This window comes from Bradyrhizobium sp. SOJA106, assembly GCF_059448745.1.
Map to the genome: position 1 here is coordinate 3,588,349 of NZ_CM182549.1, position 225,398 is coordinate 3,813,746.

213 protein-coding genes and 25 pseudogenes (2 of these 238 only partly in view) are annotated in these 225,398 nt (G+C 62.0%); 121 read left to right on the forward strand and 117 right to left on the reverse strand.

Annotation, left to right across the window (positions count from 1 at the left end):
- The 5 genes from AC5V87_RS16105 to AC5V87_RS16125 form a co-directional block, all read right to left on the reverse strand.
- On the reverse strand, positions 1-295 hold the 5' end (the start) of the coding sequence (locus AC5V87_RS16105; RefSeq protein ID WP_495371579.1) for an FAD-dependent oxidoreductase. Its footprint begins 1,082 nt before the window's first position; only the first 295 of its 1,377 coding nucleotides appear in the window; its start codon is at positions 293-295; the stop codon falls past the left edge of the window.
- 494 nt (positions 296-789) lie between these two features.
- The gene (locus AC5V87_RS16110) at positions 790-1,014 is read right to left on the reverse strand and encodes a hypothetical protein (protein ID WP_456839234.1); all 225 of its coding nucleotides are present in this window, start codon (positions 1,012-1,014) and stop codon (positions 790-792) included.
- Positions 1,015-1,239: 225 nt separating this feature from the next.
- The gene (locus tag AC5V87_RS16115) at positions 1,240-1,437 is read right to left on the reverse strand and encodes a hypothetical protein (RefSeq protein ID WP_456839233.1); all 198 of its coding nucleotides are present in this window, start codon (positions 1,435-1,437) and stop codon (positions 1,240-1,242) included.
- A 1,563-nt stretch (positions 1,438-3,000) separates the two neighbouring features.
- Positions 3,001-4,308: a caspase family protein gene (locus AC5V87_RS16120; protein ID WP_495371580.1), complete on the reverse strand. Its 1,308-nt coding sequence runs from the start codon at positions 4,306-4,308 to the stop codon at positions 3,001-3,003.
- A gap of 7 nt (positions 4,309-4,315) precedes the next feature.
- Positions 4,316-5,224: a DUF4399 domain-containing protein gene (locus AC5V87_RS16125; RefSeq protein WP_495371581.1), complete on the reverse strand. Its 909-nt coding sequence runs from the start codon at positions 5,222-5,224 to the stop codon at positions 4,316-4,318.
- Positions 5,225-5,485: 261 nt separating this feature from the next.
- Between AC5V87_RS16125 and AC5V87_RS16130 the strand changes: the two genes are divergently transcribed.
- Positions 5,486-6,358, forward strand: a complete 873-nt coding sequence (locus tag AC5V87_RS16130) for a formylglycine-generating enzyme family protein (protein ID WP_456839230.1) — start codon at positions 5,486-5,488, stop codon at positions 6,356-6,358.
- Positions 6,359-6,378: 20 nt separating this feature from the next.
- On the forward strand, positions 6,379-6,792 hold the full coding sequence (locus AC5V87_RS16135) for a hypothetical protein (RefSeq protein WP_495371582.1): 414 nt from the start codon (positions 6,379-6,381) through the stop codon (positions 6,790-6,792).
- A 356-nt stretch (positions 6,793-7,148) separates the two neighbouring features.
- Here AC5V87_RS16135 and AC5V87_RS16140 read toward each other — a convergent pair whose 3' ends face one another.
- Positions 7,149-7,382 carry a DUF6894 family protein gene (locus AC5V87_RS16140; protein WP_495371583.1) on the reverse strand — a complete coding sequence of 78 codons (234 nt, stop codon included), beginning with the start codon at positions 7,380-7,382 and terminating at the stop codon, positions 7,149-7,151.
- An 870-nt stretch (positions 7,383-8,252) separates the two neighbouring features.
- Here AC5V87_RS16140 and AC5V87_RS16145 point away from each other — a divergent pair.
- Entirely contained in the window at positions 8,253-8,486 is a 234-nt protein-coding gene (locus AC5V87_RS16145; protein ID WP_456839226.1) for a hypothetical protein, read from the forward strand.
- Between the two features lie 343 nt (positions 8,487-8,829).
- On the opposite strand, the gene tnpC is transcribed toward AC5V87_RS16145, so the two are convergent.
- The 3 genes from tnpC to tnpA all read right to left on the reverse strand — a co-directional run bounded on the left by tnpC (position 8,830) and on the right by tnpA (position 11,266).
- Positions 8,830-10,419, reverse strand: coding sequence for an IS66 family transposase (gene tnpC, locus AC5V87_RS16150; protein ID WP_495371902.1), 1,590 nt, complete (start codon positions 10,417-10,419; stop codon positions 8,830-8,832).
- 68 nt (positions 10,420-10,487) lie between these two features.
- The gene (gene tnpB, locus AC5V87_RS16155; protein WP_495371584.1) at positions 10,488-10,841 is read right to left on the reverse strand and encodes an IS66 family insertion sequence element accessory protein TnpB; all 354 of its coding nucleotides are present in this window, start codon (positions 10,839-10,841) and stop codon (positions 10,488-10,490) included.
- Positions 10,838-11,266 carry an IS66-like element accessory protein TnpA gene (gene tnpA / locus AC5V87_RS16160; protein WP_495371585.1) on the reverse strand — a complete coding sequence of 143 codons (429 nt, stop codon included), beginning with the start codon at positions 11,264-11,266 and terminating at the stop codon, positions 10,838-10,840. The genes tnpB and tnpA overlap by 4 nt, the downstream gene beginning before the upstream one ends.
- A gap of 723 nt (positions 11,267-11,989) precedes the next feature.
- Here tnpA and AC5V87_RS16165 point away from each other — a divergent pair.
- The gene (locus tag AC5V87_RS16165) at positions 11,990-12,205 is read left to right on the forward strand and encodes a hypothetical protein (protein WP_456839223.1); all 216 of its coding nucleotides are present in this window, start codon (positions 11,990-11,992) and stop codon (positions 12,203-12,205) included.
- Between the two features lie 62 nt (positions 12,206-12,267).
- Here AC5V87_RS16165 and AC5V87_RS16170 read toward each other — a convergent pair.
- The 3 genes and pseudogenes from AC5V87_RS16170 to istA all read right to left on the reverse strand — a co-directional run.
- A pseudogene (locus AC5V87_RS16170) lies at positions 12,268-12,463 on the reverse strand (IS701 family transposase); the annotation flags it as partial.
- 488 nt (positions 12,464-12,951) lie between these two features.
- Positions 12,952-13,725, reverse strand: a complete 774-nt coding sequence (gene istB / locus AC5V87_RS16175) for an IS21-like element helper ATPase IstB (RefSeq protein WP_495371903.1) — start codon at positions 13,723-13,725, stop codon at positions 12,952-12,954.
- 17 nt (positions 13,726-13,742) lie between these two features.
- Positions 13,743-15,292: pseudogene (gene istA / locus AC5V87_RS16180) on the reverse strand (IS21 family transposase).
- 897 nt (positions 15,293-16,189) lie between these two features.
- On the opposite strand from istA, the gene AC5V87_RS16185 reads away from it, so the two are divergent.
- The 3 genes from AC5V87_RS16185 (at position 16,190) to AC5V87_RS16195 (ending at position 18,534) form a co-directional block, all read left to right on the forward strand.
- On the forward strand, positions 16,190-16,402 hold the full coding sequence (locus AC5V87_RS16185; protein WP_028146191.1) for a hypothetical protein: 213 nt from the start codon (positions 16,190-16,192) through the stop codon (positions 16,400-16,402).
- A 26-nt stretch (positions 16,403-16,428) separates the two neighbouring features.
- On the forward strand, positions 16,429-16,641 hold the full coding sequence (locus AC5V87_RS16190; RefSeq protein WP_456839222.1) for a hypothetical protein: 213 nt from the start codon (positions 16,429-16,431) through the stop codon (positions 16,639-16,641).
- A gap of 1,680 nt (positions 16,642-18,321) precedes the next feature.
- Positions 18,322-18,534 carry a hypothetical protein gene (locus AC5V87_RS16195; protein WP_456839222.1) on the forward strand — a complete coding sequence of 71 codons (213 nt, stop codon included), beginning with the start codon at positions 18,322-18,324 and terminating at the stop codon, positions 18,532-18,534.
- Between the two features lie 246 nt (positions 18,535-18,780).
- On the opposite strand, the gene AC5V87_RS16200 is transcribed toward AC5V87_RS16195, so the two are convergent.
- The 3 genes from AC5V87_RS16200 to AC5V87_RS16210 are packed head-to-tail and all read right to left on the reverse strand — an operon-like array spanning position 18,781 to position 25,206.
- A complete protein-coding gene (locus AC5V87_RS16200; RefSeq protein ID WP_495371586.1) occupies positions 18,781-21,684 on the reverse strand; it encodes an NHLP bacteriocin export ABC transporter permease/ATPase subunit in 2,904 nt (967 codons plus the stop codon).
- Complete coding sequence (locus tag AC5V87_RS16205) at positions 21,681-23,837, reverse strand: NHLP family bacteriocin export ABC transporter peptidase/permease/ATPase subunit (RefSeq protein ID WP_495371587.1); 2,157 nt, start codon at positions 23,835-23,837, stop codon at positions 21,681-21,683. The genes AC5V87_RS16200 and AC5V87_RS16205 overlap by 4 nt, the downstream gene beginning before the upstream one ends.
- A 58-nt stretch (positions 23,838-23,895) precedes the next feature.
- Positions 23,896-25,206 (reverse strand): NHLP bacteriocin system secretion protein, encoded by a 1,311-nt coding sequence (locus AC5V87_RS16210; protein WP_456839218.1) that lies wholly within the window; start codon positions 25,204-25,206, stop codon positions 23,896-23,898.
- A 153-nt stretch (positions 25,207-25,359) separates the two neighbouring features.
- Here AC5V87_RS16210 and AC5V87_RS16215 point away from each other — a divergent pair, with 153 nt between their 5' ends.
- The 3 genes and pseudogenes from AC5V87_RS16215 to AC5V87_RS16225 all read left to right on the forward strand — a co-directional run.
- Positions 25,360-25,830, forward strand: coding sequence for a hypothetical protein (locus tag AC5V87_RS16215; RefSeq protein ID WP_456839217.1), 471 nt, complete (start codon positions 25,360-25,362; stop codon positions 25,828-25,830).
- A 499-nt stretch (positions 25,831-26,329) separates the two neighbouring features.
- On the forward strand, positions 26,330-26,809 hold the full coding sequence (locus AC5V87_RS16220; RefSeq protein ID WP_456839216.1) for a Crp/Fnr family transcriptional regulator: 480 nt from the start codon (positions 26,330-26,332) through the stop codon (positions 26,807-26,809).
- 1,272 nt (positions 26,810-28,081) lie between these two features.
- A pseudogene (locus AC5V87_RS16225) lies at positions 28,082-28,261 on the forward strand (helix-turn-helix domain-containing protein); the annotation flags it as partial.
- A 478-nt stretch (positions 28,262-28,739) separates the two neighbouring features.
- Here AC5V87_RS16225 and AC5V87_RS16230 read toward each other — a convergent pair.
- The 4 genes from AC5V87_RS16230 to AC5V87_RS16245 all read right to left on the reverse strand — a co-directional run bounded on the left by AC5V87_RS16230 (position 28,740) and on the right by AC5V87_RS16245 (position 32,388).
- On the reverse strand, positions 28,740-29,540 hold the full coding sequence (locus AC5V87_RS16230) for an ABC transporter permease (RefSeq protein ID WP_495371588.1): 801 nt from the start codon (positions 29,538-29,540) through the stop codon (positions 28,740-28,742).
- On the reverse strand, positions 29,537-30,133 hold the full coding sequence (locus AC5V87_RS16235; protein WP_495371589.1) for an ABC transporter ATP-binding protein: 597 nt from the start codon (positions 30,131-30,133) through the stop codon (positions 29,537-29,539). Before AC5V87_RS16235 ends, AC5V87_RS16230 begins: the two co-directional genes overlap by 4 nt.
- Positions 30,134-30,136: 3 nt before the next feature.
- Positions 30,137-31,171 carry a Cj0069 family protein gene (locus tag AC5V87_RS16240; RefSeq protein ID WP_495371590.1) on the reverse strand — a complete coding sequence of 345 codons (1,035 nt, stop codon included), beginning with the start codon at positions 31,169-31,171 and terminating at the stop codon, positions 30,137-30,139.
- A gap of 317 nt (positions 31,172-31,488) precedes the next feature.
- Entirely contained in the window at positions 31,489-32,388 is a 900-nt protein-coding gene (locus AC5V87_RS16245) for a sulfite exporter TauE/SafE family protein (RefSeq protein ID WP_456839212.1), read from the reverse strand.
- A gap of 272 nt (positions 32,389-32,660) precedes the next feature.
- Here AC5V87_RS16245 and AC5V87_RS16250 point away from each other — a divergent pair.
- The 7 genes and pseudogenes from AC5V87_RS16250 to AC5V87_RS16280 all read left to right on the forward strand — a co-directional run.
- A pseudogene (locus AC5V87_RS16250) lies at positions 32,661-33,399 on the forward strand (chromate resistance protein ChrB domain-containing protein); the annotation flags it as partial.
- 49 nt (positions 33,400-33,448) lie between these two features.
- On the forward strand, positions 33,449-33,682 hold the full coding sequence (locus AC5V87_RS16255; RefSeq protein WP_456843379.1) for a hypothetical protein: 234 nt from the start codon (positions 33,449-33,451) through the stop codon (positions 33,680-33,682).
- A gap of 17 nt (positions 33,683-33,699) precedes the next feature.
- Entirely contained in the window at positions 33,700-34,608 is a 909-nt protein-coding gene (locus AC5V87_RS16260) for a DUF1259 domain-containing protein (RefSeq protein WP_456843378.1), read from the forward strand.
- A 28-nt stretch (positions 34,609-34,636) separates the two neighbouring features.
- Positions 34,637-35,234, forward strand: a pseudogene (locus AC5V87_RS16265) (superoxide dismutase).
- Between the two features lie 183 nt (positions 35,235-35,417).
- Positions 35,418-35,714, forward strand: coding sequence for a hypothetical protein (locus AC5V87_RS16270; protein ID WP_456839211.1), 297 nt, complete (start codon positions 35,418-35,420; stop codon positions 35,712-35,714).
- Positions 35,715-35,822: 108 nt separating this feature from the next.
- On the forward strand, positions 35,823-36,287 hold the full coding sequence (locus tag AC5V87_RS16275; RefSeq protein ID WP_456839210.1) for a chromate transporter: 465 nt from the start codon (positions 35,823-35,825) through the stop codon (positions 36,285-36,287).
- Positions 36,288-36,511: 224 nt separating this feature from the next.
- Positions 36,512-36,918, forward strand: a pseudogene (locus AC5V87_RS16280) (chromate transporter).
- A gap of 186 nt (positions 36,919-37,104) precedes the next feature.
- On the opposite strand, the gene AC5V87_RS16285 reads toward AC5V87_RS16280, so the two are convergent.
- Entirely contained in the window at positions 37,105-37,275 is a 171-nt protein-coding gene (locus AC5V87_RS16285; RefSeq protein ID WP_495371591.1) for a hypothetical protein, read from the reverse strand.
- A gap of 125 nt (positions 37,276-37,400) precedes the next feature.
- Here AC5V87_RS16285 and AC5V87_RS16290 point away from each other — a divergent pair, with 125 nt between their 5' ends.
- Both AC5V87_RS16290 and AC5V87_RS16295 read left to right on the forward strand, forming a co-directional pair.
- Positions 37,401-37,838 (forward strand): hypothetical protein, encoded by a 438-nt coding sequence (locus AC5V87_RS16290; protein WP_495371592.1) that lies wholly within the window; start codon positions 37,401-37,403, stop codon positions 37,836-37,838.
- Between the two features lie 269 nt (positions 37,839-38,107).
- On the forward strand, positions 38,108-40,516 hold the full coding sequence (locus tag AC5V87_RS16295; RefSeq protein ID WP_495371593.1) for a 3-keto-alpha-glucoside-1,2-lyase-like domain-containing protein: 2,409 nt from the start codon (positions 38,108-38,110) through the stop codon (positions 40,514-40,516).
- A gap of 681 nt (positions 40,517-41,197) precedes the next feature.
- Here AC5V87_RS16295 and AC5V87_RS16300 read toward each other — a convergent pair.
- The 3 genes and pseudogenes from AC5V87_RS16300 to AC5V87_RS16310 form a co-directional block, all read right to left on the reverse strand.
- Positions 41,198-42,401: pseudogene (locus tag AC5V87_RS16300) on the reverse strand (integrase core domain-containing protein).
- 57 nt (positions 42,402-42,458) lie between these two features.
- Positions 42,459-42,929: a glutathione S-transferase family protein gene (locus tag AC5V87_RS16305; protein ID WP_456839204.1), complete on the reverse strand. Its 471-nt coding sequence runs from the start codon at positions 42,927-42,929 to the stop codon at positions 42,459-42,461.
- A gap of 25 nt (positions 42,930-42,954) precedes the next feature.
- The gene (locus AC5V87_RS16310) at positions 42,955-43,215 is read right to left on the reverse strand and encodes a DUF1127 domain-containing protein (RefSeq protein WP_495371594.1); all 261 of its coding nucleotides are present in this window, start codon (positions 43,213-43,215) and stop codon (positions 42,955-42,957) included.
- A 118-nt stretch (positions 43,216-43,333) separates the two neighbouring features.
- On the opposite strand from AC5V87_RS16310, the pseudogene gcvA reads away from it, so the two are divergent.
- The 5 genes and pseudogenes from gcvA (at position 43,334) to AC5V87_RS16335 (ending at position 48,024) form a co-directional block, all read left to right on the forward strand.
- Positions 43,334-44,131: pseudogene (gcvA, locus tag AC5V87_RS16315) on the forward strand (transcriptional regulator GcvA).
- Between the two features lie 296 nt (positions 44,132-44,427).
- Entirely contained in the window at positions 44,428-44,847 is a 420-nt protein-coding gene (locus tag AC5V87_RS16320; RefSeq protein ID WP_456839202.1) for a hypothetical protein, read from the forward strand.
- A 354-nt stretch (positions 44,848-45,201) separates the two neighbouring features.
- Positions 45,202-45,948 (forward strand): ABC transporter ATP-binding protein, encoded by a 747-nt coding sequence (locus AC5V87_RS16325; RefSeq protein WP_495371595.1) that lies wholly within the window; start codon positions 45,202-45,204, stop codon positions 45,946-45,948.
- 85 nt (positions 45,949-46,033) lie between these two features.
- Positions 46,034-47,308, forward strand: coding sequence for an ABC transporter permease subunit (locus AC5V87_RS16330; RefSeq protein ID WP_495371596.1), 1,275 nt, complete (start codon positions 46,034-46,036; stop codon positions 47,306-47,308).
- Positions 47,305-48,024 carry a LamG domain-containing protein gene (locus AC5V87_RS16335; protein ID WP_456839199.1) on the forward strand — a complete coding sequence of 240 codons (720 nt, stop codon included), beginning with the start codon at positions 47,305-47,307 and terminating at the stop codon, positions 48,022-48,024. The genes AC5V87_RS16330 and AC5V87_RS16335 overlap by 4 nt, the downstream gene beginning before the upstream one ends.
- Before the next feature lie 210 nt (positions 48,025-48,234).
- Here the strand turns inward: AC5V87_RS16335 and AC5V87_RS16340 are convergent, their stop codons facing one another.
- The 5 genes and pseudogenes from AC5V87_RS16340 to AC5V87_RS16360 all read right to left on the reverse strand — a co-directional run bounded on the left by AC5V87_RS16340 (position 48,235) and on the right by AC5V87_RS16360 (position 53,330).
- Positions 48,235-48,711 (reverse strand): Y-family DNA polymerase, encoded by a 477-nt coding sequence (locus AC5V87_RS16340; protein ID WP_456839198.1) that lies wholly within the window; start codon positions 48,709-48,711, stop codon positions 48,235-48,237.
- Positions 48,712-49,140: 429 nt separating this feature from the next.
- Positions 49,141-49,359 (reverse strand): annotated as a pseudogene (locus AC5V87_RS16345) (Lrp/AsnC ligand binding domain-containing protein); the annotation flags it as partial.
- A 146-nt stretch (positions 49,360-49,505) separates the two neighbouring features.
- Positions 49,506-50,366, reverse strand: a complete 861-nt coding sequence (locus tag AC5V87_RS16350; RefSeq protein ID WP_456843377.1) for a carbohydrate ABC transporter permease — start codon at positions 50,364-50,366, stop codon at positions 49,506-49,508.
- 88 nt (positions 50,367-50,454) lie between these two features.
- Positions 50,455-51,552, reverse strand: a complete 1,098-nt coding sequence (locus AC5V87_RS16355; RefSeq protein ID WP_456839197.1) for a carbohydrate ABC transporter permease — start codon at positions 51,550-51,552, stop codon at positions 50,455-50,457.
- Between the two features lie 119 nt (positions 51,553-51,671).
- Positions 51,672-53,330: an ABC transporter substrate-binding protein gene (locus AC5V87_RS16360; protein ID WP_456839196.1), complete on the reverse strand. Its 1,659-nt coding sequence runs from the start codon at positions 53,328-53,330 to the stop codon at positions 51,672-51,674.
- Here AC5V87_RS16360 and AC5V87_RS16365 point away from each other — a divergent pair.
- The gene (locus AC5V87_RS16365; protein WP_456839195.1) at positions 53,319-53,492 is read left to right on the forward strand and encodes a hypothetical protein; all 174 of its coding nucleotides are present in this window, start codon (positions 53,319-53,321) and stop codon (positions 53,490-53,492) included. The genes AC5V87_RS16360 and AC5V87_RS16365 overlap by 12 nt on opposite strands.
- A 190-nt stretch (positions 53,493-53,682) precedes the next feature.
- Here AC5V87_RS16365 and AC5V87_RS16370 read toward each other — a convergent pair whose 3' ends face one another.
- The 5 genes and pseudogenes from AC5V87_RS16370 to AC5V87_RS16390 form a co-directional block, all read right to left on the reverse strand.
- Positions 53,683-54,135 carry an RbsD/FucU family protein gene (locus tag AC5V87_RS16370; protein WP_456839194.1) on the reverse strand — a complete coding sequence of 151 codons (453 nt, stop codon included), beginning with the start codon at positions 54,133-54,135 and terminating at the stop codon, positions 53,683-53,685.
- Between the two features lie 102 nt (positions 54,136-54,237).
- Positions 54,238-55,224, reverse strand: coding sequence for a class II aldolase/adducin family protein (locus AC5V87_RS16375; protein ID WP_495371597.1), 987 nt, complete (start codon positions 55,222-55,224; stop codon positions 54,238-54,240).
- Positions 55,225-55,270: 46 nt separating this feature from the next.
- Entirely contained in the window at positions 55,271-55,933 is a 663-nt protein-coding gene (locus AC5V87_RS16380; protein ID WP_495371904.1) for a TIGR01459 family HAD-type hydrolase, read from the reverse strand.
- On the reverse strand, positions 55,888-56,139 hold the full coding sequence (locus AC5V87_RS16385) for a hypothetical protein (protein WP_495371598.1): 252 nt from the start codon (positions 56,137-56,139) through the stop codon (positions 55,888-55,890). Before AC5V87_RS16385 ends, AC5V87_RS16380 begins: the two co-directional genes overlap by 46 nt.
- Positions 56,136-57,187: pseudogene (locus AC5V87_RS16390) on the reverse strand (FGGY-family carbohydrate kinase); the annotation flags it as partial. The gene AC5V87_RS16385 and the pseudogene AC5V87_RS16390, both read right to left, overlap by 4 nt.
- 215 nt (positions 57,188-57,402) lie before the next feature.
- Between AC5V87_RS16390 and AC5V87_RS16395 the strand changes: the two are divergent.
- Positions 57,403-57,630: a hypothetical protein gene (locus tag AC5V87_RS16395; protein ID WP_283085695.1), complete on the forward strand. Its 228-nt coding sequence runs from the start codon at positions 57,403-57,405 to the stop codon at positions 57,628-57,630.
- 217 nt (positions 57,631-57,847) lie between these two features.
- Here AC5V87_RS16395 and AC5V87_RS16400 read toward each other — a convergent pair whose 3' ends face one another.
- Together AC5V87_RS16400 and AC5V87_RS16405 are read right to left on the reverse strand one after the other, a co-directional pair.
- A complete protein-coding gene (locus AC5V87_RS16400; protein ID WP_456839191.1) occupies positions 57,848-58,018 on the reverse strand; it encodes a hypothetical protein in 171 nt (56 codons plus the stop codon).
- 244 nt (positions 58,019-58,262) lie between these two features.
- Positions 58,263-58,454 (reverse strand): hypothetical protein, encoded by a 192-nt coding sequence (locus tag AC5V87_RS16405; protein ID WP_456839190.1) that lies wholly within the window; start codon positions 58,452-58,454, stop codon positions 58,263-58,265.
- A 102-nt stretch (positions 58,455-58,556) separates the two neighbouring features.
- Between AC5V87_RS16405 and AC5V87_RS16410 the strand changes: the two genes are divergently transcribed.
- From AC5V87_RS16410 to AC5V87_RS16425, 4 genes and pseudogenes are all read left to right on the forward strand, one after another.
- Positions 58,557-58,919, forward strand: a complete 363-nt coding sequence (locus AC5V87_RS16410; protein WP_495371599.1) for a PRC-barrel domain-containing protein — start codon at positions 58,557-58,559, stop codon at positions 58,917-58,919.
- Positions 58,920-59,290: 371 nt separating this feature from the next.
- Positions 59,291-59,535, forward strand: a pseudogene (locus AC5V87_RS16415) (hypothetical protein).
- A 12-nt stretch (positions 59,536-59,547) separates the two neighbouring features.
- Positions 59,548-59,793, forward strand: a complete 246-nt coding sequence (locus AC5V87_RS16420; RefSeq protein WP_456839188.1) for a hypothetical protein — start codon at positions 59,548-59,550, stop codon at positions 59,791-59,793.
- Between the two features lie 3 nt (positions 59,794-59,796).
- The gene (locus tag AC5V87_RS16425) at positions 59,797-60,000 is read left to right on the forward strand and encodes a hypothetical protein (RefSeq protein ID WP_456839187.1); all 204 of its coding nucleotides are present in this window, start codon (positions 59,797-59,799) and stop codon (positions 59,998-60,000) included.
- A gap of 1 nt (position 60,001) precedes the next feature.
- On the opposite strand, the gene AC5V87_RS16430 is transcribed toward AC5V87_RS16425, so the two are convergent.
- Both AC5V87_RS16430 and AC5V87_RS16435 read right to left on the reverse strand, forming a co-directional pair.
- Positions 60,002-60,196, reverse strand: a complete 195-nt coding sequence (locus AC5V87_RS16430; protein WP_456839186.1) for a hypothetical protein — start codon at positions 60,194-60,196, stop codon at positions 60,002-60,004.
- A 285-nt stretch (positions 60,197-60,481) separates the two neighbouring features.
- On the reverse strand, positions 60,482-60,646 hold the full coding sequence (locus AC5V87_RS16435; protein ID WP_456839185.1) for a hypothetical protein: 165 nt from the start codon (positions 60,644-60,646) through the stop codon (positions 60,482-60,484).
- Here AC5V87_RS16435 and AC5V87_RS16440 point away from each other — a divergent pair.
- The 4 genes and pseudogenes from AC5V87_RS16440 (at position 60,645) to AC5V87_RS16455 (ending at position 65,186) form a co-directional block, all read left to right on the forward strand.
- Positions 60,645-60,812: a hypothetical protein gene (locus AC5V87_RS16440; RefSeq protein WP_456839184.1), complete on the forward strand. Its 168-nt coding sequence runs from the start codon at positions 60,645-60,647 to the stop codon at positions 60,810-60,812. The two genes, AC5V87_RS16435 and AC5V87_RS16440, sit on opposite strands and share 2 nt — an antisense overlap.
- A gap of 36 nt (positions 60,813-60,848) precedes the next feature.
- Positions 60,849-61,460: pseudogene (locus tag AC5V87_RS16445) on the forward strand (Ku protein); the annotation flags it as partial.
- 357 nt (positions 61,461-61,817) lie between these two features.
- Positions 61,818-61,895: pseudogene (locus tag AC5V87_RS16450) on the forward strand (zinc-ribbon domain-containing protein); the annotation flags it as partial.
- Positions 61,896-62,045: 150 nt separating this feature from the next.
- Entirely contained in the window at positions 62,046-65,186 is a 3,141-nt protein-coding gene (locus tag AC5V87_RS16455; protein ID WP_495371905.1) for an ATP-binding protein, read from the forward strand.
- 528 nt (positions 65,187-65,714) lie between these two features.
- Here AC5V87_RS16455 and AC5V87_RS16460 read toward each other — a convergent pair.
- Entirely contained in the window at positions 65,715-65,876 is a 162-nt protein-coding gene (locus tag AC5V87_RS16460; RefSeq protein ID WP_456839183.1) for a hypothetical protein, read from the reverse strand.
- A gap of 675 nt (positions 65,877-66,551) precedes the next feature.
- Here AC5V87_RS16460 and AC5V87_RS16465 point away from each other — a divergent pair.
- On the forward strand, positions 66,552-66,770 hold the full coding sequence (locus AC5V87_RS16465; protein WP_495371600.1) for a hypothetical protein: 219 nt from the start codon (positions 66,552-66,554) through the stop codon (positions 66,768-66,770).
- Positions 66,771-67,006: 236 nt separating this feature from the next.
- Here AC5V87_RS16465 and AC5V87_RS16470 read toward each other — a convergent pair.
- Positions 67,007-67,216, reverse strand: a pseudogene (locus tag AC5V87_RS16470) (hypothetical protein); the annotation flags it as partial.
- 102 nt (positions 67,217-67,318) lie between these two features.
- On the opposite strand from AC5V87_RS16470, the pseudogene AC5V87_RS16475 reads away from it, so the two are divergent.
- A pseudogene (locus tag AC5V87_RS16475) lies at positions 67,319-67,476 on the forward strand (LabA-like NYN domain-containing protein); the annotation flags it as partial.
- 210 nt (positions 67,477-67,686) lie between these two features.
- Here the strand turns inward: AC5V87_RS16475 and lpdA are convergent.
- Genes lpdA through AC5V87_RS16495 form a run of 4 tightly spaced genes read right to left on the reverse strand, consistent with a single transcriptional unit; the run spans position 67,687 to position 72,671 of the window.
- Positions 67,687-69,084 carry a dihydrolipoyl dehydrogenase gene (gene lpdA, locus AC5V87_RS16480; protein ID WP_495371601.1) on the reverse strand — a complete coding sequence of 466 codons (1,398 nt, stop codon included), beginning with the start codon at positions 69,082-69,084 and terminating at the stop codon, positions 67,687-67,689.
- A gap of 4 nt (positions 69,085-69,088) precedes the next feature.
- On the reverse strand, positions 69,089-70,363 hold the full coding sequence (locus AC5V87_RS16485; protein WP_495371602.1) for a dihydrolipoamide acetyltransferase family protein: 1,275 nt from the start codon (positions 70,361-70,363) through the stop codon (positions 69,089-69,091).
- A gap of 1 nt (position 70,364) precedes the next feature.
- Positions 70,365-71,378 carry an alpha-ketoacid dehydrogenase subunit beta gene (locus tag AC5V87_RS16490; protein WP_456839180.1) on the reverse strand — a complete coding sequence of 338 codons (1,014 nt, stop codon included), beginning with the start codon at positions 71,376-71,378 and terminating at the stop codon, positions 70,365-70,367.
- 3 nt (positions 71,379-71,381) lie between these two features.
- Entirely contained in the window at positions 71,382-72,671 is a 1,290-nt protein-coding gene (locus AC5V87_RS16495) for a 3-methyl-2-oxobutanoate dehydrogenase (2-methylpropanoyl-transferring) subunit alpha (RefSeq protein WP_456839179.1), read from the reverse strand.
- Here AC5V87_RS16495 and AC5V87_RS16500 point away from each other — a divergent pair.
- Both AC5V87_RS16500 and AC5V87_RS16505 read left to right on the forward strand, forming a co-directional pair.
- Complete coding sequence (locus AC5V87_RS16500) at positions 72,671-72,943, forward strand: hypothetical protein (RefSeq protein WP_456839178.1); 273 nt, start codon at positions 72,671-72,673, stop codon at positions 72,941-72,943. The genes AC5V87_RS16495 and AC5V87_RS16500 overlap by 1 nt on opposite strands.
- Positions 72,944-73,039: 96 nt before the next feature.
- Positions 73,040-73,552 (forward strand): Lrp/AsnC family transcriptional regulator, encoded by a 513-nt coding sequence (locus AC5V87_RS16505; RefSeq protein WP_194469722.1) that lies wholly within the window; start codon positions 73,040-73,042, stop codon positions 73,550-73,552.
- Positions 73,553-73,627: 75 nt separating this feature from the next.
- On the opposite strand, the gene AC5V87_RS16510 is transcribed toward AC5V87_RS16505, so the two are convergent.
- Positions 73,628-74,959 (reverse strand): MFS transporter, encoded by a 1,332-nt coding sequence (locus AC5V87_RS16510; RefSeq protein ID WP_495371603.1) that lies wholly within the window; start codon positions 74,957-74,959, stop codon positions 73,628-73,630.
- Positions 74,960-75,592: 633 nt separating this feature from the next.
- On the opposite strand from AC5V87_RS16510, the gene AC5V87_RS16515 reads away from it, so the two are divergent.
- The 3 genes from AC5V87_RS16515 to AC5V87_RS16525 all read left to right on the forward strand — a co-directional run bounded on the left by AC5V87_RS16515 (position 75,593) and on the right by AC5V87_RS16525 (position 79,232).
- On the forward strand, positions 75,593-76,495 hold the full coding sequence (locus AC5V87_RS16515; protein WP_495371604.1) for an NAD(P)-dependent oxidoreductase: 903 nt from the start codon (positions 75,593-75,595) through the stop codon (positions 76,493-76,495).
- Between the two features lie 35 nt (positions 76,496-76,530).
- Entirely contained in the window at positions 76,531-78,012 is a 1,482-nt protein-coding gene (locus AC5V87_RS16520) for an aldehyde dehydrogenase family protein (protein ID WP_495371605.1), read from the forward strand.
- A 140-nt stretch (positions 78,013-78,152) separates the two neighbouring features.
- A complete protein-coding gene (locus tag AC5V87_RS16525; protein WP_495371606.1) occupies positions 78,153-79,232 on the forward strand; it encodes an isocitrate/isopropylmalate dehydrogenase family protein in 1,080 nt (359 codons plus the stop codon).
- 12 nt (positions 79,233-79,244) lie between these two features.
- On the opposite strand, the gene AC5V87_RS16530 is transcribed toward AC5V87_RS16525, so the two are convergent.
- The 4 genes from AC5V87_RS16530 to AC5V87_RS16545 all read right to left on the reverse strand — a co-directional run bounded on the left by AC5V87_RS16530 (position 79,245) and on the right by AC5V87_RS16545 (position 83,206).
- Positions 79,245-80,141 carry a LysR family transcriptional regulator gene (locus AC5V87_RS16530; protein WP_456839174.1) on the reverse strand — a complete coding sequence of 299 codons (897 nt, stop codon included), beginning with the start codon at positions 80,139-80,141 and terminating at the stop codon, positions 79,245-79,247.
- A 167-nt stretch (positions 80,142-80,308) separates the two neighbouring features.
- Positions 80,309-81,307: an SIS domain-containing protein gene (locus tag AC5V87_RS16535; protein WP_456839173.1), complete on the reverse strand. Its 999-nt coding sequence runs from the start codon at positions 81,305-81,307 to the stop codon at positions 80,309-80,311.
- 11 nt (positions 81,308-81,318) lie between these two features.
- Complete coding sequence (locus AC5V87_RS16540; protein WP_456839172.1) at positions 81,319-82,263, reverse strand: N-acetylmuramic acid 6-phosphate etherase; 945 nt, start codon at positions 82,261-82,263, stop codon at positions 81,319-81,321.
- A 19-nt stretch (positions 82,264-82,282) separates the two neighbouring features.
- Positions 82,283-83,206 carry a glucosamine kinase nucleotide-binding domain-containing protein gene (locus tag AC5V87_RS16545; RefSeq protein WP_456839171.1) on the reverse strand — a complete coding sequence of 308 codons (924 nt, stop codon included), beginning with the start codon at positions 83,204-83,206 and terminating at the stop codon, positions 82,283-82,285.
- Positions 83,207-83,289: 83 nt separating this feature from the next.
- Here AC5V87_RS16545 and nagA point away from each other — a divergent pair, with 83 nt between their 5' ends.
- Complete coding sequence (gene nagA / locus AC5V87_RS16550; protein WP_495371607.1) at positions 83,290-84,501, forward strand: N-acetylglucosamine-6-phosphate deacetylase; 1,212 nt, start codon at positions 83,290-83,292, stop codon at positions 84,499-84,501.
- Complete coding sequence (locus AC5V87_RS16555; RefSeq protein WP_456839170.1) at positions 84,502-85,704, forward strand: aspartate kinase; 1,203 nt, start codon at positions 84,502-84,504, stop codon at positions 85,702-85,704.
- 174 nt (positions 85,705-85,878) lie between these two features.
- Here AC5V87_RS16555 and AC5V87_RS16560 read toward each other — a convergent pair whose 3' ends face one another.
- From AC5V87_RS16560 to AC5V87_RS16580, 5 genes are all read right to left on the reverse strand, one after another.
- Positions 85,879-86,250 (reverse strand): thiolase C-terminal domain-containing protein, encoded by a 372-nt coding sequence (locus AC5V87_RS16560; protein WP_456839169.1) that lies wholly within the window; start codon positions 86,248-86,250, stop codon positions 85,879-85,881.
- Positions 86,251-86,295: 45 nt separating this feature from the next.
- Positions 86,296-86,712 carry a DUF3363 domain-containing protein gene (locus AC5V87_RS16565; RefSeq protein WP_495371608.1) on the reverse strand — a complete coding sequence of 139 codons (417 nt, stop codon included), beginning with the start codon at positions 86,710-86,712 and terminating at the stop codon, positions 86,296-86,298.
- 396 nt (positions 86,713-87,108) lie between these two features.
- Entirely contained in the window at positions 87,109-87,414 is a 306-nt protein-coding gene (locus AC5V87_RS16570; protein WP_456839167.1) for a MarR family winged helix-turn-helix transcriptional regulator, read from the reverse strand.
- 55 nt (positions 87,415-87,469) lie between these two features.
- Positions 87,470-88,435: a DMT family transporter gene (locus AC5V87_RS16575; RefSeq protein WP_495371609.1), complete on the reverse strand. Its 966-nt coding sequence runs from the start codon at positions 88,433-88,435 to the stop codon at positions 87,470-87,472.
- Positions 88,436-88,522: 87 nt separating this feature from the next.
- Positions 88,523-89,374, reverse strand: a complete 852-nt coding sequence (locus tag AC5V87_RS16580; RefSeq protein WP_456839165.1) for a helix-turn-helix domain-containing protein — start codon at positions 89,372-89,374, stop codon at positions 88,523-88,525.
- A gap of 186 nt (positions 89,375-89,560) precedes the next feature.
- On the opposite strand from AC5V87_RS16580, the gene AC5V87_RS16585 reads away from it, so the two are divergent.
- From AC5V87_RS16585 to AC5V87_RS16600, 4 genes are all read left to right on the forward strand, one after another.
- Complete coding sequence (locus AC5V87_RS16585; RefSeq protein WP_495371610.1) at positions 89,561-90,325, forward strand: DUF6875 domain-containing protein; 765 nt, start codon at positions 89,561-89,563, stop codon at positions 90,323-90,325.
- Between the two features lie 62 nt (positions 90,326-90,387).
- The gene (locus AC5V87_RS16590; RefSeq protein ID WP_456839163.1) at positions 90,388-90,864 is read left to right on the forward strand and encodes a DUF6130 family protein; all 477 of its coding nucleotides are present in this window, start codon (positions 90,388-90,390) and stop codon (positions 90,862-90,864) included.
- A gap of 66 nt (positions 90,865-90,930) precedes the next feature.
- On the forward strand, positions 90,931-91,692 hold the full coding sequence (locus tag AC5V87_RS16595) for an SDR family oxidoreductase (RefSeq protein ID WP_456839162.1): 762 nt from the start codon (positions 90,931-90,933) through the stop codon (positions 91,690-91,692).
- Positions 91,693-91,733: 41 nt separating this feature from the next.
- Positions 91,734-92,336 (forward strand): VOC family protein, encoded by a 603-nt coding sequence (locus AC5V87_RS16600; protein WP_456839161.1) that lies wholly within the window; start codon positions 91,734-91,736, stop codon positions 92,334-92,336.
- A 101-nt stretch (positions 92,337-92,437) separates the two neighbouring features.
- Here the strand turns inward: AC5V87_RS16600 and AC5V87_RS16605 are convergent, their stop codons facing one another.
- The gene (locus tag AC5V87_RS16605) at positions 92,438-93,325 is read right to left on the reverse strand and encodes a LysR family transcriptional regulator (protein WP_495371611.1); all 888 of its coding nucleotides are present in this window, start codon (positions 93,323-93,325) and stop codon (positions 92,438-92,440) included.
- A 137-nt stretch (positions 93,326-93,462) separates the two neighbouring features.
- Here AC5V87_RS16605 and AC5V87_RS16610 point away from each other — a divergent pair, with 137 nt between their 5' ends.
- The 3 genes from AC5V87_RS16610 to AC5V87_RS16620 are packed head-to-tail and all read left to right on the forward strand — an operon-like array spanning position 93,463 to position 96,345.
- Positions 93,463-94,794 carry an epoxide hydrolase family protein gene (locus AC5V87_RS16610; RefSeq protein ID WP_456839159.1) on the forward strand — a complete coding sequence of 444 codons (1,332 nt, stop codon included), beginning with the start codon at positions 93,463-93,465 and terminating at the stop codon, positions 94,792-94,794.
- Positions 94,795-94,830: 36 nt separating this feature from the next.
- Positions 94,831-95,556 carry a DUF6875 domain-containing protein gene (locus AC5V87_RS16615; protein ID WP_456839158.1) on the forward strand — a complete coding sequence of 242 codons (726 nt, stop codon included), beginning with the start codon at positions 94,831-94,833 and terminating at the stop codon, positions 95,554-95,556.
- 27 nt (positions 95,557-95,583) lie between these two features.
- Entirely contained in the window at positions 95,584-96,345 is a 762-nt protein-coding gene (locus tag AC5V87_RS16620) for an SDR family oxidoreductase (RefSeq protein WP_456839157.1), read from the forward strand.
- A 371-nt stretch (positions 96,346-96,716) separates the two neighbouring features.
- On the opposite strand, the gene AC5V87_RS16625 is transcribed toward AC5V87_RS16620, so the two are convergent.
- Positions 96,717-97,667, reverse strand: coding sequence for a helix-turn-helix transcriptional regulator (locus tag AC5V87_RS16625; RefSeq protein WP_495371612.1), 951 nt, complete (start codon positions 97,665-97,667; stop codon positions 96,717-96,719).
- A gap of 220 nt (positions 97,668-97,887) precedes the next feature.
- Here AC5V87_RS16625 and AC5V87_RS16630 point away from each other — a divergent pair, with 220 nt between their 5' ends.
- Positions 97,888-99,564, forward strand: a complete 1,677-nt coding sequence (locus AC5V87_RS16630) for a winged helix-turn-helix domain-containing protein (RefSeq protein WP_495371613.1) — start codon at positions 97,888-97,890, stop codon at positions 99,562-99,564.
- A 393-nt stretch (positions 99,565-99,957) separates the two neighbouring features.
- On the opposite strand, the gene AC5V87_RS16635 is transcribed toward AC5V87_RS16630, so the two are convergent.
- The 10 genes and pseudogenes from AC5V87_RS16635 to AC5V87_RS16680 form a co-directional block, all read right to left on the reverse strand.
- A complete protein-coding gene (locus tag AC5V87_RS16635; RefSeq protein ID WP_456839154.1) occupies positions 99,958-100,740 on the reverse strand; it encodes a 3-hydroxybutyrate dehydrogenase in 783 nt (260 codons plus the stop codon).
- Between the two features lie 12 nt (positions 100,741-100,752).
- On the reverse strand, positions 100,753-101,157 hold the full coding sequence (locus AC5V87_RS16640) for a hypothetical protein (RefSeq protein ID WP_456839153.1): 405 nt from the start codon (positions 101,155-101,157) through the stop codon (positions 100,753-100,755).
- Positions 101,158-101,190: 33 nt separating this feature from the next.
- Positions 101,191-102,366 (reverse strand): DUF3734 domain-containing protein, encoded by a 1,176-nt coding sequence (locus AC5V87_RS16645; RefSeq protein WP_495371614.1) that lies wholly within the window; start codon positions 102,364-102,366, stop codon positions 101,191-101,193.
- A 29-nt stretch (positions 102,367-102,395) separates the two neighbouring features.
- The gene (locus AC5V87_RS16650) at positions 102,396-103,196 is read right to left on the reverse strand and encodes an acetoacetate decarboxylase (RefSeq protein WP_456839151.1); all 801 of its coding nucleotides are present in this window, start codon (positions 103,194-103,196) and stop codon (positions 102,396-102,398) included.
- A gap of 71 nt (positions 103,197-103,267) precedes the next feature.
- Positions 103,268-104,187: pseudogene (locus AC5V87_RS16655) on the reverse strand (MBL fold metallo-hydrolase).
- Between the two features lie 96 nt (positions 104,188-104,283).
- Positions 104,284-105,501: an NAD(P)/FAD-dependent oxidoreductase gene (locus AC5V87_RS16660; protein ID WP_495371615.1), complete on the reverse strand. Its 1,218-nt coding sequence runs from the start codon at positions 105,499-105,501 to the stop codon at positions 104,284-104,286.
- Positions 105,502-105,613: 112 nt separating this feature from the next.
- Positions 105,614-105,916 (reverse strand): hypothetical protein, encoded by a 303-nt coding sequence (locus AC5V87_RS16665; RefSeq protein ID WP_456839148.1) that lies wholly within the window; start codon positions 105,914-105,916, stop codon positions 105,614-105,616.
- 97 nt (positions 105,917-106,013) lie between these two features.
- Positions 106,014-106,277, reverse strand: coding sequence for a hypothetical protein (locus tag AC5V87_RS16670; protein ID WP_456839147.1), 264 nt, complete (start codon positions 106,275-106,277; stop codon positions 106,014-106,016).
- Between the two features lie 219 nt (positions 106,278-106,496).
- Positions 106,497-107,171 carry an SDR family NAD(P)-dependent oxidoreductase gene (locus tag AC5V87_RS16675; protein WP_456839146.1) on the reverse strand — a complete coding sequence of 225 codons (675 nt, stop codon included), beginning with the start codon at positions 107,169-107,171 and terminating at the stop codon, positions 106,497-106,499.
- 58 nt (positions 107,172-107,229) lie between these two features.
- Positions 107,230-108,180, reverse strand: a complete 951-nt coding sequence (locus AC5V87_RS16680) for a helix-turn-helix transcriptional regulator (RefSeq protein WP_456839145.1) — start codon at positions 108,178-108,180, stop codon at positions 107,230-107,232.
- Between the two features lie 451 nt (positions 108,181-108,631).
- Here AC5V87_RS16680 and AC5V87_RS16685 point away from each other — a divergent pair, with 451 nt between their 5' ends.
- The 3 genes from AC5V87_RS16685 to AC5V87_RS16695 all read left to right on the forward strand — a co-directional run bounded on the left by AC5V87_RS16685 (position 108,632) and on the right by AC5V87_RS16695 (position 110,622).
- Positions 108,632-109,210, forward strand: a complete 579-nt coding sequence (locus tag AC5V87_RS16685; protein ID WP_456839144.1) for a hypothetical protein — start codon at positions 108,632-108,634, stop codon at positions 109,208-109,210.
- Between the two features lie 203 nt (positions 109,211-109,413).
- Entirely contained in the window at positions 109,414-110,166 is a 753-nt protein-coding gene (locus AC5V87_RS16690) for an SDR family oxidoreductase (RefSeq protein ID WP_456839143.1), read from the forward strand.
- Positions 110,167-110,316: 150 nt separating this feature from the next.
- A complete protein-coding gene (locus tag AC5V87_RS16695) occupies positions 110,317-110,622 on the forward strand; it encodes a cupin domain-containing protein (RefSeq protein ID WP_456839142.1) in 306 nt (101 codons plus the stop codon).
- A gap of 246 nt (positions 110,623-110,868) precedes the next feature.
- Here the strand turns inward: AC5V87_RS16695 and AC5V87_RS16700 are convergent, their stop codons facing one another.
- Genes AC5V87_RS16700 through AC5V87_RS16715 form a run of 4 tightly spaced genes read right to left on the reverse strand, consistent with a single transcriptional unit; the run spans position 110,869 to position 114,540 of the window.
- On the reverse strand, positions 110,869-111,843 hold the full coding sequence (locus tag AC5V87_RS16700; protein ID WP_456839141.1) for an efflux RND transporter periplasmic adaptor subunit: 975 nt from the start codon (positions 111,841-111,843) through the stop codon (positions 110,869-110,871).
- Positions 111,840-112,283: a DUF983 domain-containing protein gene (locus AC5V87_RS16705; protein ID WP_456839140.1), complete on the reverse strand. Its 444-nt coding sequence runs from the start codon at positions 112,281-112,283 to the stop codon at positions 111,840-111,842. Before AC5V87_RS16705 ends, AC5V87_RS16700 begins: the two co-directional genes overlap by 4 nt.
- Positions 112,280-112,489, reverse strand: a complete 210-nt coding sequence (locus AC5V87_RS16710) for a DUF1656 domain-containing protein (RefSeq protein WP_456839139.1) — start codon at positions 112,487-112,489, stop codon at positions 112,280-112,282. Before AC5V87_RS16710 ends, AC5V87_RS16705 begins: the two co-directional genes overlap by 4 nt.
- The gene (locus AC5V87_RS16715; protein WP_456839138.1) at positions 112,486-114,540 is read right to left on the reverse strand and encodes an FUSC family protein; all 2,055 of its coding nucleotides are present in this window, start codon (positions 114,538-114,540) and stop codon (positions 112,486-112,488) included. Before AC5V87_RS16715 ends, AC5V87_RS16710 begins: the two co-directional genes overlap by 4 nt.
- On the opposite strand from AC5V87_RS16715, the gene AC5V87_RS16720 reads away from it, so the two are divergent.
- The gene (locus AC5V87_RS16720; protein WP_456843579.1) at positions 114,434-114,700 is read left to right on the forward strand and encodes a hypothetical protein; all 267 of its coding nucleotides are present in this window, start codon (positions 114,434-114,436) and stop codon (positions 114,698-114,700) included. The genes AC5V87_RS16715 and AC5V87_RS16720 overlap by 107 nt on opposite strands.
- Before the next feature lie 106 nt (positions 114,701-114,806).
- Here AC5V87_RS16720 and AC5V87_RS16725 read toward each other — a convergent pair whose 3' ends face one another.
- The 4 genes from AC5V87_RS16725 to AC5V87_RS16740 form a co-directional block, all read right to left on the reverse strand.
- Positions 114,807-115,205, reverse strand: coding sequence for a hypothetical protein (locus tag AC5V87_RS16725; RefSeq protein ID WP_495371616.1), 399 nt, complete (start codon positions 115,203-115,205; stop codon positions 114,807-114,809).
- A gap of 124 nt (positions 115,206-115,329) precedes the next feature.
- The gene (locus tag AC5V87_RS16730) at positions 115,330-116,331 is read right to left on the reverse strand and encodes a helix-turn-helix domain-containing protein (RefSeq protein ID WP_456839137.1); all 1,002 of its coding nucleotides are present in this window, start codon (positions 116,329-116,331) and stop codon (positions 115,330-115,332) included.
- A 131-nt stretch (positions 116,332-116,462) separates the two neighbouring features.
- The gene (locus tag AC5V87_RS16735) at positions 116,463-117,221 is read right to left on the reverse strand and encodes a sulfite exporter TauE/SafE family protein (protein WP_456839136.1); all 759 of its coding nucleotides are present in this window, start codon (positions 117,219-117,221) and stop codon (positions 116,463-116,465) included.
- A gap of 381 nt (positions 117,222-117,602) precedes the next feature.
- A complete protein-coding gene (locus AC5V87_RS16740; RefSeq protein WP_456839135.1) occupies positions 117,603-117,743 on the reverse strand; it encodes a hypothetical protein in 141 nt (46 codons plus the stop codon).
- Between the two features lie 222 nt (positions 117,744-117,965).
- Between AC5V87_RS16740 and AC5V87_RS16745 the strand changes: the two genes are divergently transcribed.
- The 6 genes from AC5V87_RS16745 to AC5V87_RS16770 all read left to right on the forward strand — a co-directional run bounded on the left by AC5V87_RS16745 (position 117,966) and on the right by AC5V87_RS16770 (position 121,722).
- Positions 117,966-118,862: a LysR family transcriptional regulator gene (locus AC5V87_RS16745; protein ID WP_456839134.1), complete on the forward strand. Its 897-nt coding sequence runs from the start codon at positions 117,966-117,968 to the stop codon at positions 118,860-118,862.
- Between the two features lie 141 nt (positions 118,863-119,003).
- Positions 119,004-119,186 carry a hypothetical protein gene (locus AC5V87_RS16750; protein ID WP_456839133.1) on the forward strand — a complete coding sequence of 61 codons (183 nt, stop codon included), beginning with the start codon at positions 119,004-119,006 and terminating at the stop codon, positions 119,184-119,186.
- A gap of 46 nt (positions 119,187-119,232) precedes the next feature.
- Positions 119,233-119,559 (forward strand): hypothetical protein, encoded by a 327-nt coding sequence (locus tag AC5V87_RS16755; protein WP_456839132.1) that lies wholly within the window; start codon positions 119,233-119,235, stop codon positions 119,557-119,559.
- A gap of 66 nt (positions 119,560-119,625) precedes the next feature.
- Entirely contained in the window at positions 119,626-120,819 is a 1,194-nt protein-coding gene (locus tag AC5V87_RS16760; RefSeq protein WP_456839131.1) for a cupin domain-containing protein, read from the forward strand.
- 83 nt (positions 120,820-120,902) lie between these two features.
- Complete coding sequence (locus AC5V87_RS16765) at positions 120,903-121,388, forward strand: hypothetical protein (RefSeq protein ID WP_456839130.1); 486 nt, start codon at positions 120,903-120,905, stop codon at positions 121,386-121,388.
- A 244-nt stretch (positions 121,389-121,632) separates the two neighbouring features.
- Complete coding sequence (locus AC5V87_RS16770) at positions 121,633-121,722, forward strand: hypothetical protein (RefSeq protein WP_495371906.1); 90 nt, start codon at positions 121,633-121,635, stop codon at positions 121,720-121,722.
- Between the two features lie 562 nt (positions 121,723-122,284).
- On the opposite strand, the gene AC5V87_RS16775 is transcribed toward AC5V87_RS16770, so the two are convergent.
- Positions 122,285-122,767 (reverse strand): winged helix-turn-helix transcriptional regulator, encoded by a 483-nt coding sequence (locus tag AC5V87_RS16775; protein WP_456839129.1) that lies wholly within the window; start codon positions 122,765-122,767, stop codon positions 122,285-122,287.
- A gap of 207 nt (positions 122,768-122,974) precedes the next feature.
- Here AC5V87_RS16775 and AC5V87_RS16780 point away from each other — a divergent pair, with 207 nt between their 5' ends.
- From AC5V87_RS16780 to AC5V87_RS16830, 11 genes are all read left to right on the forward strand, one after another.
- The gene (locus AC5V87_RS16780; RefSeq protein WP_456839128.1) at positions 122,975-123,610 is read left to right on the forward strand and encodes a 2-hydroxychromene-2-carboxylate isomerase; all 636 of its coding nucleotides are present in this window, start codon (positions 122,975-122,977) and stop codon (positions 123,608-123,610) included.
- A 59-nt stretch (positions 123,611-123,669) separates the two neighbouring features.
- Complete coding sequence (locus AC5V87_RS16785; RefSeq protein ID WP_495371617.1) at positions 123,670-125,217, forward strand: class I adenylate-forming enzyme family protein; 1,548 nt, start codon at positions 123,670-123,672, stop codon at positions 125,215-125,217.
- A 45-nt stretch (positions 125,218-125,262) separates the two neighbouring features.
- Positions 125,263-126,000, forward strand: a complete 738-nt coding sequence (locus AC5V87_RS16790; RefSeq protein ID WP_456839126.1) for an SDR family oxidoreductase — start codon at positions 125,263-125,265, stop codon at positions 125,998-126,000.
- A 12-nt stretch (positions 126,001-126,012) separates the two neighbouring features.
- The gene (locus AC5V87_RS16795) at positions 126,013-127,194 is read left to right on the forward strand and encodes an acyl-CoA dehydrogenase family protein (protein WP_456839125.1); all 1,182 of its coding nucleotides are present in this window, start codon (positions 126,013-126,015) and stop codon (positions 127,192-127,194) included.
- Between the two features lie 25 nt (positions 127,195-127,219).
- Positions 127,220-128,350, forward strand: a complete 1,131-nt coding sequence (locus tag AC5V87_RS16800) for an acyl-CoA dehydrogenase family protein (protein ID WP_456839124.1) — start codon at positions 127,220-127,222, stop codon at positions 128,348-128,350.
- Positions 128,351-128,365: 15 nt separating this feature from the next.
- A complete protein-coding gene (locus tag AC5V87_RS16805; RefSeq protein ID WP_456839123.1) occupies positions 128,366-129,556 on the forward strand; it encodes an acetyl-CoA C-acyltransferase in 1,191 nt (396 codons plus the stop codon).
- Positions 129,557-129,575: 19 nt separating this feature from the next.
- Complete coding sequence (locus AC5V87_RS16810) at positions 129,576-130,586, forward strand: NAD(P)H-dependent flavin oxidoreductase (RefSeq protein WP_456839122.1); 1,011 nt, start codon at positions 129,576-129,578, stop codon at positions 130,584-130,586.
- Positions 130,587-130,688: 102 nt separating this feature from the next.
- Positions 130,689-131,849 carry an iron-containing alcohol dehydrogenase gene (locus tag AC5V87_RS16815; protein ID WP_456839121.1) on the forward strand — a complete coding sequence of 387 codons (1,161 nt, stop codon included), beginning with the start codon at positions 130,689-130,691 and terminating at the stop codon, positions 131,847-131,849.
- A gap of 71 nt (positions 131,850-131,920) precedes the next feature.
- Positions 131,921-133,120, forward strand: a complete 1,200-nt coding sequence (locus tag AC5V87_RS16820) for an ABC transporter substrate-binding protein (RefSeq protein WP_495371618.1) — start codon at positions 131,921-131,923, stop codon at positions 133,118-133,120.
- Between the two features lie 56 nt (positions 133,121-133,176).
- On the forward strand, positions 133,177-133,983 hold the full coding sequence (locus tag AC5V87_RS16825) for a glutathione S-transferase family protein (protein WP_456839119.1): 807 nt from the start codon (positions 133,177-133,179) through the stop codon (positions 133,981-133,983).
- Positions 133,892-134,716: an SDR family NAD(P)-dependent oxidoreductase gene (locus tag AC5V87_RS16830; protein WP_495371619.1), complete on the forward strand. Its 825-nt coding sequence runs from the start codon at positions 133,892-133,894 to the stop codon at positions 134,714-134,716. Before AC5V87_RS16825 ends, AC5V87_RS16830 begins: the two co-directional genes overlap by 92 nt.
- Before the next feature lie 184 nt (positions 134,717-134,900).
- Here the strand turns inward: AC5V87_RS16830 and AC5V87_RS16835 are convergent, their stop codons facing one another.
- Both AC5V87_RS16835 and AC5V87_RS16840 read right to left on the reverse strand, forming a co-directional pair.
- A complete protein-coding gene (locus AC5V87_RS16835) occupies positions 134,901-135,713 on the reverse strand; it encodes an SDR family NAD(P)-dependent oxidoreductase (protein ID WP_495371620.1) in 813 nt (270 codons plus the stop codon).
- Positions 135,714-136,044: 331 nt separating this feature from the next.
- Entirely contained in the window at positions 136,045-136,617 is a 573-nt protein-coding gene (locus AC5V87_RS16840; protein ID WP_456839116.1) for a LysR family transcriptional regulator, read from the reverse strand.
- A gap of 35 nt (positions 136,618-136,652) precedes the next feature.
- Here AC5V87_RS16840 and AC5V87_RS16845 point away from each other — a divergent pair.
- The 8 genes and pseudogenes from AC5V87_RS16845 to AC5V87_RS16880 form a co-directional block, all read left to right on the forward strand.
- A pseudogene (locus AC5V87_RS16845) lies at positions 136,653-137,072 on the forward strand (transposase); the annotation flags it as partial.
- A 505-nt stretch (positions 137,073-137,577) separates the two neighbouring features.
- A pseudogene (locus AC5V87_RS16850) lies at positions 137,578-138,644 on the forward strand (IS110 family RNA-guided transposase).
- Positions 138,645-140,071: 1,427 nt separating this feature from the next.
- Positions 140,072-141,290 (forward strand): annotated as a pseudogene (locus tag AC5V87_RS16855) (DUF3363 domain-containing protein).
- Between the two features lie 78 nt (positions 141,291-141,368).
- Positions 141,369-142,511, forward strand: a complete 1,143-nt coding sequence (locus tag AC5V87_RS16860) for a nucleotidyltransferase family protein (RefSeq protein ID WP_456839115.1) — start codon at positions 141,369-141,371, stop codon at positions 142,509-142,511.
- 628 nt (positions 142,512-143,139) lie between these two features.
- A pseudogene (locus AC5V87_RS16865) lies at positions 143,140-143,904 on the forward strand (type IV secretory system conjugative DNA transfer family protein); the annotation flags it as partial.
- 303 nt (positions 143,905-144,207) lie between these two features.
- Complete coding sequence (locus AC5V87_RS16870) at positions 144,208-144,960, forward strand: nSTAND3 domain-containing NTPase (RefSeq protein ID WP_495371621.1); 753 nt, start codon at positions 144,208-144,210, stop codon at positions 144,958-144,960.
- Positions 144,954-145,181: a hypothetical protein gene (locus AC5V87_RS16875; protein WP_456839114.1), complete on the forward strand. Its 228-nt coding sequence runs from the start codon at positions 144,954-144,956 to the stop codon at positions 145,179-145,181. The genes AC5V87_RS16870 and AC5V87_RS16875 overlap by 7 nt, the downstream gene beginning before the upstream one ends.
- Before the next feature lie 190 nt (positions 145,182-145,371).
- Positions 145,372-145,539 (forward strand): annotated as a pseudogene (locus AC5V87_RS16880) (non-homologous end joining protein Ku); the annotation flags it as partial.
- Between the two features lie 4 nt (positions 145,540-145,543).
- Here the strand turns inward: AC5V87_RS16880 and AC5V87_RS16885 are convergent.
- A complete protein-coding gene (locus tag AC5V87_RS16885) occupies positions 145,544-145,774 on the reverse strand; it encodes a hypothetical protein (RefSeq protein ID WP_456839113.1) in 231 nt (76 codons plus the stop codon).
- A gap of 202 nt (positions 145,775-145,976) precedes the next feature.
- Between AC5V87_RS16885 and AC5V87_RS16890 the strand changes: the two genes are divergently transcribed.
- A complete protein-coding gene (locus tag AC5V87_RS16890; RefSeq protein WP_456843371.1) occupies positions 145,977-146,165 on the forward strand; it encodes a DUF3606 domain-containing protein in 189 nt (62 codons plus the stop codon).
- Between the two features lie 209 nt (positions 146,166-146,374).
- On the opposite strand, the gene AC5V87_RS16895 is transcribed toward AC5V87_RS16890, so the two are convergent.
- Positions 146,375-146,860, reverse strand: a complete 486-nt coding sequence (locus AC5V87_RS16895; RefSeq protein ID WP_495371622.1) for a DUF4142 domain-containing protein — start codon at positions 146,858-146,860, stop codon at positions 146,375-146,377.
- Positions 146,861-147,170: 310 nt separating this feature from the next.
- On the opposite strand from AC5V87_RS16895, the gene AC5V87_RS16900 reads away from it, so the two are divergent.
- From AC5V87_RS16900 to AC5V87_RS16915, 4 genes and pseudogenes are all read left to right on the forward strand, one after another.
- Positions 147,171-147,737 carry a DUF2243 domain-containing protein gene (locus AC5V87_RS16900; RefSeq protein ID WP_495371623.1) on the forward strand — a complete coding sequence of 189 codons (567 nt, stop codon included), beginning with the start codon at positions 147,171-147,173 and terminating at the stop codon, positions 147,735-147,737.
- 189 nt (positions 147,738-147,926) lie between these two features.
- Entirely contained in the window at positions 147,927-148,220 is a 294-nt protein-coding gene (locus tag AC5V87_RS16905) for an NUDIX hydrolase (protein ID WP_456839110.1), read from the forward strand.
- 61 nt (positions 148,221-148,281) lie between these two features.
- A pseudogene (locus AC5V87_RS16910) lies at positions 148,282-149,141 on the forward strand (SIR2 family protein).
- Entirely contained in the window at positions 149,138-149,629 is a 492-nt protein-coding gene (locus tag AC5V87_RS16915; protein WP_495371624.1) for a hypothetical protein, read from the forward strand. Before AC5V87_RS16910 ends, AC5V87_RS16915 begins: the two are co-directional and overlap by 4 nt.
- 350 nt (positions 149,630-149,979) lie before the next feature.
- Here the strand turns inward: AC5V87_RS16915 and AC5V87_RS16920 are convergent, their stop codons facing one another.
- From AC5V87_RS16920 to AC5V87_RS16930, 3 genes and pseudogenes are all read right to left on the reverse strand, one after another.
- A complete protein-coding gene (locus tag AC5V87_RS16920) occupies positions 149,980-151,146 on the reverse strand; it encodes an extracellular catalytic domain type 1 short-chain-length polyhydroxyalkanoate depolymerase (RefSeq protein WP_456839108.1) in 1,167 nt (388 codons plus the stop codon).
- Positions 151,147-151,150: 4 nt separating this feature from the next.
- Complete coding sequence (locus tag AC5V87_RS16925; protein WP_456843370.1) at positions 151,151-151,570, reverse strand: CopG family transcriptional regulator; 420 nt, start codon at positions 151,568-151,570, stop codon at positions 151,151-151,153.
- Positions 151,571-152,378: 808 nt separating this feature from the next.
- Positions 152,379-152,663 (reverse strand): annotated as a pseudogene (locus AC5V87_RS16930) (septal ring lytic transglycosylase RlpA family protein); the annotation flags it as partial.
- A 593-nt stretch (positions 152,664-153,256) separates the two neighbouring features.
- Here AC5V87_RS16930 and AC5V87_RS16935 point away from each other — a divergent pair.
- Positions 153,257-153,520: a P27 family phage terminase small subunit gene (locus AC5V87_RS16935; protein WP_456839107.1), complete on the forward strand. Its 264-nt coding sequence runs from the start codon at positions 153,257-153,259 to the stop codon at positions 153,518-153,520.
- A gap of 210 nt (positions 153,521-153,730) precedes the next feature.
- On the opposite strand, the gene AC5V87_RS16940 is transcribed toward AC5V87_RS16935, so the two are convergent.
- Both AC5V87_RS16940 and AC5V87_RS16945 read right to left on the reverse strand, forming a co-directional pair.
- Positions 153,731-153,916, reverse strand: coding sequence for a cupin domain-containing protein (locus tag AC5V87_RS16940; protein WP_456839106.1), 186 nt, complete (start codon positions 153,914-153,916; stop codon positions 153,731-153,733).
- Positions 153,917-154,847: 931 nt separating this feature from the next.
- The gene (locus tag AC5V87_RS16945; RefSeq protein WP_456839105.1) at positions 154,848-155,030 is read right to left on the reverse strand and encodes a hypothetical protein; all 183 of its coding nucleotides are present in this window, start codon (positions 155,028-155,030) and stop codon (positions 154,848-154,850) included.
- A gap of 829 nt (positions 155,031-155,859) precedes the next feature.
- Between AC5V87_RS16945 and AC5V87_RS16950 the strand changes: the two are divergent.
- A pseudogene (locus tag AC5V87_RS16950) lies at positions 155,860-155,970 on the forward strand (transposase domain-containing protein); the annotation flags it as partial.
- Between the two features lie 156 nt (positions 155,971-156,126).
- Here AC5V87_RS16950 and AC5V87_RS16955 read toward each other — a convergent pair.
- Positions 156,127-157,224, reverse strand: a complete 1,098-nt coding sequence (locus AC5V87_RS16955; protein ID WP_495371625.1) for an integrase — start codon at positions 157,222-157,224, stop codon at positions 156,127-156,129.
- A 184-nt stretch (positions 157,225-157,408) separates the two neighbouring features.
- Between AC5V87_RS16955 and dusA the strand changes: the two genes are divergently transcribed.
- The gene (gene dusA, locus AC5V87_RS16960) at positions 157,409-158,368 is read left to right on the forward strand and encodes a tRNA dihydrouridine(20/20a) synthase DusA (RefSeq protein ID WP_495371626.1); all 960 of its coding nucleotides are present in this window, start codon (positions 157,409-157,411) and stop codon (positions 158,366-158,368) included.
- A 6-nt stretch (positions 158,369-158,374) separates the two neighbouring features.
- On the opposite strand, the gene AC5V87_RS16965 is transcribed toward dusA, so the two are convergent.
- The 5 genes from AC5V87_RS16965 to AC5V87_RS16985 all read right to left on the reverse strand — a co-directional run bounded on the left by AC5V87_RS16965 (position 158,375) and on the right by AC5V87_RS16985 (position 163,113).
- Positions 158,375-158,929, reverse strand: a complete 555-nt coding sequence (locus AC5V87_RS16965; RefSeq protein ID WP_456839102.1) for a TIGR02281 family clan AA aspartic protease — start codon at positions 158,927-158,929, stop codon at positions 158,375-158,377.
- A gap of 28 nt (positions 158,930-158,957) precedes the next feature.
- On the reverse strand, positions 158,958-159,161 hold the full coding sequence (locus AC5V87_RS16970) for a DUF1289 domain-containing protein (protein ID WP_456839101.1): 204 nt from the start codon (positions 159,159-159,161) through the stop codon (positions 158,958-158,960).
- A gap of 44 nt (positions 159,162-159,205) precedes the next feature.
- Entirely contained in the window at positions 159,206-160,801 is a 1,596-nt protein-coding gene (locus tag AC5V87_RS16975; RefSeq protein WP_456839100.1) for a sensor histidine kinase, read from the reverse strand.
- Between the two features lie 139 nt (positions 160,802-160,940).
- Positions 160,941-162,218 carry a sodium:proton antiporter NhaD gene (gene nhaD, locus AC5V87_RS16980; protein ID WP_456839099.1) on the reverse strand — a complete coding sequence of 426 codons (1,278 nt, stop codon included), beginning with the start codon at positions 162,216-162,218 and terminating at the stop codon, positions 160,941-160,943.
- A gap of 22 nt (positions 162,219-162,240) precedes the next feature.
- A complete protein-coding gene (locus AC5V87_RS16985) occupies positions 162,241-163,113 on the reverse strand; it encodes an NAD(P)-dependent oxidoreductase (RefSeq protein WP_495371627.1) in 873 nt (290 codons plus the stop codon).
- A 200-nt stretch (positions 163,114-163,313) separates the two neighbouring features.
- Here AC5V87_RS16985 and AC5V87_RS16990 point away from each other — a divergent pair, with 200 nt between their 5' ends.
- From AC5V87_RS16990 to AC5V87_RS17010, 5 genes are all read left to right on the forward strand, one after another.
- Positions 163,314-163,751 (forward strand): VOC family protein, encoded by a 438-nt coding sequence (locus AC5V87_RS16990; protein ID WP_456839098.1) that lies wholly within the window; start codon positions 163,314-163,316, stop codon positions 163,749-163,751.
- A 53-nt stretch (positions 163,752-163,804) separates the two neighbouring features.
- Complete coding sequence (locus AC5V87_RS16995) at positions 163,805-164,944, forward strand: Mrp/NBP35 family ATP-binding protein (RefSeq protein ID WP_456839097.1); 1,140 nt, start codon at positions 163,805-163,807, stop codon at positions 164,942-164,944.
- Positions 164,945-165,148: 204 nt separating this feature from the next.
- Positions 165,149-166,240 carry a TRAP transporter substrate-binding protein gene (locus AC5V87_RS17000; protein WP_456839096.1) on the forward strand — a complete coding sequence of 364 codons (1,092 nt, stop codon included), beginning with the start codon at positions 165,149-165,151 and terminating at the stop codon, positions 166,238-166,240.
- A gap of 359 nt (positions 166,241-166,599) precedes the next feature.
- The gene (locus tag AC5V87_RS17005) at positions 166,600-166,959 is read left to right on the forward strand and encodes a YunG family protein (protein ID WP_456839095.1); all 360 of its coding nucleotides are present in this window, start codon (positions 166,600-166,602) and stop codon (positions 166,957-166,959) included.
- Positions 166,960-167,076: 117 nt separating this feature from the next.
- Complete coding sequence (locus AC5V87_RS17010; RefSeq protein WP_456839094.1) at positions 167,077-168,165, forward strand: TRAP transporter substrate-binding protein; 1,089 nt, start codon at positions 167,077-167,079, stop codon at positions 168,163-168,165.
- Positions 168,166-168,546: 381 nt separating this feature from the next.
- Here the strand turns inward: AC5V87_RS17010 and AC5V87_RS17015 are convergent, their stop codons facing one another.
- The 4 genes from AC5V87_RS17015 to AC5V87_RS17030 form a co-directional block, all read right to left on the reverse strand.
- Positions 168,547-171,939, reverse strand: coding sequence for an adenylate/guanylate cyclase domain-containing protein (locus tag AC5V87_RS17015; RefSeq protein WP_495371628.1), 3,393 nt, complete (start codon positions 171,937-171,939; stop codon positions 168,547-168,549).
- A 342-nt stretch (positions 171,940-172,281) separates the two neighbouring features.
- Positions 172,282-173,187: a hypothetical protein gene (locus tag AC5V87_RS17020; protein ID WP_456839092.1), complete on the reverse strand. Its 906-nt coding sequence runs from the start codon at positions 173,185-173,187 to the stop codon at positions 172,282-172,284.
- A gap of 105 nt (positions 173,188-173,292) precedes the next feature.
- A complete protein-coding gene (locus AC5V87_RS17025; RefSeq protein WP_495371629.1) occupies positions 173,293-173,820 on the reverse strand; it encodes a hypothetical protein in 528 nt (175 codons plus the stop codon).
- A 530-nt stretch (positions 173,821-174,350) separates the two neighbouring features.
- Entirely contained in the window at positions 174,351-175,208 is an 858-nt protein-coding gene (locus tag AC5V87_RS17030) for a metal-dependent phosphohydrolase (protein ID WP_495371630.1), read from the reverse strand.
- A 297-nt stretch (positions 175,209-175,505) separates the two neighbouring features.
- Here AC5V87_RS17030 and AC5V87_RS17035 point away from each other — a divergent pair, with 297 nt between their 5' ends.
- The 4 genes from AC5V87_RS17035 to AC5V87_RS17050 all read left to right on the forward strand — a co-directional run bounded on the left by AC5V87_RS17035 (position 175,506) and on the right by AC5V87_RS17050 (position 180,613).
- Positions 175,506-177,233 (forward strand): cache domain-containing protein, encoded by a 1,728-nt coding sequence (locus AC5V87_RS17035; protein WP_495371631.1) that lies wholly within the window; start codon positions 175,506-175,508, stop codon positions 177,231-177,233.
- Between the two features lie 170 nt (positions 177,234-177,403).
- Positions 177,404-178,357, forward strand: a complete 954-nt coding sequence (locus tag AC5V87_RS17040) for an ABC transporter substrate-binding protein (protein WP_456839088.1) — start codon at positions 177,404-177,406, stop codon at positions 178,355-178,357.
- 206 nt (positions 178,358-178,563) lie between these two features.
- The gene (locus tag AC5V87_RS17045) at positions 178,564-179,238 is read left to right on the forward strand and encodes a response regulator (protein ID WP_456839087.1); all 675 of its coding nucleotides are present in this window, start codon (positions 178,564-178,566) and stop codon (positions 179,236-179,238) included.
- Between the two features lie 67 nt (positions 179,239-179,305).
- Positions 179,306-180,613 carry a sensor histidine kinase gene (locus AC5V87_RS17050; protein ID WP_495371907.1) on the forward strand — a complete coding sequence of 436 codons (1,308 nt, stop codon included), beginning with the start codon at positions 179,306-179,308 and terminating at the stop codon, positions 180,611-180,613.
- A gap of 3 nt (positions 180,614-180,616) precedes the next feature.
- Here AC5V87_RS17050 and AC5V87_RS17055 read toward each other — a convergent pair whose 3' ends face one another.
- The 6 genes from AC5V87_RS17055 to AC5V87_RS17080 form a co-directional block, all read right to left on the reverse strand.
- The gene (locus AC5V87_RS17055; protein WP_495371632.1) at positions 180,617-181,906 is read right to left on the reverse strand and encodes a M20/M25/M40 family metallo-hydrolase; all 1,290 of its coding nucleotides are present in this window, start codon (positions 181,904-181,906) and stop codon (positions 180,617-180,619) included.
- A gap of 106 nt (positions 181,907-182,012) precedes the next feature.
- A complete protein-coding gene (locus AC5V87_RS17060; RefSeq protein ID WP_456839085.1) occupies positions 182,013-183,614 on the reverse strand; it encodes a TRAP transporter large permease in 1,602 nt (533 codons plus the stop codon).
- The gene (locus AC5V87_RS17065; RefSeq protein WP_456839084.1) at positions 183,611-184,150 is read right to left on the reverse strand and encodes a TRAP transporter small permease subunit; all 540 of its coding nucleotides are present in this window, start codon (positions 184,148-184,150) and stop codon (positions 183,611-183,613) included. Before AC5V87_RS17065 ends, AC5V87_RS17060 begins: the two co-directional genes overlap by 4 nt.
- A 286-nt stretch (positions 184,151-184,436) precedes the next feature.
- Positions 184,437-185,471, reverse strand: coding sequence for a GTP 3',8-cyclase MoaA (moaA, locus tag AC5V87_RS17070; protein ID WP_456839083.1), 1,035 nt, complete (start codon positions 185,469-185,471; stop codon positions 184,437-184,439).
- A gap of 120 nt (positions 185,472-185,591) precedes the next feature.
- Entirely contained in the window at positions 185,592-186,068 is a 477-nt protein-coding gene (locus AC5V87_RS17075) for a hypothetical protein (RefSeq protein ID WP_456839082.1), read from the reverse strand.
- A gap of 122 nt (positions 186,069-186,190) precedes the next feature.
- On the reverse strand, positions 186,191-186,883 hold the full coding sequence (locus AC5V87_RS17080) for an HAD-IA family hydrolase (RefSeq protein ID WP_456843367.1): 693 nt from the start codon (positions 186,881-186,883) through the stop codon (positions 186,191-186,193).
- 147 nt (positions 186,884-187,030) lie between these two features.
- On the opposite strand from AC5V87_RS17080, the gene rpiA reads away from it, so the two are divergent.
- From rpiA to gor, 3 genes are read left to right on the forward strand one after another with little or no spacing between them, the layout of a single operon-like run.
- Positions 187,031-187,744, forward strand: coding sequence for a ribose-5-phosphate isomerase RpiA (gene rpiA / locus AC5V87_RS17085; protein ID WP_456839081.1), 714 nt, complete (start codon positions 187,031-187,033; stop codon positions 187,742-187,744).
- Positions 187,745-187,746: 2 nt separating this feature from the next.
- The gene (locus tag AC5V87_RS17090; RefSeq protein WP_456839080.1) at positions 187,747-188,268 is read left to right on the forward strand and encodes a DUF2059 domain-containing protein; all 522 of its coding nucleotides are present in this window, start codon (positions 187,747-187,749) and stop codon (positions 188,266-188,268) included.
- A 48-nt stretch (positions 188,269-188,316) separates the two neighbouring features.
- A complete protein-coding gene (gene gor, locus AC5V87_RS17095; RefSeq protein WP_495371633.1) occupies positions 188,317-189,705 on the forward strand; it encodes a glutathione-disulfide reductase in 1,389 nt (462 codons plus the stop codon).
- 7 nt (positions 189,706-189,712) lie between these two features.
- On the opposite strand, the gene AC5V87_RS17100 is transcribed toward gor, so the two are convergent.
- From AC5V87_RS17100 to AC5V87_RS17125, 6 genes are all read right to left on the reverse strand, one after another.
- The gene (locus tag AC5V87_RS17100; protein ID WP_456839078.1) at positions 189,713-189,949 is read right to left on the reverse strand and encodes a DUF6894 family protein; all 237 of its coding nucleotides are present in this window, start codon (positions 189,947-189,949) and stop codon (positions 189,713-189,715) included.
- Positions 189,950-190,202: 253 nt separating this feature from the next.
- Positions 190,203-191,342: a hypothetical protein gene (locus AC5V87_RS17105; RefSeq protein ID WP_495371634.1), complete on the reverse strand. Its 1,140-nt coding sequence runs from the start codon at positions 191,340-191,342 to the stop codon at positions 190,203-190,205.
- A 324-nt stretch (positions 191,343-191,666) separates the two neighbouring features.
- Positions 191,667-191,849: a hypothetical protein gene (locus AC5V87_RS17110; protein ID WP_456839076.1), complete on the reverse strand. Its 183-nt coding sequence runs from the start codon at positions 191,847-191,849 to the stop codon at positions 191,667-191,669.
- A gap of 62 nt (positions 191,850-191,911) precedes the next feature.
- The gene (locus AC5V87_RS17115; RefSeq protein WP_456839075.1) at positions 191,912-193,138 is read right to left on the reverse strand and encodes a carboxylate-amine ligase; all 1,227 of its coding nucleotides are present in this window, start codon (positions 193,136-193,138) and stop codon (positions 191,912-191,914) included.
- 19 nt (positions 193,139-193,157) lie between these two features.
- Positions 193,158-193,982: a class II glutamine amidotransferase gene (locus tag AC5V87_RS17120; protein WP_495371635.1), complete on the reverse strand. Its 825-nt coding sequence runs from the start codon at positions 193,980-193,982 to the stop codon at positions 193,158-193,160.
- Positions 193,983-194,046: 64 nt separating this feature from the next.
- A complete protein-coding gene (locus AC5V87_RS17125; RefSeq protein WP_495371636.1) occupies positions 194,047-194,493 on the reverse strand; it encodes a DMT family transporter in 447 nt (148 codons plus the stop codon).
- 531 nt (positions 194,494-195,024) lie between these two features.
- Here AC5V87_RS17125 and AC5V87_RS17130 point away from each other — a divergent pair.
- Genes AC5V87_RS17130 through AC5V87_RS17145 form a run of 4 tightly spaced genes read left to right on the forward strand, consistent with a single transcriptional unit; the run spans position 195,025 to position 197,094 of the window.
- Positions 195,025-195,483 (forward strand): TerB family tellurite resistance protein, encoded by a 459-nt coding sequence (locus tag AC5V87_RS17130; RefSeq protein ID WP_495371637.1) that lies wholly within the window; start codon positions 195,025-195,027, stop codon positions 195,481-195,483.
- A 2-nt stretch (positions 195,484-195,485) separates the two neighbouring features.
- Positions 195,486-195,845 (forward strand): hypothetical protein, encoded by a 360-nt coding sequence (locus tag AC5V87_RS17135; RefSeq protein ID WP_495371638.1) that lies wholly within the window; start codon positions 195,486-195,488, stop codon positions 195,843-195,845.
- Positions 195,842-196,480, forward strand: coding sequence for a TerC family protein (locus AC5V87_RS17140; protein WP_495371639.1), 639 nt, complete (start codon positions 195,842-195,844; stop codon positions 196,478-196,480). The genes AC5V87_RS17135 and AC5V87_RS17140 overlap by 4 nt, the downstream gene beginning before the upstream one ends.
- A 35-nt stretch (positions 196,481-196,515) precedes the next feature.
- Complete coding sequence (locus AC5V87_RS17145) at positions 196,516-197,094, forward strand: TIGR00645 family protein (protein ID WP_495371640.1); 579 nt, start codon at positions 196,516-196,518, stop codon at positions 197,092-197,094.
- 11 nt (positions 197,095-197,105) lie between these two features.
- On the opposite strand, the gene AC5V87_RS17150 is transcribed toward AC5V87_RS17145, so the two are convergent.
- Positions 197,106-198,044: a LysR family transcriptional regulator gene (locus AC5V87_RS17150; RefSeq protein ID WP_456839068.1), complete on the reverse strand. Its 939-nt coding sequence runs from the start codon at positions 198,042-198,044 to the stop codon at positions 197,106-197,108.
- 162 nt (positions 198,045-198,206) lie between these two features.
- On the opposite strand from AC5V87_RS17150, the gene AC5V87_RS17155 reads away from it, so the two are divergent.
- On the forward strand, positions 198,207-198,785 hold the full coding sequence (locus AC5V87_RS17155; RefSeq protein ID WP_495371641.1) for a hypothetical protein: 579 nt from the start codon (positions 198,207-198,209) through the stop codon (positions 198,783-198,785).
- A gap of 55 nt (positions 198,786-198,840) precedes the next feature.
- Here the strand turns inward: AC5V87_RS17155 and AC5V87_RS17160 are convergent.
- A pseudogene (locus tag AC5V87_RS17160) lies at positions 198,841-198,948 on the reverse strand (LysR family transcriptional regulator); the annotation flags it as partial.
- Positions 198,949-199,118: 170 nt separating this feature from the next.
- Here AC5V87_RS17160 and AC5V87_RS17165 point away from each other — a divergent pair.
- Positions 199,119-199,382, forward strand: coding sequence for a hypothetical protein (locus AC5V87_RS17165; protein WP_495371642.1), 264 nt, complete (start codon positions 199,119-199,121; stop codon positions 199,380-199,382).
- Positions 199,383-199,386: 4 nt separating this feature from the next.
- Here the strand turns inward: AC5V87_RS17165 and AC5V87_RS17170 are convergent, their stop codons facing one another.
- On the reverse strand, positions 199,387-199,578 hold the full coding sequence (locus tag AC5V87_RS17170; RefSeq protein WP_495371643.1) for a hypothetical protein: 192 nt from the start codon (positions 199,576-199,578) through the stop codon (positions 199,387-199,389).
- Between the two features lie 204 nt (positions 199,579-199,782).
- Here AC5V87_RS17170 and AC5V87_RS17175 point away from each other — a divergent pair, with 204 nt between their 5' ends.
- The 3 genes from AC5V87_RS17175 (at position 199,783) to AC5V87_RS17185 (ending at position 203,384) form a co-directional block, all read left to right on the forward strand.
- Positions 199,783-201,171, forward strand: a complete 1,389-nt coding sequence (locus tag AC5V87_RS17175) for a class II 3-deoxy-7-phosphoheptulonate synthase (protein ID WP_495371644.1) — start codon at positions 199,783-199,785, stop codon at positions 201,169-201,171.
- Between the two features lie 4 nt (positions 201,172-201,175).
- Positions 201,176-201,529, forward strand: coding sequence for a diacylglycerol kinase (locus AC5V87_RS17180; protein WP_456839063.1), 354 nt, complete (start codon positions 201,176-201,178; stop codon positions 201,527-201,529).
- Between the two features lie 97 nt (positions 201,530-201,626).
- Positions 201,627-203,384 carry an NAD+ synthase gene (locus AC5V87_RS17185; RefSeq protein ID WP_495371645.1) on the forward strand — a complete coding sequence of 586 codons (1,758 nt, stop codon included), beginning with the start codon at positions 201,627-201,629 and terminating at the stop codon, positions 203,382-203,384.
- Positions 203,385-203,561: 177 nt separating this feature from the next.
- Here the strand turns inward: AC5V87_RS17185 and AC5V87_RS17190 are convergent, their stop codons facing one another.
- The 5 genes from AC5V87_RS17190 to AC5V87_RS17210 all read right to left on the reverse strand — a co-directional run bounded on the left by AC5V87_RS17190 (position 203,562) and on the right by AC5V87_RS17210 (position 208,092).
- Entirely contained in the window at positions 203,562-203,954 is a 393-nt protein-coding gene (locus tag AC5V87_RS17190; protein ID WP_456839062.1) for a cytochrome C oxidase subunit IV family protein, read from the reverse strand.
- A 9-nt stretch (positions 203,955-203,963) separates the two neighbouring features.
- Positions 203,964-204,686: a heme-copper oxidase subunit III family protein gene (locus AC5V87_RS17195; protein ID WP_456839061.1), complete on the reverse strand. Its 723-nt coding sequence runs from the start codon at positions 204,684-204,686 to the stop codon at positions 203,964-203,966.
- Between the two features lie 14 nt (positions 204,687-204,700).
- Positions 204,701-205,405, reverse strand: a complete 705-nt coding sequence (locus tag AC5V87_RS17200) for a cytochrome c oxidase subunit 3 (protein ID WP_456839060.1) — start codon at positions 205,403-205,405, stop codon at positions 204,701-204,703.
- Positions 205,402-207,180, reverse strand: a complete 1,779-nt coding sequence (locus tag AC5V87_RS17205) for a cbb3-type cytochrome c oxidase subunit I (protein WP_456839059.1) — start codon at positions 207,178-207,180, stop codon at positions 205,402-205,404. The genes AC5V87_RS17200 and AC5V87_RS17205 overlap by 4 nt, the downstream gene beginning before the upstream one ends.
- Positions 207,181-207,258: 78 nt before the next feature.
- A complete protein-coding gene (locus AC5V87_RS17210) occupies positions 207,259-208,092 on the reverse strand; it encodes a cytochrome c oxidase subunit II (protein WP_495371646.1) in 834 nt (277 codons plus the stop codon).
- Between the two features lie 503 nt (positions 208,093-208,595).
- Between AC5V87_RS17210 and AC5V87_RS17215 the strand changes: the two genes are divergently transcribed.
- Positions 208,596-209,498, forward strand: a complete 903-nt coding sequence (locus tag AC5V87_RS17215; RefSeq protein ID WP_495371647.1) for a DUF2189 domain-containing protein — start codon at positions 208,596-208,598, stop codon at positions 209,496-209,498.
- Positions 209,499-209,543: 45 nt separating this feature from the next.
- Here the strand turns inward: AC5V87_RS17215 and AC5V87_RS17220 are convergent, their stop codons facing one another.
- Positions 209,544-210,740, reverse strand: coding sequence for a DUF2865 domain-containing protein (locus tag AC5V87_RS17220; protein ID WP_495371648.1), 1,197 nt, complete (start codon positions 210,738-210,740; stop codon positions 209,544-209,546).
- Between the two features lie 143 nt (positions 210,741-210,883).
- Positions 210,884-211,189 carry a hypothetical protein gene (locus AC5V87_RS17225; protein WP_456839055.1) on the reverse strand — a complete coding sequence of 102 codons (306 nt, stop codon included), beginning with the start codon at positions 211,187-211,189 and terminating at the stop codon, positions 210,884-210,886.
- A 450-nt stretch (positions 211,190-211,639) separates the two neighbouring features.
- On the opposite strand from AC5V87_RS17225, the gene cysS reads away from it, so the two are divergent.
- The 4 genes from cysS to AC5V87_RS17245 all read left to right on the forward strand — a co-directional run bounded on the left by cysS (position 211,640) and on the right by AC5V87_RS17245 (position 215,741).
- Positions 211,640-213,019, forward strand: a complete 1,380-nt coding sequence (gene cysS / locus AC5V87_RS17230; protein ID WP_456839054.1) for a cysteine--tRNA ligase — start codon at positions 211,640-211,642, stop codon at positions 213,017-213,019.
- Positions 213,020-213,134: 115 nt separating this feature from the next.
- Complete coding sequence (locus AC5V87_RS17235; protein ID WP_495371649.1) at positions 213,135-213,626, forward strand: GNAT family N-acetyltransferase; 492 nt, start codon at positions 213,135-213,137, stop codon at positions 213,624-213,626.
- On the forward strand, positions 213,623-215,221 hold the full coding sequence (gene cimA / locus AC5V87_RS17240; protein ID WP_495371650.1) for a citramalate synthase: 1,599 nt from the start codon (positions 213,623-213,625) through the stop codon (positions 215,219-215,221). The genes AC5V87_RS17235 and cimA overlap by 4 nt, the downstream gene beginning before the upstream one ends.
- A gap of 142 nt (positions 215,222-215,363) precedes the next feature.
- Positions 215,364-215,741, forward strand: coding sequence for a VOC family protein (locus AC5V87_RS17245; protein ID WP_495371651.1), 378 nt, complete (start codon positions 215,364-215,366; stop codon positions 215,739-215,741).
- A gap of 3 nt (positions 215,742-215,744) precedes the next feature.
- Here the strand turns inward: AC5V87_RS17245 and AC5V87_RS17250 are convergent, their stop codons facing one another.
- Complete coding sequence (locus AC5V87_RS17250; protein ID WP_456839050.1) at positions 215,745-216,350, reverse strand: LOG family protein; 606 nt, start codon at positions 216,348-216,350, stop codon at positions 215,745-215,747.
- 201 nt (positions 216,351-216,551) lie between these two features.
- Between AC5V87_RS17250 and AC5V87_RS17255 the strand changes: the two genes are divergently transcribed.
- From AC5V87_RS17255 to AC5V87_RS17270, 4 genes are all read left to right on the forward strand, one after another.
- The gene (locus AC5V87_RS17255) at positions 216,552-218,507 is read left to right on the forward strand and encodes an ABCB family ABC transporter ATP-binding protein/permease (protein WP_495371652.1); all 1,956 of its coding nucleotides are present in this window, start codon (positions 216,552-216,554) and stop codon (positions 218,505-218,507) included.
- 78 nt (positions 218,508-218,585) lie between these two features.
- Positions 218,586-219,284 carry a phosphatidylserine decarboxylase gene (locus AC5V87_RS17260; RefSeq protein ID WP_495371653.1) on the forward strand — a complete coding sequence of 233 codons (699 nt, stop codon included), beginning with the start codon at positions 218,586-218,588 and terminating at the stop codon, positions 219,282-219,284.
- An 85-nt stretch (positions 219,285-219,369) separates the two neighbouring features.
- On the forward strand, positions 219,370-220,251 hold the full coding sequence (locus AC5V87_RS17265) for a CDP-alcohol phosphatidyltransferase family protein (RefSeq protein ID WP_495371654.1): 882 nt from the start codon (positions 219,370-219,372) through the stop codon (positions 220,249-220,251).
- A 122-nt stretch (positions 220,252-220,373) separates the two neighbouring features.
- The gene (locus AC5V87_RS17270; protein ID WP_495371655.1) at positions 220,374-221,093 is read left to right on the forward strand and encodes an RraA family protein; all 720 of its coding nucleotides are present in this window, start codon (positions 220,374-220,376) and stop codon (positions 221,091-221,093) included.
- 12 nt (positions 221,094-221,105) lie between these two features.
- On the opposite strand, the gene AC5V87_RS17275 is transcribed toward AC5V87_RS17270, so the two are convergent.
- The gene (locus AC5V87_RS17275) at positions 221,106-221,399 is read right to left on the reverse strand and encodes a hypothetical protein (protein ID WP_495371656.1); all 294 of its coding nucleotides are present in this window, start codon (positions 221,397-221,399) and stop codon (positions 221,106-221,108) included.
- A gap of 309 nt (positions 221,400-221,708) precedes the next feature.
- Here AC5V87_RS17275 and AC5V87_RS17280 point away from each other — a divergent pair, with 309 nt between their 5' ends.
- The 3 genes from AC5V87_RS17280 to AC5V87_RS17290 form a co-directional block, all read left to right on the forward strand.
- Positions 221,709-222,482, forward strand: coding sequence for a motility protein A (locus AC5V87_RS17280; protein WP_456839045.1), 774 nt, complete (start codon positions 221,709-221,711; stop codon positions 222,480-222,482).
- A gap of 24 nt (positions 222,483-222,506) precedes the next feature.
- Positions 222,507-223,337 (forward strand): flagellar motor protein MotB, encoded by an 831-nt coding sequence (locus tag AC5V87_RS17285; protein ID WP_456839044.1) that lies wholly within the window; start codon positions 222,507-222,509, stop codon positions 223,335-223,337.
- A gap of 215 nt (positions 223,338-223,552) precedes the next feature.
- Positions 223,553-225,398, forward strand: the 5' portion of a protein-coding gene (locus AC5V87_RS17290; RefSeq protein WP_456839043.1) for a potassium transporter Kup. 53 nt of this gene lie beyond the right edge of the window; the window shows 1,846 of its 1,899 coding nt (coding positions 1-1,846); it begins with the start codon at positions 223,553-223,555; its stop codon lies off the right edge, out of view.

Here is a 225,398-nt window from a genome sequence, read left to right on the forward strand (position 1 = left end):
AGACGCCGTAGTTGAACCAAAGTCCATCGTTGACGAGGTCCGCGGGCACTGCTCCCTGAGCAATCATTCCCTCAGTAAAGCCGGGAAACGACTGCTCAAGTATCTCGCGACCACGAGCAAGCAATCCGTGCGTATGCCGTCCTTGCGGAACGCCTTTGCGAGGATCAGGCAAATCCGGAAGAGCATCACGCTCAAGTACGGTCACTTCGTCGAAATGATCCGCCAAAGCCCGAGCGGCCAACAGACCACCCATTCCCGCGCCCACCACGATCGCGTGCTTGCCAACGTGCGCCATCGACTTTCTCCCAGCACTTGCTTACCCGCAGGACGAAACGTTGAACATTCGCCGGTACCGTCGATTGGGTCCGGTCCAGCACCGTCTTAGATGCTGGGTGCGTGATTGGGGCAGCTCCAACCGCGTTCGTGATTTTCGATCGCTAGTGATTCGGGCTTACTTCACGGCTCTCGGAAAACTGTTTCGCAAGGGAGGATTTCGGTTTCATGCCATTTGCGCGACGAAGCAGTTTCACGGGTGTGTGAACCCGCAGCTCCTCCTCCGCGCTATGTCATGCTAGAAAATGGAATGACCGCTTCTGTGCCCGCGGCTGACCCTGCCTCAGGGCGCCGCGAAGTCCGTTTCCTGAAGTTGACCCGAACAGGACCATGCAAGCTGGCCAAGACGCCGGAAAATTCGCGGTCTGGGGCAATTGAGCCGGAGGCTTCATCGCCGCGATGCTGGCTGTTACGGGAGACGAGCCGACTGTCTTCGACGAACTGGCCGCTAATAGTCTAGAAAACACCGCCGCGGTCCAGGCTGCCGGCATCTGGTACGGCGCTATTGAGGCCAGCAGTTTGAGTCTCGCCCACCACATTCGGTGACGAAAAATTGTCCGCGAGTGCACGATCCGGCTCAACGATGAATTTGCGCAAGCAGGAGGCAAAATCCACGCTCACGATACTGCCACGTGCCGGGCACGAAGATCCAGCCTTGATGGCCACATAAATGCTGCCCACGTTCAAGTCTCTCGATGCCGCTTTTAGCCGAGGATCGCGCACTGCGTTGCTCCGACAAAGAGCTCGGTCGAGAAAGTAGTTGTTGAGCCAAGCGGTTCCCTGAACTGCTCCACCAACCACGCCCGAACCGATGCTCCCATGTTCTTGATCCTGGAGGCGCAACCACCGGCAACCCGCAGACAAGATTTAACGGGTCCAGGTAGGTGTTCCGAGCCGACCTGCGAGTCAACCAAGCGAGACCGCCTGTGCCACCATAAGGCCGGCACCCAGAATGCAGATTAAACCAGCAAAAAGCTCAAAGACCGACGGCCCGGGGCGGCCTACCGCTAACAGCGCAAGGATCGTTGCGATGCCGAGCCGGATGCCCTGTGGCGTGAGGCTATCCCATCCGATAATATCCCAGCCGACCGAAGGAAGACTCATTCCTGCCTCCTGTATTTGAACTTCTTGTTCTCCAGATTTCTGTACACGCAAAGCCTGTGACGGCGAGGAAGGCGTGTGGCGGAGGCGACGAGGCGGAGTGCCAAAGAGCAAGGACGCGCAGCCGCCCAGTCTATCTCTGGTCATGCCCGCTGACCCGGTGGAGAATACTTGACATCGGAGCCGCAGGCGCGAGGTCATTGGCGTCTATGGCAAGTTTACCTTCGTCGATCACGCGTGGTCTCCTGATCTGTTGAAACAGAATCGACGAAGCGCCCTCCGCTTTTCACGTTGTCACAGGCTGCGCGAGCGATCGGGCTCACACTTGTGTCCAACTTCGTCGTTAGCACTCATGGTCCTGCGGTCATGCTTGTGGCGAAGAACGGACGTCACGGCGAAAGCAAGACGAAAGTGGCTGGGCAGGGCAGCACTGAAGACAGATATGGCGCGCAATCGTCCTCGCGAACAAGATCCATCGAACGGGAAGCGGCGCCGATCTCATCGCAGGAAGCATAAAAGAGGCCGCCCTACCGAGGCGGCCTAACTGCCGTCGCCCATCGCTAGCAGGATGGTGTCACGATGCTGGCGATACCTTCATCCTTTTCGTGGGTCTTTCGGCGCCGAAAGTGGCCATTCCCTGACACGCAGATCGGAGAATGCTTGTAACCGACTCAACCGCAACCTTACGCCGGTGGACGATGCGGATATGCGCACCGCGAATGGTCCGCCAGCTATGGGAAATCTTAATCCGAGTCATTTAACCTCCGAGGTTCAATGAATAGTGGTTGACTCAGCAGCGTGCTTTCCAACTCACGCCCGGGATAGCCGATCCCAAGGTCGATGACCGTGATGTGCGTCACTGGAACTTCGAGGAGTGAATTGGCTCATGACTTGTAGCACTGGACGGTAAAACGGCGGTGAGGTCGGTGCTCTCGGCCGGCACTCTCAGCGTTTATGCTGCACAAATCGACGCGTACATGTCTTAGCGATTCGGACGCTCGCTAGCGATCAATACGGCCGAGCGGCGCTCGCTGGTACTTCTCAACCACAAAAAGCCGGTCAGCTATCGAGCTATCGCCCCGGAGGGCAGCGAATAAGCACGCGGCTTTTTGCAACATGTGACTATGATCACGGCCCTGACGCACGACTTATAGGATTGTCACGTCTATCAGTTGTTTGCTGCTCTTCGAGGGAGCACACTATGAACGTCGTGATTCAAAGACTTAATGGCCTGTGGCACCTCGTCGTCGGGTCGTGCCAGCTCCGAACACCTTTCCTTGAGACTCAGGACCGGGAGCTGGTCGTTACGTACGCCCGGCGGATTTTCCCTGGAACCAAAGTCTTCGAACGCAGCTGATCTCAAAGCGACGCACTCGAGCGGATGTTGACTGGTACTTGACTGATTGGCAGGTGCGCAGAAGAGGCCGCTTCGCGTGGAAACCACTCGGCGCACTCCTTAGAGCGCGTCTGGAGAGCGTTCCGATCCGGTCACCGTCGGATGGCTATTCTTGTGTCGAGCTTCAATCGAGAAATGTCCCGGACGCACCGTGAAGTGTCCAGGCGAGATCAAGGAGCGACGCTCTCGCGCAGTCGGCGGAGCTGCGACCGGAGCCGTTCGCAACCCAATTCCCTCTCGAAATTGGTGATCGCCTGAAGTGTAGGTTCAGCGCGCAGGCTCTGCAACCGCGCCACGTCGCGGGTGCAGGTATCTTCGGAGCGGACATCCTCATTCCGTACCTGCTGCTTGGCAGCCGCTTGGGGCGCCGCATTTCCACCAGAAGGCAGAGCGCCAGTGCTAACAATACTCTCAAATAGACGCTGTATCTGTGGACGCAGCCGCGTGCAAGCGACCTCGCGTTGGAAGCTGATGATCTCACTCGGCACAGGGGTGGCGCGCAGACGTGCCAGCCTCGCTTCGTCGCGGACACAGGCGTCCGTCATTTCGGGGGGCGGCTGCGCGGGAGCCGGCGGCCTAGGAAGTTCCGCCTTCATCGCCGGTGGCGCGCTCGGCTGCATTGGATTGACGACGACCGGCTTCGCGAGGGCCGGCACCGAAACCGGCGGAGCGGGCGGCGGTACTGGCGCTACATTTGGTGTACCAAACTGCGGCACCAAGGCGATGGTGGCGCCGCCGAGAGAACCATAGATGAACGGCTCCTGCCGTCCGCCGGTCATCGTGATGACCTCATCGCGCACGCGGCCAAGCGCGATCCGAATGTCGACACCGGGCTCCGCAAGGTGCCGGAGCAGCGCGGTTGCATAAGGACTGTTCACGCCGTCGCCGTCATAGGAAATCGAGCCTGCCTTCGCCGCGAAGGCCACCAGCGTGTCGGCGCTGATTTCATCAAGCTTCGCGAGGCCGCCTCTCGTCGGCGAGCGGCTTGCTGACCGCAACTTGGCCGCAAACGGGTTGTCGCGACAGGCGTCGAGCAGTATCAAGCGCAGGCGGCGTACCGGTTGCAGCGCCCAGATGATGCGATCGAGCGCGATAGCCTCGTCGTCGACGTCGTAGTCGTGGCTCAGCTTGGCATCCATCGGTATCAGATAATTCATGCCGCCGATCTCGATGCCGTGGCCTGCGTAATAGACCACTGCCACATCGGCATTCTCTGCAGTAATGAGGAACTCGCGCACGGTGCGCTTGAAGTCGACGACGCCAAGATCGTTACGTGCAATGACGACGTCGAAACCGATAGATTTGAACAGCGCTGCAATCGCTTTGGAGTCGTTGCCGGTATTGGGCAGCGGCGGTGCGTTCGTATAGGAGGAGATGCCGACTACCAGCGCGACCCGACGCTCCGCTGCGGCCGCATCGGCGAACATCGCGCTGATAATGAGGCAGAGGACGTATATCAACAGTCGGCGCGGTTTCATCGTTGCATCAGTATCCGTAACTCCGCCAGGGGCGATGGCGTTGCTTGCGCTTTTTCGGCGGCTGGCCGTTCTCCGTCACGGTGACGTTGATGACATCGGAGAACACCGCTGGATCGTGCGGGACGTGGGCGTAATCGGCGAACAGAAGGCGCAGCTTGTGCTGGCCGACCGGGAGCGTGATCTTCGCTTCGGTCTGGCCAGCGCCGAAGTGCAGATGGTTGAAATCGTTTGGGATTGGTAGGTCGAGTGGAGGCAGCTCGGCATCCACCAGCAAATGATGATGGCCGGTGTTGGATTTGTCGAAGCCCGCCGGCGCCACGCCCATGTTCAACAAACCGAAGCGGACAACCGGGTTCGGAGAAATATAGGAGCCGTTCTTTGGATAGATGAAATAGACCTTCGCGTCCTTCGGCGCGGAACGACGTCCACCCACCGCAGGGGTTGGTTGCGCCACCGCGGGGCCGGTTTGGTCAGCTACCTTGACCTTGATCCGCTCGGAGATCACCGGCGGCGAATGCGGTACGTGATTCTTATCGGCGAACACCAGCTGCAAAGTGTGCTCGCCGGGGGTCAGCAAAATCTCTGCCTCGGTCTGTCCAGCCCCGAAATGGAGGTGCTGGAAGTCGTTTGGAATTTCAGCATTTAGCGCGGGCGTTGGCGAGTCAACGACCAAATGGTGGTGACCGCTGTTGGCGCGATCCGAACCTGCCGGGGCAACGCCCATGCCGTGTAGGCCAAAATGTAGAGTGATCTTGGTTGGCAGCGTGTCGCCATCCTTCAAGCCGATGAAATAGACGGCCGCCCCGGGCGGCGAGGGCGTTGGTCCGCCCGTCTGGGCTTGAGCCTGTGCTGCGTGCCAGTGAATCAAGCCGCTGACAAATGGAACCAGAACCAATATTAGCAAGCGTTGCATCATCGCAATCTTCCCAATGGATAGACCACAATCTGGACCACAGGAGCCGCGGGAATCTGAAATATCTGCAACTATCGATTATCAGGCCCGTCCCCACCGCAAAACGGAGCGGGGCTGAAACGATATCCCTTTGCTCGCCAATGTAAACCACAATCGAGCGGGCGACTGTCGCCTTGCCGCTCGCTGCCGAATGAAGCATGCTGTGCGGCATTGAATGTGACGTGTGCATACTCCTGATCGTTCGAGCCGACCGGAGATCACAAGATGAAATCCGCCGTCTTGTCTGTGATTTTTCTCACAGCACTATTTGGAAGTACTGCGGCAACTGCCCAGCGAGGGCTAAGCAGCGGCCCATCTGGCGACCGATCATCCGCGCCCCCGGAGACCAGAGTAGCTCAACAACAGGGCGCCAGTCTGGATCCTGGAGAGTTGTTTCGCGATTGCGATAATTGCCCCGAGCTCGTGGTTGTGCCTCCGGGAGACTTCGTGATGGGATCCAATGACACGCCCTATGAGAAGCCCGAGCGCCAGATCAACATTCGCAAGCCCTTCGCGATCGGACGCCGCGAGGTGACGTTCGCGGAGTGGGACCCGTGTGCCGATGCTGGCGCCTGCAAAGTGCGTCCCGAGGATCACGGCTGGGGGCGCGGCGACCGTCCAGTAATCAATGTCAGCTGGGAAGATGCCAAACTGTACGTCGCCTGGCTGTCGCAGAAGACCGGACAGAAATACCGTCTGCCGAGCGAAGCAGAATGGGAATATGCCGCGCGCGCGGGAACCAGAACGCCGTTCTGGTGGGGCAGAGAGGCCGGTGCGGGTCATGCGCAGTGCGACGGCTGTGGCAGTCCCATCAAGCAGCAGGTCGTGCCAACGGGCTCGTTCCGGCCAAATGGATTCGGGCTCTACGACACTTCTGGCAATGCTGCGGAATGGGTCGAGGATTGCTGGAACGATTCCTATCGCAATGCGCCAAAGGACGCGTCGCCTTGGACCTCGGGCGACTGCCGTCTGCGGGTGCTGCGCGGGGGAAACTTCCTCAGCAAGGCCAGCGACGTCAGATCTTCGGCGAGGTTTCGCTACGACGTTGACGTGCGTTACTACGCCAACGGCTTTCGCGTCCTGCGGGAGTTGCCATAATCATGCTGCGGGCGGAAACAATGCGTGCGATCGTCGGGGCGATACTTGTGTTGTTTGCTGCAGCCCCTGTCGCTCGGGCGCAGTCCTACTCTGCCAGCGGCCAAATCGGCTATCTGCACGAATGGGAAATAGCGGGGAATCTCGCGAAAACGGCCAAGCGTCCAGGTGCGGAATATTCAGGAACGATCACGCTGCGCCACGTTGGTCTGTGCAGCGTCAATGGCGAAGAGCAAAAGCAGGCGCGTTTGCAGCTGAAAGTGTCGTACGGGCGACTGGAAGGCGTATTGATCATGGACGAGGATCGATGCCGCATCGTCGCATCCGGATCATCAGGTTCGGGGCAGCTGACCTGCGGCAGTGGACAAGACGTTCCGATCAATCTCCTGATCGGCAAAGCGGTTGAGATCGAGACGGCTGATCGCGCGCGACTTTAGAGCGCTACGATTCCTAAGTGCTGCTTGCTCGCCGCGCGACTCTGCGACGACTATGATACCGGCGACCGCGCCAACACACGCTGCTGCGGCCGCGACTGGCTTGGCCGCTCCGCCTCATCCGCAAGCTCCATTGGAGAGACGTGCACGATTCTGGGCGGCAAGAGCTTTACCTGGTCTTTCCCAAGTGTGCCGTTCGAGCCGCAGGCTGTTCTAGAGATCGTGTCTGGGATGTGACGGAAGTGCCTTTGGGCGAATATCGCTCCGGCGAAGGCACACCGGATCATTGCTGTCGTGACCGCGTTCAACCCCTGACGAAGAAGTATGAATGATGGTAGCTTTGACAGCATAGCACTCTCTCAGTGCGGATTGCCGAGCACGAATGAGAACGGCAGAACGAAAATCTCGTCGCCGGCCTCATCGCTGACATGCAGAGCCCACTGACGCCAATCTTCCAGGGTGGCGGCTGCGACGAGAGAGCGCACCCTGCGGGTGGCCTCCTCACACGCTTCGATTAGGTCGGATACGAGCGTACCGCGACGATCCATCAGTACTCCCTTGGTGTTCGAGCAATGGAAATAGACCTGAGTCATGTACGCCTCCTTGCAATATCCGGGGTCGGCAGGCCCGAGCCTGCATGTCGGAGTCGTACTAGGCCGCAGAGCGGATTGTCCGTGATCACGCGCACATTGCGCGGTTTGGTGGCCCTGCGGGGCCGTGGTGGCACGCCACACATCCACCGGACAAGATATGGATCCAACGTCTGCGTTAGGCCAATGGCTGGTGTCAGCCTTGCCTGCTCCGCGGCAGCTGTCGATCGTACCTGCGTCCCGTCGGGTTTGGCTCGGCCGGCGCCGCTGGAAGCGGGCGCATTGCCCGCAGAGATTGGAACAGAGCGCGGCATCATCTTGCAGTGGCTTGCAAACGCGATGCAGGGGGTAGTGTCCGGGAAATTCTACAATGTGGCGGGACCGAGTTGCCCCGCCTTGACCCACGAGGGCCGGACGAGCATTTTTATATTGATCGGCTAGTCTAGGTCGTTACCCCGCGGCCATAAATAGAACCCACCGCCAACTGTGAGTGATAAAGCGGTGGCTTCAGGGTGGTCATAAACGCCACAAAGCACAACGCTCCGATCGCGAAGATGATAAGACTAAAAAAGTGGTTCAGGTTCATCGGTGTTCCTCGCTGCCTCTCGTTTGGGGTCCAATCATACAGCCGTGAACCGGAGGATGAAGAGATCGACCCGCTTCTTCCGTGACGCCGCTCACATCGAGAGAATTGCCTCTTCCGCCTCGCCTGAGTCACGCAGCGACCATGTGCTTGGGTAGCTTCGGCGATGGCCTTGGGCGCGTTGCCGTGGCCGCCCTGTGATTTCCGTCACAGATCGAAAAAGTCACCCTCCAGTATGGTTCGAGCCACATGTTGTTCATTGCAACCCCCGAGGAGGGAACATGAGTGGAATGCGTGAACTGATCGATACAGAACTCGACACCGTGAGTGGTGGGCATCACGGGCATCATCATGGGCATCACGGGCTCTTCAGCTTCGGCAACATCGGCAACATCGGCAATATCGGTCATTTCGGCAATATCGTCATAGAGCAAAACATTGCCGTGCAGATTGGCGTGGCTATCGGCAATAACGCCAGTGTCACACAGCAGCTCGGTCAGCTGAACTTCAGCGCTATCCACTAAATCGCGGATGCCCGAACACTCCTTGCCTGCTCCCGAGGGTGTTCGGTTACGAATTCAATCGAGAATTCTCATGGATACGGTCGCCGTGACTCAATGCGCTGGAAGAGTATCGACACGGTGTCGATACCAAACGAGCGTACCTGTTTCTCATCCTGCGAGGCGCCAGTTCGTGTCCATTCCGATCGCGTCACCGCCCAAGCCTGCTACGGCTTCTGCAGCCGCTTCGTTCGCTGGCGGTCGGCCTGCGTGCGGAGCCAGTGTCACCGACGCGCTTGCGGCGGCCAGTAGTGCCGCAGTCCAGATGATCGAAACCTCGATTGTCGGTAAGCGCTTAGCCGTGACCCTATTGAGGCTGGCTTGACGTTTTGCGGAATCGCCACGGCATGAGGTCGTCGATTTTGCTTTGGGGATGGCCGGCAATGATCGCCGTGAGCGTTTCGGCGATGTAGGCGACCGGGTTGACGTCGTTGAGCTTACAAGTCGCCACGATGGATGCGAGCAAGGCCCAGTTTTCGGCTCCGACCTCATGACCGGCGAAGAGCGCGTTTTTTCTGGTCAGGCAGATCGGCCGGATCGCGTTCTCAACCGGATTGGTGTCGAGCTCGAGACGCCAGTCATCGAGGAAGCGCGTCAGCCCCTGCCAATAATTGAGCGCGTAGCGGATGTCCTCGGCGAGCGTCGAGCCGCTGGAGATCATCGACAGCTGTTTCTCGAACCACGGCTTCAACGCCTGGACGAGCGGCAGCGAGTGTTCCTTGCGCGCGGCCAGCCTGATATCCGGCGATGAACCGCGTACCATGGCTTCGATGGCGTAGAGCTGTGCGATCTGCCGGACGGCGGCCTCGGCGATCGGCGATTTACTGTTGCGGGCCAATTTGACGAAGCGCCGGCGCAAATGGCTCCAGCAATGTACGAGCGTCCACGGCCCTTGCGGTCGAGCGACTTCGATCAGTCGATCATAACCGTCGTAGGCATCGCATTGTAGGAAGCGTCCGGTGAAGCCGTCCAGGAACTGCTCAGCGAAGGCGCCGCTGCGACCGGGAGCATATCGGAACAGCACGATCGGCGGACTTGGGCCGCTATGGCCGCGGTCGTCGGAGACGATCGCCCAGAAGTAGCCCTTCTTGGTTTGACCACGCCCAGGATCGAGCACCGGCGCCGTGGTTTCATCCATGAACAGGCGATCCGCCGCTGCCAGATGGCGCCGCATGTGGTCGGCAACAGGCTGCAGATGGAAGCAGGCGCGGCCTGACCAATTGCCCAGTGTCGCCCGATCAAGCCGGATCCCCTGGCGCGCATAGATCTCGGCCTGACGGTAAAACGGCGTATGGTCGCCAAACTTGGAGACGATCACCTGCGCAATCGCCGCTTCGGTCGGTAGTCCGCCAGGCACGACATGCTCCGGCGCGTGCGCCTGCACGACAGGGCCGGAGCAACGGCGGCAAATGTATTTCGGGCGGCGCGTGACCAGCACGCGCCATTGTGCCGGGATCACGTCAAGGCGCTTGCTGACGTCCTCGCCGATCTTCGTCATCGCGCCGCAGCCGCACGGACAGAGTGTGCTCGCAGGCTCGAGGATCCGCTCCACCCGCGGCAAATGGGCAGGCAAGCAGCTTCGATTGCGATGACCGTCCTGATCCGATCCAGCACGCGATCGGCCCCTGATGACCGCCGCAGCCTTCTCCTGTGCCGCGTCCAAGACGCCTTGCGCGATCTCCACGTCTTCGAGCGGTAAATGGTATTGATCTGGCCGCAGCTTCTCGGACTTCGCTCCGAACTTCTCTCGGCGTAGTTCGCCGAGAATGACCTCCAACCGGCGCCGCGCTTCTTCCGACGTGGCCAGCGCCGCTTGATGTTCGCTCAATGCTGCCTGCGTTTGCGCTAAAAGCGCCTTCAGGCGTTCATTCTCGTCGCGAAGCGTCGCGCTGCTCATGCGCCATGTCGAGCACATCTGCGCTGCCGGCGCCATGCCAAACTCGGCACAGAGTCATTCTGCCGCACTTATCCAGCGACCTGTGGATGCCGCGCTTCCTCCGGCCGTACCAACCGCCAATCCAGGCCCTCGAACAGCGCGGCAAACATCGCCGGCGATATCCGCATCACGCCGTCCGCAATCTTTGGCCATACGAACTTGCAGCCCTCAAGGCGCTTGTGCACCAGCACCAAGCCCGTTCGATCCCACACCAAAATCTTGATCCGGTCCGCTCGTTTCGACCGGAACACAAAGGCTGCACCGCTGAACGGATCGAGACCAAGCATCTGCTGCACCTTCGCAGCAAGCCCATCGTGCCCACAGCGGAAGTCGACGGGCCGCGTCGCGATGTAAATCTTCAGCTCGGCGCCGGGGACAATCATCGTGACGCCCGCACCGCGCGGATCACTCGAGATAGCTGCTCCCCATCTATCGCCGCGTCCGTCCGCACGACGACGTCGCCAATCGCAATCTCGAGCTTGACTGTCGGAACGTGACGCTCCTCAAACGGCCCCTCCACAACCAGCGCCGCGAACCGCGGCTGCGGAGCCTCGCTCGACGGCAATTCGCCGCGCTGTCGGAAGCGTCGTCGCCAATCGTAAATCTGCCAGCGCGTCGCCCCGTGCTTGCGCGCCACCTCCGCCACCTGAGCGCCGGGCAGCAGACTTTCGGCGACGATCCGAGCCCGCTCGGCCTCCGAACGCACGCGACGCCCGGACGGTCCCTCAAGCACCTCAAGCCGGCTGACTGCTCCTGACCCAACTGATGAGCTGTCCAAATGGGCGTCCTTTTTGCCGTCCAATCCCATCCCAAACCTCCGCTCAACCCGGAGGCTTCTTCGCACATCTAATCTAACGTCGAACCGAGGGTGCCGGCTTAGCGCTTACGATTGTCGGCGTAGATCAGCATTGAGCGTGCATCACCCGGAACAGAGATCAATCGACGGGACGCTCCGAGGTTAAGGCACAGGTTTTCATGTGCTAGTTGCCGATCCGGTTCGCGGTAATGCTCAAGAGGATCGGCTTGTCCGGAAGCTCCTGTCTCGCTTCAGGGCTGGGTCAACATTCGTGTCGACCGCGGCTGAGACGCCGATTTAGATCAAAGACCTCGCAATCAGGAGTGGCGTCTAGGCCAACTTCCGGCCGAACAGCGATCGCGAGACCAGGTATTTTTGCCCATACCTCACACGTGGAACGCTTCGCCCGTGGCGAGCTAGCGGCCGTCTCACTCGCGCTCGATCAGCCTGTTGCGCAAAACGGGCGTTGGCTCCGCGCTAAATCCTTACACGTCGTGCCTGAGACAGCCAGATTCGTTTGAGACATGCGAGAGTCCTGGCCACATGAATCAGAAGCGCCGTGGCAGCAAACAGCGTGGATCCAGCGGGCCATGTCGTAATCAAAACTGACTGCCGCCGGTCGCCCGTGATTTCTGTCACAGATAGAAAGACCATCCTTCAGTATCAACACGCATAGTGAGGCACTGGCTTGCTTTGAGCTGGATGTTGTTCACCCGCAACGCTGAGGAGGGATTCATGAATGAAGTGCGTGAACTGGTCGACATGGAACTCGAAGCCGTGTCTGGTGGAGGGCTATTCGACGTGAGCAATTTGTCCGGCAATATCGTCGTACAGCCGCAGATTGCTACGCAGGTTGGTGTTGCCGTCGGCGGCTTCAGCGTCTTCGGCAATGGCGGCAACGCGAACCTCACACAGCTGCTCGCTCAGGCGAACGTCAGCTCGATCGGCTAAGTCTTGAATGCCCGCACACTCCTGGCTGCTCCCCGGAGTGTGCGGGCAACTTATCACTACACATTGCCCCCTACAAGGTGTTCCGCCATCGGCTGAACGCCTTTAGCCACCAGGGCCGGTCAATCCCGCAACGGAATTCGACACATCCCCTGCCAGGCCTTATGACCTGCTGATCCCGGAATGGCTTTAGCAGCATTCGAGCTCGTCTCTCCACTGCGCCATAGTGAGCCCTCCAAGAGCCGACCATCCATGAACCATTGACGAGTCAGTTCGGAAACCCTTTGTGAACGCCAACCAACAATCTGCCAAGGTATCGTTGGGCCATGAACTCATAGAACCGGTGGCTTGGCGCACCGGAATTGATATCCGCCTTGATGTCCTAAAGCGACGCGGCCGCCGTGCGGCAGCGAAATGAAACAGTGCTCCGTGAGTCGACATCTGCACGGCGTTCGATCAAAGCGGCGCGCTGCCGTCGTACATTCTTCCTCAAAAAAGGTCTTCCCGTTAGTGAAGCACCCAAGGAATTGGTTGTTGCTACTTGATTGAACCCTCTATCGGGCCGCGGCGCCGGACGAGCACGACAGCTGTGACACCGCGGAGAGCTGGACGACTTTTCGCGACCCGGTAGATCTCAGTATGCGCATTTCGCAAAAACGGGACAGCAGTTTCGCTAACTGACGGACAGCAGTTTCGCTAAATCGCGGACAGCGTAGCGGCGCTGGCTTTTGGTTGCCTGGTTGTTGAAGTCAGTTGGTATTCGTTTCGCTGTTTTCGACGTCGGTCAAGGGGCGCGCGGCTTTTTTCCTTCGCATGCTGTCGCCTTCGAGAGCACGGTGGGAGTTGTGGATGATCCGGTCGAGGATAGCGTCTGCGATGGTCGGCTCGCCGATCATATCGTGCCATTGGGCAACGGGCAGCTGGGCGGTAATCAAGGTCGATTTGCGCCTGTAGCGCTCTTCGAAGATTTCGAGGAGATCAAGGCGCTGCTGATCATTGAGGGTGTGGGTGCCCCAGTCGTCGAGGATGAGCAACTGGACCCGTGCGAGCTTGTCGATGAGGCGCGGGAAGCGACCATCGAGACGGGCCATGGCGAGGTCTTCGAACAGGCGCGGCATACGCAAATAAAGGACGGAATGATCGAGCCTGGCCGCCTGGCGTCCGAAGGCGCACGCCAGCCAGGTTTTACCAGTCCCGGTCAGGCCGGTGATGATGAAGTTCTCATGGGCTTTCAGCCAAGCGCCTTGCGCCAGTTGCAGGGTGTTGCGCCGGTCAAGGCCGCGGCGGGACGCGAAGTCGACGTCTTCGATACAGGCGTCGACGAAGCGCAGCTTGGCTGCGGCGAGGCGATTGGTCAGGCGCCGGTCGGCACGCATGGCGGCTTCACGATCGAGCATCAGGCCGAGCCACTCATCCCGGCTGAGATCGGCGGCATTGTCCTGTTCGGCTAGTTGCCTGTAAGCGGCCGCCATTCCGGCAAGGCCGAGCGCCTGCATCTGCTCGAGGGTCGGGTGGGTCAGCATCGCGATGTTCCTTTCCTTCATTGATAATAGCCCCCACCACGGATGTTGGTGTGCGAGGGGGTGGCTTTGACGGGTGCGGCAGCAGGGCTCGCGCGGTCGAGCCCGGATTTGAGGATCGCGCTCACGGAGGAGTAATTGATCGCGTTGATGACGAGTGCCCGCTCGCAGGCCGCTTCGAGCCGATCGCGCTCGTAGCGCCGTGCCAGGGCGATGATCCCCATGGCGGAGCGATAACCCTGCTCGGGATGCGGGCGCTCACGCATCATCCGCTCGACCAGAGTGGCGGTGTTGACGCCGATCCGCGCCGCCATCTTGATCAAGCTCGCCGGCGTCATATTGGCATAACGCTGATGGGCCTTGGGCATGTGCTCGTTCACGGTGACATGGCCGCCGCGCTGAGAGCGGCGCACATGGCTGGCGACACGCGTGTGATCCTGGAAGATCTCGACGGCTCGATAGGTGAGCCGGATGTCCACCCGACGGCCGATCAGCCGGTGCGGCACCGAGTAAAAGGTCTTGTCGACTTCGACGTGATAATCGGGTGGACCTTCGCCGTTTTCCATTCGGCGTATTCGAACGGTTCGCTCGGCAGCGGCGCCAGCGCCTCGCGCTCGATCTCCTCGAACAGCTGCCGGCGGGATTTGCCGATATGGCGCATCGGCCGATTGTTCAGCTCCTCCAGCAAACCGCCGATCGCGGCATTGAGATCGGTCAGGTTGAAGAACCGCCGATGGCGCAGCCGTGCCAGAATCCAGCGCTCAACAATTAGCACCGCGCCTTCAACCTTGCCCTTGTCGCGGGGCTTGCGGCTGCGGGTCGGCAAAATCGTCGTGTCGTAGTGCTCGGCCATGGCGGCAAAGGTTTGGTTGAGCGTCGGCTCGAACCATAACGCCTTGACGACCCCGGCCTTCAGATTGTCGCAGACGATCGCCTTGGGGACTCCGCCGAAGTACGACAGGGCCCGGGTCTGGCCTTCGATCCAATCTGGCAGTCGCTGACCGAAGCTCGCCATAGCGAAGGTCAGCGACGAGGCCCCGAGCACCGCGACAAATATCTGCGCCTGACGGATCTCGCCGGTTTGCGGATCGGTCACCTCCACCGTCGGGCCGGCATAGTCGGTTTGCATCACTGCACCCGTCGCGTGGCGGTGGCGGAAGGTTGGGTTCGCCCGCCGCCGATAGGCGTCAAACTTCTCGCAGAACCAAGTGTAACCGTAGCCGTCGGGATGAGCCGTCCGGTATTCCTGCCAAAGCAGCGTCAGCGTCACGCCCTTGCGCTTGAGTTCCTGCGCCACCCGTGGCCACTCAGGCTCGCTCAAGTCCTGCGGCGGTCGTCCGACCCGCCGGAACAAGGCCCGCTGTAACGTCGCCTCGCTCTCGCAAATCGGCGGCAGCGGCCAGCTCAAGCCCGCTTCGCGCGCCCGCAGCAGGTAGGTGGCAACCGAGGTCTTGCTGATCTGCAGCCGTTCCGAGACTGCCCGCACCGACAGGCCCTGCTCGTACGTCAGCCTCAGGATCGATCGTAGGTCCTTCACAGTGGTTCGTTTCGCTTGCTTCCGTCTCGGCATTGCCCCTCTCAAACTCAGCTTGAGAGAGAACATTGCCTGAACGGCGCTCCCGAAAACCAACCTCCCGCATCTGTCCGCGATTTAGCGGAATCCCTGTCCCGGAGTTACTGAAATCGCTGTCCGCGAATTACCGAAATCGCTGTCCGGGAATTGCCGAAACACGCACTCAGTAAAGATCGGATCCGCCAAACGCGTTCGCAGAGTTGAGTGCTGGCACACCGTGCGGCGGGACGTACTATCAGTCGCTGGGAGCAGGTTCTTATCAGGTCAGATTGCCTGACCGCTGAAGCTGGCATCGATAGCCATGTACGATACGACATGAATCGTCCCGTCCGATAGGTTCGCAGAAATTGTCCACGTCAGTCCGAGAGGAGCACGATCTCCATAGATCGATGTCCCGCGCCGGCGGTCATAACTGAGCAAGTACTGCGGAGTGGCCACGACGCCGATTGGATCGGAGAAGTCGACATCAGCAATGGCGTCTAGCCGTCATCGCTGCGAAAGTCGCCCAGGCGTCTACGGAGCCAGCAATGTCGTTGGACGCGTCTTCCACAAGATCTAGTGATGTCGTCGGCTCGCAATGCGCTGCGACAACCTAGCGTCAACGGCCTCGCATATGTCCGGATCGCGTCAGAGCTTTGGCTCTGCGCTGCGACTACACCCCCTGAGGCAATGCGAAGGATCATGCGGGATGAAATCAGAAGCGCCGTGGGAGCAAGATCCACGCACATGCAGCGCAGATCCGGCGGATGATATCGCAGCCACGGCAGACTGCCAACTGTGGGTCGTGCGTGATTCTTCTCACAGATAGAAAAACAACCCTCCGGTAAGAACACGGGCAGTGAGGCGCTGGTTTGCTTTGAGCCAGATGTCGATCACAGCAACAAGAGGGAAGTCATGATTGAAGCGTGTGAACTGATCGATATGGAACTCGACGCCGTGTCTGGCGGGTTCTTCGACCTGAGCAATCTGTCCAACAACATCGTCGCGCAGGCGAACTCTGCCACGCAGGTCGGCGTGGCTCAGGGCGGCTCCAGCGTCTTTGGTGCTGGTGGTGCTGCTGCCGTCACGCAGCTGCTCGCACAGTCGAACACCAGCTCGATCGGCTAAGTCACAGACACCAGAGGAGGGAAGTCATGATTGAAGCGTGTGAACTGATCGATATGGAACTCGACGCTGTGTCTGGCGGGTTCTTCGACCTGAGCAATCTGTCCAACAACATCGTCGCGCAGGCGAACTCTGCCACGCAGGTCGGTGTGGCTCAGGGCGGCTCCAGCGTCTTCGGTGCTGGTGGTGCTGCTGCCGTCACGCAGCTGCTCGCGCAGGCGAACACCAGCTCGATCGGCTAAGTCACCAATGCCCTAAGTCACCAGTACCCGCACACTCCTTGGTTGCTTCCGGGGGTGTGCGGGTACTCATTTCAATCGAGAACTCTCATGGACACAAGCAGCCCTGATAACGAGAGCGGTGGATCTGGCACAGCCCCACGATGCGCAGTTTGTGATCGCAAGTTTGGACTCGTCCGGCACTATTCGTGGCGCACCCCTTTATGCTCCAAGAAGTGCGTCAATCGCTTCAGAGTTCGCCGGGCGAGCGATGGCAATTGGCTATGCTGGCTTCTCACTTTAGACCAGGCGCCAGAGATCCGAGCGAGGGCTTGATGGCTTCCCAGATTTCACAACGAGGCAGGGAATACCTACAAATAGCACAGAGCTTGCTCCGCGCTGTCCAAACCATGACCGACCGAACGATTGCCGCCCAGCTCAAGGCTCTCGCCGACGACTACGAGCGACGAGCCGAGAGAGTTTCGCATGCTGGTGCGGCCAAAACAATCACGCGATCGGCCGCCAGCGCTGAACGCGAGTGGCGTACGTGACCAAACGGCCAGATTCACAGCCACCCTCCGGAAGAAATGTTGGGATCGACGCGTCAAGTCGTCAAGTCGCGACAGTTTTCACAATCCAAGGCCACTCGGGCGAGTCCTTGGCTGGTAGGATGCTTGGGAATCCAAGCCTGACTACGCTTGGCCTGGAGGCGCGGCATAGAAGCCGGCGGACTCGCGCAACGGCACCGGGAAGAACATCAATACGCTCAACTTATCTAAGTTGACCGCTGCTTGTAGGACTCGATTCAGTAGGAAGTTGCTTTCCTGATCGCTTCACGCTTCCGCGTCGCGAATAGCAGATGATGCCGGCGACCGCCCGGGTGAGAATTCTCTCCGTGCTCTGAAAGAAGACTCTTTCTGCCGCGTGCAGCGCTCGACGCCATCGCCCGATGCGCCGCCCTGAACGTTGAGCTGAGCAGCGTTAACGCAATCAGGATTGCCAACCTCGGAAGTGTTGTGCTGTCCGCCTTTTAGGCATCCCGATCTAGCTGACGGGTTGCTTCTCGAGTGCGTCAGGCTCACGATCGGCGTGCATCGCTCAGACCTATGAAGGCATGCGGCCAGTGTCGAGGCCGGTTCGGATGCTCGGGCCATGGCACGTGCGACGCTCGAAGGAAATTCGTCTCGCCAACTTCGGTGGTGTGTCGTCTAAAGAGCTGGTGCGGGGGTGCGGCCTATCAGTGGTGTTATTTCTCGCAGCGGTCCTGCGCTCGCTGCGAGCGACGTCGCACCAGGCGATACGTGGAGCAGCCCGCCATTCAAAGCTGCGTGATAGCCGGCTACCGCTCACAGATGTGTTGAAGGAGTGCAGCTTCAGCGATCAAAGGTCGCGCGACTCTTCAACCGTATAATGGCGTAACTCCGGGACGCGTGGTGTCGGGTTGCCAAGCCAATCGCGAACCGAAGCAGTTGCGGACTAACAGGCGGAGTCCAGCCGCTAATCAGAGCAGGATGACCGACTAGTCCATTTCCGCTGCTCCATGGTCGGATAGCAAGAAGCATCTCAAGCCACGGCAGACTGCCAACTGTGGGTCGTGCGTGATTCTTCTCACAGATAGAAAAACAACCCTCCGGTAAGAACACGGGCAGTGAGGCGCTGGTTTGCTTTGAGCCAGATGTCGATCACAGCAACAAGAGGGAAGTCATGATTGAAGCGTGTGAACTGATCGATATGGAACTCGACGCCGTGTCTGGCGGGTTCTTCGACCTGAGCAATCTGTCCAACAACATCGTCGCGCAGGCGAACTCTGCCACGCAGGTCGGTGTGGCTCAGGGCGGCTCCAGCGTCTTCGGTGCTGGTGGTGCTGCTGCCGTCACGCAGCTGCTCGCGCAGGCGAACACCAGCTCGATCGGCTAAGTCACCAATGCCCTAAGTCACCAGTGCCCGCACACTCCTTGGTTGCTTCCGGGGGTGTGCGGGTACTCATTTCAATCGAGAACTCTCATGGACACAGGCAGCCCGCGCAATGAACTGCGGGAAGAGGTCCCGACACGGTGTCGATGCTCAACGAGCGTACTCCTGTCCACCTGCCGAGAGATCCTCATCCACAGGGAATGACCCGGCCTTGATGCGGCCGGATTTATCGTCTGCGCCGTCGCTAGACTAGCGTTGAGCCGATTCGAGTAACTGCCGCTTGGCAAAATCCGCAAACGGCCCCGGCTCGTTCATGAGCTCCGCGTAGCTTCCCGCTTGCACGACTTTGCCGCGCGACAGCATGACAATACGATCCGCATTGCGCACAGTGCTGAGGCGATGCGCAATCACAATCCTCGTAATGCTCAATCGTTCCAGCGAGGTGCCGACGATGCTTTGGGTTTGGTTGTCGAGTGCGCTGGTTGCCTCATCAAACAGAAGAATCCGTGGTGAGCGCGCAAGAGCGCGGGCGATCAATAGTCGCTGCCGCTGACCGCCTGATAGCGTAGTCACGCCTTCCGCAACCAGCGTATGCATGCCCATCGGCATCTGCGCGATGTCGGCATCCAGCGCCGCCAGTCGCGCGGCCTCCCAGGCCTTCTCCAGCGGCAGATCAACGCCGCCGCAAATGTTGTCGTAAAGGCTTCCGGTTGCAAGCTTGGTATCTTGCAGCACTACGCCAAGCTGCCGGCGCACGGCGCTGATGTCGAGCGTGTTGAGGGCCTTGCCGTCGTAAAACACCGTGCCGGCTTCCGCCCGCTCAAAACCGAGCAGCAAGCGAAAGAGCGACGATTTCCCGCTACCTGAGGGACCGACGATCGCGACGTAGTCACCCGTCGCAATGCTCAAGCTGATATCATCCAGGACTTTCGGCCCGCCTTTCGTATAGCGGAATACGATGCCGGAAAGTTCGAGTTCTCCGGATAGCTCTCCGGGTGATCGCCGTTCCTCGGAGATCTCGGCGGGAGTGGAAATCACGGGCTTCAGGCGGGTGAGGTGAGGAATCGCCACCAGTGATTCACTGACGCTTGAGGCCCAACTGCCGATCGCGGCGGTGGCCTGTCCGAACGCTGCCAGAAAGCCGAGAAACGCGCCGAGATCGAGCAGGACGTGACTGTTTGTGTAGGAGGCAAGCGCAAAGATGATCAATGTCGCCAGCATCGGGAAGGCGGTATCAAAGGTACTCAGCGCGTTGGCCGCTTGCTGCGAGGTGATGAAATAGTGCCTCTGTACGGCAAATTGTTGCGACCATCGCGCTAATGCGCGCTCCGTTGCGCCTGCCACGCGCAGCTTGCCGACTCCCGCAATCAATTGCAGCACAAAGCCACTGGCCTTGCCTTGCAGGTTGAATTGCTTGGTTTCGTAGTAGAGTCGCACGGCGCTCGTGGCAAGAATTGCAGCCGCTCTAATCATGGTGAGCAGCAGTGCAATGCCGCCCAGTCGGAGATCATAGTAGAGCATCAGCCCAATGCTGAAGAGACAAAAGAACGAGGCTGTAAAGCCGCCCAGCACACGCCCGGTGAAGATCCGGCGAGTGGCATCGATGCCCATGGCGCGATCGACCAAATCGCCGCTTGTATATTCGCGAAACAGAGAGGTGGGCAGGCGGAGCAAGCGGTCGATCAACGCAGCCTGCAGCTTATAGTCGAGCAGACCTTCGAGCCTTAACGTGACCCGTCCTTGCATCACCTGCAGACCGGCCATTGACACAGCGGTGACCGTCAGCGCAAGCGCACAAACAACGAGCTGATCAATCTCGGTGCGCGGGATAACCGAATTGACCAGGACATTGGTGATCAGTGGCGGCATTAGCGACAGTAGCCCGATTGCCACAACAGCCAACGCGATGCGCGCCATGCTGCCGGAAACGCCTCGCATCGCAAAGGCAAGCAGATCGCGATATTGGAGCGGGCGGGACGGCAACGCCGGATAGAAAGTGATGGCCTCTGGTTTGAGCTCACCGGCAACGGAGCGATCGACGAAGCGGCGACTTCCACCCTTTGGGTCGAACATCGTGTAAGTGTTCGCCCGCTTGCGCACTAGAGCCACTGGACTGCGTTCGGCTCCGTGCCAACCGAGGAGCGGTCCAGCGTCCGTCTTCCACCAGACATCGCGCAGAAGCACACGGCGGATCCGCAACTGGGCTGTGCGAGCGATCTCCAGAATGTCGCTGAAGGTCTGTCTTGTGGGTTGACCGCGCTGCGAAAGTGCAATCGGTATTCCAAGTTCTTCTCCGACAACCCGGCAACTGCAAAGCAACGGGTCTGCCGAGTCCCATTCGGATTGCGCGCGATCGGCTTTCTTCACCACGACATCAGCGAGCCGCTCAAACGAGTCGAGCGTTTGCGATACAGTGAGTTCGTCGCGGCGGACCAAGCGTTCCCGCTCTCGAATGAGGCTTTCTGCCAGGCTGCGCTCAAGATGTGCGATAACTGTTACCTGGAATCGATCAATCGCGGACCACAGAACCAGGGTGTCTGGCGGGTTCGGCTCGAGACGCAATTTGCACCCATGCGCGCCAGCTTCCACCCACATCCCAGCGGTCAAAGGGAAGGGAGGCTGCCCGGGAGCGAAGCTCGAGCCGAGGTCCATGACCTTTGCAGTCCCGGTTTCGAGGTGTACCCACAGGAGGTCCCGCGTCGGACCACGACGTCGCTCGCCTGGGTGCAGTTCAATCGCCTCACCGCTCACCAACTCGGAAATGGCTTCGTTTGCCGCCGAGCGGACCATGAACACCGCCAATTGGGCAATCCAGCTAGACACAGGGCCAAATGACGCTGCACTGCGCGGCACCTCCAAAAGCACATTCCCAGGCGGGCCGACAGCGATAATTTGCAGTCGGCTGCCCGAGGTTTCGCAGGCATTGTGCAGGTCCAGAATGCATCCGCCGTTTTCGACACGAAACAAATGCTGGCGCGTGCCTGTCGGCTGAACTGCAAACAAATCGACGTGACCCGCTGCCACTTGAAGAACGTGTTCGTGGTCGCTGAGAAGCATTGGGCGACGCGCATCGAGCGAAGTCCGGTGCGGCAGACCGATCGGCGCCTCGCGTTGTTGCCCAACGAAATTCTCGCTGACAAATCGATCCGTCATTCGCGCGCCACCAGTTTGGCATAGGAGGCCTGAAGCGCAAGAAGCTCTTCATGCGTGCCGCGCTCAACGATGCGACCGCGTTCAAGCACGATGATTTCGTCGCAATCGCGTATCGTGCTCAAGCGGTGGGCGATGATGATGCAGCTGCAACCGCGGCGCCGCAGGTTGTCGTCGATGGATTTTTCCGTAATCGGATCAAGTGCAGCCGTCGCTTCATCCAAGACAAGGATCGAGGGATTGCAAACCAGAGCTCGGGCGATTTCGATACGCTGACGCTGCCCACCGCTGAAGTTCGTGCCGCCTTCATTTACGTGGCAGTCATAATTGCCTGGTCTCGTCGCAAGGTCTTGATGAATCAGCGCGTCCTTGGCCGCCGTCAGGAGGTGACGCTCATCGGTTGTTGAATCCCAGAGCGTCAAATTGTCTCGCGCCGTTCCCTCGAACAGAAAGACGTCCTGGTCGACATAGGCGACAGAGTTCGCAAAAATATCCGCAGGGATATCCGTCAGCCTACATCCATCAAAACGAATCTCGCCGGACCAGGGTTTGTACAGTCCGCAGATCAGTTTGCCGAGGGTTGATTTTCCGCTGCCCGACATGCCAACGAGTGCCACGCGTGAACCGGCAGGGATCACCAGCGAAAGATCGGCCAAAAGCGGCGGTTCGAGCACCGAATAGCCGAAGCTGATGTTGTGAAGTTCGAGTCGGCCGGTAAGCTTCGGCGGCAAGGCACTCGCATGTGTTGGAGGTCGCGGCGCTAGCGGGTATCGGTAGACATCCTCGAGCCGTTCGAGTGCTCCCTTGATGGTTTGCAGTCCACCGAAATAATTCACGAGGTTGACGAAAGGCTCGGAGAAACTCAATGCTAGGGATTGGAAGGCCACGAGGCTTCCCAGTGTCAACGAGCCCTGAATGACCCGCAAGCCTCCGACACCAAGAATCGCTGCGATCATGAGACCCGTGAGCAAGGTGGGGACCATGTCCAATATGATGGCGGAGGCGCCGATCCTCTGTTCGGCGTTGAGGTTTTTGGCTTGAAGACCGGCCCACCGGCCGAAGGCGTCGTCTTCCAACCCACTTGCTTTGATGGTTTCGATAGTCCGCACCATGCTCACGGTTGCCCCGAGCAGCTTTCCCTGATCGAGCGCCAGCCGATAACTCAGTTCCTGGCGGCGTGAAGCGACAAGCCGCAGGAGAAGAACATTTATCAAAGAGATTGCGACGCAAAGCGCGGTCAGGCTGACGTCGTAGACGGCCATGGCTGCGGCGAACAAGACCACCGACATTAGGCTGAGCGCGTTGGCCGCAATGCCGCTTGAAAGCAGCCGGGCGATCTGTTCGTTGGCTGCAATACGGCCCGCAATGTCGCCTGCGTGGCGTTGGGTGAAGAATTCCAGCGGCAGCATCATGAGGCGCCACAGAAAACGGCTAGTCATCACGACGGCGAGCTTGGTCTGCAGCCGCAATAGCAGCGATTGACGTATGATCGTCAGGACGGCCCGGAGGGCCGCCGTCAGCGCCATGCCGATCAGGAGCGGCACAAGCCAGTTGCGCGTGTGCTGAATCAAAATTTCATCGACAAAGATTTTTGAGAATCCCGCGGCAACAATGTTGGGCAGGACGGCGGCGATGCTGACGACAACTAGCAGGGCCACCGCCTGCTTTGAGTGGCGCAGCTCCCTTATGAGCAGGGCTATGCCCTTCGGTTTGCTGCCGACCTTCTCGAACCTTTCGTCTCGTTCAAACACCAGGACAACGCCGGTGAAGGCGTGGTCGAGCTCGACCAGATCGATCTGACGACGCCCGCTCGCGGGGTCATTTATGTAGGCGCGCTTTCTATCTATTCCTTCCAGGACCACGAAATGGTTGAAGTTCCAATGAAGGATGCAAGGCATTGGAATTTCGGCAAGTGCCGGAGGCTCGACGCTGTAGCCCTTCGCCGTCAGTCCGTATCGGCGCGCCGCTCTAATGATGTTACTCGCCTTGCTACCGTCGCGCGACACGCCACATGAGACACGAAGCTCTTCCAACGGAATCCACGCCCCGTAGTAACCGAGAATGATGCCGAGCGCTGCCGCGCCGCATTCGACGGCTTCCATCTGCAGTAGGACGGGTGTCCGCTGGGTGCGTCGCCGCGGCAACCAGCTCGCCATGCGGCTGACGTAAGATTTGGGCCGGCCGCGCCCGCTGGTTGGCTGGTTTGGAGATGGCCTATCCATCAATTCCCGTGAGGTGCTTGAGCAGGGGTATCACCAGATCGAGCGGGCGCCGCCGGCGTGTTGTGATCTCGGCCCGCGCCAACGTTCCGCTGGTGAGATGAATGTTCGGCCCCTCGCCAACGGCCCATCGATATCCGGTTGCAGTGGAGGTATCCTCATCGAGTGCAACCATGGCGGCGTAAGGCGCACCGTCGCGCGAGAAGCGTGAAACCAGGCTTTCATTATGCAGCAGCGCACCCATGCCTTGCGGCGTCATCGGGAAATCAGAGATGCTGACCACCTTGCCCAGCATCATGCCAAATTCCTCGCGCTTCACCGTGCTCGGCTCCAGTTGCACCTGCATGCCAGGCTTGATCTGTTTTCCCCGTTCGGCAGAAACATAGACGACGGCTTGGAGCTTGGTGCCTTCGCTTTCGATCGCAATAACCGGTGTGCCGATGGCTAGCACCGAACCGGGCGAAATCTTCACTTCCAGAACCCGACCGTCCATGGGGCTGATCACTTGGGTGTTCTGGCTCAGCTGTTCGGCGGCGGCATTCATCTGCCGCCGGGCTTCGTTGAGGGCAAACTCGGATTGCTGAATTTCGCGACCGCGCTCCGTTTCCAGGTCCGTCTTCTGCGCCCGCAGCTTTAAGATCTCGTTTTGTGCGTCGGTACGGCGCTGTTGCGCATCGGTCAGCTCCTGACGCCGCTCTTCCAGATTGCGCCGCGTGGTGTATCCCTTGGCCAGCAAGTCCTCCAGGTTTTTGACGTCGACGGTGAGATATTCGATACGCTGGCTGGTTGCCTTGATCACCTGTTGCAGGGCCATTTCAAGTTTTGCAAAATTCTGGCTCTTGGCGGCGAGCTCGCTTGCAGCTTTCGACACCCGATCGGCGTGCTCCCGCTGCCGTTCTTGAAATACCTCGGTGGCTGCATTGTGCTTTTGCTGGATCTCGGTTTGAACGATCTGCGCGACGGGTTGATCCTTGTTGACGTGCTCGCCCACCGTGACTGCGACCGACTGCAGCCGTCCGGCAGCGGCGGATACGGCGTCGACGACCTTACCGCCACTGCCGATCAGGATTCCCTCACCAGAGACGCGAGTGGGCACGCGCCCGAAAATGCTCCACAGCACGGCCGCCGCAAGCGCAATGCACAGCACAAGGGTCAGAATCCAGTCAGCGGGCTTGGTGATAACAACGAGATGATCGAGCTGCTCGGGAGACGCAGCCCGGTCGAGGGCCGCGGCGCGAAACGCCCGTTGCGGCCGGTCGGTGATGCTCTTATGCTCCGGCTTTGGGAGCGGTTCAGACGCCGACATGTCTGCACTCGAAGCAAGTGTGAACTGCAGCCGACGATGCCCGATCTTTGCACAGAAGCAACCATCTAACAATAAGGGGTGGAGGGACCAATTGGGATGCACGGGCTGATCGGCACTACGAGAGTTTCGTTCCCAGGGCGAGCGCACCGAAAAATGCTGGCCGCGGGCGTGGGGCTAGCTTTGGCCTTACCCGGTGTGTGCAGTGCGGGCGTCCTGTCCGAGAGCGATTTCCGGCAGGCGGAGAGCCTTAGGCCGCTCTTTGCCAATCTCATGAACGACCTTGTCGCAACCGCAAAGCGCCCTGATGTTTCCAGCGGCGACGCTGAATGCGTCAACTCGACTGTCCGGGAACTTCTGCAAATCTCCGACGAACTCGCAAGCTACGAGTATCTGATCACTATGGAAAAAGATCTGACAGACTTCGGCGACGAGAGTCCGATGCGGGACATCGTCAAGTTTGCCGTCGACAAGAGCAGCACGATCCTGATCAGCGAAAGAAAACGATTAGTTCAGATCTCCGAGCGGTGTACCAAATATCCGCTGGGGCAAGGCAAGATTGACCAGGCCCTCACCATCATTGACACGACGACAGGCATATTGGCTACCATTAGAGGTCGCCTTTGATCCGGGCGAAAAAGCGCTCGCGCAGCAGGCGATCTCTACGCGGCGGCTGTGACAGCGAAGAGCGCGCTCAGGTCAGCCAGTTAGTAGCGAAGCACGATCGGAAAGCCGGTGCCGCTTTTTGTAAGCCGGCGGCTCCAGGGTTACCGGCAATGTAGGCTCGACTGTCTTCCGATTGAGCCCAAGTTGCTGGGCGACAGCGCTGACAAACAGACCCTGACGTGCAAGTTCAGGATCATGACCAGTTCCCAAGTGTACTCACCGCGCCTCCCTCATGCCTGCGGCAGCAGCGTCACGTCTTGGCGCTCCGGCCGACCAACCTGGGTCTGCCGGGACGACAGGTCGTCACGAAAACTGGAGTTTCAAACGCCACAAATGGAGTGATTACTTCACAATGATCAGGCCGGTCTGCCGGCGCCCGAGGTTCCCCAGATGGTTCTGGCAGAAACGTCCGCTGGGCTTCGCGGCTTGCCACGGTTGGGAGCGGGAGTATATTTTGTCGATGGCTGTCAGCTCGCCCGATCTGAAAGCGTTCTTGCTTGCCACACCGTTTTTCGGTGGTCTCTCAGACGCGAGTTGCGATCTCTTAATCTCGATGCTGGTCGAGCGCCGCTTCGAGGTTGGTGACACTGTCGTCGCGGAAGGAGAACCGGGCCGCTCCATGTTCGTTGTTCACTCCGGCGAGCTCGTGGTGAGTAAGTTCGCGGGTGCGGGCCGCATAATTCGAATGGCCAGTCTCGGGCCCGGAGACTTTTTTGGCGAAATGACGCTTATCGAAATGCAGAACCGGTCAGCGACCATCGTCGCGCAGAGCTCAACTCTGCTGTACGAGCTTACGGCTCGACAACTTTACGCGTACTTCAAGGCCGACATCTACGCGTATGTGATAGTGATGCAGAATGTCAACCGCGAGCTTTGTCGGCGGCTTCGTCGCGCCGACAATCGGATTGCGGAGTTGCAGATGCTTCACGCGAGTCGGTGAGGAAGTGACTGATCCGGTTTCGGTGCGCAGGACGTGATTGACCGGACCCCAGAGGTTAGTCCAACAAACCCGCCGCAAGGATCGAAGTCTTTTTTCGAACGCGGGCCGCCGACGGACGAGCGCGTGCTTGCATTGTGTTTGAAGAGTCTTCGTTCCGCAGGCAGCGCGTCCCGCACCTAACGACAATTCAACTTATTGCGGTACACCAAATCGTATACCACGAGTTGCAGTGGTGGAACCCGTGTCCACTCTTGGCAAACCGGAAGCGGTGCGGAATCCGAACCAGCAACTATGTCTTTGATCTGGAGCGGAAAAATTCAGCCGGTTTTCGTTGCATGGCGCGGTGGGACAGCTAAGCCTCTGAGGAATACAAATTTCTGTAATCCCGGTGATGGATTGAGCGAGAGTTCAATGCGTTAGAGAGCGGCGTGTGCACGACGTCTGCACCGGGAGATCAAGAAAAATCCCATCACAGCTAATGTGGACAGACGTTCTGAAGCGGGCTTGGGAGCCTTTAGTGCGCGCATGTGCACGACCGACTTCTAGGGCCGGGCGACTAGGAGTTGCTGACGACTAACTTCACATTTTCCGGCGGGAACATGCCACGAGGCGCAGCGAGGACCGATGCTTTCCTCGAAGCCAGAAGCGGGACCGGCGCTCCTGACGTGAAGCGGACATCCGTTGGATGCGCATGTCTGAGAAGCGCCAGAGGACTTGTATGGGGTGATTGGTGTCAAGGCTTTTCGTTATGGCCATCTCCTTGTTTGGCCGGGCTACGACATCTCCTCGTCCCGACCTGCTGTTCGCTAGGCTGCTGCGCGCAGCGGCGGTCAAGGGTGGCCGAAGGCCATCGCGAAGCGACTTGCCCTTGACGGTCGCGAGCACAGCGGCAGACTTGAGCGATCGGGGGCGGCCTCCGGTTGGCAACTAAGACGATACCGAGGGGGAGCTCGCCATCGTGCGCGCAGATCGCGCGCCACGAACTTGTATTCGGCCGACCCGAGAGAGTCGCAACCATGATGCAGTCATGCGCATCGGCGGCGAAGCTCCGAGGAGGCGGGCCCAATCTAAACCGCGGTACGAGGACCATAGTCCAACATCGGGTTGCCGCCACCTCGCTTCATCAGCTGCAGCTCGGCATCGATAAGGTGCATTAGCTAAAACGTAATCTGACAGCGGTGTCCTGGCTCCCCATGGCGAATCGCAAGCCGAGGCGGGTCGCGGAGCTGGTCGGGGTTGCGCAGCGCCCCGCCTCGGCGATTGGAGGACACCATGACGACCGAACAGAAGATTATCCGCGCCAAGGTTGGATTGCTGGAGCTTGCCAGGCAGCTTGGGAATGTCAGTCAAGCCTGCAAGATGATGGGCTACAGCCGCGACAGCTTCTACCGTTTCAAGGAGCTCTACGACAAAGGCGGCGAGCTGGCATTGCGGGAGATCATGCTGCGGCGGTCGTATGATCATCATCGAGGTCTTTGCGCGCGGTTGTACGCCACGGCATCGGCCGACAGCCCCAACGAGCCGCATCAGGATCGACACCTCATGACCGTGACGCAATCCCGCAAATCTGCCCGTCGCGCTCGCCGGCTCTCGACCGGCCACGGCAGAGCGCACCCAGGTATCCACCAGCCGTCGCAAATCGTGGGAAAAGTTGTGGAGTTCGATGCCATCCGCCCCGCATTCGTCTGCGGCTTCACCGTCGCACAACTCGTTGGGCCGGCTCGATCCCAATCACCGAACTCACCCGCGGCGCTCAAATCCCCATAGCGCCTGCCGCACCGCCTTACGTCCCTCAAGCGCGGTTTCCTCCCTTGGAGGCTTTCGGACGCCGGCCACCGAACACGCGGCGCCGCCCCCTCATGCGGCCGGCATCCGAAACCCCTCACAGAAGTGATCCGCCACCCCGTTTCGAGACGATAGAGCTGCATTCCTATTTTTCGGCCGAAATTCGATCCAGACGCAGCCGATGTCGATGGTCAGTGAGCAGGCGCGCGCCGCCCAGGACGGCAGCCAACGTTCCAAGCCCAGTCCCACCGGCGATTAGGAACATGATTAGCAATTGATATTTGACCGCATCGACAGGCTCGACGCCCGCAAGGATCTGGCCGGTCATCATCCCCGGCAAGGAAACGAGGCCGATCGCCGCCATGCTGTTCATGATCGGCATAAAGCCGCTTCGCAAGGCGTCCCGTACCACGGGCAACAGGGCTTGCTGTCGGCTGCCGCCGAGCGCAAGACAAGCTTCCACGGCGGCTCGGTCGCGCACCAGGCTGTTCGTCAGCACGTCCAGGCCTAGGCTTATTCCGGTCATGGTGTTGCCCAGCATCATGCCCAGCAAAGGCAGCGCGTAGCGCGGGTGATACCACGGATCGGGTCGTAGCTCCGTCAAGAGTGCGAACATCGTGACCGTACCCGCGGCGAGCAGCGTGCATCCGGCGCCCAGGCCGTACTTCCAAACGCCCTGAAGGCGCCGCTTCTGCCGCGCGACGATCTCCCGCGAGGCGAAGAGGACCATGATCAGGGCGGCGAGAGCGGTCCAGAGCGGCGACACCGCAGCAAACAAGAATGTCAGCACGTATCCAACGAGGACGAGCTGCACCACCATGCGCACGGCCGCAATGGCAAGTTGCTTCTCGAGCTTGAGGCGGAGAACAAGCGAGAAGACGCCATCCATGACGACAAGGAGCGCCGGCAGGACCAGGTCGCCGTACGAAAGCTGGATGTAGGTCACGGCCGGCATTCCTGGATGCCGCCGTTGGGGCTCATCGCAAAGATCCTTGAACCGACGCGGCGGGCTTGCGCGTCGTCGTGGGTACTCCAGACGACACTCGTCCCATCCGAGATGCGTTCGGCAATCAGAGCTTCCACGGCCGCAGCGGATGCTGCGTCAAGGGCTGAGGTCGGCTCGTCCAGCAGAAGCACCCGAGATCGAAGCATGAGCGCCCGCACAAGCGCCAATCGCAGTCTCTCTCCTGTTGAAAGTCTTTGGATCGGCCACGGTCCGCAGTCGTTTGGCAACCCCAGTCGCGCGACCAGCGGCAGAGCATCATCCCAGGCCGCGAAGTGCTCTTGCACGGTATCGGACCACCAGCCCGGCTCGGCGGCGAGATAGGTCACTCGTCTTCGCCAGGCGGGGGCGGGCATCGCTTCTCTGAGCATGCCGTCCAGCTTGACCGTTCCTTCGTTGGGATCGAGATCCGCGATGGAGCGGAGCAATAAGGTCTTTCCGACCCCGGAAGGCCCCTGCAGGGCGACGCATTCGCCGTCCTGCAGGTCGAATGATACGAGGAGGTGTAGGCGCTTGAGCCCGCTGACCGTCAACATGCGTCAGAGCTTGAGCTGTAGCCGGTCGGCAACCCGCCGGGCGATCTCCACCGGGGCCTCATTCGGATAGGGATGCACCGAGCTGACATTGATCTCGCCGAGCACGTAGCTGTCGCTCCCGTCGGCCTGGACTGGCCCGAGCATGAAGTCTGCGTCCCAGATCGCGGGCAGGTCACCGCGCGCGATGTCCAGCAGCGAAATTAGCTGCGGCGTCCACTCGTTTTCCATCAACCGCCGCAGCCGCTGGAAGCGCCGGTCTATATTCGACGAGTAGAGCCGCGGTCCGGCCTCTGAACGCGCGGCCGGCGAGTCGACCAGCGCTTTGACCTTGTGATGGCCGAATCCGGCGCAGCGGTCACCTGCCATGTAGCAGCGCACCACACCCTCGGTCAGGCGAGGCTGGAACGCCTGGTCGATCACGCTGCCGTTCTCGAAATACTCCGCGCAGCGACGGAGAAAATCATCCAGAGTTAATTCCTCGGGCGCGTCCTTGGTCGCATCCAGGACCCTAATCATGGAGGAGTTCGGCAGCCTTTTGACCTTCCAGACGCCTTGGCCGCCGTTGCCCCGGTTGCGCTTGATCACGCGCGGACCGGCGGCGAGCCGTGCAGGCAGCTCGGCTCGCATCGCCTCGGCGGTCTGATAGAGCGCCGTGTCCGATCCCCAGCCCATCGAGCGGGTGCGATAGAGGACCTCCTTGGTGCCCATCTTGAGGATGACGTCCGGATGAGCGCTTACCCATACGCCCCGCGCGGCAACGTCGCGCAGCAACGCATCGAGGCCGGCGCGGTTTCGACCGTCCTGAATCGGGTTGACCCAGACGAGCACGCCATCCACTGCGAGCAATTCTTCGCGCACGGCATCGGCGAAGCTCTCGTCGTAGATCGCGGGGCGCCCTTCGACGCCGACGGCGGCCAGCGCTTCGAAGACATCGAAGAAGCGGCCGCTTTTCGAGGTCGCATCTCGACGTGCGGCTGCATCTCCTCGCGAGAGGATGGCGACGGTACGTCGGGGACAGGGTTGTCGTTCGATCTCCATGCGCAAGCTCCACGATTGCGTGCTGCGCAGAGCTTGGACCGAAGTCTCACGGGGAGTCTGCTTGTCCCCTCGAAATCACCTTATGCGAAGTTCTCGGCCGTTTTCAAGACCACGAAATGACGTCCGGTTCCCGTCGATTCCGCGACGGTTCGCCGTGGCGGTGTTTCCAACTGTGACGGTGTCCTACTGCAGGCGCATCGAAGGCAGGACTTCAAAGACGAACATGGCGACGGCTAGGGCAGCTATGACGTAGCCGAGGAAGGTGTTGAGCGTAACGTGGGGATCTGGCGGGGCGGTCATGGACGAAGCTCTTGCGGTTATCCCGGCCTGCTCGGGGTGGCCGGCGCAACCAACGTCTCTTGTGGGCGAGTGGATGCCGCTCGCCTCCTGAAAAAGATGTACAGCAAGCAGCCGTCGACGAGCAAGGTGACAATCAGGACGCCGTAGGCCCACGGGCTTCCCACTAGACCAACCTCGATCAACACGCGAGAAAAGCCGAAGCCCACCACCCATGCATCGAAGCTCATGCAGATCCGGCGGAATGTCTCGGGATCCAGACGGCTGATGGCGTAGGATCCGAACGGAACTCCTATCGCGATGCAGGGGAAGAAGACCCACAGAAGCTGCCCGCTTTCGGCGGTGAAAAGGCCAAGCTGATAATAGACAACGGCGGTTACGCTGGATTCGGCCACGCGTACCAATGCGAGGCCAGCTCGAAATTCGGTTTTGACCAGACCTTGGTTGTTGAAGAGGATCGCGAGCGGTGGTCCCGAGATCGTTGTGACGGAGTATAGGATCCCCAGAGTGGCTCCGAAGGGCAGACCGACCAGCGAACTCGAGCGAATTGGCCTGCGCCACCCCGCTGCCTGCAGCAGGATGAGGGGCAGAATGATCGAGTAGGTCACCAGTTTGACCCAACCCGGCTGCACGGAAGTAAGAATCAGAGCGCCGATACCGATCCCCGGGAGGAGGCCGAGGACGATTGGAAGAACCCTTCTCCAGACGGCCGCGACGCCACTCAGATTGATAAACAGAACGTAGAAATTGGTGACGACCTCTATCAGCACGATCGCGGGATTTAGGATGCGGTTCGTGTAGAAAACGAGCGCCATCGGCACCGTCAGGGATGAAAAGCCGTAGCCAAGCGCTCCGTTGACGAAGGCCGCGAACAGCGCGATGCCGGCGACGATGATCACCGCAGTATCAACGGGAGGCATTGCGGCTTCTCCAACAAGCCGGTCGCTGAGAGCTCATCCTATCACGATGATCCGTTTGCAGATGCACAGAGCCGGGCCTCTTTAAGGCGGCCGACTACTCGGATTAGATGAGTTCCGGATGGTGAAGTCTTCGTGATGTTCTGGCGCTCTCGCCAACGCGTGTGCGGGTTGACAGGTTCGCCTGGGAGAGTTTTATTTCGGGCTTGGGGATTTGCGATCTCCCCGCGAGGCGTCATGCCCAAGAATCGCGTCCTGATCACCAAGGGCGCAGCATGCCGGCTTCATACACTTCTATTTCTCCCGATAAATTGGCTCGATTGGTCGGCACGGCGGCAGCGCCGACGCTTATCGACGCGCGCGTCGACGAGGACTTCTCGGCCGATCCGCGCCTGATCCTGGGCGCGGTGCGGCGCTCGCATCTTGACGTCCAGGATTGGGCGTCTCGCCCGACGAGCCAGTCCGTCATCGTGGTCTGTCACAAGGGCAAGAAGCTCAGCGAGGGGACCGCGGTCTGGCTCCGCTGCTGCAACGTCGCCGCCGAGAACCTCGAAGGTGGTCAAGTCGCCTGCAAGGAAGCGAACCATCCGACGGTGCCGGCCGCCAGGATCGACCCGGCCGCGTGCCCATGGCCGATCCGCCGCTTCGTCGATCCCACTGCGGTATTCCTGTTCGTCGCGCCGGCTGAAATCGAGGCGGTTGCCGAGCGTTTCGAGGCCACGCCTTTCGACATCGAGAACGTGTTCTGGAGCCGTCGCGGCGAGCTCTGCGCCTTCGACGTGATGCTCAAGGAGTTCGGCCTGTCGTCGCCCGCTCTGCGCCGCCGATACGGGGCGCCTCGATCTGTCTCCCGAGGCGCCGGGCCTGCTTGCGGCATCGCTCGGGCTGTCGCGCATGTTGGACGACGACCTCGAGCAGTTGAACGCCGGTCTCCGGCTCTACGACGCATTCTACCGATGGTGCCGCGACGCGACCAAGGAGTTGCACAACTGGCCAACCAACAAGGGCAAGCGAGACCAAAGGCCTGATGACTTCTGGGGCAGGGACAACCAGGAGATCAGACATGCGAACATCGACGATCTATCGGGCGGCGCTCTTGGTGGCGCTTGCGGCGGGACTCTCGCACGCTCACGCCCTGACTCAGGAAGAGCTGATCGCCAAGATCCAGGCGGCCGGCTACTCGCAGGTTCAAGACGTGAAGTCGACGGCCGAAGGCATTACCGCCATTGCGGTGAAGAACGGCAAGCCCGTGAAGCTGCTCGTCGACAGCAGCGGCCAGATCAAAGAGCGGAATTGAGCGAGAGGAGCAGCATCATGAAGAAAACCATCCTCGCGCTCGCCGGCATTGGCGTCTGCCTTTTCGCAATCCGCTTCGCGCCCTTCTTCCCGGCGTATGCTCAAGATGCCGAATGGCAGAAGGTAGACGAGGCGCTCGGACGAAAGCCGGCGGTTTCGGACGACGTGCGGCGCTACGGCTTTCCCCGCAGCGACCTCTCCGTGACCTTGGACGGCGTGGCGATCAAGCCGGCGCTGGCCCTGGGCGGCTGGGTCGCGTTCAAACCTGCGCACGGCGGGGCCATGGTCATGGGAGACCTCGTTCTGCTGGAGACTGAGATCAATCCCGTGATGGCGAAGATGATCGCGAACGGTCTCGAGATCACGGCCGTGCACAATCATCTGCTGCGGGCGAGCCCTGCAACCTTCTACATGCACGTCGCCGGCCATGGGGACCCGGCCAAGCTGGCGTCGGCGATCCACGATGCACTGGCCGAGAGCAAGACGCCGCTGACGGTCGCGGCGCCGGCGAGCCCGCCGCCAGCCGTCGACCTAGACACCGCAAAGCTCGACCAGATCATCGGCGTGAAGGGCCAGGCCAACGGCGGCGTCTACCAGTTCAACGTCAAGCGGCGGGACCCGATCACGCAGGACGGCATGCCCCTGACGCCTGTCGGCCCGATGGGAGTCGCGATCGCTATCAACTTCCAGCCGACGGGAGGCGGGAAGGCCGCCATCACGGGGGACTTCGTGCTGACCGGCGAAGAGGTCAACCCGGTAATCCTGGCGCTGCGGACACACGGCATCGAGGTAACGGCGCTGCACAGCCACATGCTCGACGAGCAGCCCAGGCTGTTCTTCATGCACTTCTGGGCGAACGACGACGCCCTGAAGCTCGCCGAGGGCCTGCGCGCGGCGCTCGACAAGACGGCCAGTACGAAGAGTTGAGCCAAAGCTTGAACGAAGGAGTCGCCTGATGCTCTACGAGACCAAGCCGCTGCCGTTCGACCCAAAATCGATCAGCGGCATCTCTGAAAAGGTGCTCGTCAGTCACTATGAGAACAACTACGGCGGGGCAGTGAAGCGGCTCAACGCGATCAGCGCGCAGCTCGCCGAGCTGGACTTCGCCAAGGCGCCGAACTTCGTCATCAACGGCCTCAAGCGCGAAGAGCTGATCGCGGCGAACTCGATGATCCTGCATGAGATATACTTCGACGGTCTCGGCGGCGCGAGCAAGCCTGGCGGCGCGCTCGCCGAAGCGATCGTACGCGACTTCGGCAGCATCGATCGGTGGCGGACGGAGTTCGCAGCCGATGGGCAAGGCGGAGGGAGGAGGTTCGGGGTGGGTAATCCTCTCCTACTCCCCTCGCGACAAGCGGCTGGTCAACCAGTGGGCTGCCGATCATACGACGACGCTCGCCGGGGGCCGTCCGGTGCTGGTGCTCGACATGTATGAGCACGCCTATCACATGGACTTGGGCGCGGCGGCAGCCCGCTATGTCGACGTCTACATGGAGGCCATCCGCTGGGAAAACGCTTCCGCGCTCTACGATCAATACGTGAAGGAAATCTGAAAGGAGAGATGAGGTGCCATCGCTGTGTTCGCGCTGGCCGGTCTGCTTGCCGCCCTGCAGGCGGCTCACGCCCAGACCTGCAAGGTTTGCGCCGACCAGCGTGCCGCCTGCATGAAGAACTACGCGTCCCGCCTGCAAGACGGAGTATGAGATCTGTCGAAAGGCGTGCAAAAAGTGAGGCTGGTGCAATCGAAGAGCCAACTTGCGAGGTGCCTCATCGCGGCACTCGCTAACGGTATCGGGGGACTGGTCACCCTCTATGCCGGATGTGTCGCGGCCGAGAGCGTTCGGACGTTGACCGGCGTGCAGATTCGAGCGGCTTTCACGGGGAAGCAACTGACCGACGAGGTCCACTATCGGTTTGTTTATGACGGCGACGGGACGCTGCGAACTTACTCGATGGGTGTGAAGCAGGTCGGAAAATGGCGCATCCAGAAGGATGAAATTTGTCTCTATATCAAGGAGATGGACGACGACTGATACCGCGTGACACAAAGCGGTAAACGGTTCGAGCTGAAGCCGACCGGGCCCGGTGGTCCGATCGATGGCATATTGGAGGCCGCATATCACGGGGGATGGGGAGAAGTGATGACGACCACAAGCACGAATGCCGAGCGTGGAAACATGGGCGAGTTGGTGCGCTATTTTCTGCGGCCGGGCTTTCTCGGCTTTGGCGGTCCGGTCGCGCTGGTCGGCCAAATGGAGCGCGAGCTCGTCAACGACAAGAACTGGCTGACCAAGGAGCAGATGCGCGAGACCATCGCCATTTGCCAGTTGCTTCCCGGTCCGCTCGCGATCCAAGTCGGGATCTTCATCGCCTATCTGCGCTGCGGCTTCTGGGGAGCGTGGGCCGGTGGCTGGGCGTTCATCCTGCCGAATTTCGTCATCGTCGCAGCCCTTGGCGCGCTCTATGTCCATCTCGGGGATCTGAAGGCTGTCACCGGCATCTTCTATGGCGTCAGGCCGGCCGTGATCGCGCTGATCCTGCATTCCTGCTACCGGCTCGCCAAGCTCGGCATGGAGGACAATGGGCCATCGCCGCGGTCTGTCTAGCCGTGACTGTGATCCTGCAAGCGGAGGTCGCGCTGCTGTTCATAGGTGCCGGAATCGTCGGCATCATTTACTACGGTCACATCAAGCAGCCTGCGGTCGCTCTCCAACTCGCGGTGATTCCGGCGGCGGCACCCGCGGTCGCGCCCGTTGCGACCGGTTCGACATTGGGCAAGCTGCTGCTGTTCTTCCTCAAGGCGGGCTCCCTGACCTTCGGCAGCGGCCTTGTGATCGTTCCCTTTCTCGAGCAGGGGCTGGTGCAGCAGTACGGTTGGCTCAACGAGCGCGAATCCTGGTGGCGGTCGCCATCGGGATGATGAGTCCCGGGCCGGTCGTGATCACGGCGACCTTCGTCGGCTATCTGGTCGCGGGCTTCTGGGGATCGCTGATCTCGACGGTCGGCATCTTCCTTCCGTCCTTCCTGCTGGTCCTGATCGTGGCGCCGTTGCTGGCGCGACACCGCAAGAACCCGAACGTGCAGGGCTTTGTGAAGGGGGCCTACGCCGCCGCGATCGGAACCATCGTGGGTGCGAGCTTCCTGCCGGGCAAGATCGCGATCGGGGACTGGCTGACTGCGCTGATCGGCATCGTGTCGCTTGCCGTGCTGTTCCGCTGGAAGGTCAGCAATCCCTAGCTGATTGCCGCCACTGCAGTCATTGGGCTGATCGCCTATCCGATCCCGCAGCCGGATTGGGTGCTCACCGGGCTCAAGTGAGGAGTGACGATGGGCACGGCGCTCGGAAATGGTGCGGCTATGAAGCGACGTGCGGCAATCGTTCGTGCCGCCGCACGTCCGCCATACCGGGTCTGGCCGGGTAGTCTATTGGCGATCCTTGTCTCCCGGAAGAGCGCGCCAGTCGCGGCCGACGGTCTGATGGTCGTCGCTCGGCGCGGCCTGGCCGGCGTGTTCGGTCTCGCCGCCCTGGGCCTCGGCTCGGCTATCCTGCGGTGCAGACCCTTCTGCGCGGGCGAGCGTTGCAATGATGTTCATGCTGGTTTCTTTGATGGGAGGGAGCGCTGTGGCGAAGACCTTGAACTTTGACAATAGTCCTGTCGGAATGTCGCCGGAAGGATAGACTTTGACTAAGACCGGCCAGGGACAACCGAGATGGACTGTTGAGGCGACGCCTCGGCGCCGAGCAAGCCGAATGTCTTCAAGCAATCCGGGCGGGCGACCTTCCCCGTGGCCATCAAGACGACACCAGCATCGGTGACGGTTTTGTGGAGGTCAAATTCAAGGCCGTCGCGGGCTCTGAGGAGCGCGCCGCGGGTATCATCTGGCGCGCGAAAGCCGCAGACGACTACTACGTTGTCCGCGCAAACGCGCTGGACGACAACGTGGTGCTCTATAAGACCATCAAAGGCGTTCGAACCCCGCTGGACATTGTCGGACGCAAGGGCGGCTATGGCGTCAGCACGCCGGTCACGTCGGGCCAATGGCACGCGCTGCGTTGCGACTTCACGGGAAGTCGGTTCAAGGTGACCTGTGACGGAAAGCCGCTATTCGAGGTGGAGGACAGCACGATCGCTGACGCGGGCATGATTGGCTCGTGAACCAAGGTGGATAGCGTGACCCTGTTCGATGATCTGGCATATGGTGAGGTCAAATAGCTTTCCGCATTACCTGCAGTTCTGAGAGGCCGATCCCGGCCTCCTCTCGAGCCCGGCTAGTTCGCGCTCTGCGTGTGAACCGCCTCATATAGCCGACCGCAAGCTTCTTATATAATCTTGTTCTCGGCCGCGATTGCGGGGCCAGGTCTTTGCGGCCATCCAGGCCATACGCCTCACGGCTGCTTCAACAACGCCTCGAAAGGGGCTCTCCGATGCTGACCTTTCTGCGAAATGACCCCTCCGCTCCAGTCGATATCCAGGACACCGAATTCACGCGTGATCTGCTCGGCAGGTACGTGTGCAGCACATATGACGAAGCTGTGAACAATCGCGGCCGGCCATTCGATGTCGTCGTCATCGGCGCCGGGATGTTCGGCGCGTACGCTGCCAGCAAAATCTATCGCGCCGGCGCCGACCAGAACCTACGGGTGCTGCTCCTGGACGCGGGCGGCTATCTTGCGCCGACGCACGTGCAGAACATGCCGCATCTCGGCTTGAATGCGCCGGATAGCGCACTGGTCACGCACAATAACCAGGATCCAGGCGCGCGCAACGGCGTGTGGGGCATTCCTTGGCACAGCAACGAGCCGTTCACCGGACTGGCTTACTGCCCGGGTGGCCGCTCGCTTTTCTGGGGAGGTTGGTCGCCGCGGCTGATGCCGGCCGACCTCAATGTGTGGCCGAAAGGCGCGCGTGATTTTCTGAACGCGAACTACCCGGATGTCGAGCGCGAGATCGGCGTACAGGAAAAGGCAGATTACCTGTCCGGTCCCCTCAACACGGCGGTCAATGCACAGTTAGGAGCCGTTGCCGCTGGTACGAACGTGATTCTGCCTGACGTGAGCTTGGATCTCGTCGAAGAAGCTCCGATCGCGGTGCAGGCGAATTCGCCTGGCCCCGGGCTGTTTTCGTTCGACAAGTTCAGCAGCGGACCCATGCTGCTCGAAAGCATCCGGGACGACATCGCCAAGCGCTGGACCCTGAACGACAATTCGCGGCGCCGCTTCTTCCTCGTTCCCAGGTGTCACGTCATACGCCTGCAGACCAGCGGAGGCAGGGTCAGCGGAATCGATCTGACCTATAATGGTCAATTCCGGTCGCTTTCCACTCCGAACAATCTCAGTACCGACTGTCAGGTTGTCCTGGCGGCGGGCACCATCGAAACGACGCGGTTGGCCCTTGAGTCGTTTCCGGTTACCCGCGGCCCGTTCAGCATGGGCGCCAATTTCATGGCCCATCTGCGCACCAATCTCACGGTGCGCGTCAAGCGCAGCGCCCTCGGGCTCGGCGCGTCCACGACGCTCGAACAGGGCGGGGCGATCGTTCGTGGCGAGATCACAAACCCCGACGGAAGCAAGCGCCGCTATCATTTTCAGGTGCTCGCATCGGCGGAGAAGGGACAGAACCCGGAAGCGACCATGTGGACGATGGTGCCTGACATCGACCTCTTGCGGAATCTGCTTTCGAACGAAGACCCGGATTGGGTGGCAATCGTCTTCCGGGGACTCGGAGAAATGGACGGGGACAGGCGCAGCGGACCAGGCAGCACGACCAGCTTCGTGAACCTCACGAACGGAGCCGATCCGCTTCAGAACGATGGTCTGAGCGCGCGCGCTTGGGTCAATTTCACGCCCACGCCGAACGACTACGCCGCATGGAGAAAGCTCGCCACAGCGGCTGTCCAGTTGGCTGGTCGCCTCAGCAAGAGCGCCGGCGACGTCCAGTATTTATACAACGGCGGTTGGCAAAGCGCTCCGCCACCCGATCCGTTTGCCGTCACGAAGGATCAGTTGGGCAATACCCATCATGAAGCGGGCACGCTGTGGATGGGCGATGATCCGGCGATGTCGATTACCGACCCCACCGGACGCTTCCATCACATCTCGAACGCCTACGTTGCCGGTCCTGCCTTGTTTCCAACGGTCGGGTCGGCGAATCCTTCTTTAACGGGCCTAGCGCTCGCCCGTGAGAGCAGCGCTGCCGTGGTTGCCGCGTTGGCGCCAACCCCGTCGGTGCAGTTCAAATCGCTCTACACCGGGAGTTTGGTCAATTGGCAGATGTCGGGCGTCGGGGGCTTCCTCCAGGTGTTCGACATTCTCGAGTCCGTCGGCGGATCCGGGCTGCTGTGGTACACGCGCGAAAGCTTCTCCGACTTCGTGCTCGAGCTCGAATGGCAGAACGCGAGCCGCACCGACAACTCCGGTGTTTTCATCCGCGTGCCGAACTTGAACAGCTCGAATCCGAACGATTGGATGGCGGCGATCGACCAGAGCTACGAAATCCAGATCGATCCGCGCGGGTACAATTCCGAGGCGCAGAAGGAGAACGATCCCTTACGGAGCACCGGCGCAATCTACAACATCAGTGCCCCGACCCGCACTGATGTTGCGAAGGGCCCGTGGCAGTGGAACACGTTCGTGATCGAAGCCATCGGCAACCGCATCAAGGTGACGCTGAATGATATGCTTGTGAACGACTACACGGACCCCAAGCCGCGGTCACCTCGCGGCCATATCGCACTGCAGAACCATCATGATGGTTCGAAGGTGCAATTCCGCAATATTCGCATCAAGGAAGTGGTGCCGGGGGTCGCCGAACTGCCTCTCCCGAGGGTCGCGTAACATTCACCTCGCTCGGTGTTGGTCGAGCTAAGGATGGCGGGACCAGCGCCGCCGTACCCTTTCTAGCCGGTCTCAAAAGCCTCCGGTTGACAAACTGGCTTCTGTCGTTAGCGCCACGCACCGGCCGAAATGGTCAGTATTTCGGCCGGTGCGAAGTGGCCCATTCCCGTGCGTGTTCGATCGGCAAGCGTTGCACGGATGCGCGCACCTTTTGCGTTGCCGGCAAATTGTCCATGCGCTCCCGGCACCGGCAGAATCCCCGAAATTTCGGGTACATCGACTGCCCTTCGGCGGTGAGGCTGAAGGCAAATGTGCTCGGCAGTAGATAGAAATCCGCAATCGAGAGTTCGTCGCCGAGCAGGAAGTCCTTGCCGTGCGCTGTCCGGCCCGGAGACATGGGTAACGAAACGTACCTAAGAGATGGGTGGTGACAACCTCGTGCCGATCGGGTTGTCTCGGGGGTTCAAAGTCATCTGCCAGGTTCGCTTCAAATTGAGGCCGCTGGCCTGCAATCTGTTGCATTCAGGGTGACGCATTCGTGGCCTGGCTATTTTTGCTTGGCTCGCGCTATCGCCGTCAACCCCGCGCGTGCCGCGCCCCTTCGGGCTGCGGAGGTTGACCGCGACAGCGGAGCCAAGCAAGTGGCCTTCCATGCCAAGAATGCACAAGAGCGCGTCTTTGTCAGGGCGCTGTGGTCGTGGCTGAGACATCGGTGATGGGCTTCGGACCGAACGGGTTATCGAGAGGTTGCAAGGTCTTCTGTTCGAGATCGAAATAGCCGAGATCGTAATGCATGAAGCTGACGAGCCAGATGCCCTCGTCGACCTCCTTGATGCCGAGCTTCTGACCAGCCAGGACGATTGAGATGTTGATCCTCTTGCGATGGAGGCAGAGGCGGCCGCAGGCGGTGACGACGACGTCGCCTCGTGGAAGGGATAGCTCAACTCCGGCAGGCCGGCATAGGCCCGCGCTGAAGCCGTGTAGACCTCGGCAGGACACTTCATGCCGAGCGCCTCGTGGGGGCGCTCGGTATTGAACTCGTGCACGAAGGCATCGAAGCGCTCCTGCTGTTGCAGGCTGTTGAAGCCAGGCGGCCTGGTGGCCTCCTTCTTGAGGGTGAGATGCATGCGCTCGTGCCGGCCATTTTGTTGCGGATGACCTGGCTTGATGCGCTCGATGGCGATACCGAGGCGGAGCCACCATACCGAGAGCTTGGAAAGATTGAACAAGGCGTTGGGACTGGCAAACGGCACGCCATTGTCGGACCGAATGGCAAGCGGCAGGCCGCGCTCGCGGAACAGGCGCTCGAAGGCGGTCATGGCAGGCTCCTCGCGCGTGGGGTCGAGCGCCTCGCACAGCAGCAGGAAGCGCGCGGCATGATCGCTGACGGTTAGCGGGAAACAGTAATGGCTGTTGCCAAGCTTGAATTCGCCTTTGAAGTCGGCGCACCAGACATCGTTCGGGGCAGTCCCTTGCGATAGCGACGTGCCGCGCGCGCGATGGCGCGGCCCGCCGCCCCGCCTGACCAAGCCGTGGCGATCGAGCACCGCATGAATGGTGCTTTTGGCCGGCACCCGGACGTCGCCGTCGAGCCGTCGCACCAGGAGTTCGCGGATCTTGCGGGCCCCCAATGCGGCTTCTCAGCCTTGAGCTGGACAATCAGCGTCTCGATCTGGGCCGGCAGTTGATTGGCGTAGCGAACCGGCCGCCTGGAGCGGTCGCTCAGCGCCTCCAGGCCATGTTCCTTGTAGCGATCGAAAATCTTGTAGCCGGTCTTGCGCGAGATGCCGAACTCCCGGCAGACATCCGTCATGGCTTCCCCGTCCAACAGGCGGGCGACAAAGCGAAGGCGCTCCTCCATTACCGAACTCGCTTTCCACGGCATCCACACATCCCGCAGAACAAAAGCGGAAAGTGTAACCCATGTGTCCGGTACGTTCTGTCACCTATGTCTCGGGCCGCTCAGCGCAAGCTGGCGCTCGGCGACCGAAAGCCCCGTCTCGACCTTGGGCAGCGCGTGCGCGACGACTTTCTCGTCGGAGGCAATTCCGAGCTCCGGGAAAACCAGCCGCTCATGTGTCACGTGGTAGATCATGTAGGGGTAGTAATAGCTATTGACGGCGCTGATCCACTGGTTCATCCGCGCCCGCGCCTTGAGGTCTTTCGGCGTCAGCGACACGCCGCCGAACGCTTCGTCGACATAGGCGGCGATCGCGCTCGTTTCATAGACAGTAAGATCGTCATGGTCCAGAATTGGGACGCGGTTAAAGGGGTGTAGCGCCAGGTGATCGGCCTTGCCCATGACAGGCTCGAGGTCGCGGAATTGGTAAGCCACGCCCTTGTGCGTCAGGATCAGGCGAACGATGTTAACGAAGGTGCTACGTGGAAAACCGTAGACGATCGGATCGGACATCCGTCTTCTCTTCTGCGCTTGTCTTTTAGAGCAAGAACCAGAGCCAGAACGGCTTGGCGGCCTCACACAGCGCCTGTTCACGGGTGAGCCCAAGGTCCTTGAGCATATGCGGGTTATCTACAATCTCGCGCAGGCTCTGCGTTCGTGCTGCCGGTCGAGCCAGCTCCACCATCCCTGCCGCCGAACGGCTGATTTGATTCCTGAGCTGAATTGATGAAGCGGGATGGCCGGGTCCGGCGCTTGCACGGGCGGGATCGCCCCCAGGGGCGGTCAGCAGGATGGACATGGAAAGCTCCAAATGCCTTGAAATACTGGGGTGGAGCTGTTCAATAGTCCTGCGGGATGCTTCCCCGCAAAGCATCGTTTCTCGTGCCTGCCTTAGTTTTTCTCATGAAGTCGGTAGGATGCGCCCGCGCCTACCGCCGCTCAATGCCCTGAAGGCTTTCGAGGCCGCCGCGCGCCACGAGAGTTTTACGCACGCGGCTGAAGAGCTTTGTGTCACTCAAGGAGCGCTGAGCCATCAGGTGAAGGCGCTGGAGACTGAGCTCGCGCTCAAGCTATTCAATCGTGAACGTCAGCGCCTGATCATCACCGAGGCGGGGAGGGACTATCTTGCCGTTATCCGCGACGCGCTTGACCGCATTGCAGTTGGAACGGAGCGGCTGTTGCAGCGGCAAAGCGCTGGCGTTCTCACCGTCAGTACCTCACCGGATTTTGCCGCCAAATGGCTGGTGCATCGGCTCGGGCATTTCGCGGAGGCGCATTCCGGCATCGATCTCCGTGTCTCGGCCACGATGCACCACGTCGATTTTGCCCGCGAAGAAGTTGACCTAGCGGTGCGCCACGGCGATGGCAGTTGGCCGGGTCTCGACCCCATAAGGCTCTCGTCGGAGTGACTATTTGCTGTGTGTAGTCCGAAACTGCTGTCGGGGCGCCGACGGATCGGAGCGGTCTGTGATATCTTGAAATTTCCTCTGATTCATCTCGATAACCGATCCGACTGGGCGAATTGGCTGCGTGGCGTCGGTATCGATGAGGCCGATGTCACACACGGGCCTGTGCTCAATCGTGCGAGCATGGTTATCGATGCCGCGATCAATGGGCAGGGCATCGCGCTTGCTCGAACGACGCTGGCGGCGTGGGATTTGATCAACGGTCGGCTGGCACTCGCATTTCCGGAGTCAACGCGCTCCAAGACCTAGTGGATCGTATGCCCGAAGGCCTCTGCAGCGCAGCCAAAGATCGCGACCTTTCGTGACTGGCTGCTCGCGGAGGCGTCAAACGACCTTCGTCAGCTCAAATCACTCGTCGGGACCTCGAAGGCGAAGCCGCGGTGATTACTAAACTGTCGTACCCCTGTGTGTTAACGCTCGTTGCCATCTTAAAGGTCGGCGAACTCAGATTCTTTGGCGAACGGTTGCGGCCGCTCTCACAGGACCGGAACAGAACCCTCCAATCCTTTGTTTAGACGTTAACGGTCCAACAAAGGAGAAGGGCCATGATCACGAGCAAAATTACTATCTTGGGAGTGGTGCTCGCCTTCAGCGCCACCTCAGTCTACGCGGGTCCCTGCGATACTGCGAGCCGCGATGCAGGATCAGGAAACGTCCCGGGCTACACCGGGCAAACCACGGGCTCCACAGCAACTGATTCCAAGGAGCATCCTCCGACATCTTCCATGAGCAAGGCCTCGGAGCATACCGCGGCGTCATCAGAAGACGCGCAGCGCCAGATGCAGAACGAGCCTACTGCTGCAGAGCAATCAACGACGACCAAGCCTGCACCTTCCGCGCAGCAACCGGATAGGACAGCAGGCACCGTTGAGCAGACCCGCCCCGCGCCCACTGAGCAATCGAAGAAGGCAACGGCCGGTACGGCCGAGCCCGCACCGTCGCAGAAAAAGGCGACTGACTGCTAAGCGCGCGGGGGCCAAAAAGGCAGCCTAGCTGACCGACCGTTTTGACGCCTCGATCAGCTTGTCCGTCCCGTGTCTGCTTCAGATTGAACGCGACTGGAACGCCCCAAGGCAACCGAAGTGCTGCCGATCGCGAAGGATGCGCGGGCAAGGCCGTACGTTGCCGCTCATAGCGCTATGTACCGGATGCTTGATCAAACTGAAGTGAACGGTCGGCGCCGTTCGGAGACCTCGCGTCTCGGTGGTTCCTAATTGACAAGCAGTCCCGCTTTGGCAAAGTCGGGGCCTGGGGATGGCGGTCTCCCCATGAGGCGACAAGCCCAAGCATCGCGTCCGGACGCCTGAGAAGGACGCAGCATGTCAACCGTCAACGACGGGTTTTCGCCAGATCGTTTGGCGCCTTTGCTGAGCGTGAGAAACCTGACCAAGCACTATGGAAGCGACGGCGCCGCCATAGACCGCGTGACGTTCTCTGCTGTAGCGGGCGAAATTCTCGGCATTATCGGTCCAAATGGAGCCGGCAAGACAACACTGCTGGAAGCCGTTGCCGGACTTCTGCCGGTGAACTCGGGTGACGTTTTTTGGCGCGGAGAGCCGCTACACGTGGGTCTTCGACGAGACGTCCTGTTCTACTTGCCGGATGGCGTCCGTCCATACAATAACCAGTCCGCGCTACAGGTCGTGTCGTTTATCGGCGACGTCTTTCGACGCTCAGACGCAGACATCAGGTCGACCATCGAAGCGATTGGGTTGCAGCCGGTGCTTCGAAAGCGCGTCCACGCTCTGTCAAAGGGATATGCCCGACGGCTGATGCTGACCATCGGACTGCTCGCGCCGCACGACCTGCTGCTGATGGACGAACCATTTGACGGATTCGACTTGCGGCAGACGCGCGACGTTATGGGGGTCTTGCGTCGCCAGACGGCACGTGGGCGCACGCTGATACTCTCTATCCATCAATTGGCGGACGCCGAGCGGGTTTGTGACCGCTTCATCTTGCTCTCGGCAGGGCAGGTGCGCGGGTCCGGAGGACTTGGGGAACTGCGTGCGCAGACGGGACTGCCGAGCGGCTCAGTGGAGGATATCTTTCTTGCACTCACGTGAAGCATACGTGCGGCCTACCGCACCGATCGCTCCGCTGCTCGCAAAAGAGCTCCGCGAGGTCACGGCCGGTCGAGCGCTCTGGACCATGTTGCTGCTGGTTTGTCCGCTCGTCGGATACAGCTTCGTCCAGGCAGTCTCGCTGTACAGCGAGTCAAGTGCAGCGGCCCTGCAGTCGCCAGTTCTGGCAAGGAGCCTGTCACCGCTCGATGGAATCTTGGTCCCGACATTCGGCTCGTTCTATGTGGCGGTGACGTTGTTGTTTCCTTTCGTAGCGATCCGATTGCTGGGCCAAGAGAAGGAAAGTGGCGCATTGCGCCTGCTGGTGCAGTTGCCGTACCGGACCTCGACGCTCGTCGCCGCAAAATTCTGCGCCGCGATGGCAGCCTGGCTCATCGTGAGCATTCCTGCGCTTTCCGCTCTGGCTGTGTGGGCCATGTTGGGCGGCCATTTGGCTGCGCCAGAGACGCTGAACCTGCTGTTCGGCCATCTACTGTATGGTCTGCTTGCCGGCGCCATTGGCTTGTTTGCCGCGATCGTCTCCGACAGTTCGGCAACCGCCGCCATCATCGCTCTCGCTGTCACCATCGGATCATGGGTACTGGATTTCACGCTCGCTGGCCGCTCTGGTCTGTCGGCCTGGCTTGCGCAATTGTCGCTAACCCAGACGCTGCGTCCGTTCGAGCAGGGGCTTCTGTCGGCTGGCCTGGTGCTCGGCATAACCGCCGCAATTGGGGGGCTTGCCGCGCTCACGATCGTTTGGCTTCCGCTTGGCGCGCCGGTGCGAACAAAAGTAATCCGTTCTGGCTTGTGCGTGATGGCGATCGTAATTGGACTGGCTGGCGCGGCCCAAATCAGAGAGTCTGTGGACGTCAGCCAGGATCGCCGCAACTCCTTTTCGTCCGCAGATGAGCGCTTGCTCGCGACGCTTCGGCGTCCGCTAGTCATCAGAGTCGATCTCGCCGCTGAGGACCCCCGCTATATCGATCTCCGGCGGAATGTTATCGCGAAGCTCGAGCGCGTCATGCCCGACGTCACCGTCATTCTAGCGAGCGGGCGGTCAAACATTCCTAATCCCGACGCCTATGGTCAGATTGATTATGCGTACGGTGATCGAACCGACGTAAGCCGCTCTACCAGCCCGCGGGAGATACTTCCGCTGCTATATGCACTCGCAGGCGTGCAGCCGCCGGCACCCAGCGTCGGCGAAGAGTACCCCGGATATCCCTTGGTCGTAAGCGCGGACGCTACGCTGCTGTGGTTCGTCGGCGGATTGCCACTCCTGATCGTGCTCGCCTGGCGGTACATTCGCCGGCTGCCTCCAGACAAAGGGGCTCTCGTTGATCAAGGAGTTAAGCCATGACTATCAGTAAGAAAGTTGGAGCCACCATCCTCTTGGCGATCGGTTGTGCGATGCTGCCGGGCTTGGCGGCAGAACCGATCAAAATTGACCTCTCGAATGAAACCGTCGGCGGGGAGCCAAAATCACTGGTGCCGGTGGTCGGCTTCTGGAGGATCGAGGAGGAGGGGGGCAAGAAGGTGATCACGGTCGATGGTCGCCAGTGGAAGGAGGGTCAATCGTCGGCGGGTATCGCCGATAAGGCACGGGCTCTCTACGGGGAACGCTACGCTGAGTTTCTCGATCGCGTGCAGGCGTACGCCTACTATCCCTACGCGGTTGCGCCAAAAATCGACAATTTCACCGATGGCGAGATTTCGGTTCGCTTCGAAGGCTTGTCCGGTCGCATCGACCAGGGCGCCGGCATCCTATTCAACCTCAAGCCAAACGGAGACTACCTGACAGTCCGCGCGAACTGCCTGGAGAACAATATCGTGCTGTGGAAATTCGAGAACGGCAAGCGGTCTGCGGTCAAATGGGTACGCAATACACCGACCGCGACGCGGCAGTGGCACGACCTCAAGGTTCGCGTGAGCGGCACGAAGGTAGAAGGCTATCTTGACGGAAAGCTTTATCTGGAACACACGCTAGCGCAACCGGTGTCCGGCCGGATCGGGCTTTGGTCGAAGGCCGACAGCCACATGTATTTCGCCGATTACATCGTGGCAACTAGCAATTGAACAGGTACTGGAACGTTATGGACGCGACCGAGAGTATGCCCGTCGTACCCTTTCGCAGTCTGCTGTAGAGCGGTGTCAGGTGAACTAGATCGTTTGAGGTTGAAGGAGGTCGTGCCTCACTGAGGGAAGGCGAGTTCGAGGATTGCACCAGGAGGCGGGCGATGCCGATCACTACGGAGGCGACCTCGTTCGCAAAAACGTTCAGGGCTGCTACCTCTGCAATAACCTCGCAGAGGTTGATGTGTGGAAATCCAGAGGCGGGCGTCCGTTCGATTTCATCCTTGGCGGCTTGACGAAGATCAGATCAGGACACTGGCGCTTGGCAGTCACCGATGGCATGGCGGAGCGCACACCAAATTTTGCGTGCCCCATAGCTGGCTGCGGCGACCACGCCGCGCTCGAGCCGCCGACTCCGACCGGCTTTCCCGGCAGGTCCGGATTGTCCCGCTGCTCCTCGGACGCATAGAACACATTCATGTCGATATGGATGATTTTGCGCTGCGATGCCGTCGAGGGACCAGGGCCTTTTTCTTGGGCACCGGGCCATCGCGAAGCTGGCCCCCGAAGGGCTATGCCACGCGGCAGACATTTGGGCGCCATGCAGTCAACGACCAGAATTTTATGCTCGCCGCCCGCGAACTGATGATCCGCCCCGCGGCCGTTTTGAAGGAAGGCAGCAGGGTGCAAGCCTCACTCACGGGCGGGAAAACCACGGTTGAGATATTGCTGGGACGACCGTTGCAAACACCGTAGCTATTCGTCCGAGGCGCAAGAGAAATCGAGTCGAATCGACATGGTTGACAAGACACCCGTTCCGCCATCGGCATACATATGTGCGAACGTTAGGTACCGCAGGCCGCCTGTCCGGGGGGATTCCTCTCGTGGCGCAAAACGGACCACTCTTCATTGGCTTCGACCTAAGTGGTGCTACTTAGCTCAAACTTGCCCATGATGGATTGGAGGGAGAGGTAAAGTTTTTCAGGTGGTTAGGAGCCGTCGTGTGCACGACGTGTGCACCGGGAGATCAAAGAAAATCCAGGAACAGCCAACGAGAGCGGTTCAACCAAGATCGCTCTGGGGGCTCGGGCGGGACTGGTACGCAGAACGCGTGTTGATCTAAAAGACCGAACTCAGCAGGATGCTGCTCTCGCTGTTGAGGACGCCGTCGATGGTGCGCACCTCGCGCGGCACACGATCGAAGTCGGCGAGACTATCGGCGCGGATCTCGGCGATCAGATCCCAGGTGCCGTTGGTCGTATGCAGGGAGTGCAACTCAGGCAAGCCGTGCAATTGCCGGATCACCGCGGTCGTGGACTTGTCGGTGACCTGAGTCATCGGCCGTCGTGGCCCTGCCGGCGTTTTGATCGAGGTCTTCGCATCGGCCTTCAATGCGCAAGAGCGAACGGTCTCCCTGAAATCGCGGTGAGCTCCTGCATGCTCTGGTGCGTTCAATGAGCGCTGAACTCAGTTGATCCCTCCGGCTACTTTCCGGCTCCCGTGGTCAAGCCGCTGACAATGTAGCGCTCAAGGAAGATGCCGACCAGGACCAGCGGTGCGATCGCCGCCGTCGACAGCGCCGCCATCGACCACCAATTGATGCCTTGCGAGCCGGTCTGGCTCGCCACCATCACCGGCAGCGTCTTCGCGTCGGTGCTCGTGAGGAGGGCGGCAAAGAAGTATTCGTTCCAGCACAGCACCAGCGAGAGGATGAACGCGGCGACCATGCCGGGCACGGCGAGTGGCAGGATGATGCGCAGGAACGCGCCCCAGGTGGAGAGGCCGTCCACGAAGGCGGCTTCATCGAGCTCAATCGGAATCGCGTTGAACTGGTCCCGCATGATCCAGATGACAATCGGTAGCACCGTCAGCGTGTAGAGCAGGATCAGGCCAAACGTCGTGTCGAGCAGCGCCAGGGCCTTGTAGAGCACGAGGAACGGCAGCGCGAGCACGACCGGCGGCAGGATCAGCTGCGACATGAAGAAGAACAGGATGTCGTCGTTGCGCATCCAGGCGAATTTGTAGCGGAAGCGGCTCAAGCCGTAGGCGGCGAGCGATCCGAGCACCAGCGCGAGCAGCGATGCGCCGACCGAAGTGATGATGCTGTTGACGAACCGGTTCATGAATTCGGAACGCGCGGTCGAAGTTCCGAACAGCGTATCGGGCGACAGGCCGAGCGAGCGCCAGCCTTTCCAGTCCGGCTGGAAATCGACCCAGGGGATCAGGTGCGCCTGCGTCACATCAACTGCCGATTTGAACGAGGTCGTGACGGTCCAGTAGATCGGGAACAGGCAGATGAAGGTCCAGAGCAGCAATGCGGCGTAGATCAGCGCGCGGCCCAACATCCGCCGGGCGCGCGGCGCTGCGGGACGCTTTCGGATCGGGTTCGATGCAACAGTGGAGACAGCCAAAAGCTCAAACTCCATTTACGAGCTAGACGACCTTCTGCGTCCAGCGCTTCGAGGCGCGCAACATCAGCGTCAGCAGCACGATGATCAGCAGCAGGTAAATCATGGCGAGCCCCGTACCGTATCCGACATTCGAGCGATCGCGATAGACGCGGTAGATGAAGCTCGACACCGTGTCGGTGGCGCCGCCGGGGCCGCCGGCCGTCACGTTGATCACGATATCGGCGAGCTTCAGCTTGAAGATGATACGGATGATCAGGACCGTGATGCTGACCGGCAGCATGATCGGGAAGGTGACGTGCCAGAATGATTGCCAGCCATTCGCGCCGTCGACCTTGGCCGCCTCCTGCACCTCCTTCGGCATCGCTTGCAGGCCTGCGAGCAGGATGATCATGATGAAGGGGATCGAGACCCAGGCGTCCATCGCCTGGATGCTGAAGCGCGCCATCCATGGCGAGGCGAAGAATGCCGGATTGTCCCAGCCGAGATAGCGCGCCAGCGTCGCCGCCGGGCCGAAGCGATACTCCAGCAGCGACTTGCCGATCATCCAGCTCACGGCGACGGGGCTGAGCATCATCGGCAGCAGGAAGACTACGCGAAAGAATTTTCGCGCGCGGATCTCGGCGCTGAGCAGCAGCGCCAACCCGAACGCGATCGCGTATTCACCGAGCACCGCGATCGTATAGAAGACCATGTTACCGAGCGCGTTCCAGTAATAGGTGTCGTTCAGCATGCCCCTGACATTGTCGAAGCCGCTGAAGCGAGGACCCTCGATCGAGCTGAGATTCCAGTCGAGCGATGCGATGTAGATCCCGAAGATCGTCGGAAAGATCACGACGGCGACGGTGAAGAACACCGCCGGCAGGAGGAACAGCGCGCGCTGGCCACATTCGCCACGGGCCAGAACTTGTGCGACGCCAACGGCGACGGCCCAGACGAGATAGGCGATGAGGATCGGTCGCCAATCGGAGAATCCGGCGGTCATGGTACCGCTCGCGTGCAAGACCTGAATGAGAACGACGAGCAAGAAGCCGAGCGACGCTAGCAGGACAAGAGCGCGGCCGGCGGCCTTCCTGCTGCCGGCGGCGCGCTTCGTCGCTGGCTGGTGCAGGTCGTCGCTCATGGGTACGGAATTCTGCATCGAGATGAGCCGCATTTAGTGCCGGATCTGTCGCCGGGCAGGCAAGTTTTCGGCTGGCGCCGGAGGCGCCAGCCGAGGGTGGATGGCTTCGCGCAGGCGCGCTACACGCCGAGCGAGGCCTTGTAGAGCCCGATCTGCCGCTCGCGGCCGATCTGGTCGGTCAGTTTCTCCCACGCGGCGGCGATGTTGTTCGCGCCTGTCTGCGCGTCAACCTTGCCGGCGAAGATCTTGGTGAGCTCGTCTTCCGCGATGCTGTAGTACTGGAAGATGCCGGGGATGCGCGGCTCCACAGCCCGGTTGGGGTGGTTGTAGGAGCCGATCTGCGAGTTCAGGTAGGATGTAATATACTTCCTGTCATAGCCCGCTGCGACCCACTCATCGTACCGGAAGTGGCTGGTCCGGTGGGCCTGGAAGCCCGACGGGTACAGCACCGTCCAGAACGAGAGGTCCTTGCCGCCGAGATGCGCGGCCGCGCTCCACGCCGCCTTGTGCTTCTTCTCGTCGCCATCGACGCGGGCCATCACGTAGATGCCCCAGCCGAGATAGGCACAATTCGGCGCGTGGTTCGGACCGCTTGGGAGCTTCTCCCATTTGCCAGTCTTGGAATTATAGACATCGTCCGAGCCCGGCAGGATGTCGAAGCCGACGGTGTCGCCGATGACCGAGGTGTCGCTTGCTTTCGCCACTTGGCCAATGTCGCCCCACCAGGGGATCATCGAGCCGATGCCGGCCAGAAATTGCTGGAAGCCGGTGGTGTTCGGATCGGCATTGAGCTGATCGGCCGGCTCGGACGGCAGCGCGTCGATCACGTCCTGGATGGCGCGCACCCAGGCGGGATTGTTGATGCGCGGCTTCATCGTGTCGATGTCGAATAGCCAGGCCTTGTCGTCCGGATGCTTGGCATAGGCGGTGGCGCGGCTGCCAAGGAAATAGAAGCCGAACCCGCCCCACGGTTTTGGCGCATCGAGATAGCCGAACACGTTTTGGTTCTTGAACTTCTTGCCCTTGAGGAACTTCGTCACCGCCTGCACCTGCTGCCAAGTCTTCGGCACACCCCATTCGGTCGCATTGCCGGCGTCCTTCCAGGCCTTGGCGAGCGTGGCGTCGGAGAAGACGTCAGTGCGGTAGTTGAAGTTATGACAGTCGCCGTCGATGGTGACGCGGTAGGTCTTGCCGTTCCAGGTGCCGACCGGTGGCTTCAGATAGTCGACATAGTCGTCGATATCGATCTGCTTCTTGACCCAGTCCGGCATCTCCGACGCCAGTCCCTTGCCGCAGACATCGCCTTCGAACGGTGCACCCATCTCCAGGATGTCGAAATCGACCGTGCCGGTCGCGATCGCCTGCTGTAGCCGCGGGTTGTAGTCGGCCTGGGCGAGATCGATCCAGGAAATCTTCGCACCAGTATAGGCCTCCCATGGCTTGAGGAAGCCGCGGAACAATAGGTTATGCAGGTTCTGATTATTCAGTCCCATGAAGGAGAGCTCGACGCCTTTGAACTCGCCCTCCTTGATGCTCGCCTTGGTCGGCCCGAGGCAGAGCTCGCCGACCTTTTGCCAGTCGGCGTCCGTCGGAGCGCCTTTGCCCACACCCGGAATTTGCCCAATCTGCGCGCGAAGATTCTCTTGTGCCAGCGCAATCTCCGAGAACGTGCCGAGCGCTCCGCTCGCGCCCAATGCCGCGGCGCTTGCCGCACCCTTCAGCACCGTACGCCGGTTCGGACGGAATGCGGAAAGCCAATCATAATCTTGCTGTTTCATCGCGATACCCTCCCTTTTGACTTTCTTGATGTGAAGTCTGAAACGCCGGAGCACATCGAGGCCATTCCGCTCGCGGACTTCGGTGTCGTCGTGATGGGTCATAGAGGCCGCGTCGAGTATGCAACGGCGCATTCCAAAGTCAACGAAGGCAAGCAAGCTTGAAGCCGTCCACGATATCCACGTCAGTGAAGATGGACAGCCGTCGATGATGCCGCGCTGCAAGATGAATGATCAGCCGTGACGATATGCAGCCTCGACGGCGTTCGCAGCGGCGCGAACGGGTTGGTTCCCGACGGGGCACCGTTCCGGCGTCATGTTTGTGCCGGAGGTATCGTACGCCGCCAGAGCTTGATCAGGCGTCGGGCGGAATGACGCCCTTCTTGAAGATGAAGCAGCCGTAGAAGCGCCGTTCGCCGGTCTGAATCACGCAATAGGATTTCTTGGCGAGTTCATAGAAGGCAAATCGCTCGACCGATCCCATAGGAAACGAGCGTCCTTCCGCTGCATCGATGGCGTCCTGCACTTCGCGCTGCACCTCGGGGATTTCGCAGGGCTGGCCGACGATCTCCATGCGCGATGCCGGCTTATCGATAAAACTATCGAGCGGCAGTACCGACAGGATCGCGCGTGCGGCGCGTCCGGCGCTGACATTGTCGATGCGCAACAGCCGACCCAGGACGGTCTGGCGGGCGACCGAGTCGGCGGGGAAATTGGTGTCGCAGAGGACGAGATCGTCGCCGTGCCCCATGGACCGAAGGGCATAGAGCACATCTGCATTGAGAAGAGGGTCGATCGATTTCAGCATGTGATCTCCCTGCCATGATCAGAACTTGGATTGATTGGACTATCCGACGTCGCGGCATCGACGTCCATACCTATGTGAGTAACTTCCAAGCTCGGAGATTCGTCAGCGATTGGCGGTCAATTGCCGCCGATAGCGTTCGGCGTCCCAATTCAAGAGGGCTTGCTCGTTCTCGATCGAGAGGTAGCTGATCTCGGCACTGAGCGGCAGGCGGCACGTCATCAGCGCGAGACAGGTCAACATGGCCTCGGCCCCTGGACTAGCGTCCTCCCGAATGACGGCGCCAATGCCTGGAATCAGCGTGGAAACGGGCGGGCTCAGTCCAACGGCGCTGGCATGCATTGTCATGGCAGCCAGGTCCTGGCCTTCTGCCAATATTGGTAGACCAGGTCCTAGAAAAACGACGTGGTCGGGGTACAGCGAGCCGCTTGTCGCAATCGCACGGCTGAAGCGGTCGGTGGCGATGTTGTGGCAGAGAGGATCGGCTGGCAGGCGATAGTTCGTCCCTGAGCATATGCTGCGAAGTGCTTGATCATCCGCTGCCGAGGGGCGGCGAGGGGGTAGCGAGAGGCGCCTTTCGACCTCGTGGACCAGAGCTTCCGCCGCGTCGCAGTTGGCTGCGCCAACCACGAGACCGTGATTGCAGAGGATCAGGACATCGATCGGGTTCAGCGCGGTGACGTTGCTCACGGCGTGCGCCAGCGGAAGTCCGTGATGAAAATAATCGAGGCGACGCCAAGCCAGCCCATCCAGCCGTTTGCCAAGCTCATCGCGCGCGTCGGTTCGCACCGCCCATGCGATCGTGTTGACTGAGTGGACATGCAGGACAACCGGATGCGGCATCAGTGCGTGGAGTGCCGTCTCGATCGAGGCGCGCAATGTCTTCGCGGCGTGTGGCGCAAGCGGCACCCGCTCATCACCTTGCGCCAGTGCTGCGCGTGCGGCCGAAAGGCAGACCGGCACGAAGATGTCCTTGGCCTCCGCGTCGGCAAGCCAGGTGCCGGACGCCTTCACAGAGCACGTCGCCGTGCTTGATGGATGAATTGCCGCTCCCTGCACAAGCAGCATGTTGCTGCCGACGCGGGCCGACATGCGACGGAGATCTTGGAGCTGGGCGGGCGTTTGCATCGCGATTATCTCACCAGCTTAAGTGGCTCATCACCCAGTTCGGCATGCGATTCTCAGATATGGCGAGTGCACGGACCGGTGTTGGCAGATCGGGCGCCCAGGCCAGCGCCTCCCTGTGCACCCCTGAGGTGAGGAGCAGCGTCAGCATTCCAGCGCCTCTCGCGCCCGCGATGTCGTGATCGAGGGAATCGCCGACCATCAGAACACGCCTCGGATCGGGGTAGCCCAATCGTTCCAGCACCGCATCAAAGAGCGGCGCGTGCGGCTTGCCGACATAAATCACGCGGCTACCAAGCGTCTCATAGAATTTCGCCAGCGCCCCCGGTGCCGGAATCAATCGTTCTGCGCTGAACATGGTTAGGTCAGGATTGGCGCAGAGCATCGGCAGCCGACGCGCGGCGGCCGAGATCAAGCCGTCGCGCCAGTGTTCTGGCTCGGCGACAGCATCGTCGAGGCCTCCCAGCAGGATGAAATCAGACTTCTGAACGTCGGCTACCACCATGAGTTCGAGTCCGGCAACGATGGAATGATCGCCGCCGCGCGTGATGAGCAGGCAGGTTCGGCCGAGATTGACGAACGGCTCACGTGCGCGCGCATGCAGACCGCTCCAGGTCACTTCGCCTGAGGTCAGAATGCCGTCATAGGCGGTCGGCGGCAGGCCGAGTGCTTCCAGCCGATCTTCATTGTTGCGTCACGCGTGCCGGAATTGGAGAGCACCAGCACATGCTTGCCGGCGTCCCTGAGCCTCTGCACGCAGTCGCGTGCCGTCGGGAAGACGGCGCCGCCCTCGTGCAGCGTGCCCCATTGGTCGAGCAGCACATGACCGAACCGATCGGCAATCGCGCTCAACGCTTTGATTGGGATGGCGCCGCTCCTCATGACGGACTGCCCTGTAAGGCAAGCAGCGCTGCGCCATAGCTGGCTTCGGTTTGCTCGGCGGTGACTATGGGAACGCCGAGACGGCGATGCCGGATCTTGGTCCATGCATCATTTTTCGCGCCACCGCCGATGCTGATGATGCGGCGGAGTGGCGGCGCTCCGAGCCGGGCCAGTTGCTGGTACGCGAGCGCCTCGACCGACGCGATGCCCTCGAGCAGGGCCTGGAAGAAAAGGCGGTCTTCGCTCGGGCGCGGCGTGGTCCGTGAGGCCAGCGCCGGATCGGCAATCGGAAAACGCTCTCCGGGTTTGGTAGCGGATAATAGTCGAGACCTGTCGGTTCCCCCGGCCTCAGGAGCGGCGTGAGCCGCTCCATGTCTTCCGCGGTAAAATGTGTCAGCAACGCTCCGCCGCCAGAATTGGAAGCCCCACCGGCGAGCCAGCGTTCGCCGAGGCGGTGTGAATAGACGACCTGCCCCGGGGCGAAGATTGGTTGCGTCGCGAGCAGCTTGACGACAAGCGTCGTACCAAGCGAGGTCACGGCATCGCCAGGTGTGTCAGCGCGTGTGGTAATGAAGGCGGCAACGCCATCGGTGGTGCCAGCTCCGATGCGGGCCGATGACGAAATGCCAAGCGTGGACGCGATTTCCGCATCGATCGTGGCGAAGGGCGTCCCCGGCACCAGCGCCCTCGGCAGGATTTCGCCGCTTACGCCGAGCTGGCCGAGCCATGCCGGCCAAGCACGCGCGATCGGATCGGAGCCGAGCTTCAGGACATTGTTTTCGTCGCTGACACCATGGCTCCGCCAAGCCGACCGGCAATCCAGTCAGCCTGGTGAACCGCGAAGCGCGTTCCGCTTGCTTCGGCGCCACTCAGCAGATGAAGGAGTTTCGCCAGCGCGCTGCTGGCGCCGTGCCCGCCACTCTCCGCCGGCGCAATCGCTGCAATGCGAGCTGCTTCCTTCGCCGCGCGCGTGTTCGTTGTACATCAGGCCCGGCGTGAAGGGGCGGCCACTTGCATCCACCGGCAGGAGGGTGCCTGACGTGCCATCCCTGACCGGCCGGTGGTCTCGCGGGCGTGGTGGTCGTTGCGCGGCAACGGCAGCAGTAGCGAGGAGTACACGTGAACCGACGCCAGCTTGTTTAAGGTTATCGGCGACGTTCTTCTGGTCGACGCCTGCATGGGTGCGGAAGTTAAAATTAGCCGCAATGGTGCAATGCTCCCACAGCACATCGGTGCTACGCTACCCCGACCGGGGTATGACAGTTGGCCATCTATCGAATACTTCAAAACTCACCTCTGGGGCCGGAAGAGATTGCACGGCTTTCGAGGGCCTACGAAGAGGCGCTCCGCAGGATCGGCGTGCAGGATCGCAATGACCCTCTGACCGAACTGATTGCCAAGAAGATCATTGAGGTCGGTCAGACCGGCCTCAAGGATCCCGCCGAAATCTGCGGCCGGGCGGTCGAGGAATTAGGCCTGCCGAAAGGATAAGTTCGTGACAAGCGCGAGCCGTCCGACCTGGAGTGCCCCGCATCGGGAGGGGGCGGCCGGGACCACTGCTTTGAAGGATCGTGAGCGCGGCGGGCAAGGCCGCTCTCGTCGACAGAAACGGGCCTTCAGGAGGTGAGGACAACCAACTGGGTCCCGCACGATTGCCAAAATGGATCAACGTTCGTAGCCCATGCCAATGCCGATCTCGGGTCATGGCCTAGCCGTTGTCAGCCTTCGTGCCTATGTCCTGCTGTTCGGTGGGCAGGCTTGCCTCAAGCTCGGCGATGATGTCCTGGAGCAGCCGCACGGCAAGCGCGTCGGTCGCCTCCGCGTGCAGCCTTCGGTATCGCTGCAGTTCTTCGAGTATCTTCGGCGATTGGGCGGCCATGGTCTGTTGCGATCTCCAAACCGTCTACGCCAGAACGGGTCCCCGGTTGCAGCCACGTTCGGCGAAATTCAGCGCATTCGCGCCTCAGGCGTCGAGCGCGAGCGAGATTGGCGTCCCTACCACGGTCTATAGCCCCTAAACCTGGACTCTTGTCCTGGTGTAGTCTTCGCTGCCGCCGCCCGTCTCGCCTCGGTCAGGTCCCATCGCAGCGCGCTTCATGACCCTGCTGACCGCCCAATCCGTGTCACGAGGAACCCGCCGCCCGCCCCGCATCAGTGATGCGGTATTCGATATCTCCGGATGGAAGCGGTACGGTTTGCACGAGACCCAGCTCCACCAGCCGCGCCACGGTCTCATGGTCGAACAGCGGTGCGCTGATCCAGGATTGGCCGAGGAGCCTCCTCAGAAAAGCGCGCTCCAGATCGGTCAGCTCCATCTCGTCCTCCGCTCTTCCAGAACAAGGCCCCCCAAGGGTTCAGCCAGGAACGGAGCCATCGTCGTCCCGTTGATTCCAGAAGACAATATCAGGGAGGTCAACATGACCATGGAAGATCGCGAGACGTTCAGCCTGATCGGAAGCGACAAGGTTGAGGGCACGAACGTGTACGGGGCCGGCGGGGAGAAGGTCGGCTACATCGAGCGCGTCATGATCGACAAGATCAGCGGCAAGGTGGCCTACGCGGTGCTCAGCTTCGGCGGCCTGCTCAGTATCGGCGACGATCACTATCCGCTGCCTTGGCAGGCGTTGAAATACGACACCAACCTGGGCGGCTACGTCACCGGTATCACCCAGGACCAACTCCGCGGCGCCCCCAAATACGCCGACGAGAGCAGTTGGAATTGGCGCGACCCGGCGACGACGCGCTCGGTGAACGCCTATTACGGTGTGCCAGTGGCTTGACACGGCGCACTCCGGTGCCTGGCTGGCTGACGGCGGAGGTCGCTCTTCCACTACGTCGTCGCTATCGAGGACTGGAGTTGTGGCTACTCGCTCAGCCTCAACGCCGAGCGGGATCACGTCGAACCTTTCCACGAATTCCGCCATCTGCAAAGGATTGAGGACGGACCGGATCGCCCCGAGGGACTGCGATATCGCCTTCAGATGCCCCAATGCGGCAGCGAGGAAACCGGGAGGCTTCGGCGTGTCGTCCTCTCGCCCGTCTCAGCGCCGACGGTCTCGATGCCGCCTGAGCCGGCTCGCGGCTCGGTCACCGGGAACACGGCTCGTCCGCGCGACTTGATCGGATGGACATCCGGAGAATGGAGGACACCATGAAGCCAGTTCTGGTCGCGACGTGCCTGCTGGCGGTGGCGTCGGTTTCGCCGGCGGAAGCGAAGGGCTGTATCAAGGGTGCCATCGTCGGCAGCGTCGCCGGCCACGTGGGGGGTCACGGCAAACTCGCGCGGCGGCGGGATGCGTGGTCGGTCACCATGAAGCCAACAAGCAGAAGAACCCGAGCGACTCGAATGCCCAGGCACCGTCGGGCCAGAAGTCACGCCCGCCGCCCTGGGCGTGAGGGACATCTCGGATGAAGATCCGCTCGCACTCGGAGAGCCACATTTTCGAGCTCGATGACGGCTCGAGCTGGCAGATCTTTCCCGGCGATCTCGACCTGACGCTCGGCTGGAAACCAGAGACCGAACTCACCGTTGTCGAAGCCGAGGACGAAGTCGCCACGCACGAGCTGGTCGGAGGCGGCGGGAAGGTGCGTGTCAGGCGCGCCGGCGAGAGCTGGCCTGCGAAGGACGTCAAGAATGCATTGAAGGAGGGCTGAAGATTGTCCGAGGCCGCAACCCTGCTGGGAGCAAGCGGGTTGGAAGCGGCATGGAAGACGAGAAGAATCGATTGTTCGCGGAAGCCCAAAGGTGCCGGCAGCTTGGCTGCCTCCATCACCGATCCGGAGGTGATCCAGCGGCTCACCGCGCTCGCGGAAGAATACGAACCCCGGGCTTCTCCGGCCCCGAAGGACAGGAAGGGTTGAGTCAGGTCTCGCCGGAGCCCGAGAAGAGCGCTGTGGGCGGCGTTGCGCGCGGCGGCGGTATCCGTGCGTAGCTCGACCCATTGATCTTGAGGTCGTACCGTTTGGCCAGGTCGAGCAGCCGCCGTCGGGTGAACGGATCCGCCTTCTCCGCCAGGTCCCGGGCTCGCTGTGCAAAGCCTCTGTAGAACTCTTCCACGACGCCACCCCCGCAACATCACTGAAAGTCGGATTTCAGTCCGGAGCGCGCTTTGCGTCAAGTGGTCTGACGCATCCGGAGCGACGAGGGGCAACATGGGCGGCGATACAGGACGAAGCGTCCACCGGCAAACGTGCCTTTGCCTTCCGGTCGCTTGGCTCAGAGCGGCCGGACTGACGACATTCCGAAATCGCAGGAACAAACCGCCTGCCGCCGGAGTCGTTCGGGTGTGCTGAACATCGTGCTATGTGCACCGCCATGCGTTATGTGGCCTATGCAGTCGATCTATGTGACGTCGTCCATGCGGTCTATGAGCTCGAGTGCGGCGCCGATGACGACGCACGGTGTCGAGCCGCGAAACTTCTCGAGGCATATCCAGTCATAGAGGTCTGGAGCGGCGCTCGGTGCGTCGGGCGATTGACCGCCGATGCGCCGCGGGAAGAGGATCATGCGTCCGCGCCCGATCAGCGGCGTGGCACCTGACAACACCGAGGACGACATTGCGCGCGAGCAGCTCGGCCCGCGCGGCGTTCCTGGCGCTCCCGATCCTGCCCGCATCGTGCCCCAAGTCGAGAAGAACACGCCCAAGCACATCGACCCCGGTCATGCCGCTTGATGCGGCCGGGGCCGATCCCGCCGGATGACTGCTCGACCGCGCTATCTGATCCGGCCGTACTACCTGCGTCCCGACGGCAAGGTCGGCCACGACGTCTTCGCGGTGATCCGCGAGACCATTCGCGAGATGGACAAGGTCGCCATCGGCCGCGTCGTGCTGACCAACCGCGAGCACATCATCGCGCTCGAGCCGCTGGACAACGGGCTCGTCGGCACGCTGCTCCGCTACCGGGACGAGGTGCTATCCGAGCAGGAGTATTTCGACGAGATCCAAGATGTGAAGGTCACCAAAGACATGCTGGATCTCGCCAAGCACATCGTGAATCAGAAGGCCGGACGGTTCGAACCAGAGAAGTTCGAGAACCGCTACGAAACCGCGCTGATCGACCTCATCAACCAGAAGCGCGCCGGCAAGCCGATCACGCCGAAGGAGAAGCGCGCCGCGAGGCGCGTAGTCGACCTAATAGAGGCGCTGCGGCGATCCGTCGGCAAGGAGGCCGCGCCAGCGAAGGCGGCCAAGCGTGCTAAGAAGCCGCGCAAGGCCTCGAGTGGCCAGAAGGAGATGCTGATGCCGATCGAGGGCAAGAAGCCGGCGAAGGAGGCCGCCGAGAAGAAGCCGGCCACTGGGGCGCGACCAAAATCAGCGTAGTTCAGGACCTTTCGGAGCGGAGGAACCTCGGGGGAAGGGACCAATTTCGCGCTTGGGGCGTGTCAGGATATGGACAGTCTTCTTAGATTGAAAATGGGCTTGAGCTGCAGACTGTTAGCCACTTCATAATTCTGATTGGGTCTGCCAGCGTAAGCTTTCGAGACAACCGCTCGGGAGGCAACGATGACACCCGGCTGGCTCATTTTCCCCGCGACAATCGTCCTGATCATTGTGAGTGTGGTCATGCTTGGCGCTTGATAGGCACCTGACGAAGAGAATCTTCAAAGATCGCGCTCTGAAGATTCGCCCCTAGACCGACGTGAACGCATGTGGGTCACCAATTCGATGGGGTGCGGCATGAATTGCCCGAGTTGCGGCAAAGTCAACCCAGAGGGAAAGAAGGTCTGCGACGATTGCGGCGCGCGGCTATTCCTTCGCTGCCCTGCGTGCCGGGCTGACAATCCGCTAGACAAGAACTTCTGTGGCGACTGTGGTGTCGCACTCACGCCGACAGTACCGCTGCGAGTAACAGCAGGGGCGGGCGCATCGACGTCCATCGGGGCACGAGTCACGGAGCACTCGAGCTTGCCACCCGCACCAACCTCTTCCGCCGAGCGTCGCCAGCTCACAGTGATGTTCTGCGACCTCGTCGGCTCGACAGCGCTCGCGACAAGGCTCGATCCGGAAGATCTACGGGACATTATCGCCGAGTACCGCGATAGCGTAGCGGCGGTCGTCCGCAAGTACGGTGGCACTGTCAGCCGCTACATCGGCGATGGTATGCTCATCCTGTTCGGCCATCCTTCAGCCCATGAGGACGATGCCGAACGCGCGGTGCGCGCTGCGCTTGAGATCGCCGCGACCGAGCACGCGCGGGGAGCCCCACCCGAGTTCGAGCTCCGGGTTCGCCTTGGGCTCGCGACGGGTCTCGTCATCGTAGGTGACCTTATCGGCAGCGAAGCTGCAGAGGCACAGGCGGTTCTTGGCGAGACGCCGAACCTTGCCGCTCGACTGCAAGCGCTCGCCGAACCGGATGGGGTAGTCATTGCGGAGGACACGCGGCGGCTCATCGGCGGGCTCTTTGACTACGAGAATCTCGGCGCAGTGACGCTGAAGGGCTTCGCCGCGCCGGTGCGCGCCTGGCGGGTGCTGCATGAGGGAACTGCCGAAAGCCGCTTCGAGGCATTGCACCCTTCGGTTCTCGCCCCGCTGGTTGGGCGTGAGGAAGAACTCGCGCGGCTAGAGCGGAGCTGGCGCAGTGCTCGGGCGGGTACTGGCAAAGTAATACTGCTCGTGGGAGAGGCGGGGATCGGCAAGTCGCGCCTCGTTGCGGCTCTTCAGGAGCGTGTCGAGCAAGAGCCGCACACCTGCTTGCGCTATTTCTGCTCGCCTCATCATCAGGAAAGCGCGCTTTACCCCTTCACCGCACAACTCCAGCGAGCGGCTGGCTTCGATCGTGAGGACACACCGAGGGCGAAGCTCGACAAACTTCGAGCGCTCCTATCGCCTGCATTGCCGCCTGACGAGGACGTGGCGATCCTGGCCGAAATGCTGTCGATTCCGAACGATAATCTGTACCTGCCGGTCACGAGTACGCCGGAACAAAAGAAGGAGAGAAGTTTCGCTGCTTTGGTTCGCCGGCTTGAAGTTGTCGCGCAAAGACGTCCAATCATGATCGTATTCGAGGATATGCAATGGATCGATCCAAGCTCGCGCGAGCTGCTGGACCGAACCGTCGATCGTGTAGAAAGCCTGCCGGTTTTGGTCTTGATCACCTACCGCCCCGAGTTCCAGTTGGTATGGACCGGAAAGCCGCATGTCAGCTTGCTCGTGCTGAACCGGCTTGACCAGAAAGCGGGTGCTGCGCTGATCCGGAGCGTGGCGGGCGGTCGGACGCTGCCGACCGAAATCGTCAATGAAATTGCTGAACGAACGGATGGTGTGCCGCTGTTCGTTGAGGAGTTGACGAAAGCGGTGCTCGAAACAAGCCCCGAGCGTATCGCGCGAGCGATTTCCTTCGCGCCGCTGCCCGGACTTGCCGTACCGGCCACGCTACATGCTTCGTTGATGGCGCGGCTCGACCGGATTGGTCCGATAGCCAAGGAGGTGGCGCAAATCGGCGCAGCTATTGGCCGCGAGTTCTCCTACGATCTGCTGGCCTCGGTCGCACAGCGGTGCGACAACGAGTTGCGGGCGGCGCTCGACCGGCTGATCACCACCGGCCTCGTGTTTGGGAGTGGCGAGCCGCCCGACGCCAATTTCTTGTTCAAACACGCACTGGTCCAGGATGCGGCATACGGCACACTGTTGCGCAGCCAACGCCGCGAGCTGCACGCGCGGATCGCTGGCGCGCTCGAGGAGAGGCTCGCTAGGGGCATCCAAGAGCAGCCGGAAATCCTCGCCCATCACTGCGGACATGCGGGCCTAACCGAAAAGGCGGTGTCCTATTGGCGGGAGGCTGGTGAGCGTTCAAAGGCTCGATCGGCAATGACAGAAGCAATCGCGCAGATGCGAAAGGCGCTCGATCTGCTATCCCATCTGCCGGATACCGCCAAGAGTGAGGGCATCGAAACTGAACTTCAACTCGCGCTCGGCGGTGCACTGATCGCCGCGAAGGGCCATGCGGCCGAAGAGACCGGCAGGGCCTACGGCCGGGCGCGTTGCCTCTGCGAGGCACTGAACGACTCTCCGAACCTGCTCAAGGCGCTCTGGGGCGAGTTCGTGCATTATCACGTCCGTGGTGAAACGGACCGATCGCATCGCATCGCCGAGAATCTGCTCGATTTGGCCGAACGACAGAACGATGCGGCCATTCTTGTCGCCGGTCATCGGGCAGTGGGCGATAGCTGGCTTCATCGCGGACAATTGGCCTTGGCGCGCGCCCATCTCGAGCGGGGGCTCGCCCTGTACGATCCGGCGCAGCAGCGGTCACTGACGGCGCTGTTCGCAGAAAACGCCCGCGTGGCGATGCTTTCGTTCCTCTCGCTGACGTGTGGCCTTCTTGGATTCGCCGATCAGGCGCGGGTGCAGAGCAGTGACGCCCTGGCAGAAGCGCGCGATTCGTCGCAGCCGATCAGCCTCGCATTCGCGCTGAGCGTTGCGTGCCGGTTGCATTTCGTGCTCAATGATGCGGGCATGGTTGGGCAACGGGCGGACGAGCTGGTTGCGCTCACCACCGAGCAGCGCTTTGCTTTCTTTCTCGCGATGGGGACGTCATATCGCGGCTGGTCGCTGGCTGAAGCCGGAGACCCCGAAGCCGGGGTGGACTTACTGCGGCGCGGTATCGAGGGATTCCAGGCGTCCGGCGCGGCATGGACCCTTCCGTTCTACCTGGCGCAGCTCGCAGCAGCCGAGGCAAAGAGAGCACGATTTGAAACCGGGCTCGGCCAACTCTCCGACGCCTTGGCACTAACCCAGAAATTGGGGGTGCGGTGGTTCGAGGCCGAGCTGTATCGGCGCCGAGGCGAGTTGATGCTTACGGCTCGGCCCGACGCCGAGACCGAGGCTGAGACCGAATTTCGCCACGCCATCGCGATTGCTCGCCAGCAGAAGGCGAAACTCTGGGAACTTCGCTCCGCCGTTAGTCTCGTCCGGCTCTGGCGTAATCAGGACAGGGGTGATGAAGCACGCGGTCTTCTCGCGGCCGTCTACGGTTGGTTCAACGAGGGCTTCGACGTTCGTGACTTGAAGGAAGGCAAGGCGCTGCTGGAAGAACTAGGCGTGTAGGTCCGTGGCAATCTCTGCAAAGTCATCCCAACCGCGCAGAACCAGTAGTCTGGTTCGCGCGGCAAGCGAAATGACCCAATGATGCGGCCTCATTCTTACTTCGGCAATTGCAGGCTCGGCGAGGCCAGCCACGCTCTCAGGTGAGAAACAACCTTAGCTCGTTGAGCTTGGCGAACAATTCGCTCTCTGCCGGGCGGAATGCTTTGGGACTCTTCCCGCGGATCCTGTGCCGCCTCCACAAGCAGTTCTTCCAAAGTGGTATTCTTGAAACGAAGTCTTCTCGGCATTGTGTTGCTCCCTCGAATACAGGCGGGAGCGCGATCGCTCTCTCGGCCACCGGGCACCTACAGAGGTCAGTCTTGGCCGGTCCGGTGATGTTGGGCAACCGTCCACACGGACGAAGGTTGCTAAACTAGGATCGCCAAGCAGAAAGCCCCGCTTGCTTGGGCGCGTGGTCCCACTGGGTTACCGCATTTCGAGTTCTTTGATCGCGAGAGCCGATATCTCTGCCCGGTCGTGCACACCGCCTTACGCAACCTTGATGATCTTCTTCGCGACCATTTCCGTAAGGGGATCGTCGCGATCCTTGACGCAAAGGGCATGGAGCGTTTGCGCGTAAGCTTTAGTGATGCGGCTGACCATCTCCCGCTCAATCGCGGGGTCTTGGATCAATTGATGAATAATACCCATCTCTCAACCGGGGGCAGGCTCAACTGCCTCCAACTCTTTCAGGATACGGGCGTTCAGCGAGTGCAAAGTGCTGCTCGGCTTCAGCTAAGTGCTGGCGCACCATGCGAAGGTCCATGTTCCATCTTCGCACGATACGGGAACCGGTCCCAGTTAATTCGCGTATCCCATCGACGAATTTCGACCGCGGCCGGTGCTCTACTCGTCTCTGCGTGATGTTGGTGTCCAACTCGTTGAAGACTGCGGATGCGGACGCCCACGTCACAAAGAACGGCCACGTCGGGAGCAACGAGCGGCGTCGCGCGTTGTGACAAGGGAAGCTGTGCGCATCGAGCGACGGTGGCAGCGATGGTGGACCTCCATCCGAACCGCGCCCATGGTCCGTCTCCCGATCTGGAGCCGGAGCACCGCCGGGCGATCTGCAAAGGGATTGGGGAGCAACTTCGCAGCACCCTCGCGGACGATGCGGTACCGCTACCGCCACAACTGGAGGGTTTGGTAGAGCGGCTTACCGCCTCGGACGGCGGAGCGTCGCCAACCGCCTCTGCGCGCCAAGACGACGCCGCATCCCTGCCGCTCTGGAAACGTATCATGAAGCTTTGGCGGGGTCTTCTGAGAGGGCCGCTGAGGATCGGGCCGCACGACCTTGGTGCAGCCTAATAGCGGGAGTAACGCATCATGACTGACGATCAGGTCAATCTCGTCGTTCAGCGGCTTTGCGAGCAATTGCACCTGGCGCTCCGATTGAAGGCGAGCGAGGCACATCCTCCGAACGCCAAGGATATCGGATTCGATCCTGCTTCTGTAAGAACTGTATTGCTGACCGGATTGGGTTCGGCGGGTGTCACGATCCACCACGAGGCGGTCGGAGCGACCGAAGAGCCGCCGTGGTCCTAAACGCGAAACGCGAAACCGCAGGGCGGGCTCCTCGTCTGGTCGGCCGACGAGATCTTCCCCAGGCGTGAACCCATGGCGGCGTTGGCCGTGGCTGTCTATGTGATCGTCTCCCTTATGAAGTGAAGGCGGGAAATCATCGGGGGGCGACGGGCCAACGTCGAAACAGGGGTGCCTCGTTCATCCTGAATCTCTGCAACAACGGTCCGGAGCTCTGCGTTCATGGCTTCCTTCGGCTGTCACTGGTCACCTGCTGAGTCGGGCGGGCACTCGGGGCAGGTATCGCCGATGGAATCCAGTACCTCGCGGACTTCGTCGACGGCATCGCCCGGAGAGATCCCAGCGGGCGGATCGTGCCTGGCGATATCGAATGCGCGCTCGCGGGCATGCGGGTCGGCCCGGTCCTGCGCCCAGCCGTGCTCCTCGCATTCCTGGATAGCGCCAGCCTGGACGAATCCTTCCGCCCGCCTGCTCGTTCCGAGCGGTTAGCACGGGGCAGGGATTCGCAACCGGCAGGGCTAGGGCTTGTCCACCTCTTCCGCAGCGCCTGTGCAGAACGTTATGCGAGAGCCAGGACGCTTGGCTTCGACATCGACTACAGGCGCGTCTGCTCGCGGAGTTTCAGGCTCGGGGCATACTGCTGCGCGCGCTCTACTACACCGCCGTCATGGAGAACCAGGACTTCTCCTCGATCCGTCCTTTTATGGATTGAGCGAGAATTCAAATTTCTCAATGCGTTAGAAGGCCGCGTGTGCACGGCGTGTGCACCGGGAGATCAAGTAAAATCCCGCAACGTCCAACGTGGTTCGCAAAACCAACGGCACTTCTGATCGTGGTGTTGCTTGACGTCGCGCCCCGTCCGTAGCCGGTCGACGGCATGATGCTGTCGATCGCAGTTGATACCAGCGCGCCTTTACGTTCAGATATGAATCGCATGTCCCAGCGATTTCAGCGCCGCCTCGTGAAAGCCCTCGCTTTGGGTCGGGTGTGCGTGGATCGTCATCGCGACGTCGTCGATCCGCGCGCCCATCTCCAGCGCAAGACTGAAAGCTGCAGATAGCTCGGCAATGCCGGCCCCGACACCCTGGATACCAAGCAGGAGATGGTTGTCCGCCCGTGCCACGGTCCGGATGAAGCCGTCCTCGTGCTCCAGCGTCAGTGCGCGGCCGTTGGCCCTGAACGGAAAAACATCCGTCTTGACTTCGAAGCCCCTGCCGCTTGCTTCGCTTGGTGCCAGCCCGACCGTGACGATCTCCGGATCGGTGAAGCAGATCGCAGGGATCGAAATCCGGTCCCAGGCACGGCGGCGGCCGGCGACAATCTCTGCGACCATCTCGCCTTGTGCCATGGCGCGATGCGCAAGCATCGGTTCTCCTGTGACGTCGCCGATCGCGAAGACGCCGCGCATCGAGGTGCGGCATCGATCGTCGATCCTGAGGAAGGGGCCTATCGTGTCGAGATCGAGCGTCTCTAGACCAAAGCCGGACGTTGCTGGCCTTCGACCGACCGTAACGAGGATCTTGTCGGCTTTGAGTGATGTCTGCTCGCCGCTGGCGGTTTCGACTGCGAGTGCCTTGCCGTCCGCGGCGAGCGCCTTCGCCTTCGCGCCTGTCAACACCGTGACGCCGAGTGCGCTCAGGCGCCGTCCGACCGGCGCGCTCAGCTCGCCGTCATATTGCGGCAGAATACGTGGCGCGGCCTCGACGATCGTAACGGCCGCGCCCAATTTCTTGAAGGCCGTGCCTAGCTCGAGCCCGATGTAGCCGCCGCCAACCACCACAAGCCTGTTCGGGATCTCGGTGAGCGCCAATGCCTCGGTTGACGAGATCACCCGGTCCCCGAATGGCAAGGACGGGATTGGGATCGGCTCAGAGCCTGTCGCGATGACCACCGTTTCGGCACGGATCATCTGTGGGCGGGATCGTGTTTCGACTTCGATGGACTTGCCATCTACAAAGCGAGCGTGCCCGGCGATGAGCCTGACGCCCGCTTTCTTCAGAAGGCCGGCTACGCCCCCGTTCAGGCGCCGAACGATGCCGTCTTTCCAGGCTATGGTCTTGGCGAAATCGAGCGATGGCTTTGCACAGGAAATTCCGAGTGTGCTCTTGCCCTCCGCGGCACCTGTAATGGTTTCATACTCGCCGGCCGCGTGGATCAAGGCCTTCGAAGGAATGCAGCCGACATTGAGACAGGTGCCGCCCGGTTTTTCCGCTTCAACAATGATCGTATCGATGCCGAGCTGCCCGGCACGAATTGCGCAGGTGTAGCCGCCGGGGCCGCCGCCGATGACAAGGAGCTTGCAGGTGATTTCGGTCATCGTTCTATGAATCAATGAAGATCATGGCCGGCGTTTCCAACAGCAGCTTGATGCGTTGGATGAATTGCGCGGCATCAAAGCCGTCGATCACGCGATGATCGAAGCTAGAGGACATATTCATCATCTGGCGCGGCACGAAGGCGGTGCCGTCCCAGTGCGGGCGGATGGCGATCCGGTTGATGCCGACGATCGCGACCTCCGGGTGATTGATGATGGGCGTCGTGGCTAGCCCGCCCAAGGCGCCGAGCGATGTGATGGTGATGGTCGAGCCGGTGAGTTCGTCGCGGGTGGCGCCGCCGTTTCGGGCCGCATCGACGAGTCGAACGACTTCACTGGCGCAATCCCAGAGGTCGCGCGCTTCGGCGTGCCTGACGACTGGGACCATCAGACCGCCCGGGGTCTGGGTGGCGATCCCGATATGAACCCCGGCGTGCTGGTGTACGATCCCAGCCTCATCGTCGAAATGGGCGTTGAGCTGCGGCATCTCGGCGATCGCGCGCACCGTGGCCCGCATCAGGAACGGTAACAATGTCAGTTTGGGCTTGCCCGGCTGCTTGCGGCCGTTGACCTTCGCGCGCAAATCTTCGAGCGCAGTGACGTCGATCTCCTCGACATAGGTGATGTGCGGAATGCGTGAGCTCGCAATCGATATCTTCTCGGCGATCTTGCGCCGCAAGCCGACAATCTTGATGTCAGTGACCGCGGTTTGGGCCAGATGCGGCGTCGCTGTCGCTCCACTGCGGGCGCGCGCCAGCACCGCGTCGAGATCGTCGTGAGTGATCCGCCCAGCCGGACCAGTGCCGCGGATATGCCGCAAGTCGACGCCGGCTTCGCGCGCTCGGAGCCGGACGGCAGGAGCGGCCAAGGGCCGTTCGGCCGCGTGCTGGAGTGGCGAAGCCGAGGGCTGCGATCTCGGTACATCGGGCGGTGCACTCGCCGGGGCGCGCGGGGCGCTTGCGCCGTAATCCGCCCTCTTGGCCGCGGCGCTTGCCGCGGGCAATGCCTGTTTCGCTGCCTCCGGCGTCCGCTCGCCCGTGCCGTCCACCTCCAGGCGAACGAAGTCCGAGCCGATGGCGAGAAGGTCGCCCACATTGCCGGCAAGCCAGGTGACGCGTCCGTCAGCCGGCGAGGGGATTTCGACGGTCGCCTTGTCGGTCATGACGGCGCCGAGCACGGCGTCCTCACGAACGACATCGCCGACCTTCACATGCCATTCCACCAGTTCGGCTTCCGCAATGCCTTCGCCGACATCGGGCAGCCTGACCACGCGCTCGGCCATCTCAGGCCTCCAGTGTTTCGACCAGCGCGCGGCCAAGCCGCGCCGGGCCCGGGAAGTAATCCCATTCCTGCGCGTGCGGGTAGGGCGTATCCCAGCCGGCGACGCGCAAGATGGGAGCTTCAAGATGATAGAAGCATCGGGTCTGAACCAACGCGCAGAGCTCGGCACCGAAGCCAGATGTGAGCGTTGCCTCGTGCACGATCACACAGCGTCCAGTCTTCTTGACCGACACTTCGATGGTATCCAGATCGAGCGGCAGCAGCGAGCGAAGATCGATGATCTCGGCATCGATGCCGGTCTCGGTCGCGGCGGTCTCGGCGACATGAACCATCGTACCGTAGGCAAGAATGGTGACCGCCTTGCCTTGTCTGCGGATCGCGGCGCTGCCGAACGGAATCGCAAAATGTCCGTCATCGACCTCGCCGAGATCGTGCTTTGACCACGGCGTCACCGGCCGGTCATGATGGCCATCGAACGGGCCGTTATAGAGACGCTTGGGCTCGAGGAAAATCACGGGATCGGGATCCTCGATGGCCGAGATCAGCAGACCCTTGGCGTCGCGCGGGTTCGACGGCACGACGGTCTTGATACCGCAGACATGGGTGAACAGCGCTTCCGGACTCTGGCTGTGCGTTTGCCCGCCAAAGATGCCGCCGCCGGTCGGCATGCGAACCACAAGCGGGCAGGTGAACTGGCCGTTGGAGCGGTAGCGCAGCCGCGCAGCCTCCGAGACAATCTGGTCGTAGGCCGGATACATGTAGTCAGCGAACTGGATCTCGACGCAAGGCTTCAATCCGTAAGCCGCCATTCCCACCGCGATGCCGACGATGCCGAGTTCGCTGATCGGGGTATCGAAGCAGCGGCTCGTTCCGTATTTTGCCTGCAGGCCCTGGGTTGCCCGGAATACGCCGCCGAAATAGCCGACGTCCTCGCCGAACACGACGACATTGTCATCGCGCGACATCATCACGTCCATGGCCTCGCGGATCGCCTCGATCATGGTTTTGCGCGGCATCGCTCAGACTCCAGCTTCCTGGCGTTGCCGGCGAAGATGCGGCGGCATCTCGGCGAACACGCCCTCGAACATCTCGCGCGCCGACGCATGCTGTGGGGAATGCAGCGTGCCGTAGCTTTCGGCCTCCTTCTGCGCCGAGATTACGGTGTCGAGTATCTCGGCCTCCGTCTGCTTGTGCCGCTCCTCCGACCAGGCGCCGCGAACGATCAGGTGGTTCTTCAGCCGGATCACGGGATCTCCCAGCGGCCATGCGTCGGATTCCGTCTTCGGCCGATAACCTGTCGGGTCGTCGGAGGTGGAGTGGGCGCCGACGCGGTAGGTAACATGTTCGATCAGGGTCGGGCCCAGGTTGCGGCGTGCGCGCTCGCAAGCCCATTTTGCGGCCGCATGAACCGCAAGGTAATCGTTGCCGTCGACGCGCAGCGCCGGAATGCCGAAGCCGAGACCGCGCGCTGCGAACGTGCCGGAGCCGCCACGCGCGATGCCCTGGAACGTTGAGATCGCCCATTGATTGTTGACGATGTTGAGCACGACCGGCGCGCGGTAGGTCGAGGCGAACACGAGGGCGGCATGGAAGTCGGATTCGGCAGTTGCCCCATCGCCGATCCAGGCAACCGCGATCTTGGTATCGTTCTTGATCGCGGATGCCATCGCCCAGCCGACCGCCTGGATGTACTGGGTGGCGAGATTGCCGGAGATCGAGAAGAAACCATGCTCCCGGGAGGAATACATCACCGGGAGTTGGCGTCCCTTCAGCGGATCGTGCGTGTTGGAGTAGATCTGACAGGCCATCTCCACCAGCGAATAACCGCCGGCGATCAATAGCCCCGCCTGCCGGTACGTCGGAAAATTCATGTCGCCCGGAAGGAGCGCCTTGCGGAAGGCGCAGCTCACGGCTTCTTCGCCCATATGCTGCATATAGAACGACGTCTTGCCCTGACGCTGCGCCAGCTGCATGCGCGCGTCGAATGCGCGGAGCGTCATCATGTGGCGTAAGCCCTCGAGCAACTCGCTGTCCGAGAGCGCGCCCGCCCACGGACCGACCGCCTCGCCATCGCGGTTGAGCACGCGGATGACGGAAAACGCGAGGTCACGTATGGCCTCGGCGTCCACGTCGACGGGGGGACGATCGACCTGACCTGCGCGTGGGATGCGGATGTTCGAGAAATCGGGGGTGCCGCCGGGGCGTACCGCTGGTTCCGGTACGTGCAGCTTCAACGGCGTAGACTCCCGGGATCGAGCGGCTTCGCGTTGCGGGATCACGGCGTCATGTGTGAGGCTGGGGTCGGGCATTGGCATTCACCTCTCACTTCGATCGCATCGATGCAGAACAACGCGCCAACACGGCGAGCGAGCCGGTCGACGATATCGCGGTCATCGATGTCTATGGAAGCCGAGATGCGGCATTCGCTCGCGCCTGCGCGCGCACTGACCGCAGCCAGCCGAAGCCCCGCGACGCGAGTCTGGTCGAGCAGGCGGCCGAGTGCGGCGTGCATATCGCTGGTCTGAAGTTCGAGAAAAAACACCGCATCTGTCTCGCTTTGGTCAGCATATCGTACTGGTAAAAGTCAGGATTGTTGTTCCTTTAATCTGGGTGCAGCTTGGAATGGCAGTATAGTTGTTCTATAAATGTGACGTGAGACCAGAATGGAGTTCTCGGTATGGCGCTAGTCGGACGTGCCACAGGGCTGGCCAAGGCTCCGCGCAAGGATGCGCTTCGGCTTGACGAGATCGATCGCAAGATCCTGCGCGCCCTGCAGCAAGATGCGCGCCTGACCACGGCGCAACTCGCCGACCGCGTTGGACTCTCCACCACACCATGCTGGAACAGGCTGAAGCGCTTGGAGACCCAGGGCTATATCGATGGCTACGTCGCGCTGCTCAATCAGGACAAGCTCGGCCTACCTGAAACAGTCATCATCGAACTGACGCTCGATCGGCACGACGAGGAGATGCTCGAGCGTTTCGGCCAACTGCTCACGAACTTGCCGGAGGTGATCGAAGCCTATCTCACCACCGGCGATTACGATTACGTCGTGAAAGTCGCGGTCGAAAGCACCGCCGGCTATGAACGCTTCTTGCGTGAGAAGCTCTATCGCATCCCGGGCATCCGCCACAGCCGGTCATCTTTTGCGCTGCGCTGCCTGAAGAAGTTGACTTCAGTGCAGGTATAGCGGGCGCGGGCTGCGGCTCCTATGGCGATCGGGTTGCGGTCCGTCCCTTTAGCAGGAATCCGCCGAACGGAAAGCTTATCGCCCCATTTCGGCGAACTCGTGCTTGCTCTCGTGGCCGCCGACGAAGGCCAGGATGCCGGCGATCAGCGGGAGCACGGCAAGCACCAGGAGACCGGTCGAGGTCTGCCCCGTCGCTTCCTTGACCCAGCCGATCAGATACGGGCCGCCGAAGCCGGCGAGATTGCCGATCGAATTGATCAGGGCGATGGCCCCGGCCGCGGCCGTACCGGAAAGCCAGGCGGTCGGCAGGGTCCAGAACACGCCGAAGACGCAGAACAGACCGATGGCGGCGAAGGTCAATGCCACCATCGTCATGGCCGGATCGGTGAGATAGGAGGAGATGCCGAGCGCGATGGCGATCAGGATCATGGGCGCGCCGACATGCATCACGCGCTCGCGCGTGGCGTCCGAATGCCGCGCCCACAGGATCATCGCGATCGTGCCGAACACATAGGGAATCGCCGTCACGAAGCCGGTCTGCGCGTTGGTGAGGCCGAACGCCTTGACGATCTGCGGCAGCCAGAACTGCATGCCGTAGAGCGCGCCGACGAAGCCGAAATAGATCAGGCTCAGCGTGATCACCTTGGGCGAGGACAGCGCTTCGCCGAGCGTCAGATGCTTCACGGCCTGCTTCGCCGCGATCTCCGCATCGAGTTTCGCCTTGAGCCAGGCCTTCTGCTCGGCCGAGAGCCAGTCCGCCTTCTCCGGCCTGTCGGTGAGATAGAACCAGGTGACGATGCCCAGCAGCACGGAGGGAATGCCTTCAAGAATGAACAGCCACTGCCAGCCCTTCAGGCCCATCATGCCGTCGAGGCCGAGCAGCAGGCCGGAGATGGGCGCGCCGATCACGGTCGAGACCGGGACGGCGATGGCGAAGGCGGCGAGGAAGCGCGCGCGGTATTCGGCGGGATACCAATAGGTGAGATAGAGGATGATGCCGGGGAAGAAGCCGGCCTCCGCGACGCCAAGCAGGAAGCGCAGGACGTAGAAACTGGTGACGCCGCCGACCATCGCCATCAACGCCGAGATGATGCCCCAAGTCACCATGATTCGCGCAATCCACCGGCTGGCGCCGAACTTCTCCAGCGCCAGATTGCTCGGCACCTCGAAGATGAAATAGCCGATGAAGAAGATGCCGGCGCCCCAGGAGAAGATCAGCGGCGTGAACTTCAGGTCCGCGTTCATCGTCAGCGCCGCGAAGCCGAGATTGACGCGGTCGAGGTAGGAGAAGAAGTAGGCCAGCACCAGGAACGGAATCAGGCGCCAGGAGATGGCGCGGATCGTCGAGGTCTCGATCGCCGACTTGGCAGCGCCGGCCGCACGGGCATATGTGGTGGTCTGACTCATCGCGCTTCCCCCGTCTGTCCGCCAAGTCGACTTGGCTTCGTTATGATTGATACTTGTGGATCTAATTCTCGGCGGAGTGCTGAAGCAATGCTGGCGTAGCGCAGTAATTCTGAAGGGGGTGTCAGTTTTTCTCACGGGCCGATGTCCGAGTAACACTGCGGCCCCTCGTTGGACCGTCGACGTGCCTCGGCACGACGGAAGTAACCCGTGGGTTCTTCCGGTCCCAGGGGAAAGGCCGGCAGATCAGAAAAACCAAACGGGAGGTCAGAAAAAGCGCCTTGCATGGAACCGGACGACGCCGCTCATCTTGCGCCATCAAAAAGGAAGCCTGTCGCAGGCGAGGAAACGATGGTTGCAAGCGGCCTATCCAGCGCAAGAGCACGGCTTCGCGTCGACCTTCAAATCCGGTCGCGCCGCCACGGTCGGTGCCGCAACGTTGCGCCGACCAAATGAGCCGGGCGGAGCATCTGCGGATGCGGGCTCGGCTAGCGTCGTGATCCGCCCTTACCTGCGAGAATTGCTGACGCGGTCGGATCGGATCGTGGTCGCCAAGCGCGCGAAGATCGTCGACGCGATCAGGCGATAGAGCAACAGATCATCTACGCCGCCATTCACGAGAGGCTTGCATGAACGATGAACGAGATGACTATGCTAAGAGTCGGAATTGTCGGTGTAGGTCTGATGGGCCATGGAATCGCAAAGAATGTCCTGGCGCGGGGCAGCTTTCCTCTGGTCTTTCTCGACCATCCGGGCAATCAGCCCGTTGACGATCTCCTCAGCCTCGGGGCCACGTCCTGCAGGACGCCCAGTGAGGTCGCGAGCGCGTCGGATATTATCATCCTCTGCGTAACGGGTTCGCCTCAGGTCGAAGCAATCCTAACGGGCGAAGCGGGCGTTCTGGCTGGTCTCCGTAAGGGCACCATCATTGTCGATTGCTCGACGGCGCTGCCGGACTCGACGTTGCGGATGGCCGCCGCGGTCGAGGCGGCGGGTGGACGCTTTCTCGATGCGCCCATGACACGCACCGCAAAGCACGCGGAAGAAGGAAAGCTCAACCTCCTAGTTGGTGGCAATGAAGCTGACCTTCGGAGTGTCCGCGCGGTCCTCGACTCTTTTGCCGAAGGGGTCGAGCATGTGGGCCCGGTGAGCTTTGGCCATCGGCTCAAGCTGCTCCACAACTATGTGTCGATCGGCTTCATGGCACTGCTCGGTGAGGCTGCGGCGCAGGCCGCCGATGCGGGTGTCGATCCGGCCACCTTCGTCGACGTTCTCGCCAAGGGAGGCGGGGCCGGCGCTGCGCTCGAACGTATGGCACCGGCGCTTGTGACGGGTGACGTCAGTACCGTTCCATTCTTTATCGACAATGCGCTAAAGGATATCTCCTATTACCAGGCGATGGCCAGCAATTCCGGCGCATCCAAAACGATCGCCGACGGAGTCGGCGCCGCCATCGCGGCTGTAGTCGAGAACGGTCACGGCCAGGCTTATATATCGGACCTGACGCGGCTTCTTCGGAAGGCAAAGCCGGCCGCCTAGGCAGAAAACAACATCGAGACAGGGAATACCAACCAATGACAAGAGCCGATATCCTATTTCCCTTGGACGGCCGAACTCGCAAGATGTTCATCGATGGCGCGTGGGTCGAGGCCCGCTCGGGGAAAGTCTTCGAGACACGAAATCCTGCGACCGGCGAGGTAATCGGTCGTGTCCCGCGGGGAGATGCCGGCGACATCGATGCGGCTGTCACCGCCGCCCGCCGCGCCTTCGGGGGACCGTGGAGCCGCTTCAAGCCGTTCGAGCGGCAGGCGCTGCTCCTGCGCATCGCCGACCTCTTCGAGAAGCATTGGGAGGAGATCAGCCAGTCCGATACGGCCGACATGGGCATGCCGATCGTCAGGACACGGGCCAACAAGCTTCGTGTGCTCGGCATGCTCAGATACTACGCCGGCATGGCGACCGCGATTCATGGTCAGACGATCGACAATTCTCTTCCGGGCGACATCGTCTCCTTCACGCGGAAGGAGCCCGTCGGTGTCGTCGGCGCCATCATCCCCTGGAACGCGCCTACGGCCGCTTCTGTGTGGAAGATCGGACCTGCGCTCGCGACTGGCTGCACGATCGTCCTCAAGCCTTCCGAAGAGGCACCGCTGACGCCGCTGCTGATCGCACACCTGATGAACGAGGCAGGCGTGCCGCCCGGTGTTGTTAACGTGGTGACCGGCACCGGACAGGAGGCGGGTGCGCCTCTCGCCGAACACTCGGCCGTCGACAAGATCGTCTTCACTGGGTCCACCGCCACCGGCCAGGCGATCATTCGCGCCTCGGCCGGCAACCTCAAGCGGGTGTCGCTCGAGCTTGGCGGAAAGTCGCCCGTCATCGTCTGCGCCGATGCTGACCTCGACAAGGCCGTCCCCATCGCTGCGATGGCAGCATTCGCCAATTCGGGCCAGATCTGCATCGCCGGTTCCCGCTTGTTCGTCGAGAGGGCGATCCACGATGAGCTGGTCGAGCGACTCGGGAAGTTTGCTTCGGCGCTGAGGATCGGCGACGGAGCCGATCCGTCGACGGAGATCGGCCCTCTCGTGTCCGAGCGACAGCTCGATAAGGTCGAAGGCTTCCTGCGAAGCGGGCGCGACGAGGGTGCCAAGGTCGTGACCGGAGGTCGGCGCTTGAGGGAGGGGAGTCTCGCCAAAGGTAACTTCGTCGAGCCGACCGTGTTCGCAGGCGTCTCCGACGATATGCAGATTGCCCGCGATGAGATATTTGGTCCGGTGATCTCCGCCCTGCCGTTCGACACGCTCGACGAGGGTGTGGAACGAGCCAACGCGACGCCATATGGGCTCGCGGCAGGTGTCTTCACGCGCGACGTGAGCAAGGCCCACATCGTCTCACGCAGCCTGCGCGCAGGGTCCGTCTGGGTAAACACCTATCACGCCATCGATCCTGCGTTACCCTTCGGCGGCTACAAAATGAGCGGATATGGCCGTGAGGGCGGTACCGAGCAGCTCGATGAATATCTAAACACGAAGGGGGTCTGGATCAAGCTGGATTGAGCCAGCAGAGCTCGCGGTCAGGTGCGACCACACACTCCCCATCCATCCAACGTGGCGAGCCGACGCGGGATCTGACGCATTTGCCGCCACGTTTGAAATGACGTGATGATCCGGAATATTCAACTCACTGAGCGAGTATCATGAAGGACAACTACAAGATTGCCATCGTGCACGGAGACGGCATCGGACCCGAAGTCGCGGGTGCGGCGCTCGCGGTGCTGCAAGCCAGCGTCCAGGCCGCCACGCTTCAGTTCGAGGAGTATCCAGCAGGCGCCACGCATTTTCTTGAAACGGGAGAATCGTTCCCGGCAAAGTCGTTCGAGGGCTGCCGTGCGGCAGATGCCATCCTTCATGGGGCGGCGGGAATCCCCGGTGTGGTTCATCGTGATGGGACCGAAGCCGGTCTGGATTTCACGCTATCGCTTCGCTTCAAGCTCGATCTTTATGCCAACGTGCGCCCCATCAAGCTCTACAAAGGCGTTCCGTCTCCGCTCGGGCACCCGGGGGCCATCGACTACGTTATCGTCAGGGAGAACAGCGAGGGGCTCTATGCTGCGCGCGGCGCCGGCGCGCTGCTGAGGGAAGAGGTTGCCGTCGACACGCTGGTGCAGACCAGGAAAGGTGTCGAACGCATCGTCCGCTTCGCCTTCGAGCTTGCCAGAACGAGGAACGGTTCGCCCAAGGACGGGCGGCGTCGCGTGACCTGCTGCGACAAGGCCAATGTGTTGCGGACCTATGCGTTCTTCCGTGCCGTCTTCGACGAGGTAGCCAAGGACTATCCCGACATCGAGGCCGAGCACGTCCTTGTCGATGCGATGACGGTTCACCTCGTCAACAAGCCATCACACTTCGACGTTATCGTCACTGAGAACATGTTCGGTGACATCATTTCCGATCTCGGTGCCGCGACGGTTGGCGGCATGGGCATGTCTCCGTCGGAAGAAGTCGGTGATGGAATCGGCTTCTTCCAGGCTTCGCATGGCTCGGCACCCGACATCGCCGGGAAGGGGCTCGCCAACCCCTATGGAACGATCCTGGCTGCGATCCTGATGCTGAGACGCCTCGATCAGCGCTATCGGGACAACCGGCTGCGCCTCGGTGCGGACAGGATCGAGGCTGCCGTCCGCGCCGGGTTGGAGGATGCTGCCCTGAGAACACGGGACATCGGCGGCGATGCGACGACCAGTCAGGTCGTCGATGCGCTTCTGAAGCTGCTCTGAGCGCGAGGGCGTCTAGCGCAGCTGGGAAAAACTCGATCGGATCAAAGCCATCAACTGCTCAGTGTTGGGACGCCTGACGGAGCTGCGTGTGGTGATCAAGCCGATTTGGCGAAGCTTGATTTGGTCGGAGATCGGGACCACACGAAACCGTTGCACGCCGGCTTGCACGAGTGCAACTCGTGGCACGATCGCGATGCCGAGGCCGGACGCGGCCAGGGCCACGGCCGTCGTGGCCGCCTGGACTTCGAATTGAACATCGAGCCGGACAGCGAGCTTCTCAAGCGTCTCGTCGATCAATCCTCGTACCGCCGTCGTTTTCGACAGCAGGATGACAGGCTTTTCCACCAGATCGGCGAAGCCTGTGCTTGCTTGCCCCTCGTCGAACACCGGCGGTACGCAGGCAAAAAGGGGATCCTCAAGCATCGGTTCGAACTCATAGTCCCCCATGTCGGGGACTTGTGGGCCAATACCGAACTCGACATCCTGCCGCTTGAGTAGTTCAAGCATTGGCGCGGTGGAGAGCTCCATGAGCTGGACCTGGCTCCTTGGATAGCGCACCTTGAATGTTGCCAGAATGTTCGGAAGCCATCCGGACGCGAGCGTCGGAACGCAGGCCATACGGATGTGACGGCTGCGGGACTGCGCTGACTCGCTCAGCAGATCCAGCCCAGATTGAACTTCCTGGAGGGCTCGCTTGGCCTGTTCAAACAGGATCCGCCCCTCGGGCGTGAGCAACACCTTCTGCGGCGTTCTGCGAAAAAGGAGGACGCCGATCTGCTCCTCCAGGTCGCGAATCTGCATGCTGACCGCAGAGGGAGATCGGTTAGATTCTTCCGCAGCCTTTCGAAAACTTTCGTGCTCGGCGGCGAGGAGGAAGGTGTGGAGGAGCTTGAGATTGATGTTCGGCAAGTCCTTACCTCGATGGGCTTATTCGACGGTCGAATGCGGGGCGAACCCAGCCCCGACCGGGATGTATATCCGTCGGAACAGGCTGCCGTCTTGACGAAGTTGTTTCTGGTGCGAAACTGGTGCGGCCGCGCTCCAGCTTTAGTCTCCAGCCAGCGATCGGTCAGCTGTCAGAACGTCTCGGTAATCTTGCTCAGGCGAGGGGGACGATCCGGGTCGAATCCGCGGGCGCGTGCCGCCTGCTCGATCATCCGATAGGCCGGAACGAGCATCGTGATCGCGTCGGTGGCAGGGTCATCCTCGGCCAGCCAGGGCAGCGAGCCATGCGATCCGCCGCAGAGATGCAGCGCGACCTTCTGCTCACGCAACTCCTCTGCAAGTGCGTCCACACTGGCCGCAGTTTCATCCATGAGGCGCATCATGACAACGGGCGTGCGCGACGAAAGCGCGGCCCGTGGCCCATGCTGCAGCTCGGCGGCGCTCAAACCGATGGAGGGCAGGCGCAGGATTTCCGAAAGCTTGAGCGCGATCTCCCTCGCCGAGCCCAGGGCCAGGCCCCGAGCTGCCACAAACACGGCTGACGCCTTGACGAGATCATCGGCAATCTCGGACCAGTCGAGCGCCAGCGCACGGTGCAGGCGCTCGGGCAGCCGGTCGAGGGCTGACTGCAGCGCACGATCTTGCGCCAGCTCGGCAACCAATCCGGCACTGGCGGCCATCGAGCCGATGACGGTCTTTGTCGCCGCAACTGAGTGCTCCTGGCCGGCTTCGATTGGAACGACGAACTCAGCTTCCTCAGCCACCGGCGACGACATCGTATTGACGATGGCAATGGTGCGGGCGCCGGAAGCGCGCGCCGACCTTGTCGCCGCGACGAGATCCGGGCTGCGCCCGGATTGCGAGATCACGATGAACAGCGCATCGCGCAGCATCAAGGGCGTGCGAAATGCCGTGATCACCGAGGGAGCACTCGCCGAAACTGGAAGGCGAAGCCGAGTCTCGACGAGGTATCGCAGGAAAACGCCGGCATGCCCGGAGCTTCCCCGGCCACACACGACGCATAGCGGGGCGGAACCTGTCTCAATTCGCTGTGCGATGTCGCGCGTGGCGGGACGGCTGCGCACGATTTTCGCGACAGTATCAGCGCTTTCAAGGATTTCACTCGCCATCGCGGATGTCATCACGACTTAGCCGCTCCGCTTTGCTTGCGTGCCGCCGGTGTCTTGGGATGCGGGTCCAGATCCTTGGCGAGCTCGGCAAACACGCGTCGGAGATTGCCGTCGCAGTCCTTCAGAATGGACTCGGCATCAGCCCTGTCGACGCCAAGCGCCAGAAGGACCGCCGTCTTGACGTCGCCTTCGGCCTGCTCGAGCGAGCTCGCCGCGTGCGACGGATTGCAGTCGGCGATTTGCGCCACCATGGCCTCGGCGCGCCGCTTCAGCTTGGCATTGCTCGGCTGCATGTTCACCATCATGCCGCGATATACCCGGCCAAGACGCAGCATGATCCCCGAGGAGATTAGGTTGAGCACGACCTTCTGCGCAGTGCCCGCCTTCATTCGCGTGGAGCCGGCGATCAGCTCGCGGCCAGTCTCGATCAGGATAGGAAACTTGGCCGATGCCAGCAGTGCGGTGCCGCGATTGTTGGCTACACCGATCGTCACTGCACCGCAGGAGCCTGCCTGCTGCAGCGCCGCGACCGTGAACGGCGTTGTCCCGCTGGCGGCGACCGCAATCACCACATCATGCGCTGTGACCCGCACGGCATTGATCTGCGCGACCGCATCTTCAATGTCGTCTTCGGCGCCCTCGATGCTGGTCACGAAGGCACTGTCTCCGCCGGCGACGACGAAGCGGACGCGCTCTTTGGGCCAGGCGAAGGTCGGCGTCAGCTCGGCGCCGTCCTGCACGGCCACACGCCCCGAGGTGCCGGCGCCGACATAGACAAGGCGACCGTGATCGCCTAACGCCGCTTTGGCCGCTTCGGTTGCCGCGGCGATCGCGGGGAGAGCAGGGCCAAGCGCAGCGACGGCCGCAAGCTGGCCCTCCCACATCGCCTCTATCGCCGAGGCCAGCGACCATGCATCAAGATCGGCAAAGCGGGGATCGACTTCTTCGGTGGCCATATCGTTGATCCATGCGCCATCAAACGCGGAACTTTGAAGCGGGCTCATGCTCGGATTCCATTCTCGGTAGCTCAAGCCGCCCCCGCGCCACCAGTAACGCGCCGGCCGCCGCGTCGCCGTCAGGACGCCTCAGGCGGGCGCGCAGGTCGGGCGTCAGCCACGGCGTCATGGCATCCGCGAGCCCGCCGACCAGCGAGAGCCGCTCGGTTCCTCTCGCCAGGAATAGATCGAGCAGGTCGCCAATGGCATCGGCCGCGCGCTCGACAATGCGACGGCCGACCGGATCGCCCTGATTGGCGTGCCGCATCACGATCGGTGCGAATGCGGCGTAGTCTGTGGCTCTGGCCTGTTCGGACCAGGCCACCGCCTGATAGGGATTATGATCGAATGCGCGCAGCACCTCCGAAAGCAATGGTGTCAACTCGCCGCGGCGATCTGCCGCCCGCAGCGCCAGCCGGACAACCTGCAGGCCGATGTCGGCGCCGCTGCCTTCGTCCGACACGGGAAAACCGTAACCGGCGAGACGGACCTCGCGGCCGCCGACCAGGCCGACACCCACCGAGCCTGTGCCGGCCACGACGATGGCCCCGTCCGCGCCGCTATGGGCGCCAAGACAGGCCGCGAGGCCGTCGCTGATGAAGTTGACGGACGCAAAGGGATGCGCGATCTCGCCGAGGGCCGCTTTGGCGCCCCGGCGGCCAATTCCGGCGAGGCCAATTCCGGCGTGCATCCGGGCGAAATCCTCGCGGCTCAGCCCGGCCCGTGTGGCCGCCGTCTCGGTGGCCTCCATGATGGACCGCCAGGCCTTGTCGACGCCAATCCGTGTCGTGGCAGGCCCGGAGCTCGCTTCACCGAGTACCCCGCCGTTTCCGTCCTCGATCCGGGCGCGGCAGCGGGTTCCGCCGCCATCAATGCCGAGATACGTGGTACCTTTTGTTCCCATGGAAAGTTAACGCGAAGGTTCCGCTTGGGGTCCGCACAAGGTCTCCGGCGTACATACGAACTCTTGTGCAAGACTCCCCTCACGTGTCTGTGACAGCCATTCCCGGATCGATCCTGATGGGCCACGCTGGTTCTGCCTCACTCACGATTGCTGCGCAGCACATCTTTGATGGGACCGACATGCGCGGACCCGGCTCGGTCAGAATCGCGCAAGGGCGGATTGAAAGCATCAGCTTCGACGACGCCGCGGGGGCGTCAATCCGCCTTCCCCGAGATGCGATCCTTGCCCCCGGATTCATCGACATCCAGGTGAACGGAGGCGGGGGCGTGCTTCTCAACGACCAGCCAACCGAGGCCGGCGTTCGCCGCATCGTCGAGGCGCACCGCAAGGCCGGGACCACGGGCTGCTTGCCGACCCTCATCTCCGATCGAAGCGAGATCATCGAACGATTGGCTGCAACAGCCGAGGTGTGCCTCGGAATTCCCGGCGTGCTCGGCTTTCATTTGGAAGGTCCGGCCCTCAACAGGTCGCGCAAGGGTATTCATCCGGAAGCCGAGATACGCGTGCCCGATCGGCGCGACCTCGCCGCTATCAAGAGTTTCGGGGATCGCGGTCGCTCCATTGTGACCTTGGCCCCGGAATGCGTGCCCGCGTCCATGATCGATGAATTGATCGGCGCCGGATTGCGTATCGCGGCCGGCCACAGCGACGCCACCGCAGCCGAAATCGGGCAGGCGGTGGATCGCGGTGTCTCGGGCGTGACCCATCTGTTCAATGCCATGTCGCAGCTGAACGCCCGAGAGCCGGGCTTGGTGGGAGCCGCATTGGTGGACGACCGGTTGTTTGCAGGGATCATCTGCGACGGCATCCACGTTGACCCCACCGGTTTGCGTATTGCCTTCCGCTGCAAGGGACGCCATCGATTGATGCTGGTCACCGATGCCATGCCATTGGCGGGCACGAACGACCGGCAATTCATGTTGCAGGGAAGGGAGATCACGTTACACGAGGGGCGCCTGACTGGCCGGCATGGCACACTCGCGGGCGCTCACCTCACCATGATCGAGGCGGTCCGCAATGCTGTTGCGCTAATCGGAGTCCCCCTCGTTGATGCCCTCATCATGGCGTCCCGGACGCCTGCGACATTTCTGGGCCTTGGGCCCGAACTTGGACAGATCGCGCCCGGATACCGCGCGGATCTTGTCGCCTTCAATCCGAATTTTGAGGTCGTCGGCACATGGATTGGCGGTGTCGGTTCGATGGGCGAGGGGAGCAAGGCTTCCGAGCGAGGTTAGATGCGCAATCAACCGATCATCGTGCAAAAATATGGCGGCGTCTGCCTTGAAACACCGGCGAAGATCCGCGCGGTTGCGCGCAGTCTCGCCGATTTGCACGGCCGCGGTCACCGTGTCGTAGCGATCGTCTCAGCCATGGGCACGACCACCGACCAGTTGATTCAGATGGCTCATCAGGTGAGCCCGGCTCCCAACCGCCGCGAGCTCGATATGCTGTTGACCACAGGCGAGCGCATCAGCATGTCCCTGATGAGCATGGCGCTTTCCGATCTGGGCGTGCCCGCGATCAGCTTCACCGGCAGCCAGGCCGGCGTGATGACCGACGACTCCCATTCCTCCGCACGCATTCTGGAAGTGCGGCCCATTCGCGTGCTCGAGGAGCTTGATCGCGGACGCGTCGTGGTGCTGGCAGGATTCCAGGGCGTGAACCCGGCAACCCGGGAAATCACCACGCTCGGCCGGGGCGGCAGCGACACCACGGCCGTCGCGATGGCCGCCGCGCTGAAAGCCGAACGCTGTGAGATCATCAAGGAGGTCGACGGAATCTGTTCGGCCGATCCGCGGATCGTGCCGGATGCAAGGCCCCTGCCACAGGTGGACTTCGCATCCCTGTCGGAGATGTGCTTCTGGGGTGCGAAGATCCTGCATTTCCGCAGCGTAGAGTTGGCGCAAAGTCAGGATGTGCCTCTGGTCCTCAAGCAGTCGGGCGGCGCCGGGCACAGCACGCAAGTGATGAAAGAGATTTTGGGCATGGAAAACGGGAAAGTTCTCGCCGTCAACTCGATCGCCCGCATCGAGCATGTGGAAATCGATTCCAGGGATCTCAATCACGGTTTCGAGAAACTCGCGCAGCATCTCAAGCGAAACAGTCTGTCCTGGCCGCAGCTCCTTGCATCGCACTTCGCTGGTGGAAAGACTAGCATGACTGTGACGTGCGATACGGAGTGGCTGGATGCCCTGTTGCGCACGCTGGAGCACGCCGGGGATCTGCGCAAGCAGCGCGAAGCTTCGAGCGCGGTGAGTCTCACCTGCTTCGGCGGCGTCTCATCAGAATTGCCGTTCAGGGCGTTGCAGGTTCTTGAGGGTCACGGAATTGTCCCCGACAGATGCGTAATGTCATCGCATTCGGTCAGCCTGTTTGTCCCTGTGGACAATCGAGAGGCTGCCGTCAACGCATTGCATTCGCTGGTTCCGCAAGCTTAGGATTGTCGCTTCGCCAGGCATTTGTGATACCGGCTCGCCCATTGTTCGTCGGCCTGCCTACCACTCATAAGCTAAACTAGCTACGCAGATCACACCTGTGAGGTGTTCTGCAAGATGTGCACGATACCGGCGCTGCCCAAACCGGCGTTTTGTTGGAGCCCGGTGCCAGCACCTTCAACCTGCCGTCGACCGGCGCTGCCGCGGGGTTGCCACGTTAATTCCGCGATCCGAGGCTGTAGCGCCGAGCGGATGTCCCTTTGACAGGAGCCCGCCGGAAGGATTGACGACTATGTCTCCTGGGTAGCTGCCTGCACCTTCGAGGATAAATCGTTCGGTCTCGCTTTCACGGCAAAAGCCAAGTGCTGAATACATCAGCGCTTCGTTGCTTGTGAAACAGTCGTGCAGCTCGACGACATCAATGTCGTTTGGCCCAACCCTGGCATTCTCGTAGGCTTTGTCAGCGGCGTCTCCACCCAGCGCACGGAACATGAGATCAAGTGGGTCGCCCGCAAAATATTCGCCGCGATCGCTTACCGACCTCGGCATAGTGCGTCCCGTCCACCCCATCGATCACGACATAGCGGCGCTCCGTCAGTTCGTCCGCAAACCCTCGCCAACGACCCGCCCGACCAGGCGATGAGCGCTTGGTTCCGGACCAAAGATCGTGTAGTCGCTGGCGGCCCGCGAAACTCCCACCGCGGCCATCTCACGGTGCATGGTCTTGATGATGTCGCCGCGTTCCCCCATGCGTCTGAGCTTGGGCTCGAGCTCAGGGTCGATCCGCCAGCGCCCCGGCTCTGTCTCGTCCGCCAACCCCATCCGCTCCAGCGCTCGCAGCCTTCCGATCCGCGCCATTTGCCAGGCGGGCTCCCGTCCAGACAGCACACCCCCCGCATCTCGCAGGATGCTCCGGTCAAGCCGCGCGAGCCGGTCGGCCGTGATCTCCTGGTGAAGCTTACGGGTGATGTCGTGCACCACCGACGAGGTCCACGAGAGCAACGTAGGCAAGACCAGTCCGACGCCCTTAGGTCCACGAGATGGACGCCATGAGAGTTCAAGTCTTTCAATCGGTTAGTAGGCGCCGTGTGCACGACGTGTGCACCGGGAGATCAAAATCTCACGACAGCCAACGTGAGGGCGCTTTGTGGTTCGGCCTACACGCCAGATTCTGACGGAAGGGAAGAGCAAGTGCTGACCAACAGTCTCAGTCCTGTGGCTGAAGTCGTTTCCGCCTCAATGCGGTTGGGCGGCTAACGGATCCAATCAAGGGCGAAAACTCTCGCTGGGTTGGTCGCGCTGCCCTCGTTATGACGACGCGGTCGCTAGGCCAGAGCCGTCAGAAGCACCCAACGCCTTGATCTAAATCGTCACTACCGCAGGCTTTGACGGCTTGCTCGTCGGTTCTTACGAACTCTCTCCGGTGCGGTACGCTACGTTATTCTGGGACGTGAGCGTTGCCCGGACGTGCTCGGCAAGCTTCAATGCGCTATCGGCGTTGGAAGCAAGACGAGAAAGGATTTGGGAGAGCACTCTGAACTCCTCGCGCGTCGACATGCCAAACAGCGCGTCATTCACTGGGCGTTGCAAGGCGGCGAGACGGACCAGCAGGTTTATCCCGTGTTCGGTCATCGTGAGCTGCACGCGGCGTCCGTTGCCGGGGTGTGGGCTTTTCTCTATCAGACCGTCAGAGACCAGCGGGGCGGCTTCCATATCGGCATTCAACGCGAGCAGATTTGTCTCGCAGGCAACAACGTCCTCACGATAACTACAAATGCTCTGTTCGCTTGCCGAGTTGCAACACAGCTACACCGGAGAGAACGAGCAGCACGGCGACGCATTCGAAAGCGTTGATGCTCTCACCCGCCAGGAGGATGCCGATGATAAGTGAGACGATCGGCGGAATGTAGGTGACGCTTGACGCGGCGAGGGCGCCTAGGTTGGCTACTATGAAATAGTAGATGATATAAGCCAGACCCGTCCCGCAAATTCCAAGACCAAAAACAAGCCCGGTCCAAGCGCGGGTATCGCTGAAGACTGCGTCGATTCCGTCCAGGTGGATTGCCATGACCAAGAACACCACCGCCACCCCGATCTGGTAAGTCGTCAGAGCCGAGGCCGGTAGCTGCAACGGGCTGATGAAGTTGCGAGCATAAACGAAGGAACATCCGAGGCTAAAAGAACCTGCCATCATATACGCGATCCCTTCCATACTAACGTAATCCACAGCCGACCACGGCCGCGCGATGAGAACTACGCCGAGGAGACCGAGAGCGACGCCTGCTGCCTTGGTGACCGTGATGATCTCGTCGCGCAAAAACAAGTATGTGCAGATGAACGCAAACAGGGGAATCGCTCCGCTCAGCAAACCGGCGATGCTGGACGGAAGAAGTGCCGCCCCTTTGGCAAAAGCAAAGTAGTAAATTGCAGTGCCCAATAGGGACATGACGATGAAGTGATGCGCGTACCGAACATGCTGCCAACGCAAAGCCCTTTGCCACAGCGCATAGAGAAATACGGTTGGAAACGCGAAGACAACACGGAGCAGCACGATCTGTGCAGGCGCGATTTCCGCGGCGGCCCACTTCATGAAGATGAAGTTGCTGCCCCAGATCACGCCCAAGAAGACGAAGGCGAACAGAGCGATCCCCTTCGCCGATCTCGGGTCGGCGACATCAATTCGCCGACGCAGAGCAGGTGCTTCTTGCGCCAAGGACACGTTCTTCGTTGTCATTGGAGTTCTAGCCTCGCTACGCGCTGGCGTCATCCAGCCAATGCGCGCAACGTAGGCCAGACCGACAACGCCGGTCTTGTCGATTCCTTACCTGGCAGATGACGTTTCCGCGGCGAACCGACCGGGAGTCACCCCCGTAAGTCGCTTGAAATGGCGGGTAAACTGGCTTTGGTCGGAAAAGCCCACATCGAGCGCCGCCGCGGCCAGACTCCTTCCTGATCTCAGCAGCGCCTTTGCCCGTTCGACCCGTAGGCTGACGAGGTAGGAATGTGGCGGCATGCCAGTTCCTGCCGAAAAGGCTCGAATGACCTGCGTGCCCGAGACACCTGCAGCCTGCGCCAGGTCGGCTATACTGACCTGACTTTCCGCATTGGCATGAAGGTAGTCGCGAACGAGGGACGCCGTGCGCGGAGCGGCTCTCGCCCGGCTCGCTTCAGGCAGAAAATTGCCGTGACGTGCGAACAGCCGCCGAAGAAAGACAGCGATACGCGATTGCCGCTCCAACAGAGTTTCTTTGCGTTGCGAGGAAACGTGCAGACCGACGAATTCGCGATAGAGCTCCTGATCGTGGATGACATGTTGTCCAATGCCCCACTCTCCACTTGAGGCAAGGCGGCGTGGCTCTTCTAGTGCGCCCGCAACGAGTGCAGGAGAGGGATAGAACATCCGGTAGCGCCAACCTCGTTCGGTTGCCGGCCTTCCTTCATGCACGACGCGGGGATCGATCGTGCACAGCGTCCCCTCAGGCATGATCAAGGATGGGGATCGCCCCGGCTGGAAGTGCTGTCCACCGGCTTCGATGACGCCAATCGCGAATGTCTCATGCACATGGAGCGGAAAAACGAAGTCGCGATAATCGGCAAAAAGAAACTCTGTGGCCACGAACGAATCGTCGGACCATGCCATCGATTGGTTACCGTTCGGCAGCCTGTCGGCCATCCGTGCAATCCAATTCCTCAATCAACATGGGCAATTACGCGAACATATGATCGTGTCAGCTCCTTGTCGAGGTGAGGAGGATAGCGATCCGTCTTCACACTTCCGTGCGGCAGGTAAGGAATCGACAAGATCCCGGCGAGCGACGCCGCTATCTCCAGCCCATGGCTCATCAAAAGGAGATCCGATGTGACCCTCGAAACGCGTGCCCCAATTGCGGCTTGCTTGACGCTCGCCGCGAGCGCTGTTGCGGAAAACGCGAGGACGGTTCGTGGCTCGACAGGACGGTCCCTGCCGGCAGCGGCTGCCAATCTCCTCCTGCCGGAGGATCTCGACGACGTCGGCAGGACGAGCGGGCTGATCGAAGGGGATCGAAACGCGCTTCGCGCGGTCGCAGACTGGATAAATGGCTTCGTGGCCAAACCCGACAAGCAACTCGGCCGCTCTGGGCCCGTGTGCCCCTTCGTTCCTCGGGCCATCGAACGTACGATACTCTGGCTCGCTCCCGAGCGGATCTCCGACCGGGGCGTGCAAGATGTTGTCGAGCTCATCGGCGACTACAAGAAGGTGTTCCTTGACTCTCAGCCCCTTGATAGCGACGCCGTCTACAAATCAGTCGTCATTGTCTTCACCGACCTGGCGGCAGAACGTGCGAAGTCCCTGTTCGAGCAAGTGCTGCAGGATCTCGCCGTTCGATCCTATGCGGAAGATGGATTGGTGCTTGGAGCGTTTTACGAACGCAACGAAGGGACTGCGATTTACAATACCAGTTTTCGGCCGTTCAACTCGCCGGTGCCGTTCCTGCCGATAAGGCAGGCAGTCGTTAGCGACTGGAAATTCTTTCTGGACAGCGAACAGTGGCTGGATCTCTGGGCCCGCCGCTTTCAGGGTTCTGCAATCCATGCGCTTGCCGATGAACTGCGCCGCCAGCCGTGGCGCGCGAAGCGCGATTAGTCACCAGATTTCGTACATCGATCCGAGAACCTCGAATCCCACCTTTAGAACAAGGTAGTGCCATGACTCACGTCAAGATCTTTGCCGCTGCCATAGCGGCCTGCGCAGTGCTCGCAACCGACGCGTCAGCCCAAACCGCGAGGGAAATCCGCGGACCTTCGCCATACGTCCCCGTCGAGAACGAGCGCGATCCCAAGCTGATCGTCGATCCCCCGCTTCCCGAAGGTTTGGCGATCGGCGTCTTCTGGGCGCAGTATCGAGTGGAAAACGTCCGCATCGTCCAGGTGTTCGGAGCGGGCGCGCGCCAAGTGTCGCCCCGTATTGGTCATCTTCACATCACCGTCGACGACCTGCCGTGGTGGTGGGCGGACGCGAGCGACAACAACACCGTCGACATAGCCGGCCTGCCTGCTGGTCCGCACCAGGTGACGATCGCGCTGGTGGACGCCGATCACAACGTCTTCCCTGGCCAGATGACGACACTGAAATTCGTCGTGCCCGAACACCAAAAGACAAGCCACGCCGGCCGCCACAAGTAGGCCACCGTGTCGACGACAGGAATGTCGCTTCCGGAAGTCGAACAGCCCAAATGATCGGAGAACTCAATGCTAAACGGAAAGACCGCGCTAATTACTGGTGGCACATCGGGCATCGGCCTCGCTACCGCAAAGCTCTTGCGCGCCAAAGGTGCGCGAATTGCCGTTACGGGCCGCGAAGCGGACGCTCTCGAGCGGGCGCGTGAAATCATTGCTGGGGACCCGCTGATGCTGCAGACCGACGTGCTATCCCGCGACGCCCTTCGAAAGATGGCGTCCGATGTGCAGCATAAATTCGGCGCGCTCGACATTTTCTTTGCGAATGCCGGTGTGGCCTATGTGACGCCGCTGGCGACCACCAGCGAGGCGCAATATGATGCGCTCATGGACACTAATGTCAGATCTGTGTTCTTTTCGGTCCAGGCGGTCGAGCCCATCATGCGCGAGGGGGGCTCCATCATCTTGAATACGGCCTGGTTGAACCAGGTCGGGGTGCCCGGTCGGGCTATCCTGTCGGCGTCGAAGGCGGCGGTACGGTCCTTCGCCCGTACGCTATCGGCCGAGCTGCTCGCCCGCCGCATCCGCGTAAACGCGGTCAGTCCAGGGCTGATCGAGACACCCATTCTTCGGGGCGTGGGTCAGTCCGAACATCCCGGTCAGACCGATGCCCAGTTTCGCGAGTATCTCGCAGGTGCCAGCAAGCTGATTCCGCTCGGGCGACTTGGAAAGGCCGACGAAATCGCGGCTGCGGTCCTGTTCCTCGCGAGCGATGCGTCGAGCTACATGCTTGGATCGGAAATGGTCGTCGATGGCGGGTTCGCCGAGCTTTGAGGGCGTCAACACAGCACGAACGTACGAAGGAAATCGAACCTATGAGCAATCCCAAGTCACTGGAAACTCGCGACCCCCAACGCCTCGCCATGAAGCTGGAGGTCGCCGTCATCCCGGTCGCCGACGTCGATCGCGCGAAGAAGTTCTACAGCGATCTCGGCTGGCGGTTGGATGCCGACTTCACCCGGGCCGATGGCTCGCGCGCGGTCCAGTTGACGCCGCCCGGGTCGCCAGCATCGATTCAGCTTGCGGCGGCCCCGCTCCACTTTCTCGTCGTTTCCGACATCGGGGCAGCGCGCGATGAGCTCATCAAGCGAGGGGTCGAAGTCAGCGAGGTGTTTCACCGTGGGCCCGATGGCCGCGTCCCGGGTCCTGATCCGGAGCGGCCGAGTTATGGAGCCCTCGCGACCTTCCTCGATCCGGACGGCAATGGTTGGCTAATCCAGCAAGTGACGCATCGGTTGCCGGGCCGCGTCGAGGCTGACACCAGCTTTGCATCGTCGCGAGAGCTCGCCGGCGCGCTGAGGCGTGCGGCGGCCGCGCATGGAGAGCATGAGAAGAGAACCGGGCAGCCCGACGCCAACTGGCCCGACTGGTATGCGGACTACATCGTTCGCGAGCAGACCGGCATGGGCTCAGCCTAAGGCAACGCATTTACGAAAGGCCAGAGCAACTGAAACACAACCTTCTAAGTATGCCCCATCTGCGGCGTGTCGCAGCCGAGGTTTGCTGCTGCATTGCCTATTCACTTTCCGAGTTGGACCTGCTCAAAGGCGGTTTGGATAAAGCTCTCCACTTTCGGCAGCGCGTACTGGCGACCGGCATAGACAAAGTATAGGGTCGCCGGCCGCTGCTGCTTCGTACGCCATTCCGACAGGACCCTCACTAGCTTGCCGGCTTTCACCGCGTCTGCGGTCAGATAATCCGGCAACCATGCCATACCTTCTCCCGACACCGTGAGGGACTTGCACAGTTCTGCGTCATCGACCTGAAAACGTCCCTTCATTTCAACCTCAAAGTCCGACTTCCCGTTCGTGAGAGTCACCGACGTCTTTTGGAAGAGGTACTTTATGAATGCAGCGTCAACCAGGTCGCGCGGATGACTGAGCTTGCCTAACCGCTTCATATATTGCGGCGAGGCCCACAGGTCCGATCTTATTTCGATGAATCGTCGAGCGATGAGTGACGAGTCCTTCAGCGCCCCAGCAAAGCGAATAGCAAGGTCGACACCTTCCTCAACTATATCGACGATCCGGTTCGTGAGAATGAACTGAAGGGAAACGTCCGGACACTTCGCCGCATAGGCACGTGCGATACGAGGCAAAATAGCGTGCCCTACGTCCACTGGCGCTGTAACCTTGAGGATACCGGACGGTTTGGTTTTCGAGACCTGAAGCGCCGCTTCACCTTGTTCGACCTCGCGGACTGCGATTGCACAGTGTTGGAAATAAGCGTCGCCCGCTTCGGTCATCCGCAGCTTGCGGGTGTTGCGCTGGATCAAACGGACGCCCAGACGCTTTTCCAATCCCGCCACTTTGGCGCTGACCGTCGTCTTGGGCATGCCCAAGCGTCTCGCCGCAGCGGAGAAATTGCCTGCTTCCACGACCTTCACGAATACCGTGATTGCATCCATGGTCGTTGTCCAAATACTTGCACAGTAAATCCCGACTTTACCAGCTAGTGGATGGTCTGGCGAGGCTCCTAGTTTCCAAGGACGAGCGGAGGTTTGACGATGCTCCGCACATTGATCCTTCAAGCAGGAGAGCAATCGTGACCAAGTTTGATAAGCCCGAAACAATCGACATCGGTCGTCGTAGTATTCTAACCGGGATCGCGGCGGGAGTTGCCGCGGCCGGCGCCGCCAGCTTGTTTCCAGAACATTCGGCATTTGCTGCGGACGGGGATGGCATTCGTCCCTTCAAGGTTCAGGTCCCGCAAGATCAACTCGACGATCTTCGGCGCCGCCTGGCAGCGACCCGCTGGCCCGACAAGGAGACGGTCCTCGATCAGACGCAAGGCGCGCAACTCGCAAAGCTCCAGCAACTGGTCCGCCATTGGGCGACCGATTATGACTGGCGCAAGGGCGAGGCAAAGTTGAACGCCTTGCCTCAGTTCAAGACGATGATCGACGGCGTCGATATCCACTTCATACACGTGCGCTCTCGCCATCCTAACGCACTGCCGCTGATCATCACACATGGATGGCCCGGGTCGGTCTTCGAGCAGATCAAACCCATCGGTGAGCTCACAGATCCGACTTCGTACGGCGGTCAGGCGAAGGACGCGTTCGACGTCGTGATCCCGTCGCTGCCAGGGTTCGGCTTTTCGTCGCGACCGACCGAGATAGGCTGGGACGTGGAGCGCATCGGCCGCGCATGGGACATGCTCATGAAGCGGCTCGGTTACACAAAGTACGTCGCCCAAGGCGGAGACTGGGGCGCTGGCGTTGTCGAGGCCATGGGGCGTCAGGCCCCGACCGGTTTGCTCGGCATTCACACCAATCTGCCGGCGGTCTTCCCGCCCGATGCGGCCCAAGCGATCGCCACCGGCGGGCCCGCGCCTGCGGGACTGTCTGCAAAGGAGCGCGCCGAGTTCGAGGCCATGCAGTCGTTCATCAAGAGCGGTGGCTGGGGATACCTGACAATGATGAGCGCACGACCACAGGCCGTCGGTTACGGGCTGACCGACTCTCCGGCTGGACTTGCGGGGTGGATGCTCGTCCATGGGGGCTTTGGAAAGTGGACGTACGGCAAAGATCCCAAGCAGGCGCCTACGCCGGATGAGGTGCTCGACAACTTCTCACTTCACTGGCTGACTAACACGGTGGCTTCGGGAGCGAGGCTCTATTGGGAGAACCGCCATCAGAACCTGATCAGCGCGGCCGCGCAGAAGACCGACTCGATAACCCTGCCGGTAGCCATCACGACATTTCCGAACGACGATCTTTTTCGAGCCCCGGAGACTTGGGCCCGCCGCGCCTTTCCCAATCTGATCTACTTCCGCGACGCAGAGCGGGGCGGCCACTTCCCGGCCTGGGAGGAGCCCGCGCTTTTCGCCTCCGAACTTCGTGCCGCGTTCAGGCCGCTTCGCCAATCAATCTGAAAACCGCAATCCTACATTCAACAATTGGTGAATGTCATGACTCACGTTGACACATTTGAAGCAGCCGCGGCTGGCTCCGCGACAGTAGATTCTTTGCCACCACAGTACACCAATCTCTTCCCCCTTGACGATCTCGACTACGTTTCCAGGACGAGGACGCTCGCGGAAAGCGATCTAACTGCGCTTCAAGCCGTTGCAGACTGGATCCGGACTTTCGTGGCCAGGCCACACAAAGATCTCGGCCGCGATGGCGCGGTGTGTCCCTTCGTCCCTGTGGCCCGCGAGTGCAAGACGATCTGGCTCGCTCCCGAGCGCATCACCAATCTGAGCGTGCCGAAAATCGTCCGGCTCGTGAAGGACAAGACGCTGTTCATGGACGCTCAGTCTTCGAACGGCCATGACGCACACCACAGATCGATCGTCCTGGTCTTCACCGATTTGCCGTCGGATCGTGCAAAGGATCTCTTCGACGACGTCCTGCAGCAGCTCGCCGTTCCGTCGTACGTGGAGGATGGACTTGTGCTGGGAGCCTTCTACGAACGCAACGAAGCGACAGCGATACACAGCTCCAGCTTCCGGCCGTTCACACCACCCGTACCATTTCTACTCATGAGGCCCGCGGTCATCAGCGACTGGAAGTTCTTCCTGGAAAGCGAGGACTGGCTCGATCGTTGGGCGCGTCGCTTTGGAGCGTCCGCTGTCCGGGCTCTTGCTGACGAACTACGGCAGTTGCCGTGGCGCAAGAGCCGCAGCTCGTTCTGACCGCCGAGAACAACAGGGAGAGTTTCCATGCTTAACGGAAAGACTGCGCTCGTCACTGGTGGGACCTCGGGCATCGGCTTGGCCACCGCCAAGCTGCTGCAAGCCAATGGTGCACGGATCGCCATTACCGGCCGCGAGTCCGACGCACTCGAGCGGGCGCGCACGCTCATCGGCGGCGATGTGCTGACACTGAAGACCGACGTGCTCTCTCGAGATGCCCTTCAAAAGATGGCGTCAGACGTGCGGCAAGCCTTCGGCGCGCTCGACGTGTTTTTCGCCAACGCAGGTGTAGCCTATGTCACGCCCTTGGCGGCCACCAGCGAGGCGCAATATGACAGCCTCATGGATACGAATGTCAGGTCCGTGTTCTTCTCGATTCAGGCGGTCGAACCGGTCATGCGCGAGGGCGGTTCGATCATCCTGAACACAGCCTGGTTGAATCAGGTCGGCGTTCCCGGTCGTGCCATCCTTTCGGCTTCGAAGGCAGCCGTCCGCTCGTTGGCACGCACATTGTCGGCCGAGCTGCTCGCCCGGCGCATCCGCGTAAACGCGGTCAGTCCAGGGCTGATCGAGACGCCCATTCTTCGCGGCGTGGGCCAATCCGAACATCCCGGTCAGACCGATGCCCAGTTCCGCGAGTATCTCGCAGGCGCCAGCAAGCTGATTCCGCTCGGGCGACTTGGAAAGCCCGACGAAATCGCCGCTGCGGTCCTGTTCCTCGCGAGCGATGCATCGAGCTATATGCTTGGATCGGAAATGGTCGTCGATGGCGGATTCGCCGAGCTTTGAGGGCGTCAAACACAGCACGAACGTACGAAAGGAATCGAACCCATGAGCCTCGCCACGGGAGCTCGCCGAAGAGACGTACCGCGGCCGCGCATTGAGAGCATGAGAAGCGAACCGGGCAGCCCGACACCAACTGGCCCGACCGGTACGCGGACCACATCGTTCCCGAGCAGACCGGCAAGAGCTCAGCCTGAGGAGACGCATGAAAGGCCAGACCTGCGGAGCTACTTAACCACTACCTAAAGCCGGTCCGGCGGGGATGCCAAATCGTGGACGTCTGGTGCTAGCTGCCATCTGACGGCAGGTCTCTCTTCAAATGCCTCTATTAAGCGGAGCGGTCGCGGATCGTCGGGGAGTTCCGCACAGGCGAGTCGTCAACGTGTACGCCGCCGCCAGTTGCTTGGGGTCTCCCCGGTCAGCTTCCTGAACGCCGCGGCGAACGCGCTCTGGGAGGTATAGCCGAGCGCGACCGCGATCGAGACAACCGATTCGTCGGTGTTGCGAAGCATGTTTTTGGCCTCCTCGAGCCGTTGCTCGCGCCGCCAGGCATGCGGGGAAAGCCCGGTGCTTTCCTTGAAGGCTCGGCAGAAGTGGAAGCGCGACAAGCCGGCGTCGGCAGCCAGCGCCGCAAGCGAGACGTCCGCATCGTTATCTGAACGCAGGCGCTCGATGGCGCGGCGCAACACTATCGGTGAGAGGCCGCCCAGCGTACGCTGGAACGTGGTCGGCACACCGACATGCGCTGCCAGCAGGCGCGTGGCCACGAGGTCCATCAGCTGATGCCTGAACAGTGTGTCCAGGGTGCCATTGGCGTCCATGGCGCCGGCCGCGGTCAGGAGCAATCGGGATGTAATGGGATCAGGATGCGCCGTTCGCTCCAGGAGATCGGTTGAGGTGGCGCTGTTGTGCTCGCCTGCAACCCGCTCGAGCGTGGTGTGCGGAAGATAGAGTTGTACGACGTCGACTGGCTTCGGAATATCCCACCGGGAGCTCGATCCTTCGGCAATTATGATTACGACTCCGGGGCGAAACGTACCGATTGCAACCGCGCTTCCCGTCCGCCGCACTATGCGCTGCACCGTGCCATTGTAGGCCATGATGACGTGATGGCTCATGGGCGCGACAACGTCATGCAGCGGGTCATGTTTCCAGTGGGCAATTCCGGCGCCGGAGGAATCCAAAGCCATGTGAATTGGCGTGGTCTGGAGCACCCGCGCCATTTCCGCACTAGGGTGAGGTCGCTCTGCATTGGCCGGAGTGGCTTGGCACGCCTCAGGCGCAACTGACGCCTCCTCCAAGGAATCGCGCGAGAAGGGCTTGCTCATGAAATAAATGCTCGCCTCGCGGACTGCACGTTATGGGCCGTGACTCGGCCTGACTGGGTTGGGGGGATTGCGCACATCAGTGCGCGTCGGGTGCAGGGCGTGCAGAACCCTTGTTTCCGAAGAATGGGAAAATGTGTACAGTTTCCGACGGAAAAGACCTTGCAGCCGGCCCGAATTGCGATTGAGTTTTCCTTGGCTTCTTGTCCAAGAGGGGTCAAAAGTGCCGTTTGTGTTCGAAGACTATCGCCTGGACGCCGACCGGCGCGAGCTCAAGCGAGGCTCCGAGCTCATCCCCGTTGGACCGAAGGTGTTCGACCTGCTGCTCTTCCTCGTCCGAAACCGCGAACAGGTCGTGACAAGGGACGATCTTCTGAAGGCGGTGTGGGAAGGACGCATCGTGTCCGAATCCACGCTGACTAGCCACGTCAATGCCGTGCGCAAGGCAATCGGGGACACCGGAAAAGAGCAACGCCTGATACGGACGGTTTCTCGCAAAGGCCTCCGGTTTGTTGGCCAGATCACCGAGGAAGAATCGCCGACGCGAACCTTGGTCGCGGACCCGGGTCCGGAGGTTGGCGTTCCACGAGTAGAGAGCATCCAGGAGACAATCAGGGCCTTTACGGTCGATGCGGCTACTGGAGCGCGAGAGGCCGCGCCATTTCTCGCCGCCGCGGCAGAGAGTCCGCCTGCGCTGCCGGACAAGCCTTCCATTGCGGTGCTTCCGTTTCAGAACATGTCCGGCGATGTCGAACAGGAATACTTTGCCGATGGAATGGCCGAGGACATCATCACGGCGCTGTCCCGTTTCAAGGAGCCATTCGTCATCGCCCGAAACTCCAGCTTCACCTACAAGGCGCGGGCCGTCGACGTGAAGCAGGTGGGGCGTGAGCTCGGGGTGCGCTACGTATTGGAAGGGAGCGTTCGCAAGGTGGCAAACCGGGTGCGCATTACGGGACAGCTCGTCGATGCCGCCACCGGAGCGCATATTTGGGCAGATCGTTTCGATGGCGAGCTCGGCGACATTTTCGAGTTGCAGGACCAGGTGACCGAGAGCGTTGTCGGGGCGATCGCGCCCGCGGTGGAAAAAGCCGAGATCGAGCGCGCCAAGCGCAAGCCGACCGCCAGTCTCGACGCCTATGCCCTCTATTTGCGCGGTCTGGCCCAACTTCATCAGTTTGGCAACCAGCGAGCGAACGAGGAGGCATTGCGCCTATTCAAGCGTGCGATCGAGCTCGACCCGGAGTTCGCCTCCGCGTACGGTCGCGCAGCCTTTTGCTACCTCGTTGCCAAGATCAATGGCTGGATTCCAGACACGGCGAATGCGATCACCGAAGTGAAGAAGCTCGCCCAACGGGCAGTCGAGTTAGGCAAGGACGACCCGATCGCGCTCTCCGCTGGCGGGAATGCGTTGGCGTTTGTCGTTCGGGATCTCGGGGTAGGTGCCGGCTTGGTCGATCGCGCGCTTACGCTGAATTCCAATTTGGCCGAGGCATGGAATTTCGGCGGCTGGGTGAAACTCTGGCTCGGCGAGCCGGAATCGGCGATCGAGCGCTTCTCGCGTGCCATTCGCCTGAGCCCACTTGATCCTTGGCTGATGGCAATGCGAGCCGGAACCGCCTATGCACATTTCTTCTTGGATCGCTATGACGAAGCGGCACTATGGGCGACCATGGCGTTGCAGTGCAGTCCGGACTACGGACCGGGACTACGTATCACCGCCGCAAGCAACGCAATGGCCGGTCGGCCGGAGCAGGCACAGAAGGCAGTGGCTCGGCTGCGCGAACTCAGCCCCACGCTGCGCGTTTCCAATCTCAAGGACGCGATTGGCCCCTATCGACGTGCCGAGGACGTCGCGCGATATGAAGAAGGATTGCGGAAAGCAGGGCTGCCCGAATAATCATCCCAGCCAAGATGCTCGCCGCCAATCCTCCCGCGCGGATGTGCTCGAGTTGCGTTTCTCCCAAACTCGGCCGTGAGGTGGGGCGCGCCTCATGTCGTGGCTAACGTCAAGGTGTGTGAGCCAACTGGCGTTTTGCGTCGTGGCAAGTCCGCTTTCGAGAAGTCGGGTTCCTCTGCGGGGTGGCTCGTGTGCAAGGCGTCGATAGCATGCGCCGCGAAGATACTTGTGCTGACCATTGCGAGGATGGTTATCAACATTTCGATGGATCCACGTTCATCATGAGTTCCCAAAAAAGGGGCTGTTGTCGGGGGGAGAAGCGCGAAGCGCATCTTCACGCTGGAATGCTGCCGGGCCCCGCTATGTTTGAAGCCCGTGCCTGTTCACTCGCGCCTATCGCGCGGTCCAACCGCCATCGACGGAAATCGCCGTGCCGGTGATCTGGTCTGCCGCCGCCGAACACAGGAAAGCGACCGTGCCGCCGAGTTGCTCGGGAGATGCGAACTCAAGGGACGGTTGCTTCTCCGCGAGAAGCTCCTCGGTCGCTTGCTTCTGACTGATGCCCCGCTGCGTGGCGATGTCGCTGATCTGCTTCTCGACAAGGGGCGTTCGCACCCAGCCGGGGCAGACCGCGTTGCAGGTCACGCCGCTTCCGGCGGTCTCGAGGCCGACCACCTTGGTGAGGCCAACGAGGCCGTGCTTGGCGGCCACGTAGGCAGCTTTGTGGGTCGAGGCGACGAGGCCGTGCGCAGAGGCGATGTTGACGACACGCCCCCAACGCTGCTGCTTCATCTGCGGTACGGCCGCCGCGATTCCATGGAATGCCGCCGACAGATTGATATCGAGGATGGCCTGCCACTTGGCGGCCGGGAATTCATCAACCGGTGCGGTAAACTGGATGCCGGCATTGTTGACGAGGATGTCAAGACGCCCGAATTTTTCGATCGTCGCGTCGATCAATCCGCGAACGGCCTCGCCCTTCGACATGTCGGCGCCATCGTAGATGCAGCGCACGCCGTGATCGCGCTCCATGCCGCTGCGGATGTTTTCGATCTCATTCGCGTCGCCGAAACCGTTGAGCACGATGTCGGCACCGAGCCTGGCGAGCTCTCTGGCGATTCCAAGTCCGATGCCGCTGGTCGATCCGGTGACGATGGCTACTTTGCCCTTCAACATGGCAGATTCCTTTCAATGTCGATCTTGCAGTGGAAGCTTGCGGTCCGTCCGAATGGCCTGCAATTCAATCGTCGGTCGATTCGTTCGCTTCTGACTCGCGTTCGAGACGATCAGCACGGGAGGTTCGTCGTACCCGTTCCGACTGCTGTAGAAGATGAGCGCCATGAGCCCGCATCCGACGACGAGCGAGAACAGCACGCCGGCAGCCATGGCGACGTAGCCGGCTGCCGAAACCTCGATCCCGTCAGCAAGCGTCCAGCCGACGTAGGCGACGAAATCGGTCGCCACCAGGAGCAGGACGAGCACCAGGATGATCGTCCATGAGGCGGCGCCGGAACGTGCCGGCGCAGATCGCCCGGGCGGTGGACGAAGCTCCGTCGTGACGTTCTGCTCGGGAGCGTCGGAAAGGGTCGGCATGGTGTTCTCCTGATCAAAGGGCGACGCGAAAGATCAATCGCGGCGATGGATGTCGTGGGTGACGATGCCGAGCTCGGGCGGCGGCGGATCGAGGCGCCGTTCGTTCGCGAGCGTGCGGCGGATGTCTTCCAACCCGCTCTGCCAGTGGGCGCGCATCGCGCTCAGTCCGAATTCGTAGTCCCTCGAATGACCTTCGTGGAGCTTGGTCTGGTAGATCAGGTGGATGATGTTGTGGGAGCGATGGCGAGCCATATCCGCGATCGCGCGGATTTCCGGATCCTTTTTGGCGGCCTCCGGCAGTCGCTCGATCACCCGCTGCAGCGCCTGACGCATTTTCTGCATGCGCAGCGCCTGGTCGGTGACGGCGCGCGTGCGGCTCGAATATTGAATGTCTTTCTGGCGGCTCGATACCTCCATCATGTCGTAGGGAACGCGGCCTCTGGCCGACCAAAGGTCGATCTGGAACGTCAGAGTGTCGCGGGGGTCGCCGGACAGCACGCGCGACAGAGGCGTGTTGGAGACCACGCCACCGTCCCAATAGTGCTCGCCTTCGATCTCGACGGCGGGGAATCCCGGCGGCAGCGCGCCCGAGGCCATGAAGTGCCTCGGGCAGAGCCGGCGTTCGGCGGTGTCGAAATACGTCAGGTTGCCGGTGCGAACGTTGACCGCGCCGACGCTGACGCGCACCTCGCCGGAATTCAGCCGGTCAAAATCGACGAGCTTCTCCAGCGTCCGGTGCAAGGGCGCGGTGTCGTAGAAGCTGGTCGCCGCATCGCCCGAGAACGGCGAGAAAAGCGGCGAGGGAAAGCGCGGCCGAAAGAAGCCGGGCTGACCCTGAACCAGGGCCCGCATCGCCGCCAGTGCATTGCGGATCGAGTGTATGTCGAAGGCAAAAGGCAGGGCATCGGCCAGTCCTTCTCCCGCCGGCCATTCGATCGACTGGGCGCAGATGATCTCCCAGAACTCGCGCAGCCGTTCCACGCGCTCTTCTTCCGGGGAGCCTGCGATGATGGCAGCGTTGAGTGCGCCGATCGAAATGCCGGCCAGCCAGTTCGGCCGGATCCCGGCCTCGTGCAGGCCCTCATAGACGCCGGCCTGATAGGCGCCGAGCGCGCCGCCGCCCTGCAGGACCAACGCCACGACGTCGTAGGGCAGCGACCGGGTCTGCTGCGCTACCGGATGGGTCTGTTCGCGCATCACGTTCAACATTGCGGGGCTCCTTGCACGGTGCGGACTGTTCAACCGGCGTCGGCTTCGATCAGGATTTCGGAAATGGTCTCCCGCGAGCGCGCCACCGCCGCCGGACTGAGATAGTCGTGGACCACGGTGCCGAGCCCGAGGGTAAGATCGGCAACGACGTGCTTGGCCGACAGCACCTGCAGCACCGGCAGCTCAGCGACGGGTGCAAGCGCATGCGAGTGGAGGTCGAGAGCAGCCGGCCCGGTCCACGCGCCCTTCACGGCGATATCCTCGCAGTGGTAGCGGACCAGCTCGCAGATGCGCGCCGTGCCGTCGACATGGGGGATGATCTTGAGCAGGAAATTCGGCGCGGCGAGTTTCTTTGCCTCGGTCGCGGCGTCGAGGGCGCGATGCTTGTAGCCCATCGTGCCCGTTGCGATCCGCACCGAGCCGTAGTTCAGCGTGCCGACCAGCGTGTCGATCTCGACGGCGAGCTTGGGCTGCGCCAGTTTCTTGGGAAACCCCCATAGCTCGCGTCCGCCGGCGATCGGCGGATGATCGTTGAGGAACATCTGGTGGACGAAGCTACCGGCTTGGCCGCGAAACGAGACAGGGATGACCTGGCCGCTTTCGGTGTAATCGCCGAAGCCGGTGGAGTCGGGCATCCGGATGAATTCGTAGTTCACCACCGGCTCGGTCACTTCCAGCGGCTCGGGCACGATCCGGCGCAGGGCCTCCGGATCGGTGCGGTACTGGATGATGAAGTATTCGCGGTTGACGAAGCGATAGGGGCCGGGCGGAAAGGCCGGGTTCGTCAGCGGCATGGCGAACGCCCCCGCATGCACGGTGTCGTGTTTCATCGTCCTCGAGCTCCAGTTTGATGTAATTGAGGGTGCCGCGCTCCGCGTCTCGAAGCGCCGCACGATAGGTGTCAGTAGTCCCAGTTGACCGGCAGACAGCGAAACACCTCGCCGTCGACCTTCACATGGCAGATGCACGGGAACGACAGGTGGGTGGCCAGCAGCAGTTCGCCGCTCTCCGCCATCTCCCGCAACAGACGGACCCGGACGCGGGCCGCCTCCATCGGGTCGTGCTCGAAGCCGTTGTGCACGTCGGGGTGGTCGAACCCGACCTGGAATACGGCATCGCCGGCGAACGTCAGCCGATCGCCGCCGGAGTTGAGGCGGACCACACAGTGGCCGGGGGTGTGGCCACCGGTGCGCTGGGCGACGACGCCCGGCGCGATTTCAGCGCGGTCGTCGAACGTCCGCAGATAAGTGCGGTATTCGCGCAGGAACTTCTGCGCGGTCGATTCAAGCACCTGCGGAAAACCCTCCGGCATGGAGACGAGCGAGAAATCGGGCTTCGTCATAACTTGACCTCGGCTGCGGCCACGTGGATACGCAGGTCCGGTCGAAGCTGCTCCTTCACCCCGTCGACGAGCAGCCCGCCGACATGGTCCATGTGCAAGTGGGTCAGCACCACGTCGGTCAGGTCCGCAAGATCGATGCCGGCGGCCTCCAGTCGATGGGTCAACTGTCCGGCCTTCGGCAGGTTCGAGTTCACTCCCGCCCCGGTGTCGACCAGGATGGTTCGGCCGCCGCTCCGCACCACAAGCACGTTCAGCGGCCAATCGAGCATTTCCGGCGGCAGCATTAGCTGGTCGATCACGGCCTGCCGGGGAGCCGGGTCGGCCGTAGCGACCAACACATTGGTTGGCAGATGCAGAACTCCATCGCTGATCACCAGGACGTCGATGTCACCGATTTTCAGCGCGTAGCGCGACGGAACCAGCTCGTCGTGCATCGGTTTGCCAAGGCGTGAGGCGGGGGATGTGTGGTCTCGGTTCATGTGTTTCTCTCCTCTTTGATGGAAAAGCTGCTGGCTGGTGCTGGTTGAGCGGGCTGCGCAGCAAGCGCGGAGCGCGGCCCGCTTCGCGTGAAGGCTCTAGAGGAAGCCAGTCACATCAGTCACACGTTCGGGATCGGCCACAGCGAGCGCAGCGGCACGCTCTGCTTTCGGCGGATAGATCCAGACGGTGTTGATCTCCTGCTTGGTCTTCTTGGCGACATCGCCGACCATGGCCACCTTGCGTTCCCAGCCGGTCGTGAAGAGCGCACCGGCCTCGCCAAGGTCCAGGCAGGTCACGTATCCCTTCTGGTGATAGCATTTGGTCGGAACGCCCAGCAGCTCCGCGGCAGCGTTATTGCCCGCGAACGCGCCCATCCGCGTAGCGTGCTGGCAAGACATCAGCGCGTAGTTGCCTTCATTGTCGCAGGCGGCGCGCGCGGCGTCACCCGTGGCGAAGACGCCGTCCACTCCCGGTACGCGCAGATCGCGGTCCACCAGCAGCCGGCCGAAATTGTCGCGCTGGGCAGGAATTTGCTGGGTCAAGGGCGCAGCGCGAATGCCCGCTGCCCAGATCACGGTCTCGCTTTCGATGTGCTCGCCGCTGGAGAGCGTGACGCCGGACTCGTCGAGCGAGGCGACGCCGGCGCCGAGCCGGGTCTCCACGCCGAGCTTGCGCAGGGCGTCCTCGATGACGGGGCGGGCCCCTTCACCCATGTCGGGGGCGATCGCAGCATTGCGGTCGACGATGATGACCCGCGGCTTGGCCTCTTTGCCGAAGATCTCGCGCAGCCGCGCCGGCATTTCGGTTGCGGCCTCGATGCCTGTGAAACCGCCGCCCGCCACGACGACGGTGTCGCGGCCGTTCACGGCCGGCCGCTTGGCGAGGCCCTTCAGGTGCTTGTCGAGCGCCACCGCATCATCGAGCGAGTCGACGGCAAAGCCGTGCTCGGCGAGCCCCGGGACCTTCGGACGAAATAGTTTGCTGCCGGTGGCAACGACCAGGCGCTCGTAGGACAGCGTCTTTAGCGGTCCCTTGCTAGTTGCGATCTGCACCGTGCGGGACTTGGTGTCGACCGTCTCGGCGCTGCCCTGCACGTACTTGACGTCTACCGCGTTGAGGACGTCGAGCAGCGGCGCCGTCAAGGTCTCGGGCTTCGGCTCGTACAGCCGCGGACGGACGACGAGGGTCGGCTCCGGCGAAACCAGCGCGATCTCGAGCTCTTCCGGCGAAACGCCCTGGATGTCGCGCAGGCGAGCGGCGGAGAGGGCGGCGTACATGCCGGCGAAGCCGGCGCCGATGATGACTAATCTCATGTCTTTGCTCCTTGGTTTGGACTTCCGAAAGTCCGCGCGCTACCGCCGCCACTCTTCACCAAGGGCGGCGATCGACGACGACGCGAAGGCGTGAAACGAGGGCGTCAGCCCGTTATGGGGGGAGGCACTCCGGCGAGCGCGCTGACATCGGAGACTTGAGCGACCAGCCTTGTCGAAGAACGACGGGCTGAGCCGAGCCCAGAACCCAATCCTGGTAGGGCAGCGAAGGGCGGTCCCGAGTCGTGATGGAGATCGCGGGATAGGTTCTCTGCAGGGATTGTACCGGGATCTCCACCTCTTCGCCGGTTGCCGAGGTGAACCGCACGGCCAGCGAAAGTCCGTACACGACCGCTGTGGCAAGGCCGCGCCGGCGTGAGGTGATTGCAAGCTGGTTGACCAAGGTGTTCCGGATCATGGTCGATCTCCATCGGCGTTCGTTGGACGGTGATGGTGTAGTCCACGGCGCGCTGCGCTGCCCCAGAGGGATTGCCGTAGCTGTCGAGCGATTGCTGCTAATGAACGCGTTTGCGCCGGTCGCTGGGGACAGCGTCGGATGCCAGCCAGGGCTGATGCTTGGCGCGCCACTTCGGGCCGGGGCCGCGCATGTAGTGCAGCTCGGGCCGGTAGCTGTCTCGAATGTCCATGACCAGGTTACGCACGACGCGGGCGAAGTCGGAAACCGTCTCGGCCGTCTTGCTGGCAAAGCCGGAGATTGCGGACCAGTGTGAGAAACTCAGAGCGATCGCACGGGAATCGACGGTGCTCTTGCGGATCATCGTTCTTCTCCATCCGGTTGGATGTGGGCATTGCGATGATCTAGCGGATCTGAGCTGCGGCCGCCCCAGAGCGATTGCCGTGCCTGTAGAGCGATTGCTGCCAAGTAATGTGCCTGCGGCAATTGCTCGGGTTGCGGTCACCTGCTGAACTTGACGTCGAACGCGGCCGCCGAGGAACGGCCGAGTGCGGCTGCGATTGGGACGATCTTCTCGTCGGTATCACGCAGCATGTTCATGTGCCGCGGGGGCGTAGCTGGTTTCGAAGGTCCAGGCGTCCTTGGGCTGGCTGTAGAGATGCCAGAACTGCTCGGCCACCGCCGAGGCCTCCTTCGATTCCGGAGACACAAGGGTGCAGACGGTCACCGTCGCGACGTGAATTCCCTTGTCCCGGAACGGTTCGAAAAGCGCCTGGGCCAAGGCGCGAATGCCGGCCTTGCCGATGCTGATCGAAAGAAAGTCCGCGCTGGGAGCGAGCGCGAAACCGCCGCCCGTCAACAGGATCGCACCCGAACCTTGCTCTTCCATCTTCGGAGCGACAGCTTGCGCCGCGACGAGCGCACCTCCGATGTTCAGGGCGAGATCATAGTTGAAGCTGTCGCGAGGCTGTTCGGACAGAGTCGCCTTGCGCGCGGAGGCGGCGTTGTAGTGCAGGACATCGATCGAGCCGTGCTGCTTCTCGACTTCAGCGACCAGCTCGGCGATGCCCTTCGGATCGCTCGAATCCACCTGTCGCGCGTCCGCCTTGTACCCTTTCCTTGTCAATCTCTTGGCCAGCTCCTGCGTCTTGGCCACGCTGCGGGCGGCCAAAACCACCTGGAAACCTTCTTTGGCGAACCGTTCGGCGGTCGCGAAACCCATTCCCGGGCCCGCGCCGATGCTCAGAAATGTCTTCATCGCCTGTCTCCCTTCGACGCTGCACTTGAAACGGGTGAGACCACGCTTGCCCAAACCATCAAGATATGCGTCTCCGCCAATCGCTGGGGGTTTCGCCGGTCAGCTTCCTGAACGCCGCGGCGAAGGCGGTCTGAGTGGAATAACCGAGCGCGGCAGCGACGGAGACGATCGACACCTCCCTATCGCGCAGCATGTTCATGGCTTGCTCGAGCCGGTGCTGGCGCAGCCAGGCGTGCGGCGAGAGCCCGGTGCTTTCTTTGAAGGCGCGGCAGAAGTGGAAGCGCGACAGGCCGGCGTCGGCAGCAAGCGCCGCAAGCGAGACGTCCGCATCGCTATCCGAACGCAGACGTTCGATAGCGCGCGCCAGTACCTTGGGCGACAGCCCGCCCATGACCGGCTGGAACGTTGCCGGCGAGCCGGCGTGCGCGGCGAGCAATCGCGTGGCCAGAAGATCGCTCAGTTGGTGCCTGAACAACGAATCCAGCGCGGCGCAGCCTTCCAGGGCGTCCGCCGCGCTCAGCAGCAATCGGGCTGTAATGGGGTCCGGATGCGCCGTTCGTTCCACAAGGTCGCCGGGAGCCGCCGTTCCGGCTTCCTGCGCAACGCGTTCCAGCGTTGTCTGCGGAAGGTAGAGGTGGACGACGCTCAAGGGCTGGTAGATATCCCAGCGGGAGGATGAACCCGCCGGAATGACCGTTACGGTCCCGGGACGCGTCATTCCGTTCAGGAACGCTTTTCCGTCGCGGCGTTCGAACCGAACCGGCTCGGCGAGAAAAGCCATGATCACATGATCGACCATCGGCTTGACGACGTCGTGCAGGGGATCATGCCTCCAGAAGGTGATCACGCCGCTGGACGGATCCGAAGCCATCTGCAGCGGCGCCATCTTGAGCACGCGCGCCATTTCTTCATCGGCGTGAGGGCGCTGCTCGCCTAGCGGCAAATCGTGCAGCTGCGCCGGAGTCGCGCCTTGCTTCTGCCCAATATCTCGCAAGCGCGGACCGCTCATGGACCGTCCTCGTCGTTGAGGCGCAACCTGATCGAGCTTTCGATCTCCGTTCTAGCCGTTGTCCGGCCCGGCGTCCTGCCTAAATTCGCCGCGGATTTCAATTCTGAACGGTCGTTGTGCTCTGCAGACGCCCAAAGTCGCATTCTGCCGTTGCCGCGGCGGCGCAGGGGCGCCGTCGCACAAGGCACCGCGCAGGAGATGGTCAGCACCGCAGACGTTCTTGGTTGTCATTGAGCACTGTGAAGCTCTGACGAAGGCTGACGACGCATTCTAGCAACGATAGTCCCACCGTCATCATGCAGGGAAATGAGAATCCAGCGCACATCTTAACAGCAATATCTCTACGACCGCCTAAATCGCTCTGGGGCAGGCGCACGCTCGATCCCTTAAGCAGTGGCCCTACCAAACAGATGGAGATGACAATGGCTTGGGTCGAAATCGGAGGCGGATCATGATGCTGGGTATGAGCTTGGCGACGTTCACGATCGTCCACGTGATCATCAGCCTGGTTGCAATCGCGGCGGGCCTCGTCGTGATGTTCGGGATGTTCGGCTCGAAGCGGATGCCGAACCTCACCGCTGTTTTCCTTACAGCCACCATCCTGACCAGCGTCTCGGGGCTTCTGATTCCGCCGCTGCTGTTCGAGAAGCCGTTGCCGTCCCATTTGATCGCGATCCTCTCCCTGGTTCTGCTGGGGGTCGCGTGTTTGGGGCTTTACGGCATGAAGCTCGCCGGTTCTTGGCGCTGGATCTACGTGCTCACCGCGCTCCTCTCGCTTTATCTTAACGTCTTCGTGCTGGTCATCCAGTCCTTCCTGAAAGTACCGGCATTGCATGCGCTGGCGCCAAGCGTGCCGCCGGCCGAGCCACCGTTTGCCATCGTGCAGGGCATTGTGCTGGCATCCTTCGTGGTCGTGATCATCGGCGCGATCCGGCGCTACCGCCCGGCGCCGGCTGCCGCCGACATCCGCCCCCGAAGCGATCTGACGCCGGCATCTTGGGGCACGCGCTCCCTCTCAACGCGCAAATGAGTCGTTCGGCCGGCTGCCGATTGATCAGCCTTGTTGACTGATTGCGGACCGCCGGCAAAGCCTCGCGTATGGTATCGTCGATGCGACCAGGTGAGCCCCATCGCGCTTCTCGCCCGGCGCAGCAGCGCTCGCGACAACTGCGATGCGCCCATGATTGCCTGAAGCTGAAAGCTGACCACGTCTAACGATAACGGAGGATCACCATGAAGATCGTCGTGATCGGCGGTACCGGCCTGATCGGTTCGAAGACCGTCGCCATTCTGCGTCAGGGCGGCCATGAGGTCGTGGCCGCCTCGCCCAAGAGCGGCGTTAACACGATAACTGGGGAGGGGCTCACGGAGGCCATGACGGGCACGAAGGTAGTGATCGACCTCGCCAACTCGCCCTCATTCGAAGACAAGGCGGTGCTGGAATTCTTCGAGACCTCCGGCCGCAACCTTCTCGCGGCGGAGGCCGCAGCGAACGTCCGGCACCATGTCGCGCTGTCGATCGTCGCGACCGACCGGACCGACAACGGCTATTTCCGCGCTAAGGTCGCCCAGGAGAAACTGATCGAGACCTCTAGCATACCGTACACCATCGTCCGCGCGACGCAGTTCATGGAATTCCTCGGCGGCATCGCCGATTCCAGCGTGGATGGCAACAAAGTCAGGCTCCCGCCCATCCTGTTCCAGCCGATCGCGTCGGACGACGTTGCCGCTATGGTTGCCGATGTGGCGCTCGCGCCACCGCGTGGCGGCATCGTGGAAATAGCCGGGCCGGAACGAGCTCCGTTCAACGAGATCATCGCCCGCTATCTCAAAGCGGTGGGCGATGCGCGCGAGGTCGTGAGCGATCCCGAGGCCGGATACTGGGGCGGCCGGGTCAGCGAGCACTCGCTTGTGCCGCTCGGCGAGGCGCGCCTCGGCCGTATCGGTCTGGACGAGTGGCTCCGCCGCTCGAAGGCAGCGGCCTGATCTCAACGGGAGGAACACCAGTTCTCTCAGGAGCGGATCCGGACCGACGAACTAAGGGGCGACGACCATGACGATCAAACTCGCTGCGTTGGCTCTTCTGTGCCTCACGGCCAGCACCGCGCTGGCTCGGAGCCCAAGGTCACGGCACTGATGTCTAAGGATCTTGCGGAGAGCCCCGGCAGGGAAGCTCTGATGATCACGGTCGAGCACGCGCCCGGCGGCTCGAGCGCGATGCATCGGCACAATGCCCATGCGTTTGTTTACGTGCTCGAGGGCTCGGTCGTGATGCAGCTGAAGGGCGGACAAGAGGTGACGCTGACGCCGGGACAGTCCTTCTATGAAGGCCCTTCTGACGTTCATGTAGTCGACCGGAACGCAAGTGCCACCCAGCCCGCGAAATTCCTGGTGCTCTTGATCAAGGACAAGGGCGCCCCGGCGCTGGTACCAGCACAATGATCGTACGTGCCCCAAGTGCACCAAACTGACTGCGGGAAAGGCCTGCCTGATTGACGCGGCCTTCGCGAAGCGGAAGCGGAAGCGGCATCCGGCTATCGGCTACGATCGGCCATCTTACGTTCGCGAGTGTGTATCGACAACAGTCTCGTGTGCAGCCCTTCGAGAATATGGGCCGCGAAGATGCCCGTGCTCAGCAGTGCCAGAAAGGCTATCAACATCTTGATAAAGCCTTTACCTGATCAGCTTTCAGCCGCACGAGGGGACGACCGCGATCGCAGTTCGCGCCGTGTGGCAGCTGGAGGCTTGTGCCGTCCTGCGCTCGTTTTTGGCTTCGGTCGGATAGCTGTGTGATCCGGGGCCGAGCACCTCGACGGTCGCTGTGGCCCCCGCAACGAGTTCGTTTCGCTCAGGGCCGTCCAGCACGATCCGGACCGGGATGCGTTGCGCCAATCGGACCCAGTTGAAGGTCGGGTTGACGTTGGCAAGCAGCGTCGAGCCGTTGCTGCGATCGCGGTCTTCAATACCGGCTGCAACGCTCTCTACCTTGCCGGGCAACGCGCGGCTGCTTCCCATCAGTTGCACGTTGACGGGATCGCCGACGTGGATGCGCCGCAGCTTGGTTTCCTCGAAGTAGCCCTCGACGTGCAGCGTGTCGCTGTCGAGCAGCGCCATTACGCCCTTTCCGGGGGTGAGGTAGACGCCCGGCCGCAGTTCATTGTTGCTGACAATGCCGCTGACCGAGGCCCGCACCTCGCTGCGATCGATGTTGAGCTTCGCGAGAGCAACGTCCGCGACGGCCTGGTCATAGGCCGCCTGGGCCGAGCCCTGGATGGCGACGACCTGGTCCATGCGCTGCGTGGAAACCACGACGCCGGGCGTCAGCGCACTGTAGCGCTTCAGATCGGCATTGGCGTTGTCGAGCGTGGCGCGCTTGCCTTCCTGTACCGCCTCTGCCTGCTTGAGCGCGATCTCATAGCGCGCCCGGTCGATCCGGAAGAGCACGTCGCCCTTTTGTACTTGCTGATTGTCCCGGACCAGAACCTCGCTCACGAAGCCGGAAACATCGGGAGCCACCGGCACCACGTCGGCTCGCACGTGACCGTCACGGGTCCAGGGCGCATCAAAATAATAGTCCCACAGCTTGTAGCCCGCCCAAAGCGCGACCAGCACGATGAGACCGGTCAGTGCGAAAGGACGCAGCGAATCCACGACGGTTTTCATGACACCAACTCCTTGGAGGCGAGGCGAGGAACGGGCGTGACGCCGTCGGAGGTTTCACGATTCCGGTGGCGTCTGGCGGCTTCGAAGTCGTGCATGCCGATCTGCCATTGCAGGCCGACAATTGTCCCCTTTACGGGCTCCAGGAGAAAGAGAGCCGAAAGCCCGGTGACGGGGAGCCAGATCAGCAGTTGAAGCCAGGCCGGAGGTGAATAGGCTATCTCGACGGCAAGAAGTCCTGGCACGACAAGGTGGCCAATGATGGCGATCACGAGATAGGCCGGAAGGTCGTCGGCGCGTTGCGGCGTGTAATCTTCACCGCAAACCGCGCAATTATCGACCACCTTGAGAAAGGAGCCGAACAGGCGGCCTTGTCCGCAGTTCGGGCACTTCATCCTGAACCCGCGCCATAGAGCCTTTTTGAGGGACACGGGTGCTGTCATGTGAGTAACTCCGCTGAGCCTAAGACGAGGCCGGTGAGCAGGCAGATGAAAAGCGCGAAATCGAACAATGCGGGATGCCAGATCCATCGATAGAGGCCGATACGCGCGATCTGCTTGCTGACGAGGCGCTCAAGCGCGTATGCAACCACGCTCCAGAGCAGGAGCGTCGGAACGAGCACGCCAAAAAGGTCAAGTTGATATTTCATGCGGCGATCGTCCCAGGTTCGATTTGCTGCGGCTGATAGGTCGGTGACTCCGGAAAGAGCCCGGAACGAACGCCGGTGAGACCGACCAGCACATGATCGCGGGCTTCGCTCGTGGGTTCCTGCAACGTCAATGCGATGGTGCCGTCGAGCTGTCCCACCAGATCGTCGGCGAGTGGCCCCGCAGTGTGGATCCGGCAAATCGGGGCAAGACGAGCAAAGAACGCTTCGGTGGCCGCTCTTGCGCAGCGTGACAGCGCCAGGCTCGAGCGCCTCACGCCGAGAATGTTGAGCGCCGTCCGAAGCTGACGAAGATTGGCGGCGCCGCTCCTTGCGTCGGCGGGGACGACGGCGATACGCGCAGCAAGCAGGGCGAGGCGATGCTGCATCAGGCTGGCAAGCGCGAAGGGGTCCTGATCCGAGGTGCGCTCGGCGACTGATGCAAGCGTGGTCCAATTGCTTTGTAGCAATCGCTTCGCGATCCAGTCGGCTCCGGCCATGCGAACGATGCCGCAGGTCACGCCGGTCAGCGCCACACCCAGCATCAGCGCAACGCTGGAGTTGGCATAGGCGATAAAATCGGCCGAATAGGTCTCGGTCAACGCTAGTTGCACCGAGAGGTAGATGGCAAGTATGGAGCCGATACGCGCGGTCGCGGGCCGGGCAGCCATCCAGCCGAACAGCACGAAGGGCGGCATCAATGCGGCGATTAGCACCTCGAGAGTCGTAATCCGCGGCAACACGCCAAACAGGTAGATGCCATGGACGGCGATCACGACGAGGAATAATCCATAGAAATTGCGGAACGCCGGCAGCGGATCGTCCGCGCCCGCCAGAAAGCTGCCGACGACAGCTGCGAAAAGCGGTGCGGCAACCCCGTCCGACCAGCCGGTCGCAATCGAGAAGCAACTGCAGCACAGCACCGCAATAGCTACGGACCCGGCCGCCAGGAGCGCAGACCAGTAGTCGCGATGCGGCACGGCAACAGCCGCTGCGCCATGAGAGAAGACGAGAGAAAGCGACTCGGAATCGCGCCCCCCGGAGATGGCCTCGCGCAGAAGCTGGCAATCCTGCATGACATCGACGAGGTTGCGCAGCCGTACAATGAGGCCAGAAATCGCGATCTCGATCCAGCCGGCGTCCACGCTCAGCACCGGTCGTGCTTCATCAAGCGCTGCGCGCAACGCATCGGCTTCCTGTCTATCGCGGCCTCCCGCTTCAAGCCATGCCGCTATTCTTGCGCACATAGAGGAAACGCGCGCAGCCGCATCGTCATGCGGACCGAGAGGCAGCTTGCGATCTTCGATCGATCCGAGCAGCGGCAGCAGCGACAGCATGCGCTGCAGGAGCAATTGCAGCCCTCGCCCGATATTTGTGGACGTGGTCGCCTCAAAGCCGAGATGACGCCCAAGCTGGTCGATTTCGGAGGCTGCGGCGGCGAGACGTAGGCGTTCGCTATCGCGCTGCTGATCGCTGCGGCGGCCCGTTAGGACGTCTGCGGCGAGCCGGCGCGCGCCGGTCAGCCATGCATCGGTTTGCACGGTGACGGCGGACGCCACGCTGCGTGGCAGCACGAGCATCGCGACAACGCTCGCGCAGACGATCCCGAGCATAATCTCTTGCACGCGGGAAACCACGATGTCGAAGGCCGACTGCGGCGCCGAGACGATGGGAAATCCGAGCAGCGCGACGGTGTAGCCGGCCAGCATGAAGACGTAGCTGCGCGGCGTGCCGTCGATCAGCGAAAGATACAAGCAGATGCCGACCCACAGGGCGATGCAGAGGCTGAGCAGCTCCGGCGCATTGACGAGGTTCGGAACCAGCACGATGGTGCCTGCCGCACCGATCAGCGTGCCCAAAATGCGGTAGACGGCCTTGGAGGTGGTCGCTCCCGTGAACAGGTTCGAGGTGATGTAGACTGACGCCATGGCCCAATAGGGACGCGGCATGTCCAGCAGCAGCGCGATCGAAAACGCCAGCATCGCCGCTGCGAAAGTCCGCAGCGCGAAGATGATGGCGGCATGTCGGTCCCGAAATGAGGCAGCTTGGGTCATGGCGTCGGCGAACCGTTGCGTCAGCAGTGAGCGGAACTTCTATGTGCGTCGCATGGCTTCGCGTCAGCCAGCGAAGCTGCTGCAAATACGTTCGAAACGCATTCCTGCAGTGCTGGGCGTTCCGCTCCCCAGTCAGCAGGAGTCGCCGACGTCCGGATGACGCCGATGACGTCCGGTTTCAGAAACGCGACGAACATCACGAGGCACAGGATTTTGCCAGCGAACACGGCGAGGCACAGAGCGTCTTTCATGTCGGTTCTCGATCATTAGATCTTGGCTGCACTCGTCATACGTGTTCTGGGCGGCTGCGGCTTTGCACGGATTGCCGATGCATTCTCGTTTCTTGCTGTCGGAGCAGCGGTCGTAACGTCTGCCACTGCCGCGAACGCAACGCGTGGGCTGCGCCGCGAGGTCTGGGAAAAGACTTCAGGGACGAGGTCCGGCGCGAGGCCAGACTCAGCAAGGTGGGTCACTGGCGCGTGAGCGGTGTCGAACACCACCCGCTCCGGCCATTTTTGGTCCGAAGTGATGCGCAGGTTGGCCCGTTCGCTCGGAGCGACCGCGGAATGCGAATTTGCAGGAGGCGTGGGGAGCAGCCAATCGGCCGCGAACAGCAACACGAGGAGGGCGCCTCCCATCCACACGAAGTATTGACGTATCGGCATGGCAAGCGGTCTCTCAGTGACTGACGACGGCGAAGATAGTCGTGCGACGGCCCGCGGGCTCTGCATCGCGTGCTGCCGTCTTGTCAATTGTTGCTGCGGGCTGGCCCGCAAACGATATGCAGGCTCAGGCAAAAACCGAAAGCGACTTCCTGACGTCCGTCAGAGAGGATTTGGATGCTTGTGATCCCGCCGTTTGACGATAGTGACCTGGCGCCTGCCCGGTCGCCTGCTTGAAGGCTCGCGTGAAATTGGCTTGGCTGGAAAAGTTGAGCGTCAACGCGATGTCCAACAAGGGCCGATCGCCACGTATTAACAGGGCTTTCGCCCGCTCCAGGCGCTTGGCACTGACGTAGCGATGGGGAGATTCTCCGACGGCTTGTCGAAAGGCTCGCGCAAAATGGTATCTGCTTAGACACGCGATCCCAGCCATGCATTCAAGGCTGAGGTCACCCTCCAGGTTCGCATCAATGTAGTCCAGCACACGAAGGAGTCTGCGCTGATCGAGCCCATGCTGAGCAGGACGAGGAAAAAGTTGAGTGCGCGATGCGCTGGCTCGCTTTTGAAGCAACCTCGCCGCCAGACTGGATGCGAGGGATTCGACGAACAGACTGCCAGCTGAAGTTTCAATCTTTAGCTCGGAGGCGACTGCAAATCCGATCTCGGCCAGCAGCGGATCTTCGAAAGACGTTTCGTAGTTTAGCGCGTGGATTGCCGAATCATCGGTCGGGTTGTCGAAATTGCTCGACGAGAAGTGGCTTAGCGGAAGATAGATGTGCATGAATTCCGGCAGATCTTCAGTGAAGTCAACGGCACCCTCCTGCAAGCCGGGAGGAGAGAGCCAAACCGTACCTCGCTCGGCGACTATCTGACTTTCGATGCCCGGCGCGCGCCGCGTGAGAGTCGTTTGATTGCTACGGATGGCGACGCAAATCCGGATATCGGATGGTGGGGTCCTCCAGGGGCCAACGCCTCTTCTAGCAGTGCACAATTCGGCCGACAGGCCGGACCAGCCCCGATCCGCCGAAGACAGCAGCAGCTTGCCCGGACAGTCCCGATCCCAAACGCCACGGTGCGGCCACTGCTCATAGCAGCCTGCGGCGGCCGGCTGATCTGATTGCATCTCCATGTGGCGCTCCAGGATCGCATTCATCATTATTGCGAAGCTAACTTGGCACAGCCGGCGCAATTTGCTCGTTATCGGTTGTTAGAGGCTGTTAGTGTTTGCGAGTCCCACACCAACCCGCGGCAACAGCCGGTTCACATGAGGTAGCCGGAAACTCCATCCCATAACAATTTCAGTGCCGTCACGACCAATAATCCGTAGCAGACCCGATAGATCTGGCGCTGGTCCAAGCTTCCGTGAAGCCGCCAACCCGCCCACACGCCAGCGGGAATGGCGAGCAGGCAAATCGCCATCAACGTCCAGACGTTTCCCGTCGGCTTCACTAGCAAGAGCCACGGGACGGCCTTGGTCGCGTTGCCGACAGTGAAGAACAGACTGGTCGTTCCTGCGTAGACCTCCTTGCTGAGGCCGAGGGGCAACAGATACATTGCGAGCGGCGGTCCGCCCGAATGCGCGACCATGGTCGTCACGCCGGAGGCGAGGCCGGCCGTGATGGCCTTCGGCGTCGAACGCGGACGCGTTATCACCTCCGCGCCTGCAGCAAGCCACAGTGCCACGAAGATCAAGGTGGTCGCGGCCATCGCGATCGCGATGGCGCGGTGGTCAAGAAAGCGGAACAACAGATAGCCCAGTCCGATCCCGGTCACGAGACCCGGCACCAGCAGCAGAAGATCTTGCTTCGACCAGGTCGAAGGCTTCCAGTAGCGAAGGGCGAACAAGTCCATCGCGATGAACAACGGCGCGAGCAGGCCGCCGGCAGTGACCGGATCCATCACGAGCGACAATAGCGGAATGCCCACAATCGAAAAACCGCCGCCGAACGCGCCCTTCATGAAGCAGATCGGGAACACGCCGGCAAAGGTGACCAGGATCGTGGCGACGGTCAGCTCCATGGCGGCGACTTCAGGGTTGGAGCGCGCCGGTGCTCGCGCGAAATCGCTACCGCCGCGGCGGTCACCATCTCTTCGTCCGCTTGAGCAGAGATGGCAGCAGGCAGGATGATCGTCGAGACGCAGGCATTTTGGTCTCCAATGGTCCGAGCTATGATCACAATGCTCCGAGCAGCGAACATTCATGGCTGGCGCGGTCGTACGCCCGTGAAACGGCTTTGAATGCTGGCCTCTCGATATGAGCTTCCCGGGTTGCCAGAATGATCCGAGACATTACTCGGTGCAATCAAAACATTGCACCGAGTACAATGTGGAGAGTTTCGCCGATCCGTCGCTGGATGTCCGAACAGGAACGACTGGTCGGCTGCGCAATGCGGGCCACACTCAGTCATCCGCCGAATTTGGAATCATCCACGCTGCAACCGTCTCCCAGCTGCCGTCGCTCGACCTGCGCTGATATGTGACGAAGTCGGCGTCGTCGCTGTACTGGATTTCGTACCGATAGGATTCGAGATGCCTTGTCATTGAACTCTCCTGTGTTGAAGGCCGCGCTTCTCGCGTCATCGCCCAAACACATCGATTGGAGAGCCCAGCTCAGAAAGGGCCATAGGTGGAAAGGGTCCTTCCAGGCAGCGGAAGGCTCGCTCGAATGGCCATCCGGATCACCCTAGGGCGATGCCGTCTTCCGCAGTAGGGGGTGATATGGCAAAATCGGAAAGTATCCTCCCGAATTATGGAAGGGATTCGATGGATCGCCTGGAAGCGATGTCGACCTTTCTGACCGTGGTCGAGCAGGGCAGCTTGTCCGCGGCGGCGCGGCGGTTGAAAACGCCACTCACAACAGTCAGTCGCAACGTATCCGAGCTCGAGGCTCACCTGCGGACCAAGCTCTTCAATCGATCGAGCCGGCAGCTGGTGCTGACGGATGCAGGCACGTCCTACGTTGCGGCTTGCAAACGCATCCTCACAGATGTGCTCGAAGCGGAGCGTACGGCGTCCGGCGAGTATACCACGCCGACAGGCGAGCTGGCGGTAACCACCCCATTGGGCCTTGGGCGCATCATTCTGATGCCGATCATTGCGGACTTCCTCAAGACCTACCCGGACATCAAGGTGAGGATGATCCCCACCGATCAGAAGCTGAGCCTTGCCCAGGAGCAAATCGATGTCGCGGTGCGCATCGGCGAATTGCCGGACTCGAGCCTGGTCGCGCTACGGCTCGGCAGGACGCGCCGGGTGGTGTGCGCCAGTCCCGCCTATCTGGCGGCGCGCGGAACGCCGCGTACGCCTGAAGATTTGGCCGGACATGATTGCATCAGCTATCCGGGCTTTTCGCCACCCGATGTCTGGACATTCGTCAGAGGCAAGGCGACCATAGCCGCGCCGGTGCGTACGCGGCTCACCGTCGGCAGCGCCGAAGCGGCTTGTACGGCAGCTCGCGCTGGCGTGGGAATTTCCATCGCTTTTGCTTACCAACTCGAAGCTGGTCCGGAAGCGGGAGCCTTGACAACCGTGCTGGATGAATTCCAGCCACCGTCAATGCCGGTCAATCTGGTCTATACCGCCGACCGGTTTCTGCCGATCAAGGTCAGAGCGTTCTTGGACTTTGCGGCACCGCGGCTGAAGCGAGTTTTCGCCGAGTAGACCCAGCCGGTGCTCACTTCGCTGTCGAGCTTCCAAAATCCGGAAGGATGACTCCCGGTTTCCCCGCCTGTTGTCCAGCGCCTTTCGCCCCACCTCCCAGTCATGACCCGCCGGAACCGGCGTTACCAACTGGAGGCGAATATGGGTGAAGTCATCCAATTTATCCCGAAGGCCGAGCGCGAGCGGCTCCGCCTGATACGAGAAGCGCGCGCGATCTACGACAGCGTCTTCCCGCCGACCGATCCGGCCAACGGGCAGCCCGACAGCACACCGATTGTCATCAACGGAACCTGGATTCATCGGGGCGGCGAGCCGTTGTCGTGATCAACGATTCGCGGTGCTCGATCGTCAACCATTAGGAGAAATCGTCATGTCCATCCGCAACACGCTTTTCGCCGCTGCATTCGGTATCGCCTCCCTGACGGCCGCCCAGGCAGAGGGGCTGCGTCCAATCGAGGCCAAGAGCATCGACCTCGGCGCGATATCAGGGGTCGCCTACTACACTGTCGAGCGCGACGGATTCCACGTGGTGGCCACCATGGCGCAGGGCGAGACAGGAACACCGATCCGCGTCGTATCTGTTCTTACACCTGGTCAGCGTGTGCTTCTCTCGACACCGCAACCGGCGGGCGTGATCGAGATCAGCCGGCAAGGGGACAGCGTGCTCGTTCGCAAACCGAACACTGCCTCGAACTGAACTTCGACTCTTGCGGCTGCCAATCCATGAATGACCTTACAGCAGTAGCAGTCTCAAAAAAGAAAAGTGAGACAGGAGAATACCATCGACACCATTTCACGTCGTCATGTTCTGGCCGCCAGTGCCGGAGGTCTCTTGACGGCATCCTCACTTGGGAATGCGAAAGCAGGGCCTTCACAGTTCAAGCCGGGAGACGGGGGTTTTGCACGACACGCGATCGAATTGCCTCCGGGCGATAAAGTCGCTTACCACGATCCCAAGGACGTAGCGGCTCTCCCCGATTTCCGCTTCTCGCTCGACGGCAGCGTCCCGAAGGTGACCTCGGGCGGCTGGGCGAAAGAGGCCACCGTCCACCAGTTCTCTATCAGCAAGGGAATTGCCGGCGTGCACATGTTTCTCGAGCCGGGTGCATCGCGCGAGCTGCACTGGCGCGCCATTGCAGCCGAATGGGCGTTCGTCATCGACGGCCGCTGCCAAACCGTGGTTCTCGATCCGTCAGGAGCGAGCGAGATAAACAACTATGGCCCAGGCGACCTCTGGTATTTCCCGAAAGGCCACGGTCACTCGATCCAGACCATCGGCGACAAGCCGTGTCATTTCATCCTGTCGTTCGATAACGGCGCCTTTTCCGAGCACGGCACATTCTCGATCACGGACTGGATCGACGTGACGCCCAAGGATCTGCTGGCTCTTAATTTCGGCGTGTCGAAGGACGTATTCGACGCCTTCCCCAAGGGCGAGACTTACATTCAGGCGGGGCCGGTGCTGCCCGCCTCGGAAGCTCTCGATGCGCCCTGGCCTAGAGACTCCACACACAAGTTCAGCCTGCTGCACGATAATCGGGCGGTGCGGGACTTCGATGGCGGCACGTTCCGACTCGCCACCGTCGATGAGTGGCCCGTGTCGAAAACCATGTCGGGGGGCGTGATGGTCATCAAGCCAGGCGCCGTGAAGAAGCTGCATTGGAATGTGAACGCTAACGAATGGCATTATTATCTGCGAGGCAAAGCGCAAGTGGCGCTTTTCGGTTCCGGCGGACGTGGCAGGGTCGCCGAGTTCACGCCGGGAGATGTTGCTTACATTCCGCAGGGTTTCGGACACGCGATCAAGAACGTCGGCGATGACGACCTTGAGATCGTGCAAACCTGGGACAATGGCAAGTTCGAAGAGATCGACCTCAGCAGATGGGTGCAATCCAGTCCGCGTTACCTGTTGGGTAACAACTTTGCCGGGTGCCCGAGACAACGATTACCAAGCTAAAGCAGGCATAGTGCAAGCGGTCAGATTGGTGAATGCGGGCAGGGCCGTGCTTGTCGCTAGGGAATGAAAAGAGGAAGTTTCACATGTCCACCATCCATCTTCATCGGAGGACCACGGCGACGTCCGAACAGTACGTCGCCGGCCTGACCGATTTCGGGCCCGGCCGCTCGAGATTGTTTGGCAACAGCGCCGATGCCTATCTCAAGGTGCATCACCGAGGCGACTCCTTTGCGGATATCACGGAGGGCTCGGGCGGGATCTGGGAGCGCCTGCACTATGACTGGTCTGATCCTGAGCGCGTCGTCCTCACGACAACCGACTCCAACGTGTGGGGTGGTGCCTCAGGTCACACCTACACCTTTAGGCGTAAATCCGACGGTACGACCGACATTGATGTGGTCGTGATACGCGACGGCAAAAACCTGATGGGGCGGCTGCTCGGCTTTGTGCTCGGGACCATCGGCAGGGGTGTTCTGGAGAAGGCGTTTGAAAACTCCGTCAAGGCCATCGAAGCCCGGAACGGCAGGGCTGGAGGGCCAGGTCCAGACATTTCCGACCTCGTCGCCTAATCAGTTGGATAGCACTCCCGATGCCTCTAGCACTCCCGATGCCTCGTTGCCGGCGCATGGTAGGATGTTGCCCAGAGTTCTGGCTGAGAGATCAGCCCAACGGCCTGCTCCGGAAGAGGCAATGGCGAAACGGCCGAAGAAAACTGCGCCACCGTGACGAAATCAGCGGCGCGCGCCCCGCTCGAAGCCGTGCTCGCTTGGCCGAGAAGTCGAACTTGCTCTCATCGATCAGCTTCTCGGCCGGATCCATGACGGCGGAGCTATTTTCTTTATCAGCGGGGCACCGGGGATTGGAAAATCAGCGCTGCTGGAGGAGGCCAAAGACAGGCCGTGAACTGGACATGGGTCGGGTTGCTGCTGCGACACCGCGCGGTTGCAGCAGAGTGATTGGCAAGTCGCGTTGAAACAACGTTTTCAAAGATGCGAATGACCAAACATAATGGGCGCACAATGACGAACCTTTTCACATCCGCCGTGGCCGCAAGTTGCCTGGCCGCCGTCGTCTCGGTCGCACAGGCCCGCTCGGCGTACGACGCGTCTTGGGAGCCTTCTCTTCGTGACGCAAAGCGGCTCGAGCGAGCTGACCTACAATTTCTCCGTCAACCGGCGTCGTCACGCACTCCAACTTGCTTACGTTCAAGGGCCATTTGGCGCGCTCCGGCACCGTCCGCGCCTCGGTGAGCGTTCCGGACAAATATGCGTCCGGCTCAGGTCAGCTCTCGAGCAATTCCGGTCGCGGGACATGGAGCGGCTACTCGGGAGGCGCGCGTTGTTCGGGGTATTGGTCTGCCCAGCGAAACTGACAAGTCTCTTCCCGATTGCTGGTTCGCCCGAGGCAATGCTGATGTTTCGGCCGGCCGCTGCTGAGCCGCGTCAGTGGTGAACGGTACTCCCGATTATCGTGCGGCTGCGCCGGTGCGTGTGAGTTTCCGCGCGCCGGGGCCCGGATGGACGTGAACCGCCTTCGCCGTCAGCGGCTCGCCGCACTCGGAACAGACCATGACGGGATCAAACAACTTGTGGCAGTTCTTGTGTTCGTGCAGCAGCGGCCGTCCGCGGGAGTCGACCATGTGGACGTTGCCCCAATGCACGATTGACATGATGATCGGATAGAGGTCGAGACCTTTCTGCGTCAGGATATATTCGTAGCGCTTGGGCGCCTCCTGATAGGGAATCTTGCGCAGCACGCCGAAGCGCACCAGCTTCTTCAGCCGGTCGGCCAGCAGGTGCCGGGTCACGCCAAGCGAGGACTGGAATTCGTCGAACCTGCGGATGCGGAGAAAACATTCGCGCAGAATGAGCAGACTCCAGCGATCACCGATGACGGCTACGGTGCGAGCCAGCGAGCAAGGCTCCTCCTCAAGGGCATCCCATTTCATCAACGTCTCCGACGAATCTCTAGCGTTCAGAAAAATAAATTCTAAATTAGAACTCGCAGAATTTCAATGGGATGAGGCGATTTCTAGCCCTTTTACGTCGATTGGATGATGATGATCATATTGACAGTTCTAAAATAGAACTTTTACACTCGCTTGAGGATCAATTGGGCGGCGAACAATCGCTGCCGTCGAAGGGAAGGGCGTTCCATGGCAGCTCCGCTCAAGGTCGAGTTTCACTTCGATTTCGGCAGTCCCAACGCCTACCTCGCCGAGCTGGCGCTGCCCGGCATCGAGCAGCGAACCGGCGTCAAATTCAACTACGTGCCGGTGCTGCTCGGCGGCGTTTACAAGGCGACCGGCAATTTATCGCCTGCCGAGTCTCTACGCGGGATCAAGAACAAGCCGGAATACAATGCGCTCGAGACCGAGCGTTTCCTGCGCCGTCACAACATCACCAAGTTCAGGATGAATCCGTTCTTTCCGGTCAACACGCTCGCGCTGATGCGCGGCGCCGTCGCGGCCGAGTTCGAGGGAATGTTCGAGCCCTACTTCCGCGCGGCGTATCATCACATGTGGGTCGAGCCCAAGAAGATGGACGACACACAGGTCTTTCGCGAAGCGTTCCTGTCATGGGGGCTGGATATCGATCGCATCACGGCCCGCGCCCAGCAGGACGACGTCAAGAAAAGGTTGATCGAGAACACCAGCAGCGCCGTGGCGCGCGGTACGTTCGGCTCGCCGACGTTCTTCGTCGGCGACGAGATCTACTTTGGCAAGGACAGTCTGCGCGAAGTCGAGGACGAAATCCTCGCGCAATCAACCGCGCAGAAGAAGAGCGCCTGACGGCGCGGAGGCATCAGAAAGAACTGAGCCCGCAAAGGGCCTTTCAACGGGAGGTGTCATTGGCGGACTGGCAGCAGACTGCAACCGAGATTTTGAACACGTTGCCGCAGCGTATCCATGAGGTGATGGACCCATACGTTGTCGCCACCCCGGACCGGGTTGCGTTGATCGAAGACAACGTCAAACTGAGCTATCGGGAGTTAGGCCGGCAAGTTGGAGCCACGGCGGACGCGCTCCGCGCGCTGGGCATCCGGCCCGGTGATCGCATGATGATCATCAGCGAGAATTCGATCGCGCTCGCTTGCCTGCTGTTCGCCGCAAGCCGCCTCGACGCCTGGGCGATCGTCGCCAACCCTCGGCTGTCACCGCGTGAGCTCGAGCAGATCAGGGATCATAGCGGCGCCCGGCGCATGTTCTTTACGGCAAAGGTCTCCGAGGAAGCAGCCGCGCACGCGACGCGTTACGACGCTCCGGTGCAGGATGTCGGGCCGCTGCACGGCATCGGAGTGTCTGCCCTGAACCAGGACACGCAGGCCGAGCCGGTCGAGGCCGACGGCACACGCCAGGTGGCGGTGCTCATCTATACGTCCGGTACGACCGGTACGCCGAAGGGCGTCATGCTCACGCATCGGAACCTGCTGTTCTCGGCCAGGACCACAGCCAACCTGCGTAGTATGACGGCGGACGACGTGCAGTACTGCGTACTGCCGATCTCGCATATCGTCGGCATCTCGCTGCTGACGATGACACTAATGGTCGGTGGCGTCACCCGGCTGGTCACCAAGTACAACCCCGCTGCGCTTGCCAGGGCGCTGGCCGAGGAAGGCATCACGCTCCTGAACGGCGTGCCCGCCACCTACCAGCGGCTGCTGGAATACAAGCAGATGGCAGGCCTGCCGAAGCTGGAGCGCGGGGCGCTGCGTCTGATGAGCGTCGCGGGCGCACCGCTCGACCTCGAGCTCAAGGCAAGGGTCGAGAAGGAGCTCGGTCTACCTCTTGGCAACGCTTTTGGCATCACCGAATGTTCGCCCGGCATTTCGGGCGTGCGGCCCGAGGCGCCGCGCAGCGACAATTCGGTTGGCACTCTGGTGCCGGGTATCGAGGCTCGAATCGTGGCCCGCGATGGCACAATCGTGACCAACGGCGATATCGGCGAACTGCACGTCCGCGGGCCGAACGTTATGCGCGGTTATTACCGCGCGCCCGACCTCACGGCGAAAGCGATCGATCCGGAGGGCTGGTTCAACACCGGTGACCTCGCGCGCTTCGAGGGTGATGCGCTGTTCATCGTTGGCCGCACCAAGGAGATGATCATTCGCTCCGGCTTCAACGTCTATCCGGCTGAGATCGAAGCGGTGCTGAGCACCCATCCCGACGTGGTGCAATGCGCGGTGGTCGGTCGGCCGGTCCCTGGCAATGAAGAGATCGTGGCCTTCGTGCAGCTGCTCAAGGGCTCCTCTACCACCGCACAGGATGTGATGGCGCATGTCACGCCGGAGCTCACCTCCTACAAGCGGCCGTCCGAGATCATCCTCATGGACGCGCTGCCGGCTACGTCGACCGGCAAGCTGCTGAAACACAAGCTGGCGGAATCGCTGCGCAACTAAAGCAGGCGAGATCGCCTCAACGTCTCACAAGTCTGGAGAAGTCACATGCAGAAGAGAAACAGGACGGTTGCGGTGATCGGCGCCGGTGACTTCATTGGCGGCGAGATCGCCAAGAAATTCGCCTCTGAAGGCTTCACGGTGTTTGCAGGCCGCCGCAATGGCGACAAGCTCGCGCCGCTCGTCAAGGACATCGAGGCAGCGGGCGGCGAAATCCAGGCCCGCTCGCTCGATGCGCGCAAGGAGGATGAGATCATCTCCTTCCTGAACGACGCCGACAAGCACGCGCCGCTAGAGGTCTGCATCTTCAACATCGGTGCCAACGTCAACTTCCCGATTCTCGAGACCACCGAGCGGGTGTTCAGGAAGGTCTGGGAAATGGCCTGCTATTCCGGGTTCCTTGCGGGGCGCGAGGCTGCGAGACTGATGCTGGCGCGCGGGGCTGGCAATATCTTCTTCACTGGCGCGACCGCGAGCCTGCGCGGCGGTTCCGGCTATGCCGCCTTCGCCAGCGCAAAGTTCGGCCTGCGAGCGGTCGCGCAGGCGATGGCCCGTGAACTCGGCCCGAAGAACATCCATGTCGCGCATCTCATCATCGACTCCGGCGTCGATACCGAATGGGTGCGGCAGCGCCGGCTCGAAGCGCTCGGCCCCAATGCGCTCGATAATCCGGACCTGTTGATGCCGCCCGCATCGGTGGCGGCATCCTATTGGCAGCTCTACCAGCAGCCCAAGAGTGCCTGGACGTTCGAGCTCGAGATCCGTCCCTTCGGCGAGAAGTGGTAGGAAGGGCGTTCCATGGAGCTCGCGCTATCTCCGGACGACGCGGCGTTTCGCGACGAAGTCCGCGCCTTCATCAAGGACAATTATCCGGCTGACATGCGCGTTCCTAATCCGGAGACCGACCTTACCAAGGAGCAGATGCTGTTGTGGCATCGCATTCTGCACAAGAAGGGCTGGATCGCGCCGCTCTGGCCCAAGGAGTATGGCGGGCCCGGCTGGTCCATCACCCGCCGCTTCATCTTCGAACAGGAGACCACGCGCGCTGGCACCATGCCGCCTTTGGCGTTCAGCGTCACCATGGTTGGTCCCGTGATCTACACTTTTGGCAACGAGGCCCAGAAGAAGAAATTTCTGCCGCGCATCCTCTCAGGCGAGGATTGGTGGTGCCAGGGTTATTCCGAGCCGGGCTCGGGCTCGGATCTTGCCACAGTTCGCACCAAGGCGGTGCGCGACGGCGCCCATTACATCGTCAACGGGCACAAGACCTGGACCACGCTGGCGCAGCACGCCGACTGGATCTTCTGCTTGGTGCGGACCGATCCCGCCGCAAAGCCGCAATCGGGCATCTCCTTCCTGCTGATCGACATGAAGTCGCCGGGCGTCACCGTGCGTCCGATCATCACCATCGACGGCTCGCACGAGGTCAATGACGTCTTCCTCGAGAACGTCCGCGTGCCCGTCGGCAACCTGATCGGCGAGGAGAACGAGGGCTGGACCTATGCCAAATTCCTGCTCGGCAATGAGCGCACCAGCATGGCCGGCATCGGCCGCTCGACACGCTATATCGCGAAGCTGAAGAAGATCGTGAAGGCCGAGATCCCCGCAGACGATCCAGCACATATGGAATTTGTCCGGGACATCGCCCGCATCGAGCTCGATGTGCTGGCCCTGGAGGCAACCGAGCTGCGCGTCGTCGCGCAAATGGCCCGCGGGATCGATCCGGGGCCGGCGGCCTCGCTGTTCAAGATCCGCGGTACCGAGATCTTCCAGAACATTACCGAGCTGACGCATCGCGCGATCAGCAATTACGGGCTGGCGATCCGCGAGCATCCGGTGAGCTCCAATCAGTTCATGCCGGGGCCGGACTACGGTCACACTGCTTCTGAGAAATATTTGAACTCGCGCAAGCTCTCGATCTACGGCGGATCCAACGAGATCCAGCGCAACATCATCGCCAAGGCTGTGCTCGGTCTCTAGCGAACGGCGGCACGGGAGGTAACGGATGGACATCCAGTTCACGGAGGAGCAGGAGCTGCTCCGATCCAGCGTCCAGCGACTGCTGCGCGACCAGTATGGTTTCGATGCGCGCCGCAAGATCCTCGCGAGCGACGAGGGCTATAGCCGCGAGCAGTGGCAGGCCTTCGCGGAGCAGGGGTTGCTCGGCGCGCCATTCTCTGAGGAGGTCGGCGGCCTCGGCGGCGGTCCGCTGTCGACCATGATCATCATGCAGGAGTTCGGCCGTCACCTAGTGGTCGAGCCCTTCGTCGAGACGGTGGTGCTTGCTGGCGGCCTGCTCGAACGTATCGGCTCCGCCGAACAGAAAGAGGGATTCGTTCCGGAGATCGTCGCCGGCACCAAAATCTGGGCGCTGGCCTGGACCGAGAAAGGCTCGCGCTTCGATCTCGCCAACGTCACCACGACGGCGCAGCGAGAGGGGAAGGGCTACGTGCTGACCGGCGCGAAGACCGCGGTCATTGCGGCCCCATGGGCCGACTATCTGATCGTCTCCGCCCGTACTTCCGGTCAGCGGCGAGACCGCCTCGGCGTCAGCCTGTTCGTGGTCGATCGTCGCGCTGCCAACCTCGATCTGCAAAGCTTCAAGACCATCGACGGCCGTCGCGCTGCGGAGATCAGCCTGCGAGGCGTTGCCGGTCAGTTGCTGGGCGAGGAGGGCGAGGGCATGGCCGCGCTGGAAGCCTCTCGCGACCGCGCCATCGGCGCACTCTGTGCCGAGGCCGTCGGTACGATGACTGAGCTGAATTCCGCGACGCTGGACTATTCCAAGACGCGCAAGCAGTTCGGCACGACGATCGGCTCGTTCCAGGTGCTGCAGCATCGGATGGTCGACATGTTCATCGCGCATCAGGAGGCGCTCTCGTTGATGCAGCATCTCACGCTCAGCCTCGACGCAGGCGAGGCTGGCATCTCGCGGCTCGCGTCTGGTGCCAAGTCCAAGATCGGCTACGCCGGCAAGTTCATCGCTGACCAGGCCGTGCAGCTGCACGGCGGCATGGGCATGACCGACGAGTTGAACGTCGGGCATTATTTCAAACGGATATCCTCCATCAACATCCAGTTTGGCGATCCCGCCTACCACGTGCTGCGTTATGCGCAGCTCGATGCGGCGGCCTGAGACAGAGAGGCAAGCATGTCATCACCTGAAGCAGTGATCGTTTCCACCGCGCGCACCGGCGTCGGCAAGGCTTATCGCGGCGCGCTCAACAACACTGATGGTCCGACCCTGGCCGGCCACGTGATGGCCGAGGCCGTGAAGCGCGCCGGCGTAGCGCCTGGCGAGGTCGAGGACGTCGTAATGGGCTGCGCCATGCAGCAGGGCACCATGGTGATGAACGTCGCCCGCAAGGGTGCGATCCGCGCCGGCCTGCCGGTGACGGTTGCCGGCACCACGATCGACCGGCAATGCGCCTCCGGCTTGCAGGCGATCGCGGTCGCCGCGCGTTCGGTGATGCTCGACGGTGTCGAGATTGCAATCGGCGGCGGCATCGAGTCGATCAGCCTGGTGCAGAACGATCACATGAACAAGTTCCATGCCGTCGACCAGGATCTCATGGCGATGAAGCCGGAGATGTACATGTCGATGCTGGAGACCGCCGAAGTGATTGCCGAGCGCTACAAGATCAGCCGTGACCGGCAGGACGAATACTCGCTCGAATGCCAGCGGCGCGTCGGCGCGGCCCTGCAGGGCGGCCGCTTCAACGACGAGATCGTGCCGATCACGACCAACATGGCGGTCTTGGACAAGGACACCAAGCAGGTCAGTTATCAGCAGGTCACGCTGAGCCGGGATGAAGGCCCGCGGCCGGATACCACGGCTGAAGGCCTCGCCAAGATCAAGCCCGTGTTCGAGGGCAAGACCATCAGCGCGGGCAATGCCAGCCAGCTATCGGATGGCGCCTCGGCCTGCGTCATCATGAGCGATAAAGTCGCCGCGCAGAAGGGGCTGAAGCCGCTCGGCATCTTCCGCGGCTTCGTCGCCGCCGGCGTCGAGCCGGACGAGATGGGCGTCGGCCCGGTCGCCGCGATCCCGCGGCTGCTCAAGCGTCACAATTTGAAGATCGATGACATCGATCTCTGGGAGCTCAACGAGGCATATGCGGTGCAGGTGATCTATTGCCGTGACAAGTTGGGCATCGATCCCAACAAGCTCAACGTCAATGGCGGTTCGATCGCGATCGGTCACCCCTACGGCATGACCGGCTCGCGCCTCACCGGTCACCTGCTCATCGAGGGCCGCCGGCGCAAGGCCAAATACGGCGTGGTGACCATGTGCATCGGCGGCGGCATGGGCGCCGCGGGCCTCTTTGAAATCGTGCACTGATCGGAAACGGAGTTTTCACGTGAAGACAGCAATAACCGAACTGTTTGGCATCCAGCATCCGATCATCCAGGGTGGCATGCATTATGTCGGCTTCGCCGAGATGGCCGCGGCCGTATCGAATGCCGGCGGTCTCGGCATCATCACGGGCCTGACGCAGAAAACGCCGGAACTCCTCGCCAAGGAGATCGCGCGCTGCCACGACATGACCGACAAGCCTTTCGGCGTGAACCTGACTTTCCTGCCGACGCTGTCGGCCCCGCCCTATCCGGAATATATCGCCGCGATCCGCGAGGGCGGCATCAAGGCGGTCGAGACGGCGGGCCGCAGCCCCGAAGCCTATATGCCGGCGCTGAAGGCGGCCGGCATCAAGGTGATCCACAAATGCACCTCGGTGCGACATTCGCTGAAAGCGGAGAAGATCGGTTGCGATGCCGTCAGCGTGGATGGATTCGAGTGCGGCGGTCATCCCGGCGAAGACGACATCCCGAACATGATCCTGCTGCCGCGGGCTGCGGACGAACTGAAGATCCCGTTCGTGGCCTCCGGCGGCATGGCGGATGGACGCAGCCTCGTCGGCGCACTTGCGATGGGCGCCTCCGGCATGAACATGGGCACGCGCTTCGTCGCCACCAAGGAAGCTCCGGTCCATGACAATGTAAAACAGGCGCTGGTCAAGGCGACCGAGCTGGACACCGTGCTGGTGATGCGCGCGTTGCGCAATACCGAGCGCGTGCTCAGGAACAAGGGCGTGGACGAGCTGCTCGAGATCGAGCGCGGGAAGGGCGCAAGCCTGAAGATCGACGACATTCTCGACCAGGTGGCTGGCGTTTATCCGAAGGTCATGGTCGATGGCCAGATGGATGCGGGCGCGTGGAGCTGCGGCATGGTGGTCGGGCTGATCCACGACATCCCGACGGTCAAGGAGCTGATCGACCGCATCATGGCGGACGCCGAAGCGATCATTCGCCAGCGCTTGACCGGCTTCCTCGACGGAACGGTCGAGACGCAGCGGGCACGCGCGGTCGCCTGAGATGCGGCGAACACGAGAGCGTCAAGACTGCGATGGCTGACGGCGTCACGATGCTGACGCCGCAGCGCTACGGAAAGAAAACATAGGGGAGGGAGGAAGATCATGCCCGTCGTCGGTAGCCATCAATATCCCACCATGGAATCCGTGATCTACGGCAAGCCGGCAGCAGAGGCGCTGCGGGAGGAGGCCGAACGGCTGGGCGCCAGGCGCGTCTATCTGATCGTGAGCCGCACGCTCAACACCACGACCGACGAGATCGAGAAGATCCGGACCGCGCTCGGTGAACGCCATGCCGCGGCCTTCGACGGCGTGCCCCAGCACACGACCCGGGACGTAGTGACGCAGATTGCCCGACAGGCCAGGGATGCCCAGGCGGACCTGGTCGTTGCGATCGGCGGCGGTTCGGTGGTCGATGCAGCAAAGATCGTGCTGATGTGCATGGAGCACGAGATCTTTGAGCCAATGGGGCTCGATGGCTTCGAGACCACACCGGAACGCCGCTTCGGACCATTCCGAACCCCGAAGGTGCGGATGATCGCCATCCCGAGCACGCTCTCGGGCGGCGAATACAATTCGGGTGCGCTAGTCACCGATACCAGCCGCAAGCTGAAGCAGATCTTCAACCATCCGATGATGATGCCGCGCAGCATCATCCTTGATCCGGCGATCTCGAAATACACGCCTGAGAAGCTCTGGCTGGGATCCGGCACGCGCGCGATGGATCATGGCATTGAGGCGATCTGCTCCAGTCGTCCCAATGTGCTCGTCGACGCCGTTTGCCAGCAGGGCTTGCGCTACCTGTCCGACGGGCTACGGCGCACCAGGGACAATCCGAACGACGAGGCAGCGCGGTTGAGCTGCCAGTTGGGGTCCTGGATGTCCGCCTTCGGCCTGCAGTCGCGCGTTCCGATGGGCGCCAGCCATGCCATCGGCCATGTCCTCGGAGGAACCTGTGACGTGCCGCATTATTTATGCACGGCGGTGATGATGCCGAGCGTGCTCCGATACAATCTGCCGGCCACGCAAGCGGCTCAGGGATCAGTCGCCGCCGCGCTCGGCGCGCCGGGTCGTGATGCCGGCGAAGCTTTTGCAGCGTTCATCACGGAGCTCGGCTTGCCACGGCGGCTGGCGGACGTTGGCGTAGCCGAGGACCGGTTTGAGCTGATCGGCAAGAACGCCATGCTGTCGATCTTCACGCGGGCGAATCCGCAGCCGATCCGTGAGCCCGGTGACATCGTCAAGATACTCAAGTTGGCCGCCTGACGCGGCATCCGAATGTCTGTCACGCTTGCCGCGCGCAGGCGTGCATAAATAACAATTGGAGGGAATCAGCGATGTCCTGGGGCACGCGATTGGCTTGCGCACTGGTGATTGCAACGTCCACGCCCTGCTGGGCGGGTGACACTCCGGGCGTCACGTCGACGAAGGTGAAGATCGGCGGTATCTTTCCCCTGAGTGGACCCGCGTCCTCGATCGGTCAGGTCGGGCAGGGCGTGCAGGCCTATGTGAAATCGATCAACGATCGCGGCGGCATCAACGGGCGCAAGATCGACTATGTCATGATGGACGATGCGTATAGCCCGCCTAAGGCCGTCGAACATGCGCGAAGGCTGGTTGAAAGCGACGAAGTCGCTTTTATGTTCAGCCAACTCGGCACGGCAGGTAACTCCGCAGTGGCAAAATACCTTGCCGTGAAGCGAGTGCCGACCATTGCGATCGTCACCGGCGCCAGCAAGTTCACCAACGTTAAGGACTATCCACTGACGACCACGGGTCTCGTCAGCTACGACACCGAAGGCAAGATCTACGCAAAATATCTGACGCGGGCGCTGCCCGCGGCGAAATACGCAATCCTCTACCAGAATGATGATCTCGGTCGCGACTACGTCAACGCGTTCAGGGCGGTGCTTGGCGCGGATTTCGACAAGCGTGTCGTCACTGCGAGCTACGAGGTCACGGAACCGACGGTCGACTCGCAGGTCGTTGCGCTCAAGAGCTCCGGCGCGCAGGCGCTGTTCGTAGCCGGAACACCGAAATTTGCGGCGCAGGCAATCCGCCGCGCGGCCGAGACTGGGTGGAAAGCAACGATCCTGATCAACTTCCCGTCGTCGTCTGTCGCGGGCACGCTGAGGCCCGCGGGGCTCGAGAATTCGGTCGGCGTCATTGTCGGCACCCCGAACAAGGATCCGAACGACCAGAAATGGGCGGACGATGAGGCAATTAAGGCTTATCGCGCCTTCTTCGACCGATATCTGGCCGGCTCCGACGTCACCAACACCAGCTATCTGACCGGCTACCAGCAGGGCATGGTCCTCGAGCAGATCCTCAAGCAATGCGGTGACGATCTTTCGCGCGAGAACATCATCAAGCAGGCAAAGTCGCTGAAGAACTTTGATCTGCCGACCGCGCTGCCCGGCGTCAGGATCAATACCAGCGAGAGCAACAACATGATCTGGACGCAGCTTCAGCTTCAGCGCTGGAACGGCTCACGCTGGGAGCAATTCGGCGACATTCTCGACGCAAGCTCTGAGTAGTGGATCTGCGCCGACGTTTATTCCGCGGGGACGAAGTTCATCAGGAGAAATCCACGATGGCCGATTTGCGCATCTTCTCATATCTGCCGAACCCGCGTGTCTGGAAGGCAACTATTGCGGCACGCTTCTGCGGCTTGGATGTTGAGGTCAGAGGGGCGCCCGCCAAGGAGCTGAAAGGCTGGCTCTGGGACTACGACGCCCGCCCTCTGGCCGAGGAGGAGCGCCGATCGCTATCATCCCTCGCACGCACGGGCCGGGTCGGCCTGACCGGCGCGCAGCTCTTCAAGACCGATGCTTTTCTGGCGGCGCAGCCGTTCGGCAATGTGCCGGCTGCCTTCGGGCCTAGCGGAGAGGTTGGAATCTTTGAGTCCAATAGCATCATGCGCGCGGTGGCGCGCCTGGGCGCAGCCACCTACCAGCTCTACGGGCGAGACGCCTATGAAGCCTCCAGGATCGACGGCTTTCTCGATGTCAGCCTGGTCTTTGCGAGGGATGCGCAGATCTATCTCCTCGCACTGTCAGGTGGCGCGGTCGACGCGACCATCCACGCCCGCGCGAAGGAGGCGTTCGCGATCTATATGTCGGGGATCGAGCTGGCCTTGTCGCGACGGCAATATACGCTGGTCGGGAATGGGATCACCCTGGCCGACATCTGCTTTGCCGCTGAACTTGCGCTGTTCATGAACGAGTATGCGCGGGCTGAACAACTGACCAGGCTGGGTCTCGACAAGATCCTGCACACTGACGCCCGCAGCGAGTATCCTTTGGCCTTTGCTCATTTCGAGCGGCTCCTCGGGCACGAGCACTTTCGTCCTGATCTCGCACCCTACGTCGAGAAGCTGCTGTCCAGAGCCGCGGCGTGAGGCCGCCGGCCGCAACAGGGAGTCTGACCGCATGACCGCGCCAGTTTGCCTGATCTCGGGTGTCGGCCCCGGTACGGGCTCGGCTCTTGCCAAGAAGTTCGCAGAAGGTGGCTATCGCGTCGCGCTGCTCGCGCGCAATGAGGAGCGCCTCGCGGCGCTCGAAGCGCAATTGCCGGGCGCGAAGGGATTTCGTTGCGACGTGTCGGACCCCGCGCAGGTAGATGCGGTGGCATCGGCTGTGGAGCGCGATCTGGGCCATCCGGCGGTCGTCATCCACAACGCCGTCGGCGGTGCGTTCGGCACCTTTCGGGAGATCGATCCGGCGATTCTCAACCGCAATTTTCAGGTCAACACGATGGGGCTGTTGTATCTGGCTCGACGATTGACCCCAGCGATGATCGCGGCCGGTGCGGGCGCCGTCATTGCCACCGGCAATACCTCGGCGTTGCGCGGCAAGGCTGGCTTTGCCGGTTTCGCGCCAACCAAGGCGGCGCAGCGGATCCTGGCGGAGTCCATGGCCCGCGATCTGGGATCGCAGGGAATCCACGTAGCCTACGTCGTCATCGACGCCGTGATCGATCTCGAATGGACGCGAAAGCGGTGGCCGGAGCGGCCTGACGATTTCTTCATCAAGCCGCAGGCGATCGCGAGCGAGATCTGGCACGTTGTCCATCAGGACCGCAGCGCTTGGTCGTTCAATGTTGAACTCCGACCGTTCGGAGAAAACTGGTAGTCGAGAGTGTTGCGGGTTGCTGCAGGCTGTAAAGTGCCTCGTGAGCTCGAATGTCCGACGCAACATATCTGACAGGATTGGCGTGGCAGTCTATCTGGTCCGCTTGTGGCGGCGCTGAGCAGCTGCCACAATGCTGGGCTATAGCAGTGGGTTCCCACCGATCCATCAGCCCTGCAGTTTCAATCTAGGCTGCGCTCGCTTGGCGGTAACGAGCCGCGGGCGCACGATGAGACAGATTCGGTAGTAGCTTCTGCCGTGCTGCTTCATAAGCCTGCCAGTCGGCGACATCGCTTAGGGATGGAACGGTGAAGAGCTCGCCCTGATCATATCCCGCGAGGGCCGCGTCAACCATATCGGCAGCGTCCATTATGATCTGTTCCGGGAGATGCGTCTTAGGCGTGCCAGCCAATTCCCAGAAATCGGTATCCGTTGCCCCAGGGAGCACCGCTTGAATGCGTATGTTCTTATTGGAGAGTTCATGGCTGAGAGAACGGGTGAAAGCCAGCACAAACGCCTTGGTCCCGCCGTAGACTCCGTTCAGCAACTCAGGCGCGACGCCCACAATTGATGCAATGTTGATGATTGAGCCATTCGCGCGCTTCACAAAGCCCGGGACGGCTGCATAGGTAAGGCGCGTGAGCGCGCTAATGTTGAGTGCGATCATATGATCCATCTTCTCGATGTCGGAAGCGAGCAGAGGAGCGGTTGCACCGACGCCAGCGTTGTTCACGAGCATCGTAACGCTCGAATCCGAGCGTAAGATGTCCTCGATAAGCGCGAGCTCCACTCTTGTGTTGAGATCGGCTGCGACCACTTTGATGCGACGTCCGCTCTCGTTTGCCAGCCGGTTTGCAAGTTCATCGAGACGATCGCGGCTGCGAGCCACCAGAATGAGGTCATAGCCACGGCGGGCTAGCCGGTCTGCGTAAATCGCACCGATTCCTGAAGAAGCGCCCGTTACAAGGGCCGTTCCGGTTGCAGCGAAGTTGTTGCTCATTTCGAAAGTCTCCCAATGTTCGGCGCGGTTCGGCTCGAGCTACGCCTTCGGTTGGAGATGTTATGGAGTCTAGCGATTGGCTAAAACGTCGTAGTTGCAACCTTTTCGGACATTCGAAGTATACGCTCGCTCCGAGATGGGATCGGCGTCCGTGGCTTGATGCAGGCCGCTTGTGCCGGCAAAAGCCAGCACTTGGCGCATCTCTCAATGTTGGAATTGCTTTGTCACGGCCCAACGGTATTAGCCGGGTCGAGCCAGGTGCGCTCGATGACGAGCTCTTGCCGATAGGAGGATTGTTGAGCGATAAAAATCCACAATTAAAAACATGCGTTCACGAAGAAGACGCGGCACCGTCTACAGTCTGGTGGATCAGATCTTGCGGGCGAACCGGTGTGCCGCGCTCGGCAAGATAGCTCGGCGCAGCGCAGACCAGACCCTGATAGGGCGATAGCGAGCGCGACATCATCATTGAGTCACTGAGCTTACCGACGCGAATTGCGGCATCAATGCCGTCCTCGAGCAGATCCGCGATCCGGTCGCTCAAGATGATATCTACGCTGATCTCAGGGTATTTCTTCATAAATCGGACGACCGCCGGGGCCAGGCTGTAGGAGCCGAACGCCACCGACGTTGCAATCCTGAGCCTGCCGCGGGGAGCCTTCAGCGCTTGCTCGGCCAGCACGTCGCCCTCCTCGGCCTCCTCCAGCAGGTGGCGACAATGTTCAAGATAGTGCTGACCAAGCTCGGTGAGCCCCTGCCGACGGGTTGACCGATTGATCAATTGAGAACCTAGCCGATCCTCCAGAAAGCGGATGTGCTTGCCGATCATGGTGGGCGATAGCCGCAGCTCCTCGGCTGCAGCAACGAAGGAGCCAAGGTCGGCCACCTTGATGAACACCGCCATACTCGTCAGTCGGTCCACGTGCAAAAAACCCAGCGGTGGCCGCCCTGAGCTTCATGACAGCAGTCGATGATCCTTCGCGCTTCAAAAGGTCGCGCGATGTGGCGGCGTATTTTGGCCTGACCTCGCGGCGCTGGCAGTCCGGCACGTCGATCGACGTGCAGGGGCGGATCAGCAAGGCGGGCGATGCCGACGTGCGGCGGGCGCTTTATGAGGCGGCCAGTGCGTTGCTGACCCGCTTCAAGCGCAAGGACAAGATCAAGACATGGGGGCTTGCGATCGCCAAGCGCACCAGCCACCGCAAGGCGGTCGTTGCGGTGGCACGCAAGCTTGCGGTGTTCATGCATGCGATGTGGGTCGATGGCACGTTTTATTGTGGCGATCCGGGCGCATCGAGGGCGGACGTGAGCGCACGTGCCGCCGCCAAGGACCGCAAGCTGCTCGGAGCCCATGCATGACCAGCCCGAGCCAATGGCAGATCAATGACCCGATGACCGCAAGGCTTTGAACCCGGAGCTCCGCCACAAGCGGAAGAGACCTGGTGCAGATCAACGACGACGGAACGCACGCTATCTTGCCTGTGGCCACGCACGTGACGTGCAACGTGGACCACGCCGGACTGCCTGTGATGTGGCTCCGTCATGCCGATGGAAAGATGCGCCGCGACGGCGTCCGCGCTGCCCTGCTGCAGCGAGATTATGCCGTCGATGAGCGCGGAAGAGTGCAGGGCGCACCGGGACTCGCTTTTGTGGTGGCGCAGCGTGTTCAAGCGTGGCGCAGAGGGCCTTGTCGCAAGCGAGAAAGGAAACGAGAATGGGTGAGATCAGAGAGACGACACGACCGATTAAGAGGGCTCTTCAAATCGGGCTTCGAGATACCGGTGCACGGGGATAAGACGGCCGTGGCCGAATCCGGAGCCTGGTGCAACGACTTGGAAGGTCGTTGCCACAAAGGAGAGCTCCGATGAAACTGTACGTTGGATTGGACGTCGGCCTTGAAGAAACCAGCGTTTGCATCGTCGATAGCGAGGGTCTCACGGTCCGCGAGATTAAGGTCAGCACGGAGCCAGAGGCGATCCGCTGCGCTGTAGAGGGCTACGCGGATCGCCTCGATAGAGTAGGGGTCGAGGCGTCATCGCTAGGCATCTGGCTGTATCGCGAATTACAGCCAGTCGGGCTTCCAATCATTGTCGTGAGGCGCGCCACATGCGCGTTTCGCTGTCGACAATGCGCAACAAAACCGACCGAAACGATGCGCGCGGCATCGCGCAGATGATGCGGTTGGGCTGGTACCGCGCCGTGCATGTCAAGAATATCGACATGCAAAAAATGCGCACATTGCTGACCAACCGGAAGCTGCTTAAGCGCAAATTGGTCGACCTCGAGAACCATGTTCGGGGCGCGCTGCGGGCCTATGGATTGCTCGTCGGAGCAGTCGCTCGAGGCGCCTTTGAGGCCCGCATCCGCGAGCTGATCGAGCACGGCGACCCGATTTTTGTGATGTCGATCCAGGTCATGCTGGACGTGCGCCGCGCGCTCCTCGAGGGCTACGATCGGCTGCATCGCGTGCTCCTTCAGGTGGTCCAGCATGATCCCGTTTGCCGGCGTCTCATGACGGTTCCGGGTGTCGGCCCGGTTGTCGCCTTGTCATTCAAGGTTGGCGTTGATGAGCCTCATCGCTTTGCCCGATCACGCACAGTGGGCGCCCATTTTGGCTTGACGCCGAAGCGCCATCAGTCTGGCACATCGATCGATTTTGAAGGTCGCATCAGTAAACAAGGCGATATCTCCGTGCGGGAGGCGCTGTGTGAAGGGGCTGCAAGTCTGCTGCTACGGGTCAGAAAATGGTCGGCGTTGCGGGCTTGGGGCCTGCGAATTGCCAAGCGGTCGAGCATGCTGTGTGCGATTGCCGCGGTCGCGCGAAAGCTCGCGGGCATTCTCCACCGGATGTGGGTCAGTGAGACCGATTTCCACGTCGGATTCGGTGCCAAGGTCACGCAACGGCTGCGCCTAAAGCCGGCGCAGCAATAGCTACGTAGACGAGCGTAGGAAGGCGCTGGGATTACTCCCAGCATGCTGAGGAGGGAACGAAATTAGAGATCCGCGCGCGCGGTGAGCGTCCCCTGGCGGGGCCGCGAAACGGGGAATGTCCGCTATCTCTTGCCTGCTGCCGTCCTTCGGGAACGAGAGCGCCAGACTGCTTGGACAGCCCTGTTTACGAACCTGATGAAGAGCATGCGACGGCCGAAGTGCTGAACGCGAAGGAACGCATGGACCCCGCCTGGTGAATGCTGATCGCAAGCGTTGCGGTGACGCGTGCGCGCCGTCGATGCAGGGAGTCTGTCATGGCTGAAGTGCGAAGAGTCGAAGAAAAGCGTAGGAATGAGTTGACTTTGCCCGCCCGATTACGAAGGCAAGATGAAAGCAATGGCGCTACGGAGCGCCTAAGCCGTTGTCTGCACATCCAAGAGTTGGCGCCGCTTGGGTCCCCGTTGTTACCATGTTCGACCCAACGCAATGGCGAACCTGCGCATTTCCATCTGCGTCTTGGCAGACGCTCGTCGGCTTCACATATCGTCGGCTCATTCCAACGCCGGATGCGGGCCATGCGAGAGATCGACGACAAATTCGAAGTGAAGCTTGGACCGATCGGCAACCGCAGGGCCCGGAGGGCGACCAGCTATCTTCGACGCGTCCGCCAGGAGGCGACCAAAGCCGGCAGCAGTGTGCGGTCGGGTTCGTCGTTTACCGGCGGCCGCATCGGACGCGGCCGTGCCCAAGGTGCGGTGTTGGCCCCACGCGGTCGAAGCCACGGACAACGCCGGGTCGTGGTTAAGGCCCGGATCGTGCGGATCAAGTCAGGTGAGACTGGTGCCGTGCGAGCTCACCTCCGATACGTCCAGCGCGACGGCGTTACGCGGGAGGGTCAGCCAGGGGAGCTTTACGATGCCAGCAGTGACTGCGCCGATGGCAAGAACTTTACGGAACGCAGCGCCGGCGACCGCCACCAATTCCGGTTTATCGTGGCGCCAGAGGACAGCGCTGAGCTGGCGGACCTGAAACCCTTCGTCCGCGACCTCATGCGGCAGATGGAGCGGGATCTCGGCACCAGGCTCGACTGGGTTGCTGCCGATCATTTCAACACCGGCCATCCCCATACGCACATCGTTTTGCGCGGCAAGGATGACGAAGGAAAGGACCTCGTCATCGCGCGCGACTATATCGCTCATGGCTTTCGGTCGCGGGCAGCAGAGCTCATCACGCGAGAGCTCGGCCCTGAAACGGACATCGAGGTTGCTCGAAAGCTTCAGCAGGAGATCACAGCCGAGCGGCTTACGCGGCTTGACCGGAGCATCCTGCGAGATGCCCGGGACGGAGTACTCGAGTTGGGTGCGCTGTCTGGACGGGAGCCCGCCTGGCAAATGGCGCGGATCGGAAGGCTGCGAGCGCTGGAGCGGATGGGGTTGGCGGACGAGACAGAGCCGGGGCGCTGGCGGATCGACCCTGAGCTCGAGCCCAAGCTCAGACGCATGGGGGAACGCGGCGACATCATCAAGACCATGCACCGTGAGATGGCCGCGGCAGGAGTTACGCGGGCGGTGGGCGACTACACGATCTTCGATCCGGAACGAAGTGCTCATCGCTTGATCGGACGGGTGGTGGGCGAGGGGTTTGCGGACGAACTGACGGAGGCGCTATGTCGTGATCGATGGGGTGGACGGTCGGACGCACTATGCCGAGCTCGGTACCCTTCGCGCCAACGAAGAGGCGCCTGTCCGGAACACGATTCTGGAGCTCAGGTCGCGCGTCGCTGAACCGCGCGCAATCGATCGCACGATCGCTAGCGTCGCCGCCCGCCATGGCGGCATCTACAGCGACCGGCTGCATCGGGAATTCGATCCGCAAGCGTCCGGCGAGTATGTCGGATCTCATGTCCGGCGCCTGGAGGCGATGCGGCGCGAAGGGATGGTCAGCCGCGTTGCCGATGGCAGCTGGAGCGTGGGGCGGGATTATCTGGACCGGGCGCTTCAGTACGAGAAGCTCCAGCAAATGCGCAATCCGGTGCGGGTCGCGGTGCTCTCATGGCAACGGCTCGAAGATCTACCGCAGGCGCTGGGTGCAACCTGGCTCGATCGCAGGCTTGTTGGGAAGGAGTCCGATGCGCTCGCATCGACCGGTTTTGGGGCGGAGGTGGAGACAGCGCTCCGAACAAGACGGCAATGGCTGATCGAGCAGGGGCTTGCGCGAGAGCAAGGCGGCCATGTGCGTTTTGCCCGGAACATGCTCGAGACGCTCGAGGCGCGCGAGCTGGCGAGGACTGCGGCCGACATATCTGCGCGCACCGGCCTTGAACACGTCGACGTCAAGGCCGGCGACAAGATCGAGGGTGTCTACCGGCGCATGCTGACGCTGAACAGCGGGCGGTTCGCCCTGATCGAGCGGTCCCATGACTTCGCGCTGGTGCCGTGGCGGCCGGTGCTGGAGCGAGCGCGCGGGCAATTGGTCACCGGTCAGGTCGGCGGGGAGGGCATATCCTGGTCGATCGGCATTAAGCGCGGGATGGGACGAGAGAGGCTGGATTTTATCAGCGGACTCAGTTTTCCCGCGAGCGGTTCGCAAGTAGCTCAATTTTTACCATATAAGACTTTGAAAAATATGTCAGTTATACTATTTTAGCGATTCTAGTATATCTCAGTTTCCTCTAAGTTCCAGAAGTTATACTGTTTTCGCGAAAATAGTATAACGAGGTCTGCCATGGCACCAAACCAACGCCTCGATATCTCCTACCAGACGCTCTATTCGGAGCTCGTCCAGCGCAGCCTGGATGAAAGCTTCACCTCCGAATTCTCCGCCAGCGGCCGGTTCGTGGCCGTCGAGGTCAAAGGCAAAAAATACTGGTACTTCGACACGCCCAAGCCTGAAGGAGGCGCCCAGGACCGCCGCTATGTCGGTCCGGTGGATGACCCCGAAATCAGCAAGAGGGTGGAAGCATTCAAGGACCTGAAGGCTGACCTCAAAGGCCGTCGCCGTCTCGTTTCCACACTGACGCGCGAAGCACACCTGCCGCGTCCTTTGCCCGTGGCAGGCCGAGTAGTGGAAGAACTGGCGAAGGCGGGCTTCTTCCGTATGAGGGGCGTGCTCGTCGGCACTGTCGCCTACCAGTGCTACTCCGCTGTGCTCGGCCGACGTCTTGATGCGGTCGCCATGCAGACCGGCGATGCCGACTTTGCGCAATTCCATGAAATCTCGGTCGCGATCAAGGATTCCATGCCTCCGATCCTGGAGGTGCTTCGACAAGTCGATCCAACCTTCCGCGAGGTTCCGAGCCAGGCCGACGGCAGGGTCTCCACCCAATTCGTTTCGCGGGACAACTTCAAGGTCGAATTCCTGACGCCGAACCAGTGGTCCGACGACCAAGCCGGCAAACCGGTTCCGATGCCGGCCTTGGGCGGGGCGGCGGCACTTCCGCTCCGCTTCCTCGACTACCTGATCTACCAGTCCATCCGTGCCGTGCTGCTGCACGGTGCAGGCGTGTCAGTCCTCATTCCATCGCCCGAACGCTACGCCATCCACAAGCTCATCATCGGCTCCCGCCGCAAGGAGGATCGCGACGCAACCGCAAAGAGTTCGAAGGATCGGCTTCAAGCCCGATCGATCACAGAGGCGATGATTGCAAATCGGCAGCACGCTGATGTTGCCTCTGCCTTCATGGAGGCATGGGATCGCGGCGACCAGTGGAGAGCCGCGATCCGCACCAGCATCGCGACCTACGACGATGACTTCCAGAAGTTGCTCCGAACCGAGCTCGCGAAGGGTGTATCCGAGCTCGGCTCCGATCCAGCCGATTACAATCTGCTAGAGAAGCCCACCGACAAGCCGCCCCATCCGCCGAAATAACCTGCGGTCGGCAGCCCCAGGGGGCCTGTCTCGAGCCTCCCGCTCCAACGTCGCCTCGACCAGCACCACCAGCAGCAGACAGCATAAGCTCCTCGCCAACATGATCGCCTCTTGCACGCGGGGGCTGCCGATGCCGATGCCGATATCGGTATACCGATCATGTCGACGTTCCCGACCGTATTGGATGCTGCCTCTGGCATAGCATGACCGTGGCAGAGATTGGGCTGTCCACGCCTTGCTGGCTCTTGCTCGCCAAATGGCTTGTTGATCGCTGACCCGTCCGACCCTTCGCTCCTCAGTACAATTAGACGCAGCTCAGTCTTACAGAATCGCATCGTGGTGCTTCATGGTCGTGCGCGACTCGCGCATGGTCGCTACGGTGCTGAGCGCCAATCGCCAAGGATCAGTGGGTGACATGGCAACGAGATGCAATTTGGGCCAATTGTTCACGGGCTGTTGAGGCACTCGATGACTCTGCGCTGACCTTGATCTTCAAGTCCACCGCCTGATCAGACTTGATCAAGCTCGCACTCACTGACGGCGCGACTTTTTATTTCGATTGAAGGCCTGCCGTATTCGCCGTTTTCATCGCGCCGCTCACGTGGGGTGAGTGAGTGGGGCGAGCCGGATGTTTCCAGCAAAAATCTATGTCGGCCAGATCGCCATCGTGCTCGGCATCGTCGTCGCCTCGACCTGGGGCGCGACGCAATGGACCGCCGCAGCTCTCGGATATCAGCAGCGCTTGGGTGAGCCCTGGTTCCTGATCATCGGCTATCGCGTCTATCTGCCTTGGCGTTTGTTCGAATGGTGGTTTGCCTACGAGGCATACGCGCCCGAGATTTTTGAGCAGGGTGGTGCAATCGCCGCAGGCGGCGGTATCGCAGGCGCGCTCTTTGCGATCGTCAACTCGGTGTGGCGCGCGCGCCAAAGCCAACTGGTTACGACCTACGGTTCAGCGCGGTGGGCTACGGCAAAGGAAATCAAGGCGGCCGGCCTGTTCGCATCCAAGGGCGTTTTCTTGGGCCAACTCGAGAACAACTATCTGCGCCATGACGGACCGGAGCACGTCATGTGCTTTGCGCCGACGCGATCGGGCAAGGGCGTCGGGCTGGTATTGCCGACATTGCTCTCGTGGACGTCGTCGGCGGTGGTGTATGACATCAAGGGCGAAAATTGGGAATTGACCTCCGGCTGGCGTTCGACGTTCTCACATTGCCTTCTGTTCAATCCCACGGATGAGCGGAGTGCCCGCTACAATCCGCTGCTCGAGTTGCGCAAAGGAGCGGCCGAAGTCCGCGACGTCCAGAACATCGCGGACATCCTGGTCGATCCCGAAGGGGCGCTCGAACGTCGCACCCATTGGGAGAAGACCAGTCACTCCCTACTGGTCGGCGTCAGCCGCCGGCCGCAACGTAGTCCTTTACCGTGTTGCGGCTAATCCCCAGCTCCCGGGCAATCCGTTTGCTACCCCACCCCAGCTCGTTGAGCCGGAGTATCGCCGAAACCTCGTCCGGCTCCAGCATGGCCTCCCTCCGCGGATCCTTGAACCGCCGAGGAGCTGAACTGAGTCGCTGCATAAAACCCCCGTTCTGACCGTGTCGCGAGGGGGTCAATTCCTCGTGTCGTCAGGGGGTCAGTTTTCCATGTCGCCCGACATCAGCGTGGCCGCAGTCAGATATTTTATTTCGACGATTTCATGGGCGCGACTTTCTTGGGTGACCGCGGTGTTGCCATTGGACGGAATGAAGATCCTGCCATCTCGGACTTCATTGAAATGGTCGCAGCCGCACCGAACGCGCGCTTGGTCCTGACGACCCGGGAGCATATTTTCGGTCAGGCTTTGTCGGTTTCAGAGCGCTTGAGACAGGCTGATCTCGACAACCACAAGATCGTTCTGCGAATTGTCGACTATAGCTTCGGCCAACGTGCACAAATCCTTTGTAACCACGTCTATTTTAGCGACCTGCCTGACGCATATAGGGATGAGTTGCTGGAGTCGGACTTCTATTTGGAGATCGTTCGACACCCAAAATTCAACCCGCGTCTCGTCGAATGGCTAGCGAGTTACAGCCGCCTCCGTTCTGTGCCGCCTAACCAATATCGCACGTTCATCCGGAGCCTCCTCAGAGATCCGTCCGAAGTCTGGCTCCACGCTTACGAGCGAGAGCTGAGCGACGCGGGGAGGTCTCTGCTCTTAGCCTTGTATGGTCTCGGCGGGAAGGCCGAGGGGACGGCACTTCAAGCTGCCTTCACCAAGCTTCACGCGGTCCGGACGAAGCGCCACGGCTTCAACCGGAGACCGGAGGATTGGGCCACCGCCATGGCGGAGCTGGTCAACGCATTCATCCGGCCTCAGGGAAAAACGGCATTCGAGGTGCTCGATCCATCGGTCATCGACCTGGTCAAGCCGTCATCCGAAAGACTCCGGACAACGCTGTCGATATGGTGATTGGTGCGATCGACTTCAGTCAGATCGATCGCGTATGGGGCCTGTCCAAGGGCGGCGACGCCGGCGTCGCGACCGCGCTAATCCAGGGCGGTGCCGAGGTTGCCGCCGCAATAAAGGATCGGGTCAGCGCCAACTGTCGGTTGATGACGTTCGAAAACGGCACCTTCGCAATGGAAACGTCGTCTGAGGCTCGTTTGGCGCTCCGTGCTTCCAATCGCTGACCGGCTTCGGAATGCCGAGATGTTAGGTCTCGCGCGTGCGCTGGTCGATGCGATGGAGACCTCTTGGTTAAGCTCAAGGGTCAATATCAATGATGGAGTCGAGGCCTTACGCGCGCTCGAGGCCGTGACATGGAGACCGTTGACCGAGCTGGTTGGGCTAACCGAGAGGTTGTCGTTGGCGCTAATCGGTGAGGCTCTCCGTCGATCCGTTGGCAAGGAGGCCGCGCCGGCGAAGGGGCCCAAGCCGGCCAAGAAGCCGAAGAAGGCCTCCGCCGGGCAGAAGGAAATGCTAATGCCAATTGAAGGCAAGAAGCCAAAGGACGTCGCGGCGAAGAAGCCGGCGCGAAAATCGGCCTAGGTGGCTAGCGTCGCGCGCGTTTCTCTCGCTGCAAGATTCTCTCAAAGAGCGGAAGCGCCGGGTCATTATTTATGCTCCCGTCCGCCTGCCCTTGCTCGACGAAGGATTGAGCATCGTCGCCGGAAGTAATATCAACTGCCAGTCGGTCTATCGCGTCCATCAACATCTCTTTGTTGCGCGCCAACCCGCGGTAGTAGTTCAAGACCGCTTGGAAATTGAGCTGGTATCGGCCCATTGGGGGTTCTAATCCGCATCGTTGCTCCCCCGACTTCCAAACTTCCTCACCGGAGCTTACGGCTGCGGCGTGCTCTCTACACCTTCGGCTGGGTTGAGCCTCTCCGCGCCTCTTGGAAGGGCTGCTTCGCGCCAGCTCGATCAGGAAGGAACGCGCCGTTCCTAGCTGCGTTCAGTTCTCCAAAACAGGGAGGACAAACGTGATTGATAATCTCATCAAGCGAGGTCAGCCCGACCGCAGCAAAATCAACATGCATGAGGCTCACGAGGTGAAGTACTGGACCCATGCACTTGGCGTAACCCGTGAAGAGCTTCAGAAGGCAGTCGATAAGGTGGGCAACTCCGCAGCCACAGTTCGTAAGGAGTTGGGCAAAGAAGCAGATGCGCAATGAGGACCGCGGGTGGCTGGTGTTCTACATCGACATCGCGATAGCCCTTTGCACGTCCGGTGTTATGTAGCCTTCGTTCACATGGTCTCTAGGCTCTTTGAGTGACCCAGCCTCGGGCCCGGTGGGTTGGTGCGTCGGAAACGTCCGGCTCAGCTTCTCCTCGTCCTTGAACAGGGCGTATGCCATGGCAACCTCCGTGCTGTACGTTCCCGTTACGCCATTTCCCTAAGACTGCTCAGGATGGCGAGATGTCGCTGGATGATCGGAAGGGACATCTGCGCGACCTGCAGCTCTTGCGGATTGCCGCCAGTCCTCAGGTAGGAATTGTTGAGCGCGAGCAATTCGCGATGGCCCCGAATCTGTCCTTGTACATACATCCGGTCGAACGGGCCCGAGGGCGTGGCCTGAAGCCGTTGCAGCAACATGGCATGGTCCCGCCGCAGGGACGCGGAGCCTGGGGCGGCGCCGAGCGCGCTTGCCACCTGCACCTGTTCTGCAATCTCGGCGTTCGCAAAGTTGATAACGTCGGGATTGCCGGTGCGGGTCAGCGCGAGCTGACTCGTCTGCATGGCGAACGCGCCGCCCATGAGGTCGGCGGTCCTGAAATCCCTCTGCGGATTTGTCCCGGCCTGAACGGCGCAGGTCGAAAGCCCGAGCCCTCCGAGGGCAAGCAAGAATGATCTTCTCAGCATGTTCATCTCCAGCGTGTGAGCGACAGACGCTTGGCTGCGTTGAACGTTCCTATCGATCGATCAAGATGGCTGCGCGGCGCTGGCTCTAACCGTGGAGCACTCCTCTATTTAACGCATGTTAGTGGCGACCCCGCAGGGCCACAAATTTCAATCGTCCGCGCGACGCATGCGGCTCGCCGTAGGAACGGCGGCCTGCAAAACGCCTTGTCTCGCTTTCACATCCCGCCACAGACGAGTTCATCTGATGCTACAAAGCAGAGTAGCCAACTTTCCCGCATCCACTGGCGCCCTTCTCGGGCTTGCGCTCGGGGCTTTCTTGGATGGCATTGTCTTCCATCAGCTGCTGCAATGGCATCATACGTTAAGCGGCTGCTATCCGCTCGATTCCATCGACAACGTCAGACTGAACACGACGTGGGACGGCATCTTTCACGGCGCGGCGTACGTTTTCGTGCTTGCAGGGCTCTACTTGCTTTGGCAGCGGGCGCGAGGCACCGAGCCGGGGTGGACAAGCCGGCAGTGTATCGGCACCGTGTTGCTGGGATGGGGCATTTTCAATCTTGTGGAAGGCGTGGTCGATCACGAGATCCTAGGCCGGCATCGGGTGAAGTGCCCGAAGGACAGCGCATCTTCTGGGATATCGGCTTGCTGTTGTGGGGGGCGGCGATCATGGTGTTGGGTGCCGGCATGGCGCGAGCTGGCGCACAGGAGGACGTGCATGCGGAAGGTCGCCTCCACGCTCGTTAGAAGCACGCCACCTGCGGTGGTCTACTTGATTTTCCTGTTGCTGCTCGCGACTGCAATGGCGCCACCGTTTCGCATCGTGATGTTCGGTCTATCGTTGGACGATCTCCTGCAGTTGCGTTGCTTGGCGTCCGTCTGACCGGCGAGGGGAACTACGGGTTCGGCGATCGCTTATCACCTCACTGGAGGCACGCGATGGGCAAGAAACAATTCGTCGCTTTACCGTTTCGTCTGGATAATTCCGAGTTGCACGTGATGCTGATCACGACACGGCGCAAGCGACGGTGGAGTGTCCCCAAAGCATCGCCGATGCGCAATAAGGAGCCGCATGCACGCAGCGGCAGTAGAGGCGTATGAAGAGGCGGGCCTGATCGGTGCCGTGGCAAAGCGCGCGCTTGGCAGCTTCAAGCATCGCAAGCGGAAGGGTGAGCGCACGCGGACCATGAACGTCGCAGACTTTCCCATGAAGGTGCATGGTCGGGAGCGCTGGTGGCCGGAAAAGGGCAAGCGGCAGGCGATCTGGGTCCCGGCGGAAACGGCCGCCCGTTTGGTGCACAAGGCGCAGCTCCGGCGATTGATCAACCGCTTCGCGGCACAGACGGGGAAGAGTGCGTCCATTTAGCCGAAGGGATGAGGGGCAGCCTCTCATTGGAACGCGGCGCCCGTCTATTCATTCAATTTGGATGAACAAACCGTTGACAGGACTGGTCGGCGAGGAGCGGCCGCCGCATGAGGTGCTGGCCGCCGCCATCAGGCGACGCTGCGCTGTCCTATTTGTCGGCGCCGGCGTCTCGATGGCTGTGGGACTGCCGTCGTGCCAGTCACTGATCGAGCATCCGCTGGATGATCTCGATCTTGATGGCGATGTCATCGAGGGATGCACGGCGGATATCAGATGCTGGCGGAGTATTACCGGTTGAAGCGAGGCGGCATTGGTCCGCTCCGCAGCTGGCTCGACCGCAACTGGCGGGTCGATCCAGACAGGATCGCGAAGTCAGAGCTCCACCGCACCATTGTAGAGCTCGACTTTCCCGTCATCTACACGACCAACTACGACCGCAATCTCGAGACTGCCTTCGATGTGCTGCAAAAGCCTTATGCGAAGATCAGCAATGCCAAGGAGATCGCGAGCGCGGCGACCGGCGTTACCAACATCATCAAGTTTCACGGCGACTTCGACGACGATGCTTCGCTGGTCCTGACCGAGACCGACTTCCTCAACCGCCTTGCGTTCGACTCTCCGCTCGATATCCGTTTTCGCGCCGACGCGCTGGGAAGCACCTTGCTGTTCATCGGATACAGCATGTCGGATCCAAACATTCGGCTGCTACTGCACCGGATCTGGCAGACATGGGACGAGTCCGGGCACCGCCAAGACCGGGCGAAATCCTTTGTTTTCGTTGGACAGCGCAATCCGGTGCAGGAAGCCGTGCTGGCGAACTGGGGCATCACAACGATCGCGCCGCCCGAAGGGATGGCTGCCGACGAAGGTCTCAACCGCTTTCTGCGGGACATCCGCGAACGTCTGGATGGGCAGGGATGACATTGTCGGCCACGTTTATGGCCGGCGACGCTGCCAATTCCGTTTCCGACCGGCGCCCTCGTCGCAGCATATTGCAAGTCCAGAAGCCCCGCCTGCCATCGCTGCGCCATGGCCGCTGCCGAGAGGTCAAAGGATTTTTCTGGTCCGGCTTCCTCGGCGCCGGGGCGGTAGCTCAGGAGAAAGAGAACATCCTGGCGGTCGAGATTCTGCAACTTGGCGTGAAGCTTGCGGGCTTCCACGGCAAGGCGAAGACGCAGAAAAGTCTGGTTTCCGAACGTCAGATCGCTCTTTCGCTCGGCCGCGTCTTCGAGGCCGTCAGGAACATTCCCGTCACGCGCAAAGAGATCGATGATGTAGAGACGCAGCGAGCCGGCCGTCCAGGACCGGATCGAATGGCGCGTTCAGCGAGAAGCCGCCGTCGCCGAGCCATCTCCCGGCGATCTGCACCGGGGCGAATTCCGGAAGGAAGCCGCAACTTGCCAGCGTGATCCATCTCGACTCGCGCTGAAACGGAATCGAACAGGACGCGATCGCCGCTTTTGAGATCAGTGGTGCAGATCGAGATGCGGGGATCGCCGCTGTTGAGGCGGCCGAAATCGATCAGGCGTGCAACACTGGCTGAGGATGCCGTCCGAGGCAGATGAAGCGCGCCGGCTACCGCCAGGCTGAGAACGAGAGATTTTGCTTGGCCGGGCCAGACAGGATGATGTTGCTTCTCACCTTCACTGAATGGCTTAGGTCGACGGGGCCTGCGCGAGAGCATCCTCGCTTAAGCATGCGCGCCCGCGGTGCTTCCATTGCAGGAACTGACCGTCTTGTTTTTCGATGAAAACCGCTCTCAGTAAGGATCCGCCGACAGCGAATGCTCGAGGAAAAAACGCAGCATTTCTCTCGTTGCATCCGGTCCGTCCGGATCGGTGAACGAGCCGGCCGGGCTGCCGCCCGACCATGCGTGCCCGGCTCCATGAATCTCCCAGTGCTCGAGGATTGCGCGCCCGCCGGTGTCGATATGCACGGTGCGGGTGTAGGCATGCCCTCCGGGTACTCGCCCGCGATGCACCTTCACCTTCGTCCTCGTCTCGCCGATGGATTGCCGGACAATTCGACCGCTGTTGTTCGAATGCACGGTCGTGTCGCGATCGCCGTGGAAGACGATCGTCGGAATAGGCGGGCTCTCGCTCGGCTTTGCGTCTGGTCCGCCGCCTTGCTTCATGGCGATCAGCGCGGAGGGAAGGTCGGTGGCGGCCCCGCAGGCCAGTCCGGAATGTATGCCGATCGCCGCGTACAGATCGCCGTAAGTCGATCCCATGATGGCGGCGGCCGCGGCCCCGGCTGATAGCCCCGCGACGTAGACGTGTTGTGCGTCGACGGATTGGTCGCGCATGATCTGGCGCGTGATGCCAGCGATGAGCGATGGTTCGCCTCCAGCGCGTTGCTGGTCGCCCGGACGAAACCAATTCCAGCATTTCGCCTGGTTCGCTTCGGTCCGCTGCTCGGGGTAGGCCACGAAGCAGGTCTGTTCCTCGGCAATGAAGTTCATCCGCGTCCCGGCGGCAAAATCCTCCGCCGATTGCGTGCAGCCATGGAGCATGATCACCAGCGGAATGGCCTGGCCATGATAGCCACTAGGAATGAAGAGCCGGTACGCGCGGCTCCCGGCGGCGTTGCGATAGCTGCCTTCGACGAACCGCGCGCCACCCGGCACGATGTCCGCCTTGGACGGGGCCCGCCTCAGCGATCGTCCGATTCCCAGCCCGGCGAGATTCTTGGCGAGACGCACCGGTGGATTAACGCTGCGCACGGGTGTCCTCGTCTCTGCGGCAGCTGCTTTGGCCTCGATGGTCGGCGGCTCCCGATCTGTGCGCGCGAAGCCGTGTGTGGTGGGTGCCGTGACGTCCGGCGCGTTCTCACCCCGAAGCATGCGTTGGAGCAGCACGGTGGCCTCAACGAGCCGCCCCGACCGCGTCAGGCGTGTGGCTTCGCGAACCGTGTCCAGTTTCAGCATGGCCTTACCTCGTTCTGTCGGCGAGAGCGGATTTAACGGCTGGACTCGCGTGCAGAGCTCCCAGCACGGAAACCGAGGCAATGGTCGCGCGCGCAAGCTCGGGCGTGACGTCTTGGGCGATGCTAGCAAGTCCCAGAACGTTGATGTGCAGCATCTCGCCCGCCCGCCGCGCCGCCTCAAGGTCCTCGCGGCTGTAGTTGCGCAGACCCAGGTCCAAGCTCTTTCGGGCCGTGGACTGCTTGACCACATCGGCGTGCCGTTCGAGCTGGTTGCGGATTGCGGTCCGGATGAAATCGGTCCGGTTCGAGTAGAATCCTTCCTGCACCATCAAGTCGACCTGACCGAGATCGACGAAGCCAAGATTGATCGTAATTTTTTCCGAGTCGGAGGGCTTAGCTCGGATTTCGCGGACGTTGCTGGCCATCATTTCCCCATCTGTGCTCCATCCATTTGGATGGTATATGGAGTGGAAAGGCCCGACGTTCAAGGGCCCCGAGCAGCCCAGGCGCAGGAGCCAGGCGTGTTGATCCTATCGAGCTGAGTTCCAGGGGACCCCAAATCCCTCTCGGCGCAGAGGCAAATCTCGTAAGAGGCACGCTAGATAACGAGGCGAGGGCCCGCGGAGGGAACGGGGCGACTGCCGGGGCTTGAGGGTCCTGCTTAGACCTCCGTCGCAATGCAGGCAGCGCTTTTCGCCCGGATTGCCATCGAGGAAAGTTGCAGCCTTGGCCAGCCACAACAGCACCTTGCGGACGGGCTCCACGGGAAGGTGGTTCTGAACCGAGTCGTCCTTCAAACAAGATTGAAGCGCAACGCGGCCTTTCAAGCTGAGCACCGCTTGAGCTTTGCGGCACCGCAACGTTCAATCACCGTATTGCCTTCCCGCGCATGAGCCTTTCCGGTCTTTGCACGTGCGCTCCGCTATGAAGCGCATGACGAATTCGACCGCCGAGCACGGCTGGAAATCGTATTACCGGTCTAACTGTTGTCGGGCGACATCGAAAAATGACCCCCATTTTTCGATGTCGCCCGACATCAGCATAGGTACAGCAGGTTTCAGCAATCCACTGCTGACCCCCGCTGTTGGGGGTTCAGCGGTACAGCATGTCGAAAATTAGGGTGCCGCAAATAGGGGTGCTGCGCTAGGGCGGTGGTCTTGGCCCTAGGACGCGCTGGCAGCGGGGCCGTACAGCGGCTTCGGTGCTTGGCTGTCCTGCAGGGCCACGCCCTCTCTACAACACCTCGGCACGAACCTGCGCCACCCCACGATCAGTAATCCCCAAGCTGTGCGCGGCGGCCAAGGATAGGTCTAGAATGCGGCCTCGGATCCATGGCCCGCGGTCATTAACGGTGACAATGACGCTTCGGTTGCCGTGAGTGACGCGTAACTTGGTGCCGAACGGCAGGTTGCGATGGGCGGCCGTTAGCAGATTCCGATTGAATGACGAACCACTCGCTGTCCTGCCTTTGGCATACGAATAGTAGGAAGCCTTTCCGGAAAAGACCCGATTGAAAGATTGGGCCGGATGATCGTTCGAGGGCTCTTGCGCTGGTTGCGCTTGCTGTGTGGTCGGAGGTTGCGATTGCGGGTCATCCTTCTTTGTATGATCAAGTCCGTCAGGAGCTGGCTCCGCGTGAGCCTTTGGGATGATGGACCATCTGTCATCAAAAGACTGCGCCACAGCAGGGCTCGCATGACTCGCTATCCAAGCCGGCATTGTTGCAATCGCGATCATTCTGCAAAGAAGTCGCATGATCGGCCTCGCACAAATGACACTGATGGACAATGCAAACTCATTGGCTCGCGTTCCTGCGCACGCACTCACGTGCAGAACAAAGGTGAATACATACCGACGCTTTGGACGCGATGTTCCGATGATGCTTAGGAGCGACGCAGCAACGGCTATTTCGCTGCGGCGCATCACACCAAAATGAGGGAGGGGGCTTAGATCTTTACGAGACGAAGGGCTCAACCGGCCCACGGGAAAATGCGCACGTGGGGGTCCCGCGTTGAATCAAGATTTCTGAGAAGAAAGGAATTTAGTGACGAAATCGAATACTACGGCACCGAAACATCTATGCAAAGGGTCCGGCGAACTTTAAGCGTGTGATGCGCGACTACGACTTAGACGAACATCATGTCATCTTGCTTACGAAGGCTTGCGAAGCTCTCGACCGTGTTGAAGAGGCGAGAGCGGCTATCAAGACCCACGGCCTGACTTATACCGATCGTTTTGGAACGCCGCGTGCGAGGCCGGAAGTCGCGATTGAGCGGGATAACTGGCTAGCTGTGGCCCGCCTCTTCCGTGAATTGGGTCTCGACCTTGCTGGTGATGGAAAGACCGCGCCGCCCTCATTGCCGGCCAGTCGATAATGCCAGTACGTAAACGTAATCTATCGCGCCGCACTGCTCTCAGCGCAAACGCGCAAGCGTGGCTTCGCGGCGATGCGTCATGTGGGTTCCTCCGCTTCAAACCTCAAGATGAATTGGCGGCTGTATGGGCGGAGTATGGAGACCACGAAAACGTGTTTTGGCAGAGCCGGTATTGTTTGCCGGCCCCGCGCGTACCGGGATAGCGCTGCTCTATTGAGCCAGCTCCATCATTGGTTTCCCTTTATCGACGATATGCACCGTCACCATCTGTAGGCTCTTGTCTCCGGCGATTTTGAACCCAGCATGCGGTACGTCACGAATGTTGATCGTGGCGGCTCCCGTAGGGAAGTGTATCTCCTTGCCATCGGGAAGTAAGAGCGTAGCACCGTCGAGCACGTAGACTGCTTCTTCGCCATGGTGAGTGTGCTTTGGTAGGTTGTTTCCGGTGGCACGTCAACGAGCTGATTATGATTTCCATGTTGGTGCCCGTCAGGTCAGCGCGCTTCAACTCCTGACGATTGGGCGGAAAAAGTAAGAGCGAAGCAAAGAACGGCTACCAGTCGAAGCATGGTCCATCCTCTAAATGTGGGCGCGTCTTCCAGCGCCCTGTGAAAGCGGCTGTCGAATAGCAACCTTTGCGGGAGTCAAGCCTGGCTTGCTGGCCGGACGTCTGAATAGGCAGTGAGACTGCTCGCACTGCATCGAGCGCGCTGCGTTCGCGGTCAGTTCGGCCCAGTCTTTTCCATAAACGGGCAAATCCTTCCGCGAACGTTAGAGCGGACTAAGACTCTAAACGGGGATTCTTGGAATCAATCGATCGAGAGCTTTCGCTTACTTTTCTTTCCGCCCGCTAACTTCTCGACGAGCAGGATAAGCGCGCGGCGCGTACTGCGGCTGTGAAGCCTTTTGAACGCAATAACCAAACGGATCGTCTCCCGCTCTTCAACACTACTAGGCAACGCACACCAACCGACACAGATGAAACAGTGTGAAGAATGTAAGCTCATCCGCAAACAGGCAACAAAACGTCCTAATTAACGTAAAGACGCGGCGCGGCTATCGGAATATCGGCGCGCCGGCTCAAAACCGCGTCCATAGGCGTATCAGGTGCCCCACCAAATTTAGAACCAACAACGCAATTTCCACCATCTTACGAACTACTTCGAGCCAGTGCATTCGAGGCCTCTGATCACTCTGCTGGATGCCTCGCTACACCGGCTCGGTAACCCGAGTGTCTCAAGCCGAAATATTTTGCTTTCGTTCGCGGTCGGTTCTGCCCGGAAACTTCTTTCGAAAAATAGAAAACCTTCCGCGAACGTTAGAACGCCTAGCGGACATGCCCAAGCGGCATGCCAAGCGTCATCGCCTTTTGACGAAGTGATGCTTCCGAACGCTTCATAGACTTGGCGATCTTAGCAACCGGCGTCTTCGCTTTGGAATGGGCGCGCAACTCTTTCACGTCCGATGCTGTGTATTCGCGCCGGACTCTCTTCTTCGCTTTTTTGGCCATAACGACTCCATTTCTATTCCCCGCTTCTAAGCAGAGGATGTGGGCCGCGCAATGGCGACATATCAATTTGCAGAAAGATAATATGCACGGCGATCTTGTAAGCGGAGGCCGAAGCCGCCTTACGCGCTGACAGAAAATCGAAATTGAACGAGCTTCGTTCCTTCGGAGGACGCGAGTTCGGAAGAGTAGCGGCGTGCAAGCTGCCGGTCTTTGCGATGATGATAGGTCAATTCTCGCGCGGCAGCTTCGCTATTGCCCTGCGCAAATTGATTTCAATGCACCTAGCGCAAATCCATTCGCCTTCCCCGGCTGGCGGATCAAGAATCACCAACTCGTTCGGCGGGTACTCTTCTTCGCAATGAGCGCAGCGGATGTCTTCTGGCATGAGAGTGTAGCCAAGTTCGGTACAACCGAAAACAAGAGTCGCCTAAACGGCGGGCATGTCGAGCGGTCCTCATTGGCATACTACACCCCATTGGCCCCGCGGTCTCTCCCGGCTGCCGGCCGCTGCCTACATCGGCGCGACGCCTCAGGAATTCGACCGGATGGTGAAGGCCGGGACCATGCCCCGGGCGGCTGAGATCGGTGGGGTGAATCGTTTTGTCCGGCTGGCGATAGACGTTTATCTAGACGCCATCTTCGATCCAAGGAGGTCAATTGATCGTGCCGGAAGGGGCGGTCGGCCCATCAAAGGGCGGAACTTGCGAAGGCGCTCGTTAGCGCCTGCGTCGAACAGTTGGGACGTATCCCCCCGGCGGCGGCCGCCTTGCGTAGTTTGAGCTGTGGCCCAAGGTGACGTGGCGAATGCAGGTCAATGTGTCGGGCGCCGAGCGTCCTCGCCACCGCCAAGCTCAATGACATCGACCCGCCGGCTTGGCTTGCCGACGTGCTGGCGCGCCTACCGGATCACTCTGCCAAACGCATTGACGAACTGCTGCCGGGAATTGGCAGCCTCAACGCCTCGCTCACGCCGCTCAAGTGCGATCAGCCTTCTGCCAACGGCCTAGCCAGGGCGCCTTCGCCGGATGCGTACGCCGGATGCGTACGGACGATCCCTTGCAGTTACATATTCAGCGAGCAGGTTCAAGGTCGCGCTCTAGCTGGCGACCAGGGTGGCTAGGAATTGCTCCATTGATGGCTGTGCAGCTTTCTGCATCTTGTGCAAATCTTCGGGTTTGAGATTTGTATATCGCCGCAACATTCGCCAGTCTTTGTGGCCTGTCACCATGGCAACCTGCTGTATCGAAAAGCCCGCTTCGAAGAGTCTACTTGTTCCTTCATGGCGCAAATCGTGAAAGCATAGGTCATCTATATCGATGGCGTTGCATGACCTACGGAAGGCAGCTCCTACGGACTTCGAGTGGTAAGGAAAAACGCGTCCGAGGCCGCGTGTGAGAATCCGCTGCTCGAGCATAATCTGCCAGGCATCGTACCCAGTCGAATTGAGTAGAGGAACCACTTGGTGGCTCCCGTCTTTGCGTCGAGGATCTTTGCGGTCGCGAATAGTGACCGTTCGCTTCGACATGTCGACATCAGACCACTCGATGCGGCAGATCTCAGCTTGGCGCATCCCTGTCGCCACAGCAAAGCGAACAATTCTACCAAGAGGTAGATACTGTTGGGCGTTAGATTCGGTGTATCCGATCAGTCGATCGAGTTCGTCTTGACTGGGGCGCCGATCTCGTTCGTTTGACTTTCCGACCAGATCCAGGTGCTTTAGGGCAGCTCTGGCCAGCTGTACGTTCTCGACTGAAACGTTGATGCCGTGGACTGCGGCAGCGTGGAGTAGGATCGTTCGGATGAATGAGAAATCGATCGCAAGGGTGGCCGGTCCAGCGCCTTGAGCAGCTCGCTTTCGTCCGAACTCAATCAATCTCTCCCTGCTCAGCTCTTTGAGGTTTGTTCGTCCAAGCGAGATCTTGAGGGCCTTGAGCACCATCGACTTGGATCGTCGTACAGGCTTGCCGACCTGGGCAAGATCGTCGAGATGCAGGGTGATCAAATCGGAAAAAATGCGAGGCTGCTCAAAAGGCCGGGAACGCCGAATTGGGGTGCCGCGATCGATAGAGCGCTCGACATCAAGCGCCCATTCTTCAGCATCGCGCCGTCGCACGAACGTGTTTGCGACGTACTCGTTTTTCCTCCTGACCTGAACGCGCCAGCTTCCCGATTTGAGCTTCGTAAACGTCGGCATTGCGTGTGCACTCCACCCCGATTTCGTGTGCGCTTCGTGTGCACCGGGAGATCAAATGCGGTACAAACGTGTGCAATTTTGGCTAGTTTGGAGTGCACACGTGTGCACTTGTTCCTGTTCTAGTCCGTTGAAATGATAGGGTAAGTAATTGGAATATCAAGGCTATCGCTTTTCCGTGGCACCCATGATGGATTGGACCGACCGGCACTGCCGGGTGTTCCACCGTCAGCTGACCCGGCGCGCGCTGCTCTATACGGAGATGCTGACCACCGGCGCCGTCCTTCATGGTGATCGAGAGCGGCTGCTCCGGTTCGACGCGTGCGAGCATCCCGTGGCGCTGCAGCTTGGCGGGTCGGATCCGCGCGAGCTCGCGCTCGCTGCGCGGATCGGCGAAGATTTAGGCTATGACGAGATCAATCTTAACGTTGGCTGTCCGTCCGACCGCGTGAAGGACGGCCGCTTCGGCGCCTGCCTGATGGCGGAGCCGGAGCTGGTGGCGCAATGCGTCGAGGCCATGAAGCACGCGGTTGGCGTGCCCGTCACCGTGAAGTGCCGCATCGGCATCGACGAGCAGGATCCGGAAGTCGCGCTCGACACGCTTGCGCGCGCGGTAGTCGCCGCCGGCTGCAACGCGCTGATCGTGCACGCCCGTAAGGCCTGGCTCAACGGCCTGTCGCCGAAGGAGAACCGTGACATCCCGCCGCTCGACTATGATCGCGTCTATCGCCTCAAGCGCGCGATGCCCGATGTGCCCATCATCATCAATGGCGGCGTCCCTGGCCTCGATGAGGCGAAGGCACATCTCGATCACGTTGATGGCGTGATGCTCGGCCGTGCCGCCTATCAGGAGCCGTGGCGGCTGCTCAGCGTCGATCAGGAGATCTTCGGCGAGGCGGCGCCGCATGCGACCATGCAGGAGGCGTTCGAGGCGATGATGCCCTATATCGAGGCGCAGCTCGCGCGCGGCACGCGGCTGCACGCCATCACGCGGCATTTCGTCGGCGCATTCCACGCCGTGCCAGGTGCGCGCGCTTTTCGTCGCCATCTTGCCGAGCAGGGTGTCAAGCCGGGCGCCGGCGTCGAGGTGTTGCGTGATGCGATCGCGCGTGTCGGGGCGCGTGCGCCGACAGAGGCGGCGGCGTAAGTCTGCCTAATCCACCGCCGTCCGCGAGCGCCGATGGCTGCTCTGCAGCTCCGGATAGCCGGTCAGCATCAGCGTGTCGGCGCGGACGCCCCAACTCTCCAGGCGGTCAAGGAAACTCATGCCGAGCAGGTTGGTCTTCATCTGTCCGCGCTGCACGACGAGGGCCGGCACCGATTTTTCGACGAGATGGCCGACGGCGAGGCGGTCGAGGGTGAGCCGGGCCGCCTTGGTGTGGCCGCCGGCGGTTTCGAGATCGACGTCATATTCGAGCATCTCGAGCGGCAGTCCGATCGCTTTTGCGGTTTCCCAGGTCAGCACAACGGAGGTCGCGCCGGTGTCGATCACCATTGGAGCGGCGACGCCGTTGATCTTCGCGCGCAGCGCGAATTCGCCGCCCTGGCCGCGCTGGATGTGCACGGCGGGCGGTGGGGCGGCAGTCTGCGCCCGGAAAATATGCGAGACCTTGTTGCTGGCGCGCGCGATCTGACCGGGATCGCCATAGGCGACGACGGCACCGGCCGTGCCTGCGAGCATGATGAGAACCAGCAGGAAGCGGATCATCGGGTGCCTCCGACGGCGCGCGCGGCGGTCAGGCGCGTTTCGGCGATCCAGCGATCGGCGTCAGTCCTGCGTCCGTCATGCGCGCCGGCAGCAGCGCCATGACCGCGAGGCGTTCCGCGCTCTCCATGGCGTGCCAGCGTGCGATCTCCGGCAGGGTGCGGCCGCAGCCGAAGCACAGCTTGGTCCTGGGGTCGATCATGCAGACGGCGACGCACGGCGTTTCTTTGCTCATTCGGACATAGTGGGGGATGGTCGGGCATTTCTGCAAGCATCTCGTTAAGAGCCCGTGCCTGCGCTCATGATCGGCTTGTGGCGCGGCCGGCGCTTCTCGTCGCCAAGCGCGGAACTCTCCGGCTGGAGCGGCGGGGCGTCATCCGACATCGGTGCCAGCGCGCTCATCACCCGCTCCGGCGGGAAGGTGACGATCACCTCGGTGCCGATGCGCAGCTTCGATTTCAGCGTGAACGTGCCGCCGTGCAGGTCGATCAGGTTCTTGGCGATCGGCAGGCCGAGCCCGGCGCCCTGTTCGGCCGACTTGATCGAGTTGGAGCCCTGGCCGAACGAGGCGAGCACGACCGGAATCTCGTTCTCGGGAATGCCGGAGCCGGAATCCTTCACCGAGAGATATTGTCCGCCAGAGGCCGTCCAGCCGGCCTTGAGCCAGATCTCGCCGCCTTGCGGGGTGAACTTGATCGAGTTGGAGAGCAGATTGAGCACGACCTGGCGGACCGCGCGTTCGTCGGCCCACAGCCGCGGCATCGCCTGCTCGAACACTTCATGGATCGTGATGCCGCGGCTGGACGCGCGCAACTTCATCAGATGATGGCAGTCGGCGACGATGCCGACCAGCGACACCGCTTCCTCGTTCAGTTCGTAGCGGCCCGCCTCGATCCGCGACAGATCGAGGATCTCGTTGATCAGGTTGAGCAGGTGCACGCCGGAATTATGAATGTCGGCGGAATATTCCTTGTACACGCCGACTGCATGGGCGCCGAAAATCTCGCTCTTCATCACCTCGGAGAAGCCGAGGATCGCGTTCAGTGGCGTGCGCAGCTCGTGGCTCATCTGCGCAAGAAAGCGCGATTTGGCGACATTGGCGGATTCGGCGCGGTGACGCGCCTCGTCCGAGATTGCTTTCGCCTGTTCCAGCTCGCCGATCAGCGCATCCTTCTCGGCGCGCGCCTCGAGGGTTGCGAAGGTGGAGGAGTGCAGACGGTGCGCCAGCAGCACGAAATAGCCTTCGGCCGCGAGCGCGAGCGCCGCCAGGATGTAATTGTCCAGCGAGCCGGTGATCACGAAGCTCAGCGCCATCGCGACCGCGACCGGCGCGGTGGCGGCAAGGGCTGCGATCGGCAAATTGGCGGCAAGCATGCTCGATACTGCGATCACCAGCAGCATCAGGAACATCATCAGCGTTTCCGTGACCATGTCGAGCACGGGATGGATCAGGATAGCCATCCAGCACAGGCCATAGAGCAGGTCGAGCAGGACGAAGCGCGTCCGCCAGGCGCGCGTTGAGGTCGGTGAGGCGGGCTCCGCCAGGAAGCGCCGGCAGCTGCGGATCATCGCCGCGTGAATGCAGATCATGCCGCAGGTCCAGGCCGCGGCCGGGATCGGCTGCATCCAAAACCCGAACAGAACGCCAGTGGCAACCACCAGCAGCATCACGACGTAAGAGGCGGACAGCCGGGTCTGCGCATACTGGCGCAACATCTCGGCGTCGAAGGCCGGCCGGGTTCCGCTGGTCGACGTTAACTTGTCGCGCGCCTCGCGCACCCGCTGCGCCGCGGCCCTTCGGCTGCTCGCCGACGGAGCGCTGACCGGCTCGGCCGGAAGCTGAACTACCTCTGGCTTTTCAGCGGGGTTACTCATCGAAACGACAACGATTCCTGGCCCGCGCGAGGCGGGCCTTCTGCATTGTCTATCTCTGGCAAGAAATCCTTAAGAGCTGACTTAAGGAGCTAAAGAATTACGTTAACCGCGCGTTAATTTTCAGCTCGCGCGCTGCCGTTCAATGCAGCGCAGCATGCTGTGCGACATAGACGACGGCGCCCGCCAGATAGCCCGCGAGCGCGGGGCCCGCGATGCGGCGGGCGTACCAGAGGAACTCGATCCGCTCGAGCCCCATGGCGGCGACGCCTGCGGCCGAGCCGATGATCAGGATCGAGCCGCCGGTGCCGGCGCAATAGGCGATGAACTCCCAGATGAAGCTGTCCGGCGGGTAGTGACCGAGGTCGTACATGCCCATGGTCGCGGCGACCAGCGGGACGTTGTCGATCACCGCGCTGAGCAGGCCGAGCACGACGACGATGATGTCCTGGCGGCCGATCGTCGCCTCCAGCCATCGCGCCAGGATCGTGAGCAGGCCCGCATGTTCGAGGCAGGCGACCGCGAGCAGGATACCAACGAAGAACACGATCGACCCCATGTCGATCCGCGTCAAGGCGTGCGCCAGCGTGAGCGGATGGCGGACATGCTCGTCCTTGCTGCGGTGGACGATTTCGCCGACCAACCAGACGATGCCGAGCCCGAGCAGCACGCCCATGAAGGGCGGCAGATGCGTGACCGCCTTGAAGGCGGGCACGGCGATCAGCGTGCCGAGCCCGAGATAGAACATCAGGTTGCGCTCGAATACCTCGATGACCTGCAAGCCGTCCTCCTTCGGCGGCGCTGCGATGGTCTTCCCCCTCACCAGGAAGCTGAGGAAGACGAGCGGGACGAGCAGATTGACCAGCGAGGGCAGGAACACTGCGCCCATGATGTTCAGCGGCGTGATCTGTCCGCCGATCCACAGCATGGTCGTGGTGACGTCGCCGATCACGGTCCATGCGCCGCCGGCGTTCGCGGCGATGACGATGAGGGAGGCGAACAGCAGCCGGTCGTCGCGCTTGGCGATCAGCCGCTGGATCAGCGAGACCATCACGATGGTGGTGGTCAGATTGTCCAGGATCGCGCTGAGCACGAAGGCCACGAAACCGACCAGCCACATCAGCCGGACCTGGCTCGTCGTGCTGATGCGGGAGGTGATGACCTCGAAGCCGTCATGGGCGTCGATGACCTCGACGATGGTCATCGCGCCGATGAGGAAGAACACGATCTGCGCGGTCGAGGCGACGGACTCGTTGAGCGCATGGTTGACCAGGGCATGGTCGCCCGTGGTGGTCGCGTAGACGGTCCAGAGCAATGCCGCGCCGATCAGCGCGCTGGCACTCTTGTTGATTCCGAGCGGATGCTCGAGCGCGATCGCCGCATAGGCGACAATGAAGATGACGGCGATCGCGGTCAGCAAGGTGGGGATGGTCCCTCAGACGTCAGCGTTGCAGGCGCGCAAGCAGGCTCGACGTATCCCAGCGCTTGCCGCCCATCTTCTCGACCTCGGAGTAGAACTGGTCGACCAGCGCGGTCACCGGCAGGTTGGCGCCGTTGCGACGGGCTTCGGCCAGCGAGATCGAGAGGTCCTTGCGCATCCATTCGACCGCGAAGCCGAAATCGTATTTGCCGTCATTCATGGTCTTGTAGCGGTTTTCCATCTGCCAGGACTGCGCCGCGCCCTTGGAGATGGTCTCGATCACCGCGGCGACGTCGAGGCCGCTCTTCTTGGCGAAGTGGATGCCCTCGGAAAGGCCCTGCACGAGGCCGGCGATGCAGATCTGGTTGACCATCTTGGTCAGCTGGCCGCTTCCGGCGGGCCCGAGCAGCTTGCACATCCGCGCATAGGCGCCCGTGATGATCGGCTCGGCGCCGGCATAGGCATCCTGCGCACCGCCGCACATCACCGTCAGCACGCCGTTCTCGGCGCCGGCCTGGCCGCCGGAGACGGGCGCGTCGACGAACTTGAAGCCGGCCTTGGTCGCCGCCGCGTCCAGTTCGCGGGCGACCTCGGCGGAGGCGGTGGTGTGGTCGACGAAGGTCGCGCCTTTCTTCATGCCGGCGAAGGCGCCATCGGGCCCGATGGCGACCGCGCGCAGGTCATTGTCGTTGCCGACGCAGCACATCACGAAATCCTGTCCCTCGGCCGCAGCCTTGGGAGTCGGTGCGGCCTTGCCGCCGAACTTGTCCGCCCACTCCTTCGCCTTGGCCGCGGTGCGGTTGTAGACGGTGACCTCATGGCCCCCTTTTTTCACGAGGTGTCCGGCCATGGGGAAGCCCATCACGCCGAGACCGAGGAAAGCGACTTTAGCCATGTGTGTGTCCGTAGCTTGAGTTTTACGGTTGCAGCCGGGCGAGGGGCGCCGGCCGAGGATCCTAAGGTTCCACATGAAGGGGAACGGGCGCACCATAAACCCTTGAGGCGGGAGGGCAACGGCTTCGTTTGACGCCCCCCTGTGCTAGGATGGCTGATCTGGGATCTTCAACGAGGACTTCAAAAAAAGGGAGCAGAGGGATGGGCGGCGTGAGCGTTGGCGTGCTCGATCATTTCAACATCCGGACCCGGCATCTGGCCGAGACCGTCCGCTTCTACGAGGACGTGCTGGGCCTGGAAAAAGGCCCACGGCCCGATTTCTCCTTTCCCGGCGCTTGGATGTACAGCGAGGGCAAGGCGGTGGTGCACCTCGTCGATATTTCTCCGACCGCCGAGCCACAAAAGCCGGATTCCGGCGTTGTCCACCACGTCGCCTTCGTCAGCCGCGGGTTCGACGGCATGAAGCAGCGGCTGGCCTCCAAAGGCATGAAATTCGACTCCCGCCAGGTGCCCGGCGGCGAGCTCTGGCAGATCTTCGTCCACGACCCCAACGGGGTCATGATCGAGCTCAATTACGAGGCCGCCAGCGAGCAGGGGGCCGCGCCCGCCGAGATGGCTGACGATATCGGCAGGCAGTAGCCTTTTGGGCGTTTCCGCTCTAATGGGGCATCCTGAACTTTAGGAGATGCGCTTTGAGCGTGACGCAGCAACAGGTTCTCGACAGCCTCGCCAAGATCAAGTCGCCGCGCGGGGTCGCGCTCACCAATGCCAATGTGTTGAGCGCGATCAGCGCCTCGGACGGCAAGGTGTTCTTCTCGATCAATGTCGATGCCGCCGAGGCGCGGGCCTGGGAGTCCATCCGGGCTGAGGCCGAGGCCGCCGTGCGCGCTATCCCCGGCGTCACCACCGTCATGGTGGCGCTGACTGCCGAGCGCAAGCCGGGCTCCGCGCCGCCACCCCCGCAGCCGAGCCGCGGCACGCCGGGCGTGCAGCCGGCCCATGCCCACAAGCCGCCGTCGCAGGGCGGCGCTCAATCGCCGATGGCGCGGCAGTCCGAAATTCCGGGCGTTGCCGCGGTGATCGCGGTCGCCTCCGGCAAGGGCGGCGTCGGCAAGTCGACCACCGCGCTCAACCTTGCGCTCGGCCTGCGCGATCTCGGCCTCAAGGTCGGGCTGCTCGACGCCGACATTTACGGCCCCTCGGTGCCGCGCCTCACCGGCCTGCGCGACAAGCCGGAGCTGAACAGCGAGCGCAAGATGATTCCGCTCCGCCGCTTCGGCCTCGCCATCATGTCGATCGGCTTCCTCGTGGAGGAAGAGACCGCCATGATTTGGCGCGGGCCGATGGTGATGTCGGCGGTGACGCAGATGCTGCGCGACGTCGCATGGGGCCAGCTCGACGTGCTGGTCGTCGACATGCCGCCGGGCACCGGCGATGCCCAGCTCACGCTGGCGCAGAACGTGCCGCTGAAGGGCGCCGTGATCGTCTCGACCCCGCAGGACCTGTCCCTGATCGACGCAAGGCGGGGACTTGCGATGTTCAAGAAGGTCAACGTCCCCGTGCTCGGCATCGTCGAGAACATGAGCTATTTCCAGTGCCCGCATTGCGGCACGAAATCCGACATCTTCGGCCATGGCGGCGCCCGTCACGAGGCCGAGAAGCTCGGGGTACCGTTCCTGGGCGAGATCCCGCTGCACATGGCGATTCGCACCACCTCGGACGCCGGCAACCCCGTAGTCGACAGCGAACCGGACGGGCCCCATGCGGCGATCTACCGCGCCATTGCGGGGCAGGTCCGGGACCAGCTCAAGGGCGTGATCGCCGCAGCCTGAGGCTGCGAGGCCGATCCGCTGGGGACATGCGACTTTCGTAGAGTCCCGTCATGCCATTGTCGCGTTCCGAAAGCGCCCCGTCCGTGTTAAACGCCCACGGCAGTCAAGCCCCTTCGGTTCGACGCGGCCTGAACGCGTCGCCGGAATGAGCGGCGGCACAAAGAGACGTTAAGGGGAAACGCCCCAGCAAGGAGAGACCTGAAGATGAAGCGTCGTGATTTCCTGAAAGTGTCGGCAGCAGGCGCGGCGGCGACCGCCGCGGTGGCCTCGCCGGCGATCGCGCAATCCTCGCCCGAGATCAAGTGGCGCATGACTTCGAGCTTCCCGAAGTCGCTCGATACCATCTATGGCGGCGGTGAGCAGGTGGCGAAGTACGTCGCCGAAATGACCGACAACAAATTCCAGATCCAGGTGTTCGCTGCCGGTGAAATCGTGCCCGGCCTGCAGGCGCTCGACGCGACCTCGAACGGCACGGTCGAGATGTGCCACACCGTCTCCTACTACTATGTCGGCAAGGACCCGACCTGGGCGATCTACGCCTCCGTGCCGTTCGGCCTCAATGCGCGCCAGCAGAACTCCTGGTGGTACCAAGGCGGCGGCGAGCAGCTTGGCAACGAGTTCTTCAAGAAGTCGAACGTGATCGGCCAACCCTGCGGCAACACCGGCACCCAGATGGGTGGCTGGTTCCGCAAGGAGATCAAGACCGTTGCGGACCTCTCCGGCCTCAAGATGCGCATCGGCGGCATCGCCGGCCAGGTGCTCCAGAAGGTCGGCGTGGTGCCGCAGCAGCTCGCTGGCGGCGACATCTATCCGGCGCTGGAGAAGGGCACCATCGACGCAGCCGAATGGGTCGGTCCCTACGATGACGAGAAGCTCGGCTTCGCCAAGGTCGCCAAGTACTACTACTATCCGGGCTTCTGGGAAGGCGGTCCGACCGTCCACGCCTTCACCAACCTCGACAAGTGGAATTCGCTGCCGAAGAGCTACCAGGCGATCCTCACCAACGCGATGGCCAATGCCAACAGCTGGATGGCCGCGCGCTACGACATGCAGAACCCGGCGGCGCTGAAGCGTCTGGTCGCCGGCGGCACCCAGCTTCGCCCGTTCACCAACGAGGTCCTGGAAGCCTGCCTCAAGGCGACCAACGAGCTGTGGGCGGAGATTTCGGCCAAGAACCCCGATTTCAAGAAATCGATCGACGCCATGCAGGCCTACCGGTCCGACGAATATCTGTGGTGGCAGGTCGCCGAATACACCTATGACAGCTTCATGATCCGGTCGCGCACCCGCGGCTGATCGTTCGAGCACGTCGCAATCGGAAAGCCCGGCCTCCAACGAGGCCGGGCTTTTTCTTGCTCGGGCGGGTGCCAAAAAAATATCGAAAACAACCCCATGCACAGTAGAACGAGGTGAGGGCGGGCTTGCGCGTCGCTGCTGCCAGCGGCTTGAGGGGACGAGGCAATTCAGCGGCATATCGCGATCACTGAGCCGCCGGTACCGACGCGCCGATTTTTGCGACCGTGACCGCCATGACGGCGAATGGCGTTGGGGCTCACCCGACCAGCGAGGCGGTTTGACACGTCGGGCAAAACAGTGGCATAAAGCGATAATCGTATAATCCGAAATCGATCCGCCGCCGATCCCGGGGAGGGACGATGGACTTCGATCCCGATGAGGTTCAGCGCGCGCTGCGCAAGGCATGGTCGCTTTCGACGGCCAGCCAATGGACGGCGGACAATCCGGCGGCAGGCCAATGCAACGTCACCTCGCTGCTGATCCACGAGCTCTTCGGCGGTGACCTGCTGAAGACGCCGCTGCCGGCCGGCGACCATTTCTACAATCGGATCGAAGGCAAGAGGTACGACTTCACGGCGAGCCAGTTCGATGCGCCGATCGCTTACATGGACGTTCCGGCGGATCGTGCCGACGCGGAGTTGGGAGCAACCGGCGAGCAACTCGCCGAACTCAGGGCCGCTTTTCAGGAGCACCGTCCGAGCCCGACGCGGCAAGGCTGAGAACCTTTTTCTTTGCCGCATTGCGATCGCGATGGCATTTCGTCAGCCGTTACGCCATGCTGGCCCTCAAGCCTCGCCAAGAAGGCCCACAATCACAATCCATCAGGGCAGGAAATCATGAAGAGAAGAGACTTCATCAAGGTCACAGGACTTGGTGCGGCCGGTGCCGCCACGCTCGCTGCGCCCGCGATCGCGCAGTCGATGCCGGAAATCAAATGGCGCATGCCGACGAGCTGGCCGAAATCACTCGACACGCTGTTCGGTGGCGCCGAGATGATGTGCAAGATGGTCGCGGAGGCCACCGACAACAAATTCCAGATCCAGATCTTCGCGGCCGGTGAGATCGTGCCGGGCCTCCAGGTGCTCGACGCCGTGCAGAACGCCACCTGCGAGATCGGCCACACCGCCTCCTACTATTATTTCGGCAAGGACCCGACCTTCACCTTCGGCTCGGCAGTGCCGTTCGGTCCCAACATGCGTATCAACCAGGCCTGGTATATGCAGGGCGGCGGGCGCGAGGTGCTCAACGAGTTCTACAAGAGCTACAACGTCATCTCGCTGCTCGCGGGCAACACCGGCTGCCAGATGGGCGGCTGGTTCAGGAAAGAGGTCAACACGCCCGAAGACCTCAGGGGCATGAAATTCCGCATCGGCGGCTTCACCGGCCGCGTGCTCCAGAAGCTCGGCGTGGTGCCGCAGCAGCTCGCCGGCGGCGACATCTATCCGGCGCTGGAGAAGGGCACGATCGACGCGGCCGAATGGGTCGGCCCCTATGACGACGAGAAGCTCGGCTTCTACAAGATCGCGCCGCATTACTACTATCCCGGCTGGTGGGAGGGCGGGCCGATGCTGATGGCCTTCGTCAACCTCGACAAGTGGAACGCGCTGCCGAAATATTACCAGAGCGTACTGGAGCAGGCCGGCCATTACGCCAACAACTACATGATGGCGCGCTACGACACCGCCAATCCGCTGGCGCTGAGGAAGCTGCTCGCCAGCGGCACCAAGCTGCACGCCTTCTCGCCGCCGATCATGGACGCCTGCTACAAGGCGGCCAAGGAGCTGCATGCCGAGGTCGGCGCGACCAACCCCAACTTCAAGAAGGTGCACGACTCCCTCGCAAAATTCTCCAGCGACGGCTACGCCTGGTTCCAGGTCGCTGAGGTCGGCTACGATATCTTCATGGCGCGTCGCTCGCAGAGCTGAGCGTCACCGCCTGTCGCATGCAGCGCCCCGGAGCGAAGGCTTCGGGGCGTTGTTGTCGCAGCGTTTGGAAGGTGTCCCACTAAATGAAAACGTGAAAAACAACCCATACGCCGTAGACGAGGGGTGAGGGCGGGATGCCCGGTGGATTCCGCCAACGGTCTGACACGTCTGGGCAAATCAGCAGAATGACGCGATCCTCGGCGCAGCCGAGGGCCCGGCGCCGCATTTTGAAGCCAGGGTGCATCAGAAGGCGAAAGCGGCCCATCTTGCGAGCTACCTTCTGCAGCTAAGGGCCGCAAGCTGGGTGCAGCAAACTCCTAACGACATTGTTTTGCCCGCGGATGCAAATAGATGTGGCGGCCGTGATCGCGACGCGTGGGATCAGCCCAGGGCAGCTTGAACGTCGCGCGCCCGTCTGAGGTCAGCCGTTTCGGCGCCTTCCTCGAACCAATGGAGTATTGGTTCTAGCAGAGCACGCGCCTCTTCGGCCCTCCCTTGCGTCCGCCATAGTTCTGCAAGGCTTGTTACGGCGCGCAGCTCCAGGGACTTGGCGCTTTGACCACGCGCCACCTCGATAGATTTCTTGAGATGAAGTTCAGCCTCTCCTGTCTTCGACGGCTCGCATACCAGAAGAAGTTGCGCGTTTTGGCGATGCAGCTCCGATTCCCATGACCTGCCCGTCAGGTCACTCATATCGGCCAGGGTTCCTTCGACAATCGATAGCGCGCTTTGGATTTCGCCGGCCTTGGCGTGCAGGTCCGCCTGCCAGCTGAGCATCATCGGAAGCATGAAGCCGACGCCATTCCGTCGCGCTTCGCCGAGTCCCAACGCCATGTCTTCCTGGGCCTCTCCGAGTCGGCCTAGTTCGCCGGCGGCTCGGCCTCGCGAAATTCTCGACAAGATTGCGTATAGCGAAAACCGCTGCTCCTGCGACATTTGAAAGCTTTTTCCGGCGCTTTCGAAGGCTTGGCCGGCCTCGCCGCGCAGGAGGTGCACAACAGACGTCATATAATGCGCGAACGCCACGGTGTAGGGGTGGCCAAGGTCTTGCCCCAAAGCCAGCGCTTCCGAAACGCGGGAAAGAGATTGGTCCGGATAACCCAGAAACCACAAGTCCCAGGACAGGAGCAGAAGTGAAGCCGCTTGGGGTTCCACCATGTAAAGATTGGAGAGAGGTTGTTTTCCTTTGCCAACCGAGAGCTTGATCGACTCCATGAAATGGTCCGCAGACGATCGGAAGTCCCCCATCGTCAATTGCGTACTGCCCATCACTCTATGAGCCACCATCAGCGGCACGGGCTGGGATAATGCTCGAGACCGTGAAAGGAACTCACCAGCCAAGCGGAGCGCATCGTCATTCTTTCCGCCCATCCAGCAGTGCCCCCACAACCCAAATAAGGCCTGGAAATACTCAGGGATATCGCCCAGTTGCAGGCATAAGGCATGGGCTCGCGAAAACGCTTCGCGGGTTTCCGCGGAGGCATACCCCTGAACGGCGATCAGCGGGATTCCCAATGCCAATTGAACGTCGATCTCTTGCTTGTTCCGCTGAGGTGTTTCGGGCAAAGCGTCCAGAAGCTGGAGGGCCTTTCGAAAGCTGGCAATCGCTTCGACGTTGGCGGAATGCGCGAGCGCGCGCTGCCCGGACTCAAACCAGCAACGAATGGCCGATTGGTGATCGCCCGCTTCCTGATAGTGATAGGCCAGAACCTGGGGCTGATTTTCGGCGAGCTCCGAAGAACCATGCTGCAAAACTGCCGCGATGTCGGCGTGTATCTGCTGCCGCTTGCTGCGAAGCAAGGAGTCATAGATTGCGTCACACAACAGCGCGTGCTTGAAGGCAAAACGAAGCCGAGGCGAAATTCCGACTCGATAGATGATGTCGGCCTGTTCGAGCAACGAGAGCGCCGACAACATGTCGTCATCGCCCATTCGCGATGCAGCCGACAAGAGATCATAGGAGAACTCGCGCCCGATCACGGCCGCAATCTGTACAAGCCTGCGACTCGGTGCAACACGGTCCAGCCGCTCCATCAATGCATCGCTCAGCGTGTCCGGGACCCTGAGCGATGCCAGCTGCGGTGCGCGCTCGATGCCTCGGGTTTGCAAAGGCGCGCTCATCATGCTGCTCGTCAGTTCTTCCACGAAAAGCGGCACGCCATCGGCCTTTTCGATGATCCGGTCGAGCACCGGTTCTGGCATGCTCCTTCCCTTCAAGATATCCCGGATCATCGCCTTGACTTCGGTGAGCGACAATCGAGTGAGCGAGTGCATGGTGGCGTTCGCACGCGTCATCCACGTGGGACGGAACTCGGGTCGGCATGACACGATCAGCAGCACGCGGGCGCGATCGATGCCGCTAATGATCGATTCAACCAGCTCAAGGCTCGATGGATCCAGCCAGTGCGCATCCTCGAAGATGCAGAGCGTGGGGCGCTGGACAGAATACGCCAGGATCATGTCGACAAGCGTGCTTATCGTCCTGTTCTTTATTTGCTGCGGCGTAAGACCGGATAGCTCCTGATTATTCTCCAAAGGGATTGATAGCAGCTTGGCAACGAGCAAGACTGCTTCTTTGGAATTGCTGATCGATCGCGGAAGGTAGGTTGTCAGCTTGGCAAGCTTATCTGTCTCGGCATCGCGAGCCCCTAATTGGGCTGCTTGCTCGATCTGACCGATCACCGGATAGAATGCGCTTTGACTATGATAAGGTGAGGACTGGTGGTGCAGCAAAACATGTGGCTCATGCTGAACATGCGAGATCAATTCGTGGAGGAGCCTTGATTTACCGACCCCGGGAATACCCGAGAGCAATATGACCTGCCCCTCGCCTTCGTTGACCTTCCGCCATCTATCGAGCAGCAAGCTCAGTTCGGTCGAACGTCCAATAAGCGGGGTAAGAGAGCCCGTATGCGCAGCCTCGAACCGGCTGGCGGAATGTTTCGCCGAGAGCACGCGATACACGTGAAGCGGTTCACTCAGGCCTTTGAGTTCATGGAGCCCGACGTCCTGGAAATCAAACGCTCCCCATACAAGACGCCTCGTCGATTCCGAGATGAGTACCGTATTGGCAGCGGCAAGGGTCTGTAGACGTGCGGCGATATTGGGTGTCTCCCCCACTGCGTCCATCGACCACGTACCACTATCTCCAATCTCACCGACTATGACCGGGCCCGAGCAGACACCGACGCGGCAATTCAGGGTGACTGGCCCTGATATCTTCGTAATTCCGAACACAATTTCCAGACTGGCGTGAACCGCGCGAACGGCGTCATCCTCGTGTGCGTAAGGCCAGCCGAAAAATGCCATCACTCCATCGCCGAAATAGCGGGCGACCTCGCCTCCATAGCGGGCAATTGCGGCGCTGCACTCTACCCGATACGCGTCAATGAGCTTTTGGAGATCTTCAGGATCCAGCTTTTCCGATAGCTGCGTGGAGCCGACCAGGTCACAGAACATCACTGTGATCTGGCGAAATTCAGCTTCGCGATGTTTGTCAGGAGGATGTTTTTCAGGAGAGGGTGATACCACGGCAGCGCTTGCAACCGCCGTCGGCGTGCCGATAGGCTGGCGCGCGGCCGTCAATGCCTTGACGGCCGTTAGCAGCTTCTTGCGGTGACCCAGAGACGATACTCCGAGCTTTTCGAGATCATTCTCCGTCAGATCCGGCAGGACCGAGAAATCGATATGGTTTTCGGCGAAGATTTTGGCGTACTGGCCTAGACCATGTCCAGCCAGCCACTCGGCCAGGTCAGTGGTTGTTGTCCTCGTCATCGCAGAGGTCCTTGCCTACTGCCGTGCCCCATCAAGGAGCTTCAGATCTCCATACGTGGCCTTTGTCACCTGAACACAGGAAACCTTCTTCGGCGGACGATATCATTTTCCGCACACGGCGTTATATGAGCGTTATTTGAAATGTTCCTCATTCGGTGTGAGGCGCAACCGCAGCGCGGCGCGAGAACGCCACCCGCCGGTACCCTACCCAGCTACCTGCGCCCCAGTCGCGCGCCCTGATCGCCTTGGATCGCAATCGTCCTGTCGCCCGATCGGGGCCTGGGCTCCATTATCGTGCTTCTCGCCATGCCAAGCCGGCGGTGGACTATCGCGCTGCTCCGCTCACGCGTCGGGCCGACGAGCGCCGCGCCTTTCACCCGTCAAAGGATGTGAGCTGCGACAATGGGGCAGGGCTTCTCCAAGCGCCTGCTCAAGCTCTGCGAGCATCTCCGCTTCGGATTTGAGAAGCTCGTGGTTGTATCCCTCCGCCAGAATGAGTGCCGATTCATACGTCTCCTGAACGACACAGATACGGTCATTCGCGGGAAGGGCGGCTACGAACTTGATGGTTTCTTCGACGTGATTGGCCTCGCTTCCGAGGGAGCTGTGACTCCTGAGGAAGCGGGTCGCATCAAGATCACCCGGACAGATCGCCTGCACCTTCGCTATATCGCTCGCCTGCTTCAGCGCCGCGATACGCTCAAGGCAGTACGAATAGCCGATGCAGCCGATTGGATAGTCCTGGGCGCAGAGATCATCGAAGCGCTTGCAGAGCGGCTTGATGCCATCTGGAATAAAGTTAGCGACGAGCCGCTCGCCGGGCACACCCAGCGCGCGCAGATCCTTCAGCGCGAGCCGGTCGTGACCGCTCTCCTCGCGTGCACGCTCTTCCAAGTAGTCTGCAACCTCGGGCCTCCCCAGCTCGTTGAAGCGCCGGGCGGCGCGCCGGAGATTTCGAGGCGTATCGACAGAGGTGTGATACGCGCCGGCCAAAGCGACGATATAGCCGACGAGCGTCGGGTCAGGGCGTGCGAGGTTCTTTTCGATTCCGGCAAATCCAAGATTGATCGCACCGTCGAGCAGCCCGACCGTACTGCCTGCTGACCCGGCACCTGTCATCAGTGCAGAGAAGGGGTCTATGTTTTCTTCCGGACCGCCGGGAGAATGAAACCAGACCTCTCCCGTCTCGCGAGCGATGATCGAAATATCCCCCGCGACGTTGACCCACTCCGTGACCGGCTGTGCCATTCAAACCTCCAGTTGCGAGTGAATGCCCGTGCGTTTTCGCTGGGATGCGACAAAATTCGCACCCAGCCAGAGACCCCTGTGCATCCGAGACGGATTGCAATACCGCTAGATTCCGTTCGGCGTGATGGCCATCAGCAACTTGGCCGTTTCAAGCAGAGGCTGCCCAAGAGTCGGACGTGTGGGTCTCGGCAGCACCAGAACGACTCCGACAGTCCTTTCGAGCCCTGCCTCTGCCAAACTGAACCCAGCATCGTATTCGTCTTCCGTGATCACAATGGGTTTCTCCAAATAGATGCCCCGAGCCGCAAGGGCTGCTTTTGCTGCAGTTGAGCGCGCCTGGTACTGCGCCATGGATATCGCACCCGTACTGGGTGTGATCAGGGGATTGTTGGCGGGACCCGTCCAGATATCGACGATCCATTGCGCGAGGACATCATTTTGGTACGAGAAATCAGCTACCTTATCTTCCAACTCGTCCTTCGCAGTGCCCAGCTCATCCGCAAAAATACCGCGCTTCTGCTTTTTGTTTGTCACGGCCGCGTGCGCTGCTACGGGAAGCATTGCGCCGCCCGCGGCTCCTGCAAGGAACCAACGCCGATTGAAATTCGGTTGTGGCTTGATGTGCGAGGCCATAATCAATCCCTCCCTGCTGAAATCAGTTCGGTGTCTTACTGCCGCATTCGTATTCTAGTTGTAAGTTTTCTTTCTGACAAGGCTGCTGCCGCACTGCCCAACTGGACGCGCAGGGACCGCGATTTATTTGAGCGAACAATGATGAGGACGTCCTAACTCGGCTTTGCCCATCGAAGCCTCTGTGCCGACGCTGCTTCGAGGCATGGTGAAGATCACGCGCATCGCCGCATTCTGCCGGTGGTAATCTCTTACGAGTACACGTGAGGCGAAGGATTGTCCTCCTCGTATGGCGATGGTCGGCTCTTTCAAACGGCACAGCATCAACAGCCTGGGTCTGATGATGTGGCGAGTATCTCGGCACATGATCCGCAGGGTTGTGCCGACCAGTTCAGATACCAATGATGGTGGGACCATGATCCTAAAGCTGCAAATGTCAGCACCGCTGACCCGCCTCATTTCTCACCACATGCTTCCGAAAAAAGCCAGTGCGGCGGCGTTGAACCCCGTGCGAAAGGCGAGGGAACGCCGATCTATAGCTGCGGACCAGATAGTCCGACCTCGCGCTCGGCGCGCAGGACATTGCCATACAGACTGCTGATCCACTGTCGTCCGCTCGCGGTTACGTTCAAATAGCGGATGGCAGTCTGGATCTGCGGTGAGACCTTGGTCCAGTAGAATTGAGGATATTTGTATACCACATCCGCCGGCGTGGCGTATCCGAGCGATTTGTTGAGTCCGATCTCCTCGAATTCGTAGAAGAGCGCATTTGATTTCTTCATGTAGTTCGGATCGCCGAGCTGACCGATCAGATCGGCGGCGCGAAGCAACAAACCTTCCTCCTCGTCCAGATCATCCCTCGGTTCGCTCGTTGGTGCGTCGGCATAAGGGAAACGAGTGTATTCGATGGCCTGGGCAACGCGAGCGGCCTCAATCTGGTCGACTGCGTCAAGACGCTCCACGGCGAACAATTTTGAGCGGTCGACATGATAGGGCGCAAGCGCTGCATCGGAGGAGCCGATCGGTAACTCGACCGTTCGGCCGGTCCCATCAACAACATAGGCTCCGTCCTGATCTCCGTGGACTATTCCCCTGACGTAGCCGATGTCGTGGATCAGGCACGCCAGAATGAAGTGAGCATAGTCCCTAGCCGTCGTCGGCCTCAGAAGCGAGCGCCCGATCAGAATGTCGTGCCCCACCAGCGTGACCAACAAGGTGTGCTCGACATTATGGTAGAGTGCATCGCTATTGCCAATGCATTCCATGGCCAGCTTTGCTGCGTAGGGGAGCAATTCCGGCAGGCTGGCGTGAGACGAGCCGAAGCGACCGCTTGTCTCCGAGATCAGGAACGCACCCAGCGCCTGGGACGTCAGTTCTGGAATCGTTATCATGAGTGAGCTCTCACTTTGGTCGACGATCCTTCGGTAAGCCTTCTGCAGGATCGGGAGGGAGAGGAGGACCTCGCAAGCGTGAGGCCAGCGGATGGGTGATGTTTGACCTAGATCAACAGTGGCCATGACGCCCGGCTGTGCCTACCCGGCAGCTTGTCGCCTGACCGCGTGACTGGTCCGCCGTGCAGGCGCGAAGGGCCCAACCGCACGCTCGGTTCAAATGAACTCCGCTTGATGGCAAAGCGACTTATTATTCTGGGCCCATAGTATCTGTGCGATTGTACGGGTGACCGGATCATGATTCCTCAAGATCGGTTTCGCGGCCTCTTTCACAAATATTTGCTGGCGCTCTTCGTGGCGGTCGCGGTCCCACTCGCATTCAACGGCGTTATTGAAGCGTGGTTCGGCTATCGCGATCAGCGTGCGAGGCTGGACCAGTGGCTCGGCCTCCAGTCGGCGTCCGCGGCCGCTGAGATTCACGATTTCATCCACGGCATCACAACGCAGCTTGGCTGGCTGGTGCAGCTTCCGTGGACCGAGGAGCCCGGCGAACGCCGGCGGACCGACGCGTTGCGCCTCCTTCGACAAGCGCCTGCCATCGCCAGTCTCACACTCCTCGACGGCAGCGGTCTGGAGCGTCTCTACATCTCACGGATCGGCCTCAATCGAATTGACAGCCGCACGGACCGATCAGCTGATCCTGCCCTGGTCGGGGCCCGGGCAACTCAGATCTGGTTCAGCGAGGTCAGCTACAATCGAGGCTCCGAACCGTACCTGACGGTTGCGATTGTCGGCAGTCGACCGGCCCTCGGCGCAATCATAGCCGAAGTCAACCTCAAGCTGATCTGGGACGTGATCTCGGCGATCAAGGTCGGAAGGACCGGCTTTGCTTTCGTCCTGGACCGATCGGGTCGCCTTATCGCCCATCCCGACATCAGCCTCGTCCTTCGCGGGGCGGAAGAAGCAACCTCTAGGCCATTTCGGGCTGTGCGGGACGCCATAGGGTCGCAAGCGGGCTTCGCAACGAGCCGGGATGCACAAGGACAATTTGTCGCCGCCAGCGCGGCTTCCGTACAGGGCACCGATTGGACAGTCGTTGTCGCGCAGCCACTATCCGAAGCTTACGCGCCGATCTACGCCGCCCTGTGGCGGACGGCAATGCTCCTCGCGGTCAGCACGATGCTGGCGGGCATTTTTGCCTATGCATTGGCCGACCGGATGACAGAGCCGATCAAGCTGCTCGAGGAGGGCACAGAGAGGATCGGTGCCGGGTCCTTTGACCACCGAATCCTGATCCACACCGGGGACGAGTTCCAGCGCCTTGCAAACAGTTTCAACAAGATGGCTTCCGAGCTGGCGCTGGCGCAGCAGCACCAGGAGCGCATCGCCAGGCTCAGGCGATTCCTCGCTCCCCAGGTCGCCGATCTCGTCGATCGAGCCGGCGATGACAGCGTGCTGGATGGTCGCCGCACGGAAGTCGTCGTTGTCTTCTGCGATTTGAGGGGGTTCACCGCCTTCTCAGCAGGAGCTGCGCCTGAGGACGTCATGAGCGTATTGTCGGAGTACTATGAAGCCCTTGGCAGGGTCATCGCGAAATTCGAGGCAACGCTGATCAATTTCTCCGGAGACGGGCTGATGGTGCTGGTGAACGCGCCTGTCCCGGTCGAAGAGCCTGCATTGAGAGCCATCGATCTCGCCGTCGACATGCAGAAGACCGTGCAGGCCCTCATCGCGGGCTGGCGATCGCGCGGCTACCAGGTCGGTTTCGGAATCGGCCTTGCCAGCGGGCCGGCGACTGTCGGCCGGATCGGCTACAAGGACCGGCTCGACTATACTGCCATTGGCAGCGTCGTGAACCTCGCGGCACGATTGTGCGCATCTGCCGCAGACAAGGAAATTCTGGTCGACGCTAAAGTCGCCGCTGACGTCGGGGGTCGGCGGCCCGTCGAGGACCTTGGGGAGCGCAATATCAAGGGATTTGACGAAGCTATTCCGGTCTTCGGAATCTCCTTCAATGCTCTCTAGCCGTGGCCGGCCGCGGGACGCCCGGTGCAATCCAGTTGAAGACTGTTCGAGCATCCGGGGCTATGCTTCGACGACCGGCTGACGGCAACGGGTACGTAGCCATGAGGAGCGCCAACTCTGGGGCAGTAACACCACGAAGATGCGCCAGGCGGCGGGAGTTTCTGCTTTTGATGGCGGGCGCGGCGATGTGGACGGCCGACGCGTATGGGCAGAAGTCCGCCATGCCCGTCATTGGCTATCTTTGCCCGGAGTCGCCCGAGCTCTTTGCCAGTCGACTTGAGGCTTTCCGCCAGGGACTGGCAGAAGCCGGCTTTGTCGAGGGCCGCAATGTGAAAATCGACTATCAGTGGGCCAACGGACAATATTCCCGATTGCCTGCGTTGGCCGCCGAACTGGTCGCCCGAAACGTGGATGTCCTGGTGGCGCCCGGGGGTGCCCCCGTGGCACTTGCCGCGAAAGCTGCGAGCCCGACCAAGACAATCGTCTTTGAGATGGGCGGCGATCCCGTTCAGCTCCACGTGGTCGATAGCTTGTCGCGGCCGGGCGGAAACATCACGGGAGTTTCGAGCCTGAGTGTCGACGTGTCGCCAAAGCGGCTCGAGTTGATGCGCGACCTGTTGCCTACGGCGACCAAATTGATGGTCGTCGCCAATCCGACGAGTCCGACCGCAGAAGCGCAATTGCAGAAGCTTCGCACGGCTGCAGATACTATGCATGTTCAACTGGAGATATTGAACGCGAGCAAGGAGGATGAATTTGAATCTGTGTTCGCTGCGGCGGCCAAGGACGGGGCAAGTGGACTCGTGTTTACCTCCGACCCCTATTTTGCATTTCGCAGTACGCGGCTCGCTGCTCTGGCAATGAAATATCGCGTGCCCGCAATCACACAGACCCGAGACTTTCCCATCGCCGGAGGTCTGATGAGCTATGGAGGAGATTTCATGCAGTCGCACCGGCGCGCGGGTGTCTATGCCGGACGGGTCCTGTCGGGCGAGAAGCCTTCCGATCTTCCTGTCCAACTCGTCACAAAGTTAGAGCTCGTCATCAACTTGAAGGCGGCTAAAACGCTCGGTTATGCGTTCTCATCCGCAATCGTTGCCGGTGCAGACGAAGTGATCGAGTAAACAAGCGCGTCACGGACGGCGGCGCATGGGCGGACAGAGCCATTCCTCCAGAGCTGCCATCCGCGGGGACGCGGCCAGACCGGCTTACACCAACCTGACAGGGGCCGCCGACCCGCCTGCGGGGCACTTTTCGCTGGCCGAGGCGCCCGGAATGATGGAAGAGAGCAAAGAGGCGGCGCGAGCCGTGCGGTGATGCCGGGACTACGATGCGCCTTCTGATCGTCGAGGACAATGCCGAGCTGTCGCGGCTCGTGGCCAGCGGGCTGGCAGCGGCCGGCTATGAGAGCGATGTCGTGGGCAGCGCCGCCGAGGCGCGCGCGGCGGTCAGCAGCGTCAGCTATGCCGCGATGATTCTCGACCTTGGCCTGCCCGACGGCGACGGCCTGTCGGTGCTGCGCGAGCTGCGCCGCCAGATGGAGCCGCTGCCGGTGCTGGTGCTGACCGCGCGGGGCGGCTTGCAGGACCGTGTCAGCGGCCTGCGCAGCGGCGCCGACGATTATCTCGCCAAGCCGTTCGCGATGGAGGAGCTGGTGGCGCGGCTGGAGGCGATCCTGCGCCGGCCAGGCCAGCTGCTCGGCCGCTCGCTCAGTCTCGCCAACCTCGTCTACGACACCGAGAGCCGGCAGATCTTCGTCGACGACCAGCCCCGGATCATCTCCGCGCGCGAGACCTCGGTGCTGGAGATCCTGCTGCGCCGGCAGGGGCGGGTGGTCCCGAAGAAGAACGTCGAGGACCACATCTTCGGACTCGAAGGCGAGGTCGCCTCCAACGCCGTCGAGGTCTACGTCTCGCGGCTGCGCAAGCAGCTTGCCGAGCACGGCGCCAAGGTCGTGATCCACACCATCCGCGGCGTCGGCTATCTCCTGGCCGAGGAGAAATAGCGTGACCGCCGCGCCGGCCTATGGCCGATCGCCGACATTCAAATCGCTGATCTGGCGCATCGTGTTCATGCACATCGTGGCGGTCGCGGTGGTCGCGATCTTCCTGCCGCTGGTGCTGTTCTGGCTGCTCAATTCCGAGGTCGACCAGCTGCATCGCGATGCCATGCGCGCCCAGGCCGAGGTGCTGGCCGAGCGCATCGTCGCGCAGCCGGACGGGCTTTTGACGTTCAACCTGCCGGACAGCCTGCGGGGCCTCTATTCGGAAGCTTACGGCCGCTATCTCTATGACATCCGCGATGCCGACGGCCATCTGCTGTTCTCATCCCGCCGCAAGACCGGCGCGGCCGTGTCGGCGCCGCCGCCGTCGGAGACGATTTCCGGCGCAAGCGTCACGCGCATGGTCGATGGCAAGCTCGTGCGCATCCGCGTCGCCGAGGACCTAGCGCACCGCGACGTGATCATCGACGATATCATCTCGAACTTCTTCCGGCGGGTGGGCTGGATCACCATTCCGGTGCTGCTGATCCTGCTCGGCATCGACATTGTCATCTTCCGCCGCGCCATCGCGCCGCTGTGGAAGGCGTCCGAGGAGGCCAGCAATATCGGCCCGGCGCGCACCGACATCCGCCTGCCGACGGAGCAGATCCCGCGCGAGATCCTGCCACTCGTCACCGCCGTCAACCAGGCGCTCGACCGCCTCGAGGACGGCTTTCGGGTGCAGCGGCAGTTCACGGCCGATGCCGCCCACCAATTGCGCACGCCGCTGACGATCCTGCGGACGCGGATTGAGACGCTTGGCGACAACACCGCACGGCAGGCGCTGCATGACGACATCGAGGGAATGAGCCGGATCGTCGCCCAGCTGCTGGAGATCGCCGAGCTCGACACCCTGGTGCTCGATCCCGGTGAGACCGCGGATCTGCGCGCCGTCTGCGCCGAGGTGGTGGCTGCGATCGCGCCGTTCGCGATCGCCCAGCACAAGGACATCGCGCTCAAGGGCAGCGACGCGCCGGTGCTGATTCATGGCAATGCCGAGATGCTGCAGCGCGCGATCTTCAATCTCGCCGAAAACGCCATCAAGTTCACGGCGAAGGGCACCTGCGTGGACGTCGAGGTGCGCGAGGACGGCGAGGTGCGCGTGCGCGATTGCGGCCCCGGCATCGCGGAGGCCGAGCGCGACTTGATCTTCCAGCGTTTCTGGCGCGCCGACCGCCAGCGCAGCGACGGCGCCGGTTTGGGGCTGTCGATCGTGCGCGGCGTGGCCGACGATCACGCCGCGACGATCGCGGTCGAGAATCTTCCCGGCGGCGGCGCGGAGTTCACGCTCCGGTTTCGGCTGGCGGGGGAGGGGGGCCCCGCCCTCAGCCGGAGCTGACCGCTATTTCAGCTTACCGGTCGACAGGTCCATGATCATGCGCGTGGTCAGGTAAAGACGCGGCACGATGCTGTCGATCTTGACATATTCGGCGTCATTGGAGTGCGCGCCGAAGCCGGACAGGCCCATGCCTTCGATCACGGCGCCCTTGGTCTTGAGCGCGGCAAAGGCGGCATCCGTGCCGCCGCCGGTTGCCTTATCGTCGACCTTCAGCGGCAATCCGATCTCCTCATAGATGGTCTTGCCGTAGGCCGCCACGCGGCGCGAGGCCTCGTTGGCCTCGAGCGGCGGACGGCGCACTTCGAACTTCAGCTCGACCTTGGAATCCGGCAGCAGGTGATTTTTGACCTTCTCCTGGAGCGCCTTCTCCAGCTCGTCGAAATCCGACACCTTCAGCGCGCGCGCATCGGCTTGCGCGGTGGCTTCGGCAGGAATCACGTTGCGGTTGGTGCCGGCCTTGGAAACGGTCCAGTTCAGCTTCAGGCCCTGCTCGGGTTTGGACAGATCCTTCATCTGCAGCACCTGGTGCGAGAGCTCGTAGAGCGCGTTGATGCCGCCCTCGGGCCTTGCGCCCGCATGCGAGGAGCGGCCGGTGACCGTGAGATAGGCCGAGCCGATGCCGCTGGTGGCGAGCCGCAGCGTGCCGTCGGTGCCGCCGCCTTCGAACGAGAACACCACATCCTGATCGGAAGCGAGCTTGGTGATGGTGCTGCGCCAGCCGGGCGAGGAGATTTCCTCATCGCCATTGGTGAGCACCGTGAGCGTGCCGTAGTCTTTGAAATTCAGCTTCTGCAGCAGCGCCACGGTGTGGAGAATGAGCGCGACGCCCTGCTTGTCGTCGGCGATGCCGAGGCCGAAGGCCTTGTCGCCGTCGATGCGGAACGGCTGGTCCTTCAGCATGCCTCTCAGGTACACCGTGTCCATGTGGGCGATCAGCATGATCTTCTTGGTGCCGGTCCCCTTGAAGACGGCGTGCACGGCCGGGCCGATCTTCTCGGGCGTGTCGTCGAGGCGATAGATGTCGGTCGATTGCAGGATCTCCACCGTGCCGCCGAGCTGCTTGAGCTGGTTGGCGACGCGGCCCGCGATCACGTTCAGGCCCTCGATGTCCCTGCTGCCGGTTTCGATGTTGACGAGATCGCGCAGCGTGTCGAGCAGCGGCTGCTGCTCCTTCTGCGCCAGCGCATGGACATCGGCCACTGGCTCGGCACACGCGACAGTCGCGGCAGAGGCCAGCCAGAGCGAAGCAAGCAAGGAAAGGATGAACGATGGAGCAGGGTGCGATCGGAGCATGAGCGGCTGTCCATGAGTTGGAGGATAGCCCGGTATGCCCGTGTTTCCCGCACGTGTCACGCGCGTCATGCTCCGCCGAGGCGGAGCATGACAAGGGTCGCGACCGCTACTTCTGCGGCGGGCCGAGATCCAGTGGGGGCAGGTCGATCTGCGGAACCTCGATCTTGACCTTGTCGAGATCGACGCTGAGCGGCTTGTCCAGGAGGCCTGTCACGGTGATCGGGAACGCGATCACGATCAGCACCATGATCATCTGCAGGCCGATCCAGGGCATCGCGCCCCAATAGATGTCGGAGCTCTTCACTTCCTTCGGCGCGACGCCGCGCAGGTAGAACAGCGCAAAGCCGAACGGCGGATGCAGGAACGAGGTCTGCATGTTCACGCACAGCATGACGCCGAACCAGATCAGCGCCGGTCCGTCGCCGACGACGGGACCGAGAATCTTCTGCGCGATCGGCGCGATCATCGGCAGGATGATGAAGGCGATCTCGAAGAAGTCGAGGAAGAACGCCAGGAAGAAGATGAAGAGATTGATGAAGATCAAAAAGCCCCAGACGCCGCCGGGCAGCGAGGTCAGGAGGTGCTCGAGCCAGACGCCGCCGGAGACGCCGAGGAACACCACCGAGAAGCAGGTCGAGCCGATCAGGATGAAGGTGACCATGCAGGTGAGGCGCATGGTGGATTCGTAGCCCTGCTTGATCAGATCGCGCAGGTCCGGGATGCGCGCGGCCGAGATGCAGATCCAGGCCACCGCCAGATAGGTGACCGCGAAGGCGAGCTTGAAGATCAAGTTCTCGGTGAACAGAATCGCGACGATGGTGCCGATGCCGGCGGCGACGATGCCTGCGACCAGCACCTTGCGGTCGGTCGAGGAGAAGTCCTTGTGGTGGATCGCGGCGAGCACGATGGCGCCGACCGCGCCCATCGCGCCGGCCTCTGTCGGGGTCGCAAGGCCCATCATCATTGTGCCGAGCACGACGAAGATCAGCACGGCGGAGGGGATGATGCCCATCAGGCACTTCTTCCACAGCGCCCAGCCGGTCAGCGTGCGCGCTTCGAGCGGCACCGGCGGCACGTGGCTCGGCTTGATCAGGCCGAGAATGAAAGTGTAGCCGGCAAACAGCATGATCTGGAACACGGAGGGGCCCCAGGCGCCGAGATACATGTCGCCGACCGACTTGCCGAGCTGGTCGGCGAGCACGATCAGCACCAGCGAGGGCGGCACCAGCTGCGTGATGGTGCCGGAGGCAGCAAGGACGCCGGTGATGTAGCGCATGTTGTAGCCGTAGCGGATCATCACCGGCATCGAGATCAGCGCCATGGCGATAACCTGCGCCGCCACGGTTCCGGTGATGGCGCCGAGGATGAAGCCGACGATGATGACGGAATAGCCGAGGCCGCCGCGGACCGGGCCGAACAGCTGGCCCATCGAATCCAGCATGTCCTCGGCGAGGCCGCATCTTTCCAATATGGAGCCCATGAAGGTGAAGAACGGGATGGCGAGCAGCAGCTCGTTGGAGAGCACGCTGCCGAACACGCGGCCGGGAATCGCCTGGAGGAAGTTGAGGTCGAAAAACCCGAGATGGATAGCGAGGAAGCCGAAGGAGAGACCGACCGCGGCAAGCGTGAACGCCACGGGGAAGCCGATCAGCATCGCCAGAACCAGGCCGCCGAACATCAGCGGCGGCATCATCTCCAGCGTAATCATTGGGTCGGCCTCTCGTACTTGGCGTCGATCGTGACATAGCCCTGGAGAGCCGCGATACGCTTGATGACTTCGGAAACACCTTGCAGCGCCAGCATCACGAAGCCGGCGGGAATCACGAACTTGATCGGCCAGCGGATCAGGCCGCCGGCATTGCCCGACATCTCGCCGACGTCATAGGCCTGCATGAAGAACGGCCAGGACAGATAGGCGAGCAGGAGGCAGGCGGGGATCAGGAAGAACAGCGTGCCGATCATGTCGAGCCAGAGCTGGCCGCGCTCGGACAGGATCAGATAGAAGATCTCGACCCGGACATGCTCGTTGCGCTTGAAGGTATAGGACGCGCCGAACATCACCAGGATCGCGAACATGTACCATTGCAGCTCGAGCCAGCCGTTCGACGAATAGCTGAAGGCGTAGCGGATCATGGCGTTGGCCGCGCTCACCAGACAGGACAGGAGCACGAGCAGGTTACAGACGTACCCAATCTTTTCATTGAGGGCGTCGATGGCGTTGCTCACCGCCAGCAATGGACGCATCTTACTTTTTCTCCGTCGCGGCCTAACTTCACGGGAGCATCAGCACGCATCGTTCGGCCGGCGTGCAAAACGCACGCGACCGCACGGCTCTTTTTCCGAAAGCGTTGCGGCGTCAGTCCTCCCCTCGTGCCTTGCCGTCTTGACCGCGACCGCCAACGGGCGGGCCGGCTTATTGCTGCCGGGCAAGCAAAGGCGGTCGCACCAAATCAGCGGCTTCAGGCGCCGTCAATCGGAAAATGGACAAATTGACGCGCGCTCAAAAGCTTAACGCGGCGGGGCTTGAGTCCTAGCCGCCGGTGACGCTCATGTGCCGGGAGACGCTGGGGCGGTCGTGGCGGCGGTCGATGATGAAATCGTGGCCTTTGGGCTTGAGCCCGATGGCGCGGTCGATCGCATCCGCAAGCAGCATGTCGTCGTCCGATGCACGCAGAGGTTTGCGCAGGTCGGAGGCGTCCTCGTGGCCAAGGCAGGTGTGCAGCGTGCCGGTGCAGGTGATGCGCACCCGGTTGCAGGATTCGCAGAAATTATGGGTCATCGGCGTGATGAAGCCGAGCTTGCCGCCGGTCTCGGCGACGCTGACATAGCGTGCGGGCCCGCCGGTGCTCTCGGCTAAATCCGTCAGCGTGAATTGCTGGGCGAGACGGGCGCGCAACAGGGACAGCGGCAGATACTGGTCGATCCGGCCTGAGCCGATCTCGCCCATCGGCATCACCTCGATCAGCGTCAGCCCCATACCTTTGCCGTGGGCCCAGCGCATCAGCGAAGGCAGCTCGTCCTCGTTGAGGTTCTTCAGGGCGACCGCGTTGATCTTCACGGCGAGGCCTGCGGCGCGCGCGGCCTCGATGCCCTCCATCACCTTGTCGATCTCGCCCCAGCGGGTGATCTCGCGAAACTTCTTGGGATCGAGCGTGTCGAGCGAGACGTTGATGCGGCGGACGCCGCAATCCGCCAGCTCCTGCGCATGTTTTGCGAGCTGGGTGCCGTTGGTGGTCAGCGTCAGCTCGTTGAGGGCGCCGGTCTTGAGATGCCGCGACAGCGAGCGGACCAGCGTCATCACGTTGCGGCGGACCAGCGGCTCGCCGCCGGTGAGCCGCAGCTTTTTCACGCCCTTCGCGATGAAGGCCGAGCACAGCCGGTCCAGTTCCTCCAGCGTCAGCAGATCCGCCTTGGGCAGGAACGTCATGTCTTCCGACATGCAATAGAAACAGCGCAGGTCGCAGCGGTCAGTGACGGAGACGCGCAAATAACTGATGGTTCGCCCGAACGGATCGGTCATCGCGCTCGACAGCGCGGCGCGGGGATTGGCGGAGGGTCCGTTCATACCAAATGCCTTGTCACTTAGGGCGACGGGCGGCACCTTGCTTCAGCGGTGCCTTGGAAACAATCTAAGCATCGGACGCGGCTAGGACAATCGGTTGGTATACATAGCTCACCGCCTGGATCAGCGTTTGCCCGTGCCCGGATCTGGGAACGGCGAGGCTGCGGCCGGCGTGGCCTCCGCCGGTGTGGCAGCAGGCGCCGCTGCGGCCGGTTTGGCCCTCGGCCGGTGCGGCTTCTTCTTCACCGGCTTGGGCGGCACCGCGGGCTGAAGCTCTGCGAACACTGGATTCGGGTCCGTCGTGACCGAGGCGGGCGTGGTGAAATCGCCGGGATTCTTGATCACGTTCACCGGGACGCTGGCCGGCTGGTATTTTGGCAGCGCGAAGGCGACCGTGAAGGGGGCGTCTGGCGCGGGAACTGAGACCGAGCAGGGGGTCTTGCAGCCCGGACCGAGCGAGGTGCTCGCGTCGGCGCCTGGCGGGTTGGATTCAAGCCGGACCTGGACGGTCGGCGGGGCCGATTTGAACATGTCCCAGGACATCGAGGAGCAGCCGCCAAGGCTCGCTCCCGCTAATGCAATCGCGATGACACGACGCATGACCATCCATTTCTGTGTGACGAGCCGCCACGTCCCCGGCCGGACCTTAGGAGCGTCGCTGGGGGCAGGCAACCGGCGGGCCGCGCCTAGCTAATAGGGTTCTGCGGAATAGCCGAGCGATATCAGGCAATTGCGGGCGCCAAGCCCGTCATCAGGCTGTGCGCGGCGGCCGGCAGGTCCCGCATATGATGGATCAGCCGATCAGGCTTCAGCTCGGCCATCGGTACGTCGGTATAGCCGAAGCTGACCCCAATCACCGGCACCCCGGCCCGCCGGGCGACGCCGACATCGGTTCCGGCGTCGCCGACCATGATGCTGGACTTCACCTCTCCGCCGGCGCGGGCGACGGTCTCGCGGAAAATGGTCGGATCGGGCTTCTGGACGCCAAACGTGTCGGCGCCGCAAATCGCGGCGAAACGGCGGGTCAGGTCGAGCTGGTCCAGCAGCCGCTTGGACAGCCATTCCAGCTTGTTGGTGCAAACCGCGAGGCGATGGCCCTGGGCGGCAAACTGGTCGAGCGCGGCCTCGAGCCCCTCGAAGGGGCGGGATTCGACGGCGATGTGGTCGGCGTAATAGCCGATGAAATCCGCCGTCATCCGGTCCATGTCCGCGGGGGTGACGCTGCGGCCCTCGGCCTCCAGCCCCCGTTCGATCAGCTTGCGGGCGCCGGCGCCGATCATGTTGCGCGCCGAGGCCATCGGCACGGCCGGCAGCCCTTCACGGTCGAGCACGTAGTTGAGCGCGGTGATCAGGTCGGGCGCCGTATCCACAAGCGTGCCGTCGAGATCGAAGACGAGGGTGTAGGGGGAGGTCATGAGCCAAGCGCTATCGGGCCGGCCGGATCGGCGCAAGGGCCGAAGCCATAAGTTCACCTTATAAGATCGGTCCAGAGGCCTGTTCCGGCGGAAAAAACGAGGCTACATAGGCCGCCGCAAACACCCTAATCGAGAGGCGGGCGCATTTTGGATATGGACCAGTTGAAGCGGCAGGCTGCGGCGCGCGCGCTCGAGGAGGTGCGTGACGGCATGCAGCTCGGGCTCGGCACCGGCTCGACCGCAAAGCATTTCGTCGAGCTGCTCGGCGAGCGTGTTACCGCCGGGCTGAAGGTGATCGGGGTGCCGACCTCCGAAGCAACCCGCCTCGATGCGATCCGCTGCGGCGTGCCGCTGACCACGCTCGACGAGATCGACCATCTCGACATGACCGTCGACGGCGCCGACGAGATCGATCCCGACTTCAACCTGATCAAGGGCGGCGGCGGCGCGCTGCTGCGCGAGAAGATCGTGGCGGCCGCCTCGGATCGCATGATCGTGATTGCCGACGACAGCAAATGGGTGCCGACGCTCGGCAAGTTTCCGCTGCCGATCGAGGTCATCCCGTTCGGCCTTGGCGCGACGCACCGGGCGATCGAGAAGGCATTTGCGGCGTGCGGCGTTTCCGGGCAAATGGCGGTTCGCAAGGCCAAAGATGGCCACGTTTTCGTCACCGATGGCGGCCACTGGATCGTCGATGCCCAGCTCGGACGTATTGTGGATCCGCCCGATCTCGCCAAGGCGTTGAGCGCGATTCCCGGCGTGGTCGAGCACGGGTTGTTCATCGGCTTGGCCAGTTCGGTCGTTTTGGCGGGCGGCGAGGGAATTCGCGTGATTGAACGGCGCAAGCCGAAAGGAGACTAGGAATGAAGAGCGTTTTGAAGTTGTTGCCGGCTGCGACCCTCGCTGTGGGATTGGCGCTTTCGGCCGCCCCGGCTCTCGCGCAGCAGCAGGGCGCACAGCCGAAGGCCTCGCCGGCGGCGATCGCTGCGGCCAAGGAAATCTTGCAGATCAAGAACGCCACGGCGATGTATCAGGGCGCCGTGCCCGGCCTCGTCGAGAAGACCAAGATCGCGCTGATCCAGCAGAACCTGAACTACCAGAAGGACCTCAACGAGGTCGCCCCGGTCGTGGCCCAGCAGCTCCAGGGCCGCCAGAACGAGATCGGCGAGGGCATGGCGCAGATCTATGCCAGCGAGTTCACCGAACAGGAGCTGAAGGACCTCGTCACCTTCTATAAGTCGCCGCTGGGCAAGAAGCTGATCGATGCCGAGCCGCGCGCCATCGGTCTCAGCATGGCCTTCATGAACTCCTGGGCGCAGAACTTCTCCGAGACCGTGATGGGGGCCTTCCGCGCCGAGATGCGCAAGCGTGGCAAGGAAATCTGACAGTACCTATCTGTCTAGGTATTCCTTTGAAAGGGGTCGGAGTGGACAATGGCTGAATTCGACGTCGACCTCTTCGTCATCGGTGGTGGTTCGGGCGGCGTGCGTGCCGCCCGCATTGCGGCGGGCTACGGCGCCCGTGTGATGATCGCGGAAGAGTACCGCATGGGCGGCACCTGCGTGATCCGCGGCTGCGTGCCCAAGAAGCTGTTCGTGATCGGCTCGCATGTCCGTCACGAGCTCGAAGATGCCGCCGGCTTCGGCTGGACCGTTCCGCCCGCGACTTTCGACTGGCCGACGCTGATCGCCAACAAGGACAAGGAGATCGCGCGGCTGGAGGCGGCCTACACGACCAATGTCGAGAAGTCGGGCGCGCACGTCGTCAAGAGCCGTGCCGTGATCGAGGACAAGCACACTGTCCGTCTGCTCACCGACGACAAGAAGATCACCGCGAAGTACATCCTGATCGCCACCGGCGGCGCGCCGAACCACGGCGCGGCGATCCCCGGTATCGAGCACGTGATCTCCTCCAACGAGGCGTTTCATTTGAAGAAGCTGCCGCGGCGGATCGTGATCCAGGGCGGCGGCTATATCGCGCTGGAATTTGCCGGCATCTTCGCCGGATTCGGCTCCGACGTCACCGTGATCTATCGCGGCGATAACATTTTGCGCGGGTTCGACGAGGACGTCCGTACCCATGTCCGCAGTGAGATGGAGAAGCAGGGCATCACCATCCTCACCGGCTGCACTGTGACGAAGGTCGACCGCCACGGCGAGGAGTTCACCACGCATCTGTCGAACGGGTCGAGCCTTGCCTCCGACCAGGTGATGTTCGCGATCGGCCGCCATCCCAACGTTGCCAATCTCGGCCTCGAGAACGCCGGCGTCGCCATCGATCCGAGGAATGGCGGGATCGCTGTGGACCATTTCTCGAAGAGCTCGGTCGACAGCATCTATGCGATCGGCGACGTCACCCATCGCTTCAACCTGACGCCGGTCGCGATCCGCGAGGGCCATGCCTTCGCCGACACCGTGTTCGGCAAGCGCGAGGTGCAGGTCGATCATTCCTATATCCCGACGGCGGTGTTCTCGCAGCCTGAGGTCGGCACGGTTGGCCTCACCGAAACCGAGGCGCGCGCGCAGTTCAGCCACGTGGACATCTACAAGACGACGTTCCGCCCGATCAAGGCGACGATGTCCGGCCGCGACACCCGCGTGCTGATGAAGCTGGTCGTCGACGGTTCGACCGACCGCGTGCTCGGCTGCCACATCGTCGGCGATTGCGCCGCCGAGGTCACGCAAGTTGTCGCGATCGCGGTGAAGATGAAGGCGACCAAGGCCGATTTCGACGCGACCATCGCGCTGCATCCGACGGCGGCCGAAGAGCTGGTCACGATGCGCACGCCGACGGCGCGGCATGTAAGGCAGGCGGCGGAGTAGGGGTTGCTTATTCTGCCACCGAGAACTGAAGGACGAATAGCGATCGGCCGCCAGGTGCGGGGCTGTCGCTGACCTCCACCTGCCAGACGACATGACGCAAGAGCCGCTCCGTCAAGTCATGCTTGAGGATTTCGCCACTCAGTTCGATCGCTGCGGTGCGCGCCGCGATAATGTCAGGGAGATCCAACCCGACGTCGTCGAGAACTGAATTCCCGTCATGGATATGGAAGAAATATCGCGGCATTGATGTCTCCGGATAACGCGAACATTCGGATGACTGCAGCGAGCGCGAGCGGCCCTGAAGCGAATAAGTTTTGATGCGCGCTCACCCTCTCCCCTTGTGCGAGAGGGCGGCTCGCGGCGGAGCGGCGAGACGGGTGAGGGGTCTCTCTCCTCACAAACAGTCTTGCCAGTCGAGAGAACCCTTCATCCGGCGCTCCGCGCCACCTTCTCCCTCAAGCGGAGAAGAAAACTCAGGGCGGCTAGCTGTGCTCCATTTATCCGTACAGATACCCGACCGGCTTGCCTTCCGTGCGCAGCGGGCGGATGTCCTTCTGCGTGATGATCTCACCGGCGAGGCCGTCGATCTCGTCGCGCTGGGTCGGCGTCCAGCTGCGCAGCTCGTTCATGCCCTTGAGCAGGCCGAGGCGGAGGACCTGGGTGTTTTCACTGAGGCCGATGAGGCTGACCGACTCCTTGCCGGCCGTCACCACATCGCCCGCAGAGAGCTCGAAGCTCTCGCCGGATTTCCTCCTGAATTCCGCCGTGCCGCGAATGACACGGTAGATCACGACCTCGCCCTTGGCGAGACAGGCAGGGTCCGCCGGCATCGACGCGCTCTTCGGCAGCAGCGACTGGCCGCGCGGATCGGTGGCGATGATGTGGCCGGTGACGAGATGGCCGCTGGGAATCTCGATGCCGATATCGCGCACGTAAGCCGGCGTCGCCGATTTGATGGAGCCGTCGGCGAGCGGCCTGAACAGCGCATCCAGCGCCAGGGGATCCTGAAGCCAGAAGCCGGCATCGGCCGGACGGTTGTGCAGCCGATGGCTCCAGGCCACGCGCGGCGTCTCGGCCTCGTTGATCTGGTCGGGACCGACGATGGTCGGGTTCGGAAAGGTGGTCGGGTCGGTCACGAAGGCTTCGAGGAATTTGCCGGAATAGCCCATCGAGATCGGATCGGGCACCACCGTCTGCGGCGTCTTCAGGTTTTCTTCGGTCGACAGTCCCGACCAGGTGTAGAACAGCTGGCGGTGCACGATCGCGCTTTGCAGCATCACCGCGCCCGGACCGACATTGTAGAAGCGGCCGTCGTAATCGAAGGTGAATGCGCCCGAGGTGACCAGCACGAGCTGGAAACCGCCCGGCGGCAGATGCAGATGAAAATCGGTGGGGCCGGTGTCGGGGCGGTAGATCGGCAGATTGGTCGCGACCTCGTGCAGCAGGAAGGTCTCGTTGTTGGCGTGGAAGCCCTCGTTGGCGCGGTTGTAAAGCGCTTGCGGCCGGTACGTCGCCTCGAAGTTCGCGTCTCTGTCGCGATCGATCGCGACAAAATCCTGGTCGTTGAGGCGAAGCGGCGCGCCGTTGGGATGGGTGAGGCCGGTGAATTTGAGATCGCCCGCAGCATGCACGTTCATGGCATTCTCCGATCCTGGGCCGTTCGTGCCACAGCCGGGCGCACGCATCCTGCTGCGCCACGTGGTGGAGGGCAGGGAATCTGGCCTGATGCTGTCGTTGCGAATTTCGGGCCAGTTGAGATGCGATCCGCGCGCGGGGAGCGCCGGCTTCACGCGGCGCGAAGAAAAGTCGAGATTGCACCTGAGGTTAGACGGCCCGCATCACTGGGTCTTGCGGTTCGCTTCACCACGCGCCCGATTTCGCTGAGGTGGCCTGCGCTGGCTAATTTGTCGGCATGCCCTGCTGGCAGCGTGCAGCCGCACGGATCAGCCAACGCCGACGGTTCATTCGAAGGAGCGAGGGGTCCGTTCGGGCTTGCCGATGGGGCTGTCCGCCCACTTGGCCATTTCCATCGTTCGCGCGTCGATGCCTTGGCACCAGAGGCAGCTCAGCTGGGTGTGCCCCTTGGCTGACAGCGTCGGAACGAGGCCATGGCCGCAGCCGGTGCAGGACGTCAGGCGATTCATGCGTTTCTCCAGGATCAGCAAATTCGGGACGGGGACTTTCGTTCGCCAAGCTTGCGCGGGCGCTATGAGGCCGCGCGGATGCCGGCAGTCGGAGCGCTGGTGCCCGCGATCGTCGCCTCCGCGATCCAGCGCGACACGGCTGCGACGTCCTCCCCATTCTCGCGATAGGCCAGCAGCTGGAATTCGGCCGAGCTGCCGCGTTCGACGATGGTCCGGCAGTGCTCGACCTCGGCGGCGCAATTCAGCGCGGCTGCGTCCTCGGCCGTGTCATCGATCACGCGCGAGAGCAGCTCCGAAATCGTGACCGGCCCGTCCCTGGAGGCGAAGATGCAATCGGTGCCGTAGCGCTGCGCGCGCCATTTGTTCTCGACCGCAATGGCGCGTTCGACCACGTTGACCTGCTTCGACAAATCGGGCCGCAAATAGAGATGCCGCGTCAAGCAGCGGTAGAACGAGGCAATCGCGACGGCGTCGTCGACGAAGGTGCAGGTATCGGGCGCGCGAAGCTCGAGGGTCGGATGCCGCATCGAGGGGCGCATCGCCCACCAGATGTGGCTCTCGTCGGGAATCACGCCGGAGCGCTGCAGCGCCCCGACATATTCGTCGTAGTCCTGCCGGCTCTCGAATAATTCGGGCAGGCCGGTGCGCGGCAACTCGGAATAGGCGGCGAGCCGGTAACCCTTCAGGCCGGTCTTGTGGGAGTTCCAGAACGGAGAGGAGGCGGAGAGCGCGATGAACAGCGGCAGATGCGGCAGCATTGCCCGCATCACCGCCATGCGCTTCTCCGGATCGGGCAATTGGACGTGCACGTGCATGCCGCACATCATGTTGCGGTGGCCGATGCTGCGCAGATCCTCGATCATCTCCTCGTAGCGCGGCTTGGGGGTCGGCTGCGACATCCGCCAGACGGCGGTCGGATGCGTGCCGCAGGCCATGATCACGAAACCATATTGCGCGGCGACGGATGCGACCTCGCGGCGGAGGAAGCGGAGCTCTTCCCGCGCGTCGTTGACGTCGACGTGAACGTTGGTGGCGACCTCGAGCTGGGATTGCAGCATCTCGCGCATGGCCTGGCCGCCGGTCGACCAGTTCGCGGACTCGAACAGCTCGTTGGGAGTCTGGATTGCGACCTCCAGGGTACGGCGATCGGCGAGGAAAAATTCCTCCTCGATGCCGAACGAATAGTCCGCCGCCTTGCCGCGCGCACCGGCCGAGCGAATGACGAGGTGCTGCCCGCCGTCGGAGGGATCCAGCCGCAGCAGTTTCAAGACGTCCGAAGCAATTGTCATATGCCGCCCGGCAGCAGTGCTATCTGCGGGCTATAATCCGCCTGACCGAAGCCGGTTCCGCGGACCCGTTGGAAATTGCAAGGTCGAACGGAACAATTCTCGCGCTTTCGGATGCGCGCGCGATCAAAGCATGGTTGGGCGGCACCTCCGTCCAGTCCGTCTCCTTGTCGAACGGCTCGGACACGACGATGACCTGGCCGCCATCCTCGCGGAAGTAGAGTGTGTTGGCGGCGTCATTGACCGCGATCCGGAAGGCATAGAGATCCCGGCCGTTGGCGATCGCGCTGGTGAAGCGCAATCGTTCGCGCAGTGTCCCTTCATTGACGAGGCCGACGAGCGCTTGCAGCACGACCTGCGTCGCTCGAAGCGGATCGTTCTCGAGACCCGCGCCCATCATGGCGAGGAAGACGGCTTCCGAATCGGTCGTGCCGAGGCGCGACGGATAATAGGCGTCGGGAATCAGCGCCTCGACCTTGCGCCGCAGCCTGTTCCAGCTGCCGACGAATCCGTTGTGCATGAACATCCAGTGGCCGCAGGCGAAGGGATGGCAATTCTGCCGCGTCACTGCCGTGCCGGTGGCGGCGCGCACATGCGCGAAGAACAGATGCGAGCGCAGGTGGCGGCAGAGATAGCGCAAATTCTCGTCCGACCAGGCCGGACGCGTTTCGCGGTAGAGGCCGGGCTCCGGATGCTCGCCATACCAGCCAAGACCGAAGCCGTCGCCGTTCGATCCCGCCGTCGACTGGAGCGAGCGGATGCTTTGCGCCACCAGTGAATGCTCGGGCTCGGTGACATAAGGTTCGAACGATGTGGTCTCGCCCCGATATGCGATCCAGCGGCACATGAATGTTCCTGTCGCGGACGTTTCATGAGGTGCACCAACGGCACTCGCGGCAGGATGGTTCCGCCTACATGCGGATCAGGACGACGCCGGCGACCAGCAGCGCGGCACCGGCGATGCGGACAGCGCTCACGGGATGAACGGGAACGCCGAGCACGCCGAAATGGTTGAACGCGACGGATCCGAGCATCTGGCCGGCGATCAACAGCGCGAAGAACGTCGCCGCGCCGAGCCGCGGCACGAGGAAGATTGCAAGACCGATGAAGATGGCGCCGAACACTCCGCCGCTCCATGCGAACCAGGGAATGCGGGCCGCGGTCGCCGCCGACGGGAGGGGATCGCGCATCAAGAGCGCCAGCGCCGCCATGCAGAGCACGCCGAGGAAGTAGCTCATGAAGCCGGACCACGCCGGCGAATTGAGCGCGGTGCGCAGGTTCGCATTGAGGGCCTGTTGCACGACGAGGCTGATCCCCGCCGCCACGGCGAGGAGCATCGGAAGTGCCAGTTTCACCATGGCTTGTTCGTCTCCTGTGCAGCTTTCGATACGAGGTGAGGGAGCGTTGTATATCCCACCCACCGTATTTGCGGATGCCGTTGTACGCGAAAGATCTCTCGTGCCCCGGACGCAGCGCAGCGCTCCCGGCGATGCGAAGCATCGTCCGATGCGGTGCGCTGCAGAGCCGGGGCCCATATCGCGGCGGTGGGGTCCGCTCTGCGCAGCAGCGTTGCACGCTGCAGCGCGTCCGGGACACGAGAGCTGTGCACGATCACTTAACCAAGTCCCGCAACCTGAAAACCGATGCGGCGGCTGGTCGCACTGCTGCTGGCTTGATTCCGGCTCTCCCATCTTTATCTGTGAACCGAACAAGAATCCGGGCCCCTCTGGCGAGGACGCCGACGAATGTCGGCAAACCTCGTGATGTCGGATGACCTGTCCCGCGCGAATGCGATGGATCGGCCGATCGTCGGGCCTTCTCAAGTTCCTTCCGACCCATCGTCCCCATCGCAGCTCCGCGCGGCCATTTCGCAAGATTGAGGAGCAACGATGTCTGACGCCGCTTCAAATCCCATCGAAATCGAGATCACCGAGCCGTCCAACCTGAACGAGCAGGCCGCGGTCGCGCTGGTCATTGCCGGCGCGCTGGTCGCGGTGGCTGATCGGCGCGTCTCGCCGGTCGAGCGCGACGAGGTGATCCGCTTCATCCGGGACCGCGGCTTGGCGCCGCATATCGATGACGAACGGCTGTTTTCGACGTTCGACGAACTGGCGGAACGATTGGAGGAGCCGGATTTTGCCAATGTCGTGATCGACACGTTGCGGCCGGTTTCGAACATGCCGCTGTCGTCGCATCTGATGGAGCTGTCGGAGCGCGTTGCGGCCGCCGACGAGGACGTGCATCCGCATGAGGTGCAGGCGATCAAGCTATTGCGCCTGCTGACCCTGGTGCTGCCGCGCGCAAAACCGGTTGGCCCAGGCGCGGCGAGCGCCGCCAAACAGGAGTGAACATGAGGGCACCGGACGAGTCGACGACAGGGAACGAGGGCACCACCGGCCAACTGGCCGGCGGTGACCCGCGCCTCGACAAGCTCGTCGATCGCCTGCCGCCGCGCATGGGCGACACGGTCACCTATCTGCTCAAGCCGTCGAGCCGCTGGGTCAGGATTCCCTCGGGGGCGCTGCTCGTCGTCGGTGGCGTGCTGTCATTCCTGCCGGTGCTCGGCGTCTGGATGCTGCCGCTCGGCCTCGCATTGCTCGCCGAAGACGTGCCCGCGCTGCGCTCCTCGCGCGCAAAGGTCCTGGATTGGGTCGAGCGGAAGAAGCCGCAATGGCTCGATCCGTCCGCATCGAAAAATGATCAATCATGACTGTATCCATCACTGCAGATGCGCTGACCGCGCTGCTTCAGGTCGTCCTGATCGATCTCGTGCTCGCCGGCGACAATGCCGTGGTCATTGGCCTTGCCGCCGCCGGCCTGCCGGCCGGGCAGCGCCGGCGTGCCATCGTCGTCGGCATCGTCGCTGCAACCGCCTTGCGCATCGTCTTTGCCGGCATCGCGACCCAGCTCCTCCAGGTGATCGGGCTCTTGCTCGCCGGCGGCGTGCTGCTGCTCTGGGTGTGTTGGAAGATGTGGCGCGAGCTGCGCGAGCAGTCCGCGCATGCGAGCCAGCTCGCGTTCAGCCATGGCGGCGGCGCGGGCGCTGCACCGGTGCAGCGGAAGACCTTCGGACAGGCGGCGTTGCAGATCGTGGTGGCCGACGTCTCCATGTCGCTCGACAACGTGCTCGCCGTTGCCGGCGCCGCGCGCGAGCATCCCTACATCCTGGCCTTCGGTCTGCTGCTGTCGGTCGCGATGATGGGCGTTGCCGCCGATCTGCTCGGTCGCGTGCTTCAGAAGCAGCGCTGGATCGCCTATGTCGGCCTCGCCATCATCGTTTACGTCGCCTTCGAGATGATCTATCGCGGCTCGCTCGAGCTCGCGCCTGTGATCGCGAGTCTCTAAGCCGACGCGTCCTGTTTGCAATCCCGGAGTGATCAATGACGTCCGAATCCAAAGCACCTTCCGCGGCGCCGCGGCCGCAGATCGGCCCGTTCGCCCAACTGATCTTCGGCTCGCGCTGGCTGCAGGTGCCGCTCTATGTCGGCCTCATCATCGCGCAGGGCGTCTACGTGCTGCTGTTCCTGAAAGAGCTCTGGCACCTCGTCGTGCATTCGTTCGACGCCAGCGAGCAGCAGATCATGCTGGTCGTGCTCGGGCTGATCGACGTCGTCATGATCTCGAACCTCCTGGTGATGGTGATCGTGGGCGGCTATGAGACCTTCGTCTCGCGTCTGAACCTGAACGGCCATCCCGACGAGCCGGAATGGCTGAGCCACGTCAATGCCAGCGTGCTCAAGATCAAGCTCGCGATGGCGATCATCGGCATCTCCTCGATCTCGCTGCTGCGGACCTTCATCGAGGCCGGCAATCTCGGCACCACGCGCAGCAATTTCACCGAGGGCGGGGTGATGTGGCAGGTCTTGATCCACCTGACCTTCATCATCTCTGCGATCGGCATCGCCTGGGTCGACCGCCTCAGCGAGACCGGGCACCGCAAGGAGGCCCGTCACGGCTGAGCGCCCGGGCGCTAAAACGTCTGCGGATAGGCCATATTCTCTCGCCGCTCGCGCTCGCCCAATTCGCGCACCATGTCCTGAAGAAACGACTCGGTGTAGGCGGGGAGCGTCCGCTCGGCGCGGACATAGATGCCGAGGTCCGACCACACCGGGCTCCCGGCATTGTCGAGCGGCAGGAAGACGAGCTGGCTGTCGCGCGACAGCCGGCCAATGCCGAGCTGGGTCTGGAAGGCGACGCCGACGCCGCGCGCGGCGAGCTCGCGCATCAGGTCGATCGAGTTGGCCTGGATCGCAGGCTCCGGCGTCTCTGGGAGCTGTGCGATCAGCGGCTGGAGCAGATGATAGATCGACAGCTCCGGCAGCGCGTGGATGACGGGGAAGGCGAGGCATTGCGCCAGCGTGACCGTCTTGCGGCGCGCCAGCGGATGCTCGCGGCCGACCAGTGCGCCGAGGCGAAAGCGCTTCAAGGCGACCTGGCGCAGGTCCGGCGGATGCTTGAATGCGATGGCGATGCCGATGTCGGCCTCGCCGCGGCTGAGCGCCTCAAGCACGTCCGACGATCCCTTCACCTCGAGGCTGAAGCTGACGCGGCGGGCGCGGCCGCGATGCGAGGCGATCAGGTCCGGCAGCACGGATTCCGTCAGAGACTCGATGCAGGCGATGCTGATGGTGCCATGCCAGGTGCCGGACAGGGAGGCGACGTCCGAGCGGAAGCGGTCAAGGTCCTGGAGCACGTTCATGACATGCCGGGCCAGCATCTCGCCGACCGTCGTCAGCGTCAGGCCGCGCGCATTGCGCTCGAACAAGGGCGATCCAACCTCCTGCTCCAGCTTGAGAATTTGGCGGCTCACGGCCGAGGAGGCAACGTTCAAGACGCGCGCCGCGGCGCGAATCGAGCCGGTGCGGCGGACGGCGTGGAAATACTGGATGGACGGTGAGTGAAAGCGCATGGGACCCCCGGCCGAACTATAGCCGCTGCCGAAACGGCATCAACATGTACGAAATTCTCTGCTTTTCGAGAACGCTGCTCGTCCCTAGGTTCGCCGCCGGCTTGGACGGAGCCGGGTGGGGACCGCCAGGCCTTTGCGCAACCACGCGCCAGGGGATTTGGAGTGAACGAGAACATCGCTTGCGAGCTGGAGCACGGGCAGCACACGCGTCTGGTCGACCGCCGGCGGGCGGCCGCTTATGTCGGCGTGACTGCCGGGCGGTTCGAGCAATTGGTGCGCGACAACGTCGTGCCGCCGCCGGTCATGGTGGACAACAAGCGGCGCTGGCCGATCGCCTTGCTCGATGTCGCGAGAGAAGCCGTCGTCAGCAGCATGCCGTGCCTGCCGCCCGTCATGGCCGACGCCGCGCCGGAGGTGCGCCCCTGCGAGCGCGATCCGGCGCCGCCTTCGCACGAATTGCCCGATCAGGCCTGGTTCGAGCAGCGCGCACGCTTCGTGCAGCGCGTGCGCCGCTCACTGCTCTCGGGCAACGAGATCCGCCTGCTGCGCGAGTTCAAGCTGCTCAAGCAGAGCCAGATCAGCATGTTCGGCTATTACGGCAGCTTCGAAGCGCTGATGGTGCGCGGCTACATCGTCGAGATCGAGCGCAAGCCGCCGTCGAGCCGGCCGCTGGTGACCTATCGCCTGACCGAGCGCGGCGAGCAGGTGGTATCGGCGCTGAAGGACGAGCCGTTGATCTGAGCGGCCTCGTAACCGAACCCGGCCGATGCCGGAAGGCCGGTGCGGCCGATCTAGCTCACGACTTCCGCGAACGCGCGATGTCGCTCCTGAGCGCTTCCAACTTCTTGTGCACGGCGCGCGCGGCGTTGCGCTCGGTCTTGCGGTAGCGCGCGACGAGCTTTTCGGCCAATCCTGAGCCCGCCTGATCCGGTCAGGCGGGCTCTTTTTTGAGATCGATAAAATTGTCTGCAATTCCGTCAGCGGCGGCAAACCCTGCAGACAAGAACGCCGCTGCCTTAAACCAGAGCTTTGGAACCGGCCTGCATCCTGCCCGCAAAAGGGCAGGGCATCATCATGACACTTCTCAAGGAGATCGTCGCGGCGGTCGCGGGAGTCTACGCGCTCCTGTTCGTCTGCGACGCATTGTTCGGGGTCGGCGAGACGCGCTTCGACGACAATTATTACAGCGCCAGCTTCTACGCGCCGAGGCCGAAGGAGTTTCGGTTTGCAAGCGACACGCCGCCGGCGGTGCGCGTGAGCGAAGCGTTCGCACAGTTTGCGCCGAGCGAGGCAAAGCTGGCCAAGCGTTACTCGTCACTGACGACGATCATCCGCTGACGCCTCACTGGCCCTGGATCCACTCCGCCAGCCCGCGCCACAGCGTGTCGCGGTGATCGGGACGGAAAGAAGCCGAAATGGCCGATGCCCTTGGCACCGGCGTGCGCGGCAGGAACAGGGTGCCGGCCAGCGCATAGCCGTCGGCCGCCGGGAAGCTGATCGCGTCGATGACGACGTCATCCAGTGCCGCGTCCATGGGCGGAGGGTGTCTTGCCGGTTGTCTTGCCGGTTATCTTGCCGGTGTCGTCGCGTCCCCTAGCAAATGCGAATTCGGCTTTACCCGCAAGGGTTTGCAATGCGAAACGGATTTACAACTGGCGATGTCGTGCCAGCCTGTGTATAAGGCGGCCCTCGCAACCCATAGATCAGGTTGCACTTTTTGCTTCACGGAGAGATTGCGATGTCCGAGCGGTGGACGCCCGAGTCCTGGCGCAGCAAGCCGGTGCTACAGGTGCCCGAATATCCCGACGCCAAGGCCCTGGCCGACGTCGAGGCGCAGCTTGCGACCTTTCCGCCGCTGGTGTTCGCCGGCGAGGCGCGCAATCTCAAGAAAGCGCTGGCCCGGGTCGCTGCCGGCGAGGCCTTCCTGCTCCAGGGCGGCGACTGCGCCGAGAGCTTTGCCGAGCACGGCGCCAACAACATCCGCGACTTCTTCCGCGTGCTGCTGCAGATGGCGGTGGTGCTGACCTATGCCGGCGCCGTACCCGTGGTGAAGGTCGGCCGCATCGCCGGCCAGTTCGCCAAGCCGCGCTCGTCGCCGACCGAGAAGCTGAACGGCGTCGAGCTGCCGAGCTATCGCGGCGACATCGTCAACGACATCGCCTTCACCAAGGAAGCCCGCGTGCCGGACCCGCAGCGGCAGCTGATGGCCTACCGCCAGTCGGCCGCGACGCTGAACCTGCTCCGCGCCTTCGCCACCGGCGGCTTCGCCAATCTCGGCAGCGTGCATCAATGGATGCTCGGCTTTCTGAAGGATTCACCGCAGTCCCGCCGCTACAAGGAATTGGCCGACCGCATCTCGGATGCGCTCAATTTCATGCGCGCCTGCGGCCTCGACCTCGAGAGCCATCCCGAGCTGCGCGCCACCGATTTCTACACCAGCCATGAGGCGCTGCTGCTCGGCTACGAGCAGGCCATGACCCGGGTCGATTCCACCACCGGGGACTGGTATGCGACCTCCGGCCACATGATCTGGATCGGCGACCGCACCCGCCAGCTCGATCACGGTCATGTCGAATATTTCCGCGGCATCAAGAACCCGATCGGCCTGAAGTGCGGTCCTTCGCTCAAGCCCGACGAGCTGCTCAAGCTGATCGACGTGCTCAACCCCGACAACGAGCCGGGCCGGCTGACGCTGATCGGCCGCTTCGGCTCCGACAAGATCGGCGAGCACCTGCCGAACATGATCCGCGCCGTGCAGCGCGAGGGCAAAGTGGTGGTCTGGTCATGCGATCCCATGCACGGCAACACCATCACGTCCACCACCGGCTACAAGACGCGGCCGTTCGACCGGATCCTGTCGGAGGTGAAATCGTTCTTCGCGATCCATGCCGCCGAAGGCACCTATGCCGGCGGCGTGCATCTGGAGATGACCGGCAAGGACGTCACCGAATGCCTCGGCGGCGCCCGCGCGATCACGGACGAGGATCTCAACGACCGCTACCACACGGTCTGCGATCCCCGCCTCAATGCCGAGCAATCTATCGATATGGCTTTCCTGGTCGCCGAGCTGCTCAAGCAGGAGCGCGCCGGCAAGGTCAAGCCGATGCCGGCCGCAGCGGGGCTCTAACACCTTGCTGCGGATCTGGAAGGCCACGATCAATTCACGCAACGGTCTGGCCTTTGCTTTCCACTCGGAGCAGGCCGTCCGCGAGGAGATCTTTGCACTCCTGCTGTCGCTGCCGCTGGCCTGGCTCGTCGCCGCGACCGCGATGCGTGCGGTCGAGCTGGTCTGCTCGGTCGCGTTCGTGCTGGTGGTCGAGCTGCTCAACACCGCGATCGAGAAGCTCGCCGACCGCCTCACCATGGATCACGACAAGCAGATCGGGCGGGTCAAGGACATGGGCTCAGCCGCAGTCGGCGTCGCGCTGCTGATGGCCGGCGCGTTCTGGATCATCGCCATCGTCGAGCGTCTGGGGTTCCTCTAAAGCGCGGAGAATATCCATTGCGCATCGGCGTCCGAGGTTCCTTCACCTCTCCCGAACGGGGAGCGGTCGATTTGCGTCTCGCGACAGCGAGCGTCCCATGACCGAACGTCTCAACGCATTCGCGATCACGCTCGCCCAGCTCAATCCGGCCATGGGCGATATCGAGGGCAACGCCGCCAAGGCACGGGCGGCGCGCGCGCAGGCCAAAGCCGACGGTGCCGATCTCGTGCTGTTTCCGGAATTGTTTATCGCCGGCTATCCGCCGGAAGATCTGGTGCAGAAGCTGGCGTTCCAGGCCGCCTGCCGCACCGCGATCGAAGCGCTGGCGCGCGAGACCGCCGATGGCGGCCCCGCGATGCTGGTCGGCACGCCCTGGGTCGAGGACGGCAGGCTTCATAATGCCTGCGCGCTGCTCGACGGCGGCCGCATCGCCGCGCTTCGCTTCAAATGCAACCTGCCCAATTACGGCGTGTTCGACGAGAAGCGGCTGTTTTCGCGAGGGCCCGCGGCTGGCCCTGTGACCGTGCGCGGCGTCCGCATTGGTGTGCCGATCTGCGAGGACATCTGGCTGGAGGAGTCCGAGGATTACGAGAACGTGGTCGAGACGCTGGCCGAGACTGGCGCCGAGATCATCCTGGTGCCGAACGGCTCGCCTTACGCCCGCGGCAAGAACGACGTGCGCCTGTCGGTGGCGGTGGCGCGCGTCACCGAGAGCGGCCTGCCGCTGGTCTATCTCAACCAGGTTGGCGGCCAGGACGAGCTGGTGTTTGACGGCGCGTCCTTCGCGCTCAACGGCGATCTCTCGCTCGCCGCGCAACTGCCGGCGTTCGAGGAGAGCATGACCACGCTGCGCTTCGCGCGTAACGGGGACGACTGGCGTTGCACCGGTCCGATTGCGGCGCAGCTCGAAGGCGACCGCGCCGACTACGCTGCCTGCGTGCTCGGTCTGCGCGACTATGTCAGCAAGAATGGCTTTCCCGGCGTGCTGCTCGGGATTTCCGGCGGCATCGATTCCGCCCTCTGCGCCGCGATCGCGGTCGACGCGCTCGGCGCCGATCAGGTGCATGGCGTGATGCTGCCGTATCGCTACACGGCAGCGCACTCGATTGCCGACGCCGGCGAGCTCGCGGGCCATCTCGGCATCCGTTACGAAGTGCTTCCGATCGCCGAAGCCGTGACCGGCTTCGAGACGATCCTGTCCGGCCTCTTCAAGAACCTGCCGCCAGATATCACCGAGGAAAATCTCCAGGCTCGCACCCGCGGCACGCTCCTGATGGCGATTTCCAACAAGACCGGGCTGATGGTGGTGACGACCGGCAACAAGTCGGAGATGTCGGTCGGCTATGCCACGCTTTATGGCGACATGAACGGCGGGTTCAATCCCATCAAGGACATCTACAAGACGCAGGTGTTTCGGCTTGCGAGCCTGCGCAACGGCTGGAGACCGGATGGCGCGCTCGGGCCGGCGGGCGAGGTCATCCCGCCCGACATCATCACGCGTCCTCCGACGGCGGAGCTGCGCGAGAACCAGACGGACCAGGACTCGCTGCCGCCTTACGACGTGCTCGATGCCGTGCTGGAACGGCTGGTCGAGCGCGAGGAGCCGCTCGATCAGATCATCGCTGCCGGATTCGACCGCGAGATCGTCACCCGCATCGACCATCTGCTCAACGTCGCCGAATACAAGCGCCGCCAGGCCGCACCCGGCGTGAAGGTGACGGCGAGGAATTTCGGCCGCGACCGCCGCTATCCCATCACGAACCGCTTTCGCGACAAAGGCGAGAAGCTGCCCGCGCCCGACGAGACGCTGGTCTCGCGCGGCAGCAAGGCGTCGATCGACGCGTTCGAGGGGTAGGAGACACCGCGGCACGTGGGCCAACGCTGTCGCCTACAATACGCCGTCATCATCCGCGAAAGCGGATGATCCAGGACTCCGCGGCGGACATTGCGAAAACCAATTCCCGCCGCAGAGTACTGGATGCCCCTGCCTTCGCGGGGCATGACAGCCGAGCGGGGTGCAGCTCGCGTACTGCTACGACGGGGTTGCGAAGAATAGCACCCGAAGCAAGTGGGTGTATTCGGATTCGAGAACCATGATGGTCACAAACACCAGCACCGCGATCGGTGGCAGCAGAATGGCATAGGTGAGGGCCAGCCGCTCCCAGGCCATGTGCATGAAGACGGCGACGATCAGGCCCGCCTTCAACATCATGAACAGCAGGATCAGCGTCCACCTCAGATAGCCATGCAGGCCAAAGTAGTCGACGAGGTAGGAGCCCGTGCTGAGGACGAACAACCAGCCCCAGACGACCAGGTAGAGCTTGATCGGGTGCTGCTGCCCCTTGGCGTGCACGGCTGCTGTTGCGGCTGCGCCGTGGGCCGGAGCGTGGAGTTGACCTTCCATGTGTACCGCCGCGTTTGTCATGCGCCGACCTCACCAAAGATAGAACAATGCAAAGATGAACACCCACACGAGATCGACGAAATGCCAGTACAGGCCCATAATCTCGACGATTTCGTAATAGCCCTTGCGGCTCGTGAAGAAGCCGCGCCTCTCGAGATCGAAGTCGCCGCGCAAGACCTTCCGCGCAATGGCGATCAGGAAGATCACGCCGATCGTCACGTGGGTGCCGTGGAAGCCGGTGATCATGAAGAAGCTTGCACCAAACTGCGGTGCACCCCATGGATTGCCCCAAGGCCGGACGCCCTCCATGATCAGCTTGGTCCATTCGAAGGCCTGCATTCCGACGAAGGTTGCGCCGAACGCCGCCGTGACCAGCATCAAGGCCGCGGTTCTGACCCGATCGCGGCGGTAGCCGAAATTGACGGCCATCGCCATCGTGCCGCTGCTGCTGATCAGGATGAAGGTCATGATGGCGATCAGGATCAGGGGGATGTGGTTGCCGCCGATATTGAGGGCGAAGACTTCGCTGGGATTCGGCCACGGCACGGTCGTCGACATGCGTGCCGTCATGTAGGAGAGCAGGAAGCAACTGAAGATGAAGGTGTCGCTGAGGAGGAAGATCCACATCATGGCCTTGCCCCAGGACACGTTTTTGAAAGCGCGCTGATCGGATGCCCAATCGGCGGCGATACCGCGCCAGCCTTCAAGCCGCGCAGGCGATTGGCTCGAATGTGTCAGTACGGTCTCAGCCATCTGCTTTCGCCTCCCTAGCTCAGCAATTGGCGACAGATGTTGACGAAATCGTCGGTCCAGCCCGTGAGAAGCCCGAGCAGGACAAGCCAGACCAGCAGCAGGAAATGCCAGTAGATGGCGCACAGCTCCACGCTCAATCGCATCTCGGCGATCTCGGCACCACGCCACACCTTGGCCGAGGTTCGCCCGAGCGCCACCAGGCCACCGGCCAGATGCAACCCGTGCACCGCGGTCAACAGATAGAAGAAGGAATTCGCCGGATTGGACACCACGAAATATCCGGCAGCCCCGAGCCGTTGCCAGGCCAGGAGCTGTCCGGCGAGGAAGATCACGGCAGATGCTCCGCCGGCGAGCAGGCCGATCTTGACGTTCTCGGTGTCGTCTCGCCCGGCAGCCACGTACGACCATTGCAGCGCGATGCTGCTCAGAACCAGGACGCCCGTGTTGACCCACAGCAGCCGCGGGACCGGCAGCGGCCGCCAGTCCACCACGGTCATGCGCATCGAGTAGGCGCTGATGAAGAGGACGAATAGTGCGCTCGCGACGGCGAGGAACACGCCAAGTCCGACCTTCGCTGCCGGCCAGGACATGCTATCGCCGCCGGGGAAGTCACCGACCGGGCCTTCCTCCAGCCAAGGCTTGGCCGTCAGCCGCTGCTGCGAGAGCCACCATCCGGCGATCATCGCAAGCACAGCCAGGAACAGGATGATGGCGCTCACGAAGCAGCTCCCTGAACGAGCTGCGTCGCGCGTGGCGGCTGGTTCTGTGGAATGAAATCCTCCGCGGCGCCGGGCACACTGTAGTCATAGGCCCAGCGGTACACGATCGGGAGCTCCTTGCCCCAATTGCCGTGCCCGGGGGGCGTCTCCGGCGTCTGCCACTCCAGCGTCGTCGCCCGCCACGGATTGCCGCCTGCGGCCTCACCTTTGAACAGGCTCCAGGCAAGATTGAACAGGAACACCATCTGGCTGAAGCCGACGGTCAACGCCACCACGGAGATGAAAGCATTCAGTGAATGGGCCGAAGGCGGAATGAACGCGGCGTCGCCGAGTTCGAAATATCGGCGCGGAACCCCGAGCAGTCCAAGATAGTGCATGGGGAAGAAGATCAGGTAGGCGCCGAGGAAGGTGACCCAGAAGTGAAACTTGCCCAGAACCTCATTCAGCATCCGCCCCGTGACCTTGGGGTACCAATGATAGATCGCGCCCAGCACGACCATGATCGGCGCCACGCCCATGACCATGTGGAAGTGGGCGACCACGAACATGGTATCCGAGAGCGGCACGTCCACGACGACGTTGCCGAGGAAGAGGCCGGTGAGGCCGCCGTTCACGAAGGTGATGATGAAGCCGAGGGCGAACAGCATCGGCACGGTCAGATGAATGTCGCCGCGCCACAGGGTCAGCACCCAGTTGTAGACCTTGATCGCGGTAGGGATGGCGATGATGAGCGTCGTGGTCGCGAAGAAGTACCCGAATTGCGGGAACATGCCGCTCACATACATGTGGTGCGCCCATACGATGAAGCTGAGCGCGCCGATGGCCACGATCGCCCAGACCATCATGCGGTAACCAAAGATGTTCTTGCGCGCATGCGTGCTGATCAGATCGGAGACGATGCCGAAGGCGGGCAGGGCGACGATGTAAACCTCGGGATGGCCGAAGAACCAGAATAGGTGTTGGAAGAGCAGCGGGCTGCCGCCGCCATATTTCGACAGTTGTCCCATCTCGACGAGGGAGGGCATGAAGAAGCTGGTGCCCAGGAGACGGTCGAGCAGCAGCATGACCGAGGCAACGAAGAGCGCAGGGAATGCCAGCAATGCCATGACCGTCGCCGTGAAAATGCCCCACACCGTCAGGGGCAGGCGCATCAACGTCATGCCGCGGGTGCGCGCCTGGAGCACCGTGACCACGTAGTTCAACCCGCCCATGGTGAAGCCGATGATGAACAGGATCAGGGACGACATCATGAGAATGATGCCCCAATCCTGCCCCGGCGTTCCGGAGAGGATTGCTTGCGGCGGGTACAGCGTCCAGCCGGCGCCGGTGGGGCCGCCAGGCACGAAGAATGTCGAGGCCAGCACCAGGACCGCGAGCAGGTAGACCCAGTAGCTCAGCATGTTCACATAGGGGAAGACCATGTCGCGGGCGCCGACCATCAGCGGGATCAGGTAGTTGCCGAAGCCGCCCAGGAACAATGCGGTGAGCAGATAGATCACCATGATCATGCCGTGCATGGTGATGAACTGGAGGTACTGGTTGGCATCGATGAAAGAGAAGGTGCCGGGGAATCCCAGTTGCAGCCGCATCAGCCACGACAGCACCAGGGCCACCAGCCCGATGGCCGTGGCCGTCAGCGAATACTGAATGGCGATCACCTTGGCGTCCTGCGAGAAGACATACCGTGTCCACCAGCTCCGCGGATGATAGAGCTCGACATCAGGTACTTCGGCAGGCGGGATGCCTGCGATCCCTTCATATGGAATATCGACCATAGAAACCTCCTCGGTCGTTTCCATCGGGGGTGAGGCGTCGGCCTCGTGCACCCGATCTATCTTCGCGGCGGCAGCTTGCTACTTGCCGCCGGATTGGTACGTCGCCTTCACGACGGCTTTTGCCGGCGACAATTCGGCGAACGTCTTTTGTTGCTCCAGCCAAGCGTGATATTCGCGCTCTTCGTCGACGATGACCTTGGCGCGCATCTGATAATGAGCAGCGCCACAAAGCTCCGCACACAGAACGTCGAACGTTCCAGTTCGGATCGGCGTTATCCAGAAATAGGTCACCATGCCAGGAACCATGTCCATCTTGGCGCGGAATTCGGGCACGTAGAAATCGTGCAGGACGTCAACCGAGCGGAGGAGAACCTTGACCGGCTTTCCCATTTGAAGGTGCAGGTCGCCGTTCTCGATCACGACGTCATCCTGCGCGTGTGGATCGTCACGATTGAGCCCCATCGGATTATCGGAAGCGATGTTGCGGACATCGGATGTGCCCAGCCGTCCATCCTTGCCCGGAAGGCGGAAGCTCCATTGCCATTGCTGGCCCATGACCTCGACCTCGATGGCATCCGCAGGCACCGTCACGAACTGGTGCCAGACCACGAGCCCGGGCGCCAGCATGGCTGCGACTCCGACGCCGGTCCCGACGCTCAGCCACCATTCGAGCTTTTTGTTTTCCGGATTGTAGTCAGCCCGTCTTCCGTCCTTGTGGTGAAAGCGAAAGATGCAATAGGCCATGAAGGCGATGACCGCGACGAAAACGAAGCCGGTGATCCAGAACGTGATGTTGATGGTGTGGTCGATATAGGCCCAGTTCGTGGCGATCGGCGTCCACCACCACGGGCTGTAGAGGTGAAACAGCACCGAGCCGATCGCGACCAGAAGCAGTATCAGTGCGACAGCCATCCTGATCCATCCTCGCCATCGAAGGCTACGGATACGAATCCAGGGCGGAGCTCATGTCTGTCGCGATGGCTGGCCTTTTTAAGTCGGCATCTATGCCATCGCCGGCCTCTTGCCTCGCCCATTCCTCCGGTCGCGAAATCAAGAGAACGCTCGCGACCATCAACACTAAGGGCGTCCATGTCTAAAATGATACCAGCCTAATCCGGCGTCAATAGAGCAATGTAGGTGACCCGACGTGGTGCTGGAGGCGCATGCTGGGTCTGGGTAACGCAACGCACAAATCCGTGCCGGTGCACAATTCACCCAACCGTGAGTGCAGCCGCGCTCCGCGCGCGCTAAGCTTGCGAGGCAGGTCGCGACGGGTTCCGTCCGGCCAGGCTCTTTTCGCGGAACCTGGGTTGCCGTACCCGACCCCTCGCGTTTCCTGCTCGTCAGGCGGACACGCGTGGCTGAAAAGCGCGTGTGATCGAAAACCGCGATTTTCAGGACGGGAGGGTCCGTTCATGGCCATTCTGTACTCCCACGACATCAGGCGGCACGTCTTCGGCGAAGCGGCCTCCTATCCCATTCGCAAGATCAGCTGGTCGGACCTGACCGAGGCCCTGCGCCTGGGTTGGGAGGATTTCCAGGTGATGCCGAGCCACGCGATCGTGGTGTGCGTGATTTATCCCGTTCTCGGTCTCGTCCTGTTCAGGATGGTCCTCGGCTATTCGGTGCTGCCGCTGCTGTTTCCGCTGGCCGCCGGCTTTGCCTTGATCGGCCCATTTGCCGCCATCGGTCTCTACGAACTCAGTCGCCGTCGCGAGCGTGGCGAGGAGGTCGATGCATGGGATGCGATCAAGGTGCTGCGCGCACCGTCGTTCGGTGCGATGGTCGAACTCGGCGTGCTCCTGCTGGTCCTGTTCGGAGCCTGGATCGGTGTCGCGAACGCAATTTATGTCACGATCTTCGGTCACGCGGCGGCCGCAAGCATTCCCGACTTCGCAACGCGCGTGCTGACGACGCCGGAAGGCTGGTGGCTCATCATCGTCGGTTGCGGTGTCGGCTTCCTGTTTGCGGTTGTGGCCTTGTGCGTCAGCGTCGTGTCGTTTCCGTTGATGCTCGACCGGCATGCGACTGCGATCGACGCGATCCGCACGTCGCTGCGGGCGGTGGGGGCGAATCCGGTTGCGATGGCCGGATGGGGCCTCATCGTCGCGGCACTGCTCGTGATCGGCTCGCTGCCGTTCTTCGTCGGTCTCGCTGTCGTCCTGCCGGTGCTCGGTCACGCCACCTGGCACCTCTATCGGCGGGTGGTCGAGCCGAATCCAAATCCACCGGACGCGCTGCCGCCGCGCCCGAGGGGAAAGCGCTACGCAGCGGACTTCCCGGCCAATCTCTTCCCGTGGAGCCGCGAGGGTGAGTAGTAACCGCGAAGGCGGCCGCCTTCGCAGGGCATGACGGATGAGGGCCTATTTCTGCTGTTGCGGCAGGAAGGCCGGGCCGACCGAGCGGATCGGCTTGTTCTCTGAACTCGGAGTAGCCGCGGCGGTGTCCGCCGGCGGCGCAGGCGCAGTGGCCGTCGCCGGCGCGGGCGCCGCGCCCTTCTTGGCGTTGGCAGGCTGCGGCGCGCCCTTGTTCAGCCGCTGCTGCTGCATCTTCTTGGCGCTCTCCTCGGTGACGATGATGTCACCCTGCTGCTCCGCGGCGGCCTTGTCGTCGGCCGATTTCAGCGCGTCGGCCCAGGTCTGGCCCGCGGCTTTGCAGGAGCAGGACGGGTTGAACTCGCTGCGGAATTTGAACGCGGTCGGCAGCGCCGTGTAGGGCTGGCCGGCGGTGGACACGGCCGAGTTCATGTCCTCGCCGGGATTGCGATGGGTGTAGAGCACAGCTTCCGCGGCCGGGCACAGCGCCTTGCAGGTCTTCTCGTCGTCGGCGAAGCGTGCCGGCACGGTGGCGAATGAGATCGGGAAATAGGCGCCGTCGCAGGTGCGCACGCACACGGTGCGATAGGTGCCCGACTGCGGGCCGAGATCGGCCGGCGGCACGCCTTGCGGATTGTTGGGATTGTTGTTGCCGCCGAACAGATTGCTCAGGAAGTTGCCGCCGCCCTGCGACTGCGCGGCATTGGCGTATTGCGGGCCGCAATTGTTCTGCGCCAACGCTGCCAGCACCGAGCGGCGCTGATTGTCGCGCTCCGGGTTGAAGCCGCCGGGGCCGCCCGCGCGCAGGCGTTCGAGATTTCCGGTGATCTGGTCCAGATTGGCGCGCATCTGCTGGATCTGGGTGTTGACCGGACCGCATTGCGCCGACTGGCCGTTGAACAGCGAGAAGAAACCCGAGGAATCGCAGCCCATGCGCTTGGCCTGCATCGTGACGCGGTCGAGCTCGGCCTGCTGCTTGGCCTGTGAATCCTGGTAGCGGCGGATCTGCTCTTCGCGCGCGGGGTCGCCATCACCGCCGCCGCGATCGAGCGCGGCGAGCTGGCCTTCCAGGCGCGAGCACATCGGATTCGGCCCGAGTCCGTTTTGGCCGGGCTGCGGTGGCGGACCGGGCGGGCCAGCCTGCGCGAAAGCGCCGTTGGCGAGCACGACAGTGCCGAGGAGCACGGTGCAGGCAAGGAGGGAGCGGGCACGGGAGAGAGACAGAAATTCAGGCATATCCGCCATTCTAGCGAGGTCACGGCCCGATGTGACATTCCACGTGAGTTTGGAGGGCCAAAGCGCGCCCTCCCATAGCCGCTTCCGGCGGCATCGTCACGTCGTTTCAAGGGCCAAGGATCGGACCTAAGGTACGCCAGCTCCGAGCGAATTCAGCGCTGACAGGTGATTGCGACATATTCGTCGCAATGGCCATGGGAGCAGTTTGCGCCGGTTTTGGGGACAGAGCCGGTAATTTCGTCGGGATCGACCCGGCGATAGCTCGAGGCCTGGGCAAAATCCCGTGACTGGCAATAGGTCCGCGCGACCTGTGCGCCGCATTTGTCGCCCTTGGCCAGGCACTGGTCGATGCCGTAGCCGTCCGCCTGGTTGGCGATGATGAAGACGCGGGTCTCAGCCAAAGCGCTGGATGGCGCAAGGATGGAGGCGCAGGAAATGAGCGCAAATATCGATCGCATGAAAATACCGGGGCTTTAGGGAACCGCCAGCTTCTGAATAGTCTCAAAAGGTTAAGGATGACGAACCGTCAAGGCGGGAGGCCGCGCTTTGCGGAAATAAAGCGGCATCTTCGCGGCTCCCTTGACGCAGGGCGGCCTCATGGCCCATATGTTCCCGCATGAACGGTCTCCTCGCCATTTGCGCCATTTGCCGCGAGATTACGAGCTAGCGATTCGCTGGCTGGAGCCGTCTTTTCTCAAAAGCATTGAGAGCCTTGGACGCCCGGCCGCGCAACGGTCCGGTTCTCGCATTCGTATGGTCTCGCGGCAAATGGGTTTGCGAATGCGAGAACCGGACCGTTGCCAAGAAATAAAGGTTTTGTGCCGCCTGCGATTTGAAGTTCCTGGTCGAGCTTGCTGCTATCGCTGCAGGAACTTCAAATCGCATTCGGCACCACGACGGGTATCCCTATGGAATTGCGCCTTTACGATACGCTGACGAAGGAAAAGCGCACCTTCGTGCCGCTCGATGCGAAGAACGTCCGCATGTATGTCTGCGGACCGACCGTCTACGACTTCGCCCATATCGGCAATGCGCGGCCGGTGATCGTGTTCGACGTGCTGTTTCGGCTGCTGCGCCATCTCTACGGCGAGGCGCACGTCAAATATGTCCGCAACATCACCGACGTCGACGACAAGATCAACGATCGCGCCGCGCGCGACTTCCCCGGCCTGCCGCTGAACGAGGCGATCCGCAAGGTCACCGAGCAGACGGGCAAGCAGTTTCACGCCGACGTCGATGCGCTCGGTGCGCTCAGGCCGAGCGTCGAGCCGCGCGCGACCGAGCATATCGGCGAGATGCGCGAGATCATCGAGAGATTGATCAAGGGCGGCTTTGCCTATGCCGCCGAGGACCACGTGCTGTTCTCGCCGCAGGCGATGAACGCGGCGAATGCCTCGTTGCCGCGCTATGGCGCGCTGTCGAAGCGCTCGCTCGACGAGATGATTGCCGGCGCCCGCGTCGACGTCGCGCCCTACAAGCGCGATGCCACCGATTTCGTGCTGTGGAAGCCGTCAAAGCCGGGTGAGCCGTCATGGCCGTCGCCGGCCGGCATCAAGGCCGAGGGGCGCCCGGGCTGGCACATCGAGTGCTCGGCCATGGCCTGGAAGCATCTCGGCGAGCATTTCGACATCCACGGCGGCGGTATCGATCTCGTGTTTCCGCATCACGAGAACGAGGTCGCGCAGACCTGCTGCGCCTTCCACCAGGAGCGCATGGCGAACTACTGGATGCACAACGGCTTCCTGCAGGTCGAGAGCGAGAAGATGTCGAAGAGCCTCGGCAACTTCATCACGATCCACGAGCTGCTCCAGGACTGGCCGGGTGAGGTGTTGCGCCTCAACATGCTGAAGACGCATTATCGCTCGCCGATCGACTGGACCATGAAGTCGCTGGAGGAGAGCGCCAGGACGCTCGACGATTGGTATCGCGTCGCGGCCGACGTTACACCCGGCAAGCCGGCGGCATCCGCGGTCGAGCCGCTGCTCGACGACCTCAACACGCCGCTCGCGATTGCAGCCCTGCACGGCTTGCGCGGTGATGCCGCTGCATTGGCGGGATCGCTGCGGCTGCTCGGCTTCCTCTCCGAAAGCGCCGCGCAATGGGAAGGCCGCAAGCAGCGGGCGAGCGGCGTCGATGCCGTGGAGGTCGAGCGCCTGATCGCGGAGCGGACGGCGGCGCGCGGTCGGAAGGACTTCAAAGAGTCGGACCGCATCCGCGATCTGCTGGCCGCGATGGGCGTTGCGATCAAGGACTCCAAGGACGGCACGACCTGGGAGATTGCGCGATGAAGCGGCCCGACACGCCTTTCCCGCGGCACTGGCTGTATTACATCGCCCTGAAGATCCTGCTGCTCGGCGCCGCGGTGGCGATTGCGCTGAAACTCTATGGGATGTGGTGAACACGATGGCACAAGCACACCCAAAGCCCGGGTTGCGGCCGTTCCTACCGGAGGACGTGCCGGTGCTCGCCGCGATCTTCACGGCCAGCATCGAGGAGCTGACCGGCGACGACTATAGCGAGGCGCAGCAGCAGGCCTGGATGGAGGCGGCGGAGGACGAGCAGTTCGGCAAGCACCTCGCCTCCGATTTGACCCTGATCGCGACGCTGGAAGGCTCGCCGGTCGGCTTCGCCTCGCTGCGCGGCACCGATCACATCCGTATGCTCTACGTGCATCCGGCCGTCAGCGGGCAAGGCATCGCGACCATGCTGGTCGATGCGCTGGAGAAGCTCGCCGGCAGCCGCGGCGCGACGGCTCTGACCGTCGACGCCAGCGACACCGCGCAAAACTTCTTCGCCAAGCGCGGCTACACCGCCCAGCGGCGCAATAGCGTCACCGTCAATGACGAGTGGCTCGCCAACACCACCATGAAGAAGACGCTCGGAGCGCCGCAATGAGCAAAGAGCGCCTCTATCTTTTTGACACCACGCTGCGCGACGGCGCGCAGACCAACGGCGTCGATTTCACGCTGACCGACAAGCAGATCATCGCGACGATGCTCGATGATCTCGGCATCGACTATGTCGAGGGCGGCTATCCCGGCGCCAATCCGCTCGACAGCGAGTTCTTCGCCACGCGGCCCAAGCTCGATCATGCGCGCTTCACCGCCTTCGGCATGACGCGGCGGGCAGGGCGCTCGGTCTCCAACGATCCCGGCGTCGCCGGGCTGCTCGAGGCGAAAGCCGATGCGATCTGCTTCGTGGCAAAATCCTCCGCCTACCAGGTGCGCGTCGCGCTGGAAACGACGAAAGAGGAAAACCTCGCCTCGATCCGCGACAGTGTCGCGGCGGCGAAGGCGGCGGGCCGCGAAGTCATGCTCGACTGCGAGCATTTCTTCGACGGCTACAAGGAAGATGCCAGTTTTGCCCTTGCCTGCGCCAAGGCCGCTTATGAGGCCGGCGCGCGCTGGGTGGTCTTGTGCGACACCAATGGCGGCACCATGCCGAACGAGGTCGAGGCCATCGTCACCGAGGTGACCAAGCACATCCCCGGCGGCCATGTCGGCATCCACGCCCATAACGACACCGAGCAGGCGGTGGCGAATTCGCTCGCGGCGGTGCGCGCCGGCGCGCGGCAGATCCAGGGCACCTTGAATGGTCTCGGCGAGCGCTGCGGCAACGCCAATCTCTGCTCGCTGATCCCGACGCTGAAATTGAAGAAGGAGTTTGCGGACGCCTTCGAGATCGGCGTCACCGCAGAGAAGCTCGCGACCCTCGTGAAGGTATCGCGCACGCTCGACGACATGCTCAACCGCGTGCCGAACCGGCATGCCGCTTATGTCGGCGAGAGCGCCTTCGTCACCAAGACCGGCATCCACGCCTCCGCCGTGCTGAAGGACCCGCAGACCTATGAGCATGTGTTGCCCGAGACGGTCGGCAATCACCGCAAGGTGCTGGTATCCGATCAGGCCGGCCGCTCCAACGTCATCGCCGAGCTCGACCGCGCCGGCATCGCTTACGAGAAGAGCGATCCGAAGCTGACGCGTCTCGTCGAGGAATTGAAGGAGCGCGAAGCGACGGGCTATGCCTACGAATCCGCCAATGCCTCGTTCGAGCTGCTGGCGCGCCGGACGCTCGGCAAGGTGCCGCATTATTTCGAGGTCGAGCAGTTCGACGTCAATGTCGAGCAGCGCTACAATTCGCATGGCGAGCGCGTCACCGTGGCGCTCGCGGTGGTCAAGGTCGACGTCGCCGGCGAGCATCTGATCTCGGCGGCCGAAGGCAACGGTCCCGTCAACGCGCTCGACGTGGCACTGCGCAAGGATCTCGGCAAGTACCAGAGATACATCGAGGGCCTGAAGCTGATCGATTACCGCGTGCGTATCCTCAATGGCGGCACCGGCGCGGTCACACGCGTGCTGATCGAGAGCGAGGACGAGAACGGCGACCGCTGGACTACGGTCGGAGTGTCCCCGAACATCATCGACGCCTCGTTCCAGGCGCTGATGGATTCGGTGATCTACAAGCTCGTGAAATCGGGCGCGCCGGCGTGAGACCCACAACGACTGTCATACCCCGCGAAAGCGGGGTATCCAGTACGCCGCGGCCTGTCGGTTCAATCGCTACCGTCTCGGAGTACTGGATCGCCCGGTCAAGCCGGGCGATGACAGCGGAGAGCGAGGAGAGGGCAGGGGCATGATCGACCACATCTCCGTCGGCGTCAGCGATCTCGATCGCTCAGCGGCATTCTACGAGGCGACACTCGGAATCCTTGGCCTCACGCGTCTCGTGACGCGGCCGCGGACGGTCGGCTTCGGCAAGGCCTATCCGGAGTTCTGGATCAATCTTCGCGAGGGCATGGCGCGCGTGCCGGCCGAGAGCGGCGTGCACATCTGCCTGCGGGCGAAGACGACGGCCGAGATCGACGCGTTTCACGCCGCCGCGCTGTCCGCAGGCGGCGCATCCGACGGCGCGCCGGGGCTGCGCCCGCATGACCGCGTCCGCTACTATGCAGCCTTCGTCTTTGATCCCGACGGCAACCGGATCGAAGCGGTGACGTTTCCGAGCGAGTAGCTCTTACAGCCTGCGGGCGACTTCCGGGGCGAGCTCCTTTTCCGCCTCGGCGATCTGGGCTGCTGCCGTCTTCAGCTTCGGCAAGATCTCCTCGACGCGATCGGCCTTGAGGATGTCGACCGAAAGCCCGGCGCGGATGAACTCGGTCTGGCGCATATGCGACAGGAGCGAGAACAGCGGCTCCCAGAAATTGTCGATGTTGGCGAGCAGCACCGGCTTGGCGTGACGGCCGAGCTGCTTCCAGGTCAATTGCTCGACCAGCTCTTCCAGCGTGCCTACGCCGCCCGGTAGCGCCACGAAGGCGTCCGAGCGTTCGAACATCAGCCGCTTCCGCTCGTGCATGTCGGGGGTGACGATCATCTCCTGCACGCGCGTCAGCGCATTCTCGCGCTTGCGGAGGAATTCGGGAATGATGCCGGTGACCGTGCCGCCGTGATCGAGCACGGAGGTCGCGACCGAACCCATCAGGCCGAGCGAGCCGCCGCCATAGACGAGGCGGATGCTGTTCTCGGCAAGGGCCTTGCCGAACGCCTTGGCGCCTTCGGTGAAGCGGGGATTGGTTCCTGGGCCGGAGCCGCAATAGACACAGACGGTTTTAATGGTGCTCATTGCTCTCATGATGCATTGCAGCGAAGAGGCGTCAAGCCCAATCGGTGATTCGACCTGACCGGGAATCTACCGGTAAATGACGACGAACAATCGAAGATTCGCCATCTGGCGGGGTGCGCTGGCAGCGGGAAGGCTCTATATGACGGGCGAAAACCGTTAATCGCAGCGACGTCCGCATCCGGCGGGCTTTCAGGCTTCTTGATGGACCAACCTCAACCGTTCGACGGCGCCGACGTTCCTGAACCCGCCGGCGGCGCGCCGGCCGGGGCCACCTTGATGGGCACGCTGGCGCATCTGTGGCCCTATATCTGGCCAGGCGACCGCTTCGACCTGAAGATGCGCGTGGTCTGGTCGATGGTGCTGCTGCTCGCCGCCAAGCTGATCACGCTGGCGGTGCCGTTCAGCTTCAAATGGGCGACCGATGCGCTGACGGGCGCCAACACCGCGCCGGTCGCGGCCGACAATTGGCACCTTTGGGTGATCGCCTCGCCGCTACTGCTTACCGCGAGCTACGGCGTCATGCGCATCCTGATGGCGGTGCTGACGCAGTGGCGCGACGGCATTTTCGCCCGCGTCGCCATGCATGCGGTGCGCAAGCTCGCCACCATCACCTTCGTCCACATGCACGAGTTGTCGCTGCGCTTCCACCTCGAGCGCAAGACCGGCGGCCTGACGCGCGTGCTCGAGCGCGGCCGCGAGGGCATCGAGGTGATCGTGCGCATGGTGATCCTGCAGCTGATCCCGACCATCGTCGAGGTCTCGCTGCTGATGGCGGTGCTGCTCTGGCAGTTCGACTGGCGCTACGTGGTCGCAACCCTGATCACGGTCGCGGTCTACATGTACTACACCTACATCGCGACCGAGTGGCGGATCGGCATCCGCCGCAGGATGAACGATTCCGATACCGAGGCGAACACCAAGGCGATCGACTCGCTGCTCAACTACGAGACGGTGAAGTATTTCAGCGCAGAGACGCGCGAGGCGCAGCGCTATGACGGATCGGTCGCGCGCTACGAGGAGGCGAGCATCCACACCTATACCTCGCTCGCCGTGCTCAACACCGGTCAGGCCGTGATCTTCACGCTCGGACTGACCGCGACCATGCTGATGTGCGCGATCGGCGTGCGCAACGGCACCAATACGGTCGGCGATTTCGTGCTGGTCAACGCCATGATGATCCAGCTCTACCAGCCGCTGAATTTCATGGGCATGGTCTATCGCGAGATCAAGCAGGCGATCATCGACATCGAGAAGATGTTTAGCGTGCTCGGCCGCGAGGCCGAGATCAAGGACATCCCCGGTGCGCAGCCGCTGGCCGTGTCCGCCGGCACGGTCCGCTTCGAAGACGTGCGCTTTGCCTATGAGCCGACGCGGCCCATCCTCAAAGGCATCAGCTTCGAGGTGCCGGCCGGCAAGACCGTTGCGATCGTCGGTCCGTCCGGTGCGGGCAAGTCGACGATCTCGCGCCTGTTGTTCCGCCTCTACGACGTCTCCGGCGGCAAGATCCTGATCGACGGCCAGGACATCCGCGAGGTCACGCAGGCCAGCCTGCGCGCCTCGATCGGCATGGTGCCGCAGGACACCGTGCTGTTCAACGACACCATCCGCTACAACATCCGCTATGGCCGCTGGGACGCCAGCGACGCCGACGTCGAGGAGGCGGCGCGCCTCGCGCAGATCGACAATTTCATCCGCACGGCGCCGCTCGGCTACGAGACCCAGGTCGGCGAGCGTGGTCTGAAATTGTCCGGCGGCGAGAAGCAGCGCGTCGCGATCGCGCGCACCGTCTTGAAGGCGCCGCCGATCCTGGTGCTGGACGAGGCGACCTCGGCACTCGACACTCATACCGAGCACGAGATCCAGGGCGCGCTCGAGCGTGTCGCCAAGAACCGCACCTCGCTGGTGATCGCACACCGGCTCTCGACCATCGTCGGCGCCGACGAGATCATCGTGCTGGACCAGGGCCGCATCGCCGAGCGCGGCACCCATGCCAAGCTGCTGGCGCAGGGCGGCCTCTATGCCAGCATGTGGAACAGGCAGCGCGAGGCGGAGGCCGCGCGCGAGAAGCTGGCCCAGATGGCCGACTCGAGCGAGGCGCCCAACCGGGAGCCGCCGCCGGTCGAGGACGCCCTCGTGGCGCCGGCTGCCGCGGAGTGACCTTGTCTTCGGTCCCAACTCTGGCCTAAACAAGCCCGCGCAACGATCCGTGCCATTAACCTCGAGCGGCAGATAGCGATGTCCATTCTCGATTCGATCCAGCGTCAGATCCCGCCGATCCACAAGGAGGGCTATCCCTTCATCGGCGGCTTTGCGCTGGCAAGCCTGATCCTGTTCTGGCTGTGGTCGCCGCTGGGCTGGATCGGCACGATCCTGACCGTGTGGTGCGCGCTGTTCTTCCGCGATCCCGTCCGTGTGACGCCGGTGCGCGACGGGCTCGTGGTGTCGCCGGCCGACGGCCGTGTCTCGATGATCACGATGGCGCTGCCGCCGGCCGAGCTCGGGCTCGGCGACCGGCCGCTGCCGCGCATCTCGGTGTTCATGAGCGTGTTCAACTGCCACGTGAACCGCAGCCCCATCGCGGGCAGGGTGGACCGCATCGCCTACCGGCCGGGCCTCTTCATCAATGCCGAGCTCGACAAGGCGAGCGAGGACAATGAGCGCAACTCGCTGGTGATCTCGACGCCGACGGCGCGGATCGGCGTGATTCAGATCGCAGGCCTCGTCGCCAAGCGCATCGTCTGTTTCGTCAAGGAAGGCCAGGCGATCGGCGCCGGCGAGCGCTTTGGCCTGATCCGCTTCGGCTCCCGGCTCGACATCTATCTGCCTGTTGGCACCAAGGCACTGGTGTCGGAAGGCCAGACCGCGATCGCGGGCGAGACCATCCTGGCCGACCTTGCCGGCGACGACCCGAGCCGCGCTTTCCGCGCCAATTGACCAAGAGCCTGTCCATGGGGGCCTTCCGCCGCGATGGCGGAGGGGGATGCGGCTTGCTATATCTCGCCTTGAGGTGAGGACAGCCATGACGCCCTACGACCTGAGAGATCCCGATGTACGCCGCCGGCGGTTCCGCCCGATCCCGGTGCGGATGCTGGTGCCCAACGTCATCACGCTGCTGGCGATCTGCGCCGGTCTCACCGCGATCCGCTTGTCGATCGAGGGGCGGATGTCGCTCGCGGTCTACGCCATCGTGTTCGCCGCTGCACTCGACGGCATCGATGGCCGCGTTGCGCGCCTGATCAAGGGTCAGTCGAAATTCGGCGCCGAGCTCGACAGCCTCGCCGACTTCGTCAATTTCGGCGTCGCGCCCGGCCTGATGCTGTATTTCTGGCAGCTGCACGAGCTCGGTAATGCCGGCTGGATCGCCGCGATGGTGTTCGCGATCTCCGGTGGCCTGCGGCTTGCGCGCTTCAACGCCACCATGGACGATCCGAACAAGCCCGCCTTCGCCGCCAATTTCTTCACCGGCGTGCCGGCGCCGGCCGGCGCCATCACGGTGCTGCTGCCGATCTATGTCGCGTTCCTCGATCTCGGCCGCACCCCAGCGGCGGTAACGGCGGCCTACACGCTGCTGATCGCCTTCCTGATGGTCTCGCGCCTGCCGGTGTTCTCCGGCAAGACCAAGCGGATGCGCGTGCCGCCGGAGCTGGTGCTGCCGGCCTTCGTCGCCGTGATCGTCTTCATCGCGATCCTGATCGCCTATCCCTGGCACGTGCTCTCGATCGGCACGGTGCTGTATCTGCTCTGCCTGCCGCTCGGCTACAAATCCTACCGCGACCAGGCGCGAACGGTGGAAGCCGCTGCACCGGCGGCCGGCGAGGTCCCGTCTCCGCCGTCGGCGCCGACGCTGGCAAATCTGTCGGAGCCGCCGCACGACGACGACCGGCCCGGCCGGCTGCACTGAGCGGGTTCACGCGGATATCTGCCATGAGGCGCTCTGAGTTGGGCTGAGACCTGATCTCGGCTATATGGCCCTGTGCCGGCGGCACCGCGCCAACAGCGGCCGCCAACCTGGGAGAGAACGCCGTGACTGATACCGCGACCGGGCCGCTGCCCGCTTCCGTCCTTGAAGCGCTGGGCCGCTATGACACGCCGACGATCTGCAACGCCATGGAGATCGTGGCGCCCGAGCGCCGCCTGATCGGCTACACCACCAAGCAACTGATCTGCCCGTTTCCCGACCTGCCGCCGATCGTCGGCTACGCCCGCACGGTCGCGATCCGCTCGGTGCTGAAGTCGTCGTTGCCTCCGGAAGAGCAGTCGAAGCGCCGCATCGAATATTACGAATATGTCGGCACCGGCTTTGGGCCGCGCATCTCGGTGATCCAGGACATCGACGGTCCCGACGTCGGCTACGGCGCGTTCTGGGGCGAGGTGCAGAGCAACGTGCACAAGGCGCTCGGCTGCCTCGGCGTTATCACGGACGGCTCGATCCGCGACATCCCGCAATGGGCTCCTGGCTTCCAGGCGCTGGCCGGCTCGATCGGCCCGTCACATGCCTGGGTGCATGCGGAAAGCTTTGGCGGCGAGGTGCGTGTTGCCGGCATGACGGTGAAGTCTGACGACCTCATCCACGCCGACCGGCATGGCGCGATCGTGATCCCGCTCGATGTCGCTGCAAAGCTGCCGGAGGCTGCCGAGCTCTGCGGCCGTCGCGAGACGCCGATCCTGGAGATCGCGCGCAGCCCCGACTTCTCGCTGGAGAAGCTCAAGGCGGCGCTGAAGCGCTCGGCGGAGATCCACTGAGCGACAAAGCGCCTACGGCCGCGACACCGGACGCGGGCCGCCTTGCTCAGTCAGGAACAGGGCGGCCTGATCCGGCTCGCCGAACATTGCGGCGGCGCATCCGATCAGGGTGAAGCCGCCCGCGAGATCCCAAAGCGTGATCTCATCGGTGTCGTCGGGACTGTGAAGCAAGCACGCCGCGATCACGGCGAAGGCGGCCTCGACGAAGAGCAGCGCACTGAAGGCTGGAAGAACGAGTTCCGGCGCGAGCAGATGAAACGCCAGCACCGCGGGCAGCGCGGTGAGAAGACTGAACAGCGTCAGCATTGCGATGCTCCGGCCATGGGCCTGCCGCAACGTTACAAGACACCAAACGATCCCATGGCTCGATGTGGCGCAGGGCCGCAGCAGAAATGTCATTCCGGTGCAGCCTTATATGGTTAGCAATTCGTTGAAATTCCTGTCGGCAGCCGGCAAAGCTGGCGGCCATCAGCGCGCTGCGCCGGTCCGCAGGGCCGGCTCAACTTAACCTTTACGCGGCTTTAAGGGCGGCGCTCTAGGGTTTCGGATGCGGTTCGGGGTTGGGCCGCGCCATCGGCCAGGACGGCCGTTGTTGCGCACGCGTTGGAGTCTCCCATGGATATCATGACGGGCGTTGGGCTCACGGCCGGCATCATCGTCATCACCGCGATGATCCTCATGGGCGGCGACCTGCACATGTTCGTCTCCGAACATGCGATGATCATCATCTTCGGCGGCTCGATCTCCGCCACCATGATCCGCTTTCCGCTCTCGGCGCTCCTGCACGGCCTTCCGCTCGGCGCCAAGTTCGCCTTCACCATGAGCCGCCTGTCGGCCCACGACCTCGTCGACGAGCTCGCCCGCATCGCCGAGATCGCCCGCAAGCAGGGCCCGGTCGGCCTCGAAAAGGTCGAGACTGACGAGCCCTTCCTGGCCAAGGGCATCCGCTACGTCGCCGACGGGTACGACCTCGACTTCATCCGTGACAATCTCGAGCGCGACCGCGACAACTTCCTGATGCACCTCGACGAGGGCAGCAAGATCTACCGCGCCATCGGCGACTGCGCCCCGGCCTTCGGCATGATCGGCACCCTGATCGGCATGGTGCAGATGTTCGCCAACATGACCGACCCTTCCAAGCTCGGCCCGTTCATGGCGACAGCGCTGCTCGCGACGCTCTACGGCGCGCTCGTCGCCAACCTGTTCTGTCTGCCGATCGCCGACAAGCTGCACGGCAAGCTGCTGGATGAAGAGACCAATCGCACGCTGATCATCGACGGCATCCTGATGATTCGCGACTCCAAGAGCCCGACGCTCGTGCGCGAAATGCTGCTGGCCTACCTGCCGGAGAAGCATCGCCACGCCGAAGGCGAGCCGGTGCCGGCGTAACGCCGCCCGCCGGGATTTTGCGAGATGGCCAAGAAGAAGCGCGGCGATGCTCACGGCGGCGGTCACGGCTGGTTCGTGACCTTCGCCGACCTGATGGGCCTGATGATGAGCTTCTTCGTGATGCTCGTCGCGTTCTCGACGCAGGACGCCAACAAGCTGAAGATCGTCGCAGGCTCGATGCGCGACGCCTTCGGCGTGCAGAGCGAAGCGCGCTACGCCGGCATCGTCGAATCCGACGGCCTGCCGACGCGTCCGCGGCTGAAGAACGTCGACCACATCCAGCCCGAGGACGCCTCCAACACGCCGACGCCTGACCAGGAGGACCGCGACAAGACGTCCGGTGCGAAGATCAAGGTCGACCGCAATTTCGCACTCGCCGCGGCCTCGCTGCGCCAGGCCTTGCAGGACATGCCGGAACTGACCGAGATGTCCAAGCACATCATGTTCGAGGAGACCAAGCAGGGCCTCAACCTCGAGATCGTCGACCAGGACGGCCGCTCGATGTTCGCCGATGGCTCCAAGATGCCGTACGACCGCACCCGCCGCCTGATCGAGAAGCTCGCGATCCCGCTCAAGGCGACGCCGCTGCGCGTCTCCATCGCCGGCCACACCGCGGCCGGATTCGTGCCGACCCGCAGCGACTACGGCGCCTTCGACCTGTCGGCCGACCGCGCCAATGCCGTGCGCCAGATCCTCGAGCGCGAGGGCCTGCCGCCGTCCCACATCTTCGCCGTCTCCGGCAAGGCGGACACCCAGCCGCTGTTTCCGGACGATCCCTCGCTTGCGGCCAACCGACGTGTGACCATCACATTGATGCGCGAAGATCCGCCGCTGCCGCCGAATCTGAAGCCTTAGGGCAAGGTGGGCAGCGGTTTCCCGCGAAGATCACGCCCAAACAATAAGACCCTTGCGCTACCATCTTACCTGAGGCATCTCGTCGCGCAGGCGACCGCGCGCTGCGCCGTCACGGCATCTGCCGCTGCGCCTGCTATGTTGTGCCAATTGACAGGGGCGCAGGAAGCGTCAAAAGGCGCCGGATCAATTCCAGGGAAGAAGCGTTTTCCACCCTCATGGCGGCGAGCATTACATCGACCGAGGCTCAGGAAGGGCAGGTCACAACAGGCTTTTGGGCCCTCACGCTCGGGAGCATCGGCGTCGTCTTCGGCGATATCGGCACTTCGCCGCTTTACGCATTTCACGAGGCTGTCAGGGGCGCGGCCGGTGGCGAGCCGGTCTCGCGGGTCATCGTGCTCGGCGTGCTCTCGCTGATCCTGTGGGCGCTGCTGATCGTCGTCACGGCCAAATACGTCCTGCTGCTGCTGCGCGCCGACAATAACGGGGAGGGCGGCACGCTCTCGCTGATGGCACTGGGCCAGCGCGCGCTGGGGCGGCGAAGCTGGTTCCTGCTCGCGCTGGGCGTGGTCGGCGCGTCCATGTTCATCGGCGATTCCATGATCACGCCGGCGATCTCGGTGCTGTCGGCGGTTGACGGACTGAAGCTCGCAACGCCGGCGTTCGAGCATTACGTCGTGCCGCTTACCGTCCTGATCCTGGCGCTGCTGTTCGCGGTGCAGAGCAAGGGCACCGCGCTGGTGGCTTCGGCGTTCGGACCGGTGATGGTGGTCTGGTTCGCCTGCCTTGCGGTGATGGGCGCCGTCCACATCGCCGACGATCCGTCGGTGCTGGCGGCGATCAATCCCTATTACGCGTTGCAATTCCTGTTGTCGCACGGCACGATTGGCCTCGTCACGCTGGGCGCGGTGTTCCTCGCGGTCACCGGCGGCGAGGCGCTCTATGCCGACCTCGGCCATTTCGGCCGCAAGCCGATCCAGTCGGCCTGGATGTTCTTCGTGCTGCCCTCGCTGTTGATCAACTATTTCGGACAAGGCGCCTTGGTGCTGTCCGATCCCAGCGCGATCGAGCACTCCTTCTATCGCATGGTGCCCGAGAACCTCGTGCTGCCGCTGGTTGGCCTTGCGACCGCGGCCACGGTGATCGCGAGCCAGGCGGTGATCACCGGTGCCTATTCGCTGGTCTATCAGGCGGTGCAGCTCGGCCTGCTGCCGCGCTTCGAGGTGCGCTACACCTCCGAGACACACGCCGGCCAGATCTATCTGCCGCGGGTGAACCGGCTGCTGCTGATCGGCGTGATGCTACTGGTCCTGCTGTTCCACACGCCCAGCAATCTCGCTTCGGCCTACGGCATCGCGGTCTCCACCACCATGGTGGCCGACGGCATCATGGGCTTCGTCGTGATCTGGAAGCTGTGGAACTGGCGCGCCGCGACCGCCGCAGTCGTGATCCTGCCCTTCGTCATGGTCGACATGACCTTCTTCAGCGCCAACCTGCTCAAGCTGCTCGAAGGCGCGTGGGTGCCGCTGCTGTTCGGCGCGGCCATGGCAGGCACGATCTGGACCTGGCGGAAGGGCTCGGGCATCCTGATCCAGAAGACGCGCCGGATCGAGGTGCCGCTCGACGACCTGATCCGCAGCCTGGAGAAGCGGCCGCCGCACATCGTCAAGGGCACCGCGGTGTTCCTGACCAGCGATCCCGCCTTCGTGCCGACCGCGCTGCTGCACAATCTCAAGCACAACAAGGTGCTGCACGAGCACAACGTTATCTTGACCATCGAGACCGCGCATACGCCGCGAGTCGATCTCTCCGAGCGCTTCCGCATGGAGAAGATCAGCGACAAGTTCTCCAAGGTTCGCCTGCGCTTCGGCTTTATGGAGCAGCCGAACGTGCCGAAGGCGCTGGCGATTGCGCGCAAGCAGGGCTGGCAGTTCGACATCATGTCGACATCGTTCTTCGTGTCACGAAGGTCGCTCAAGGCGTCCGCACAGTCCGGCATGCCGCTGTGGCAGGACCATCTGTTCATTGCCCTCAGCCGGTCCGCAAACGACGCCACCGACTATT

Bases quoted from the DNA above. Each gene is read 5' to 3' on its own strand.
- AC5V87_RS16115 (WP_456839233.1), bottom strand. From the start codon at position 1,437: ATGAGTCTTCCTTCGGTCGGCTGGGATATTATCGGATGGGATAGCCTC.
- AC5V87_RS16120 (WP_495371580.1), bottom strand. From the start codon at position 4,308: ATGAAACCGCGCCGACTGTTGATATACGTCCTCTGCCTCATTATCAGC.
- AC5V87_RS16125 (WP_495371581.1), bottom strand. From the start codon at position 5,224: ATGATGCAACGCTTGCTAATATTGGTTCTGGTTCCATTTGTCAGCGGC.
- AC5V87_RS16130 (WP_456839230.1), top strand. From the start codon at position 5,486: ATGAAATCCGCCGTCTTGTCTGTGATTTTTCTCACAGCACTATTTGGA.
- AC5V87_RS16135 (WP_495371582.1), top strand. From the start codon at position 6,379: ATGCGTGCGATCGTCGGGGCGATACTTGTGTTGTTTGCTGCAGCCCCT.
- AC5V87_RS16140 (WP_495371583.1), bottom strand. From the start codon at position 7,382: ATGACTCAGGTCTATTTCCATTGCTCGAACACCAAGGGAGTACTGATG.
- AC5V87_RS16145 (WP_456839226.1), top strand. From the start codon at position 8,253: ATGCGTGAACTGATCGATACAGAACTCGACACCGTGAGTGGTGGGCAT.
- tnpC (WP_495371902.1), bottom strand. From the start codon at position 10,419: ATGAGCAGCGCGACGCTTCGCGACGAGAATGAACGCCTGAAGGCGCTT.
- tnpB (WP_495371584.1), bottom strand. From the start codon at position 10,841: ATGATTGTCCCCGGCGCCGAGCTGAAGATTTACATCGCGACGCGGCCC.
- tnpA (WP_495371585.1), bottom strand. From the start codon at position 11,266: ATGGGATTGGACGGCAAAAAGGACGCCCATTTGGACAGCTCATCAGTT.
- AC5V87_RS16165 (WP_456839223.1), top strand. From the start codon at position 11,990: ATGAATGAAGTGCGTGAACTGGTCGACATGGAACTCGAAGCCGTGTCT.
- istB (WP_495371903.1), bottom strand. From the start codon at position 13,725: ATGCTGACCCACCCGACCCTCGAGCAGATGCAGGCGCTCGGCCTTGCC.
- AC5V87_RS16185 (WP_028146191.1), top strand. From the start codon at position 16,190: ATGATTGAAGCGTGTGAACTGATCGATATGGAACTCGACGCCGTGTCT.
- AC5V87_RS16190 (WP_456839222.1), top strand. From the start codon at position 16,429: ATGATTGAAGCGTGTGAACTGATCGATATGGAACTCGACGCTGTGTCT.
- AC5V87_RS16195 (WP_456839222.1), top strand. From the start codon at position 18,322: ATGATTGAAGCGTGTGAACTGATCGATATGGAACTCGACGCCGTGTCT.
- AC5V87_RS16200 (WP_495371586.1), bottom strand. From the start codon at position 21,684: ATGACGGATCGATTTGTCAGCGAGAATTTCGTTGGGCAACAACGCGAG.
- AC5V87_RS16205 (WP_495371587.1), bottom strand. From the start codon at position 23,837: ATGGCGAGCTGGTTGCCGCGGCGACGCACCCAGCGGACACCCGTCCTA.
- AC5V87_RS16210 (WP_456839218.1), bottom strand. From the start codon at position 25,206: ATGTCGGCGTCTGAACCGCTCCCAAAGCCGGAGCATAAGAGCATCACC.
- AC5V87_RS16215 (WP_456839217.1), top strand. From the start codon at position 25,360: ATGCTGGCCGCGGGCGTGGGGCTAGCTTTGGCCTTACCCGGTGTGTGC.
- AC5V87_RS16220 (WP_456839216.1), top strand. From the start codon at position 26,330: ATGGCTGTCAGCTCGCCCGATCTGAAAGCGTTCTTGCTTGCCACACCG.
- AC5V87_RS16235 (WP_495371589.1), bottom strand. From the start codon at position 30,133: ATGTTGACGGTCAGCGGGCTCAAGCGCCTACACCTCCTCGTATCATTC.
- AC5V87_RS16240 (WP_495371590.1), bottom strand. From the start codon at position 31,171: ATGGAGATCGAACGACAACCCTGTCCCCGACGTACCGTCGCCATCCTC.
- AC5V87_RS16245 (WP_456839212.1), bottom strand. From the start codon at position 32,388: ATGCCTCCCGTTGATACTGCGGTGATCATCGTCGCCGGCATCGCGCTG.
- AC5V87_RS16255 (WP_456843379.1), top strand. From the start codon at position 33,449: ATGCGAACATCGACGATCTATCGGGCGGCGCTCTTGGTGGCGCTTGCG.
- AC5V87_RS16260 (WP_456843378.1), top strand. From the start codon at position 33,700: ATGAAGAAAACCATCCTCGCGCTCGCCGGCATTGGCGTCTGCCTTTTC.
- AC5V87_RS16275 (WP_456839210.1), top strand. From the start codon at position 35,823: ATGACGACCACAAGCACGAATGCCGAGCGTGGAAACATGGGCGAGTTG.
- AC5V87_RS16285 (WP_495371591.1), bottom strand. From the start codon at position 37,275: ATGAACATCATTGCAACGCTCGCCCGCGCAGAAGGGTCTGCACCGCAG.
- AC5V87_RS16295 (WP_495371593.1), top strand. From the start codon at position 38,108: ATGCTGACCTTTCTGCGAAATGACCCCTCCGCTCCAGTCGATATCCAG.
- AC5V87_RS16305 (WP_456839204.1), bottom strand. From the start codon at position 42,929: ATGTCCGATCCGATCGTCTACGGTTTTCCACGTAGCACCTTCGTTAAC.
- AC5V87_RS16310 (WP_495371594.1), bottom strand. From the start codon at position 43,215: ATGTCCATCCTGCTGACCGCCCCTGGGGGCGATCCCGCCCGTGCAAGC.
- AC5V87_RS16320 (WP_456839202.1), top strand. From the start codon at position 44,428: ATGATCACGAGCAAAATTACTATCTTGGGAGTGGTGCTCGCCTTCAGC.
- AC5V87_RS16325 (WP_495371595.1), top strand. From the start codon at position 45,202: ATGTCAACCGTCAACGACGGGTTTTCGCCAGATCGTTTGGCGCCTTTG.
- AC5V87_RS16330 (WP_495371596.1), top strand. From the start codon at position 46,034: ATGTTGCTGCTGGTTTGTCCGCTCGTCGGATACAGCTTCGTCCAGGCA.
- AC5V87_RS16335 (WP_456839199.1), top strand. From the start codon at position 47,305: ATGACTATCAGTAAGAAAGTTGGAGCCACCATCCTCTTGGCGATCGGT.
- AC5V87_RS16350 (WP_456843377.1), bottom strand. From the start codon at position 50,366: ATGTTGGGCCGCGCGCTGATCTACGCCGCATTGCTGCTCTGGACCTTC.
- AC5V87_RS16355 (WP_456839197.1), bottom strand. From the start codon at position 51,552: ATGAGCGACGACCTGCACCAGCCAGCGACGAAGCGCGCCGCCGGCAGC.
- AC5V87_RS16360 (WP_456839196.1), bottom strand. From the start codon at position 53,330: ATGAAACAGCAAGATTATGATTGGCTTTCCGCATTCCGTCCGAACCGG.
- AC5V87_RS16370 (WP_456839194.1), bottom strand. From the start codon at position 54,135: ATGCTGAAATCGATCGACCCTCTTCTCAATGCAGATGTGCTCTATGCC.
- AC5V87_RS16375 (WP_495371597.1), bottom strand. From the start codon at position 55,224: ATGTCGGCCCGCGTCGGCAGCAACATGCTGCTTGTGCAGGGAGCGGCA.
- AC5V87_RS16385 (WP_495371598.1), bottom strand. From the start codon at position 56,139: ATGAGGAGCGGCGCCATCCCAATCAAAGCGTTGAGCGCGATTGCCGAT.
- AC5V87_RS16400 (WP_456839191.1), bottom strand. From the start codon at position 58,018: ATGGCCGCCCAATCGCCGAAGATACTCGAAGAACTGCAGCGATACCGA.
- AC5V87_RS16405 (WP_456839190.1), bottom strand. From the start codon at position 58,454: ATGGAGCTGACCGATCTGGAGCGCGCTTTTCTGAGGAGGCTCCTCGGC.
- AC5V87_RS16410 (WP_495371599.1), top strand. From the start codon at position 58,557: ATGACCATGGAAGATCGCGAGACGTTCAGCCTGATCGGAAGCGACAAG.
- AC5V87_RS16420 (WP_456839188.1), top strand. From the start codon at position 59,548: ATGAAGATCCGCTCGCACTCGGAGAGCCACATTTTCGAGCTCGATGAC.
- AC5V87_RS16440 (WP_456839184.1), top strand. From the start codon at position 60,645: ATGCGTCCGCGCCCGATCAGCGGCGTGGCACCTGACAACACCGAGGAC.
- AC5V87_RS16435 (WP_456839185.1), bottom strand. From the start codon at position 60,646: ATGATCCTCTTCCCGCGGCGCATCGGCGGTCAATCGCCCGACGCACCG.
- AC5V87_RS16460 (WP_456839183.1), bottom strand. From the start codon at position 65,876: ATGGGTATTATTCATCAATTGATCCAAGACCCCGCGATTGAGCGGGAG.
- AC5V87_RS16465 (WP_495371600.1), top strand. From the start codon at position 66,552: ATGACTGACGATCAGGTCAATCTCGTCGTTCAGCGGCTTTGCGAGCAA.
- lpdA (WP_495371601.1), bottom strand. From the start codon at position 69,084: ATGACCGAAATCACCTGCAAGCTCCTTGTCATCGGCGGCGGCCCCGGC.
- AC5V87_RS16485 (WP_495371602.1), bottom strand. From the start codon at position 70,363: ATGGCCGAGCGCGTGGTCAGGCTGCCCGATGTCGGCGAAGGCATTGCG.
- AC5V87_RS16490 (WP_456839180.1), bottom strand. From the start codon at position 71,378: ATGCCGCGCAAAACCATGATCGAGGCGATCCGCGAGGCCATGGACGTG.
- AC5V87_RS16495 (WP_456839179.1), bottom strand. From the start codon at position 72,671: ATGCCCGACCCCAGCCTCACACATGACGCCGTGATCCCGCAACGCGAA.
- AC5V87_RS16505 (WP_194469722.1), top strand. From the start codon at position 73,040: ATGGCGCTAGTCGGACGTGCCACAGGGCTGGCCAAGGCTCCGCGCAAG.
- AC5V87_RS16510 (WP_495371603.1), bottom strand. From the start codon at position 74,959: ATGAGTCAGACCACCACATATGCCCGTGCGGCCGGCGCTGCCAAGTCG.
- AC5V87_RS16515 (WP_495371604.1), top strand. From the start codon at position 75,593: ATGAACGAGATGACTATGCTAAGAGTCGGAATTGTCGGTGTAGGTCTG.
- AC5V87_RS16520 (WP_495371605.1), top strand. From the start codon at position 76,531: ATGACAAGAGCCGATATCCTATTTCCCTTGGACGGCCGAACTCGCAAG.
- AC5V87_RS16525 (WP_495371606.1), top strand. From the start codon at position 78,153: ATGAAGGACAACTACAAGATTGCCATCGTGCACGGAGACGGCATCGGA.
- AC5V87_RS16535 (WP_456839173.1), bottom strand. From the start codon at position 81,307: ATGGCGAGTGAAATCCTTGAAAGCGCTGATACTGTCGCGAAAATCGTG.
- AC5V87_RS16540 (WP_456839172.1), bottom strand. From the start codon at position 82,263: ATGGCCACCGAAGAAGTCGATCCCCGCTTTGCCGATCTTGATGCATGG.
- AC5V87_RS16545 (WP_456839171.1), bottom strand. From the start codon at position 83,206: ATGGGAACAAAAGGTACCACGTATCTCGGCATTGATGGCGGCGGAACC.
- AC5V87_RS16555 (WP_456839170.1), top strand. From the start codon at position 84,502: ATGCGCAATCAACCGATCATCGTGCAAAAATATGGCGGCGTCTGCCTT.
- AC5V87_RS16560 (WP_456839169.1), bottom strand. From the start codon at position 86,250: ATGCCGAGGTCGGTAAGCGATCGCGGCGAATATTTTGCGGGCGACCCA.
- AC5V87_RS16570 (WP_456839167.1), bottom strand. From the start codon at position 87,414: ATGGAAGCCGCCCCGCTGGTCTCTGACGGTCTGATAGAGAAAAGCCCA.
- AC5V87_RS16575 (WP_495371609.1), bottom strand. From the start codon at position 88,435: ATGACAACGAAGAACGTGTCCTTGGCGCAAGAAGCACCTGCTCTGCGT.
- AC5V87_RS16580 (WP_456839165.1), bottom strand. From the start codon at position 89,374: ATGGCCGACAGGCTGCCGAACGGTAACCAATCGATGGCATGGTCCGAC.
- AC5V87_RS16590 (WP_456839163.1), top strand. From the start codon at position 90,388: ATGACTCACGTCAAGATCTTTGCCGCTGCCATAGCGGCCTGCGCAGTG.
- AC5V87_RS16595 (WP_456839162.1), top strand. From the start codon at position 90,931: ATGCTAAACGGAAAGACCGCGCTAATTACTGGTGGCACATCGGGCATC.
- AC5V87_RS16600 (WP_456839161.1), top strand. From the start codon at position 91,734: ATGAGCAATCCCAAGTCACTGGAAACTCGCGACCCCCAACGCCTCGCC.
- AC5V87_RS16605 (WP_495371611.1), bottom strand. From the start codon at position 93,325: ATGGATGCAATCACGGTATTCGTGAAGGTCGTGGAAGCAGGCAATTTC.
- AC5V87_RS16615 (WP_456839158.1), top strand. From the start codon at position 94,831: ATGACTCACGTTGACACATTTGAAGCAGCCGCGGCTGGCTCCGCGACA.
- AC5V87_RS16620 (WP_456839157.1), top strand. From the start codon at position 95,584: ATGCTTAACGGAAAGACTGCGCTCGTCACTGGTGGGACCTCGGGCATC.
- AC5V87_RS16625 (WP_495371612.1), bottom strand. From the start codon at position 97,667: ATGAGCAAGCCCTTCTCGCGCGATTCCTTGGAGGAGGCGTCAGTTGCG.
- AC5V87_RS16635 (WP_456839154.1), bottom strand. From the start codon at position 100,740: ATGTTGAAGGGCAAAGTAGCCATCGTCACCGGATCGACCAGCGGCATC.
- AC5V87_RS16640 (WP_456839153.1), bottom strand. From the start codon at position 101,157: ATGCCGACCCTTTCCGACGCTCCCGAGCAGAACGTCACGACGGAGCTT.
- AC5V87_RS16645 (WP_495371614.1), bottom strand. From the start codon at position 102,366: ATGTTGAACGTGATGCGCGAACAGACCCATCCGGTAGCGCAGCAGACC.
- AC5V87_RS16650 (WP_456839151.1), bottom strand. From the start codon at position 103,196: ATGAAACACGACACCGTGCATGCGGGGGCGTTCGCCATGCCGCTGACG.
- AC5V87_RS16660 (WP_495371615.1), bottom strand. From the start codon at position 105,501: ATGAGATTAGTCATCATCGGCGCCGGCTTCGCCGGCATGTACGCCGCC.
- AC5V87_RS16665 (WP_456839148.1), bottom strand. From the start codon at position 105,916: ATGATCCGGAACACCTTGGTCAACCAGCTTGCAATCACCTCACGCCGG.
- AC5V87_RS16670 (WP_456839147.1), bottom strand. From the start codon at position 106,277: ATGATCCGCAAGAGCACCGTCGATTCCCGTGCGATCGCTCTGAGTTTC.
- AC5V87_RS16675 (WP_456839146.1), bottom strand. From the start codon at position 107,171: ATGAAGACATTTCTGAGCATCGGCGCGGGCCCGGGAATGGGTTTCGCG.
- AC5V87_RS16680 (WP_456839145.1), bottom strand. From the start codon at position 108,180: ATGAGCGGTCCGCGCTTGCGAGATATTGGGCAGAAGCAAGGCGCGACT.
- AC5V87_RS16685 (WP_456839144.1), top strand. From the start codon at position 108,632: ATGATGCTGGGTATGAGCTTGGCGACGTTCACGATCGTCCACGTGATC.
- AC5V87_RS16690 (WP_456839143.1), top strand. From the start codon at position 109,414: ATGAAGATCGTCGTGATCGGCGGTACCGGCCTGATCGGTTCGAAGACC.
- AC5V87_RS16695 (WP_456839142.1), top strand. From the start codon at position 110,317: ATGTCTAAGGATCTTGCGGAGAGCCCCGGCAGGGAAGCTCTGATGATC.
- AC5V87_RS16700 (WP_456839141.1), bottom strand. From the start codon at position 111,843: ATGAAAACCGTCGTGGATTCGCTGCGTCCTTTCGCACTGACCGGTCTC.
- AC5V87_RS16705 (WP_456839140.1), bottom strand. From the start codon at position 112,283: ATGACAGCACCCGTGTCCCTCAAAAAGGCTCTATGGCGCGGGTTCAGG.
- AC5V87_RS16710 (WP_456839139.1), bottom strand. From the start codon at position 112,489: ATGAAATATCAACTTGACCTTTTTGGCGTGCTCGTTCCGACGCTCCTG.
- AC5V87_RS16720 (WP_456843579.1), top strand. From the start codon at position 114,434: ATGTCCAGCAGCAGCGCGATCGAAAACGCCAGCATCGCCGCTGCGAAA.
- AC5V87_RS16715 (WP_456839138.1), bottom strand. From the start codon at position 114,540: ATGACCCAAGCTGCCTCATTTCGGGACCGACATGCCGCCATCATCTTC.
- AC5V87_RS16725 (WP_495371616.1), bottom strand. From the start codon at position 115,205: ATGCCGATACGTCAATACTTCGTGTGGATGGGAGGCGCCCTCCTCGTG.
- AC5V87_RS16730 (WP_456839137.1), bottom strand. From the start codon at position 116,331: ATGGAGATGCAATCAGATCAGCCGGCCGCCGCAGGCTGCTATGAGCAG.
- AC5V87_RS16735 (WP_456839136.1), bottom strand. From the start codon at position 117,221: ATGGAGCTGACCGTCGCCACGATCCTGGTCACCTTTGCCGGCGTGTTC.
- AC5V87_RS16740 (WP_456839135.1), bottom strand. From the start codon at position 117,743: ATGACAAGGCATCTCGAATCCTATCGGTACGAAATCCAGTACAGCGAC.
- AC5V87_RS16745 (WP_456839134.1), top strand. From the start codon at position 117,966: ATGGATCGCCTGGAAGCGATGTCGACCTTTCTGACCGTGGTCGAGCAG.
- AC5V87_RS16750 (WP_456839133.1), top strand. From the start codon at position 119,004: ATGGGTGAAGTCATCCAATTTATCCCGAAGGCCGAGCGCGAGCGGCTC.
- AC5V87_RS16755 (WP_456839132.1), top strand. From the start codon at position 119,233: ATGTCCATCCGCAACACGCTTTTCGCCGCTGCATTCGGTATCGCCTCC.
- AC5V87_RS16765 (WP_456839130.1), top strand. From the start codon at position 120,903: ATGTCCACCATCCATCTTCATCGGAGGACCACGGCGACGTCCGAACAG.
- AC5V87_RS16775 (WP_456839129.1), bottom strand. From the start codon at position 122,767: ATGAAATGGGATGCCCTTGAGGAGGAGCCTTGCTCGCTGGCTCGCACC.
- AC5V87_RS16780 (WP_456839128.1), top strand. From the start codon at position 122,975: ATGGCAGCTCCGCTCAAGGTCGAGTTTCACTTCGATTTCGGCAGTCCC.
- AC5V87_RS16790 (WP_456839126.1), top strand. From the start codon at position 125,263: ATGCAGAAGAGAAACAGGACGGTTGCGGTGATCGGCGCCGGTGACTTC.
- AC5V87_RS16795 (WP_456839125.1), top strand. From the start codon at position 126,013: ATGGAGCTCGCGCTATCTCCGGACGACGCGGCGTTTCGCGACGAAGTC.
- AC5V87_RS16800 (WP_456839124.1), top strand. From the start codon at position 127,220: ATGGACATCCAGTTCACGGAGGAGCAGGAGCTGCTCCGATCCAGCGTC.
- AC5V87_RS16805 (WP_456839123.1), top strand. From the start codon at position 128,366: ATGTCATCACCTGAAGCAGTGATCGTTTCCACCGCGCGCACCGGCGTC.
- AC5V87_RS16815 (WP_456839121.1), top strand. From the start codon at position 130,689: ATGCCCGTCGTCGGTAGCCATCAATATCCCACCATGGAATCCGTGATC.
- AC5V87_RS16820 (WP_495371618.1), top strand. From the start codon at position 131,921: ATGTCCTGGGGCACGCGATTGGCTTGCGCACTGGTGATTGCAACGTCC.
- AC5V87_RS16825 (WP_456839119.1), top strand. From the start codon at position 133,177: ATGGCCGATTTGCGCATCTTCTCATATCTGCCGAACCCGCGTGTCTGG.
- AC5V87_RS16835 (WP_495371620.1), bottom strand. From the start codon at position 135,713: ATGAGCAACAACTTCGCTGCAACCGGAACGGCCCTTGTAACGGGCGCT.
- AC5V87_RS16840 (WP_456839116.1), bottom strand. From the start codon at position 136,617: ATGGCGGTGTTCATCAAGGTGGCCGACCTTGGCTCCTTCGTTGCTGCA.
- AC5V87_RS16860 (WP_456839115.1), top strand. From the start codon at position 141,369: ATGGCACCAAACCAACGCCTCGATATCTCCTACCAGACGCTCTATTCG.
- AC5V87_RS16870 (WP_495371621.1), top strand. From the start codon at position 144,208: ATGGGCGCGACTTTCTTGGGTGACCGCGGTGTTGCCATTGGACGGAAT.
- AC5V87_RS16875 (WP_456839114.1), top strand. From the start codon at position 144,954: ATGGTGATTGGTGCGATCGACTTCAGTCAGATCGATCGCGTATGGGGC.
- AC5V87_RS16885 (WP_456839113.1), bottom strand. From the start codon at position 145,774: ATGGGCCGATACCAGCTCAATTTCCAAGCGGTCTTGAACTACTACCGC.
- AC5V87_RS16895 (WP_495371622.1), bottom strand. From the start codon at position 146,860: ATGAACATGCTGAGAAGATCATTCTTGCTTGCCCTCGGAGGGCTCGGG.
- AC5V87_RS16905 (WP_456839110.1), top strand. From the start codon at position 147,927: ATGCACGCAGCGGCAGTAGAGGCGTATGAAGAGGCGGGCCTGATCGGT.
- AC5V87_RS16915 (WP_495371624.1), top strand. From the start codon at position 149,138: ATGACATTGTCGGCCACGTTTATGGCCGGCGACGCTGCCAATTCCGTT.
- AC5V87_RS16920 (WP_456839108.1), bottom strand. From the start codon at position 151,146: ATGCTGAAACTGGACACGGTTCGCGAAGCCACACGCCTGACGCGGTCG.
- AC5V87_RS16925 (WP_456843370.1), bottom strand. From the start codon at position 151,570: ATGGCCAGCAACGTCCGCGAAATCCGAGCTAAGCCCTCCGACTCGGAA.
- AC5V87_RS16935 (WP_456839107.1), top strand. From the start codon at position 153,257: ATGCGCGACTACGACTTAGACGAACATCATGTCATCTTGCTTACGAAG.
- AC5V87_RS16945 (WP_456839105.1), bottom strand. From the start codon at position 155,030: ATGGCCAAAAAAGCGAAGAAGAGAGTCCGGCGCGAATACACAGCATCG.
- AC5V87_RS16955 (WP_495371625.1), bottom strand. From the start codon at position 157,224: ATGCCGACGTTTACGAAGCTCAAATCGGGAAGCTGGCGCGTTCAGGTC.
- dusA (WP_495371626.1), top strand. From the start codon at position 157,409: ATGATGGATTGGACCGACCGGCACTGCCGGGTGTTCCACCGTCAGCTG.
- AC5V87_RS16965 (WP_456839102.1), bottom strand. From the start codon at position 158,929: ATGATCCGCTTCCTGCTGGTTCTCATCATGCTCGCAGGCACGGCCGGT.
- AC5V87_RS16970 (WP_456839101.1), bottom strand. From the start codon at position 159,161: ATGAGCAAAGAAACGCCGTGCGTCGCCGTCTGCATGATCGACCCCAGG.
- AC5V87_RS16975 (WP_456839100.1), bottom strand. From the start codon at position 160,801: ATGAGTAACCCCGCTGAAAAGCCAGAGGTAGTTCAGCTTCCGGCCGAG.
- AC5V87_RS16985 (WP_495371627.1), bottom strand. From the start codon at position 163,113: ATGGCTAAAGTCGCTTTCCTCGGTCTCGGCGTGATGGGCTTCCCCATG.
- AC5V87_RS16990 (WP_456839098.1), top strand. From the start codon at position 163,314: ATGGGCGGCGTGAGCGTTGGCGTGCTCGATCATTTCAACATCCGGACC.
- AC5V87_RS17000 (WP_456839096.1), top strand. From the start codon at position 165,149: ATGAAGCGTCGTGATTTCCTGAAAGTGTCGGCAGCAGGCGCGGCGGCG.
- AC5V87_RS17005 (WP_456839095.1), top strand. From the start codon at position 166,600: ATGGACTTCGATCCCGATGAGGTTCAGCGCGCGCTGCGCAAGGCATGG.
- AC5V87_RS17010 (WP_456839094.1), top strand. From the start codon at position 167,077: ATGAAGAGAAGAGACTTCATCAAGGTCACAGGACTTGGTGCGGCCGGT.
- AC5V87_RS17015 (WP_495371628.1), bottom strand. From the start codon at position 171,939: ATGACGAGGACAACAACCACTGACCTGGCCGAGTGGCTGGCTGGACAT.
- AC5V87_RS17020 (WP_456839092.1), bottom strand. From the start codon at position 173,187: ATGGCACAGCCGGTCACGGAGTGGGTCAACGTCGCGGGGGATATTTCG.
- AC5V87_RS17025 (WP_495371629.1), bottom strand. From the start codon at position 173,820: ATGGCCTCGCACATCAAGCCACAACCGAATTTCAATCGGCGTTGGTTC.
- AC5V87_RS17030 (WP_495371630.1), bottom strand. From the start codon at position 175,208: ATGATAACGATTCCAGAACTGACGTCCCAGGCGCTGGGTGCGTTCCTG.
- AC5V87_RS17035 (WP_495371631.1), top strand. From the start codon at position 175,506: ATGATTCCTCAAGATCGGTTTCGCGGCCTCTTTCACAAATATTTGCTG.
- AC5V87_RS17040 (WP_456839088.1), top strand. From the start codon at position 177,404: ATGGCGGGCGCGGCGATGTGGACGGCCGACGCGTATGGGCAGAAGTCC.
- AC5V87_RS17045 (WP_456839087.1), top strand. From the start codon at position 178,564: ATGCGCCTTCTGATCGTCGAGGACAATGCCGAGCTGTCGCGGCTCGTG.
- AC5V87_RS17050 (WP_495371907.1), top strand. From the start codon at position 179,306: ATGCACATCGTGGCGGTCGCGGTGGTCGCGATCTTCCTGCCGCTGGTG.
- AC5V87_RS17055 (WP_495371632.1), bottom strand. From the start codon at position 181,906: ATGCTCCGATCGCACCCTGCTCCATCGTTCATCCTTTCCTTGCTTGCT.
- AC5V87_RS17060 (WP_456839085.1), bottom strand. From the start codon at position 183,614: ATGATTACGCTGGAGATGATGCCGCCGCTGATGTTCGGCGGCCTGGTT.
- AC5V87_RS17065 (WP_456839084.1), bottom strand. From the start codon at position 184,150: ATGCGTCCATTGCTGGCGGTGAGCAACGCCATCGACGCCCTCAATGAA.
- moaA (WP_456839083.1), bottom strand. From the start codon at position 185,471: ATGAACGGACCCTCCGCCAATCCCCGCGCCGCGCTGTCGAGCGCGATG.
- AC5V87_RS17075 (WP_456839082.1), bottom strand. From the start codon at position 186,068: ATGCGTCGTGTCATCGCGATTGCATTAGCGGGAGCGAGCCTTGGCGGC.
- AC5V87_RS17080 (WP_456843367.1), bottom strand. From the start codon at position 186,883: ATGACCTCCCCCTACACCCTCGTCTTCGATCTCGACGGCACGCTTGTG.
- AC5V87_RS17090 (WP_456839080.1), top strand. From the start codon at position 187,747: ATGAAGAGCGTTTTGAAGTTGTTGCCGGCTGCGACCCTCGCTGTGGGA.
- gor (WP_495371633.1), top strand. From the start codon at position 188,317: ATGGCTGAATTCGACGTCGACCTCTTCGTCATCGGTGGTGGTTCGGGC.
- AC5V87_RS17100 (WP_456839078.1), bottom strand. From the start codon at position 189,949: ATGCCGCGATATTTCTTCCATATCCATGACGGGAATTCAGTTCTCGAC.
- AC5V87_RS17105 (WP_495371634.1), bottom strand. From the start codon at position 191,342: ATGAACGTGCATGCTGCGGGCGATCTCAAATTCACCGGCCTCACCCAT.
- AC5V87_RS17110 (WP_456839076.1), bottom strand. From the start codon at position 191,849: ATGAATCGCCTGACGTCCTGCACCGGCTGCGGCCATGGCCTCGTTCCG.
- AC5V87_RS17115 (WP_456839075.1), bottom strand. From the start codon at position 193,138: ATGACAATTGCTTCGGACGTCTTGAAACTGCTGCGGCTGGATCCCTCC.
- AC5V87_RS17120 (WP_495371635.1), bottom strand. From the start codon at position 193,982: ATGTGCCGCTGGATCGCATATCGGGGCGAGACCACATCGTTCGAACCT.
- AC5V87_RS17125 (WP_495371636.1), bottom strand. From the start codon at position 194,493: ATGGTGAAACTGGCACTTCCGATGCTCCTCGCCGTGGCGGCGGGGATC.
- AC5V87_RS17130 (WP_495371637.1), top strand. From the start codon at position 195,025: ATGTCTGACGCCGCTTCAAATCCCATCGAAATCGAGATCACCGAGCCG.
- AC5V87_RS17135 (WP_495371638.1), top strand. From the start codon at position 195,486: ATGAGGGCACCGGACGAGTCGACGACAGGGAACGAGGGCACCACCGGC.
- AC5V87_RS17140 (WP_495371639.1), top strand. From the start codon at position 195,842: ATGACTGTATCCATCACTGCAGATGCGCTGACCGCGCTGCTTCAGGTC.
- AC5V87_RS17145 (WP_495371640.1), top strand. From the start codon at position 196,516: ATGACGTCCGAATCCAAAGCACCTTCCGCGGCGCCGCGGCCGCAGATC.
- AC5V87_RS17150 (WP_456839068.1), bottom strand. From the start codon at position 198,044: ATGCGCTTTCACTCACCGTCCATCCAGTATTTCCACGCCGTCCGCCGC.
- AC5V87_RS17165 (WP_495371642.1), top strand. From the start codon at position 199,119: ATGACACTTCTCAAGGAGATCGTCGCGGCGGTCGCGGGAGTCTACGCG.
- AC5V87_RS17170 (WP_495371643.1), bottom strand. From the start codon at position 199,578: ATGGACGCGGCACTGGATGACGTCGTCATCGACGCGATCAGCTTCCCG.
- AC5V87_RS17175 (WP_495371644.1), top strand. From the start codon at position 199,783: ATGTCCGAGCGGTGGACGCCCGAGTCCTGGCGCAGCAAGCCGGTGCTA.
- AC5V87_RS17185 (WP_495371645.1), top strand. From the start codon at position 201,627: ATGACCGAACGTCTCAACGCATTCGCGATCACGCTCGCCCAGCTCAAT.
- AC5V87_RS17190 (WP_456839062.1), bottom strand. From the start codon at position 203,954: ATGACAAACGCGGCGGTACACATGGAAGGTCAACTCCACGCTCCGGCC.
- AC5V87_RS17195 (WP_456839061.1), bottom strand. From the start codon at position 204,686: ATGGCTGAGACCGTACTGACACATTCGAGCCAATCGCCTGCGCGGCTT.
- AC5V87_RS17205 (WP_456839059.1), bottom strand. From the start codon at position 207,180: ATGGTCGATATTCCATATGAAGGGATCGCAGGCATCCCGCCTGCCGAA.
- AC5V87_RS17210 (WP_495371646.1), bottom strand. From the start codon at position 208,092: ATGGCTGTCGCACTGATACTGCTTCTGGTCGCGATCGGCTCGGTGCTG.
- AC5V87_RS17215 (WP_495371647.1), top strand. From the start codon at position 208,596: ATGGCCATTCTGTACTCCCACGACATCAGGCGGCACGTCTTCGGCGAA.
- AC5V87_RS17220 (WP_495371648.1), bottom strand. From the start codon at position 210,740: ATGGCGGATATGCCTGAATTTCTGTCTCTCTCCCGTGCCCGCTCCCTC.
- AC5V87_RS17225 (WP_456839055.1), bottom strand. From the start codon at position 211,189: ATGCGATCGATATTTGCGCTCATTTCCTGCGCCTCCATCCTTGCGCCA.
- cysS (WP_456839054.1), top strand. From the start codon at position 211,640: ATGGAATTGCGCCTTTACGATACGCTGACGAAGGAAAAGCGCACCTTC.
- AC5V87_RS17235 (WP_495371649.1), top strand. From the start codon at position 213,135: ATGGCACAAGCACACCCAAAGCCCGGGTTGCGGCCGTTCCTACCGGAG.
- cimA (WP_495371650.1), top strand. From the start codon at position 213,623: ATGAGCAAAGAGCGCCTCTATCTTTTTGACACCACGCTGCGCGACGGC.
- AC5V87_RS17245 (WP_495371651.1), top strand. From the start codon at position 215,364: ATGATCGACCACATCTCCGTCGGCGTCAGCGATCTCGATCGCTCAGCG.
- AC5V87_RS17250 (WP_456839050.1), bottom strand. From the start codon at position 216,350: ATGAGCACCATTAAAACCGTCTGTGTCTATTGCGGCTCCGGCCCAGGA.
- AC5V87_RS17255 (WP_495371652.1), top strand. From the start codon at position 216,552: ATGGACCAACCTCAACCGTTCGACGGCGCCGACGTTCCTGAACCCGCC.
- AC5V87_RS17260 (WP_495371653.1), top strand. From the start codon at position 218,586: ATGTCCATTCTCGATTCGATCCAGCGTCAGATCCCGCCGATCCACAAG.
- AC5V87_RS17265 (WP_495371654.1), top strand. From the start codon at position 219,370: ATGACGCCCTACGACCTGAGAGATCCCGATGTACGCCGCCGGCGGTTC.
- AC5V87_RS17275 (WP_495371656.1), bottom strand. From the start codon at position 221,399: ATGCTGACGCTGTTCAGTCTTCTCACCGCGCTGCCCGCGGTGCTGGCG.
- AC5V87_RS17280 (WP_456839045.1), top strand. From the start codon at position 221,709: ATGGATATCATGACGGGCGTTGGGCTCACGGCCGGCATCATCGTCATC.
- AC5V87_RS17285 (WP_456839044.1), top strand. From the start codon at position 222,507: ATGGCCAAGAAGAAGCGCGGCGATGCTCACGGCGGCGGTCACGGCTGG.